This is a genomic window from Streptomyces spororaveus, assembly GCF_016755875.1.
Lineage (GTDB): Bacteria > Actinomycetota > Actinomycetes > Streptomycetales > Streptomycetaceae > Streptomyces > Streptomyces spororaveus.
Window position 1 is genome coordinate 5,043,887 of sequence record NZ_BNED01000005.1, and the last position, 230,686, is coordinate 5,274,572.

Annotated in this window: 199 protein-coding genes, 3 tRNA genes and 1 riboswitch (2 of these 203 cut by a window edge); of the genes, 124 read left to right on the top strand and 78 right to left on the bottom strand. The window is 72.6% G+C overall.

Annotated elements, in window-relative coordinates; genetic code table 11:
- Positions 1-1,105, bottom strand: partial view of a trypsin-like serine peptidase gene (locus Sspor_RS25215; RefSeq protein ID WP_237404017.1) — the 5' portion only. The gene continues 905 nt to the left of window position 1, outside the view; 1,105 of the gene's 2,010 nt are visible here — the first part of the coding sequence; its start codon is at positions 1,103-1,105; its stop codon lies beyond the left edge, outside the window.
- A 123-nt stretch (positions 1,106-1,228) separates the two neighbouring features.
- Between Sspor_RS25215 and Sspor_RS25220 the strand changes: the two genes are divergently transcribed.
- Both Sspor_RS25220 and Sspor_RS25225 read left to right on the top strand, forming a co-directional pair.
- Entirely contained in the window at positions 1,229-2,113 is an 885-nt protein-coding gene (locus Sspor_RS25220) for a hypothetical protein (protein WP_202201159.1), read from the top strand.
- A gap of 34 nt (positions 2,114-2,147) precedes the next feature.
- Positions 2,148-2,897 carry a 4'-phosphopantetheinyl transferase family protein gene (locus tag Sspor_RS25225; protein ID WP_202201160.1) on the top strand — a complete coding sequence of 250 codons (750 nt, stop codon included), beginning with the start codon at positions 2,148-2,150 and terminating at the stop codon, positions 2,895-2,897.
- Here Sspor_RS25225 and Sspor_RS25230 read toward each other — a convergent pair.
- The 4 genes from Sspor_RS25230 to cseB form a co-directional block, all read right to left on the bottom strand.
- Entirely contained in the window at positions 2,894-5,515 is a 2,622-nt protein-coding gene (locus Sspor_RS25230) for an ABC transporter permease (RefSeq protein WP_202201161.1), read from the bottom strand. The two genes, Sspor_RS25225 and Sspor_RS25230, sit on opposite strands and share 4 nt — an antisense overlap.
- A 39-nt stretch (positions 5,516-5,554) precedes the next feature.
- Positions 5,555-6,298, bottom strand: coding sequence for an ABC transporter ATP-binding protein (locus Sspor_RS25235; RefSeq protein WP_202203849.1), 744 nt, complete (start codon positions 6,296-6,298; stop codon positions 5,555-5,557).
- 173 nt (positions 6,299-6,471) lie between these two features.
- A complete protein-coding gene (locus Sspor_RS25240; RefSeq protein WP_237404018.1) occupies positions 6,472-7,749 on the bottom strand; it encodes a sensor histidine kinase in 1,278 nt (425 codons plus the stop codon).
- 41 nt (positions 7,750-7,790) lie between these two features.
- Positions 7,791-8,564 carry a two-component system response regulator CseB gene (cseB, locus tag Sspor_RS25245; protein ID WP_202201162.1) on the bottom strand — a complete coding sequence of 258 codons (774 nt, stop codon included), beginning with the start codon at positions 8,562-8,564 and terminating at the stop codon, positions 7,791-7,793.
- Between the two features lie 298 nt (positions 8,565-8,862).
- Between cseB and Sspor_RS25250 the strand changes: the two genes are divergently transcribed.
- Together Sspor_RS25250 and Sspor_RS25255 are read left to right on the top strand one after the other, a co-directional pair.
- Complete coding sequence (locus Sspor_RS25250; protein WP_202201163.1) at positions 8,863-9,801, top strand: beta-ketoacyl-ACP synthase III; 939 nt, start codon at positions 8,863-8,865, stop codon at positions 9,799-9,801.
- A 23-nt stretch (positions 9,802-9,824) separates the two neighbouring features.
- A complete protein-coding gene (locus tag Sspor_RS25255) occupies positions 9,825-10,571 on the top strand; it encodes a thioesterase II family protein (RefSeq protein ID WP_202201164.1) in 747 nt (248 codons plus the stop codon).
- A gap of 82 nt (positions 10,572-10,653) precedes the next feature.
- Here the strand turns inward: Sspor_RS25255 and Sspor_RS25260 are convergent, their stop codons facing one another.
- A complete protein-coding gene (locus Sspor_RS25260) occupies positions 10,654-11,931 on the bottom strand; it encodes a M6 family metalloprotease domain-containing protein (protein ID WP_202201165.1) in 1,278 nt (425 codons plus the stop codon).
- A gap of 260 nt (positions 11,932-12,191) precedes the next feature.
- Here Sspor_RS25260 and Sspor_RS25265 point away from each other — a divergent pair, with 260 nt between their 5' ends.
- The 3 genes from Sspor_RS25265 (at position 12,192) to Sspor_RS25275 (ending at position 15,413) form a co-directional block, all read left to right on the top strand.
- Positions 12,192-12,923: a TetR/AcrR family transcriptional regulator gene (locus tag Sspor_RS25265; protein ID WP_202201166.1), complete on the top strand. Its 732-nt coding sequence runs from the start codon at positions 12,192-12,194 to the stop codon at positions 12,921-12,923.
- Positions 12,924-12,984: 61 nt separating this feature from the next.
- Positions 12,985-14,517 carry an MFS transporter gene (locus Sspor_RS25270; protein ID WP_202201167.1) on the top strand — a complete coding sequence of 511 codons (1,533 nt, stop codon included), beginning with the start codon at positions 12,985-12,987 and terminating at the stop codon, positions 14,515-14,517.
- A gap of 125 nt (positions 14,518-14,642) precedes the next feature.
- Entirely contained in the window at positions 14,643-15,413 is a 771-nt protein-coding gene (locus Sspor_RS25275; protein WP_202201168.1) for a dioxygenase family protein, read from the top strand.
- Here Sspor_RS25275 and Sspor_RS25280 read toward each other — a convergent pair.
- Both Sspor_RS25280 and Sspor_RS25285 read right to left on the bottom strand, forming a co-directional pair.
- Complete coding sequence (locus tag Sspor_RS25280) at positions 15,410-16,054, bottom strand: Uma2 family endonuclease (protein WP_202201169.1); 645 nt, start codon at positions 16,052-16,054, stop codon at positions 15,410-15,412. The genes Sspor_RS25275 and Sspor_RS25280 overlap by 4 nt on opposite strands.
- Positions 16,055-16,158: 104 nt before the next feature.
- On the bottom strand, positions 16,159-16,689 hold the full coding sequence (locus tag Sspor_RS25285; protein ID WP_202201170.1) for a GNAT family N-acetyltransferase: 531 nt from the start codon (positions 16,687-16,689) through the stop codon (positions 16,159-16,161).
- Between the two features lie 205 nt (positions 16,690-16,894).
- Here Sspor_RS25285 and Sspor_RS25290 point away from each other — a divergent pair, with 205 nt between their 5' ends.
- Positions 16,895-17,872, top strand: coding sequence for a sigma-70 family RNA polymerase sigma factor (locus Sspor_RS25290; RefSeq protein WP_202201171.1), 978 nt, complete (start codon positions 16,895-16,897; stop codon positions 17,870-17,872).
- Between the two features lie 95 nt (positions 17,873-17,967).
- On the opposite strand, the gene Sspor_RS25295 is transcribed toward Sspor_RS25290, so the two are convergent.
- Positions 17,968-18,921 (bottom strand): helix-turn-helix transcriptional regulator, encoded by a 954-nt coding sequence (locus Sspor_RS25295; RefSeq protein ID WP_202201172.1) that lies wholly within the window; start codon positions 18,919-18,921, stop codon positions 17,968-17,970.
- Positions 18,922-18,983: 62 nt separating this feature from the next.
- Between Sspor_RS25295 and Sspor_RS25300 the strand changes: the two genes are divergently transcribed.
- Complete coding sequence (locus tag Sspor_RS25300) at positions 18,984-20,546, top strand: MFS transporter (protein ID WP_202201173.1); 1,563 nt, start codon at positions 18,984-18,986, stop codon at positions 20,544-20,546.
- A gap of 154 nt (positions 20,547-20,700) precedes the next feature.
- On the top strand, positions 20,701-21,651 hold the full coding sequence (locus Sspor_RS25305; RefSeq protein WP_202201174.1) for a 1-phosphofructokinase family hexose kinase: 951 nt from the start codon (positions 20,701-20,703) through the stop codon (positions 21,649-21,651).
- Between the two features lie 24 nt (positions 21,652-21,675).
- On the opposite strand, the gene Sspor_RS25310 is transcribed toward Sspor_RS25305, so the two are convergent.
- Positions 21,676-22,446: a DUF6227 family protein gene (locus Sspor_RS25310; RefSeq protein WP_202201175.1), complete on the bottom strand. Its 771-nt coding sequence runs from the start codon at positions 22,444-22,446 to the stop codon at positions 21,676-21,678.
- A 192-nt stretch (positions 22,447-22,638) separates the two neighbouring features.
- Between Sspor_RS25310 and Sspor_RS25315 the strand changes: the two genes are divergently transcribed.
- Entirely contained in the window at positions 22,639-23,280 is a 642-nt protein-coding gene (locus Sspor_RS25315) for a vitamin K epoxide reductase family protein (protein ID WP_202201176.1), read from the top strand.
- 115 nt (positions 23,281-23,395) lie between these two features.
- Here the strand turns inward: Sspor_RS25315 and Sspor_RS25320 are convergent, their stop codons facing one another.
- Positions 23,396-23,806: a rodlin gene (locus Sspor_RS25320; protein ID WP_202201177.1), complete on the bottom strand. Its 411-nt coding sequence runs from the start codon at positions 23,804-23,806 to the stop codon at positions 23,396-23,398.
- 270 nt (positions 23,807-24,076) lie between these two features.
- On the opposite strand from Sspor_RS25320, the gene Sspor_RS25325 reads away from it, so the two are divergent.
- Positions 24,077-24,589 carry a hypothetical protein gene (locus tag Sspor_RS25325; protein WP_202201178.1) on the top strand — a complete coding sequence of 171 codons (513 nt, stop codon included), beginning with the start codon at positions 24,077-24,079 and terminating at the stop codon, positions 24,587-24,589.
- A gap of 153 nt (positions 24,590-24,742) precedes the next feature.
- The gene (locus Sspor_RS25330) at positions 24,743-24,982 is read left to right on the top strand and encodes a chaplin (RefSeq protein WP_202201179.1); all 240 of its coding nucleotides are present in this window, start codon (positions 24,743-24,745) and stop codon (positions 24,980-24,982) included.
- Positions 24,983-25,066: 84 nt separating this feature from the next.
- Here the strand turns inward: Sspor_RS25330 and Sspor_RS25335 are convergent, their stop codons facing one another.
- The 5 genes from Sspor_RS25335 to Sspor_RS25355 form a co-directional block, all read right to left on the bottom strand.
- On the bottom strand, positions 25,067-25,414 hold the full coding sequence (locus Sspor_RS25335) for a hypothetical protein (protein ID WP_202201180.1): 348 nt from the start codon (positions 25,412-25,414) through the stop codon (positions 25,067-25,069).
- A 192-nt stretch (positions 25,415-25,606) separates the two neighbouring features.
- A complete protein-coding gene (locus Sspor_RS41155) occupies positions 25,607-26,758 on the bottom strand; it encodes a chaplin (protein ID WP_202201181.1) in 1,152 nt (383 codons plus the stop codon).
- Positions 26,759-26,879: 121 nt separating this feature from the next.
- On the bottom strand, positions 26,880-27,113 hold the full coding sequence (locus Sspor_RS25345) for a chaplin (RefSeq protein ID WP_202201182.1): 234 nt from the start codon (positions 27,111-27,113) through the stop codon (positions 26,880-26,882).
- A 251-nt stretch (positions 27,114-27,364) separates the two neighbouring features.
- A complete protein-coding gene (locus tag Sspor_RS25350; RefSeq protein ID WP_030011310.1) occupies positions 27,365-27,775 on the bottom strand; it encodes a rodlin in 411 nt (136 codons plus the stop codon).
- 118 nt (positions 27,776-27,893) lie between these two features.
- Positions 27,894-28,148 (bottom strand): chaplin, encoded by a 255-nt coding sequence (locus Sspor_RS25355; protein ID WP_202201183.1) that lies wholly within the window; start codon positions 28,146-28,148, stop codon positions 27,894-27,896.
- Positions 28,149-28,322: 174 nt separating this feature from the next.
- Here Sspor_RS25355 and Sspor_RS25360 point away from each other — a divergent pair, with 174 nt between their 5' ends.
- The 9 genes from Sspor_RS25360 to Sspor_RS25400 all read left to right on the top strand — a co-directional run bounded on the left by Sspor_RS25360 (position 28,323) and on the right by Sspor_RS25400 (position 39,635).
- The gene (locus Sspor_RS25360; protein ID WP_373318823.1) at positions 28,323-29,414 is read left to right on the top strand and encodes a DUF3344 domain-containing protein; all 1,092 of its coding nucleotides are present in this window, start codon (positions 28,323-28,325) and stop codon (positions 29,412-29,414) included.
- A gap of 19 nt (positions 29,415-29,433) precedes the next feature.
- A complete protein-coding gene (locus Sspor_RS25365; RefSeq protein WP_237404019.1) occupies positions 29,434-30,630 on the top strand; it encodes a glycosyltransferase in 1,197 nt (398 codons plus the stop codon).
- Positions 30,627-32,147 carry an exopolysaccharide biosynthesis polyprenyl glycosylphosphotransferase gene (locus Sspor_RS25370; protein ID WP_372499678.1) on the top strand — a complete coding sequence of 507 codons (1,521 nt, stop codon included), beginning with the start codon at positions 30,627-30,629 and terminating at the stop codon, positions 32,145-32,147. The genes Sspor_RS25365 and Sspor_RS25370 overlap by 4 nt, the downstream gene beginning before the upstream one ends.
- Positions 32,147-33,523 carry an O-antigen ligase family protein gene (locus tag Sspor_RS25375; RefSeq protein ID WP_202201186.1) on the top strand — a complete coding sequence of 459 codons (1,377 nt, stop codon included), beginning with the start codon at positions 32,147-32,149 and terminating at the stop codon, positions 33,521-33,523. Before Sspor_RS25370 ends, Sspor_RS25375 begins: the two co-directional genes overlap by 1 nt.
- Positions 33,524-33,876: 353 nt before the next feature.
- Positions 33,877-35,592, top strand: a complete 1,716-nt coding sequence (murJ, locus tag Sspor_RS25380) for a murein biosynthesis integral membrane protein MurJ (RefSeq protein WP_254723225.1) — start codon at positions 33,877-33,879, stop codon at positions 35,590-35,592.
- The gene (locus Sspor_RS25385) at positions 35,582-36,358 is read left to right on the top strand and encodes a polysaccharide deacetylase family protein (protein WP_202201187.1); all 777 of its coding nucleotides are present in this window, start codon (positions 35,582-35,584) and stop codon (positions 36,356-36,358) included. Before murJ ends, Sspor_RS25385 begins: the two co-directional genes overlap by 11 nt.
- Complete coding sequence (locus Sspor_RS25390; RefSeq protein WP_237404021.1) at positions 36,355-37,623, top strand: glycosyltransferase; 1,269 nt, start codon at positions 36,355-36,357, stop codon at positions 37,621-37,623. The genes Sspor_RS25385 and Sspor_RS25390 overlap by 4 nt, the downstream gene beginning before the upstream one ends.
- Positions 37,624-37,695: 72 nt before the next feature.
- Positions 37,696-38,496 carry a YveK family protein gene (locus Sspor_RS25395; RefSeq protein ID WP_202201188.1) on the top strand — a complete coding sequence of 267 codons (801 nt, stop codon included), beginning with the start codon at positions 37,696-37,698 and terminating at the stop codon, positions 38,494-38,496.
- Complete coding sequence (locus tag Sspor_RS25400; protein ID WP_202201189.1) at positions 38,493-39,635, top strand: GNAT family N-acetyltransferase; 1,143 nt, start codon at positions 38,493-38,495, stop codon at positions 39,633-39,635. Before Sspor_RS25395 ends, Sspor_RS25400 begins: the two co-directional genes overlap by 4 nt.
- 5 nt (positions 39,636-39,640) lie before the next feature.
- Here Sspor_RS25400 and Sspor_RS25405 read toward each other — a convergent pair whose 3' ends face one another.
- Positions 39,641-41,293: a glycoside hydrolase family 26 protein gene (locus tag Sspor_RS25405; protein ID WP_202201190.1), complete on the bottom strand. Its 1,653-nt coding sequence runs from the start codon at positions 41,291-41,293 to the stop codon at positions 39,641-39,643.
- Positions 41,294-41,587: 294 nt separating this feature from the next.
- On the opposite strand from Sspor_RS25405, the gene Sspor_RS25410 reads away from it, so the two are divergent.
- From Sspor_RS25410 to Sspor_RS25430, 5 genes are all read left to right on the top strand, one after another.
- Positions 41,588-42,919 (top strand): carboxylate--amine ligase, encoded by a 1,332-nt coding sequence (locus Sspor_RS25410; RefSeq protein ID WP_373318824.1) that lies wholly within the window; start codon positions 41,588-41,590, stop codon positions 42,917-42,919.
- 67 nt (positions 42,920-42,986) lie between these two features.
- On the top strand, positions 42,987-44,288 hold the full coding sequence (locus tag Sspor_RS25415) for an NAD(P)-binding domain-containing protein (protein ID WP_202203853.1): 1,302 nt from the start codon (positions 42,987-42,989) through the stop codon (positions 44,286-44,288).
- Between the two features lie 24 nt (positions 44,289-44,312).
- Positions 44,313-44,597, top strand: coding sequence for a hypothetical protein (locus Sspor_RS25420; RefSeq protein WP_202201192.1), 285 nt, complete (start codon positions 44,313-44,315; stop codon positions 44,595-44,597).
- Positions 44,598-44,609: 12 nt separating this feature from the next.
- Positions 44,610-46,697 carry a SpoIIE family protein phosphatase gene (locus Sspor_RS25425; RefSeq protein WP_373318825.1) on the top strand — a complete coding sequence of 696 codons (2,088 nt, stop codon included), beginning with the start codon at positions 44,610-44,612 and terminating at the stop codon, positions 46,695-46,697.
- Between the two features lie 71 nt (positions 46,698-46,768).
- Positions 46,769-46,936, top strand: coding sequence for a hypothetical protein (locus Sspor_RS25430; protein WP_202201193.1), 168 nt, complete (start codon positions 46,769-46,771; stop codon positions 46,934-46,936).
- 31 nt (positions 46,937-46,967) lie between these two features.
- Here the strand turns inward: Sspor_RS25430 and Sspor_RS25435 are convergent, their stop codons facing one another.
- Positions 46,968-47,408 carry a DUF6299 family protein gene (locus Sspor_RS25435; protein WP_202201194.1) on the bottom strand — a complete coding sequence of 147 codons (441 nt, stop codon included), beginning with the start codon at positions 47,406-47,408 and terminating at the stop codon, positions 46,968-46,970.
- 155 nt (positions 47,409-47,563) lie between these two features.
- Between Sspor_RS25435 and Sspor_RS25440 the strand changes: the two genes are divergently transcribed.
- Together Sspor_RS25440 and Sspor_RS25445 are read left to right on the top strand one after the other, a co-directional pair.
- Positions 47,564-48,154 (top strand): hypothetical protein, encoded by a 591-nt coding sequence (locus Sspor_RS25440; protein WP_202201195.1) that lies wholly within the window; start codon positions 47,564-47,566, stop codon positions 48,152-48,154.
- Between the two features lie 56 nt (positions 48,155-48,210).
- Positions 48,211-48,705, top strand: coding sequence for a DUF5949 family protein (locus Sspor_RS25445; RefSeq protein WP_033223804.1), 495 nt, complete (start codon positions 48,211-48,213; stop codon positions 48,703-48,705).
- 116 nt (positions 48,706-48,821) lie between these two features.
- On the opposite strand, the gene Sspor_RS25450 is transcribed toward Sspor_RS25445, so the two are convergent.
- Both Sspor_RS25450 and Sspor_RS25455 read right to left on the bottom strand, forming a co-directional pair.
- Complete coding sequence (locus tag Sspor_RS25450; protein WP_202201196.1) at positions 48,822-50,075, bottom strand: cytochrome P450; 1,254 nt, start codon at positions 50,073-50,075, stop codon at positions 48,822-48,824.
- Positions 50,076-50,225: 150 nt separating this feature from the next.
- Positions 50,226-51,392, bottom strand: coding sequence for a low temperature requirement protein A (locus Sspor_RS25455; RefSeq protein ID WP_202201197.1), 1,167 nt, complete (start codon positions 51,390-51,392; stop codon positions 50,226-50,228).
- Between the two features lie 309 nt (positions 51,393-51,701).
- Between Sspor_RS25455 and Sspor_RS25460 the strand changes: the two genes are divergently transcribed.
- Positions 51,702-51,914 (top strand): hypothetical protein, encoded by a 213-nt coding sequence (locus tag Sspor_RS25460; protein WP_202201198.1) that lies wholly within the window; start codon positions 51,702-51,704, stop codon positions 51,912-51,914.
- 25 nt (positions 51,915-51,939) lie between these two features.
- On the opposite strand, the gene mscL is transcribed toward Sspor_RS25460, so the two are convergent.
- The 9 genes from mscL to Sspor_RS25505 all read right to left on the bottom strand — a co-directional run bounded on the left by mscL (position 51,940) and on the right by Sspor_RS25505 (position 59,871).
- Positions 51,940-52,431 (bottom strand): large conductance mechanosensitive channel protein MscL, encoded by a 492-nt coding sequence (gene mscL / locus Sspor_RS25465; protein ID WP_202201199.1) that lies wholly within the window; start codon positions 52,429-52,431, stop codon positions 51,940-51,942.
- A gap of 123 nt (positions 52,432-52,554) precedes the next feature.
- Complete coding sequence (locus Sspor_RS25470) at positions 52,555-53,175, bottom strand: hypothetical protein (protein ID WP_308445551.1); 621 nt, start codon at positions 53,173-53,175, stop codon at positions 52,555-52,557.
- A gap of 139 nt (positions 53,176-53,314) precedes the next feature.
- A complete protein-coding gene (gene pyrF, locus Sspor_RS25475; RefSeq protein WP_202201200.1) occupies positions 53,315-54,022 on the bottom strand; it encodes an orotidine-5'-phosphate decarboxylase in 708 nt (235 codons plus the stop codon).
- Positions 54,023-54,038: 16 nt separating this feature from the next.
- Entirely contained in the window at positions 54,039-54,596 is a 558-nt protein-coding gene (locus Sspor_RS25480) for a carboxymuconolactone decarboxylase family protein (protein ID WP_202201201.1), read from the bottom strand.
- A 93-nt stretch (positions 54,597-54,689) separates the two neighbouring features.
- Complete coding sequence (locus tag Sspor_RS25485; protein ID WP_202201202.1) at positions 54,690-55,181, bottom strand: hypothetical protein; 492 nt, start codon at positions 55,179-55,181, stop codon at positions 54,690-54,692.
- A gap of 62 nt (positions 55,182-55,243) precedes the next feature.
- Positions 55,244-56,077 (bottom strand): S-methyl-5'-thioadenosine phosphorylase, encoded by an 834-nt coding sequence (locus Sspor_RS25490; protein WP_202201203.1) that lies wholly within the window; start codon positions 56,075-56,077, stop codon positions 55,244-55,246.
- An 81-nt stretch (positions 56,078-56,158) separates the two neighbouring features.
- A complete protein-coding gene (locus tag Sspor_RS25495; protein WP_202201204.1) occupies positions 56,159-56,470 on the bottom strand; it encodes an FmdB family zinc ribbon protein in 312 nt (103 codons plus the stop codon).
- A 67-nt stretch (positions 56,471-56,537) separates the two neighbouring features.
- On the bottom strand, positions 56,538-57,980 hold the full coding sequence (locus tag Sspor_RS25500; RefSeq protein WP_202201205.1) for an MFS transporter: 1,443 nt from the start codon (positions 57,978-57,980) through the stop codon (positions 56,538-56,540).
- Between the two features lie 367 nt (positions 57,981-58,347).
- On the bottom strand, positions 58,348-59,871 hold the full coding sequence (locus Sspor_RS25505; protein ID WP_372499824.1) for a potassium/proton antiporter: 1,524 nt from the start codon (positions 59,869-59,871) through the stop codon (positions 58,348-58,350).
- Positions 59,872-60,086: 215 nt separating this feature from the next.
- Between Sspor_RS25505 and Sspor_RS25510 the strand changes: the two genes are divergently transcribed.
- Positions 60,087-62,942, top strand: a complete 2,856-nt coding sequence (locus Sspor_RS25510) for a penicillin acylase family protein (protein WP_202201206.1) — start codon at positions 60,087-60,089, stop codon at positions 62,940-62,942.
- A 23-nt stretch (positions 62,943-62,965) separates the two neighbouring features.
- On the opposite strand, the gene Sspor_RS25515 is transcribed toward Sspor_RS25510, so the two are convergent.
- Entirely contained in the window at positions 62,966-63,580 is a 615-nt protein-coding gene (locus Sspor_RS25515; protein ID WP_237404022.1) for a 5-formyltetrahydrofolate cyclo-ligase, read from the bottom strand.
- Between the two features lie 94 nt (positions 63,581-63,674).
- Here Sspor_RS25515 and galU point away from each other — a divergent pair, with 94 nt between their 5' ends.
- The 7 genes from galU (at position 63,675) to Sspor_RS25550 (ending at position 69,063) form a co-directional block, all read left to right on the top strand.
- A complete protein-coding gene (gene galU, locus Sspor_RS25520; RefSeq protein WP_202201208.1) occupies positions 63,675-64,577 on the top strand; it encodes a UTP--glucose-1-phosphate uridylyltransferase GalU in 903 nt (300 codons plus the stop codon).
- Positions 64,578-64,581: 4 nt separating this feature from the next.
- Positions 64,582-65,925: a molybdotransferase-like divisome protein Glp gene (glp, locus tag Sspor_RS25525; RefSeq protein ID WP_202201209.1), complete on the top strand. Its 1,344-nt coding sequence runs from the start codon at positions 64,582-64,584 to the stop codon at positions 65,923-65,925.
- Positions 65,926-65,998: 73 nt separating this feature from the next.
- Complete coding sequence (gene moaC / locus Sspor_RS25530; protein WP_081523233.1) at positions 65,999-66,478, top strand: cyclic pyranopterin monophosphate synthase MoaC; 480 nt, start codon at positions 65,999-66,001, stop codon at positions 66,476-66,478.
- An 86-nt stretch (positions 66,479-66,564) separates the two neighbouring features.
- Complete coding sequence (locus tag Sspor_RS25535; RefSeq protein ID WP_202203857.1) at positions 66,565-67,077, top strand: MogA/MoaB family molybdenum cofactor biosynthesis protein; 513 nt, start codon at positions 66,565-66,567, stop codon at positions 67,075-67,077.
- A 17-nt stretch (positions 67,078-67,094) separates the two neighbouring features.
- Complete coding sequence (locus Sspor_RS25540; RefSeq protein ID WP_202201210.1) at positions 67,095-67,727, top strand: GNAT family N-acetyltransferase; 633 nt, start codon at positions 67,095-67,097, stop codon at positions 67,725-67,727.
- 155 nt (positions 67,728-67,882) lie between these two features.
- Positions 67,883-68,911: a divisome protein SepX/GlpR gene (gene sepX / locus Sspor_RS25545; protein ID WP_202201211.1), complete on the top strand. Its 1,029-nt coding sequence runs from the start codon at positions 67,883-67,885 to the stop codon at positions 68,909-68,911.
- A gap of 78 nt (positions 68,912-68,989) precedes the next feature.
- Positions 68,990-69,063, top strand: a tRNA-Ala gene (locus Sspor_RS25550).
- 133 nt (positions 69,064-69,196) lie between these two features.
- On the opposite strand, the gene Sspor_RS25555 is transcribed toward Sspor_RS25550, so the two are convergent.
- From Sspor_RS25555 to Sspor_RS25565, 3 genes are all read right to left on the bottom strand, one after another.
- A complete protein-coding gene (locus tag Sspor_RS25555; RefSeq protein ID WP_202201212.1) occupies positions 69,197-69,817 on the bottom strand; it encodes a hypothetical protein in 621 nt (206 codons plus the stop codon).
- Between the two features lie 22 nt (positions 69,818-69,839).
- Positions 69,840-70,388 (bottom strand): hypothetical protein, encoded by a 549-nt coding sequence (locus Sspor_RS25560; protein WP_237404024.1) that lies wholly within the window; start codon positions 70,386-70,388, stop codon positions 69,840-69,842.
- A gap of 234 nt (positions 70,389-70,622) precedes the next feature.
- Positions 70,623-70,952 carry a hypothetical protein gene (locus Sspor_RS25565; protein WP_202201213.1) on the bottom strand — a complete coding sequence of 110 codons (330 nt, stop codon included), beginning with the start codon at positions 70,950-70,952 and terminating at the stop codon, positions 70,623-70,625.
- Positions 70,953-71,031: 79 nt separating this feature from the next.
- Between Sspor_RS25565 and Sspor_RS25570 the strand changes: the two genes are divergently transcribed.
- Entirely contained in the window at positions 71,032-72,384 is a 1,353-nt protein-coding gene (locus tag Sspor_RS25570) for a CoA transferase (protein WP_202201214.1), read from the top strand.
- Positions 72,385-72,471: 87 nt separating this feature from the next.
- Here Sspor_RS25570 and Sspor_RS25575 read toward each other — a convergent pair whose 3' ends face one another.
- Positions 72,472-72,960, bottom strand: a complete 489-nt coding sequence (locus tag Sspor_RS25575; protein WP_254722661.1) for a GNAT family N-acetyltransferase — start codon at positions 72,958-72,960, stop codon at positions 72,472-72,474.
- 38 nt (positions 72,961-72,998) lie between these two features.
- Between Sspor_RS25575 and Sspor_RS25580 the strand changes: the two genes are divergently transcribed.
- Complete coding sequence (locus tag Sspor_RS25580; RefSeq protein WP_202201215.1) at positions 72,999-73,802, top strand: exodeoxyribonuclease III; 804 nt, start codon at positions 72,999-73,001, stop codon at positions 73,800-73,802.
- Here Sspor_RS25580 and Sspor_RS25585 read toward each other — a convergent pair.
- Complete coding sequence (locus Sspor_RS25585) at positions 73,784-74,485, bottom strand: MerR family transcriptional regulator (RefSeq protein WP_202201216.1); 702 nt, start codon at positions 74,483-74,485, stop codon at positions 73,784-73,786. The two genes, Sspor_RS25580 and Sspor_RS25585, sit on opposite strands and share 19 nt — an antisense overlap.
- Before the next feature lie 171 nt (positions 74,486-74,656).
- Between Sspor_RS25585 and Sspor_RS25590 the strand changes: the two genes are divergently transcribed.
- The 4 genes from Sspor_RS25590 to Sspor_RS25605 all read left to right on the top strand — a co-directional run bounded on the left by Sspor_RS25590 (position 74,657) and on the right by Sspor_RS25605 (position 78,399).
- Positions 74,657-76,324 carry a flavin-containing monooxygenase gene (locus Sspor_RS25590; RefSeq protein WP_202201217.1) on the top strand — a complete coding sequence of 556 codons (1,668 nt, stop codon included), beginning with the start codon at positions 74,657-74,659 and terminating at the stop codon, positions 76,322-76,324.
- Positions 76,321-77,262 (top strand): alpha/beta fold hydrolase, encoded by a 942-nt coding sequence (locus Sspor_RS25595; protein WP_202201218.1) that lies wholly within the window; start codon positions 76,321-76,323, stop codon positions 77,260-77,262. Before Sspor_RS25590 ends, Sspor_RS25595 begins: the two co-directional genes overlap by 4 nt.
- On the top strand, positions 77,259-78,143 hold the full coding sequence (locus Sspor_RS25600; RefSeq protein ID WP_202201219.1) for an SDR family oxidoreductase: 885 nt from the start codon (positions 77,259-77,261) through the stop codon (positions 78,141-78,143). Before Sspor_RS25595 ends, Sspor_RS25600 begins: the two co-directional genes overlap by 4 nt.
- 76 nt (positions 78,144-78,219) lie before the next feature.
- The gene (locus Sspor_RS25605) at positions 78,220-78,399 is read left to right on the top strand and encodes a hypothetical protein (RefSeq protein WP_202201220.1); all 180 of its coding nucleotides are present in this window, start codon (positions 78,220-78,222) and stop codon (positions 78,397-78,399) included.
- Positions 78,400-78,493: 94 nt separating this feature from the next.
- Here the strand turns inward: Sspor_RS25605 and Sspor_RS25610 are convergent, their stop codons facing one another.
- A complete protein-coding gene (locus tag Sspor_RS25610; protein ID WP_202201221.1) occupies positions 78,494-81,775 on the bottom strand; it encodes a S41 family peptidase in 3,282 nt (1,093 codons plus the stop codon).
- 152 nt (positions 81,776-81,927) lie between these two features.
- Here Sspor_RS25610 and Sspor_RS25615 point away from each other — a divergent pair, with 152 nt between their 5' ends.
- A complete protein-coding gene (locus Sspor_RS25615) occupies positions 81,928-82,518 on the top strand; it encodes a TetR/AcrR family transcriptional regulator (protein WP_202201222.1) in 591 nt (196 codons plus the stop codon).
- A 129-nt stretch (positions 82,519-82,647) separates the two neighbouring features.
- A complete protein-coding gene (locus Sspor_RS25620) occupies positions 82,648-84,849 on the top strand; it encodes an MMPL family transporter (RefSeq protein ID WP_202201223.1) in 2,202 nt (733 codons plus the stop codon).
- Between the two features lie 78 nt (positions 84,850-84,927).
- Here Sspor_RS25620 and Sspor_RS25625 read toward each other — a convergent pair whose 3' ends face one another.
- On the bottom strand, positions 84,928-85,353 hold the full coding sequence (locus tag Sspor_RS25625) for an SsgA family sporulation/cell division regulator (protein ID WP_202201224.1): 426 nt from the start codon (positions 85,351-85,353) through the stop codon (positions 84,928-84,930).
- A 170-nt stretch (positions 85,354-85,523) separates the two neighbouring features.
- On the opposite strand from Sspor_RS25625, the gene Sspor_RS25630 reads away from it, so the two are divergent.
- From Sspor_RS25630 to Sspor_RS25645, 4 genes are all read left to right on the top strand, one after another.
- Positions 85,524-86,588 (top strand): energy-coupling factor ABC transporter permease, encoded by a 1,065-nt coding sequence (locus Sspor_RS25630; RefSeq protein ID WP_202201225.1) that lies wholly within the window; start codon positions 85,524-85,526, stop codon positions 86,586-86,588.
- Position 86,589: 1 nt separating this feature from the next.
- Positions 86,590-87,351, top strand: coding sequence for a cobalt ECF transporter T component CbiQ (gene cbiQ, locus Sspor_RS25635; protein WP_202201226.1), 762 nt, complete (start codon positions 86,590-86,592; stop codon positions 87,349-87,351).
- Positions 87,339-88,112 carry an energy-coupling factor ABC transporter ATP-binding protein gene (locus Sspor_RS25640; protein WP_202201227.1) on the top strand — a complete coding sequence of 258 codons (774 nt, stop codon included), beginning with the start codon at positions 87,339-87,341 and terminating at the stop codon, positions 88,110-88,112. Before cbiQ ends, Sspor_RS25640 begins: the two co-directional genes overlap by 13 nt.
- 131 nt (positions 88,113-88,243) lie before the next feature.
- The gene (locus Sspor_RS25645) at positions 88,244-89,410 is read left to right on the top strand and encodes a serine hydrolase domain-containing protein (protein ID WP_202201228.1); all 1,167 of its coding nucleotides are present in this window, start codon (positions 88,244-88,246) and stop codon (positions 89,408-89,410) included.
- 68 nt (positions 89,411-89,478) lie between these two features.
- Here the strand turns inward: Sspor_RS25645 and Sspor_RS25650 are convergent, their stop codons facing one another.
- On the bottom strand, positions 89,479-89,964 hold the full coding sequence (locus tag Sspor_RS25650) for a YbaK/EbsC family protein (RefSeq protein ID WP_202201229.1): 486 nt from the start codon (positions 89,962-89,964) through the stop codon (positions 89,479-89,481).
- A gap of 115 nt (positions 89,965-90,079) precedes the next feature.
- The gene (locus tag Sspor_RS25655; protein WP_202201230.1) at positions 90,080-91,723 is read right to left on the bottom strand and encodes a penicillin-binding transpeptidase domain-containing protein; all 1,644 of its coding nucleotides are present in this window, start codon (positions 91,721-91,723) and stop codon (positions 90,080-90,082) included.
- A gap of 239 nt (positions 91,724-91,962) precedes the next feature.
- Here Sspor_RS25655 and Sspor_RS25660 point away from each other — a divergent pair, with 239 nt between their 5' ends.
- On the top strand, positions 91,963-92,511 hold the full coding sequence (locus Sspor_RS25660; protein WP_202201231.1) for a GNAT family N-acetyltransferase: 549 nt from the start codon (positions 91,963-91,965) through the stop codon (positions 92,509-92,511).
- Positions 92,512-92,684: 173 nt separating this feature from the next.
- Entirely contained in the window at positions 92,685-92,948 is a 264-nt protein-coding gene (locus tag Sspor_RS25665; RefSeq protein ID WP_202201232.1) for a hypothetical protein, read from the top strand.
- Between the two features lie 54 nt (positions 92,949-93,002).
- Here Sspor_RS25665 and Sspor_RS25670 read toward each other — a convergent pair whose 3' ends face one another.
- The gene (locus tag Sspor_RS25670) at positions 93,003-94,772 is read right to left on the bottom strand and encodes a dolichyl-phosphate-mannose--protein mannosyltransferase (RefSeq protein ID WP_202201233.1); all 1,770 of its coding nucleotides are present in this window, start codon (positions 94,770-94,772) and stop codon (positions 93,003-93,005) included.
- 139 nt (positions 94,773-94,911) lie between these two features.
- Here Sspor_RS25670 and rsmI point away from each other — a divergent pair, with 139 nt between their 5' ends.
- From rsmI to Sspor_RS25740, 14 genes are all read left to right on the top strand, one after another.
- The gene (rsmI, locus tag Sspor_RS25675) at positions 94,912-95,790 is read left to right on the top strand and encodes a 16S rRNA (cytidine(1402)-2'-O)-methyltransferase (protein ID WP_202203860.1); all 879 of its coding nucleotides are present in this window, start codon (positions 94,912-94,914) and stop codon (positions 95,788-95,790) included.
- A 139-nt stretch (positions 95,791-95,929) separates the two neighbouring features.
- Positions 95,930-96,424: a hypothetical protein gene (locus tag Sspor_RS25680; RefSeq protein ID WP_372499675.1), complete on the top strand. Its 495-nt coding sequence runs from the start codon at positions 95,930-95,932 to the stop codon at positions 96,422-96,424.
- A gap of 10 nt (positions 96,425-96,434) precedes the next feature.
- Positions 96,435-97,316: a TatD family hydrolase gene (locus Sspor_RS25685; protein WP_202201234.1), complete on the top strand. Its 882-nt coding sequence runs from the start codon at positions 96,435-96,437 to the stop codon at positions 97,314-97,316.
- A gap of 421 nt (positions 97,317-97,737) precedes the next feature.
- Positions 97,738-99,033 (top strand): resuscitation-promoting factor, encoded by a 1,296-nt coding sequence (locus tag Sspor_RS25690; RefSeq protein ID WP_417837727.1) that lies wholly within the window; start codon positions 97,738-97,740, stop codon positions 99,031-99,033.
- Positions 99,034-99,083: 50 nt separating this feature from the next.
- On the top strand, positions 99,084-100,004 hold the full coding sequence (rsmA, locus tag Sspor_RS25695; protein ID WP_202201235.1) for a 16S rRNA (adenine(1518)-N(6)/adenine(1519)-N(6))-dimethyltransferase RsmA: 921 nt from the start codon (positions 99,084-99,086) through the stop codon (positions 100,002-100,004).
- Positions 100,001-100,918: a 4-(cytidine 5'-diphospho)-2-C-methyl-D-erythritol kinase gene (locus Sspor_RS25700; RefSeq protein WP_202201236.1), complete on the top strand. Its 918-nt coding sequence runs from the start codon at positions 100,001-100,003 to the stop codon at positions 100,916-100,918. Before rsmA ends, Sspor_RS25700 begins: the two co-directional genes overlap by 4 nt.
- 163 nt (positions 100,919-101,081) lie before the next feature.
- Positions 101,082-102,413: an acyltransferase family protein gene (locus Sspor_RS25705; protein ID WP_202201237.1), complete on the top strand. Its 1,332-nt coding sequence runs from the start codon at positions 101,082-101,084 to the stop codon at positions 102,411-102,413.
- Positions 102,414-102,449: 36 nt separating this feature from the next.
- Entirely contained in the window at positions 102,450-104,252 is a 1,803-nt protein-coding gene (locus Sspor_RS25710) for an ABC-F family ATP-binding cassette domain-containing protein (protein ID WP_202201238.1), read from the top strand.
- 77 nt (positions 104,253-104,329) lie between these two features.
- Entirely contained in the window at positions 104,330-105,949 is a 1,620-nt protein-coding gene (locus Sspor_RS25715) for an outer membrane protein assembly factor BamB family protein (RefSeq protein WP_202201239.1), read from the top strand.
- Between the two features lie 251 nt (positions 105,950-106,200).
- Entirely contained in the window at positions 106,201-107,814 is a 1,614-nt protein-coding gene (locus Sspor_RS25720) for an outer membrane protein assembly factor BamB family protein (protein WP_202201240.1), read from the top strand.
- A gap of 43 nt (positions 107,815-107,857) precedes the next feature.
- Positions 107,858-109,564 carry an outer membrane protein assembly factor BamB family protein gene (locus tag Sspor_RS25725; protein ID WP_202201241.1) on the top strand — a complete coding sequence of 569 codons (1,707 nt, stop codon included), beginning with the start codon at positions 107,858-107,860 and terminating at the stop codon, positions 109,562-109,564.
- Positions 109,565-109,707: 143 nt separating this feature from the next.
- On the top strand, positions 109,708-110,400 hold the full coding sequence (locus tag Sspor_RS25730; protein WP_202201242.1) for a response regulator transcription factor: 693 nt from the start codon (positions 109,708-109,710) through the stop codon (positions 110,398-110,400).
- Positions 110,401-110,512: 112 nt separating this feature from the next.
- Entirely contained in the window at positions 110,513-111,472 is a 960-nt protein-coding gene (galE, locus tag Sspor_RS25735; protein ID WP_202201243.1) for a UDP-glucose 4-epimerase GalE, read from the top strand.
- Positions 111,473-111,985: 513 nt separating this feature from the next.
- Positions 111,986-112,753, top strand: a complete 768-nt coding sequence (locus Sspor_RS25740; protein ID WP_202201244.1) for a response regulator transcription factor — start codon at positions 111,986-111,988, stop codon at positions 112,751-112,753.
- On the opposite strand, the gene Sspor_RS25745 is transcribed toward Sspor_RS25740, so the two are convergent.
- On the bottom strand, positions 112,712-113,209 hold the full coding sequence (locus tag Sspor_RS25745) for a MarR family winged helix-turn-helix transcriptional regulator (protein WP_030386194.1): 498 nt from the start codon (positions 113,207-113,209) through the stop codon (positions 112,712-112,714). The genes Sspor_RS25740 and Sspor_RS25745 overlap by 42 nt on opposite strands.
- Positions 113,210-113,370: 161 nt before the next feature.
- Here Sspor_RS25745 and Sspor_RS25750 point away from each other — a divergent pair, with 161 nt between their 5' ends.
- Positions 113,371-114,228, top strand: coding sequence for a trans-aconitate 2-methyltransferase (locus Sspor_RS25750; protein ID WP_202201245.1), 858 nt, complete (start codon positions 113,371-113,373; stop codon positions 114,226-114,228).
- A 2-nt stretch (positions 114,229-114,230) separates the two neighbouring features.
- Positions 114,231-114,623, top strand: a complete 393-nt coding sequence (locus Sspor_RS25755) for a VOC family protein (protein WP_202203863.1) — start codon at positions 114,231-114,233, stop codon at positions 114,621-114,623.
- A gap of 75 nt (positions 114,624-114,698) precedes the next feature.
- Here the strand turns inward: Sspor_RS25755 and Sspor_RS25760 are convergent, their stop codons facing one another.
- Together Sspor_RS25760 and Sspor_RS25765 are read right to left on the bottom strand one after the other, a co-directional pair.
- Positions 114,699-115,373: a TetR/AcrR family transcriptional regulator gene (locus Sspor_RS25760; RefSeq protein ID WP_189735476.1), complete on the bottom strand. Its 675-nt coding sequence runs from the start codon at positions 115,371-115,373 to the stop codon at positions 114,699-114,701.
- Positions 115,370-116,350: an acyl-CoA desaturase gene (locus Sspor_RS25765; protein ID WP_202201246.1), complete on the bottom strand. Its 981-nt coding sequence runs from the start codon at positions 116,348-116,350 to the stop codon at positions 115,370-115,372. Before Sspor_RS25765 ends, Sspor_RS25760 begins: the two co-directional genes overlap by 4 nt.
- A gap of 355 nt (positions 116,351-116,705) precedes the next feature.
- Between Sspor_RS25765 and ppc the strand changes: the two genes are divergently transcribed.
- A complete protein-coding gene (ppc, locus tag Sspor_RS25770; RefSeq protein WP_202201247.1) occupies positions 116,706-119,468 on the top strand; it encodes a phosphoenolpyruvate carboxylase in 2,763 nt (920 codons plus the stop codon).
- Positions 119,469-119,851: 383 nt separating this feature from the next.
- Here the strand turns inward: ppc and pth are convergent, their stop codons facing one another.
- From pth to Sspor_RS25800, 5 genes are all read right to left on the bottom strand, one after another.
- Positions 119,852-120,442, bottom strand: coding sequence for an aminoacyl-tRNA hydrolase (gene pth / locus Sspor_RS25780; protein WP_030716980.1), 591 nt, complete (start codon positions 120,440-120,442; stop codon positions 119,852-119,854).
- Positions 120,443-120,540: 98 nt separating this feature from the next.
- Positions 120,541-121,125, bottom strand: coding sequence for a 50S ribosomal protein L25/general stress protein Ctc (locus Sspor_RS25785; protein WP_202201248.1), 585 nt, complete (start codon positions 121,123-121,125; stop codon positions 120,541-120,543).
- Between the two features lie 179 nt (positions 121,126-121,304).
- A complete protein-coding gene (locus Sspor_RS25790) occupies positions 121,305-122,282 on the bottom strand; it encodes a ribose-phosphate diphosphokinase (protein ID WP_030008898.1) in 978 nt (325 codons plus the stop codon).
- 133 nt (positions 122,283-122,415) lie between these two features.
- Positions 122,416-123,861, bottom strand: coding sequence for a bifunctional UDP-N-acetylglucosamine diphosphorylase/glucosamine-1-phosphate N-acetyltransferase GlmU (gene glmU, locus Sspor_RS25795; RefSeq protein WP_202201249.1), 1,446 nt, complete (start codon positions 123,859-123,861; stop codon positions 122,416-122,418).
- Positions 123,862-123,971: 110 nt separating this feature from the next.
- A tRNA-Gln gene (locus Sspor_RS25800) sits at positions 123,972-124,043 on the bottom strand.
- A 212-nt stretch (positions 124,044-124,255) separates the two neighbouring features.
- On the opposite strand from Sspor_RS25800, the gene Sspor_RS25805 reads away from it, so the two are divergent.
- Positions 124,256-125,518 (top strand): sensor histidine kinase, encoded by a 1,263-nt coding sequence (locus tag Sspor_RS25805; protein ID WP_237404026.1) that lies wholly within the window; start codon positions 124,256-124,258, stop codon positions 125,516-125,518.
- Between the two features lie 509 nt (positions 125,519-126,027).
- On the opposite strand, the gene Sspor_RS25810 is transcribed toward Sspor_RS25805, so the two are convergent.
- Together Sspor_RS25810 and Sspor_RS25815 are read right to left on the bottom strand one after the other, a co-directional pair.
- Positions 126,028-126,540: an SUKH-3 domain-containing protein gene (locus Sspor_RS25810; protein WP_202201251.1), complete on the bottom strand. Its 513-nt coding sequence runs from the start codon at positions 126,538-126,540 to the stop codon at positions 126,028-126,030.
- Positions 126,541-126,542: 2 nt separating this feature from the next.
- The gene (locus tag Sspor_RS25815) at positions 126,543-127,121 is read right to left on the bottom strand and encodes a YwqJ-related putative deaminase (protein ID WP_237404027.1); all 579 of its coding nucleotides are present in this window, start codon (positions 127,119-127,121) and stop codon (positions 126,543-126,545) included.
- A gap of 230 nt (positions 127,122-127,351) precedes the next feature.
- Between Sspor_RS25815 and Sspor_RS25820 the strand changes: the two genes are divergently transcribed.
- The 3 genes from Sspor_RS25820 (at position 127,352) to Sspor_RS25830 (ending at position 131,923) form a co-directional block, all read left to right on the top strand.
- The gene (locus tag Sspor_RS25820) at positions 127,352-128,347 is read left to right on the top strand and encodes an SMI1/KNR4 family protein (protein ID WP_202201252.1); all 996 of its coding nucleotides are present in this window, start codon (positions 127,352-127,354) and stop codon (positions 128,345-128,347) included.
- Positions 128,348-128,354: 7 nt separating this feature from the next.
- Positions 128,355-130,919, top strand: a complete 2,565-nt coding sequence (locus tag Sspor_RS25825; protein ID WP_202201253.1) for an SUKH-4 family immunity protein — start codon at positions 128,355-128,357, stop codon at positions 130,917-130,919.
- Positions 130,920-131,050: 131 nt separating this feature from the next.
- Positions 131,051-131,923 (top strand): coiled-coil domain-containing protein, encoded by an 873-nt coding sequence (locus Sspor_RS25830; protein ID WP_202201254.1) that lies wholly within the window; start codon positions 131,051-131,053, stop codon positions 131,921-131,923.
- A 27-nt stretch (positions 131,924-131,950) separates the two neighbouring features.
- Here the strand turns inward: Sspor_RS25830 and Sspor_RS25835 are convergent, their stop codons facing one another.
- Complete coding sequence (locus tag Sspor_RS25835; protein WP_202201255.1) at positions 131,951-132,853, bottom strand: alpha/beta fold hydrolase; 903 nt, start codon at positions 132,851-132,853, stop codon at positions 131,951-131,953.
- Between the two features lie 81 nt (positions 132,854-132,934).
- Here Sspor_RS25835 and Sspor_RS25840 point away from each other — a divergent pair, with 81 nt between their 5' ends.
- Positions 132,935-133,495 (top strand): CGNR zinc finger domain-containing protein, encoded by a 561-nt coding sequence (locus tag Sspor_RS25840; protein WP_202201256.1) that lies wholly within the window; start codon positions 132,935-132,937, stop codon positions 133,493-133,495.
- 13 nt (positions 133,496-133,508) lie between these two features.
- Here Sspor_RS25840 and Sspor_RS25845 read toward each other — a convergent pair whose 3' ends face one another.
- Together Sspor_RS25845 and Sspor_RS25850 are read right to left on the bottom strand one after the other, a co-directional pair.
- Positions 133,509-134,378, bottom strand: coding sequence for a hypothetical protein (locus tag Sspor_RS25845; protein ID WP_237404028.1), 870 nt, complete (start codon positions 134,376-134,378; stop codon positions 133,509-133,511).
- A 114-nt stretch (positions 134,379-134,492) separates the two neighbouring features.
- Positions 134,493-136,070, bottom strand: a complete 1,578-nt coding sequence (locus Sspor_RS25850) for an MFS transporter (RefSeq protein ID WP_373318908.1) — start codon at positions 136,068-136,070, stop codon at positions 134,493-134,495.
- A 433-nt stretch (positions 136,071-136,503) separates the two neighbouring features.
- Here Sspor_RS25850 and Sspor_RS25855 point away from each other — a divergent pair, with 433 nt between their 5' ends.
- Complete coding sequence (locus Sspor_RS25855; protein ID WP_373318826.1) at positions 136,504-137,280, top strand: ABC transporter ATP-binding protein; 777 nt, start codon at positions 136,504-136,506, stop codon at positions 137,278-137,280.
- Positions 137,277-139,862 carry an ABC transporter permease gene (locus tag Sspor_RS25860; RefSeq protein ID WP_202201258.1) on the top strand — a complete coding sequence of 862 codons (2,586 nt, stop codon included), beginning with the start codon at positions 137,277-137,279 and terminating at the stop codon, positions 139,860-139,862. Before Sspor_RS25855 ends, Sspor_RS25860 begins: the two co-directional genes overlap by 4 nt.
- 85 nt (positions 139,863-139,947) lie before the next feature.
- Here the strand turns inward: Sspor_RS25860 and Sspor_RS25865 are convergent, their stop codons facing one another.
- The gene (locus Sspor_RS25865) at positions 139,948-141,354 is read right to left on the bottom strand and encodes a DUF2079 domain-containing protein (RefSeq protein ID WP_372499674.1); all 1,407 of its coding nucleotides are present in this window, start codon (positions 141,352-141,354) and stop codon (positions 139,948-139,950) included.
- 213 nt (positions 141,355-141,567) lie between these two features.
- Here Sspor_RS25865 and mfd point away from each other — a divergent pair, with 213 nt between their 5' ends.
- Positions 141,568-145,101 carry a transcription-repair coupling factor gene (mfd, locus tag Sspor_RS25870; protein WP_202201259.1) on the top strand — a complete coding sequence of 1,178 codons (3,534 nt, stop codon included), beginning with the start codon at positions 141,568-141,570 and terminating at the stop codon, positions 145,099-145,101.
- A gap of 81 nt (positions 145,102-145,182) precedes the next feature.
- Here mfd and Sspor_RS25875 read toward each other — a convergent pair whose 3' ends face one another.
- Complete coding sequence (locus Sspor_RS25875; RefSeq protein WP_202201260.1) at positions 145,183-145,896, bottom strand: hypothetical protein; 714 nt, start codon at positions 145,894-145,896, stop codon at positions 145,183-145,185.
- Between the two features lie 214 nt (positions 145,897-146,110).
- Between Sspor_RS25875 and Sspor_RS25880 the strand changes: the two genes are divergently transcribed.
- The 3 genes from Sspor_RS25880 to Sspor_RS25890 all read left to right on the top strand — a co-directional run bounded on the left by Sspor_RS25880 (position 146,111) and on the right by Sspor_RS25890 (position 150,426).
- Positions 146,111-148,156: an N-6 DNA methylase gene (locus Sspor_RS25880; RefSeq protein ID WP_202201261.1), complete on the top strand. Its 2,046-nt coding sequence runs from the start codon at positions 146,111-146,113 to the stop codon at positions 148,154-148,156.
- A 168-nt stretch (positions 148,157-148,324) separates the two neighbouring features.
- Complete coding sequence (locus Sspor_RS25885) at positions 148,325-148,921, top strand: hypothetical protein (protein WP_202201262.1); 597 nt, start codon at positions 148,325-148,327, stop codon at positions 148,919-148,921.
- A complete protein-coding gene (locus Sspor_RS25890) occupies positions 148,918-150,426 on the top strand; it encodes a serine/threonine-protein kinase (protein ID WP_202201263.1) in 1,509 nt (502 codons plus the stop codon). Before Sspor_RS25885 ends, Sspor_RS25890 begins: the two co-directional genes overlap by 4 nt.
- Here Sspor_RS25890 and Sspor_RS25895 read toward each other — a convergent pair.
- Positions 150,410-152,773 (bottom strand): YfhO family protein, encoded by a 2,364-nt coding sequence (locus Sspor_RS25895; RefSeq protein ID WP_202201264.1) that lies wholly within the window; start codon positions 152,771-152,773, stop codon positions 150,410-150,412. The genes Sspor_RS25890 and Sspor_RS25895 overlap by 17 nt on opposite strands.
- A 277-nt stretch (positions 152,774-153,050) precedes the next feature.
- Here Sspor_RS25895 and Sspor_RS25900 point away from each other — a divergent pair, with 277 nt between their 5' ends.
- Both Sspor_RS25900 and Sspor_RS25905 read left to right on the top strand, forming a co-directional pair.
- Positions 153,051-153,674 carry a SurA N-terminal domain-containing protein gene (locus Sspor_RS25900; RefSeq protein WP_202201265.1) on the top strand — a complete coding sequence of 208 codons (624 nt, stop codon included), beginning with the start codon at positions 153,051-153,053 and terminating at the stop codon, positions 153,672-153,674.
- Between the two features lie 53 nt (positions 153,675-153,727).
- A complete protein-coding gene (locus tag Sspor_RS25905) occupies positions 153,728-154,759 on the top strand; it encodes a nucleoside triphosphate pyrophosphohydrolase (protein WP_202201266.1) in 1,032 nt (343 codons plus the stop codon).
- Positions 154,760-154,773: 14 nt separating this feature from the next.
- Here Sspor_RS25905 and Sspor_RS25910 read toward each other — a convergent pair whose 3' ends face one another.
- On the bottom strand, positions 154,774-155,970 hold the full coding sequence (locus Sspor_RS25910) for a globin domain-containing protein (protein ID WP_237404030.1): 1,197 nt from the start codon (positions 155,968-155,970) through the stop codon (positions 154,774-154,776).
- Between the two features lie 130 nt (positions 155,971-156,100).
- Here Sspor_RS25910 and Sspor_RS25915 point away from each other — a divergent pair, with 130 nt between their 5' ends.
- From Sspor_RS25915 to Sspor_RS25955, 9 genes are all read left to right on the top strand, one after another.
- On the top strand, positions 156,101-157,414 hold the full coding sequence (locus Sspor_RS25915; RefSeq protein WP_202201268.1) for a cytochrome P450 family protein: 1,314 nt from the start codon (positions 156,101-156,103) through the stop codon (positions 157,412-157,414).
- A gap of 177 nt (positions 157,415-157,591) precedes the next feature.
- Positions 157,592-158,560 carry a transglycosylase family protein gene (locus tag Sspor_RS25920; RefSeq protein WP_272934849.1) on the top strand — a complete coding sequence of 323 codons (969 nt, stop codon included), beginning with the start codon at positions 157,592-157,594 and terminating at the stop codon, positions 158,558-158,560.
- A 275-nt stretch (positions 158,561-158,835) separates the two neighbouring features.
- Positions 158,836-159,008: riboswitch (cyclic di-AMP (ydaO/yuaA leader) on the top strand.
- Between the two features lie 3 nt (positions 159,009-159,011).
- Positions 159,012-159,737 (top strand): LysM peptidoglycan-binding domain-containing protein, encoded by a 726-nt coding sequence (locus tag Sspor_RS25925; RefSeq protein ID WP_202201270.1) that lies wholly within the window; start codon positions 159,012-159,014, stop codon positions 159,735-159,737.
- Between the two features lie 292 nt (positions 159,738-160,029).
- Entirely contained in the window at positions 160,030-161,310 is a 1,281-nt protein-coding gene (gene eno, locus Sspor_RS25930; protein WP_030763520.1) for a phosphopyruvate hydratase, read from the top strand.
- 99 nt (positions 161,311-161,409) lie between these two features.
- On the top strand, positions 161,410-161,898 hold the full coding sequence (locus Sspor_RS25935) for an FtsB family cell division protein (protein WP_202201271.1): 489 nt from the start codon (positions 161,410-161,412) through the stop codon (positions 161,896-161,898).
- Positions 161,899-161,954: 56 nt separating this feature from the next.
- A complete protein-coding gene (locus tag Sspor_RS25940; protein ID WP_202201272.1) occupies positions 161,955-162,506 on the top strand; it encodes a DUF501 domain-containing protein in 552 nt (183 codons plus the stop codon).
- Positions 162,503-163,444 carry a Ppx/GppA phosphatase family protein gene (locus Sspor_RS25945; RefSeq protein WP_202201273.1) on the top strand — a complete coding sequence of 314 codons (942 nt, stop codon included), beginning with the start codon at positions 162,503-162,505 and terminating at the stop codon, positions 163,442-163,444. The genes Sspor_RS25940 and Sspor_RS25945 overlap by 4 nt, the downstream gene beginning before the upstream one ends.
- A 390-nt stretch (positions 163,445-163,834) precedes the next feature.
- On the top strand, positions 163,835-165,220 hold the full coding sequence (locus Sspor_RS25950; RefSeq protein WP_202201274.1) for an NAD(P)/FAD-dependent oxidoreductase: 1,386 nt from the start codon (positions 163,835-163,837) through the stop codon (positions 165,218-165,220).
- Positions 165,221-165,398: 178 nt separating this feature from the next.
- Entirely contained in the window at positions 165,399-166,799 is a 1,401-nt protein-coding gene (locus tag Sspor_RS25955) for an SAM-dependent methyltransferase (protein ID WP_202201275.1), read from the top strand.
- An 83-nt stretch (positions 166,800-166,882) separates the two neighbouring features.
- On the opposite strand, the gene Sspor_RS25960 is transcribed toward Sspor_RS25955, so the two are convergent.
- Both Sspor_RS25960 and Sspor_RS25965 read right to left on the bottom strand, forming a co-directional pair.
- The gene (locus tag Sspor_RS25960; protein ID WP_202201276.1) at positions 166,883-169,435 is read right to left on the bottom strand and encodes an ABC transporter permease; all 2,553 of its coding nucleotides are present in this window, start codon (positions 169,433-169,435) and stop codon (positions 166,883-166,885) included.
- Positions 169,436-169,490: 55 nt separating this feature from the next.
- Positions 169,491-170,255 carry an ABC transporter ATP-binding protein gene (locus Sspor_RS25965; protein ID WP_202203868.1) on the bottom strand — a complete coding sequence of 255 codons (765 nt, stop codon included), beginning with the start codon at positions 170,253-170,255 and terminating at the stop codon, positions 169,491-169,493.
- A 417-nt stretch (positions 170,256-170,672) separates the two neighbouring features.
- Between Sspor_RS25965 and Sspor_RS25970 the strand changes: the two genes are divergently transcribed.
- Both Sspor_RS25970 and Sspor_RS25975 read left to right on the top strand, forming a co-directional pair.
- A tRNA-Leu gene (locus tag Sspor_RS25970) sits at positions 170,673-170,757 on the top strand.
- A gap of 341 nt (positions 170,758-171,098) precedes the next feature.
- Positions 171,099-171,947, top strand: coding sequence for a Bax inhibitor-1/YccA family protein (locus Sspor_RS25975; RefSeq protein ID WP_202201277.1), 849 nt, complete (start codon positions 171,099-171,101; stop codon positions 171,945-171,947).
- A 121-nt stretch (positions 171,948-172,068) separates the two neighbouring features.
- Here Sspor_RS25975 and Sspor_RS25980 read toward each other — a convergent pair whose 3' ends face one another.
- Entirely contained in the window at positions 172,069-172,299 is a 231-nt protein-coding gene (locus tag Sspor_RS25980; protein ID WP_202201278.1) for a DUF4287 domain-containing protein, read from the bottom strand.
- Between the two features lie 101 nt (positions 172,300-172,400).
- Between Sspor_RS25980 and Sspor_RS25985 the strand changes: the two genes are divergently transcribed.
- Entirely contained in the window at positions 172,401-172,739 is a 339-nt protein-coding gene (locus Sspor_RS25985; RefSeq protein ID WP_202201279.1) for a hypothetical protein, read from the top strand.
- On the opposite strand, the gene Sspor_RS25990 is transcribed toward Sspor_RS25985, so the two are convergent.
- The 3 genes from Sspor_RS25990 to Sspor_RS26000 form a co-directional block, all read right to left on the bottom strand.
- Complete coding sequence (locus tag Sspor_RS25990; RefSeq protein WP_202203869.1) at positions 172,723-173,538, bottom strand: hypothetical protein; 816 nt, start codon at positions 173,536-173,538, stop codon at positions 172,723-172,725. The two genes, Sspor_RS25985 and Sspor_RS25990, sit on opposite strands and share 17 nt — an antisense overlap.
- Positions 173,539-173,870: 332 nt before the next feature.
- Positions 173,871-175,091 (bottom strand): acetyl-CoA C-acetyltransferase, encoded by a 1,221-nt coding sequence (locus tag Sspor_RS25995; protein ID WP_202201280.1) that lies wholly within the window; start codon positions 175,089-175,091, stop codon positions 173,871-173,873.
- A 187-nt stretch (positions 175,092-175,278) separates the two neighbouring features.
- Positions 175,279-176,277, bottom strand: a complete 999-nt coding sequence (locus Sspor_RS26000) for an SGNH/GDSL hydrolase family protein (RefSeq protein ID WP_202201281.1) — start codon at positions 176,275-176,277, stop codon at positions 175,279-175,281.
- A gap of 128 nt (positions 176,278-176,405) precedes the next feature.
- On the opposite strand from Sspor_RS26000, the gene Sspor_RS26005 reads away from it, so the two are divergent.
- On the top strand, positions 176,406-177,788 hold the full coding sequence (locus Sspor_RS26005; protein ID WP_202203870.1) for a cystathionine beta-synthase: 1,383 nt from the start codon (positions 176,406-176,408) through the stop codon (positions 177,786-177,788).
- Positions 177,789-178,295: 507 nt separating this feature from the next.
- On the opposite strand, the gene Sspor_RS26010 is transcribed toward Sspor_RS26005, so the two are convergent.
- A complete protein-coding gene (locus Sspor_RS26010; protein ID WP_202201282.1) occupies positions 178,296-178,679 on the bottom strand; it encodes a hypothetical protein in 384 nt (127 codons plus the stop codon).
- 139 nt (positions 178,680-178,818) lie between these two features.
- Between Sspor_RS26010 and Sspor_RS26015 the strand changes: the two genes are divergently transcribed.
- Positions 178,819-179,661 (top strand): MurR/RpiR family transcriptional regulator, encoded by an 843-nt coding sequence (locus Sspor_RS26015; RefSeq protein ID WP_202201283.1) that lies wholly within the window; start codon positions 178,819-178,821, stop codon positions 179,659-179,661.
- 43 nt (positions 179,662-179,704) lie between these two features.
- Here the strand turns inward: Sspor_RS26015 and Sspor_RS26020 are convergent, their stop codons facing one another.
- A complete protein-coding gene (locus tag Sspor_RS26020; protein ID WP_202201284.1) occupies positions 179,705-181,132 on the bottom strand; it encodes a type III PLP-dependent enzyme domain-containing protein in 1,428 nt (475 codons plus the stop codon).
- Between the two features lie 104 nt (positions 181,133-181,236).
- Here Sspor_RS26020 and hutU point away from each other — a divergent pair, with 104 nt between their 5' ends.
- The 8 genes from hutU (at position 181,237) to Sspor_RS26060 (ending at position 190,969) form a co-directional block, all read left to right on the top strand.
- Entirely contained in the window at positions 181,237-182,901 is a 1,665-nt protein-coding gene (gene hutU, locus Sspor_RS26025) for a urocanate hydratase (protein WP_202201285.1), read from the top strand.
- An 11-nt stretch (positions 182,902-182,912) separates the two neighbouring features.
- The gene (locus Sspor_RS26030) at positions 182,913-184,103 is read left to right on the top strand and encodes an allantoate amidohydrolase (RefSeq protein WP_202203871.1); all 1,191 of its coding nucleotides are present in this window, start codon (positions 182,913-182,915) and stop codon (positions 184,101-184,103) included.
- Positions 184,094-185,434 (top strand): formimidoylglutamate deiminase, encoded by a 1,341-nt coding sequence (locus Sspor_RS26035; RefSeq protein WP_202201286.1) that lies wholly within the window; start codon positions 184,094-184,096, stop codon positions 185,432-185,434. Before Sspor_RS26030 ends, Sspor_RS26035 begins: the two co-directional genes overlap by 10 nt.
- Positions 185,435-185,553: 119 nt before the next feature.
- Positions 185,554-186,732 (top strand): imidazolonepropionase, encoded by a 1,179-nt coding sequence (gene hutI / locus Sspor_RS26040; RefSeq protein WP_202201287.1) that lies wholly within the window; start codon positions 185,554-185,556, stop codon positions 186,730-186,732.
- Positions 186,733-186,845: 113 nt separating this feature from the next.
- Positions 186,846-187,526, top strand: coding sequence for an LPXTG cell wall anchor domain-containing protein (locus Sspor_RS26045; RefSeq protein WP_202201288.1), 681 nt, complete (start codon positions 186,846-186,848; stop codon positions 187,524-187,526).
- Between the two features lie 16 nt (positions 187,527-187,542).
- Positions 187,543-188,553: a hypothetical protein gene (locus tag Sspor_RS26050; protein ID WP_202201289.1), complete on the top strand. Its 1,011-nt coding sequence runs from the start codon at positions 187,543-187,545 to the stop codon at positions 188,551-188,553.
- A complete protein-coding gene (locus tag Sspor_RS26055) occupies positions 188,550-189,659 on the top strand; it encodes a neocarzinostatin apoprotein domain-containing protein (RefSeq protein WP_202201290.1) in 1,110 nt (369 codons plus the stop codon). Before Sspor_RS26050 ends, Sspor_RS26055 begins: the two co-directional genes overlap by 4 nt.
- Before the next feature lie 14 nt (positions 189,660-189,673).
- Positions 189,674-190,969, top strand: coding sequence for a hypothetical protein (locus tag Sspor_RS26060; protein ID WP_202201291.1), 1,296 nt, complete (start codon positions 189,674-189,676; stop codon positions 190,967-190,969).
- Between the two features lie 65 nt (positions 190,970-191,034).
- Here the strand turns inward: Sspor_RS26060 and Sspor_RS26065 are convergent, their stop codons facing one another.
- Entirely contained in the window at positions 191,035-192,555 is a 1,521-nt protein-coding gene (locus Sspor_RS26065) for a peptide MFS transporter (protein ID WP_202201292.1), read from the bottom strand.
- A gap of 493 nt (positions 192,556-193,048) precedes the next feature.
- Here Sspor_RS26065 and Sspor_RS26070 point away from each other — a divergent pair, with 493 nt between their 5' ends.
- Positions 193,049-193,726: a response regulator transcription factor gene (locus Sspor_RS26070; RefSeq protein WP_030724697.1), complete on the top strand. Its 678-nt coding sequence runs from the start codon at positions 193,049-193,051 to the stop codon at positions 193,724-193,726.
- A 38-nt stretch (positions 193,727-193,764) separates the two neighbouring features.
- Positions 193,765-195,030 (top strand): sensor histidine kinase, encoded by a 1,266-nt coding sequence (locus Sspor_RS26075; RefSeq protein WP_202201293.1) that lies wholly within the window; start codon positions 193,765-193,767, stop codon positions 195,028-195,030.
- 20 nt (positions 195,031-195,050) lie between these two features.
- Here Sspor_RS26075 and Sspor_RS26080 read toward each other — a convergent pair whose 3' ends face one another.
- Entirely contained in the window at positions 195,051-195,587 is a 537-nt protein-coding gene (locus tag Sspor_RS26080) for a GtrA family protein (protein ID WP_202201294.1), read from the bottom strand.
- Positions 195,588-195,784: 197 nt separating this feature from the next.
- Between Sspor_RS26080 and Sspor_RS26085 the strand changes: the two genes are divergently transcribed.
- The 4 genes from Sspor_RS26085 (at position 195,785) to Sspor_RS26100 (ending at position 199,839) form a co-directional block, all read left to right on the top strand.
- Positions 195,785-196,924: a 5-(carboxyamino)imidazole ribonucleotide synthase gene (locus Sspor_RS26085; protein ID WP_202201295.1), complete on the top strand. Its 1,140-nt coding sequence runs from the start codon at positions 195,785-195,787 to the stop codon at positions 196,922-196,924.
- Positions 196,921-197,457: a 5-(carboxyamino)imidazole ribonucleotide mutase gene (gene purE / locus Sspor_RS26090; protein WP_202201296.1), complete on the top strand. Its 537-nt coding sequence runs from the start codon at positions 196,921-196,923 to the stop codon at positions 197,455-197,457. The genes Sspor_RS26085 and purE overlap by 4 nt, the downstream gene beginning before the upstream one ends.
- Positions 197,454-198,635, top strand: a complete 1,182-nt coding sequence (locus Sspor_RS26095) for a dipeptidase (protein ID WP_202201297.1) — start codon at positions 197,454-197,456, stop codon at positions 198,633-198,635. Before purE ends, Sspor_RS26095 begins: the two co-directional genes overlap by 4 nt.
- Before the next feature lie 142 nt (positions 198,636-198,777).
- Positions 198,778-199,839 (top strand): membrane dipeptidase, encoded by a 1,062-nt coding sequence (locus Sspor_RS26100; protein ID WP_202201298.1) that lies wholly within the window; start codon positions 198,778-198,780, stop codon positions 199,837-199,839.
- Positions 199,840-200,098: 259 nt separating this feature from the next.
- On the opposite strand, the gene Sspor_RS26105 is transcribed toward Sspor_RS26100, so the two are convergent.
- Positions 200,099-201,442, bottom strand: coding sequence for a UDP-glucose dehydrogenase family protein (locus Sspor_RS26105; protein ID WP_202201299.1), 1,344 nt, complete (start codon positions 201,440-201,442; stop codon positions 200,099-200,101).
- A 194-nt stretch (positions 201,443-201,636) separates the two neighbouring features.
- Between Sspor_RS26105 and Sspor_RS26110 the strand changes: the two genes are divergently transcribed.
- From Sspor_RS26110 to manB, 3 genes are all read left to right on the top strand, one after another.
- On the top strand, positions 201,637-202,809 hold the full coding sequence (locus Sspor_RS26110) for an acyl-CoA dehydrogenase (protein WP_202201300.1): 1,173 nt from the start codon (positions 201,637-201,639) through the stop codon (positions 202,807-202,809).
- A 126-nt stretch (positions 202,810-202,935) separates the two neighbouring features.
- Positions 202,936-203,580 (top strand): hypothetical protein, encoded by a 645-nt coding sequence (locus tag Sspor_RS26115; RefSeq protein ID WP_202201301.1) that lies wholly within the window; start codon positions 202,936-202,938, stop codon positions 203,578-203,580.
- Positions 203,581-203,742: 162 nt separating this feature from the next.
- Complete coding sequence (gene manB / locus Sspor_RS26120) at positions 203,743-204,825, top strand: mannose-1-phosphate guanylyltransferase (RefSeq protein WP_202201302.1); 1,083 nt, start codon at positions 203,743-203,745, stop codon at positions 204,823-204,825.
- 44 nt (positions 204,826-204,869) lie between these two features.
- Here manB and Sspor_RS26125 read toward each other — a convergent pair whose 3' ends face one another.
- Positions 204,870-206,174, bottom strand: a complete 1,305-nt coding sequence (locus Sspor_RS26125; RefSeq protein ID WP_202201303.1) for an LCP family protein — start codon at positions 206,172-206,174, stop codon at positions 204,870-204,872.
- A 175-nt stretch (positions 206,175-206,349) separates the two neighbouring features.
- Here Sspor_RS26125 and Sspor_RS26130 point away from each other — a divergent pair, with 175 nt between their 5' ends.
- The gene (locus tag Sspor_RS26130; RefSeq protein WP_202201304.1) at positions 206,350-206,886 is read left to right on the top strand and encodes an acyl-CoA thioesterase; all 537 of its coding nucleotides are present in this window, start codon (positions 206,350-206,352) and stop codon (positions 206,884-206,886) included.
- Between the two features lie 15 nt (positions 206,887-206,901).
- Here Sspor_RS26130 and Sspor_RS26135 read toward each other — a convergent pair whose 3' ends face one another.
- Positions 206,902-208,398 carry an LCP family protein gene (locus tag Sspor_RS26135; RefSeq protein WP_202201305.1) on the bottom strand — a complete coding sequence of 499 codons (1,497 nt, stop codon included), beginning with the start codon at positions 208,396-208,398 and terminating at the stop codon, positions 206,902-206,904.
- Between the two features lie 175 nt (positions 208,399-208,573).
- Here Sspor_RS26135 and Sspor_RS26140 point away from each other — a divergent pair, with 175 nt between their 5' ends.
- Entirely contained in the window at positions 208,574-209,599 is a 1,026-nt protein-coding gene (locus Sspor_RS26140; RefSeq protein WP_202201306.1) for a glycosyltransferase family 2 protein, read from the top strand.
- 73 nt (positions 209,600-209,672) lie between these two features.
- Here Sspor_RS26140 and Sspor_RS26145 read toward each other — a convergent pair whose 3' ends face one another.
- The 4 genes from Sspor_RS26145 to Sspor_RS26160 form a co-directional block, all read right to left on the bottom strand.
- A complete protein-coding gene (locus Sspor_RS26145; RefSeq protein ID WP_237404032.1) occupies positions 209,673-211,379 on the bottom strand; it encodes an LCP family protein in 1,707 nt (568 codons plus the stop codon).
- Between the two features lie 59 nt (positions 211,380-211,438).
- Positions 211,439-213,172: an LCP family protein gene (locus tag Sspor_RS26150; RefSeq protein WP_202201307.1), complete on the bottom strand. Its 1,734-nt coding sequence runs from the start codon at positions 213,170-213,172 to the stop codon at positions 211,439-211,441.
- Positions 213,173-213,393: 221 nt separating this feature from the next.
- The gene (locus Sspor_RS26155; protein ID WP_237404033.1) at positions 213,394-214,620 is read right to left on the bottom strand and encodes an LCP family protein; all 1,227 of its coding nucleotides are present in this window, start codon (positions 214,618-214,620) and stop codon (positions 213,394-213,396) included.
- 203 nt (positions 214,621-214,823) lie between these two features.
- Positions 214,824-215,573, bottom strand: a complete 750-nt coding sequence (locus Sspor_RS26160) for a TIGR03089 family protein (protein ID WP_202201308.1) — start codon at positions 215,571-215,573, stop codon at positions 214,824-214,826.
- Positions 215,574-215,712: 139 nt separating this feature from the next.
- Between Sspor_RS26160 and Sspor_RS26165 the strand changes: the two genes are divergently transcribed.
- Together Sspor_RS26165 and Sspor_RS26170 are read left to right on the top strand one after the other, a co-directional pair.
- Positions 215,713-217,098: a peptidoglycan recognition protein family protein gene (locus Sspor_RS26165; RefSeq protein ID WP_202201309.1), complete on the top strand. Its 1,386-nt coding sequence runs from the start codon at positions 215,713-215,715 to the stop codon at positions 217,096-217,098.
- A gap of 139 nt (positions 217,099-217,237) precedes the next feature.
- Positions 217,238-218,236: a DNA-3-methyladenine glycosylase family protein gene (locus Sspor_RS26170; protein ID WP_202201310.1), complete on the top strand. Its 999-nt coding sequence runs from the start codon at positions 217,238-217,240 to the stop codon at positions 218,234-218,236.
- A 25-nt stretch (positions 218,237-218,261) separates the two neighbouring features.
- Here the strand turns inward: Sspor_RS26170 and Sspor_RS26175 are convergent, their stop codons facing one another.
- The 3 genes from Sspor_RS26175 to Sspor_RS26185 are packed head-to-tail and all read right to left on the bottom strand — an operon-like array spanning position 218,262 to position 221,097.
- Positions 218,262-219,560, bottom strand: coding sequence for a coenzyme F420-0:L-glutamate ligase (locus Sspor_RS26175; RefSeq protein ID WP_202201311.1), 1,299 nt, complete (start codon positions 219,558-219,560; stop codon positions 218,262-218,264).
- On the bottom strand, positions 219,557-220,516 hold the full coding sequence (gene cofD / locus Sspor_RS26180; protein WP_202201312.1) for a 2-phospho-L-lactate transferase: 960 nt from the start codon (positions 220,514-220,516) through the stop codon (positions 219,557-219,559). The genes Sspor_RS26175 and cofD overlap by 4 nt, the downstream gene beginning before the upstream one ends.
- A gap of 41 nt (positions 220,517-220,557) precedes the next feature.
- The gene (locus Sspor_RS26185) at positions 220,558-221,097 is read right to left on the bottom strand and encodes a cysteine dioxygenase (RefSeq protein ID WP_202201313.1); all 540 of its coding nucleotides are present in this window, start codon (positions 221,095-221,097) and stop codon (positions 220,558-220,560) included.
- 630 nt (positions 221,098-221,727) lie between these two features.
- Here Sspor_RS26185 and Sspor_RS26190 point away from each other — a divergent pair.
- The 3 genes from Sspor_RS26190 (at position 221,728) to Sspor_RS26200 (ending at position 227,379) form a co-directional block, all read left to right on the top strand.
- Entirely contained in the window at positions 221,728-221,991 is a 264-nt protein-coding gene (locus Sspor_RS26190) for a WhiB family transcriptional regulator (protein ID WP_003983763.1), read from the top strand.
- Positions 221,992-222,244: 253 nt separating this feature from the next.
- The gene (locus Sspor_RS26195) at positions 222,245-225,898 is read left to right on the top strand and encodes a glycosyltransferase family 2 protein (RefSeq protein WP_202201314.1); all 3,654 of its coding nucleotides are present in this window, start codon (positions 222,245-222,247) and stop codon (positions 225,896-225,898) included.
- On the top strand, positions 225,895-227,379 hold the full coding sequence (locus tag Sspor_RS26200) for a DUF5719 family protein (RefSeq protein WP_202201315.1): 1,485 nt from the start codon (positions 225,895-225,897) through the stop codon (positions 227,377-227,379). The genes Sspor_RS26195 and Sspor_RS26200 overlap by 4 nt, the downstream gene beginning before the upstream one ends.
- Positions 227,380-227,446: 67 nt before the next feature.
- On the opposite strand, the gene Sspor_RS26205 is transcribed toward Sspor_RS26200, so the two are convergent.
- Positions 227,447-227,926, bottom strand: coding sequence for a metallopeptidase family protein (locus tag Sspor_RS26205; RefSeq protein WP_372499670.1), 480 nt, complete (start codon positions 227,924-227,926; stop codon positions 227,447-227,449).
- A 90-nt stretch (positions 227,927-228,016) separates the two neighbouring features.
- On the opposite strand from Sspor_RS26205, the gene Sspor_RS26210 reads away from it, so the two are divergent.
- The 4 genes from Sspor_RS26210 to Sspor_RS26225 all read left to right on the top strand — a co-directional run.
- Positions 228,017-228,391, top strand: coding sequence for a DUF3499 domain-containing protein (locus tag Sspor_RS26210; protein WP_202201317.1), 375 nt, complete (start codon positions 228,017-228,019; stop codon positions 228,389-228,391).
- 79 nt (positions 228,392-228,470) lie between these two features.
- The gene (locus Sspor_RS26215) at positions 228,471-229,841 is read left to right on the top strand and encodes a phosphomannomutase/phosphoglucomutase (protein WP_202201318.1); all 1,371 of its coding nucleotides are present in this window, start codon (positions 228,471-228,473) and stop codon (positions 229,839-229,841) included.
- A gap of 130 nt (positions 229,842-229,971) precedes the next feature.
- On the top strand, positions 229,972-230,157 hold the full coding sequence (locus Sspor_RS26220; protein WP_030015246.1) for a Trm112 family protein: 186 nt from the start codon (positions 229,972-229,974) through the stop codon (positions 230,155-230,157).
- A gap of 88 nt (positions 230,158-230,245) precedes the next feature.
- Positions 230,246-230,686 carry the start of an SIS domain-containing protein gene (locus Sspor_RS26225; protein ID WP_202201319.1) on the top strand. Its footprint extends 693 nt past the window's final position, so the window shows 441 of its 1,134 coding nt (coding positions 1-441); its start codon is at positions 230,246-230,248; the stop codon falls past the right edge of the window.

Consider the following 230,686-nt stretch of genomic DNA (forward strand, 5'->3'; position numbering starts at 1 on the left):
CGTACACCGGCGCGTAAGTGATCCAGGAGTGGTTGGCGTCGTCGCCGCCGCCGTAGTACCCGCCGGTGTTGCCGATGACCTTGCCGGTGCGCGTGGCCGCGTCGTAGTCCTTGATCCAGGGGCCGCCGGACACGCCGCTGTAGAACCCGTTGCACAGCATCTGCATCTGCCGGTAACCGGCCAGGCGGGTGGTGGGTACGTCGCAGCGGAAGGCCCGGTGGTCCTTGTTGACGCTCGAACCGGAGGGATAGCCGACGACGGTGACCTTGTGGTCGTACGTGCTGCCCGGCGTGAAGGTGAGCGCCCCGGTGACGTTCTCGGCCTGTCCCTTGCCGTTCGGCTCGACCAGCGCGAAGGCGAGGTCCAGGTCGGAGTCCGCGCCCTTGCTGTTGGAGTGGTAACGGGGGTCTATGTAGACGCCGTTGACCTTGACCGGGAAGATGCCGTGGGGCTGGGCGCCGGGGGCCTTGCCGTGGCGGTACTGCGGCACGAAGACGGCGTGGCTGTTCGGCTTCTTCATGTCGTCCGCGCAGTGGCCCGCGGTGAGCACCATGTTCTTGCCCGCGCTGCGGACGACGCTGCCGGTGCAGGAGGTGTTCGCCTTGCCGACCGAGTCCGCCCCGTAGAAGAACGTCCCCACCATCGGCATGCCGTCGAAGAAGGAGCCGGTGGGGGTGCCCGAGGGGGGTGCGGCCTGTGCGCTGAGCTTGCCCGCGGCCTTTCCGGCCGGGTCCTGGCCGCGTTTGGCGTCGACGGGCACGGCGGCGGCCATGCGTTCGGCCGTCCAGTACGCCTCTTCGGCGCGCAGCCTCTCGGCGGGGGTCTGAGGGGGCGTCGTGGCCGGCTGGGCCGGCGCGGGCGGCGCGGCAGGAGCGGCAGGCACGACCGGCGTGCTGGCGCTCGGGCCCGGGGTGGCGCGGGCCGTCGGCGCGGTGGTGGCGGGGGCCTTCGGCGTCATGGTGGCCGCGGGCTGCGGCTGGACGCCGACCAGGGGAAGGGTGGGGCCAGGGCTCGGGGTGGCGCTCGCGGCGAGAGCCGGTTCGGAGCCCAATAAGGCGCCGATCGCGCCAAGGGCGAAGAAGACGGTGAACCATCTGGATCTCAAAGGACTCTTACTTTCCAGGAGAGGTGCAAGGCGGAGCAACGAGCTGAATTCGTGCGCCAGTTCGATGTCCGGCACGGTATGCAGGGACCAGGAAGATCGTCAACGGAAATGAAATGGGGCCGCATGCGCACGATCGCGATGAGGATCGGCGGGGCCACCGCGCTGTCGTTACTCCTGATGACGCCCGCGGCGAGCGCCCTCGCGGCGCAGGCCGCGGATCCGCCCGCCCCGCTGCCGGTGGGGGCCGAACTGTCCGCCCGCCCCGGTGACCGGCTCACCTTCACGGCACCCCCGCACCTGCCGGGGATCAACGGGGACTGGGTCATTTCCAAGATCTTCGTCCAGCACGGGACGCTGAGGATGGACGATCCCGTCATCACCGCCGTGGCCACCGTGGCGTGTGACACCCCGCCAGGCGTCTACCCGGTGGAGACGACGATGCGCGGCAAGGACGCCGGGGAGGGCAAGGGCAGTCCCTGGGTGACCGTCACGGTCGCGGACATCGGCGCGGAGGAACGCGCGGCCTGCCCCGCGAAGGTCGCGGCCCTCCCCCCGGAGCAGCTGGAGGAGCGCTGGCCCGCCGGAGATTCCTGGCCGCAATCACCGTGGGACGTAAGGACGTTCCGGCCCGGGGCCAAGGTGACGCCCACGGCCTCGGAGCGGGGGAACGAAGAGTCCCTCACTTCGCCGGGCTTCACCGACCGGCCCGTCATGCGCGGGGCCAGGGCGGTCGTGACGGCGACGGCCACGATCCGCTGCGATGCTGGGCCGGGTCTGTACGAGGTCCGCTGGGTGGGCAGGGACGAGGTCTGGGCCCGCTACCGCGTGGCCGAAACCGATGAGGCGACCCGCAGTTCGTGTCGGGACGGGGCGTCGGAACCGGCCGGGGGACGGACACCCTGGCTCGTCGGCGGCGCGGCCGCCGGCCTGGGCGCCGCGGGCGCGGGGGCCTACGTGCTGGCCCGGCGCCGTCGTGGCTCGTTCTCGTCCTCGTCCTCTTCCCTCTGACGCCTGTGCCGTCACCGGTGCTTAGGATTTCCGGATGACCACCACCGCGGGCCTCGACTCCCTCGCGCTGCGGCTCGACCGGCCGGTCCGGGCGCAGCGGCCGCCCGCTGCCGGCGAGGCCCTCGTACGGTACGTGGACGCCGAGGCGCAGGCCCCGTTCGCGGAACGCCTCGCGCCCGACGTGCTCGACGCCGCCGAGCGCCGCCGGGCCGACCGGTTCGTACGCCCCCAGGACCGCGGCTCGTACCTCGTCGCGCACGTGGCGCTGAGGCTGCTGCTGGGTGCCCTGCTCGACACCGCTCCGCGCGATCTGGCCATGACCCGCGAGGCCTGTCCCGAGTGCGGCGGCCCGGACGGCCGTCCGGCCCTCGTGGGCGGCCGCGCCCACTTCTCCCTGTCGCACAGCCGCGACGCGGTCTTCCTCGCCTGCGCGTCCACCCCGGTCGGGGTCGACGTCGAGGCCCTGCCGGCACCGCGGGTGGTGGCGCAGAGCGAGGAGTTCTTCCACCCCGCCGAGTCCGCGGAACTGGCCGCGCTCCCCGAGGCCGGACGCGCCGCGGCGTTCGCCCGCCTGTGGGCGCGCAAGGAGGCCCACCTCAAGGGCACCGGAGCGGGACTGGGGCACGAGGGCAACCGGAACTACCTGGGGACCGGCCCGGCCGGCGATTCCGTCCGCCCGCACTGGTCCCTCACCGACCTGCCGGCCCCCGAGGGTTACGCCGCCGCACTCGCGCTGCGGGCCCCTTCGGCGCATTGGCGCCGTGATCCGCCGGACACCCCCTAGATCTCGGCCACGGCCTCCAGGGGGCCGAGGGCCGACGCGTGGCGGGCCGGGAGCGCGGCCGCCACCACGCCCGTGGCGAGGGAGATCACGCAGACGAGAAGCAGCGTGTCCCAAGGGAGGGCCAACGCGTAGCCCTTCAGCGCGCCGTTGGTCAGCGCGCCGACCGTCCAGGCCCCGAACAGGCCGGTCGTCAGTCCCAGCAGGGTGCCGAAGGCGGCCACCGTCAGGGATTCGAGGCGGATCATCCGGCGGATGCCTGCGCGGTCCATGCCGATGGCGCGCAGGACGCCGATCTCGCGGGTCCGGTCCGAGACCGACATGGCGAGGGTGTTCATGATGCCGAGGGCCGCGATCACACCGCCGATGACGAGCAGTCCGTAGGTCAGGGTCAGCAGGGTGCTCAGGGAACCGGCGGCCTCCCGGACGAGTTCCTTCCGGCTCTGGATCTTCAGGAGCGGGTTCTCGCCGGTGGCGGTACGCAGCCGGTCCTCGGTGGCCCCGTCGTGGGCGCCGCCCCCGGTGCGGACGAGGACGCGCTGGACGGAGCCGGGGGTGAGGCTGTTCCGCTGGACCTCGGTGCGGGCGCCCAGCGCTTCGCGGGCGGTGGGGTTGTCCTCGTAGACCCCGACGACCGTGTACGGGGCGAGGTCCTGGCCGGGCCCGCCGATCCGGGCGTCGATCCGGCCGCCGGTGCTCACGCCGTTCTCCCGGGCGAGGGTGCGCGAGAGGGCGATGCGGCCCGGTCCGAGGTCCTTGAGGGAGCCGCTGACGAAGTCCAGCTTCATCACGGACGGGGCGGCGGCCGGATCGACCCCGGAGATCTCGCGGACGCCACCACCGATGAAGAGGGTGGAGTCGGCGACGGCGGTCGCCGTCCGAACCCCGGGGGCGGCGGTCACCCGTTGCACGGCGGCCGGGTCGATGCCGGCCGAGGCGGTGTGGGTGCTGATCACGTAGTCGGCGCCGAGGCCGGCCGCGGCCCGGCGGTCGAGGGCCTGTCCGGTGGAATGGCCGATGACGGAGAGCCCGGCGACCAGGGCCGTGCTGACCATCAGGGCGGAGGCGGTGGCGGCGGTGCGCCGCGGGTCGCGCAGCGCGTTGCGGTGGGCGAGGTGGCCGGCGATCCCGAGGCGGCCGGTCAGCCGTCCGCCGAGCCGGATCACGGGGACGGCGAGGAGCGGCGCCAGCACGATCACGGCGACGACCAGGAGGGCGCAGCCGGACATCGCGCTCCGCAGGTTCTCCTCGGAGGCGTCCTTCGCCCCCGCGAGCGACAGCAGCAGTCCGGCGCCGAGGGCGAGCAGGAGGGCCCCGGCCGCACCGCGGGCCCGGGAGGCGGCGGCGGTGGGCGGCTGTTCGGCCACGCGCATGGCCTCGACCGGAGCGATGCGCGCGGCCTTGCGGGACGGCAGCCACGCGGCGAGCACGGTGATGCCCACCCCGACGGCGAGCGCGGCCATGACGGGGAGCGGGCCGATCACCAGGGGGCCGCGGGGCAGCGACTCCCCGGCGGTGCCCAGGATCCGTGGCAGTACGGAGGCGATCCCGAGGCCGAGGACGAAACCGAGGGCCGAGGCGGCCAGGCCCAGGAGGACGGCCTCCCACAGCAGGGAGCGGACGACCTGGCGGCGCGTGGCACCGATCGCGCGCAGCAGCGCGATCTCACGGGTGCGCCGGGCGACGAGCATGGTGAAGGTGTTGACGATGAGGAACGACCCGATGAAGAGGGCGACTCCGGCGAAGACCAGCGACAGCTTCTCGTTGCCGCGGGTGAGCGTGTCGACGAGGACGGCCTGCTGGGCGGCCTGGGCGGTGCCGGTGGTGGCCTCGGCCCGGTCGGCGGGGAGCAGTGCGGCGACCCGGCGGGAGAGTTCGGCCTCGCCGCTGCCGGGGGCGGCGGACAGGTCGATCGAGGTGTAGCGGCCCGGGGAGGCGAACAACTGCTGCGCGGTGGCCATGTCGAACAGGGCGAGGGTGCCGCCGGCCGTCACCCGGGTGTCCCGGGTGGTGACGATGCCGACGAGCCGCTTCTTCATGGCCGGGCCGTCCGTGGCCAGGGTGATCTCGGCGCCGATACGGAACCGGCCGGCGGCGGCGGTGCCGCTGTCCACGGCGATCTCATCGCCGCCCCGGGGTGCGCGGCCCTCGGTCAGCGGGTGGCGGCCGTCCTTGCCGTCGGCGCCGGGGACGTAGGCGGCCGCCCGGTGCGCCCAGGTCCTGCCGGTGCGCAGCGGGCTGCCGTCCGCGGCGTTCAGGGTGGCCAGGCCGTCGGCGGACGGCCGTACGGCGGCGACGCCGGGCAGTGCGGCCAGTTTGCGGGCGAGGACGTCGTCGAGCACGGTGGCGTGCTCGTCCCCGGCGGACCCGGCGGACCCGGCGTCCCCGGCGGACCCGGCGGGCCCGGCTGCCGAAGCCGCGCCGGGCGGGGGGTCCTTCGGGGTCACGGTGACCGCGATGTCGGCGTAGTCCTTCGACAGAGCGGCCCGGTGGGCGGCCGTGGAGGAGTCCGCGAAGACGAGGGTGCCGGAGACGAAGGCGACGCCGAGGGTGACGGCGAGCACCGTCATCAGCAGTCGGGCCTTGTGCGCCAGGACGTTGCGCAGGGCTGTTTTCAGCATGGTGAGTGGCTTCCGGGGCGGTGACAGGGGAGGGGCGGGTCAGCTCGTGCGTGCGCGGGTGTCGAACTGCTTCATCCGGTCCAGCACCCGGTCCGGGGTGGGGTGCACCATCTCGTCGACCAGCCGGCCGTCCGAGAGGAAGACGACGCGGTCGGCGAAACCGGCGGCGACCGGGTCGTGGGTCACCATGACCACGGTCTGGCCCAGTTCGCGCACGGAGTCGCGCAGGAAGCCGAGGACCTCGGCCCCGGCGCGGGAGTCGAGATTGCCGGTGGGCTCGTCGCCGAAGACGATCGCGGGCCGGGTGACCAGGGCCCGGGCCACGGCGACGCGCTGCTGCTGCCCGCCGGAGAGCTGTCCGGGCCGGTGGTCCAGCCGCTCGCCGAGGCCGACCATGGACACCACGCGGTCCAGCCACTGCCGGTCGGGGCGGCGCCCGGCGATGGACAGGGGCAGGGTGATGTTCTCCAGCGCGGTCAGGGTGGGCAGCAGGTTGAACGCCTGGAAGATGAAGCCGACCCGGTCCCGGCGCAGCTCGGTGAGCTGCCGGTCGCCCAGCGGGCCCAGTTCGGTGGTGCCGATGCGGACGGAGCCGGAACTGGCGGAGTCGAGGCCGGCGGCGCAGTGCATCAGGGTGGACTTGCCGCAGCCGGAGGGACCCATGATCGCGGTGAACTCGGCCTCCCGGAAGGAGACGCTGACTCCCTCCAGGGCCACCACGCGGGTGTCGCCACTGCCGTAGACCTTCGACAGGTCGGTGGTGGAGGCCGCGATACCGGGCATCGGTCGGGAGGAGAAGGGGTCGGCGGTCACGGGGACTCCACTTCGGGTGCGTGCGGTGCGAAAGGGGTGCACGCCGAAGGGTGTCGGGGGGACGTATCAGGGCCGGGGCGGGCGTGTATCGGCTTCCGCGCCGTTGCGCGTCAGTCGTGTGGGGCGGCCGGGCGGCCGGTCGGTCAGTGCGGGAGCCGCAGGGTGGCGACCGCGCCGCCGTCCGGGGCGTTGTCCAGGCGCAGTTCGGCACCGAGCACGCGGGCCTGGCCCAGGGCGATGGTCAGGCCGAGGCCGTGTCCCGCGCCCCGCTCCGCGGCGCCCGTACGGAAGCGGCGCGGGCCGTCGAGCAGCAGGTCGGCGGGGAAACCGGGGCCGTGGTCGCGGACGACGACGGTCCGGCCCTCGACGGTGACCCGCACCGGGGTGCGGCCGTGCCGGTGCGCGTTGACGACGAGGTTGCCGACGATCCGCTCCAGACGGCGCGGATCGGTCTCCACGGTCTCCGTAGTCTCCCCGGTCTCCCCGGCCGATGCCGGCGACCCGTGCGGCCCGTGCGGCGCCCCGGTGACGGTGACCTCCGTGTCGAGGCCGGTGCGGGCCACCGCCTCGGCGACCACCGCGGCGAGCGGGACCCGGACGCGTACCGGCGCCTCCGCGCCCGCGTCCAGCCGGGAGATCTCCAGCAGGTCCTCGACGAGGGCGCGCAGATCCCGTACGCGGGCCCGGAGCAGGTCCTCCGTCTCGCCGGGCGGCAGCAGGTCGGTGGCGGCCAGCAGACCGCCGACCGGGGTGCGCAGCTCGTGGGCCACGTCCGCCGTGAACTGACGCTCCACGCGCAGCCGTCGGCCGAGGCTGTCGGCCATGAGGTCGACGGTGGCGGCGATGTCGGTCACCTCGTCGCGGCCCCTGGCCCGACCCAGTGCGGGGCCGGTACGGGCGTCGAGGTCCCCGGCGGAGATCCGGGCCGCGGTCCCGGCGACCCGGCGCAGGCGGCGGGCGACCAGCCCGGCCCCGTAGACCGCCAGGGGCAGCGCCGCCGCGAGCGAGACGAGGGAGGCCACCGCCACGCTCGCGTCGAGGCGGCGCAGGTCGTACAGCTGCGGGCTCATGTTGATCCGGACGGCCAGCACCGGGCTGCCCGGGCCGCCGACCCGCTGGGTGCCCCAGACGCTCGGCCCGAGGTTCCCCTCGACGCGCCCGTCGTAGGCCACCCGCCGGTCGCCGTCGGCCGGGTGGCGCAGTGCGCGGGGCAGGTCGGCCGGATCGAGCTCGGCGCCGCCCGGCAGCGTTCCGGTGCGCCGGTAGACGTCCATGGCGGAGTACACCGTGTTGGTGGCTTCCATCTCGGCCCGGTCGCGGATGTCCATCGCGGTCCACAGGTGGACGAGGACGCCCACCGCCAGGGCGACCAGGGAGGCCGTGGCCGCCGCCAGCGCGGCGATCTTCCAGCGCAGGGGCACACGGGCCGGCCACCACGGCCGGTGCGGGGGATGCACCGGCCTCAGCGCCTGAGCTTGTAGCCGAAGCCGCGGACCGTCTCGATCCGCTCCCGGCCCAGTTTCTTGCGCAGCCGCTGTACGGCCAGGTCCACGACGCGGCTGTCACCGTCCCAGCCGTACTCCCAGACGTTGCGCAGCAGGGTGTGCCGTTCCAGCACGATGCCCGGGTGGGCGGCGAACTCCAGCAGGAGTTTCAGCTCGGTCGGGGTGAGCGCCACGGGGCTTCCCGAGAGGAACACCTCCATCCCGCCGGTGTCGATGGTGAGGTCCCCGAAGACCAGTACGCCGTCCTGGCCGGCGGCGGTCGCGGTGCCCGGGGCGGGTGCGTAGGCCGCCCGCCGCAGCAGCGAACGGATGCGGGCCACGAGTACGTACGTGTCCACGGGCTTGACCACGTAGTCGTCGGCGCCGGCCTCCAGGCCGGCGACGACATCGAGGCCGTCGCCGCGGGCGGACATCATCAGCACCGGTACCAGGCTGGTCTCGCGGACCCGGCGGCACAGCCCGATCCCGTCGAGGCCGGGCAGCATCACGTCCAGGATCAGCAGGTCGAAGCCGTCGTCGTCGCGGAAGTGCTCCAGCCCGGTCAGTCCGTCGGCCGCGGCCGTGACCCGGTAGCCGTAGCGCCCGAGGGCGACGCCGAAGGACCGGCGCATCAGCTCGTCGTCCTCGACCAGCAGCACGCGGACCGGCGGCGGGGATTCCGGGGCCGGGGCGGGCGAGGGCACGGGCGGGACTCCTGTTCGTACGGGCCGGGCGGAGCGCCGTTCCGGCATGCACCCACACACGCTGCGGCCGGCGACCGGAAAGGAACGATACGGGAGGCGCCGGGCGCGGGAACCGCTGCCGGGGCCGGGCGCGCGATCCGATCGGCACCCGAGCGCCGGCCGATACACGGCGGATACAAAGGACCGGGAAGAACGCGGGACCGGGAAGGGCCTGGCCGGATGCGTGGGTTGTACGGCAGAAAACCGACCGTTCTCGGGGACGGGCCCCGGCCGGCCGCTGCATAGTCTGATCATCGGTCGATCAGGATCCGTACCGGGGGTCCACGGAGCGAGGAGAAACACACTGATGAGCGGATCGCGTGTCCTTTCCTTCGGGCACTATCAGCCGTCAAAAGTCTTGACCAATGCCGAACTTGAGCAAATGGTCGACACCACCGACGCATGGATTCAGAGCCGGGTCGGGATCAGGACGCGCCGGGTGGCGGCCGAGGACGAGTCGGTCGCGGACATGGCTGCGAAGGCCGCCGAGCACGCCCTGGCCAACGCCGGACTCACCGGTGCGGACATCGACTTCGTCGTCGTGGCCACCTGTACGGCGCTCGACCGCTCGCCCAACACGGCGGCCCGGGTGGCGGCCGCGGTCGGAGCGCAGGCTCCCGCCGCCCTCGACGTGAACACGGCCTGCTCCGGCTTCCCGCACGCCATGGCCCTGGCCGACCAGAGCATACGGACGGGCTCCGCCACGAAGGCCCTGGTCATCGGCGTGGAGAAGCTCACCGACTTCGCCGACTGGACCGACCGCACCACCTGTGTGCTCATCGGTGACGGCGCGGGCGCGGCCGTCGTCGTCGCCTCCGAGGAGCCGGAGATCAGCCCGGTCGTGTGGGGGTCCGTACCCGAGATGGGCCGGGCCGTACGCATCGAGGCGCCCTCCAACACCTTCGCCCAGGAAGGGCAGTCGGTCTACCGCTGGGCCACCACGGCGCTCCCGCGGGTCGCCCTCCAGGTCTGCGAGCGGGCCGGCGTGAAGCCCGAGGAACTGGGCGGTGTCGTCCTGCACCAGGCCAACCTGCGGATCATCGAACCCCTGGCGCGCAAGATCGGGGCGGTCAACGCCGTCATCGCCAAGGACGTCGTCGACTCGGGCAACACCTCGGCCGCGAGCATCCCGCTGGCCCTGTCCAAACTCATCGAGCGGGGTGAGATCGAGAAGGGATCGCCCGTGCTGCTCTTCGCGTTCGGCGGGGGCCTGTCCTACGCCGGCCAGATCATCAACTGCCCGTGACCGGCCCCGGCGGACCGGGGGCGATGGCATCCCCGCACGTGCCGTGGTGGCCGCTGCTGCGGCTGCGCGAGGCACCCGCGCCCCGGGCGCGGCTCCTGGTGTTCCCGCATTCCGGGGCGGGCCCCAACACCCTGTTCCCCCTGGTCGAGCCGCTGCCCGGCCATGTGGAGGTGCTGGGGCTCTCGCTGCCCGGGCGGGAGCGCCGGTTCGGCGAGCCGCCCGGCTGCCGGCTCGACCAGGTCCTGGACTCCGTGGCCGACGAGGTGCTCGGCCGTGACCCGCTGCCCACGGTGGTCTTCGGGCACAGCCTCGGCGCGCTCCTCGCCACCCGCGCCGCGCGCCTGCTCGGCCCGCACTGCCGGGCCGCCGTCGTCAGCGGGCAGGTCCCCGGCCGGACCCCGCGCCGGGCCCATGCGGCCACCACCGACCAGGACGCCGTCCGGCTGCTGCGGGACGGCGGGGGCACGCCGGAGTGGGTGCTGCACGACCCGGACATGCTGGCGCACGTGACGCGGGTGCTGCGGGCGGACCTCGAACTCGGCCGGGAGGCCGCGGCGGGGTTCGCGGACGTACGGCTCGACGTGCCCCTGCACGTGCTGGGCGGCACGGCGGACCCCCTGGTCCCGCACGAGCCGCTGGACGGCTGGGCCGGCCACACGACCGGGGCGTGCCAGGTGCACCGGTTCGACGGCGACCACTTCTTCCTGCTGGCCGCCGAGCACCGCCCCACGGTCGTGGACGTACTGCGCCGGGCGCTCGCGGAGGACTGACCGGAGGGCCGGAGCCACGTGGCACCCGGCACTCCGGCCCTCCGGTCCCGTCCCGGCCCGGCGGGACCCCGGCGGGAGGTGGTCAGGGCCGGATGATGCGGACCTGGTAACTGCCGTTGCGCAGTTCACCCACCACGGACACGCTGATGCCCGCCTTCTCGTCGGTGAAGGTCTCGCCCGGCCGGAACGGCGCGTCCGAGAGCTCCGCGTGCACATTGGGCCGCCGGGTGCAGCCGCCGCTCGTGCTCGCGCTGTCCGACACGGTGATCGGGCCGTGCCCGGTGTCCACGTCGGAGTCCACCTTGTAGATGAGGACGCCCGGCTTGCAGACGGCCTCGTCGTTCCCGGCCCGGGTGCGCACCTCCACCGCGTACCCGGCGCTCTCCGACAGCGGGATGAAGGCCAGCTTGGTGCCGCCCCGTGTCCCCAGCGGGGCCAGGGTGTGGTCGCTGGTGCCGGACTTGGCCGCGCAGCTGATCTGCGTGCTGTCCAGCCATCCCAGCTTCCACTTGTGCCAGCCCATGAGGTCGTTATTGGCACCCCAGTCCTCGCTCATGATGTCCCAGTGCCCGACCGTGCTCCCGCCGTCGGAGGTGTAGAGGTCGGGCAGTCCGAAGACGTGCCCGTTCTCGTGGGGGAGCACCCGGTAACCGGTCTCCCGGTAGGTGCCGGAGCCGTCGTCCTGCCGGCTGTAGACGAAGGACGTGTTGGCCAGCGGCACCCCGTCGGCGACCGGCGCCTCACCGTTGCCCGAGAAGGTCACCGACAGGACGGTGTCCAGGGCGGACGGCCCGGCGTTCGGCGTGACCAGGATGTTGATCAGGTCGTACCGGGCGAAGTCCACCTCGGGATCGGCGGCCTTCGCTATGTGCTCGACGAGCTGCCGGTAGCCCGGCTCGTACGCGGACCCGCGCTCGATCCCGTACGCGGCGAAGGGCATCGGCATCCGCAGCCAGCCCTTTATCGGAGCCTCGGCCCGGTAGGCCAGCCGGCCGTAGGAACTGGTGCGGAACCATTCGGCCGTCTGGGGGAAGAACTCCGCCATCCGGTCCGCCGCCGTGCCCTCGCCCTTGGCGTCGGGGAAGTCGATCATCAGGTTCAGGGCCCGGATCTCGCCGGTCGAGCGCGAGTACCCGGGCGGGGTCGGCATCCCCTCGGACATCTGCACCCCCATGGTCCCCGCGATCCGGCAGGGCGCGAGAGCCGACTCGACGGTCGTGGCCACCGCTCCGGCCGCCGAGTTGCCGCGACCGGATATGCCCGTGCTCGCCGTCGTCGTGACGCCGAGGGCCAGCGCGGTCAGGCCGATGTACGCGCTGGTGCGGCATGGTCTGCGTATCCGGTGGCGGGTCTGCGGCATGGAGATCGCCTTCGGGTCCGCGGCAGCCGGCCCTGCCCGGTCTGCGCTCTGTTCGATCACCCTCCGCCGGGCGTGGCGCGCCCGCGCGCCGGAAGAGGCCGAACGTGGACACGCCGGTGACTCAGGTCACACGCGGGGGTGAAATAACCGGGGACCGGATCCCCGTTTGCATGTGAGTCCCGCTAAGCGGGGAGCGGCTCCCCGTTTGGTCGGGGTGGCCGAGTCGCAAGCCCACGAGTCCGCGCCAGGGAGGCCCCGGAATGAAGAGCTCCACCAGCATCGCCCCGGCGGCCCGGCCCGCCCCCGCGGTCACCGTGGACCCGACCCCGGCGCCGACCCCGACCTCGACCCCGGCGCCCGCGGCGACGGCCGTCCCGCGGCCGCGCGCCGACGCCGTGCGCAACCGCGAGCGGATTCTGGCGGCGGCCCGCGAGGCCTTCGTCGAATCCGGCTCGGGGGCCCCCTTCGACGAGGTGGCCCGTCGGGCCGGCATCGGCAATGCCACGCTCTACCGGCACTTCCCCGACCGCCCCACCCTCGTCCACCACGTCGTTCTCTTCACGATGGGCCGGGTGACGGCCTCGGCCGAGGCCTCCCTCGCCGAGGAGCCCGACGCCTTCGCCGCCCTGTGCCGGTTCACGCACGCCGCCGCCGACGAGCGGATCGGCGCCCTGTGCCCGATGCTCGCCGACGGCTTCGACGGCGAGCACCCCGAACTCCTCGCGGCGCGCACCGCGTTGGAGGAGGCCGTCGTCACCCTGCTGACCGCGGGCCAGGACGCCGGACTGGTCCGCACGGACATCGGCGCCGGTGATCTGATGGTGGCCCTCTCCCAGCTCAGTCGCCCCCTCCCGGGTACCGGCTGCCTGGACACCGACCGCTTCGCCCACCGTCATCTCCAGCTCTTCCTCGACGGGTTGCGAGCCCCGGCCCACTCCGAACTCCCCGGTTCGGCGGCCACGTTGGACGACCTGCGGCAGAAAACCATGTGACGCGCACAGAGCTTAGAAACCAGCCTTTTTCAGTCATTCCGCACAGTGAGTGGGTACCTCCATGTCAAAAACCGCCGCGAGTCTCGCGCCGGCCGCCGATCCCAGCCGCTGGAAGGCACTCGTCTTCATAGCCCTGGCGCAGCTGATGGTCGTCCTCGACGCGACCATCGTGAACATCGCCCTCCCCTCCGCCCAGACCGACCTCGGCATCTCGGACGCCAACCGCCAGTGGGTCATCACCGCGTACGCGCTGGCCTTCGGCGGACTGCTCCTCTTCGGCGGCCGCATCGCCGACAAGTGGGGCCGTAAGAACGCCTTCATCGTCGGCCTCATCGGCTTCGCCCTGGCCTCCGCGCTCGGCGGCGCCGCGAACGGCCAGGCCATGATGCTCGGCGCCCGCGCCCTCCAGGGTGCCTTCGGCGCGCTGCTCGCCCCGGCGGCCCTGTCGCTGCTCGCCGTTATGTTCACCGACGCCAAGGAGCGCGCCAAGGCCTTCGGCATCTACGGAGCCATCGCGGGTGGCGGCGGCGCCGTCGGCCTGATCCTCGGCGGCTTCCTGACCGAGTACCTCAACTGGCGCTGGACCTTCTTCGTCAACATCCCCTTCGCGATCGTCGCGGCCGCGGGTGCCTGGATGGTCATCCGCGAGCCCGCCGGGTCCCGCAACCGCGCGCCGCTCGACATCCCGGGCGTGGTCCTGTCCACCACCGGTCTCGTGGCCCTCGTGTACGGCTTCACCCGCGCCGAGTCGGCCGGCTGGTCGAACGCGGTCACCGTGGCCATGTTCGCCGCCTCGGCGGTCCTGCTGGCGGCGTTCGTCCTCGTCGAGTCCAAGGTGAAGTCCCCGCTGCTGCCGCTGCGTGTCCTGCTGGAGCGCAACCGCGGCGGCGTCTACCTCTCGCTCGGCCTCGCCGTCATCTCGATGTTCGGCCTGTTTCTCTTCCTCACCTACTACCTGCAGGTCGTGAAGGGCTTCTCGCCCGTCAAGACCGGCTTCGCCTTCCTGCCGATGATCGCGGGCATGATCACGGGCTCCACCCAGATCGGCGCCCGGCTGATGACCCGCGTCCCGCCGCGCCTGCTGATGGGCCCGGGCTTCCTGGTCGCCGGACTCGGCATGCTGCTGCTGACCCAGCTGGAGGTCGGGTCCTCGTACCCGGCGCTGATCCTGCCGGCGCAGCTGCTGCTCGGCCTCGGCATGGGTACGGCGTTCATGCCGGCGATGTCCCTGGCCACGCACGGGGTGAACCCGGCCGACGCCGGTGTCGCCTCCGCCATGGTCAACACCTCGCAGCAGGTCGGCGGCGCCATCGGCACCGCACTGCTGAACACCATCGCCGCCTCGGCGACCACCGCCTACCTGGCCGACCACGCGGCCGAGGCCGCGGCGGGCGGCCCGGCCGGGCAGCTGATCCAGGCCCAGGCCATGGTCGAGGGCTACGCGTCCGCCATCTGGTGGGCGGTCGGCATCCTGATCGCCAGCTCGGTCATCGCGCTGACGCTGATCAACACCGGCCGTCCGGGCGCCGGCGGCCCCGTGGCCTCCGGTTCCGGCGAGGAGGCCGAGCTCAAGGTCCCGGTGATCGCCCACTGACCAGGCCCTTCGGGGGCCCGCGGGAATGACTGGGGAATGACTGACGACCCCGTCTCGTTCAAATTTGAACGAGACGGGGTTAGTCTGTTTCAGTACGCATTTCAACTAGCGGAGGAGCGCCCCCTGTGACCCGCATACCGGCCCTGTACCTGAGCCACGGCGCACCCCCGCTGGCCGACGACCCGCTCTGGCCGGGCGAGCTCGCCGCCTGGTCCGCCGACCTGCCGCGCCCCCGCGCGATCCTGATGGTCTCCGCCCACTGGGAGGAGGCCCCGCTCGCCCTCGGCGCCACGGAGCGCGTCCCGCTCGTGTACGACTTCTGGGGCTTCCCGGAGCACTACTACCAGGTCCGCTACGACGCCCCCGGCGCCCCGGAGCTGGCCGCCGCGGTCCGCAAACTGCTGCGGGCCCCCGGAACCCCCGTCCAGGACATCCCCGACCGGGGCCTGGACCACGGGGCGTACGTCCCCCTGGTGGAGATGTACCCGGAGGCGGACATCCCGGTCCTCCAGATCTCCCTGCCCACGCTGGACCCGGCCGCGCTGATGGACATCGGGCGCAAGCTGGCCCCGCTGCGCGACGAGGGCGTGCTGATCGTGGGCAGCGGCTTCTTCACGCACAACCTGGCGGCGCTGCGCCATACGGGCCCGGGCGTCCCCGCCTGGTCGGCGGAGTTCGACGCGTGGGGCCGCGAGGCCCTGGCGGCGTCCGACGTGGACGCCCTGCTGGACTTCGAGCACAAGTCCCCGGCGGGCCGCCTGGCCCACCCCCGCACGGAACACTTCGCCCCGCTCTTCGTCACCCTCGGCGCGGCGGAATCCGACCTGGCCTCCGCCCGCACCCCGGTGGACGGCTTCTGGATGGGCCTCTCGAAGCGCTCCCTCCAGTTCGGCTAGCCCTGCCGCCCGATCCCGGTGACGTCCACCCCGATGGTGAATCCCTGGGCGGGCCCCTCGGGAAGGGTGACGGCCGTGCCGTAGGCCGTCCGGAGCTCGTTCCGGTAGACGCCCTTGCCGGGTTCCGGCACGGTGAGCACGGTGACGATGCCGTTCTCGTCGTAGTCGTCGATGAGTACGTAGACCGGGATCCCCGCGCGCGCGTAGGAGCTGCGCTTGCGGGTGCGGTCTCGGGCGATGCTCTCGCTGCCGGGGGAGACCACCTCGACGACCAGTCCGACGGCGGAGGCGTCGATCCCCAGCCCGTCCTCGGTCACGTACTCCTCCGCGTCCGCCGGAACGACGAACAGGTCCGGGATCCAGACCTTTCGCCTGTGGATCACGTTGATGTCCTGACGGGCGGCGAATTCGCTCTTCGCGAGGAAGACGACCAGCCGGTCCCTCAGTTCATTGACGATCCTGCCGTGTGCGTAGCGCCCCGTGGGAGACACCTCGATGGACCCCTCGATGATCTCGGCGTGATAGCCCTCGGGGAGTTCCATGGCTCGCCATGCCTGCCACAGGACGTCGTCGAGGTCCGACGGGGGAGTCGCGACCTTCGTCATTCCGGCCTCCGGCGTCTCGTGGGCGAGAGCGGTCATGTGCAGCACCTCCTCAAAGTGTGGGCGTCGCCGGCCGGGCCGCACAAGCGACTCCCCGACGGTAGGGAGGGGTGGGCTCATGCCGCAGGGATATGCCAGGCCCCTCAGCCGGACGGGTGGTGGCCCAGGCGCTTCTCGTACCAGCGGACGTCCCAGTACCGGCCGAACTTCCAGCCCGCCTCCGTGAACTCTCCGACCCGGCGGAAGCCGAAGCGCTCGTGGAGGCGCACCGAGGCCTCGTTCGGCAGGGCGATCCCGGCGAAGACGCGGTGTACGGGCTCCTCGGCCAGGGTCGCGAAGAGCGCCTCGTAGAGGAGCGTGCCGATCCCCCGGCCGACCGCGTGCGGGGCGAGGTAGACGCTCGCCTCCACCGATGAGGCGTAGGCCGGTTTGGGGCGGAATGCGCTGCTCGTGGCGTATCCGGCCATTCGATCACCTGTCCAGGCAACCAGAAGCCGGTGCGGCCCGTCTTCAGGGTGGGAGTGCAGCCAAGGGCGGCGCTGTTCCGGAGTGAAAACGGCCGTGTCGAATGTGACGGCAGTCTCACGGACGTAGTGGTTGTAGAGGTCCGTGAGGGGCGCCAGATCGGCTTCCGTTCCGGGCCTGACCTGCACCTCTTCGAGATCTTGTGTCATCCGCTCCCCCTCTGGTGGCGGGGCAGGATACTGCAAGATCTCGAAAAAGAGGGAGCCGCGTGGGAATTCTGTCCCGATTCCAGTCGTTGTTTCCTTCGGAAGGGGGCACTCGGGAGAGTGTCCGTGACGTTCCGGAGCGGTTGGCAGCCGTCCCGGCGGCGTCCACCAGCCGCACCGCGACCGAACACTTCGCAAGGGAGCACGCATGGCAACCCGCGCCGTCGCCCGTCGTCAGTCCACGAGCAGCGCTCGCGCTGTGGGCGGGGAGATCGCAGACCGTGACCTGGTCGGCATGTACCTGGACGAGATCGCGCGCACCCCGCTGCTCGACGCCGCCAAGGAAGTGGAGCTCTCCCAGATCATCGAGGCGGGCGTCTACGCCCAGCAGATCCTCGACGGCGCGATAGAGCGGGACGGGGACACCCCGGCCCGCGAGGAGCTGGAGGCGCTGGCCGCCGAGGGCGAGCGCGCCAAGGAAGTCTTCATCCGCTCCAACCTCCGCCTCGTCGTCGCCGTCGCCCGGCGCTATCCCCGCAGCGGCCTGCCCCTCCTCGACCTGATCCAGGAGGGCAACGCGGGCCTGGTCCGCGCGGTCGAGAAGTTCGACTACGCCAAGGGCTTCAAGTTCTCCACTTACGCCACGTGGTGGATCCGGCAGGCGATCACCCGGTCCATCGCGGACCAGTCCCGCACCATCCGCCTCCCCGTCCACCTGGTCGAGGAGCTCGGCCGGATCCGCCGCATCCAGCGTGAGTTCAACCGCGAGAACGGCCGCGACCCGGAGCACGCCGAGATCGCCGCCGAGCTGGACTCGACGGAGAAGCGCGTGGGCGACGTACTGGACTGGGCCCGCGACCCGGTCAGCCTCAACATGTCCGTCGACGACGACGGCGACACGCAGTTCGGCGACCTCCTGGAGGACACCTCCGCGATCTCGCCCGAGCAGTCCGTGCTCTCCCTGCTGCGCAGCGAGGAGCTGGAGGACCTGCTGGGCAAGCTCGACCAGCGCACGGCGTCGATCATCAAGATGCGGTACGGCATCGAGGACGGCCGCGAGCGGACCCTGACGGAGGTCGGCAAGCAGCACGGCCTGACCCGCGAGCGCATCCGCCAGATCGAGAAGCACGCCCTGCTGGAGCTGAAGCGGATGGCGCGCGACACCGGCTTCGACGCCGTGGCCTAGAGCGGCCCGCCGCCAAGCCCCCCATACGAGCCCCGGTGCCTATCCCCCCCAGGCGCCGGGGCTCTCTCCTGCCCCGCACGACCCAGCCCCTCCGGCTACGGCGCAGCGGCCACGGCCAGCCGCGCGGCCAGCGCACCGGCCGCATCCCGAAGCGCCGCAGGCTCCCGCACGGTGAACGGCAACCCCGTCAGGGCGAGCCGCGCCACCGTCCACTCCGGGGCGTCCGCGCTCTCGAACCGCACCGAGGTCCGCGTCCCGTCACCCGGCAGTGCCGCGGCCCGGAGCCAGGCCGGCAGCTCCGCCGGATCCGCCGCGAAGTCGGCCTCCACCCGGTACGGCTGCTTCTCCCCGCCCCGCAGCCCCCGGAGGACGAACTCCTGCGCCTCCATCGGCAGCTCCCGCCGCGCGAACCGGGCCCCCGTCGCGAAGGCCTCGTCGACCCGGTCCACCCGGAAGGTCCGCCAGTCCTCCCGCTCCAGGTCGTAGGCGACCAGGTACCACCGGCTCCCGGTGCTCACCAGCCGGTACGGCTCCACCAGCCGCCGCGTCTCGGCGCCGTTGCCCGCCCGGTACGCGAACCGCAGCCGCTCCGGCCCCGCCACCGCCGCCGCCATCGTGGTCAGCGTCCGCGGGTCCACGCTCGCCCCGTCGCCCCGGGACAGCGCGATCGTGGCCGACTGGAGCGCGCTCACCCGGTGCCGCAGCCGTGAGGGCAGTACCTGCTCCAGCTTCGCCAGGGCCCGGACGGAAGCCTCCTCGACCCCCTCGATCGCGTGCCCGGCCCCCGCCCGCAGCCCCACCGCGATCGCCACCGCCTCCTCGTCGTCGAGGAGCAGCGGGGGCATCGCCGCCCCCGCCACCAGCCGGTATCCGCCCTCGGCGCCCAGGGTGGCCTCCACCGGGTAGCCGAGGTCCCGCAGCCGCTCGATGTCGCGCCGGATGGTCCGCGCGCTGACGTGCAGCCGCTGCGCCAGTTCGCTCCCGGGCCATTCGCGGGGGGTCTGGAGGAGGGACAGCAGGGAGAGCAGCCGTGCGGGGGTGTCGGTCATGAATCCAGGCTGCCAGCCAAATAGGACACAGACTGACCTAGACGCCGTCTAAGTTTCTCCTCATGAGCACCGAGACGTCCAAGACATCGCCCGAAAGAGAGAACGGGCCCGTACAAGAAGAGCGGAACGACCTAGCCCACGACGCACCCAGCTCACCCGCCGACCGCCGCCGCTGGCTGGCGCTCGCCATCGTGATGACCGCGGCCTTCATGGACCTGGTCGACGTCACGATCGTCAACATAGCCATCCGCACCATGCGTGAGGACTTCGGCGCCTCCACGAGCGCGATCCAGTGGATCACCGCCGGCTACGCCCTCGCCTTCGCCGCGGGCCTGATCACCGGCGGCCGTCTCGGTGACATCTACGGCCGCAAGCGGGTCTTCCTCATCGGTATCGCCGGGTTCACCGCCGCCTCCCTGCTCTGCGGCATCGCGGCCAACCCGGACATGCTCGTCGTGGCCCGCCTCCTCCAGGGCGGTATGGCCGCCCTGATGGTGCCGCAGGTCCTGGCGATCATCCACGTGACCTTCCCGCCCCAGGAGCGCGGCAAGGTCTTCGGCATGTTCGGCGCGATCGTGGGCCTCGCCGCCGTCTCGGGCCCGCTGCTCGGCGCGCTGCTCATCGAGTGGGACCTCTTCGGCCTCGGATGGCGCCCGATCTTCCTGATCAACCTGCCCGTCGGCATCATGGGCGTGATCCTGGGCCGCAAGTTCATCGCCGAGTCCAAGGCCCCCAGGGCGCTGCGTCTGGACCTGGTCGGCGTCGTCCTCGCCACGCTCGCCCTGGTCCTGCTGATCTTCCCGCTGACCCACGGCCACGAGAACGACTGGCCGGTGTGGGGTTTCGTCTGCATGGGCGCGGCGCCGTTCGTCTTCGCCGCCTTCATCGCGTACGAGAAGTACAAGATCAAGAAGGACGGCTCCCCGCTCGTGGAGCTCTCCCTCTTCAAGGTCAAGAGCTTCGCCGGCGGTATCGCCGTCCAGCTGACCTTCGGCATCGCGACCGGCATCTTCTTCCTGGTCTGGACGATGTACATGCAGATGGGTCTCGGCTGGAGCGTGCTGCGCGCGGGTCTGACCGGCATCCCGTTCTCCATCGCGGTCTCGGTCGCCGCCGGCCTCTCGGTCGAGAAGCTCGTCCCCCGCTTCGGCCGCAAGGTGCTCCAGGCCGGTGCGCTGGTCATGGCCGCCGGTCTGCTCCTCTACATCTGGGAGTCGCAGCACTACGGCATGGAGATCGCCTCCTGGCAGATGGCCGCCCCGCTGATCGTCATGGGCATCGGCATGGGCCTGATCGTGGCCCCGCTGAACGACACCGTCCTCTCCGAGGTGCCGCGCGAGCACGCCGGATCCGCCTCGGGCCTGATCAACACCACCGGCCAGATGGGCAACGCGCTGGGTCTCGCGCTGACCTCGGTCGTCTTCTTCGGTCTGATCGACGACGACATGGTCTTCGGCCCGCCGTACGTGGAGGCCTTCCGCGGCGCGCTGTGGTGGGTCGTGGCCGTACTGGTCGTGATCTTCGCTCTGATGTTCGTACTGCCGCGCAGGGCGCTCCCGATGGAGGAGCGCGAGGGCGCCGCCGAGCATGCCGGCCGCACCCCCGAGAAGATCCCGGTCGGCTGAGCCGGATCCGGGCCTTCCCGGGCAGGACCGCACGGACATGTCCGCCCTCCCGGGCGGGCGTGTCCGTTCCTTTTTGTTTCCGCCCGGGGTCTGCGTACAGTGGTGCGAAATCGCCCATTAGGGAATGAAGCGGACGTACGGAAGTTGTGTTCGTGTGATCCTCACCGTCACCCCCGACCCCTCCCTCGACCGGACCTATGAGGTCCCCTCGCCGGCCCGCGGCCGGGTGCTGCGCGCCGACGGCGAACGGGTCGCCCCCGGGGGCAAGGGCGTCAACGTCTCCCTCGCCGCGGCCGCCGCGGGCGTCCGCACGACGGCGGTCCTCCCGCTCGGCGGCGCCCCCGGTGTCCTGCTCGCCGAACTCCTCGGCGCGCGGGGCGTGGACGTCACGGCCGTGTCGATCGCCGGCCGGACCCGCTCGAACATCGCGCTCGCCGAACCGGACGGCACCCGTACCGAGATCGACCTGCCCGGTCCGGCACTCTCCCCGGAGGAATCCGCCCTCCTCCTGGACACCGTCCGCTCCGCCGCCGCCGAAGCCTCCTGGGTGGCCTGCTGCGGCGGCCTCCCGCCCGGCCTCGGGCCCCGGTGGTGCGCCGACCTGGTCGCCCGCGCCCACGCGGCGGGCGCCCGGACCGTCTTGGACACCCCCGGCCCCGCGCTGCACGGGGCGCTGGCGGCCCGTCCGGAGGTGATCCACTCCGACGCGTCGGAGCTGGCCGCCGCGGTGGGACGCCCGCTGCCCACCCTGGGGGACGTGGTCAAGGCCGCCGAGGAGCTCCGCGAGCTGGGCGCGGGAGCCGTACTGGCCTCCCTCGGCGGGGACGGCCGGCTCCTGGTCTCGGCGGAGGGCGCCCACCACGGCGCCGCCCCCGCCCCGGCGGGGCGCGGCGACGCGGCGGCGGACGGCGCCTCACTGGCCGGCTTCCTGATCGCGGGCGGCACCGGCCCCGGCGCCCTCGCCTCCGCCCTGGCCCACGGCACTGCCGCCGTCCGGCTGCCGGGCGGCGCCATGCCGTCCCCGGCGGATCTGCGCCCCGACCGGGTCCGCGTCACCGACGACCCGCCCCTGGACCTCCAGCTCGCCGACCCCGGCACCCCCTGAGGGCGTCCTGCCGGGCGCGCCGGATCACCGTACGCGGGCGCGCACTTCCATCGCTCCGCGTGCGGCCGCCTCGCTCTCGTACACCTCGCACATGTGCCGCCCGTCGGGCGTCGCCGTGTGCTCGACCTCCCACAGGCTGACCTCGGTCCCGTCCAGCAGGACGAAGGCGTGCTCGTACAGGCTGAAACCCGCGCCCCGCCCGTCCGAGAGGCACTGCCGGGCACCGAACGCCTGAGTGATCTGGTGTGCGTACGCGGACCGCAGCAGCGTCACCACCGGCTCGCCCGGCCGGTCGGTGTTCTCCGCGCGGCGCAGCACCCGCCGGGCGTGGTCGGCGGAGTCCTCCACCGCGTACTCCCGGTGCCGCCGCACCGGGGCCGGGGCCGCGTACAGCACGCTCAGCAGCGCCACCCCGCCCTCCGGCTCCTCCTCGCCCGGCACCAGCACCGGATCCGGGGACGCCGCGGCGGGTGCCTCGCCGAACAGCCGGGTCACGGCCAGGCAGGTCTCGGCCTTGCTCGCGAAGACCTCGTGCCGGACGGCCCGGTCGCCCACCAGCCGGTAGGTCAGCTCCCACAGCGAGACCGAACCGCCGTCGGTCAGCAGATAGGTGTGCCGGTGGGTCTCCCGCCAGATACCCGCCTCCGGGCTGTGGTGGGTGGTGTAGAGCGACGAGCTGTGGGCGAGCGCCGTGCCGAGGCGCTCGACCAGCCGGTCCGGCAGGTCGAAGGAGTTGAGGGCGCGGCCGAGGAGTCGTTCGAGGTGCGCCTCGGTTGTCTCGTACGGATCGCTCAAGGTGGGTCTCCAGGCCGTCGCAGCTCGTCACTCAGCGGAAGCTCAACGTAACCCCTGGTTCTGACATCACGTCCGGGGTTCGGTAAAACGTCCGGGAAGCATCGGAGGTTCCCGCCACCTTTTCAGGTCAACTTGCATACGGATGAGCATGGTTGGGCCCGATCTGGGCGGAAGCGCGGGACTATGGCCCGCATGGCAACGAATACAGTGGGCCTCCCGCGCCAGCAGGTACGGCCCCGCAGTGGACACGACGGCGAACAGGGCGCCGCACCCCGGGGGTTGGCCTGGCTGCTGGCCGCCACCGGCGCGGCCGGGCTGCTGGCCTCGTGGGTGATCACCCTCGACAAGTTCCTCCTGCTGGAGGACCCGGACTTCAAGCCCGCGTGCAGTCTCAACCCGGTCGTCTCCTGCGGCAGCGTGATGACGAGTGAGCAGGCGGCGGCCTTCGGCTTCCCCAATCCCATGATGGGGCTCGTCGGGTACGCCGTCGTCATCTGCGTCGCCGCGGGTCTGCTGGCCGGCGCCCGCCACCGCGGCTGGTTCTGGCTCGGACTGAACGCCGGCACGCTCTTCGGTGTCGGATTCTGCAGCTGGCTGATGGTCCAGTCGCTCTACGAGATCAACGCGCTCTGCCTGTGGTGCTGCCTGGCCTGGGTCGCGACCCTGCTGATGTTCTGGGCGGTCACCGCGCACAACGTCCGCACGCGCGTCCTGCCCGCTCCCGGCCCGGTGCGCGGCTTCTTCACCGAGTTCGGATGGGCCCCGCCCGCCCTGCACATCGGAGTGATCGGCATGCTGGTCCTCACCCGCTGGTGGGACTTCTGGACCGGCTGACCGCCGCGGGCGGAACGCGAAGAGGGCCCCGGCGGCTGGACGCCGCCGGGGCCCTCGTCCTTCACTCCACAGGCTCAGCGGCCCGCGATCACCCGAAGGGCGGAGGAGTCGGAGATCAGCTGCCGCTCGACAGGTTGCCCGACAAGACCGGGATGTTGTCCAGGATGTGCGAGAGCGGCTCGTCACCCTTGGCCTGGGTGGAGTTCTCGGTGCACTGCTGGTTCTGCGGGTTGGACAGGACGTTGATGTCCTGGACGCCGATGTTGAGCGCGGCGATCAGCGACTGGGCGTTGACCTTCGCCGGCAGGCCGATGCAGGGCTTGTTGAGGGTGCCCTGGACCAGGCTGAGCTGCGGGCTCATGTCGCCGTGGGTCTTCTGGTTGCCGTAGATCTGCTGGGCACCGTTGCCGTTGACGGTGTTGACCCCGTTGTCGTTGCCGATGGCCATGGCCGGGGCCGCGGCGGCAGCGCCCGCGCCGATCGCAACGGCGGAGACCGCGGCGGCGGTCATGAACTTCTTGAACATCTTGATCCTTCTGTCGCACGAGTGCCCGCTGATGGAGCGCCCTGGTCAACTGCCCCGCCGGGAGGTTGGTTCCGCTGCTTCACTCAAACGGCCTGCGCGTCTCGGAATTTCCCCGCCCAGGGTGACCGGCCTCCGGACGCCTGCGCGAAGCCCGTACGCAGCCAGCATCCACCGGGGCTCCGGTTGCACTCCGTGCGAGGTGTTCGCACGGTGGGTGATGAAGCGGATCGTTCGGGTCCGCTTTCGTGTCCCCACCACGAAGGAACATCCATGCACCGCACGAAGCCGTCCCGCGCCCGCCTCCTCGTCCCGTCGGCCCTCGCCGTCGTCATACTGTCCGGCGCGGCTGCCCCCGCGGTCGCCGCGGAGGGTGGCGGCTCCGCGGCCCTCACCGAACGGGTGGCCTCCGTTCAGAAGCAGGTGGAGAAGATCGAACGGCGTGCGGCGGCCGCAGGTCCCATCGACGACCTCCTGGCGGGACTCACCAAGAGCCTTGAGGGCCTGCTCGCGACGGTCGGGGGTCTGCTGCCCGACGGGGTGAAGCTGCCGCCGATCGAGCTGCCGAAGCTGCCGGAGATCAAGCTCCCCGAGCTTCCGGACCTGTCCGGCCTCATCCCGGAGCTGCCGCCGGTGGAGCTTCCGCCGCTCGACGGGGTGGTTCCCCCGGTGGCCGCGGTGCCGGCCGCCCCCGCGGTGCCGGCCGCCCCCGCGGTGCCGGCCGCCCCGGCGGTACCGGCCGTCCCCGCGCTGCCCGCCCTCCCGGAGCTTCCGGCCCTGCCGTAGGCCGGTGCCGGCCGGTAACCCGTCGAATGGTTACGACAATTGAGCCGAACAGGTCTCATCGTGCGCGTGACCGTGTCGTCTGGGAAGCTGGACCGTTTCGCTCGGTGTGAGCCCCGGTTCGGGGCAGAACATCGAACAGAAGGTGCACTTCCCATGAACTCTGCCAAGAAGGCCGCCCTGGTTCTGGCCACCGCTGGTCTCGCTGCGGCCGGTGCCGCCGGCTCCGCCGCCGCCGACTCGTCGGCCGAAGGCGCGGCCGTGGGTTCCCCCGGCGTCCTGTCCGGCAACCTGCTGCAGGTGCCGGTGCACGTCCCGGTCAACGTCTGCGGCAACACCGTGAACATCGTCGGCCTGCTGAACCCGGCGTTCGGCAACGTCTGCCTCAACCACTGACGTCCGCCGCACAACCGACTGTGGGCGCCCCGGCCTTGCCGGTGGCGCCCACAGTCGTATCGGCGGGTGGCCGACCGGGAGGGTTCAGCCCTGGCCGCCGTTGAGCTTCACGCCACCGAGCATGGGGGACGTCCGGGTGGCGCCGTTGGCGAGGCCGAGTACGGTGCCGGGCACGTCGTTGCGTACCTTGTTGACCTTCTGGGCGGTACCCACGACCTTGTTGACGGTGTCGCCCTGCTCGGCCAGCCCGTTGCCCACGGTCTGCGGAAGGGACTCGGAGACCGGCCCGACGGCGTTCAGCGTCTCCGTCACCCCGCCGGTCAGGCTCATGGGGGGCATCGCGGCCGCGGGCTCGGCGGCGAAGGCGGTGGCGGAGGCGCCGAGGGCGGCGACGGAGCCGACGACGACAGCGGCGACCTTCGTGAGCTTCATTATCGAAATCCTCTTCTTTCGTTGACAGAGGCGACCGTGGCGACCGTCGCGCCACTTTCACCCTGGGTAACGATTACCGGCCGCTGCGGAAACGCGAACGGGCACACGGTCATAGATGAGGGCATGACAGCGGCCGGAGAATCCGACGGGGATTCTCCGGCCGCTATTTATTCCGATTACCGGTATTGCCGGTCAGGAGATCCTGGACCGCCGGTACAGAATGGCGCCGCCCAGGATCAGGGCGCTGGCGAGGGCCGCCGCGACCGCGGGCTGACCCGCACCGGTCTCGGCCAGCATGGGCCCGGTCACGTGCGCCGGAGCGGGGGCCGGCGGCTGTACGGGCGCGGGCGCCGGAGCCGGCACCGGGGCGGGAGCCGGGGCCGGGGCCGGGGCCGGGGTGAGGACGACCGGGGTGTCACCCCCGGGGGCGGCCGGCGGCTGGTCCGCGGGCGGTACGACCTCGGGGACCGGGGCTGGGGCCGGAGCAGGGGCCGGGTGCTGCACGGGCAGGCTGCCGTGCGGGGGCCCGGAGGGACCCTCCTCCATCACAGGAGGCGGGCCGGGCGCGGGGGCCGGCAGCGTGTGCGGAGCCTCCTCGGCCGGTGCCGGGGCGGGCTCCGGGGCGGGGAGCGTGTGCGGTGCCTCCCCGGCCGGGGGCAGTCCCACGGGGGGTGCGGGCGGCGCCTCGGGCGGTGGCGCGGGCGCCTCATGGACCGGTTCCGGCATGGGGTGCGGCCGCTCGGGCGCCGGGGGAGCGTGGTGCGCCGGCGGGGGCGGCGGGGACGACTCGGGGTGGTCGTCGCACTCCTCCTTGCCCCGGTGCTCACCGGGGCCGCCGTAGCCGCCCTCGTGACGGGGCTCCTCCTGGCGCGGCTTCGCGTGCCGCGGCCCGTCCTGCCGGGGCTGCTCCAGGCGGGACTCCTCCTGCCGGGGCTGCTCGTACCCGCCCGCGTGGCGCGGCGACTCGTGGCGCTGCTCCGGCACCGCGTGCCGACCCGAGCGCTCGTCGAGGTAGCGTTCGAAGGCCTCGGCGTTCTCGGGGCTGAGGTAGCGCCCGTAGTCGTGGCCGTCGCCCGCGTGCGAGCCGGTGTCGGTGACGCACGTGTTCCCCATCGCGGGGTTGAGCGCCGCACCGCCGTCCACGCTGTTGCCGCACACGTTGGGTGTGAAGGTGATCGGTACCGAGACGCTGTTGCCGGCCAGCACGCCCGGCGAATGCGAGGCCTCGGCGCTCGCTCCGGGGTGCGCGTAGGCCGCGCCGGTCGCGATCGACAGCAGACTCGACGCCGCTGCCGCCGTGAGCATCCCCTTGCCCAGTACCTGTCGGCTCAGTACCTGTCGCATGGGTCCTTCCCTGTCTACCGGCGCCACGGCCGGTGTGGAATCGGAGGTGGCCTCGGAGTGCACCGCCGTGCACTCCGAGGCCACACCGAGGAGGCTTGCCCTCGCGGGCACAAGCGCTTCGTCAGGCGTTGACGCAGGTGTTGCCGAACGCCGGGTTGAGCAGCGCGATGATGTTCACGGTGTTGCCGCAGACGTTGACCGGGACGTGGACCGGCACCTGGGCCAGGTTGCCGGACAGGACGCCGGGGGAACCCACGGTCTTTCCGTCGGCGGCCGCGTCGGCCATGGCGGGGGAGGCGGCACCGGCGAGCATGAGAGCGCCGGCGGCCAGCACCACTGCCTTCTTGTACGTCATTTGTTCTCTTTCCTTCCCGCAGAGGCGTGTCCACTGCAGAATTAACAACGAGCGGTCCGGGAAAAGGAAACCGCGCTTTTTCGGCGATCCGCCGTTAATTCACCCCGATGCCCGGTCCGGTGTGCGGGGCGAATTAATTAGGGCGGCGGATTCATATCGACAATTCCGGGGGCCGGGGGCGCCCCGGCCCTATACGCGGCGAGGCCGCCGCGACCCGGTGGGTGCGACGGCCTCGCTGGCGCGGGCCTCGGTCAGCTGCCGTTCGAGACGTTGCCGGAGAGGACCGGGATGTTGTCCAGGATGTGCGAGAGGGCCTCGTCGCCCTTGGCCTGGGTGGAGTTCTCGGTGCACTGCTGGTTCTGCGGGCTGGACAGGACGGGGATGTCCTGGACGCCGACGTTGATGAGGGCAAGCACCGACTGCACGTTGGCCTTCGCGGGGAGCGCGATGCAGGGCTTGTTGAAGGAGCCCTGGATCAGCGCCATCTGCGGGCTCATGTTGCCGTAGGTGGCCTGGTTGCCGTAGATCTGCGCGGCGCCGTTGCCCTGGACGGTGTTGACGCCGTTGTCGTTGCCGATCGCCATCGCCTGCGGGGCCATGGCGGCACCGATGCCCACGACCGAGGCGGCAACCGCGGCCGAGGCCATCATCTTCTTGATCATTGTCGTCCCTTTTTTGCAGGATTGCCCGGTAGCGGAGCATCCGGAACAACGCCGCAGCCCTGCTTCGGGTTGCGTGGCTTCACTCGGATGCGGGCGTTTCGGGCAGCACGGTTGACGGTCAGGCGCTGATGCAGGTGGTGCCGAACGAGGGGTTCAGCAGGGCGATCACGTTCACCGAGAGGCCGCAGGCGTTCACCGGGACGTCCGCGGGCACCTGGAGCAGGTTGCCGCTCAGGACGCCGGGGGACCCTGCGGTGACGCCGTGGGCCGTCGCGCCGTCCCCGCCGTGAGCGGAGGCGAGGCCCGCGCCGCCCACCAGTGCGGCGGCGCTCGCGACGGCGAGGGTGGTGCCGCGCACCAGCCTCTTCTTCATCTCCGCATTTCCTTTCGGTTCGAACAATGGTGCAAGCCATAACGACCCGCCCGTTGCGAGGGTGCGTGCTATCGCCCAAAAGGCCGTACGAGCGAGTCCGACGTGATTTCCAGCCCGATTTCTGACAAAGTTCACTCCTGTTTTGTCCCCTTGATCGAAAATGGAGACAGGGTCATGGGTTCCTCCCGCAGAATCCTCGGCACGCTCGGTCTGCTGTCCTGCCTCACCCTTTCCGTGACCGCCCCGACGGCGGGGGCGGCGGCTCCCGCTCCCAAGGAGCTGCCCCGGATCCCGTTCACCCAGCGTTACCAGGCCGTGCAGCACGGCGGGCTGGTGCGCGCCTCCAACTCCGGCATCAGCTGCCGCAAGGAACAGTCCCCGCAGGCCGAGCCGTGCGCCGAGGTGAAGAAGGGTGCGGCCGGGGTCAACAGCGACTTCGAGATGTTCTACAGCGAGGTCGACAAGGATCCGGACACCTACAACTCCACCCGGGCCGAGCTCAAGGTCCCGCAGGGCGCGAAGGTCTCGTACGCCCGCCTCTACTGGGGCGGGAACCTGCGGGTCGGCGAGCAGAAGCCGCCGGAGGACAACGGCCGGGTGCTGGTCGCCGAGCCCGGCGGGGCGTACAAGGAGGTCCTCGCCGACACGGTGACCGGCCACCGCACGGACGCGGGCAGCGATGCCTACCAGGCCTCCGCCGATGTGACCCCGCTGGTCCGCAAGGGCGGCGCCGGTCTGTGGACGGTGGCTCAGCTCAACATTGCGATGGGTCACTCCGCGGTCGGGGCCTGGGGCGGCTGGACGCTGGTCGTCGCCTACGAGCACCCGCAGGAGCCGGTGCGCCGGATCTCGCTGTGGGACGGCTTCGAGTCGATCGCCGCCCGCGCCGCCGACGCGACGGTGCAGATCGAGGGCCTCGACGCGCCGGCCGGCTCCGCGGGCCGGGTCGGGGTGGTCGGCTACGACGGGGACCGCGGCACCCTGGGGGACTCACTCACCGTGACGGCCGACAGTGGTCGCCGGGTGAGCATCAGCGATGAAGAAAATCCTTTTAATGATGTTATGAATTCCACGATCACGGAATTCGGCGACCAATCGTTCGTGCGACAGCCCGAACATATGAACAATCTCGGATATGACGCGGACGTGTTTGACCTGAGTCCCGCCCTGTCCGGTGGTGCCCGCAGTCTGAGCTTCAGGTTCACGGGTGAAAGTCAGGGTCATTTCCTCGGTGTGCTCTTCGTTCAGACAGACGCGCGCCGCTGAACGTAGGAGACCACTCCACGTGCCCAGTCAACCTCGGTCGGCACCGCCCGCGACCGTCCTCCACCTCGTACAGCCCGTCGACGGCGGTGTGGCCAGGGTCGTCACCGACCTCGTCCGCGCGCAGACCGCCGAAGGGCTGCGCACCGTCGTCGGGTGTCCGCCCGGCGGCACGCTAGGCGACACCGCCCGGGCCGCCGGGGCCGAAGTGCTCACCTGGCGCGCCGGGCGGGCCCCCGGGCCCGCACTGCCCGGCGAGATCATCGGCGCCCGGCAGGTGCTCCGCCGGGTACGCCCCGACCTCCTGCACGCCCACAGCGCCAAGGCCGGCCTCGCCGGCCGGCTCGCCGCACGCGGCAGCCTGCCCACCGTCTTCCAGCCCCACGCCTGGTCCTTCGACGCGGTCGGCGGGGCCACCGCCGCGCTCGCCCTGCGCTGGGAGCGGTACGGGGCCCGCTGGGCCGACCGGGTGCTCTGCGTCAGCGACGCCGAACGCCGCGCGGGCGAGTCCGGGGGGATCACCGCCCGCTGGTCGGTGATCCGCAACGGCGTGGACCTGGACCACTTCCGCCCCGGCGGACCGGACCCCGACCGGGACCGGGCCCGGGCCCGCGCCGAACTGCCCCTGCCCGACGGCTTCCCGGCCGACGGACCGCTCGCCGTGTGCGTCGGCCGGATCTGCCCCCAGAAGGGGCAGGACATCCTGCTGCGCGCCTGGCCGGAGGTGCTCGCCACCGTCCCCGCGGCCCGCCTCGCCCTCGTCGGGGACGGCCCCGACACCGAAACGCTGCGCCGCGCCGCCGCTCCGTCCGGCACCAGCGTCCACTTCGCGGGTGTCGCCGCCGACATCCGACCGTGGCTTCGGGCCGCCGATCTCGTTGTACTGCCGTCGCGGTGGGAAGGCATGGCGCTCGCCCCGCTCGAAGCCATGGCCTGCGGCCGCCCGGTCCTGGTCTCCGACGTCAGCGGTGCCAGGGAGAGCCTGCCGCCGGGCCAGGGACGCCTGTGCCTGGTGCCGCCGGAGGACCCGACGGCCCTGGCCCGGGCCCTGGGCCGGCTCCTCGCCGAGCCGCGGCTCCTCGCCGAACTCGGCGAGCAGGCCCGGCAGCACGCCCGGACCGACTTCGACGTGCGGCGGACCACGGACGCGGTCACCGGCCTGTACCACGAACTGCTGGGCAGGCCCCGGCCCTTGAACCAGGAGCGCATCAGCCGATGACGATGGACAGCGCACCCGCCCGGCACACCGGGCAGGGCGGCACGGGGCCCACCGGCGGAGGCGCCTTCGCGCCCGCGCACCCCGCGGCGGCCCGCCGTTCAGCGACCGCCATCCACCCCCCGCGCGGACCCCGGGCCGACCCGGCCCGCTCCGCCGTACGCCCCCGGCGCGTCCGCCGCCGCGGCCGCGTGCTCCCGCTGCTCACCGCCGACGCGCTGGCCGCCGTACTCACCGCGACGACCCTGCCCGCGGCGGCGCCGCCCGTCCTGTACGCGGCGCCCGTCCTGCTCGCCGCACTGCACGCGCAGGCCGGGCTCTACCGGCCGCGGCTCGCCCCCTCCGCACTCCTCGAACTGCCCGTGCTGGCCGGGCGGTCCGCCGTCCTGTGGTGCTCGGTCGCCGCCGTCACGGCCGCCGCCGACCCGGCCCGGGCCATGGGCTGGAGCGCACTGCTCACCGCCGTCTGCCTGCAGGCCGTACTGGCGTGCGCGGGCCGCGGCCTCGTCAACCAGTCCCGGCGCCGCTCGGCGGTACGCCGGCCCGCCTCCGCCCTCGTCGTCGGACCCGGCGCCGGGGCGAGCGCGGTGGCCGCGGCCCTGCACGGCCGCCCCGAGTTCGGGCTGCGCCCGGTCGGGCTCGCCGACACCACGACGCCCGCCGAGGGCGACGGTGGCGTCCTGCCGCTGCTCGCCACCCACGAGGACATCCGGCGCGCGGTCATCCAGAACTCCGTCGGACACGCCGTGTTCACCCGCCCCCCGGAGGCCGACGAGCGCACCGCCGCCCTGGTCCGCCTCTTCCACGACCACGGCTGCCGCATGTGGCTCGCCGACCCGGCCGGCACCGCCAAGGTCACCGGCATGCGGGTGCCGCACCCCACCGACCAGCTGTGGGGGTACGCCGTGCAGCCGCTGCTCCCGCGCCCGGCCCGGCCGCTGGAGCGCTGGGCCAAGCGGGGCATCGACACCGTGCTCGCCCTGATCGCGCTGCTCGCCGCCGCGCCCGTGATGGGGGCGTGCGCGCTGGCCGTACGGGTCTGGGACGGGCCGGGGGTGATCTTCCGGCAGGAGCGGGTCGGCCTGTACGGGCGCCCCTTCACCCTGCTGAAGTTCCGTACTCTGCGCGCCGACGCGCACGAGGCCGCCACGCGCTGGACGGTCGCGGGCGACCGCGGGATGAGCCCGGTCGGGTCCTTCCTGCGCAAGTCCTCGCTGGACGAGCTGCCGCAGCTGTGGAACGTCGTACGCGGTGACATGGCCCTGGTCGGCCCGCGCCCCGAACGGCCCTTCTTCGTCGCCAAGTTCTCCACCGTGCACCCCGGATACGAGGCCCGGCACCGGATGCCCGTCGGCATCACCGGCCTCGCCCAGATCAACGGCCTGCGCGGGGACACCTCCATCGAGGACCGGGCCCGGTTCGACAACCACTACATCGACACCTGGTCGCTGTGGCAGGACCTGTGGATCCTCGCCCGCACCGCGGCCTCCTTCTTCCGCTTCCGGCTGGGGGGCAGCTGATGAGTCTCGTCGTCCAGGGCCGGTGGATCCGGCCGGACATGCCGGGCCTGCTGCGCCGCCACTGGCCGCTGCTGCCGCTCGCCGCGACCGTGCTGTTCCTGCTGGCCCCGCTCCCGGCGGGGGACGCCACCGCCTCCGGGAAGGTCGGTCCGGCCGACGCCGCCTCGCTGGTGCTGGTCCTCGTCTGCGCGGTGCAGGCGCTGCGCGGCCGGGTACGGGCGCTGACCCCGCTGGGCGTACTCGTGCTCGGGGCGCCGGCCGTGGGCCTCGCGGTCGCCACGATGACCGCGGGGGATCCGTACGCCGCCCTGCCCGGCTTCGTGCGCTACCTGCAGGTCTTCGTGCTGGTCCCGGCGGCCGTGGTGCTGCTGGTGCGCGACGCCGGGGAGTTCCGGCTGGCCGCCGGGTGCTTCGTGGTCCTGGCGCTGGTGCAGGGCGCGGTGGGGGTCGTGCAGTACGCCACCCACACCGGGGCCTCGTACCAGGGCGAGGACGTCCGGGCCGTCGGCACCTTCGGCCCCGGCGACGTCATGGGCATGGCCACCGTCGTGGCGTACGGGCTGATCGTGGCGACCGCCGCCGGGCTCGCTCCGGGACTGCCGCGGCGCCTGCGGCGGATCGGCGGCGGCTGTGCGCTGGCGCTGGTGCTCCCGCTGGTGCTGTCCTTCAGCCGGGGGGCGTGGATCGCCACCGCCGGCGCGGCGGTGCTCGTGATGGCGCTGGCCGGGATCCGGCGGGCCCTGAAGGTGGGCGCCGCGCTCGCCGCCGCCGCGGTGGTGCTGGTGGGCGGGTTCGGGGTCGGCTCGGAGATGGTCGCCGAGCGGCTCACGTCCATCACCCAGGTGTCCAGCGCCCCCGACCAGTCGGTGACCGACCGCTACACGATGTGGGCCGCCGCCGAGTCGATGTGGCGCGAGCGGCCGGCCGTGGGGGTGGGGCTCAAGGGCTTCCCGGCCAACCGGGACGGGCACGCCTCGCTGGGCCTGTCCTCCGGAAGCGACACCGCCGGCGCCGGGCAGGCGTACCTGCGCCAGCCGCTGCTCTCCCCGCACAACATGTACCTGCTGATCCTGAGCGAGCAGGGCCTGATCGGGCTGATCGCACTCGCCGGCGGCTGGGCCGCGCTGCTGGTGGCGGGGCTGCGGCGGTTCGCCGCGGACGCGGGCAGGGGCGCGGGGGTGCGGGACTGCGGGCTGATCGCGATCGGGCTGTTCGTGTGGCAGCTGACCGACTTCCTCTACGCCGACATCGGCGGACCGTCCACGGTTCTGACCGGAGTGATCATCGGCCTGGCGGCCTGGTGGGCACTTCCTTCCCGGGGGGCGGCCACCGCGGGCACACGGGGTGGGTCCCCCGGGGTTGCGGCTCGCCCGTGACGGACACCACGCCTTGGCGGCCCGCCTCCGGCCCCCCGGCCGGGGCGGGCCACGCCCGTGTCCCGGGCGCCCCGGCCCCCGGCTTCGCCGGCCACCCGCACGCCCCCGGGCCGGGAGGCCCCACGGCCCCCGGTGGCTCCGGTGCGTCGGGCCCGGCGGATCCCGGGTTCGTCGCCAGCGGGATCCCGGGTGCCGAACCGGAGGCGCGCAGGGCCGTGTTCGGCTCCGCCGGGTATCCGGGAGGCGCCTCGGGCCGGCACAGCGTACGGGTGGCGGCGCGGACCGCGAACGGCTCCGCCGACCCCGAGGCCCGGTCGGGCGGTCCTGCCGCCGCCCCGGGCGGACGGAACCGGCTGCGCCAGGCCCGCCGCGCGAACGGCTCCGGCGTCGGGTCCGAAGGCCGGCCGGGCGGCCCCGCCACCGGCCCCGCCGGGAGCGCCCCCGGCGGCGGTCAGTCCGGCGGGAGCCAGCCGCTCGGCAGGTTCCTGGCCAAGGCCGCCGCCGTCACCGCCGGACTGACCGCCGCCGGGGCCCTGCTCGGGCTGGTGCGCGACCAGACCATCGCGCACCTCTTCGGCGCCGGGCACGACAGCGACGCCTTCCTCATCGCCTGGACCGTGCCCGAGATGGCCTCGACGCTGCTGATCGAGGACGCCATGGCGCTGCTGATGGTGCCCGCCTTCAGCCAGGCCCTGGCCCGGCGGGCCGCCGCCCGGGCCGGGCTCACGCGCAGCGAGGCCCGCGCCCAGGACCCCGTACGGCTGCTGGTGGGGGCGACGCTGCCGCGCCTCGCCGTGTTCCTGGCCGCCGTCGCCTCCCTGCTCGTCGTGGCCGCCCCGGCGGTCGTCTCCGTGCTCGCCCCCGGCCTGCCCGACCCCGCACTGGCCGTCGAGTGCACCCGGTTCACCGCGCTGACCGTGCTCTCCTTCGGCATCGCCGGATACTTCAGCGCCGCGCTGCGGGCGCACCGGTCCTTCCTGCCGCCCGCCGCGATCTACGTCTCCTACAACGTCGGGATCATCGGCACGATGGTGGCCCTGCACGCCCTCTGGGGCGTCCGGGCCGCCGCCGCGGGCGTCGCGGTCGGCGGACTGTTCATGGCGCTCGTCCAACTGCCCGCCTTCGTGCGGAACGTGGGCTTCGGCCAGCCCCGTGCGAAGAAGACCGCCCCGCGCAGCCAGCGCGACCGGGACCGCCCCACCCTCATCGCCTTCGGGGTCATCGCCCCCGTGATCTTCTTCGCGGTCTTCCGGCAGTCGCAGGTGCTCGTCGAGAGGTTCCTCGCCGCCTCGCTCCCGCCCGGCGCGATCTCGCACCTCAACTACGCGCAGAAGGTCGCGCAGATGCCGATGGTGCTCTCGCTGATGATCTGCACCGTCACCTTCCCCGTCGTCGCCCAGGCCATGGCCGCGGGCGAGCGCGAGAAGGCCCGCCGACGGGTGGAGCAGGACCTCACGCTGGCCGCGCTCGCCGTCCTGGCCGGCACCGCGCTCGTCATCGGCTACGCGCCCCAGATCATCCAGGTCCTCTTCGAACGCGGTGCCTTCACCCACCAGGACACCCTCGCCACCGCCTCCGTCATGCGGGTCTACGCATGCGGACTGCTCGGCCACTGCCTCGTCGGCGCACTGTCCCGGCCCTTCTTCTCGACCGCCCGGCCCACCTGGTTCCCGGCGCTCGCGATGGGTGCCGGACTGCTCGTCAACATCGTGGCCGGAGCGTTCGCCGTCGGCTGGTGGGGCACCTACGGCATCGCCGCCGCCAACGCCGCCGGCATCTCCACCACCGCCGCCCTGCTGCTCACCGGCCTCGGCTCCCGGATCATCGCCGTCCAGGTCCGCCGGGTCGCCGTCAGCATCGGGAAGCTCGCCGTCGCCGCCGTCGCCGCGGGCGCCGCCGGCTGGATCGCCGGACCGATGATCCCCGACCCGATGCTCAGCGCCGCCCTCGGCTGCCTGCTGGTCCCGGCCATGTTCGGAGCCACCGGCACGGCCATACGCGCCCTCGAAGTCACCGCCCTGCCCGGTCAGATCTCCCAGCTCACGCAGAGGTTCCGCAATGTCCGCTGACACCGACACGGCCCCCGCCGCCGTGGTGGTACCCACCCGCCGGACCGCTTCGCCGTGGGTCCTCATGTACCACTCGGTCGCCGAGTTCACCGACCCCGCGGAGGACCCGTACGGAATCACCGTCACCCCGCTCGCCCTGGAGGCCCAGCTGCTGTGGCTGCGCTCGCGCGGCCTGCGCGGGGTGTCCGTCGGTGAACTGCTGCGGGCCCGCGCGGCCGGGCGCGGGGCCGGACTGGTCGGGCTGACCTTCGACGACGGCTACACCGACTTCCTGACCCACGCGCTGCCGCTGCTGAGCCGCTACGACTTCACCTCCACGCTCTTCGTGCTCCCCGGGCGGCTCGGCGTGGACAACGTGTGGGACCCGCTGGGCCCGCGCAAGTCCCTGCTCACCGCCGAGGGCATCCGCGAAGCCGCCGACGCCGGACAGGAGATCGGCTCGCACGGACTGCTCCACCAGGACCTCACCGCGACCGCCGACGAGGTGCTCCAGCAGGAACTGCGGGGCAGCCGCGACCTGCTGCGCGAGCTGACGGGCACCATGCCCCAGGGGTTCTGCTACCCGTACGGGCACCTCGACGCCCGGGTCGTCGACGCCACCCGCGACGCCGGCTACGGCTATGCCTGCGCCATCGACCCCGGACGGCTCGCCGGCCCGCACGCGCTGCCGCGCACGCACGTCAGCCAGGCCGACGGCGGCGCCCGGCTGCGGCTCAAGCAGCTCCGCCACCAGGTGCGCGAGCTGCGGCGCGGGGTGCAGCGGTGAAGGCGCTCCAGCCGGTCAAGGCACTGCACATCATCACCGGGCTCGGCGTCGGCGGCGCCGAACAGCAACTGCGGCTGCTGCTGCGCCACATGCCGATGCAGTGCGACGTACTGACGCTGACCAACCCCGGGCCCGTCGCCGAGGGGCTGCGCGCCGACGGGGTCCGCGTCGTCCACCTGGGCATGCGGGGCAACCGGGACCTGGGGGCGCTGCCCCGGCTGGTGAAGTTCATCCGCCGGGGCGGCTACGACCTCGTGCACACGCACCTGTACCGGGCCTGCGTCTACGGGCGCCTCGCCGCCCGGCTCGCGGGCGCCCGGGCCACCGTGGCCACCGAACACTCGCTCGGCGAGGGGGAGATCGAGGGCAGGCCGCTGTCGGGCGGGGTGCGCAGGCTCTACCTGGCCAGTGAACGCCTGGGCGCCGCCACGGTGGCCGTCTCCGACACCGTGGCCGCCCGGCTGGAGGGGTGGGGGGTGCCGGCCGCGCGGGTGCACGTCGTACCGAACGGGATCGAGGCCGTCCGCTTCCGCTTCGACGAGGGCGTCCGGCGGGCCACCCGGGCCCGCACCGGGCTGCCCGAGCGGGCCTTCGTGGTCGGCGGGGTCGGCCGGCTGGTCCCCGGCAAGCGGTTCGACGTCCTGGTGCGGGCCGTGGCCGCGCTGCCGGGCGCGCACCTGCTGCTGGCCGGGGACGGGCCGGAGCGGGCGGGGCTGCGCCGGCTGGCCGCCGAGCTCGGTGCGCAGAGCCGGATCCACCTGCTGGGGGAGCGGGACCCGCTGGGCGACAGCGCGGACGGCCGCACCCCGGGCATCCCGGCGCTGCTGGCCGCCATGGACGTCTTCGTCTCCCCGTCGCGCGAGGAGGCCTTCGGGCTCGCCGTCGTGGAGGCCCTGGCGGCCGGACTCCCCGTCCTGCACGTCACCTGCCCGGCCATCGACGACCTGCCCGCCGCGCAGGCCCCCGGGGCCCGCCGCATCGGCACCGGCACGGAGGAGCTGGTCGCGGCGCTCCGGGGCCACATGGAGGCCGGCGCGCGCCGGCTGCCCCCGCCGCCGGTGGTCCGCCGCTACGACATCGCCCGCAGCGCGCGGCAGCTGCTGGACGTGTACGACCTCGCCCTCGCGGCCGCGCCGGGGGCCACCGGGGCGGCCCGGGGCCGCCCCGGCGCCGACCCGGTACCGGGCGCGGGCGGCGCAGCCGTCGTCGGTGCCCCGCGCGAGCCGGCCGGGCCCGGACCGGCGGAGCCGACCGGCACCGGCTGATCCCTCCCTGCCCGAAGGGGTCCCGACGGGACCCGAACGAACTCCCCCTCCACCCAGGAAGCGAGCACGTCCATGGCCGACACGTCCGAGAAGAACGCCGAGAAGAAGACCGAGAGCAGGTCCGAGAGCAGGTCCGAGCGGAAGGCGGAGCACCGCTCCGAGCGGAGGCCGCGCCGCCGGAGGCTGTCGGCGCCCCTGTGGTGGCCGCTGCCCGCCTGCGCCCTGCTGGGGCTGGCCGCGGGCGGGGCGTACGGGGTGCTCAAGGCCCCCGAGTACGCCGCCACCAGCTATGTCGTCGCCGTACCCGACGACACCACGGAGCCGGCCACCGCACTCGGCTTCGCGCAGGCCTACGCCCGTATCGCGACCAGCAGTTCCACCCTCGCCTACGCCCAGCCGCGGGCCGGCATCAGCGCCGCGAAGCTGCGGACCCAGGTACGGGCCGAGACCTCCCCCGAGTCCCCGATGATCGCCGTCACGGGTACCTCGAAGAGCCCGGCCGAGGCCGCCGACATCGCGAACGCCGTCGCCGACGCCCTGTCCCTGAGCAGCAACCAGGCCGCCAAGAACACCGGTGTCCAGCTGCTCCTCTTCAACCAGGCGGTCGCCCCCTCCGCGCCCGCCTCCCCGTCCGCCGCCATCAGCGGCGCCGTCGGGATGTGCGCCGGCGGACTGCTGGGCGGCCTGTGGATGCTGGCACGGCCGGGCCGCGCGCGGCGTTCCGAGGACGCCGCGACCGGCGTCGCCGCCGGGTCCCGGGCCGGGTCCGGGTCCTCGGTGGAGGCCGCCGTCGAGACCCCGGTCGAGGAGTACGCCTCGCTGCCCGCGCAGGGCGAGCCGTCCTCGGCCAAGGAGAAGGAGTCCGTTCGATGAGTTCGGGCTCCGCCGGGGCCCTGTCGGTGACGCTGTGCCGCGACCCCCGGCAGTTCGCCGCGCTGGAGGAGTCGTGGAACAGGCTCTTCCGCGGCTGCCCCACCGCCACCCCCTTCCAGAGCCACGCCTGGCTGCACTCCTGGTGGCTGTCGTACGGCAAGGACGGCCGGCTCCGGATCGTCCTCGTCCGCCGCGGCGAGGAGCTGGTCGGCGCGGCCGCGCTGATGCTCGTACACCGGCCGATGCCGCTGCTGGTGCCGCTCGGCGGCCCCATCACCGACTACTTCGACGTGCTCGTGGACGCGGAGTACGCCGACCAGGTCGTCCCGGCGCTGGCCCGCGGGCTGCACCGGGCCGCCCGCGGCGCCGTCGTGGACCTGCGGGAGGTACGTCCCGGAGCAGCCGCCGAGGAGCTGTACCGGCAGTGGCCCGGGGTCTCCAGCGTGCTCGCCGACTCCACCTGCATGGAACTGCCCACGCTGCCGTTCGACGAACTGGTCAAGCGGATGCCGGCCTCCGGCGGCCAGCGGGTGCGGGCCAAACTGCGCAAGACCGACGCGGCCGGGATCGAGGAGCACGAGGTCACCGAGCAGGAAGTGCCGCGCGCCGTAAGGACCCTGCTGCGGCTGCACGAGAAGCAGTGGCGGGGCCGCGGGGTGACCCCCGAGCACCTGCGGCCCCGCTTCGCCGAGCACCTGACCCGGGCCACCCGGCGGATGGTGCGGGCCGGGGAGAGCCGGCTGACGGAGTTCCGGCTGGAGGGCAAGGTGGTGGCGGCCAACGTCACTCTGCTGTCCGCCGGACTCAGCGGCGGCTACCTGTACGGGGCCGACCCGGATCTGCGGACGCGCAAGGTCGACATCGCGACGCTGCTGCTGCGCTACGAGGCCGGGCGGGCGCTCGCCGACGGCCGGCCGGTGGTCAGCTTCCTGCGCGGCAACGAGCCGTACAAGAACCACTGGCGGCCCGAGACGGTCGTCAACCAGCGGTTCCTGCTGGCCACGGCGGCGCTCGCGCCCCTGCTGCGCGTACACGAGTCGCAGGTGACGGGGCGCGAGCGGGCGGTGGACGCGCTGCGGGAGGCGCTGCCGGCCGCCAGGGACTGGCGGGCGCGGCTCAACGAACTGCGGGTGCGATGACCCGTCTAGAAGGGCCAGAATCCGGATTCCTTGCCGAAGTCCAGCTTGATGCAGATCGACTGGTTGCCGACCAGCTTGGAGAGCCACTCGCCGAAGTTGAGCGGCACGCACCAGTGCTTGCTGTTGACCGGCGGCGGCGGCGGCGGCGTGGGCTGGGGCAGGGGCTTCGGCGGCGTGGGGACGGGCTTCGGCGTGAGCGGGCTCGGGGTGACCGGCGAGGGCGCCGGGACCTGCGGCGTCGGGACCGCCGGCGAGGGCTTCGGAGTGGGCTTCGGCGTGGGCGTGGGCGTCGGGGTGGGTACGGGGTCGGTGTCGGGGTCGGGGTCGGTGACCTCGGGTGTCGGGAGGACCGGGCTCGGGGCGACCGGGCTCGGGGTCACCGGGGTGACCGGCGTGGGGACGAGCGGGCTCGGGGTGACCGGCAGCGGGATCTGCGGGGTCGGCACCACCGGCGTGGGCGTCGGGACCACGGGAGTCGGTGCCACGGGCGTGGGGACCTGCGGCGTGGGCACCTGGGGCGTCGGGACCACGGGCGTCGGGACCACGGGCGTGGGCGTCGGGATCTGCGGGGTCGGGACCTGCGGGGTCGGCACGACCGGCGTGGGCACCACGGGGGTCGGGACCACCGGGGTCGGCACCACGGGCGTGGGCACCACCGGGGTCGGGACCACCGGGCCGGGCCGCTCGGGCGTCAGCGCGTCGCGGAAGGCCTTCGAGGACTCCGGGTTCTGCTTGCACTGCCACACACCGTGCGGGCAGTAGTCGGTGATGGTGTGGTAGAGCGGCTTGTGCTGCGCGATCCACTTCAGCATGCGCCGCACGTACTCCGGATTGTCCCCGCGCCGGAACAGCCCCCACTCCGGGTAGGAGATCGGCTTGCCGTGTGCCTTCGCGAAGTCGACCTGCTGCTGGAGCCCGTACGGCTGGGTGATCTGGTCGTCGAAGGTCCGGCCGGGACCCTGGTCGTACGAGTCCATTCCGATGACGTCGACCACGTCGTCACCGGGGTAGCACTTCGTCCAGCCGATCGCGTCCGCACCCCGGTTCGGGGCGAAGTCGAACCTGAACTCCTGCCCGGGTACGGCGCGCATCGTGTTGACGATGCGCTTCCAGTACACCTTCCAGTTCTCCGGGTCCGGTGCACACCGGTGGGTGTAGGTGACGCCGTTCATCTCCCAGCCGAGCACGATCACCGTGTCCGGGACGCCCAGCTCCACCAGCCGCTCTGCGAGCCTGCGGAAGTGCTCGTCGTACCGGCCCTGCGCGCCCGCCCGGATCAGCCGGGCCACCTGGTAGTCGGGCACCCGGTCCTCGTTCCGCTCCTGCATGGGCACGTTGAGGACGAACATCCGGTCGTCCCCGGCCAGCCGCCAGTCGGCCCAGTCCTCCAGGAACGAGACCCTGCCCTCGATGCCGGCCCACCGGTCGCCGGGCAGATAGGTGTGCCCGACCCGGATGTCCTTGCCGCCCAGCCAGCTCGACAGGTGCGGGATCCCGGCCACGCCGGGCGGCCCGTAGTCGAGATAGGCGCCCATGGCGATGTCGGAGCCCTCGGGCCGGTCCTTCCCGGGCGTCGCGAGGGCGGCCCCGGTGGCCAGAAGTCCGGCCGTGACCGTACCGATGCAGGTGCTCGCCAGTCGGCGGCGTGGTCTGGGCATGGCGTCTCCCGAGCTTTCCTGAATCGGTGTGCTTACCAAAGACGTTAGGCATCAGATCTGACGAATGGCCTGTCCGGTGACTGCCGCGTAGGCCATTAGCAGGTGCGCACCACCCCCGCTTGGTCCGACTAGGTGAAAGACACCGCTGCCATGCACGCGTATCTCAACCATGTGCCCGCCGTTGTGCTCAGACTCGATCGCAATCCGTTCCACCACGGAACCCTCGGCGCCGTCAGATCCCTTGGCCGCAAGGGCGTGGAGGTCCATGCCGTCGTCGAGGCCGGGGGAGGTCCCATGGGGCGTTCGCGCTATCTGCGCGCCGTGCATCCCGGACCGGAGGGCGGGCTGGACCCCGAGGCGCCCGAGGCACTGCTGGAGTGTCTGACCGGGGTGTCGGAGCGGATCGGCCGCCCGGCCGTGCTCATCGCCATGGACGACCTCAGCGCGATCGCCGTGTCCCGGGTCGCCCCGATGCTCCGCGAACGCTTCCGGATTCCCCATCAGCCCGACAACCTGCCCGCCCGGGTGGCCGACAAGGCCGAGCTGTCGCGGCTCTGCGCGCGGTGGGACGTCCCGCACCCGGAGACCGTGATCCCGGCGAGCGGAGCCGAGGCGGCCGAGGCGGCCTGGCGGCTCGGCCTGCCGGTGATCGCCAAGTGGAGCCGGCCCTGGCTGCTGCCCGCCGGGGCCGACGGGCTGCGCAGCACCATGCTCGTGCACACCACCGCCGAGGCGCGCCGGCTCTACGAGCGCTCCGCCGAGGCCGGGAGCAGGCTGCTGCTCCAGCGGTTCCTGCCGGCCGGGCCGGACACCGACTGGTTCTTCCACGGCGCCTTCGCGCGGGGCGGGCGTCCGCTGCTCGCGGGCTCGGGCCGCAAGGAGCTGTCCTGGCCGGTGCGGACGGGACTGACGGCCGTGGGGCGCTGGCTGCCGGATCCCGCGGTGGAGGAGGCGGGGCTGCGGCTCGCCGAACGCCTGGGCTACCAGGGGATCCTGGACCTGGACTTCCGCCGGGACGAGCTGGGCTGCTTCCGGCTGGTGGACTTCAACCCCCGGCCGGGCGCGCAGTTCCGGCTGTTCGCGGACTCGGCCGGGCTGGACGTCGTACAGGCGATGTACCTGGACCTGACGGGCCAGCAGGTCCCGCGGCCTTCGGGCGGACCGGGCCGGGTGTTCGTCGCGGAGAACTACGCGGTGCTGGCGACGGTCCGGGGCGGGTCGCTGCCGCGCCGCCCGGCAGCGGTCCCCCCGGGTCCGGCCGGGCCGACCGGGGCGTCCGCGTCCGCGGCCCCGGCTCCGGGCGCGGAGCGGGAGCCGGCCCGGGAGCGGGCCCCGAAGCGGTCCGGCGAGCGGGGGCGCGTCGAGACGGCCTGGTTCGCCGCCGACGACCTGCTGCCGTTCCTGGCGATGCTCGGCGCCCTGCTGGGCCGGGGCGCGGGCAAGGGGGTGCGGGCGCTGCGCGGGGTTCCGGAGCAGGGCCGGCGCACGGCGCTCGCGGTCGTCCGCGCGCCGCGGCAGCGCGGCCGGAACCAGTCGTCCGACGGTTCCACCGGATCGACCGCGCCGGCCTCCAGGCCCGTTCCGCCGGAGGCCTCGGCGGAGCCGGACGAGCTGGTGACCCGTTGACCCGGACCCCGGCCGCGGACCGCGCCGGGCCGGTGACCATCGAGCTGGAGGAGCGGAGTTGACGCGGATCGACGATCTCGTGGTGATCGGCGCGGGCCCGTACGGGCTGTCGATCGCCGCCCACGCGGCGGCCGCGGGGCTCGGCGTACGGCTGCTGGGGCGGCCCATGGCCTCGTGGCGCGACCACATGCCCGACGGCATGTACCTGAAGTCGGAGCCCTGGTCGTCCAACCTGTCCGCGCCGGACGGACGGCACACCCTGGCCGATTACTGCGCCACCCTCGGCATGACCGCGGAACACGGCACTCCGCTGCCGATCGGCACGTTCAGCGGGTACGGGATGTGGTTCGCCCGGCAGGCCGCGCCCGAGGTGGAGGAGGTGACCGTGCTGGAGGTGACCCCGCAGGGCGACGGCTTCCGCGTCCGCACCGCCGAGGGACCGCCCCTGCTCGCCCGGACGGTGGCCCTCGCGGTCGGGGTGATGCCCTTCGTCCGCCACCCCGGGGCGCTGCGGGACCTCCCGCCCCCGCACTACTCGCACAGCAGCGGCCACCGGGACCTGAGCCGGTTCGCCGGCCGTGAGGTCGCCGTGCTCGGGGCCGGGCAGGCGGCCCTGGAGACCGCCGCCCTGCTGGCCGAGCAGGGTGCCCGGCCCTGCCTGGTCGCCCGGCGGTCCCGGCTGAACTGGAACACCGTCCCGCAGCCCCTGGAACGGACCCCGCTGCGGGCCCTGCGCGAGCCCCACAGCGGTCTCGGTACCGGCTGGCGCAGCTGGGTGTGGTCGGAGCTGCCCTGGGCGGTGCGCCGGCTGCCCGCGCCCACCCGGGAGCGGATCGCGGCGACGGCGCTGGGCCCGGCCGGCGCCTGGTGGCTGCGGGACCGCTTCGAGCGGCGCGTCCCCGTCCTGCTCGGGCACCGGCTGCACCGGGCGGTGGCGGTGGGGGACCGGACCCGGCTGGGGCTGTCCACCCGGGCGGGGGAATCCGTGGTCCTGGACGTCGCGCACGTCATCGCGGCCACCGGCTTCGTCCCGGAGCTGGCCCGGCTGGAGCTGCTCGACGCGGGGCTGCGGGCCGCGCTGGAGACCGTGGGGGAGAGCGGCGCGCCGGAACTGAGCCCCGGGTTCGAGTCCTCGTGGCCCGGACTGTTCTTCGCGGGGCTGCTGACGGCTCCCTCATTCGGCCCTTCCATGCGATTCGTGCACGGCGCGGGCTTCACGGCGGGGAGACTGGTGAGAGGAGTCCGCAAGCGCCTCGGGGCCCGGGGTCCGCGGCCGGGTTCCCCCGGTGCCGCCCGGGTGGGCCGGGCCGCTGCCCCCGGGCACCTTCCGGGGGTACCCCCAGGGCATCCGAAGACGTATCTGCGGTGAGAGCCGCGGAGAGAGGGGTCCGTGATGAGCTCGGATCGAGCGCAGGGCCGCGGCTGGGTACGCATTCCGGCCAGCCGCGGGGAACAGCCCGCCGGTCGGGCCAGGGCCGCCGGGTACGACCGCACCGCGTATCCCGGTCCGTACGCGGGCCCGTACGCGGGTCCGTACGCGACGGCCTCCCACGCCGACCAGCCCACGATCTACCTCTCCGTGGTCAAGCGCTGGCGGGAGGCCGGGCGCACCCTTCCGGGGCATCCTGACGAGGAGTGGGAGCGGCTGATCTCCCAGCCCTGCTGGCCCGGCCGTTAGGTGGTGTGGAACGTGGCAGCGGCGGAACGGGACGGACCCGAGCCGGTCCGGCGGTCGCCCGTGACCGTGCCCGGGGAGCGGTTCGCCCTCAACGGCATGGGCAGTCTCGAATGGGACCTGGGCTCCGGGACCGTGGTGCTGGACGAGGCCGCGATGGAGGTCTTCGACCTCGGGCCGGCGGAGTTCGACGGCACCGTGCCCGGGGTCGGACGGCGCATCCCGCGCGAGGACGGCGTCCGGCTGACCCAGATCATCGAAGGTGTCCTGGAGGGCGGCGGGGACACGTACGGCGCCTACTTCATGGTGCACCGGCGCGACGGCCGCGAGCAGTGGACGCACACCTCCGGCCGGGTGCTGCGGGACGGCGCGGGGCAGCCGGAGCGGATCGTGGGGATCGTTCGGGACGCGACCGCCGAGCTCGCCCACGCCACGCTGCTGCGCAAGCTGGAGGCGGCGCGCGCCCAGCAGACGACGATCGTGCAGCGGACCACGGAGGCCCTGTCGCGGGCGGTGACGGTCGACGACGTCACGGCCGCGCTGACCGGGGCGGGCGCCTTGGAACGGCTCGGTGCGGACGGACTGGCCCTGGGACTGGTCGAGGGCGGCACCATCAAGATCATCGCGTTGAGCGGGGAGTCCCTGGAGATCCTCAGCGAGCGCCGGTTCACCCGCCTGGACGGCTCGCTGCCGCTGTCGCGCGCGGTGCTCACCCGGCAGGCACGTTTCGTCACCTCGCTCACCGAGCTCGGCGGCGAGTTCCCGCTCCTCGCGGACTACCTGAACCGGATCCAGTACGACGCCGCCGCCTACCTGCCGCTGATCGCGCAGGCCAAGGCCATCGGCGGGCTGGTCCTCTTCTACCGGCGGCGCACCGAGTTCAGCCCGGAGGAGCGCAACCTCTGCCTGGGCCTGGCGGGCATCGTCGCCCAGTCCCTCCAGCGGGCGCTCCTGTTCGACCAGGAGCGGGAGTTCGCCACCGGCCTGCAGGCGGCCATGCTGCCGCGCCGGATCCCGGAGATCACCGGTGGGGAGATCGCGGTCCGCTACCACGCCGCCTGGAGCGGACGGGAGGTCGGCGGGGACTGGTACGACGTGATCTCGCTGCCCCGCGACCGCGTCGGGGTCGTGGTGGGCGACGTCCAGGGCCACGACACGCACGCGGCGGCGATCATGGGCCAGCTGCGGATCGCGCTGCGGGCGTACGCGGGCGAGGGCCATCCGCCGTCCACCGTGCTGGCCCGGGCCTCGCGCTTCCTCGCCGAGCTGGACACCGAGCGCTTCGCCACCTGCATGTACGCGCAGGTGGACCTGGAGACCGGCGGCGTACGGGCCGTGCGCGCGGGTCACCTCGGACCGCTGATCCGGCACACGGACGGGCGTACGGGCTGGCCCAACGTGCGCGGCGGCCTGCCGCTCGGGCTGGCCTCGTCCTTCGGGTACGAGGAGTTCCCCGAGACCCGGCTCGACCTGGTGCCCGGGGAGACCCTGGTGCTGTGCACCGACGGCCTGGTGGAGGAGCCGGGCACCACCATCACCGCCGGGATGGACGCCCTCGCCCAGGCGGTGCGCAGCGGCCCCCAGGGGGCCGCCGCGCTCGCCGACCACCTCTCCGACCGGCTCTGGGAGCGCTGGGGCTCCGGGGACGACGTGGCCCTGCTGGTGCTGCGCAGGGCCCCCGACCCGGGCACCCACCGGGCGCCGCGCATCCACCAGTACGTCCACCAGGCCGACCCGGAAGGCCTCTCGGAGGCCCGCTACGCCCTGCGCCAGGCCCTGCGGGACTGGGGCATGCCGGAGCTCGCCGACGACGTGGAGGTCGCGGCCGGGGAACTGCTGGTCAACGCCCTGCTGCACACCGACGGCGGAGCGGTGCTGACGATGGAGGTGCTGCCGGAGCCGGTCCGGCGGATCCGGCTGTGGGTCAAGGACCGTTCCAGCGTGTGGCCGCGCCGGCGCACCCCGGGCGAGGCGGCCACCACGGGGCGCGGGCTGCTGCTGGTGGACGCGCTGGCCACGCACTGGGGCGTGGAGTCCCGGGGCGACGGCAAGGCGGTGTGGTGCGAGTTCGACGCCGGAGGCGCCCCCCGGAGCACGGGGTGACGCGGCGATCACCCCGGGTTGTGGGGCGCCGGGGTCGGGGTGATGATGCGAGCCATGGAACGGATCGTGTTGTGCGCGGGCTGAGCAAGGCCGCCGTGACGGGCGCGCTGGCCGTGCTCCTGCTGGTCGCCGGGGTGCCGACCGTCGTGGACCGGGTGACGGGGCGGGCGCACGCGGACCCCGAGTGCCGGTCGGTGGCCTTCATGTCGATGACGGACGTCGCCCCCGACTGCCGGTAGCGGCGGCTACCGGCCGCGGGCCCCGCACCGCTCAGTGCTCGTGGACCTCGACGTCCTGCGTGTCCCGGGCGAGCGTGTCGACCGACTTCGGCATCAGGCCCGAGAGCCGGACCTCCTGGAGCTCCGCGGTGACCACCGCGCGGCCCGGGTGCACGTTCACGAAGGCCCCCGGCGCGTTGGCCACCCAGCGGCGCTCCCGGCCGTCGCAGACGATCTGCTCGGCGCCAATGCTCAGCTGCCGGCCGTCCTCCTGCACCACGGTCGCCTTGATCTGCATCGCCCCCATGGGTGACGCCTGCTCGCAGTGGTACATCCCGGAAAGGGTGACGGCACCGTCCTTGGCGACGTAGGCGTCATGATGTACGGAAATACCTTGATTGAAAACGGTGGCGCCGGCCGGAGCGGTGAAAAGCGTGGTGGCGGCCAGTGCGGAGAAGGCTGCGAGGGCCATTCGGCGGGCGGGGATGGGCATTCTTCCTCCAGATGGTGCGGACGGCGGGAATCCACCGGAACGCATTGTGCTGGCAGGTGGGCGTACGCACTTGCTCCGCGCGCTCGTGTCGTTGTGCGCAATTACCTGCCCGGGCGCGTGAAACTGGCCGAAATACGTCCCCGAAGGGATCCTGCATGCGCCAGTCCGCCCTCCCCCTGCCCGTCCTCGTCCTGCTCCCGCTCCTGCTGTTCGGGGCCACCGCGTGCCAGAGCGCCCCCGAGCCGGACGCGGTCGCCCCCGCCGCCGCGCCGGCGGTCCCGGTGGACGACGGGGCGCCCGGGGCGGCGCAGGCCCCCGGCGGCCCCGGCGCGCGGGGCGTCCACGTGGGGGGCGCCGTGCAGGTGCACGGCAGGCAGGTCGGCCGGCACCTTCAGGCCGAGCTCGGGGCGTTCGTGGACCCGGCGATCAGCGTGGACAAGAACTTCGCCCCGCCCGCCGGGAAGCGCTGGGTGGCCGCCTCGATGTCCTTCGTCAACGTGGGCGGAGCCTCGTACGGGGCGCTCGGGCGCATGTGGGCGCACGACAGCGCGGGGCAGCGTCACCCGGTGGTGAAGACCGGCGAGCTGACGACCGGCAAACCGATCGTCTTCGATTCCCTGGAGGTCGGTGAGCGGGCCGAGGGATGGGTGGTGTTCGAAATTCCGGAAAGTGCGCGCATTGTGCGGCTCCAGTACCAGGACGCGAACACGCAGGCGAATTCCGGAGAGGGATTCTGGGCCGTCTAGCCCGCCCGGGTGAAGGGCCGTGAAAGGCGCGGCGGAGAGACCACTAGGGTGCGCGCATGACTTCTACTCAAGCCGAAATCGACCGGTCCCAGCTCGGCACCCTTTCGGTGCTCGCCTGGATCGGAGACCCCGAAGAGGCGCACGACATCCCGTACCTCCTCGCCTACACCCTCGGTGACGGACCGAAGGGCCGGGAGGCGGGCGAGGCGGCCGCCCGCGGCCTGCTGGAGGAGATCGGCCTGCCCATCGGCGACGTGGTCATGGACGGCACCCTCAAGGCGGCCACCTTCCCGGTGCAGATCCTGCTGGAGGGCAACCAGATCGCGCTCACCCTGCCCGGGATGAACGCGCGCTGCACCGCCCCCGACGAGTGGGTCGCCGCGGCGGACGAGAGCGGGCAGGCGTACTTCCTCTTCGCCACCCGCGCCTGGCCGGAGGCGGTGCCGGGCCAGCCCGTCGCGCCGGAGACCCTGCAGGCCTTCGCGGGCGACGAGTCCGTGCTCACCAGCAGCGCCCACTGCGTCCTCGCCGTGCGGCGCGTGCAGCGGTAGCCACCGGCCGGGTGCCGCCACCACCCGCTCCGGCCGCCGGGCCCCCAGCCTGCCCGGTGGCCGGTTCCGCTTTTCCCGGGCCGGGGCCGGGGCGGCCTTCGTCGCCGGCGCCCTCGTCAGGGCCCTTCGAAGGCGAACTTGAGCGAACGGACCCGGTTGTCGAAGTTCGACCCCGCCAGGTCCGGCAGGCCCACCGCCCGCAGCCCGACCGGCCGGGTCAGCAGCTCACGGAAGAGCGCCTTCATCTCCACCCGGGCCAGGTGCGCGCCCAGGCAGAAGTGCGGGCCACCGCCGCCGAACCCCAGGTGCGGATTGGGCGAGCGGGTGATGACGAAGGCGTCCGGGTCGGGGAAGACCGCCTCGTCGCGGTTGGCGGAGGCGTAGTAGAGGACCACCTTGTCGCCCGGCCGGAACACGTGCCCGTCCATGGTGTGCCCGGCGGCCACGGTCCGGCGGAACTGGATGATCGGCGTCGAGTGCCGGATCATCTCGTCGACCGCCCCGTCCGCGTACTTCTCGAAGTCCGACAGCAGCAGGTCCCGCTGATCCGGGTGGTCGGTCAGCAGGGACAGCCCGTGGGTGATCGCGTTCCGGGTGGTCTCCACCCCGGCGACCATCAACAGGGAGAAGAAGGCGCCGAGCTGACGGGCCCCGAGGGCCTGGCCGTCGACGTTCGCGCAGACCAGCGCCGAGATCAGGTCGTCGGTGGGGTGCTTGCGCCGCTCCCGCCCGATGCCCGCCACCATCCGCTGCATACGGGCGAGCGCGCGCAGTCCGCGTCCCGGCATCCGCAGCCGGGAGGCCAGGCCACGCTCCACACCGATGTTCTCGGAGGCGTGGTTGACGCGGTCGGCGATCTCGGCCCGGTAGTGCTCCGGGATGCCCATCATGTTGCAGATGACCTCCAGGGGCAGCCGGGAGGCCACGGCCGAGACGAACTCGTCGGGTCGTTCGGCCAGTACGTCGTCCACGATGCGGGCGGCCACCGCGTGGATGTCGGCCTCGGCGGCCGCCAGCAGGCGCGGAGTGAAGGCGCGCTGCACGATCTTGCGCAACTGGGCGTGGTCGGGGCCGTCCAGATTGACCATCGAGTCCCCGAACAGGGCCCGTACCCAGCGCGCCGGCTCGGGGGTGGTCACGCCGGGGGCACTGGCGAAGACCTTGGGGAGGCGGCTGGCCTCCTGCACCTGGGCGTGGCGGACGAGGGCCCAGTGGCCGGGCCCGGACCCTTCGGGGACGAACACCGGTCCCTCGGCCGCGCGCAGCCGGGCGAAGGCCGCGAGGCGGTGGGCGGGGGGCTGCTGCCAGAAACCTGGCTCGGCCAGCTCCCTGCCGGGGTCGGTGCCGTGGCGTAGTGCCGGGAGTGTCAAGGCAGGGCCTCCAGTCGGTGCGCGTCGTTCTGCGCTGGAGAACGGCGGCGGGGGCTCGGGAGTGACGGTTCGCCGGGGTACCGGCGCGAGCGCGGGTACAGGTGGGGGTACGGGTACGGGTACGGGTGCGGGTGCGGGCTGCCCGGGGATTCAGACGGCAGCGCTCGTGGCCGCACCGGCGCGCGTGGACAGGAACAGGCCGACCGCAACCGTCACCACCCCGAACAGGCCCGCCCAGAGGACGGCGTGCGTACCCGACCAGATGCAGGCGAGCGTCACGAGGGCGGACACCGGCAGGACCAGCTGCTGGGCGAGGCCGCGCTTGAAGTGGCGGGAGTGCAGCAGCCACACCATCATCAGGAACAGCGCGGTCGGGACCATGACGGCCGCGTTCGCGGCGACCTGGGAAATATGCGCCTTGGCGACCGCGTGCTCGACCGCGACCTCGATGCCGGCGCCGATCGCCGCGCCCGAGGCGAAGATCAGCAGATGCCCGTAACCCCAGGGAATGGCCTCGCGGTTGGACGTCAGGTGCTGGTGCATCGGCACGGCGAAGTAGATCCACCAGGCGGCGAAGACGATCAGCAGCCCGCCCGCCGCGATGGGCAGCAGCCGGTCCAGCGCCTCGTGCTCGTCGATCGCGGACTTCACGGCCACCGTGGCCGCGGCGATCGTCTCGCCCAGCACGATGATGGTGAACAGGCCGTACCGCTCCACGATGTGGTGGGCGTGCCAGGGTGTCTGGTGCCCGCGCTCGGCGACCACCGGAACCGCCAGCTCGGTGATGAGCAGGACGAGGAACAGCCAGCGCTTCAGGTCGTCGGGCACGAACAGCAGGCCGATCCAGCCGAGCTGGCAGATCACCAGTCCGGCCGCGTACTTCAGCGCCGCCGTCCGGGCCTCGCCCCGCTCCCCGGGGGCGGCCCGCAGCCACTGCGCGGTCAGGGCGACACGCATGATGATGTAGCCGGTGACCGCGACCGCCCAGTCGTTGTCGTCGAAGGCCCGGCTCACGCCGGCCGCGTACACGAGCACACCGGCGATCTGCACGAGCGTCGCGATCCGGTACGGGACGTCGTCCACGTCGTAGGCCGAGGCGAACCAGGTGAAATTCATCCAGGCCCACCACACGCCGAAGAAGACGAAGAAGTAGCCGACCACACCGGCACCGGGATGGCCCTCCGCGAGCGAGTGCACCAGCCGGGCGCCGGCCTGGGCGATGGCGACGACGAAGCAGAGGTCGAAGAACAGCTCCAGCGGGGTGGACGCACGGTGGAGTTCGTCGGGGCTGCGGGCGGTCATGGGGGAGTAGGCCATACCGGCCAGGAGACCAGAGGCGGGGACGTCCGGCAGGGCGGACGCGCGGCCCGTACGACCCGTTTGCCCCGGGCGGATGCCCAGGCCCGCGCCGCGACCCTGAAGCTGCCGGAGCCGGAGCCGGAGCCGGAGCCGGAGCCGAAGGCGAAGGCGGGTGCCGGGCGTGGCCGCCCCTCGGGTGCCGTGCCACCTGCCCGGCGGTGTCCAGGTGGTTCCCCGCCCGCAGGAGGGCCGGGGCGCCCGGCCGGACCGGGCCGGCGGGCCGGGCGGGGGCCGGACCGGTGTGCCGGGCGGCCGTACCCTGGAGGCATGAGCAGCACCCCCGCCCCCGAACCGCGGCCTTCGCGCACCGCCCCCGAGGCCGACACGCCCCGCCCGAAGCCCAGGCTGGTCTTCGACGACCCGCTGGACCAGCAGTCCTCGGACGACACCGACCGCGGCTGGGGCGAGCGGCCGCCCGCCGGCGGAAGCGCCGCCGACCTGGCCCGCTTCCTCGACGAGAAGCCCCCGCACCACGTCTGACCGGCCGCCGAAGCAGCCGGAGGGATCAGAAGCCGTTGCGTGGACCGGTGGGGGCCGTGCCGCCACCGTGCTGCGCGACCAGAGTGTCCCGGATCTCCTTCAGGACCTCCAGCTCGGTGATCTCGACGAGCTCCTGAACGCCCTCGCGGGCCTTGCGGCGGGCCTCCTGCCGCGCGAGGTACTTCGACATCGGCAGCACCATCAGGAAGTACACGACCGCGGCGGTGATGACGAAGGTCAGCGTCGCGTTCAGCACCGAGCCCCAGAGGATCTCGACGCCCGTCGGCTGGCCGTTCGCGCCGATGCCGCAGGGGGCCTTGAGGCAGGACTTGTAGCCGTCCAGGCTCTGCGTGCCCACCGCGCCCACCACCGGGCTGATGATCCCCTTGACCACCGAGTTCACGATGTTCGTGAACGCGGCGCCGATGACCACGGCCACCGCCAGGTCGACCACGTTGCCGCGCATCAGGAAGGCCTTGAAGCCTGCCAGCACGCTCTCCTTCTTCTTCTCGCTCACCACTGAGCCTCTCTTCACATCTGCCGAACATGGAGCCAACGGTTCCGAAAGCTACGGCAGTCCAGGCGCGGCGTGTCCAATCGGCCCTCATCCGGAGGTGAATTGACTCGCCGTGTGTGCGAATCAGCACAACGTCACCGCCAACCGCGCCGTGGCACCCGCGCCCACGAGCGTTCGAGCGGTGTCCCGCGGCACGGACAGCACCACCAGCGCCCCACCGTCCGCAACACCCTTGTCCGGTTCGGGGACTTCGGCGATCAGCGCCCCCGCCGCGACCACCCGGGGCGGCCCGGTGCGCTCCGCCGCGACCACGTCCACCCGGTCCCCGGGCCGCAGCAGCCGCACCGTCGCCGCGTCCGCGATGCGCACGGGGGCCGACACCGGCCGTGCGGCGGCGGGTGGAGCCGCTCCCTGGGAGGCCCTCGCCTCGGGCCTCGCCGTACCCCGCGAAGCCTGGGCCTCCGTCCCGCCCACGGCCACCGCCGCCGCCACGACGGCCAGCGCGGCCGAGGCGGCCCGGCGCCTGCGCCGCACGGCCCGGCGCAGCCGGTCCCCGCCCCGCCCCACCCGGAGCGGCGGGAACGGTGGGACCGGGCGGGCCGGGGGACACACGGAGGACGCCGCGCACGGGGCGGGAGCGGCGGAGGAGCGGGAAACCGAGAGGGCCGAGGCCGGGGGAGCGGCCGAGGCCGGGGGAGCGGAGGAAGCGGAGCAGACCGAAGAGGCCGCGGAGGTACGGGACATGACGGACACCACCAGACCGAGTGAGTTGCTGTGCCCGGACCCGGCGCCCGGACACCTCCCACGATCCGGCCTCCCGCGAATCCCCGCCGGGCCCTGTGGACGATCCCCAGCCTGTGGACAATCCCGTCACCCGTACGTGTCAGCCGGCTGCCCGCACCCGCCGCAGCGCGTCCACCGGATCCGCCGCCCGAGCCACCGACCGGCCCACCACCACGTGCGAGGCCCCGGCCGCGAAGGCAGCCCGGGACGTCCCCGGCCGGGCGTGCCCGCCCGCCGGGCCCTCCGGCTCCAGCACCACCCCCGGCGTGACGATCAGCCGGTCCGGCCCCAGCAGTCCGCGCAGCGCCCCGGCCTCCCGCGGCGAGGCGATGACCCCGTCGCATCCCGCGCCCACGGCCAGCCGGGCCAGCCGCAGGACCTGCTCCTCGGTGTCCGCGGCGATCCCGATGTCCGCGAGGTCGCTCCCGGTCATGCTGGTGACCACCGTCAGCGCGAGCACCCGCAGCCGCGGGAACTCCCGCGCCGCCTCCACCGCCGCGGACATGATCCCCGTACCGCCCATCGCGTGCACGGTCACCATGGACGCGCCCAGCGCGCCAGCGGCCCGGACCGCTCCGGCCACGGAGTTCGGGATCTCGAAGAGCTTCAGGTCGAGGAAGACCTCGTGCCCCCGCCCGACGAGGTCCCGCGCGAGCCCGGGGCCCGCGGCGGTCAGCAGCTCCAGGCCGATCTTGTAGAAGCCGCAGGCGTCGCCGAGGCGTTCGACGAGCGCCTCGGCGGCCCGGCGGTCGTCGAAGTCCAGGGCGACGATGACCCTGCGGTCGGCAAGGGGGAGTTCGGTGTCCACGCCGCCATTGTCGGGGTCACCGCCGGGACGGGACCTGGCAGGCCTCCGCGAAGCCCTGACCGGTCAGGCCGAAGGCGCTGTTGACGCGCGAGCGCCAGTTCTCCAGCGCGACCATCGCGGTGAGCTCCACGAACGCCTCCTCGCCGAGCCGCGCGATCAGTTCCCGCGCGAGCTCGTCCGTGACCGTCGGCTCGGTCTCCGTCATGGCCTCGGCGTACTCCATGACCAGCAGTTCCAGCTCGGTGAACACCTCACGGGCCTCCCGCCACCGCGGCACCCGCTCGATCTTCTCCGTCGGCAGGCCCAGCTCGTGCCCCTCCCAGTAGCCGAAGTCCATGCACCAGGAGCAGTTGATGCGGGCCGCCGCCGCCATCACGGCGAGGTGCTTCAGCCCGGCATCGAGCGCCCGCCACTTCGCCACGCTCCGCTCCAGCCGGACGTACGAGAGGAGGACGCGCGAGTGGTGCCCGTAGGCCAGGCCGGGGTCGAGCACCTTGCCGTACGTACGGCGCGAGTACCAGGCCCCGATCCGCGTGAGCAGGGTGCGGGGCGGGGTGAGCGGGATACGCGGCATGACAGTCATCTCCCTGGTCGGGGCGGTCTCGATGCCGCCTTCACCAGGGAGGACCGGACAGCCGCGCGGGATGTGACAGCCGACGGCGGATTTCTAGGTCCTCGCCTCGCCGGGCGCCGCTGCCGGGATCCCGAGCGCGCCGAGGAGCTGGTCGGTGAGTTCCTCCGCGAAGGCCGCGGATCCGGTGAGAGCGGCCCGGATCGCGTCCGGGTCGGCGGTCAGGCCGGCGGCGGCGGACCAGTCGAGCGCGCCCTCCAGGGCCGCCTCCACCGGGAACCGATCCACGGGTATCTCGTAGCCCTCGGCCGTGACCCGGTTCAGCAGTGCCTTCCAGCGGCCCCCGGCGAAGGTGGCGGCCTCGACGAAGCCGACGTCGCTGTCCAGGTAGGCCACCGTGAGCACCGGCGCCCCGGTCCTGCGCGCCAGCGCCGCCGCCGCGCCGTCCGGCTGGTCGGGGTACTGCACCGCCGACCAGCCACCGCCCAGGTCCTCGTCGCCGTCGACGCCACATCCGGCCTCCGCGGCGAACTCGCGCAGCTCCGCCACCGTGGCGTGCGCCACGGCCGTCCCGCCCCAATTTCCCATGCCCGCAGGTTAGGGGCGGCCACCGACAATGCGGCCGGAGCGCCCCGGGGACGGAGACGCGGCTACGGCAGCTCGATGCCCAGGTCCCAGCCGTCGTGCGCGTGCGTGCACAGGCAGGCCCGCGTCTCGGTGGCCGGCAGGGCCGCCACCGCGTCGAAGAGGACCTCGCGCAGCCGCCCGACATTCTCGCCGAACACCTTCAGGACCTCCGTGTGGGACACGCCCTCGCCGGTCTCCGCGCCCGCGTCCAGGTCCGTGACCAGGGCCATCGAGGTGTAGCAGAGCCCCAGCTCGCGGGCGAGGACCGCCTCCGGGTGTCCGGTCATGCCGACCACCGACCAGCCTGCCGCCGCGTGCCACTGCGACTCGGCGCGCGTCGAGAAGCGCGGTCCCTCGATGACGACCATGGTGCCGCCGTCCACCGGCTCCCACTCCCGCCCCCGGGCCGCCGCCAGTGCCACGGACCGGCCCACCGGGCAGTACGGGTCGGCGAAGGTGGTGTGCACGACGTTCGGAACGGAACCGTCCGGCAGCGGCTCACCGTCGAAGAACGTCTGGGCGCGGGCCTTCGTACGGTCGACCAGCTGGTCGGGAACGAGCAGCGTGCCCGGCCCGTACTCGGCCCGCAGGCCGCCGACCGCGCACGGGCCCAGTACCTGGCGGACGCCGACCGACCGCAGGGCCCACAGGTTGGCCCGGTAGTTGATCTTGTGTGGCGGGACGGTGTGGCTGCGTCCGTGCCGGGGCAGGAAGGCCACCTGGCGCCCGGCCAGCTCACCCACGTAAAGGGAGTCGCTCGGGGATCCGTACGGGGTCTCCACCTGGATCTCGGAGACGTCCTCCAGGAAGGAGTAGAAGCCCGAGCCGCCGATGACACCGATCTCTGCGTTCACCATGCGGTCCACCCTAAGGCCCTGCCGTGAGCATGCCGAAGGCCCCGCTGCCGGTAAGGGCGGCGGGGCCTCGGAAGGAAGCGATCAGGCGGCCGACGTGGAGCTGCTGCTCGACGAGCTCGACGACGCCGAGGCGGCGGGAGCGGCGGCGGCGGTCGACGTCGAGGACGACGAGGAGCTCGACGACGGCTTCGAGGCAGGAGTGCTGCTCGACGACGCGCCACGGCTGTCGTTCCGGTAGAAACCGGAGCCCTTGAAGACGATGCCGACCGCGGAGAACACCTTCTTCAGGCGTCCGTCGCAGTTCGGGCACACGGTCAGCGCGTCATCGGTGAACTTCTGCACGGCCTCAAGGCCCTCACCGCACTCGGTGCACTGGTACTGGTAGGTCGGCACGAATTTCCTCCTGGCACTCTGACTCAATGAGTGCTAACGACGCTCCATGGTGACGTATTCCGGCCGATCAGTCCACCGTCACCGGCACGCGGTGACCCATCCCACGCTCGTTCACCCGGTTACGGGAGGCCGGCGAGGCGGTGGTGCGGGTGCCCGCCGGGGCCGCCGACTTCGCCGTGGCCTGCGCCGTTGCCTGCGCCGTCGACCGTGCCTGAGCCGGAGCCTTCGCCTGCGTCTCGGCCGCGGCCGAGGGTGCGGCCTCCTGCGCGGACGCGTTCACGATCCGGCTCGGGGCCTTCGGCGCGAGCCTCGACCGCAGCGACAGCAGGGCGGTCAGCGCGAGCGCGGTGGCACCCATGGGCACCAGGAAGCCGAACGAGGATCCGTGCGCGTCCGTCAGGCGGCCGGCCAGGATGACGGCGATGGCCTGACCGAAGGCGATCGAGCCGGTCAGCCAGGTGAAGGCCTCGGTCCGCGCGTTCGCGGGGACCAGCTGCTCGACCATCGTGTAGCCGGTGATCAGCGCCGGGGCGATGCACAGGCCCACGACCAGGCCGAGCGCGCCCAGCAGGATCATCGAGTTCGCCGCCCACAGGACGGACGCGGCGGCGGTGAGGCCGATGTAGCCCAGGATCAGCCGGCGACGCGGGCCGATCTTCCAGGCGATGGCGCCCATGGCGATACCGGCGATCATGTTGCCCGCGGCGAAGACCCCGTAGAGCAGGCCGTTGGCGCCGGGGTTGCCGATCTCGTTGGAGAAGGCGGCGAGGGAGACCTGCATGCCGCCGAAGACGGCGCCGATCCCGAGGAAGGCGAAGACCAGGACGCGCAGGCCCGGGAAGGAGAGCGCGAAGGCGCGCTTCTCGCCGGTGAGCGACGGGGCGTGCGTCTTGGGCTGGCTGGACCGCTGGGCCGCGAAGAGCAGGCCGCCGAGCAGGGTCAGCGTGGCCTCGGTGACCAGGCCGGCCGCCGGGTGGACGCCGGTGCACAGCGCGGTCGCCAGGACCGGGCCGACGACGAAGGTGAACTCGTCGGTGACGGACTCGAAGGCGGCGGCCGTCGGCAGCAGCGGCGAGCCCTCCAGCTTGGCGGCCCAGCGCGCCCGGACCATCGGTCCGACCTGCGGCACCGAGGCGCCGGTGGGTACGGCGGCCAGCGCGAGCGCCCAGACCGGCGCGTCCAGCAGGGCGAGCGCGGCCAGGCCGGAGACGGCGGCGGAGTGCGCGATGACCACGGGCAGCAGGACGGCGGTCTGGCCGAGGCGGTCGGTGAACATGCCCATCAGCGGGGCGGACAGTGCCATCGAGATGCCGGTGACGGCGGCGACGATGCCGGCGCTGCCGTAGGAACCGGTGGTGTGCTGGACCAGCAGCAGGATGCTGATCGTCAGCATGCCGAAGGGGAGTCGTGCTGCGAAGCCGGGGAGTACGAAGCCGAGGGCGCCGGGAGTGCGCAGGAGCTGCCCGTAGCCGGGGCGGGCGGACGTGTCGGTCGTGACCGCGGATGTCACGGCCTTGCCTTTCCGCTGCCTGGTAGAGCGTCCCCGTCTGCGGACGGTGCTCCGCCTTGTGAGCGGCCGCACCCGTACATGTGGGAGCCCCGAGAGCTGTCCTCTTGCGCAGAACCGAGTGATACCTGGGCGCCCACTTCGGGGTGGTGCCACGGCCGCTTTGCGGTCGCGCCAGCTCTGCGTCAGGCAGAGTTGGTTCGATCTGGTGTGCCTTCATCGTACAGGGAAAGCCACTACCACGCCCTGTGAATTCGGCGACAAGGGGTGTCTTCACCTGGGATTAACGCCCGCTTCGCATGTAAAGAGCCCGGAAAAGCAGGCAAAAGCGGACATAGCTCGGCGAATTCGGCCGAATTAGAACGACGCTCTAACGTGCGGCGGGTCCGCCCGTGCCCAGCCACCCCGCGAGCTTGCCGCCCCGGGCCACCGCCCGCAGCCGCGCCTCCGCCGCGTCCCGGACCGGATCCGTGGCCACCACCAGCAGCTCGTCCCCGCGCCGCAGCACGGTCGACGGCGCCGGTACGAAACTCTTCGCGTCCCGGACCACCAGCGTGACCGAGGCCCCCGGCGGCAGCCGCAGCTCGCTCACCTCCACGCCGTGCATCCGTGAGGCCGTCGGGATGGAGAAGGAGAGCAGGTGTCCGCGCAGCTTCTCCAGCGGCGCCGACTCGATCCCGAGGTCGAAGGCGCCCTCGTCCCCGTTCCCGAGGTTCAGCTTGCGCGCGAGCCAGGGCAGGGTCGGACCCTGCACCAGCGTGTAGACGACGACCAGCACGAAGACGATGTTGAAGACGCGGTCGCTGCCCTCGATCCCCGACACCATCGGGATGGTCGCCAGGATGATGGGCACGGCGCCGCGCAGGCCCGCCCACGACATCAGGACCTGCTCCTGCCAGGAGATCCGGAAGGGCAGCAGGCTGATGAAGACCTCCAGGGGCCGCGCCACCATCGTCAGCACCAGCCCGATGATCACGGCGGGCCAGAAGTCGCGCACCAGCTCGTGCGGGGTGACCAGCAGGCCCAGCAGGACGAACATGCCGATCTGGGCGATCCAGCCGAGCCCGTCGGCGAACCCCCGGGTGGCGGGCCAGTGCGGGAGCTTCGCGTTCCCGAGCACCATCGCGGCCAGGTACACCGCGAGGAAGCCGGAGCCGTGCGCGATGGCGCCGGCCGCGTACGCCACGATGGCGATGGCCATCACGGCGATCGGGTAGAGGCCGGAGGCGGGCAGCGCCACGTGCCGCAGCCCGTAGGCGCCCAGGAAGCCCACGGTCAGGCCGATCGCGGCGCCGATCGCCAGCTCCAGGGCGATCTTGCCGATCAGCACGTACCACTCGTCCACCGGGCCGACGGTCGAGAAGGCCACGACCAGGATGACCACGGGTGCGTCGTTGAAACCGGACTCGGCCTCCAGGACACCGGTGATCCGTGCGGGCAGCGGGACCTTGCGCAGCACCGAGAAGACGGCCGCCGCGTCGGTCGAGGAGACGACCGCGCCGATCAGCAGGGCCTGGCGCCAGTCCAGTCCGACGAGGTAGTGCGCTCCCGCCGCCGTCACGCCCACACTGACCGCGACGCCCACCAGCGACAGCATGACCGCGGCCGGCAGGGCCGGCTTGATCTCTTTCCACTTGGTGCCCAGACCACCCTCGGCGAGGATCACGACGAGCGCGGCATAACCGATGACCTGGGTCAGCTCGGCATTGTCGAATACGACGTTGCCGATGCCGTCCTGTCCTATCGCGATGCCTATGCCGAGGTAGATGAGCAGGCTGGGGAGGCCGCTGCGTGAAGAGATGCGTACCGCCGCCACGGCGACGAGCAGCACGAGCGAGCAGACCAGCAGAAGCTCATTGAGCGTGTGGACAGTCAGCGGGCGGCCCTCCTCAATGCGCCCGGCGGAGCGATCCTCCCGGCGGCAAGTTCGGCAAGTAGTTCGTTACCTTACCTAATCTTTGACGCGCCCTTTACGCGATAACCACATTGTGAAACGCCTGTTCGCCCCTGTCCTCGTCAGCTCCACCCCTGGCGGATCAACGAAGTCGGTCCTGCGCCTATGGTTGCTCCCAGCACTCCCAGGACCACCCTGCCCCTCTAAGGACAGCGATGCCCGCCAACGAAACCGCTCCTCCCGTCAAGAAGAAGGGACGACGCGCCCGTCTGATCGTGCTCGTCCTGGTCCTGGCTCTCGTCGCGGGCCTCGGCTACGGGGCGTACTGGAGCGTGGACGGCGTGCGCGCCTCCTTCCCCCAGACGACCGGCTCACTCAAGGTGCCGGGCCTGACCGGCGCCGTCGACGTCAAGCGCGACGCCCACGGCATTCCCCAGCTCTACGCAGACAGTGACGAAGACCTCTTCCGCGCGCAGGGCTTCGTGCACGCGCAGGACCGGTTCTGGGAGATGGACGTACGACGTCACATGACGTCCGGCCGGCTCTCCGAGATGTTCGGCTCCGGCCAGGTCGAGACCGACGCCTTCCTGCGCACGCTGGGCTGGCGCCAGGTCGCGCAGGCCGAGTACGACAGCAAGCTGTCGGCCGAGACCAAGAAGAATCTCCAGGCCTACGCCGACGGGGTCAACGCGTACCTGAAGGGGAAGTCCGGCAAGGACCTCTCCGTCGAGCACGCCGCGCTCAAGCTCAGCGACGACTACCAGCCCGAGAAGTGGTCGCCGGTGGACTCGGTGGCCTGGCTCAAGGCGATGGCGTGGGACCTGCGCGGCAACATGCAGGACGAGATCGACCGCGCGCTGATGGCGACCAAGCTCTCCCAGGCGCAGATCGACGAGCTCTACCCGCCGTACCCCTTCGACCGGAACAAGCCGATCGTCGAGGGCGGCAAGCTCGACGGCGGAAAGTACACCCCGCAGGGCGTCCCGGGCAGCGGCTCCGGCACCGGTACCGGCTCGGGCAGTGGATCCGGCGGCGGCAACGGCGTCGGTACCCAGACCTCGACCGTCACGGGTCCGGTCGACGGGCAGGCCAACGGCCTCGCCGGCAGCACCGCCGCCCAGGGCGCGACCGTGGGCCTGCGCACGCAGCTGTCCTCCCTCGCCGACACCCTGGACAAGATCCCCGCGATCCTCGGCCCCAACGGCAGCGGCATCGGGTCGAACTCCTGGGTCGTCTCCGGCAAGTACACGACCACCGGCAAGCCGCTGCTCGCGAACGACCCGCACCTGTCCCCGCAGCTGCCCTCGGTCTGGTACCAGATGGGCCTGCACTGCCGCGCGGTCTCGCCCCAGTGCCAGTACGACGTGGCCGGCTTCACCTTCTCCGGCATGCCCGGCGTGGTCATCGGCCACAACACCGACATCGCCTGGGGCATGACCAACCTCGGCGCCGACGTCACCGACCTCTACCTGGAGCAGGTCAAGCCCGAGGGCTACGTCTACGACAACAGGGTGCTCCCCTTCGAGACCCGCGAAGAGGTCATCAAGGTCGCGGGCGGCGACAGCAAGAAGATCACCGTCCGCACCACCAACAACGGCCCGCTCGTCTCCGACCGCAGCGAGGAGCTCGGTACGGTCGGCAGCCGCGCGCCCGTCGCCAGCTCCGCCCCCGACCGCGGTGACGGGTACGCCGTCGCCCTGCGCTGGACGGCGCTGGACCCGGGCAGGTCCATGGACGCGGTCTTCAAGCTCGACAAGGCCAAGACCTTCGACGACTTCCGCAAGGCGGCCGCCGACTTCGAGGTCCCGTCCCAGAACCTGATCTACGCCGACAGCAAGGGCAACATCGGCTACCAGGCCCCGGGCCGCATCCCGGTGCGCGGCCAGGGCGACGGCCGGATGCCCGCCCCGGGCTGGGACTCCAAGTACGCCTGGAAGGGCGGCAAGGACTCCAACACCGGCTACATCCCGCAGAGCGAGCTGCCCTGGGACCTCAACCCGTCCCGCGGCTACATCGTCACCGCCAACCAGGCGGTCGTGGAGCCCGGCACCGGCGCCGGCAAGTACCCGAACCTGCTGACCACCGACTGGGGCTACGGCGCCCGCAGCCAGCGGATCAACGACCTCATCGAGGCGAAGATCAAGGACGGCGGCCGGATCTCGACCGACGACATGCGCACCATGCAGATGGACAACAGCAGCGAGATCGCCGCGCTGCTCACCCCGATGCTGGCGAAGATAGAGGTCTCGGACCCGGGCGTGCGGGCCGCGCAGAAGCTCCTCGACGGCTGGAACTACACGCAGGAACCGGACTCGGCGGCCGCGGCCTACTTCAACGCCGTCTGGCGCAACATCCTCAAGCTGTCCTTCGGCGACAAGATGCCCAAGGAGCTGCGGATCGAGGGCAGCTGCATGAGCGTCGTCGGCAACGGCACCGGCCCGGCCGACGACCTCGCCAAGACGGTCCGCGAGTGCGGCACCCGCGGTTCGGACTCCGCGCAGCCCGACGGCGGCGACCGCTGGTTCGAGGTGGTCCGCCGCCTCGTCAAGGACGAGAAGTCGCCGTGGTGGACCACGCCGAGGACCGTCACCCTGCCGGCGGCCACCAACCGCGACGAGCTCTTCGCCCGGGCCATGCGCGACGCCCGCTGGGAGCTGACCGCCAAGCTCGGCAAGGACCAGTCCACCTGGAGCTGGGGCCGGCTGCACCAGCTGACGCTGAAGAACCAGACGATCGGCACCGAGGGCCCCGGCTTCATGCAGTGGCTCCTCAACCGCGGCCCGTGGAACGTGGGCGGCGGCGAGGCCACGGTCAACGCGACCGGCTGGAACGCCTCCAGCGGGTACGGGGTCACGTGGGTGCCGTCGATGCGGATGGTCGTGAACCTCAACGACCTCGACAAGTCGCGCTGGATCAACCTGACGGGTGCCTCGGGGCACGCGTACAACGCGCACTACACGGACCAGACGACGATGTGGGCCAAGGGCGAGCTGCTGGAGTGGCCCTTCGGCAAGGACGCCGTCGAGAAGGCCACGGTCGACACCCTGACCCTCAAGCCCGAGGGCTCGTAGGGGCCGGGGCGCGGATCAGGCCGTCATGAACTGAAGCGGCGCACCCCCGACGGGGTCGCCACCGCTTGCACGGGGTGGTCGTGCGGTTCCTCCGGGACCCGCGCGACCACCTCGTCGTCGTAGAGGAGCACGACCAGCGCGGGATGCGCCCCGGCGCGCTCCAGCCGCTCCAGCACCCGGTCGTACGAGCCCCCGCCGCGGCCGAGGCGCATCCCGCGGCCGTCCACCGCGAGCCCGGGCAGCAGCACGGCGTCGGCCCCGGTGACCGCGTCCGGTCCGAGTGCGGGGCCGGTCGGCTCCAGCAGCCGCATCTTGCCCGGGTGGGCGGCCTCGGCGAGGCCGTCCGGGCCTTCGTACGCCGCCCAGTCGAGGTCGTTGTCGGGCAGCAGCAGCGGGAGCAGCACCTGCTTGCCGGTCGCGCGCAGGGCGTCGAGGAGGTCCCGGGTGCCGGGCTCGGTGCCGATCGAGACGTACGCCGCCACCGTGCGGGCGCCGGTCAGTTCGGGTAGTTCCATGGCTCTGACGGCGAGTGCGGCGGCCGCCGCACGGCAGTTCTCGGGGGACAAGGCACGGCGCGCGGCGAGCAGTTCTCGGCGCAGTCCGGCCTTGGCGGAGGCGGTGGGAGGGTTCGCTGCCACGAGGAAATCAAATATCCTTCCGAATGGGGGCATACCCGTATCTAGCTGCTGCGATCTCGTCTGACGTTCTGCAGAAGCCACTATCGTTCGGGGCATGACTATGTTGCACCCCGTGATCAAGAAGGCCGTGATTCCGGCCGCTGGCCTCGGTACTCGGTTCCTTCCGGCAACCAAGGCGACCCCGAAGGAAATGCTCCCGGTTGTGGACAAGCCGGCCATCCAGTACGTGGTCGAGGAGGCCGTCGGGGCCGGGCTCGACGATGTCCTCATGATCACTGGGCGTAACAAGCGTGCCCTGGAAGACCACTTCGACCGGAACTACGAGCTGGAGTCGGCTCTCATCGCCAAGGGCGACGACGACCGGCTGAAGAAGGTCCAGGAATCCAGCGACCTGGCCACCATGCACTACGTCCGCCAGGGCGACCCCCGGGGCCTGGGCCACGCGGTGCTGTGCGCCGAGCCGCACGTCGGCCGCGAGCCCTTCGCCGTCCTGCTCGGCGACGACCTCATCGACCCGCGCGACCCGCTGCTGCGCCAGATGGCCGACATCTACGCCCGCACCGGCGGCACCGTCATCGCCCTCATGGAGGTCGACCCGGCCAGCGTCCACCTCTACGGCTGCGCCGCCGTCGAGGCCACGGACGAGGAGGACGTGGTCCGTATCACCGGCCTCGTCGAGAAGCCGGAGCCCCAGGACGCCCCCAGCAATTACGCGGTTATCGGCCGCTACGTCCTCAACCCCGCGATCTTCGACATACTGCGGGAGACCGAGCCGGGCCGCGGTGGGGAGATCCAGCTCACCGACGCCCTGCAGAAGCTGGCCGCCGACGAGAGCGTCGGTGGCCCGGTGCACGGCGTGGTCTTCCGGGGCCGTCGCTACGACACCGGGGACCGCGGCGACTACCTGCGGGCCATCGTCCGCCTCGCGTGCGAGCGCGAGGACCTCGGCCCCGAGTTCCGCACCTGGCTTCACCGTTACGTCACGGAGGAGATGTAGCACCTTGAGCAGTTCCGCACCGCAGGACACCGGCCACCGTCTGTGGTCCGTGGACGAGCACCTCGCGGACGTCCTCTCGGCCGTCCGGCCGTTGGAGCCCATCGAGCTCCAACTGCTGGACGCCCAGGGCTGTGTCCTGGTCGAGGACGTGACCGTGCCCGTCGCCCTCCCGCCCTTCGACAACAGCTCCATGGACGGCTACGCCGTCCGGACGGCCGACGTCCAGGGTGCGAGCGAGGAGTTTCCCGCGGTGCTGACGGTCGTCGGGGACGTCGCCGCCGGCAGCGGTGAGCTGCCCACGGTCGGCCCCGGCGAGGCCGCCAGGATCATGACCGGTGCCCCGCTGCCGCCCGGCGCCGAAGCCGTCGTACCGGTCGAGTGGACCGACGGCGGCACGGGCGGCGGCGCGGCCGCCGGGATGACCCCGGCCAGCGCCGCCCCCGAGCAGGCGGGCGGCGAGGTGCGCGTGCACCGCGCCGCCGAGGCACGGGCGCACGTCCGCTCGCGCGGCAGCGACGTACAGGCAGGTGACCTGGCCCTCGCGGCCGGCACGATCCTCGGGCCGCCGCAGATCGCCCTGCTGGCCGCCATCGGGCGCGGCACCGTACGGGTGCGGCCGCGCCCCCGCGTGGTGGTCCTGTCCACCGGCAGCGAGCTGGTTCAGCCCGGCGAGGCGCTCACGGCCGGCACCATCTACGACTCCAACAGCTTCGCGCTGGCCGCGGCCGCGCGGGACGCCGGTGCCATCGCCTACCGGGTCGGCGCCGTCGCGGACGACGCCGACACCCTGCGCGCCACCATCGAGGACCAGCTGATCCGGGCCGACCTGCTGGTCACCACGGGCGGGGTCAGCGTCGGCGCGTACGACGTCGTCAAGGAGGCGCTGTCCTCGGTCGGGCAGTCGGACGAGGGCGACGACGTCGACGGCGGCCGGATGGACTTCCGCAAGCTCGCCATGCAGCCCGGCAAGCCGCAGGGATTCGGCACGATCGGCCCCGACCACACCCCCCTGCTGGCCCTGCCCGGCAACCCGGTGTCCTCCTACGTCTCCTTCGAGCTGTTCGTACGCCCCGCCATCCGCACCCTGATGGGGCTGCCGGAGGCCGAGGTGCGGCGGCCGAGCGTGCGGGCCGTGCTGGAGGCGGACAAGGCCCTCGGCTCCCCGGCCGGCCGCCGCCAGTTCCTGCGCGGGAAGTACGACGCCGTGAGCGGCACGGTCAGCCCGGTCGGCGGATCGGGCTCCCACCTGATCGCCGCGCTGGCGCATGCCGACTCCCTGATGGTCGTACCGGAGGACGTCACCTCGGTGGAGCCGGGGACCGAGCTGGAAGTGGTCCTGCTCGGCTGAAGTCGGGCCGGTGCGGGTAGCGTGTGTCGCACCACACAGGCTCCCCGGGAGCCCAGAGCGGAGCGGCGCAGCAATGAGTACCGAGAGCAGGCTCACCCACATCGACGAGGCCGGCGCGGCCCGGATGGTCGACGTGTCCGGGAAGGACGTCACCACCCGGACGGCACGGGCCAGCGGACGGGTACTCGTCGCCCCGCGGGTGATCGAGCTGCTGCGCGGCGAGGGCGTCCCCAAGGGCGACGCCCTCGCCACCGCGCGCATCGCCGGGATCATGGGCGCGAAGAAGACGCCCGACCTGATCCCGCTGTGCCACCCGCTGGCCGTCTCGGGCGTCACGGTGGACCTGCGGGTCGCCGACGACGCGGTGGAGATCCTCGCCACCGTGAAGACGACCGACCGCACGGGCGTCGAGATGGAGGCGCTGACCGCCGTCGCGGTCGCCGGCCTCACCGTGATCGACATGGTGAAGGCGGTCGACAAGGGCGCGGTCATCACGGACGTCCGGGTGGAGGAGAAGACCGGCGGCAAGTCCGGCGACTGGGCGCGCTCGTGAACGCGCCGCGCGGCGGCGAGGTCCACAGCCACAGCCACGGCCACAGCGGGAATCGGCACGCCGCGGCCGGTGAAGCCGCGCAGGCCGTGCGGCCGCCGGTCCGGGCCCTGGTCGTCACGGCCTCGAACCGGGCCTCGCAGGGCGTGTACGCCGACAAGGGCGGCCCCCTGCTGGCCGAGGCCCTGGAGCAGCTCGGTTTCACCGTGGACGGCCCCCGGGTCGTCCCGGACGGCGACCCCGTGGAACAGGCGCTGCGCGAGGGCGTGGCGGCCGGGTACGAGGTCATCCTGACCACCGGCGGGACCGGCATCTCGCCGACCGACCGCACCCCGGACGCCACCGCGCGGGTGCTGGACTACGAGATCCCGGGCATCCCGCAGGCCATCCGCGCCGAGGGCCTGGCGAAGGTGCCGACCGCGGCCCTGTCCCGGGGTCTGGCGGGCGTGGCAGGGCGGACCCTCATCGTCAACCTCCCCGGCTCGACGGGCGGGGTGCGCGACGGCCTCGCCGTCCTGTCCCGCGTCCTGCCGCACGCGGTCGACCAGATGCGGGGCGGCGACCACCCCAGACCGGCGGCACCCTCCGGGAGCACGAGCTGAACGGCCCGACCTGGCCGGTGGTCCTGTCGGACGGCGACGTCACGCTCCGGCCGATAAAGCTGCGGGACCAGAAGGCCTGGCGCGAGGTCAACCGGCGCAACCGCGACTGGCTCCGGCCGTGGGAGGCCACGATCCCGCCGCCCGCGCCCTGGGGGCCGGTGGTCCAGCGGCCCACGTACCGCCAGATGGTCCGCCACCTGCGGGCCGAGGCGAACGCGGGCCGGATGCTGCCCTTCGTCATCGAGTACCAGGGCCGGCTGGTGGGCCAGCTGACGGTCGCCGGGATCACCTGGGGCTCGATGTGCGCGGGCCACATCGGCTACTGGGTGGACCGCGAGGTGGCGGGCCGCGGCGTGATGCCGACGGCGGTCGCGCTGGCGGTCGACCACTGCTTCGGGAAGGTCGGCCTGCACCGGATCGAGGTGTGCATCCGCCCCGAGAACATTCCGAGCCGGCGGGTCGTGGAGAAGCTCGGCCTGCGCGAGGAGGGGCTGCGGCCGCGCTATCTCCACATCGACGGGGCCTGGCGTGACCACCTCGTCTACGCCGTCACGGTGGAGGAGGTCCCGGAGGGACTGCTGCGGCGCTGGCACCGGGCGCGCCACTCGCAGTCCCCGCCGAATGGCGGAAGCCGCCCCGAGCGACGATAAACGAATATCTGTTCGAATTAATGGCCTCGGGTAACCGATTCGCCCATAACCTGATCCGAAGAATCACAAAAAAAGTCCGTGATATCAGCGAGATCGCGCGACACACCGGCCCAATTGGCCGATCCCCTCGGCCGTACCCCTCTACGGTGTGAGGTGTGAGCAGCAGCGGCCTCATCTACGCAGTCATTGTCGGGGCCTGGGCCGCCTACTTGGTGCCCATGTGGCTCCGGAGGCAGGACGAGCTGAACGAAGCCCGTCCGACGGAACGCTTCTCCACTGCCATTCGGCTGCTTTCCGGCCGGGCGGGAATGGAGCGCCGTTACGCCAAGGGGCTGCGTGAGCGAGGTGACGAGCAGGCGGAGCCCCAGCCCCACGCGGACCCGGACGCCGCGACGGAATTGGTCGATTCCGTCGACGCCGACGCCCGGGCCTTTGCCGTGCCCGCGACCAGGGCGGAGCCGAGACCGGCCACCGTCGAACGGGAGCAGCGCGCGGAGCGGGCCCGGCGCGAACAGCGCCTCCAGGTCCTCGCGCGCCGCCGGCGCACCACCGCACTCCTCTTCCTGGTCTTCACCCTCGGCGCGATCGTCGCCGCGGTGGGCGGCCTGCGCTACCTGTGGGCTCCCGCCGTGCCCGCCCTGCTGCTGAGCACGTACATCGTGCACCTGCGGGTCCAGGAGCGGCGGCGCTACGAGTTCACCATGGACCGGCGGCGCGCCGAGGCGGCCGCACGGCAGCTCCGGGAGAACCGCCCGAGCCGCCGTGAGCCCGAGGCCGCGGCCGGCAGCGAACCGGACCCTGCACCACCGGTCTCCCCGCAGGAGGCCGGACGGCGCGCCCTGGTCGAGCAGACCGACCACGCCGAGTGGGTGGACCAGCAGCGCGAGCGCGAGCGCGGCCCCGCCCGCGGTGACAGCTGGGAGCCGGTCCCGGTCCCGCTGCCGACGTACGTGACGGCCCCGGTGGCCCCCCGCGCCACGGGCCCGGCGGCCCCGGACGCCTGGAGCTCGACCCGCTCCAGCACGGCCGAGCCGACGGAACCCCGCCTGCGCGCCCAGCCCGCACCGCCCGCGCCGGACCCGAAGCCCCAGACCACCCCGCGTCCGCGCGGCCAGGGCAGGGGCCGCACCCCGCTGTTCGACCAGTACGAGGGCGAGGACCGCCCGCGCGCCGCGAACGAGTGATCGGTGACCTGCGCGGACGCTCCGGGATATCGGTTTTGGAGCACCCGCGCGGGGATGCTAATGTTTCACACGTCGCAAGGGCCTGTGGCGCAGTCTGGTAGCGCACCTCGTTCGCATCGAGGGGGTCTGGGGTTCAAATCCCCACAGGTCCACAGACGACAGTTCGCGAGTAGCTCTCGTGAACGTCACGAGATCCCGCCCGGTCGAAAGACCGGGCGGGATCTCGGCGTTTGCGGCATCCGGGCCGACCGGGGGCCGGACCGGATGCCGGGGCGGGCCGCTACCTCACTTGGCTGACGTGCTCGCGGTGAACAGGTCCTCGACGCTCAAGGGCTTGCCGTTGCCCGAGGACTGAGTCAGCCCCTTCGAGGAGGACTGGAGCTCCTGCGCCGCATCGGGGTCCCGCGGGGTCTCCAGCACGCCGTCGTTGACTCCGACCACGCACTTGGCCGGGGAGGCGCAACGGTACACAGGGCCGTCGGGGCCCTCGTACCAGTTCTTCAGATAGAAGACGTACTGTCCCTTCGGCAGGGCGTCCGAGATGTCCTTGAGCGCGGTGACCGGCTCGCGGGTGACTTCGACCAGAGCGGTGGCGGGCTTGCCGCCGCTGGCCCGGTCCACCTGGAGGACCAGGTTCGACGTGCGGTTCGGCGCCTTGCCCGGGTCCGTGTAGTCCCTGCCCTCCTGGACCCCGGTGATCGTGCCGAGCACGATGAGGTCGGTACGCTGGGCGAGCGCCTCGATGCTCGCCGGCGCATTGGCCTCGGACGGGCCGTCGGCGCCGTGGGCCCCCCAGAAGCCCTGCCCCTGGGCGGCCGAGCCTCCCCCGGAACCCGACGAGCACCCCACGGCACCCAGCAACACCGCGGTCGCGACCCCGGCGACCCTGGCGATTCGACTGCGCATCACGATTCTCCTCTTCTCCGGGTCAGTAACGTCCGTTGATGTGGCTCTTGTCGTGAACCGCGTAATAGGTGTGGTCGGGGTTGGCGCGCATGCACGACCGGTCCGCGGACGCGTAGCTGCTGTTGCGGCCCGACGCGTGTCCGAGGCCGACGCTGTGGCCGATCTCGTGACAGGAGAGCGAGCGGTAGTTGCTGTGCGGAAGGCGGTGGTTGAACACGATGCTGTGCTGGTCGCACTTGCCGCTGCTCACGAACTTGATGCATGTGGTCCAGGCGTACCAGCTGGTCTGGTCGCCACTCGGGTTCCAGGTCGCGTATGCCCAGACGTCGACCTGGTTGTTGTAGCTGCGGTCGACGCTCGTGGACATGTCGGTGGGGTCGAGGGAGTGGGTGCGGGCCCATTCCATCCCCGACTTCTGCCCGGAGGAAAGGTCGTCGTCGTAGAAGAAGCTGTGCGCACTGTTGTCCGCGTAGGTCGGGCCGAAGCTGTTGGCCGAAGCGGGCTGCCCCATGGCGAACAGGATGCCCATCGCGGCCGCGAACAGGCTGAACACGCGTATCGAGCGTTTCATGATCCCCTCCCGGTGAGCCTGAAGAAGCGCAGGGGAGAGCACAGTCCGTAACCCTCTGGCCTGCGACGCCCCCGCAGCGCAGCACGCTAGGAGCAGTGGGGTGACGGAAGAAAAGGTTCCTTCAGTTTCAGGCCAACTATGGCTCAAATGGCTTCGGTTGACGGGAGTCGACCTCCAGGGCCGCACTCTCGGCCGGTGGCCGGTCCCGCCTGCGGAGCGGGTGACGCCAGGACGTCACCCGCTGTGGTCCAGGACGAGCTGACGGAGCTCGGCGGCCGAACCGGCGGCGAGCCGGTAGATCCCCTGGACGCCGTGGGAGCGCACCAGCCGCCCGTCCTCGACGTGCCTCAGGGTGCGTTCACCTCGGCGGGAGGTGTACGTCAGACGAGCCAGCAGCTCGGGCGGGACGACCGTGTCGCCGGGGCGGACACCTGCCCGCACGAAGCTCGGCAGCGACTGGTGCGGGCCGCCGAACAGCATCGTGAGGCGCTGGCCGGTATGGCCGCCCCGTGCCAGCCACCGGCACAGATCGTTGGTCCACAAGGTCGTGTAGGAGTTCGGCACGGCAGAACCGTAGACGTGCCCACCGACAGCCGGCCGGGCCCGGCGGAGATCCGGGCGGAAGGCCGGGCAGCATGGGTTCATGACGATCGGTGAGGAACGGGACAGCGGGACGGCCCAGGCCTGGGAGGCCCTCGGCGGGGCGCCCGGGCTCGTCGGGCGGGTGCGCTACCGCGGGGGCGGCGATCTGGCGGAAGGGCCGCTGCCGGTGGCCGAGTTGGCGCGCGCGACCGTCGGGGTGTGCGGGCTGGCGGCGGCGGAGCTGGCCGCGGTGCGGGCCGGGGGCGGGGTGCGGGACGTGGCTCCGCCGGTGGTGGACGAGGGCGCGGTGGCCACGGCGTTCGTCAGCGAGCGGCACCTGCGGGTCGAGGGCCGGGCTCCGGTGATCTTCGCCCCGTTGTCCGGCTTCTGGCGGACGGCGGACGGCTGGGTGCGCACGCACGCCAACTATCCGCACCACGAAGCCGCCCTGGTAAGGGCGTTGCGACTGCCGTCGGCGACACCGGAGGCGGTCCGCGCCGCGGTCGCGGGGAGGACGGCCGTCGAGGTGCAGGAACTCGCGTACGGGGAGGGCGGACTCGCCGTCGCCGTGGCACGCGCGTACGGGGATCCGCAGCCGCTGATCGAGCCCGTACGGGAGACGGGGGCGCGGGGACGGCCGCTCGGCCCGGCCCCGGCCGGCCGGCCCGCTGCGGGGGTGCGGGTCCTGGACCTGACCCGGGTCATCGCCGGGCCCGTCGCGACGCGCACGCTCGGGCTGCTGGGGGCCGACGTGCTGCGGATCGACCCGCCGGGGCTGCCGGAGGCGGACGACGCGTACGCGGACACCGGCTTCGGGAAGCGGTCGGCGCTGCTGGATCTGGCGGAGGCGGCGGACCGGGGCGTCTTCGAGGGACTGCTCGCCGAGGCCGACGTGGTGGTGACGGGCTACCGGCCGGGGGCGCTGGAACGGTACGGGCTCGGGGCGGGGGACCTGCTGGAGCGGTGGCCGGGGCTGGTGGTGGCCGAGCTGTGCGCCTGGGGGTGGCGGGCGCGGGCGCCGTGGGCGCGGCGGCGGGGGTTCGACTCGCTGGTGCAGGCGGGGTACGGGATCGCCGCCGCGTGCGCGGGACCGGACGGGACGCCGGGGGTGCTGCCGGCGCAGGCGCTGGACCACGGGACGGGGTACCTGGTCGCGGCGGGTGTGCTGCGGGCGCTGGCCTCCGGCGGTGGGCGGGGGCTGCGGTTCTCGCTGGCGGGGACGGGGTCGTGGCTGGTGCGGGGGTTGGTGGCGGGGGATGGGGTTCCCCGCGGTGCGGGGTATGCGGCGCAGCCGTGGCTGCGGGAGACGCCGTCGGGGTACGGGGTGCTGCGGCACGCCGCCAGTCCCTTCGGGGAGTGGGCGGTCGGGCCGAGCCGGTGGGGGGCGGACCGGGCCGGCTGGCTCCCCCGGTAGGGGCGGGGCGGGTGCGGCGCCGTTGCCGGGGGCGCGCACCCGGACCCCCGCGCCTCGAAGGCCGGCGGGGCTGGGTGGAGCGGCGGGTCAGAGGGGCTTGCTCATGCAGCGGCTGGACTCGTAGTGGCGGTAGTGGCCGAACTTCGCGGACAGCGTGTAGCCCGAGGAGAGGTACAGGGCGATCGCCTCCGGCTGCTGGTCGCCCGTTTCGAGGACCATGCGGTGGCGGCCGGCCGCGCGGGCGTCCGCCTCCAGGGCCTTCAGGATGCGGCGGGCGAGGCCGAGGCCGCGGGCCTGCGGGACGACGTACATGCGCTTGAGCTCCGCGTCGCCGTCCGCGTAGCCCTCGTCGTTCTCGTCCTGGGTGCGCCAGCCGCCGCTCGCGACCGGGACGCCCGTGGCGTCGTAGGCCAGCAGGTACAGGCCCCGGGGCGGGACGAACATCGCCGGGTCGAGGAAAGTGGCGTCGCCCTCACCGTCGTACCGCTCCTGGTACTCCAGCTGGACCTGGTCGTTGAGTTTGACCGCGTCCGGGTGGTCGTACGGCACGGTGCGGAGGTCTATCCGGTGAGACATTCGAATATCGTACGGAACCCTCCCGCTATGGTGCTGGGATGCTCACAGTGACCTCCGTGAATGTGAATGGGATCCGCGCCGCCGCCAAGAAGGGCTTCGGGGCGTGGCTCGACGGATCCGACGCCGATGTGGTCTGCCTGCAGGAGGTACGGGCCGAGGAGGGGCAGATTCCGGAGGATGTCCGGACCCCGGCGGGCTGGCACACCGTCTTCGCTCCGGCCGCCGCCAAGGGCCGCGCCGGGGTCGCGCTCTACACGCGGCGGGCGCCCGAGCGCGTGCAGGTGGGATTCGGCAGTGCGGAGTTCGACGACAGCGGCCGCTACCTGGAGATCGATCTTCCCGGTGTGACCGTGGCCAGCCTCTACCTGCCCTCGGGCGAGGCCGGGACGGAGAAGCAGGACGAGAAGTACCGGTTCATGGGGGAGTTCCTGACCTACCTGGCGGCGCTGAAGGTGCGGGCCGCCGCCGACGGCCGCGAGGTCGTGGTGTGCGGTGACTGGAACATCTGCCACCAGGAGGCCGACCTCAAGAACTGGAAGACGAACCGCAAGAACGCGGGCTTCCTCCCCGAGGAGCGGGAGTGGCTCGGCAAGGTGTACGCGGAGGCGGGCTACGTCGACGTGGTGCGGGAACTGCACCCGGACACCGAGGGGCCGTACTCCTGGTGGTCCTACCGCGGGCGGGCCTTCGACAACGACGCCGGCTGGCGGATCGACCTCCAGGTGGCCACCCCCGGGCTGGCGGCGAAGGCCGTGAAGGCCTTCGTGGAGCGGGCCGAGACGCACCCCGAGCGCTGGTCCGACCACGCGCCCGTGACCGTCGTCTACGAGCTGGGCGCCTGACCGGGGCCCTCCGGGCCTCCCGAGGCCAGCAGGCGGTCCATCGCCATCGTCAGCTCGGCCTCGACCACGCTCTTCGCCAGCGGGCGCAGCCGGGCGAGCGCGTCCGGTGAGATGTGGGCCGATATGAGCTCGGTGAAGAGCAGGGCCATCGCGTCCGCGTGCTCGCGGACGCGGCGGCCGGTCTCCAGGACGGCCGCCAGCGGGACGCCCTCGTGGACCAGGGCCGAGGAGACGTCCAGCAGGCGGCGGCTGACGTGCACGAGCGTGTCGCCGTCGACGGCGACGTAGCCGAGGTCGAGGGAGGCCGCCAGGTTCTCCGGGGTGACCTCGCCCTCGAAGTAGTCGGCCAGCGCCTCCGGGGTGAGGCGGACCGGGGTCTCCTCGGACCCGCCGATGCCGAGCAGCTCGCCCAGCTGGCCGACGTCGCGGCCGTTCTCGAAGGCGGCGGTCAGTTCGGCGATGCCGCCGAGGGTGTGGCCGCGTTCCAGCAGGGCGGCGATGGTGCGCAGCCGGGCCAGGTGGTGGTCGTCGTACCAGGCGATCCGTCCCTCGCGGCGGGGCGGTGGGAGCAGTTTGCGCTCGCGGTAGAAGCGCAGGGTGCGGACCGGGATGCCGGCCGCTTCGGCCAGTTCCTCCGTGCGGTACTCGCGCACCGTCTTCGCTTGCGTCTCTTCCTTCGCCACAGACGCACCTTATGGCGTACCGGCAGTAACTTTCCGGGCCCGACCCCTACCCATGAGTACGGAGCTGCTCTACGCTCCCGATTGCGCCAGTGATTGCTGGCAGTGTTTCGATGGTGCGGTGCGGCGTTGCGGTGCGTGGCTGGGACTGCGGATGAGCGGAAGGCGGCGGGCATGGGTGGCACGAGCGGCACGACGGGCGGCACGGGCGGCACGGGCGTACGCGAGCACGTACGGGTGGCGGTGATCGGCTCCGGCTTCGGCGGGCTCGGCGCCGCCGTACGGCTGCGGCGCGAAGGGATCACGGACTTCGTCGTACTGGAACGGGCCGACTCGGTCGGCGGCACCTGGCGCGACAACAGCTACCCCGGCTGTGCGTGCGACGTCCCCTCCCACCTCTATTCGTTCTCGTTCGCCCCCAATCCCGACTGGCCGCGCACCTTCTCCGGGCAGCCGGCCATCCGTGCCTATCTGGAGCACGTGGCCGACACCTTCGGACTGCGCCCGCACATCCGGCTCGACACCGAGGTGCGGATGATCCGCTGGGACGCGGACGAGCTGCGCTGGGAGATCGAGACCGCGGCCGGTGAGCTGACCGCCGACGTGGTCGTCTCCGCGACCGGCCCGCTGTCCGACCCGAAGACGCCGGAGGTCCCCGGGCTCGCCGAGTTCCCCGGCAAGGTCTTCCACTCCGCCCGCTGGGACCACGACTACGACCTGCGCGGCAAGCGCGTGGCCATGATCGGCACCGGAGCCTCCGCCATCCAGATCGTGCCCGCCATCGCCCCCGAGGTGGAGCGCCTCACCCTCTTCCAGCGGACCCCGCCGTGGGTGATGCCCCGCACCGACCGGGCCGTCACCGCCGTGGAACGCTGGCTCCACCGTCAGCTGCCCTTCACCCGGGCGGCGCGGCGCGGGATGCTGTGGGGGCTCCGGGAGCTCCAGGTGAGCGCCTTCACCAAGCACCCGAACCGGCTCGGCCTCATCGAGTCCCTGGCCAAGGCCAACATGGCGCGCTCGATCAAGGACCCGGCGCTGCGCGCGAAGCTGACGCCCTCCTACCGGATCGGCTGCAAGCGGATCCTGCTGTCCAGCGAGTACTACCCGGCCCTGGCCCGGCCCGATGTGGACCTGGTCGCCTCCGGGCTCAAGGAGATCCGCGGCTCGGTACTGGTCGCCGCCGACGGGACCGAGACCGAGGTCGACGCGATCATCTTCGGCACCGGGTTCCACGTCACGGACATGCCGATCGCGGAGCGGGTGGTGGGCGCGGAGGGCCAGACCCTCGCGGACGCGTGGAAGGACGGGATGCAGGCGCTGCGCGGGGCCACCGCAGCGGGCTTCCCCAACTGGATGACGATCATCGGGCCCAACACCGGGCTCGGGAACAGCTCGATGATCCTGATGATCGAGTCGCAGCTCAACTACATGGCCGACTACCTGCGGCAGCTCGCCCTCCTCGAGGGAAGCAGCCTGGGCGGGAGGGTCGCGCTCGGCGCCCGGCCCTCCGCCGTGAACCGGTGGAACCGGCAGGTGCAGGCCCGTATGGAGCGGACGGTGTGGAACAGCGGCGGCTGCACCAGCTGGTACCTGGACGCGCAGGGCCGCAACACGACGGTCTGGCCGGGGACGACGGGCGAGTTCCGCCGGGAGACGCGGAGCGTCGACCTGGCGGAGTACGAGGTCCTGCGGGTGGGGGAGCGCGAGCGGGTCCCGGCCGTTGCCGTTGCGGCTGCCGCGGGGGCCGGTGCGGCGCCGCTGCCCGGGGCTCTGCCCCCGGACCCGCGCGCCTCACACGCCGGCGGGGCCGGAGTCGCCGGAACGGCCGAGGGCGTCGCGTGAGCCGGCTGACGCACGTCCTCTCCGGGCCCTACGCTCCGCCCGCCGCGCGGCGGGAGTTCGTCGCCGTCTCCGCCGACGGGGCCCGCCTGCACGTCGAGGTCCACGGGGACCAGGACGCGCCGACCGTGGTGCTGGCCCACGGGTGGACCTGTTCCACCGCGTTCTGGGCCGCGCAGATACGGGCCCTGGCCGCCACCCACCGGGTCGTCGCCTACGACCAGCGCGGGCACGGGCGCAGCCCCGCCGCGCGGGTGCACAGCACCACCGCCCTCGCCGACGACCTCGTGGCCGTACTGGAGGCCGTACTGGCCCCCGGGGAGCGGGCGGTCGTCGCCGGGCATTCCATGGGCGGTATGACGATCATGGCGGCCGCGGGCCGGCCGGAGTTCGGCGAGCGGGTCGCGGCCGCGCTGCTGTGCAGCACCGGCAGCTCCCGGCTGGCCGCCGAGGCGCTGGTCCTGCCGGTGCGCGCCGGGCGCGTCCGCACCCGTGTCACCGGCGCGTTCCTCGGCTCCCGCGCCCCCCTGGGACCGGTCACGCCGGTCGCCCGGAAGGTCCTGAAGTACGCCACCATGGGCCCCGGTTCCGCCCCCGACAAGGTCGAGGCGTGCGCCCGTATCGTCCACGCCTGCCCCGCCGGGGTGCGCCACGCGTGGTCCCAGGTGCTGGCCGGCCTGGACCTCGACGCCGACGTGGCGCGCCTCGCGGTGCCCACCGCCGTCATCGGCGGCACCGCGGACCGGCTCACCCCGATCGTGCACGCCCGCGGGCTCGCCGCGGCGCTGCCGAACTGCGTGGGCCTGACCGAGCTCACCGGCATGGGGCACATGACCCCGGTCGAGGCCCCCGAGGCCGTCACCGGGGTCCTGCGCGAGCTGGCCGAGCTGTACCTCCGCACCACCGACCTCGATGCCGACGAGAAGGAGAAGACGCCGTGAGCGCTCGCAGGAGTCTGGAAGGCCAGGTCGCCGTCGTCACCGGCGCCGCCCGGGGGGTCGGCGAGCTGCTCGCGCGCAAGCTGTCGGCCCGGGGCGCGAAGATCGCCCTCGTCGGACTGGAGCCGGAGGCCCTCAAGGAGGTCTCCCAGCGGCTGCACACCGACAGCGACCACTGGTACGCCGACGTCACCGACCACGAGGCCATGGCCCGGGTCGCCGAGGAGGTCAAGCAGCGCTTCGGCAAGGTGGACATCGTCGTCGCCAACGCGGGCGTGGCCGCCGGCGGGCCGTTCGCCGACTCCGACCCGGACGCCTGGCGCCGGGTGATCGAGGTGAACCTGATCGGCGGGGCCGTCACCGCCCGCGCCTTCCTGCCCGTACTGACGGAGAGCCGCGGCTACTTCCTGCAGATCGCCTCGCTCGCCGCGATCACCCCCGCGCCGATGATGACCGCCTACTGCGCCTCCAAGTCCGGGGTCGAGGCCTTCGCGCACTGCCTGCGCGCCGAGGTCGGGTACAAGGGGGTCGGGGTCGGGGTCGGCTACCTCTCCTGGACCGACACGGACATGGTGCGCGGCGCCGACCAGGACGAGGTCATGCGGGAGTTGCGCCAGCGGCTGCCGTGGCCGGCGAACCGCACGTACCCGCTCGGGCCGGCCGTCGACCGGATCGTCGCGGGCATCGAGCGGCGCTCGCCGCACGTGTACGCGCAGTGGTGGCTGCGCGGCATGCAGGGGGTGCGCGGCTACCTGCCGGGGATGATCGCGACGGTCGGACAGCGCGACATGAAGCGCTTCGGGCCGCGTCTGAGCGGTGTGTCCAAGGGGCTCGTCGGGGCCGGCGGGGCGGCGGACGAGAGGGAGCGCACGCAGAGTCACTGATCGAAATGCGAGCTTTGTCCGCTCATGCAAGTCTGGTCGAGGCCCAACCACCAACACCCCTCATGGAGTGAACAGCATGGGTATCAAGGACCAGTTCCAGGACAAGGCGCAGGAGCTCAAGGACAAGGCCCAGAAGGGGCAGAAGCAGCCCGGCAAGGGCCCGCAGGACCAGAAGTCCCAGCGGACCCCGCAGCCGAAGGACGCGCCGCAGCGGTCCTTCGACGACATCCGGGACGAGCTCGACGACCGGACCTAGGCAGCTGGCCCGACCGCAACGGGCCCGCACGCAGCGCCGAGGGGCGCGATCCCCGTTCCACGGGGGATCGCGCCCCTCCCGCATGCCTTCCCGCTCACTGCCTCGGCGGCAGCTTCGGACGGCGCCGGTCCGGCACGTCCGTGTAGCCGGGCGGCACCGCGGCCGGGTCCTGTTCCAGCAGTTCCAGCGCCAGGTGCACGGCGTCGTCGAGCTGGGCGTGCCGCCCCTCCGCCCAGTCGAGCGGGGTGCGCTGGATCTCCAGGTCCGGTTCCACGCCGTGGTTCTCCACCGACCAGCCGTACTCCGGGAACCAGGCGGCGTTCATCGGCACCGTGATCACCGTGCCGTCCCCGAGGGTGTGGCGGCCGGTCATGCCGACCACCCCGCCCCAGGTGCGCAGGCCCACCACCGGTCCCAGGCCCAGCAGTTTGAAGGCCGCGGTGATCATGTCCCCGTCCGAGGAGGTCGCCTCGTCGGCGAGCGCCACGATCGGACCGCGGGGCGCGTTGGAGGCGTAGGACACCGGCTGGGCGTTGCGCGTCAGGTCCCAGCCGAGGATGGAGCGGGTCAGCTTCTCCACCACCAGCTCGCTGATGTGCCCGCCCGCGTTGCCGCGTACGTCCACGATCAGCGCGGGCCGGGACATCTCCATCCGCAGGTCGCGGTTGAACTGGGCCCAGCCCGAGCCGCCCATGTCGGGGATGTGGAGGTAGCCGCACCGGCCGCCGCTGATCTCCCGGACCGCCTCGCGCCGCTTGGACACCCAGTCCTGGTAGCGCAGCGGCCGTTCGTCGATCAGCGGCACGATGGCGACCCGGCGGGCCCGGCCCTCGCCCGCCGCGGGCTGGAAGGTCAGCTCCACCGTGGTCCCGCCCGCCGCCGCCAGCAGCGGATAGGGCCCGGTGACCGGGTCCACCGGACGGCCGTCCACGTGGGTGAGCACCGCGCCCTCCCGGATGCCGGTGCCGGCCAGCGGGGAACGGGCCTTGGAGTCCGAGGACTCGCCGGGCAGGATCCGGCTCACCACCCATTCCCCGTCCCGGGGGAAGAGGTTGGCGCCGAGCAGGCCGATCGCCCGCTGGTAGTGCGGGGGGCCTTCGTTGCGGCGCGCGGGGGAGACGTAGGCGTGCGAGGTCCCGAGCTCGCCGAGGACCTCGCGCATCAGATCGGCGAACTCGTCGGGCGAGGCGACCCGTTCGACCAGGGAGCGGTACTGCTCCAGCACCCCGTCCCAGTCGATGCCGCACATCTTCGGCTCCCAGAAGTACGCGCGGATGATCCGCCCGGCCTCCTCGTAGGCCTGGCGCCACTCGGCGGCCGGGTCCACCTCGTGCAGGATGCGCCGCAGGTCCAGGTAGACGGTCGAGTCGCTGTCGCCCGATTCGGTCGCCGGGACCGCGCGCAGGTCGCCGTCGTCGTTGATCACGAGCCGGGTGCCGTCGCCGCTGACCGCGAACCAGTCCAGGCCCGAGGCCAGTTCGGTCTTGCGGGCCTTGGTGAGGTCGAAGTGCTCCAGCGTGGGCTTGCCGCTGATGTCGGCCGGGTTGGCGAAGGTCTCGCCGAGCGCGCCCGAGATCGGCCAGCGCAGCCACACCAGCCCGCCGCCGCTCACCGGGTACAGCGCCGAGTACTTGGAGGCGGTCACCGGGAACGGGGTGACGCGGCTCTCCAGTCCTTCCACCTCCACGGTCACGGCGCCGTCGCCGTCGCCCGAGTCGGCCTCCGCCACGTCGAGTCCGCCGGCCGCGGGCCGGCCCTCGGCGGAGAGCGCGAAGGGGGAGGGGGTCGCCGAGTTCAGCGGCACCAGGTAGGGGCGGCAGCCCAGGGGGAAGGACAGGTCGCCGGTGTGCACGTCGTAGACCGGGTCGAAGCCGCGCCAGGACAGGAAGGCCAGGTAGCGCCCGTCCCGCGTGAAGACCGGGTTCTCGTCCTCGAAACGGCCGTTGGTGACGTCCACGACGACGCGGGCGCCGGGGCCGGAGATCCGGGCCATCTTGATCTGCCGCAGCGAACGCCCGATGCCCGGATGCGACCAGGTCAGCCAGGCTCCGTCGGGGGAGAAGGCGAGGTCGGTGACGGGGCCGTTGATGGACCGGATCAGCTCGGTGACCTCGCCGTTGGACTCCTCGGTGGCGTCGAGCAGCAGCAGCCGGCCGTCGTTGGAGGCGATGGCGAGCCGCTCGCCGTCCGGGTCCGAGAGCAGCTCGGTGACCCGCCCCAGCTCGCCCGAGGCGAGCCGGCGCGGATCCCGTTCGCCGGAGGCGCGGGGCAGGTAGGCGATCTCGATCGCGTCCTCGCCCTCGGCGTCGGTGACGTAGGCGACCTGTCCGCCGCTGCCGAGCATCTCCGGCAGCCGTACCCGCACGCCCGGGGTGTCGGCGATGGTGCGGGCCGGGCCGTCGCGGTGGGTCAGCCAGTAGAGGCTGCCGCGCACCACGACCGCGCTGGCGCGCCCGGTGGCGTCCACGGAGAGCGAGTCGACGTGGCTGGCGGCCGGCACCTGGTACGTACGCCGTCCCGCGCGCGGGCCGGCGAGGCGGACGTCGAGCTTGCGCGGGGCGGCGTCCCGGTCCAGGGACTCGACGAGCCAGAGGTCGCCCGCGCACTGGTAGACGACGCGGGAGCCGTCGCTGGAGGCGTGCCGGGCGTAGAACTCCTCGTGGTCGGTGTGGCGGCGCAGATCGCCGCCGTCGGGGAGGCAGGAGTACAGGTTGCCGATGCCCTCGTGGTCGGAGAGGAAGGCGATCCTGCCGTCCACGAACATCGGGGAGTCGAGGTGGCCCTCGACGTCCTCCAGCAGCCGCTGTCCGTGCAGCCACAGCCGGCCGGTGGCGCCGCCGCGGTAGCGCTTCCAGGCAGCGGGCTCGTGCGGGGGCTTGCCGGTGAGCAGCAGGGAGTGCCGCTCACCCTCGTCGGTGCACTGCACCTGGATGTCGGAGACGGGTCCCCAGGGCAGGCGGCCGCCGGGGCTGCCGTCGGTCGGGAGGGTGTAGGCCCAGGCGAAGTAGGAGAAGGGCTGGCTGTGCGAGGACACGGCCAGGATGTCGCTGCGGCCGTCCTCGTCGGGCGGGGTCCAGCCGCAGACGCGGGTGTCGAGGGCGCCCCAGTAACTGAGCTGGCGGGCGGGCCCGCCGTCGACGGGGGCGAGGTGGATCTCGGGGTCGAGGCTGCGCCAGCTGGTGAAGGCGATGTGCTTGCCGTCGGGGGAGAAACGCGGGTGGCCGACGCGGGTCCGGTCGACGGTGATGCGCCAGGCCCGTCCGGGTGTCTGGCCGTCGGGGACCAGCGGGGCGACCCAGAGGTCGTCCTCGGTGGCGAAGCAGAGGAGGTCGTCGTGCAGGTGCGGGAACCGGAGGTACGCGACGTCGTGACTCACCCCCCAATGCTTTCCGCGCAGGGGGCCCCTGGCAACTCGTACAGGTGATCCATGCCACTCCTCCGAGCGAAACGGAACGGTTTCGTTTCGCTTGGGGTGGGGGTATCGTCTTAAGCGTACGGAACAGTTTCGCTGCGACGGGAGGCACGGACATGACCGAGGCGATGACGGCTCGGCGTAGCCGGATCACCCCCGAGCGGCAGGCCGAACTGCACGAGGCGGTCCTCGACCTCCTGCGTGACGTCGGCTACGAGGCGCTGACCATGGACGCGGTCGCCGCCCGTACGAAGTCCAGCAAGGCCACCCTCTACCGCCAGTGGGGGAGCAAGCCGGAGCTGGTCGCCAAGGCCCTGCGATGCACCCAGCCCGTCTCGCTGCGGGAAATCGACACGGGCAGTCTGCGCGGGGACTTCGCCCTCATGGTGGAGCACTCCGACGACGCGCAGATGGCCAAGGACACCGCGCTGATGCGGGGTCTGGCCCACGCCGTCCACGAGAGCCCGGAGCTCCACAAGGCCCTGCGCGACCTGCTGGTCGACCCGGAGATCAACGGTCTCCAGGCGATGCTGCGGCGTGCGGTGGACCGGGGCGAGATCCGCCCGGACTGTCCGGCGCTCGACTTCGTACCACACATGCTCATCGGGGCGTTCATCGCCCTCCCGCTGATCGAGGACCGTCCGGTGGACCGGGCCTTCCTCGGTGACTTCATCGACGCCGTGGTCTTCCCCGCCCTCGGCGTCTGATCCCCGATCTCCCCGTCCCCGCACGGCTTCTTCGCTGCTCCTGACACGCCGCTCTCGTCGTCGGGCCGGCTCCTCATGCCCAGATCCGATCCGGATCCATCCCACGACCTGAACGGGAGAACCACCGACGTGGCTACCTTCCTCTACCGACTCGGCAGAGGCGCCTTCCGGCGCCGCGGTCTCGTCGCCCTCCTCTGGGTGGCACTGCTGTTCGCCGCCGGCTTCGGCGCCGCCTCGGCGGCCGCGCCCACCTCCGGCTCGTTCTCGATACCCGGTTCGGAGGCCCAGAAGGCCTTCGACCTGCTGGACGAGCGCTTCCCGGGCATGGCGGCCGACGGCGCCACCGCCCGCATCGTCATCAAGGCCCCCGAGGGCGCCAAGGTCACCGACCCCGGCCCCAAGGCCGAGGTGCAGAAGATCGTCGCCGGCCTGAAGAGCGGACCGGGCGCGGCCGAGGTCTCCTCCGTCGCCGACCCGTACGAGGCGCAGGCCGTGAGCCAGGACGGCTCCACCGCCTACATCAGCGCCAAGTACAAAGTCAGCGGCATGGAGCTCAAGGACGACACCCGCGAGGCGCTCAAGGACTCCGGTGAGGGCGCCAAGGCCGCGGGCCTGAACGTCCAGATCGGCGGCGACGCGCTGATGGCGGCCCCCGAGACGGGCTCCGGCGAGATCATCGGCATCGCGGTCGCCGCGATCGTCCTGGTCATCACCTTCGGCTCGCTGATCGCCGCCGGTCTGCCGCTGCTGACCGCGATCATCGGCGTGGGCATCGGCGTCTCCTCCATCACCGCGCTCGCCAACGTGCTGGACCTCGGCAACACCACCGCCACCCTCGCGACGATGATCGGCCTCGCGGTCGGCATCGACTACGCCCTCTTCATCGTCTCCCGCTACCGCGTGGAGCTCGCCGAGGGCCGTGAGCGGGACGAGGCCGCCGGCCGCGCGGTCGGTACCGCCGGCTCCGCCGTCGTCTTCGCCGGTCTGACCGTGGTCATCGCCCTGGTGGGCCTGGCCGTCGTCAACCTCCCCATGCTGACCAAGATGGGCTTCGCGGCCGCGGGCACCGTGGTCATCGCCGTGCTGGTCGCGCTGACCCTGGTCCCGGCCATCCTCGCCTTCGCGGGCAAGAGAGTGCTGCCCGCGGGCGAGAAGAGCCGGCTGTTCGGCAAGGGCAAGCCGGCGGGCGCGGAGAAGAAGGCCAACGGCGGCACCCGCTGGGCCCGTTTCGTCCTGCGCCGCCCCGTCATGGTGCTGCTGGCCGGTGTGATCGGCCTCGGCGTCATCGCCGTCCCGGCGAGCAAGCTGGAGATGGGCCTGCCGGACGACGGCGCCCAGCCGGTCTCCACCACCCAGCGCCAGGCGTACGACCTGCTGTCCGACGGCTTCGGCCCGGGCTTCAACGGCCCGCTGATGGTGGTCGTCGACGGCGACAAGGCACTCGCCGACACCACGGTCGACCGCATCAAGGGTCTGGACGGCGTGGTCGCGGTCACCCCGCCGACCCTCAACGAGGCCGGCGACGCCGCGGTGATCACCGTCATCCCGAAGGACCGCCCGTCCTCCGTCCACACCGAGGACCTGGTCCACGAGATCCGTGACGGCAGCGGGGACGACGTCCTCGTCACCGGCGCCACCGCGATGAACATCGACTTCTCGCAGAAGATGAACGACGCGCTGCTGCCCTACCTGGCGCTCGTCGTCGGCCTGGCCTTCCTGCTGCTGATGCTCGTCTTCCGCTCGGTCCTGGTCCCGCTCAAGGCGGCCCTCGGCTTCCTGCTCTCGGTCGTCGCCGCACTGGGCGCCGTCGTCGCGGTCTTCCAGTGGGGCTGGCTCGGCTCGGTCTTCGGAGTGGAGCAGACCGGTCCGATCATGTCGATGATGCCGATCTTCATGGTGGGTGTCGTCTTCGGTCTGGCCATGGACTACGAGGTCTTCCTCGTCACCCGCATGCGCGAGGCGTACGTCCACGGCGAGCGCCCGGGCCAGGCCGTGGTGACCGGTTTCCAGTACAGCGCGCGGGTCGTCGTGGCCGCCGCCGTCATCATGATCGCGGTGTTCTCGGGCTTCATCGGGGCCAGCGAGCAGATGGTCAAGATGATCGGCTTCGGTCTGGCCGTCGCCGTCTTCTTCGACGCCTTCGTGGTCCGCATGGCCATCGTCCCGGCGGTGCTCGCCCTGCTCGGGCACAAGGCCTGGTGGCTGCCGAAGTGGCTGGACCGGCTGCTGCCGAACGTGGACGTGGAGGGCGAGAGCCTGCGCAAGCACCTGGAGCGGTCCGCGGACTCCCCGGAGGGCCCGGACAAGGACCGCGAGCTGGTCAACGCCTGACCCCGCGGGTCCGCCGGACCCGCGGGACGACCCCGGCCCCGTACCGCCCGATCGCCGGGCGGTACGGGGCCGGGTCCGTTAGGCCTGACGGGTGGCGGCCGAGACGGCGGAGACGGCCGAGACGGCGGGGGCGTAGGTGCGGCGCAGGAACCGGCGCAGCGCGGCGATGTCGAACTGGACGACCGCGACGCCCTCGGGAGAGTGGAACTCGACGACCGCCTGGACGCGGCCGCAGGGCCAGATGCGTACGTCCCCGGTCCCGGTCGGAGCCTGGAGGCCGGCCTCCAGGAGGGCCCGGGGGAAGACCCATTCGTTGTCGGTGCCCTCGGGGGACAGCCCTGCCGGGAAGACGATCCGTACGGCCAGCGGCTCGGAGGCGGCGAAGCGCAGGGCGACGGGGATCGTCCGGTAGAGGGGATCGTCCGTGATCACGCGGGCGCGTACCCGCTCCTCGACGACGCTCGCGGTGGCGGTCACTGGTGGATTCTCGGCGGTGGCTGACATCGACAAGACTCCTCGAAATCGGAACATTTGCGTCCGTTTGTCCCGTCCAGCCTCGCACATTCCCACGAAATCGCGCGGCTCTATTTGTGATGCGGCCGCTCTTGCCAACGGTTTGCAACTGGGCACTATGGTTGAACAGCTAAAGACTGAGTAAGAAGCGGAGCCACTCCATGCATGTGCCCGACGGATTCATCAACGCGCCCGTGTCGGTGGCCGCCGGAGTGGTCGCCGCCACCGCGGTGGCCGTCAGCCTCCGCGGCGCCCGCCGCGAGCTCGACGAGCGCACCGCGCCGCTCGCCGGTCTCGTCGCCGCCTTCATCTTCGCCGTCCAGATGCTGAACTTCCCCGTCGCGGCCGGCACCAGCGGCCATCTGCTGGGCGGGGCGCTCGCCGCGATACTCGTCGGCCCCTACACGGGCGTGCTGTGCGTGTCCGTCGTCCTGCTCATGCAGGGCATCCTCTTCGCCGACGGCGGCCTGACCGCCCTCGGCGTGAACATCACCGTCATGGGCGTCGTCACCGTCGTCGTCTCCTACGCGATCTTCCGCGGGCTGCTCGGGATCCTGCCGCCCACCCGGCGCTCCGTGACCGTGGCCGCCTTCACCGGAGCCCTGCTCTCGGTGCCCGCCGCGGCCGCCGCCTTCACCCTCGTCTACGCCATCGGCGGCACCACCGACGTACCCGTCGCCAAGGTGATCACCGCCATGGTCGGCGTGCACGTGCTCATCGGCATAGGCGAGGCCGCCATCACCGCGGCCACCGTGGGTGCCGTGATCGCCGTACGTCCCGACCTGGTGCACGGGGCCCGCGGGCTGACCTCGGCCCTCAAGCTGCGCGTCGACGGCGCGCTCGTCGACGCGCCGGTCCCGGCCGCGGCCCCCGCCCGCGCGGCCTCCGGCGCCGGATCCACGAAGAAGGTCTGGGTGACCGGCCTGGTCACCGCCCTCGTACTCGCCGGGTTCGTCTCCTTCTACGCCTCCGCGAACCCCGACGGCCTGGAGAAGGTCGCCGCGGACAAGGGCATCGACGAGAAGGTCGAGGAGCACGCCGCCGCGAACTCCCCCCTCGCCGACTACAGCGTCAAGGACGTCGGCGACGCCCGCCTGTCCGGCGGCCTCGCCGGGGTCATCGGCGTCGGCGTGACCGTCGTCGCCGGCACCGGGATCTTCTGGGCCGTGCGCCGCCGCCGGACCGAGGACCTGACCGCCGCCTCCACCTCCGTCTCGGCGGGCTGACGTGGGGGCAGGCCACGCCCACAAGCTCTACCGCCACGGCCACTCGCCGGTCCACGACCTGCCCGCGCACTGCAAGCTCGCCGCGACCCTGGCCTTCGTCGTGGTCGTCGTGTCCACACCGCGCGAGGCGGTGTGGGCCTTCGGCCTGTACGCCGTCCTCGTCGCGCTGGTGGCCGCCGTCGCGCGGATCCCGGCCGGCTTCCTGCTCCGGCGCCTGCTGATCGAGGTGCCCTTCGTCGCCTTTGCCGTGCTCATGCCCTTCGTGGCCGAGGGCGAGCGGGTGCAGGTGCTCGGCATGTCCCTCAGCGTCTCGGGCCTCTGGGGCGCCTGGAACGTCCTCGCCAAGGGGACCCTCGGCGTCGCCGCGTCCGTCCTGCTCGCCTCGACGACCGAGCTGCGCGCCCTGCTGCTGGGTCTGCAACGGCTGAAGCTGCCGCCGCTGCTCGTCCAGATCGCCTCCTTCATGATCCGCTACGGCGATGTGATCAGCGACGAGCTGCGCCGGATGTCCATCGCCCGCCGCTCCCGCGGCTTCGAGGCGAGCGGCATCCGGCACTGGGGGGTGCTGGCCAAGACCGCCGGCGCGCTGTTCATCCGCTCCTACGAGCGGGGCGAGCGGGTCTACCTGGCGATGGTCAGCCGCGGCTACGCCGGCTCGATGCCGGTCATCGACGAGGTCGCGGCGACCCGGGCCCAGTGGGCGTACTCGGCCGTGCTCCCGGTGACGGCGCTCGCCGTCTGTCTGATGGGATGGACCCTGTGACCAGTACCCCCTCCCTCGAAGTCGCCGGCCTCGCCTACGCCTACCCGGACGGCCACCAGGCCCTGTTCGGGGTGGACCTCACCGTCGGGCAGGGCGAGCGGGTCGCCCTGCTCGGACCCAACGGCGCGGGCAAGACCACGCTCGTGCTGCACCTCAACGGCATCCTCACCGGCGGGGTCGGCTCGGTGGCCGTGGCCGGGCTGCCGGTGGAGAAGCGCAACCTCGCCGAGATCCGCCGCCGGGTCGGGATCGTCTTCCAGGACCCCGACGACCAGCTGTTCATGCCGACCGTGCGCGAGGACGTGGCCTTCGGCCCGGCCGCGGCCGGAATGCGCGGAGCCGAGCTGGAGGAGCGGGTCCGGGCGGCCCTGGACCAGGTCGGCATGGCGGACTTCGCCGACCGGCCGCCGCACCACCTCTCCTTCGGCCAGCGCCGCCGCGTCGCGGTGGCGACCGTACTGGCCATGCGGCCCGAGATCCTGGTCCTGGACGAGCCCTCGTCCAATCTGGACCCGGCCTCGCGCCGCGAGCTCGCGGACATCCTGCGCTCGCTGGACGTGACCGTCCTGATGGTGACGCACGACCTGCCGTACGCGCTGGAACTGTGCCCGCGCTCGGTGATCCTCAGCGAGGGGGTCATCGTGGCGGACGGCCGCACCCAGGAGCTCCTGTGCGACGACGCCCTGATGCGGGCCCACCGGCTGGAGCTCCCGTTCGGCTTCGACCCCAGCACGCCCCTTCTGACGCGCCCCTCGCACTGACCGGCGGCGGGGCGCCGCACGGGATCCGGGGGACCCGGGAAGCAAGGGCGTCCGGCCGGCGTTGCATCCTGACGTAGGCGCGGGCGCCGTCGGGGCGCCGCGGCAGGTGCGCAGGTGCTGGGAGCGAAGACGTGGATGTCCACGGGACGGTGGCGGAGGGCTTCGAGCCCGTCAGGGACGCGTTCGTACGCAACTTCGAGGTGCTCGGGGACCGGGGCGCGGCCGTGGCCGTCTACCGCGACGGCCGCAAGGTGGTCGACCTGTGGGGCGGCACGAAGGACGCGGACGGCGCCGAGCCCTGGACCGGGGACACCGCGCAGATCGTCCGCTCCGCCACCAAGGGCGTGGCCGCCGCCGTGCCGCTGCTGCTACACCAGCGCGGACTCCTGGACCTGGACGCGCCCGTGGGCTCGTACTGGCCGGAGTTCAAGACGGGCGGCAAGGAGCGGATCCTGGTCCGCGACGTCCTCGCGCACCGCGCGGGCATACCGGCGCTGGACCGGGGGCTGAGCGCCGCCGAGGCCGCCGACGGGGTGTCCGGGGCGCGCGCGGTCGCCGCGCAGCGGCCCTTCTGGGAGCCGGGCACCGAGCACGGCTACCACGCGCAGACCTACAGCTGGCTGCTGTCCGAGCTGGTGCTGCGGGCGACCGGCCGCACCCTGGGCTGCGTCCTGGCGGAGGAGATCGCCGAACCGCTCGGGCTGGACTTCTGGATCGGCCTGCCGGAGACCGAGGCCCACCGTGCGGGCCGGGTGGCACCAGTCGAGCCGCCCGAGAGCGCGGGCATGCTGCGGACCCGGCCGCGGCGCAACGTCTCCGAGGCCTACGCCGACCCGGAATCCCTCACCCGCCGTGCCTTCGCCGCCATCGAACCGCTGCCCGACGAGAACGCCCCCGCCTACCGGGCCGCCGAGCTCCCCGCCTCGAACGGCATCGGCACGGCCCGGGCCCTGGCCCGTTTCTACGGGGCCACCATCGGCGTGGTCGAGGACGGCGCGCGGATCTTCACCCCGGCCACCACCGCCCTGGCCGCCCGGGAGCACTCCGCCGGGCCCGACCGGGTGCTGGTCGTCAACACCCGCTTCGGCCCCGGCTACATGCTGCACGGCCCGGCTTCCCCGCTGCTCTCGCCGGCCTCCTTCGGGCACCCCGGCCGGGGCGGTTCCCTGGCCTTCGCGGACCCGGAGGCCGGCATCGGCTTCGGCTACGTCACCAACGCCCTCGCCAAGTCGGTCACCGCGGACCCCCGGGCACAGGCCCTGGTCAGGGCCCTGAAGCCGGCTCTGTCAGCCCGCTGAGGGGCCCGTCGGCGCTCCGGGCACGGCCCGTCCGAGCGCGTCCCCGCCGGCTTCCTGGGCACGGCCCGTCAGCCCTCCGAGGGCCGCTCGCGCACGTCGGCCAGCACCGCTCCCGCGTGCGCGATGAGCTCCTCAGGAGCCATCGGGAACACCGTGGTCGGGGTGCCGGCCGCCGCCCAGATCTCCTGGTGGGACAGCAGCGACCGGTCGGCCAGCACCCGGGTGCGCGTGCGGTGCCCGAAGGGAGGGACCCCGCCGATCGCGTAGCCCGTGGTTTCCCGGACCAGGGCGGCGTCGGCCCGCGTCACCTTCTGCGCGCCGAGTTCGCGGCGTACGGCCTCCACGTCCACCCGCGAGGCCCCGTCCATGAGGACCAGCACCGGGACCCCGTCCGCCGCGAAGATCAGCGACTTGACGATCTGGCTCAGCTCGCAGCCGATCGCGGCCGCCGCGTCGGCGGCCGTACGGGTCCCTTCGGGAAAGCTCCGGACGGTGAGGTCGAGGCCCAGCCCGGCCAGGGCCTCGGCGAACAGGGGGTGCGTGGAGGTCGTCATGCCGCGACGCTAACGCGGCGCGGCCCGGCGACGCGACCGCGATTCGGCCCGGCTGGTCGCGTCGCCGACACCGGGCGGCCCGCCTTCGGCCCGCCCCAGCCCGCCTCGGCCCGCGTCAGCCCGCGTTCAGCACCTGGGCGACGATCGGACCCGCCGCCTCGCCGCCGTGGCCGCCGCCCTCGACCATGGCCGCCGCGGCCACGTCACCGCTGAAGCCGGTGAACCAGCTGTCCGGGCTCTCCCCGGCACCGCCGACCTCCGCCGAGCCGGTCTTCGCGCCCTTGTCCGAGCCGTGGACCGAGGCCATCGCCTTCTGCGCGGTGCCGCTGGAGGCCGTCAGCTTCATCATGCCGACCAGCTGCTGCTGCACCGAGGACTTCATCCGGCGCTCGGCCGTCGCGAGCTTGCGGCCGTCGAGCTCCGGCGAGACCAGCACCGGCTGGCGGAAGACGCCGGTGCGGGCCGTCGCGGTGATGGACGCGACGTTCAGCGGGTTCATGGTGATCTGGCCCTGGCCGATGTACTCGGCGGCCGCCGCCGCGCCCGTGGCCGGCGGGACCTTGCCGTCGGTGGACTTGATGCCGGTCTTCCAGTCCAGGTCGATGCCGAAGACCTCCGTGGCCTCCTTCGGCAGCGCGGAGTCGTCGTTGACCGGCTTGATCTGCTTGATGAAGGCGGTGTTGCAGGAGCGGGCGAACGAGGTCGCGAAGTTGGTGCCGGGCGGCAGGTCGAAGTTGTCCAGGTTGTGGAACTCACGGCCCCAGGTCACGGTCTTCCCGCACTCCGCCGGCTTGTCGGCGGCGACCAGGCCGCGGTCCATCAGCATCGCCGCCGTCACGATCTTCATCGTGGATCCGGGCGCCCGGGTGCCCCGCATCGCCGCGTTGAAGCCGTCCTTGCGGTTGTTCGCGACGGCCAGGATGTGCCCGTTGCTCGGCTGGACGGCGACCACCGAGGCCTCCGGGAACTTGGCGACCGCCTGCTCGGCCACCGCCTGCACCTTCGCGTCCAGGTACGTCTTGAGGACGCTGGGCTCGCCCTCGACGAGGGTCAGCAACGTCCGCTTGGGAGCGTCCTTGGCGGCCGGTTCGATCCACAGCTCGGCCCCCGCCTTGCCGCCCGTCTTGCTGCCGTAGTTCTGGCGCAGTTCGTCCAGGACCTGACGCAGCGAGGGGTACTTCTCCGCGGTCAGCTCCTCTCCGTTGCGGTCGACCGCCTTGACGGGCGGGTTCGCGGGAGCGCCCGCGCGCAGCTTCTCGTCCTTCTGGAGCTGCGGGTGGATCACCGAGGGCTGCCAGTCGACCAGCGGCTTCCCGCTGTTCAGCCCACGCACCACGGTCAGCTGGGAGTCGTAGGCCAGCGGCTTGGTCGTGCCCTCGTACGTGATCTCCGCCTCGACCTTGAACGGCACGACGGTGCCGTTCGGCGTGCCGGGGGTGATCACGGCCTTGGACACGTACGACTTGGTCTTGAAGTCCCCGACCGCGGCCTGCGCGGCCGCGGCGTTGTTCGTCAGGTCGGCGGCCACCCGCTCGTCCCCGGCCGCCCAGGCGGCCAGGAAGGCCTTGGCGGTCTTTGCGGCGTCCTTCTCGCTGACCGGCCCGCTGCCCTTCTCGGCCTGGACGGAGGTCTCGCCGTCCTTGCCTTCCTGCCCGTCTCCGCCGGCATCGCCGACCAGCGCGTACACCCCGTACCCGGCGCCGCCGAGCATCGCGAGGAACACCCCGCCGATGACGGCACCTTTCGCTGCCCCGTGCATTCGAGTCCTTCCCCCATGTTCGCGGTTCCTGAACGCGTTCAAGAACCCTTGGTGCGGACTTTACTCTGCGCAGCGCTCCGGTACGCCGTTGTTACCGGACCGGAACATCGGAACGTAATCCACTCGTCGCCGCCGGCCACCATCCCCAGGGGGTGGCTTGCCGATCAGGGCGGGCTCGCGGCGCCCGGCACCGCTCCCTGATCCGCCCTGATCGACAAGCCACCCCCTAGAGTGCCGCCGTGGACCTCACCTACCGCCGCTACGCCGATGCCGACGCCGATGACCTGGTCGCCTTCCTCACCGGGGACACCTGGCCGTTCCACGGCTCGGCCGTGGTCGACCCGGAGGAGGCCCGGCGATGGGCCGCGCAGGGCCGCTTCGACAACGCGGAGACCAGGTCGTTCTGGATCACCGGCGGCGGCGACACCCTCGGCCTGGTCCGCCTGATGGACCTGGGCGACGGCACCCCCGTCTTCGACCTGCGCATCCGCGCCCGGTACCGGGGCCGGGGGATCGGCGGGCACGCGCTGACCTGGCTGACGGAATACCTGTTCACCGAACTCCCGCGGATCCGGCGGATCGAGGGCACCACGCGCCAGGACAACGCGGCGATGCGCCGCACCTTCCGGCGGTGCGGGTACGTCAAGGAGGCGCACTACCGGGAGGGCTGGCCCTCGGCCGACGGAACGGTCCACGACGCGGTCGGGTACGCGATCCTGCGGCGGGACCGGGACGCCGGTACGACCACGGTCCCCACGTGGGACGACGAGCCCGCGCCGGAGCGCTGACGCCGCGCGCGAAAGTGCGTGCTCCGGCGCCTTGTTCTAGCGTCGGAAGGGCGAGGGTGACCGCTGCGTCGAGCCGGTCGCCCCCCGGAGTGCCCGCTCCGAGCCGCCGCCCCCGCCCGCGGTACGGCGCGTCGGCGGACCGCGTGACCCACCGAGAGAGCAGGTGCATCCGCATGCGTCCGTCGGCTCGTATCCCCAGCATCCTGGCAGGCCTGGCCCTCGCCGTCGGCGGCGCCGTCGTCGTCGCCCCGTCCGCCCACGCGGACGTACTGGCCTGCGAGCAGTACGTCGCCAAGCACGACTCCAAGGTCAAGGACGGCGTCGCGGAGGCCTGCTACCAGGGCGCGATCGGCAACCAGACCAGCTGCGACTCCAGCCTCGTCGCGGCCGGCGCGAGCAAGGACGTCGCGCAGTCGGCCTGCGAGGCGTCCCGGTAGCGGAGACGACGCCGGGCCCGGCGCCACCAGGTGCCGGGCCCGTCGTTTGTGCTGCTAGACCCAGGTGTCCAGCCACATGCGACCGCGCCAGGAGTCCATCGGGAGGGTCTGGCCCGTGTAGATGGGCCAGAAGTAGATGAAGTTCCACGCGATCAGCAGGACCAGCACCCCCGCGCCGATCGCGCCCAGCGTCCTGCGGCGCTCGGACGACCCGGCGGGGCCCAGCAGGGCGCCGATCATCATCGCCACCGCCAGGCACAGGTACGGGACGAAGACGACCGCGTAGAAGTAGAAGATCGTCCGCTCCTGGTAGTTGAACCAGGGCAGCAGACCCGCCGCCAGCGCGCACGCGATCGCGCCCGCCCGCCAGTCGCGGCGGAAGAACCACCGCCACAGCACGTACAGCAGCGCGAAGCAGCCCGCCCACCACAGCAGCGGGGTGCCCAGGGCCAGGACCTCGCGGGCGCACTTGCCCGCCGCGGTCGCCGGGCAGCCGTCGGCGCCGGGTTCGGGGGACTCGTAGAAGTAGGAGACGGGCCGGCCCAGGACCAGCCAGCTCCACGGGTTGGACTCGTAGGTGTGGCCCGAGGTCAGGCCGACGTGGAACTTGTAGACCTCGGTCTCGTAGTGCCACAGGCTGCGCAGCCACTCCGGCAGGAACCCCAGCGAACTGCCCTGGTCGTACTTGGCCGCCCAGTCGCGCAGATAGCCGCCCTTGCCGTCGTCCGCGCTGAGGATCCAGCCCGACCACGAGGCCACGTACGTCGCGATCGCGACAGGGACGGTGGAGACGAAGGCGGGCAGCGCGTCGCGGCGCAGCATCGAGGCGTACGGGGCGCCCGCGCCCGCGGTGCGCCGCGCGGCGGCGTCCCACAGCACGGTGAGGACGCCGAAGAAGGCGAGGACGACGAAGCCGTTCCACTTCGTGCCCGCGGCGAGACCCAGGCAGACACCGGCCAGGATCCGGTACGGCCGCCAGCCCAGCCGCAGCGTTTCGGCGATCTTCGCGTCGGGCCGGGTCCGGCCCTCCTCGTCCACCGGCAGCGCGTCCGCGAGCCGGGCTCTGGCCCGGTCACGGTCGATGAGCAGGGCCCCGAAGGCGGCGAGCACGAAGAACATCAGCACCAGGTCCAGCAGCGCGGTGCGGCTCATCACCAGGTGCAGGCCGTCCACCGCGAGCAGGGCGCCCGCCAGGCAGCCCAGGAACGTCGAGCGGAAGAGGCGGCGCCCGATCCGGCACAGCATCAGCACCGACAGGGTGCCGAGCACGGCGGTCATGAACCGCCAGCCGAACGGCGTGAAGCCGAACATCCACTCGCCGAGCCCGATCACCCATTTGCCGACGGGCGGGTGCACGACGTAGCCCGGGTCCGACGGCAGGGCCACCCCGGCCGGGTTGGCGAGGATCGACGCGTCGATGTCCTTGGGCCAGCTCGCCTCGTACCCCTGCTTGATCGTGGCCCAGGCGTCCTTGGCGTAGTACGTCTCGTCGAATATCACCGCCTTCGGGCTGCCCAGGTGCACGAACCGCAGCACCCCGGCGACCAGTGCCACCAGCAGCGGCCCCACCCACGACACGATCAGCTGCCAGGTCCCCCACACCTGGGGCGGCAGTCCGAAGGTCATCCACATCTGCCGGGACGGCCTGGCGTACGGGGGCACCAGGCGGGTGCGGACGTCCGCGCGCGCGGAAGCGGCGGCGGACGGCACGTAGCCGAAGCCGCGCAGCCGGCGCAGCCAGGTGGGCGGCTCGTCTTCGCGGCCAGCCGGTGAGGCGGGCGGGGCCCCCGCGGGGCTGGGCGGCGGCGTCGCGGTACTGGTCACCGGCACATCGTAGGGAAGAGATCTGTGTGTGCCACCAGCGGCGGGGGGCGGCGGGCCACGGGGCTGAGAGGATGGGCGGGTGACGACTGAGCAGCCCCGCGGTACCGAAGCCACCACGACAGCAGCCACGGCCGGAGGCCTGACGGGCACGCTCGTGCTCGCCGGCACCCCCATCGGCGATCTCGCGGACGCTCCGCCGCGGCTGGCGGCCGAGCTGGAACGGGCCGATGTGATCGCCGCCGAGGACACCCGGCGGCTGCGCCGGCTGACCCAGGGACTCGGTGTGCACACCACCGGGCGCGTGCTGTCGTACTTCGAGGGCAACGAGTCGGCGCGCACCCCCGAGCTCGTCGAGGCGCTGGCCGGCGGGGCGCGCGTCCTGCTGGTGACGGACGCGGGCATGCCCTCGGTCTCCGACCCCGGCTACCGGCTGGTCGCCGCCGCCGTGGAGAAGGACATCAAGGTCACCGCCGTCCCGGGGCCGTCCGCGGTGCTCACCGCGCTCGCCATGTCCGGACTGCCGGTGGACCGGTTCTGCTTCGAGGGGTTCCTGCCGCGCAAGGCGGGGGAGCGCCTGAGCCGGCTGCGCGAGGTCGAGGGCGAGCGGCGCACGCTCGTCTACTTCGAGGCCCCGCACCGGCTCGACGACACCCTGGCCGCCATGGCCGAGGTCTTCGGCGCCGGCCGGCGGGCCGCGGTCTGCCGCGAGCTGACGAAGACCTACGAGGAGGTCAAGCGCGGCGGGCTCGGCGAGCTCGCGGCCTGGGCCGCCGAAGGGGTCCGCGGGGAGATCACCGTCGTGGTCGAGGGCGCCCCGGCGGCCGTGCCCGGCGACGTGGACGACGAGGAACTGGTGCGCCGTGTGCGGGTGCGCGAGGAGGCCGGTGAGCGGCGCAAGGAGGCCATCGCGGCGGTCGCGGCCGAGGCGGGCGTACCCAAGCGCGAGGTGTTCGACGCTGTGGTCGCGGCAAAGAACGCGGCACAAAAGGTGCCGCCGGTCGGTAAAGAGCTAGCCTGAAAAGCAAAGCTCAGACCGCGCACCGGGCGCTTTGGGCATGAGTCGCCCAAAGACCGTCCAACAGTAGACAGGGCCTGATGCGCTCCCGCCCGTTGAGGCGTCCACTGGCAATGGCACCAGTGGAACAAGAGGAGCTGGCATGAGTGAGATCGCAGACACCCCGGTACCCGTCCCCGCCGCAGTCCCTGTCGCTGTGACCGCTTCCGACGTGCACACCGTGCACGAGGCCTACTCCTTCGCGTGCATGAGGTGCGGGTACGGCTGGGAGCAGGCGTACGCCATCGAGCACCACGTCGACGGCAAGGGCGAGCCGTTCATCATGTACATGGTCAACGGCGAGCGGGTGCCCTCCCCCCTGTCCAACCCGACCTGCCTGAACTGCGGCGGACACGTCGTACGCATCATGCGGGCCGGCCAGGTCTCCTCGGTGATGGGCATGATCGACCACATCTACCACCACCAGATCGCCCCCGGGATCGCCGGACCCGTCCCGGCCGGCGCGAACGTCCCCCGGACGCCGAAGCCGCGCAAGCCCTCCCGGTCGCCCGCCTCCTCGGGGCCGGCGGCCGTCGCCCCCGCAGGGGAGCGCCGGGGTCTGCTCTCCCGTCTCAAGGGACTCTTCCACCGGTCATAAGATCGGCCGTATGAGCCCTTCCGCTGCTTCCAAGGACGCACCGCCGCCGCTGCCCGAACCCCTCCGGGTGGCGGTGGCGGACTCGCACACCCACCTCGACATGCAGGCGGGCACCGTCGAGGAGGGCCTCGCGAAGGCCGCCTCGGTGGGCGTGACCACCGTCGTCCAGGTCGGCTGCGACGTGAAGGGCTCCAGGTGGGCCGCCGAGACCGCGGCCGCGTACGCGAACGTCCACGCGGCCGTCGCCCTTCACCCGAACGAAGCGCCCCGGATCGTCCGCGGCGACCCCGACGGCTGGTCGCGCCAGGGCGCCCGCCCCGGCGGCGGCGAGGCGGCGCTGGACGAGGCGCTCGCCGAGATCGAGGCACTGGCCGCGCTGGACCACGTGAAGGCGGTCGGCGAGACCGGCCTCGACCACTTCCGTACCGGGCCCGAGGGCATGGCCGCGCAGGAGCGTTCCTTCCGCGCGCACATCGAGATCGCCAAGCGGCAGGGCAAGGCCCTGGTCATCCACGACCGGGACGCCCACGCCGACGTCCTGCGCGTCCTGCGCGAGGAGGGCGCCCCCGAGCGGACGATCTTCCACTGCTACTCCGGGGACGCCGACATGGCCCGTGAGTGCGCCGCCGCCGGCTACTACATGTCCTTCGCCGGGACCGTCACCTTCAAGAACGCCCAGCCGCTGCGCGACGCCCTCGCCGTGGCCCCGCTGGAGCTGGTGCTCGTCGAGACCGACGCCCCCTACCTCACCCCCGCGCCGTACCGCGGTCGGCCCAACGCCCCGTACCTCATTCCGCTGACGGTCCGGGCGATGGCCGCGGTCCGCGGCATCGACGAGGACGCGATGGCCAGCGCCCTGGCGGCCAACACGGCCCGCGCCTTCGACTACTGATCCCGCGCCCGCTCCGACACGCTGGGTAGTCGTTCCGCTTTGGAGCGTGACGACTCCTCCGCTAGGGTGCCGTGCCCGCACCGGAGGGTGCCGGATCACCAGTGGAGCGAGCGTCGTGAGCGATACGCAGGGCAGTCACCGCCGTGGCGGTCCCGTCCCCGAGGCGTACGAGGCCCCATCCTTGTCCGGCGCGGCCTGGCCGGACGGTACGGGCGGTCCCGGGTCGCCCGCCGCCTGGAACCCGGAGCCCGCGGCCCCGGCCCCGCCCCCGGTCCTCCCGGTCGCGGCCCCGGTCGTCCCGGCCCCGGCCCCGGCCCCGGTCCCGGCCCCGGCCCCGGTCCCGGCCCCGGTCCCGGCACCGACCCCGGTCCCGGCCCCGCGCGGCGGGCGCCGCCGCCGGGCCGACCTCTCACCGGCCGAGCTGTCGGAGGCCGACACCCTGGCCGCCACGCCCGTCGCGCCGGGCCCGGGCCGCCGCCGGGCCGCGGCCCCCGTGGCCGCACCACCGGCCGACGCCATCGCGAGCGCCCCCGCCGTCGCCCCCGCAGTCGAGCCTGCAATCGCCCCCGCTCCCGCGGTGCCCGGCCGCCGCCGCGCCCGCGGCCGCACCCCCGTCGAGACCCTCGGCGGGAACTGGCGGCGCATCGTGCCGCAGGCCCTCGTCGTCGCCTTCCTCGCCGGCGGCACCACGGCGTTCGTCGCCGCCGACAAGGCCGTACGGCTCACCGTGGACGGAGTCCCGCGCAACCTCCACACCTTCGCCGACGACATCGGCGAACTGCTCGCCGCCGAAGGCCTCGGCGTCGGCCCCCACGACCTCGTCGCCCCCGCCCCCGGCCAACCCCTGGAGGACGGCGAGGAGATCGTCGTCCGCTACGGCCGCCCCCTGCGCCTGACCCTCGACGGGCAGCAGCGCCAGGTGTGGACCACCGCCCGCACCGTCGAGGGCGCCCTGCGCCAGTTCGGCATCCGCGCCGAGGGCGCCTACCTCTCGACGCCCCGCACCGCCCCCGTCCCGCGGGCGGGCCTGGCCCTCAGCGTCCGTACCGAACGCAGCGTCACCTTCATGGCCGACGGCCGCGAACGCACCATCCGCACCAACGCCGCCACCGTCGGGGAAGCCCTCGACCAGGCGGGCATCACCCTCCAGGGCCAGGACACCACCTCCGTGCCGCCCACCGAGTTCCCGCGCGACGGCCAGACCGTCACCGTGCTCCGCATCACCGGCACCCGCGAGGTCCGCGAGGAGCGCATCCCGTACGCGACCGAGAAGGTCGAGGACCCCACCCTGTTCACCGGCACCGAAGTCGTCGAGCGCGTCGGCCGCCCCGGGGCGCGCAGGGTCACGTACAGCCTGCGCACCGTCAACGGGGTCCGGCAGAAGCCCCGACCCATCGCCGATGAGGTCGTCCGCGAACCCGTCACCCAGCTCGTCAAGGTCGGCACCAGATCGCTGCCCAGCTCCGTCGCCGGCGCCGACGGCCTCAACTGGGCGGCCCTCGCCCAGTGCGAGTCCGGCGGCCGCCCCGCCGCCACCGACGCCTCCGGGACGTACGGCGGGCTGTACCAGTTCGACGTCCGCACCTGGCACAGCCTCGGCGGGAGCGGACGCCCGCAGGACGCCTCGGGCACGGAACAGACGTACCGGGCGAAGAAGCTCTACGTGCAGCGGGGGGCGAGCCCGTGGCCGCACTGCGGCCGCAGGCTCACGTCGTAGTGAGCCCGGTCCGGCGCGGGATCGCTCGGCCGATCTGAGACGCTTTACCGGTGAGCACCGCAGAGCAGCAGCCCGATAACACCGAGAACACCTCCCCCGCCGCGCCCGACGCCCTCCTCGGCCCGGCCGACATCAGGGAGCTGGCCGCCGCCCTCGGCGTACGCCCGACGAAGCAGAAGGGGCAGAACTTCGTCATCGACGCCAACACGGTGCGCCGGATCGTGCGCACCGCCGAGGTCCGCCCGGACGACGTCGTCGTCGAGGTCGGCCCGGGGCTCGGCTCGCTGACGCTCGCACTGCTGGAGGCCGCCGACCGGGTCGTCGCCGTCGAGATCGACGACATCCTGGCCGCCGCGCTGCCCGCCACCATCGAGGCCCGGATGCCCGCGAAGAAGGACCGCTTCGCGCTGGTCCACTCCGACGCGATGCTCGTGACCGAGCTGCCCGGCCCGCCGCCGACCGCGCTCGTCGCGAACCTCCCGTACAACGTGGCCGTGCCCGTCCTGCTCACCATGCTCGACCGCTTCCCGACCATCGAGCGGACCCTGGTGATGGTGCAGGCGGAGGTCGCCGACCGGCTGGCCGCCGAACCGGGCAACAAGGTCTACGGCGTGCCCTCCGTCAAGGCCAACTGGTACGCGCACGTCAAGCGCGCCGGCGCCATCGGCCGCAAGGTCTTCTGGCCCGCCCCGAACGTCGACTCCGGTCTCGTCTCGCTGGTGCGCCGGACCGAGCCCATCAAGACCACCGCCACCAAGGCCGAGGTCTTCGCGGTCGTCGACGCCGCCTTCGCGCAGCGCCGCAAGACGCTGCGCGCCGCGCTGGCCGGCTGGGCCGGATCGGCGGCGGGCGCGGAGGCCGCGCTGGTCGCCGCCGGTGTCTCGCCGCAGGCCCGCGGGGAGTCCCTGACGGTCGAGGAGTTCGCGGCGATCGCCGAGCACAAGCCGGCGGCGGAGAGGCCCGCACTGTGAGCGCGCACCGCACGCCCGTGACCGTACGGGTCCCCGCGAAGGTCAACGTCCGGCTGGCGGTGGGCGCGGCCCGCCCCGACGGCTTCCACGACCTGGCCAACGTCTTCCTCGCCGTCTCCCTGTACGACGAGGTCACCGCCACCCCGGCCGACGCCCTCACCATCACGTGCACCGGCCCCGACGCCGACCAGGTGCCCCTGGACCGCACCAACCTCGCGGCACGCGCCGCCGAGATCCTCGCGGCCCGGGCCGGGATCGAACCCGCCGTCCACCTGCACATCGCGAAGAACATCCCGGTGGCGGGCGGCATGGCGGGCGGCAGCGCGGACGGCGCGGCGGCCCTGCTGGCCTGCGACACCCTGTGGGGCCTGGACACCCCGCTCACCGAGCTCCTCGACATCTGCGCGGAGCTCGGCAGCGACGTCCCCTTCAGCCTCGTCGGCGGGGCCGCGCTCGGCACCGGCCGCGGTGAGCTGCTCACGCCGGTCGGGGCGGGGACGTTCCACTGGGTCTTCGCGGTGGCCGACGGCGGCCTGTCCACCCCGGCGGTGTTCCGCGAGTTCGACCGCCTCGCCGAGGCCGAAGGCACGGAGATCCCCGAGCCGGAGGCCTCCCCGGCGCTGCTGGCGGCCCTCGCCTCGGGCGACGCGGAAGCGCTGGCCGCGGTGCTGGCCAATGACCTCCAGGCGGCGGCGTTGTCGCTGCGGCCGTCGCTGGCCGCGACGCTGGCCGCGGGCGTGGACGGTGGTGCGCTCGCCGCGCTGGTCTCCGGCTCGGGGCCGACGACGGCGTTCCTGTGCCGGGACGCGGAGTCCGCGGAGAAGGTGGCGGCGGCGCTGTCCGCGTCGGGCACCTGCCGGGCCACGCGGATTGCCTCCAGTCCTGCCCCGGGTGCCACGGTCCTGCCGTCCTGACCTGCGGGCCGGCTGCCGGGGCTCCGCCCCGGACCCCGCGCCTCAAACGCCGGCGAGGCTGAAGGTGCGCGGGGTTCGGGGCGGAGCCCCGGGCCGGTACTCAGGCCGGAGTTGAGTATCCGCGCCCTGTCGGGAGACACCCGGCGCGGGACACCGTGGCCCCATGACAGCCAGCGCACGCGACCTCGCCGACGCCACCCCCGCCGCCCGCGACCGGTACGTAGACCTGCTGCGCGTCGCCTCGCTCGGCACCGTCATCGCCGGACACTGGCTGATGGCCGCCGTCAGCGGCGACGGCATAGGCAATCTGCTCACCCTCGTACCGGCCCTCCAGGTGCTCACCTGGGGCCTGCAGATCATGCCCGTCTTCTTCTTCGTCGGCGGGTTCTCGCACGCGCTCTCCTACCGCTCCCTGGACCGCCGCACCGACGGGCCCGTCTACGCCGCCTTCCTGCGGGCCCGGCTCCAGCGCCTGCTGCGGCCCACCCTCGTCTTCGTCCTGGTGTGGGCCGCGGCCGCGCTCGCCGTGCAGCTCGCCGGACACGGGGGCGGCATCCTCACGGGGGCCGCGCTGCGGCTGGTCACCCAGCCGCTGTGGTTCATCGGGATCTACCTCGCGATGGTCGCCTTCACCCCGCCCCTGCTGAAGCTGCACGAGCGCCACGGCTGGGCCGCCTTCGCCGCGCTGGCCGGGGCGGCCGCACTGGTCGACGTACTGCGCTTCGCCCTCGGGGTGCCCTACGTGGAGTTCCTGAACTTCGCCTTCGTCTGGCTCGCCGTCCACCAGCTCGGCTTCCTGCGCGCCGACGGCCGCATCCGCAGGCCCGCCGTCCTCGCCGCCGCCGGACTCGCCTGCGCCGCCCTGCTGGTGGCGTATGGCCCGTACCCGCTGTCCATGGTCGGGATGCCCGGCGAGAAGGTCTCCAACATGGCCCCGCCCACCCTCGCCCTGCTCTGCCACGGCCTGTGGCTCGTCGGCGCCGTCCAGCTGGCGGCCGGGCCCGCCACCGCGTGGCTGCGCCGCCCGCGCGTCTGGCGCGCGGTGGTCGCGGCCAACGGCCTCGCCATGACCGCGTTCCTGTGGCACCTGACCGCGATGCTCGGTGTGTACGCGGCCCAGCTCGCCCTCGGTCTCGGCCTGCCGGCCCCCGCCACGGCCGCCTGGTGGGCGCAGGTCCCGGTACGGATGGCGGCCGCGGCCGTGCTGACGGGTCTCCTCGTCGCGCTGTTCCGCCGCTTCGAGGCGCCCCGGCCGAGCGCGCCCGCCCCCGCCCGGCGCACCGGCGGCCCCGTCGCCGCCGTCGGGATCACCCTGTGCCTGCTCGGCATCCTGGGCCTGTCCATGACCGGCCTCGGCGGTCTGCTCGACGGGCACAGCGCCACGCTGATCGCGCTGCCCGTCACCGCGCCGGCCGCGATCGCGATGGCACTGGGCGGCTGGTACCTCGTGGAACGGTCGGCCCCGGCCCGGAGGGTTGGACATGGCCTACGCTGAGGAGCTGATCCACACCCTTTCCCTGGAGCGCGTCTGATGGCCGTCAATCTGGTCAATGTCGAGGCAGTCAGCAAGGTGTACGGCACACGTACCCTGCTGGACGGCATCTCCCTCGGCGTGTCCGAGGGGGACCGGATCGGCGTGGTCGGCCGCAACGGCGACGGCAAGACCACCCTCATCCGGATGCTCGCCAAGCTGGAGGAGCCCGACACCGGCCGGGTCACCCAGTCCGGCGGCCTGCAGATGGGCGTCCTCACCCAGCACGACTCCCTCGACCCCCGGGCGACCGTCCGCCACGAGATCATCGGGGACATGGCCGACCACGAGTGGGCCGGCAACGCCAAGATCCGTGACGTCCTGACCGGTCTCTTCGGCGGCCTCGACCTGCCCGGCTTCGGCCAGGGCCTCGACACCGTCATCGGCCCGCTCTCCGGTGGCGAGCGCCGCCGGATCGCCCTCGCCAAGCTGCTCATCGCCGACCAGGACCTCCTGGTCCTCGACGAGCCCACCAACCACCTCGACGTCGAGGGCATCTCCTGGCTGGCCAAGCACCTCCAGGAACGGCGCTCCGCGCTCGTCTGCGTCACCCACGACCGCTGGTTCCTCGACCAGGTCTGCACCCGCATGTGGGACGTGCAGCGCGGTGCCGTGCACGAGTACGAGGGCGGCTACAGCGACTACGTCTTCGCCCGCGCCGAGCGCGACCGCATCGCCGCGACCGAGGAGTCCAAGCGGCAGAACCTGATGCGCAAGGAGCTGGCCTGGCTGCGCCGCGGCGCCCCGGCCCGGACCTCCAAGCCGCGCTACCGCATCGAGGCCGCCAACGAGCTCATCGCCGACGTGCCGCCGCCGCGCGACACCAGCGAGCTGATGCGGTTCGCCAACGCCCGCCTCGGCAAGACGGTCTTCGACCTGGAAGACGTCAGCGTCCACGCCGGTCCGAAGGAACTGCTCAAGCACCTCACCTGGCACCTGGGCCCCGGCGACCGCGTCGGTCTCGTCGGCGTCAACGGCGCCGGCAAGACCTCCCTGCTGCGGGCCCTCGCCGAGGCCGCCCGCACCCAGGGCGAGGTCCAGCCCGCCGCGGGCAAGGTCATCGTCGGAAAGACCGTCAAGCTGGCCTACCTCTCGCAGGAGGTCGGCGAACTCGACCCGTCCTTGCGCGTCCTGGAGGCCGTCCAGCGCGTCCGTGACCGCGTCGACCTCGGCAAGGGCCGCGAGATGACGGCGGGCCAGCTCTGCGAGCAGTTCGGCTTCACCAAGGAGAAGCAGTGGACGCCGGTCGGCGACCTCTCCGGCGGTGAGCGCCGCCGGCTGCAGATCCTGCGCCTGCTGATGGACGAGCCCAACGTCCTCTTCCTCGACGAGCCCACCAACGACCTCGACATCGAGACCCTGACCCAGCTGGAGGACCTCCTCGACGGCTGGCCCGGCTCGATGATCGTGATCTCCCACGACCGCTTCTTCATCGAGCGCACCACCGACACGGTGATGGCGCTGCTCGGCGACGCGAGCCTGCGAATGCTGCCGCGCGGCCTGGACGAGTACCTGGAGCGCCGGCAGCGGATGATCGAGGCGGCCGCCCCGGCGCCCGTCCCGTCCGCAGGCGCCGCGAAGTCCACCGCCTCGGGGGACTCGCGCGCCGCGAAGAAGGAGCTCCAGAAGATCGAGCGGCAGCTGAACAAGCTGTCCGACCGTGAGGGCAGCCTGCACGCCCAGATCGCCGAGAACTCCACCGACTACGACAAGGTGGCCAAGCTCGACGCGGAGCTGCGTGAACTCCTCGCGAGCCGCGACGATCTGGAGATGCGCTGGCTGGAGCTGGCCGAGGAGGCCTGAGCAACCCGGGGCAGGGGCGCTGTCAGTGATAGAAAGGTCATCCTCCCCGACCTCCCCGATGCCGAAAGCGTGCGCTGATGACCGAGCTGCCCCAGCCGCCGAACCAGCCGCCGACGCCTTCGGGTTACGGGCACCTGCCGGGTCCGCCGCAGCAGGGGTACGGGTTTGCGCCGCAGGGTGAGAACCCGTACGCCCAGCAGCCCGGTTGTCCGCCGCAGCCGCCCACCGTGCCGCAGCACCAGGTGGGCCCCGGCGGCACCGGCTCCGGCGGCCCCGGTCCGGGCAAGGCGCCGGGGAGGAAGCTGATTCTGGTCGTCGCGGCGTCCGTGGCCGCCGTTCTCGTGCTCGGGGGCGTCGGCTACGTGGCGTTCTCGGGCGGTGACAAGGATCCGGAGCCGGTGGCGCAGGAGCCCGCCGACGCCAAGCCCTCGGGGTCCCCGTCCGTGGACAAGGGCGATGGCAACGGCGACGGCGGCGGGGCCCCGACGGACCTCAACGCCGGCCGCAAGCAGGGCGAGGACAAGGTCCTGTGGCTCAAGACCGTCAAGATCGACGGCCCCGGCATGGGCGTCGACGCCGCCGCCCAGTGGGTCGCCGGCGACACCGTCGTCAAGAGCCTCTGGAAGAACCTCACCGCCTACGCGGTCGCCGACGGCAAGGAGAGGTGGACGCTCCCCTTCCCCGCGCAGATCTGCTCCGCCGCCCCGCAGACCACGGCCGAGGGCAGGACGGTCGTCATGTACCGCGACGGCGAGGGGGACAACACCTCCTGCAACCAGCTGCGCGTGGTCGACCTCAGGTCGGGCAAGGAGGTCTGGTCGAAGGAGGTGCCCTCGGAAGGGGTCTTCGACATCTTCACCAGCCCCACCCTGTCCATGACCGGGGACACGGTCACCGTCAGCCGCGGCGGCACCGCCAGCGCCTTCAAGATCAGCAACGGTGACAAGCTCTTCGCGAACCCCCTGGGTGACGGCTGCAACGCGGACTCCTACGAAGCCGGCAACGGCAGGATGATCGCCCTCGCCACCTGCTCGGACGAGGACTCCACCGCCGAGGTCCAAGGCATCGACCCCGTCACCGGCGCGAAGGGCTGGGCCTACCGGCTCCCCGCGAACTTCAAGGTCACCAGCATCTACTCGGTGAACCCGACCGTCATCGACATCGGCGACGAGAAGACGAAGCAGCGCTCCATCGTGGTCCTGGGACCCGACGGCAAGCAGACCGCCACCCTCGCGGGCGAGGGCAGCTTCGCCGTCGGCTGCGGCGACACCGGCCTCTTCCGGTCCCTGGCGACCTGCCCCTCGGCCGTCGTCGACGCGAACACCCTCTACCTGCCCACCGCGGCCGGCACCGGCAAGGCCAACGAGATCGTCGCCTTCGACCTGGCCACCGGCAAGGCCAAGTGGCGTTCCCCGGCCGGGGACAAGCGCACCCTGACCCCGCTCAAGGCCGCGAACGGGCAGCTGATCGCCTACCGCAAGGCGGAGCGCGAGCAGGGCGGCGAGGTCATCTCCATCCCGGCCGACGGCGGCACCCCGACCGCGCTCCTGCGCCACCCCTCGGGCCCCGCGGCCCCCGTCGAGCGCACCTTCACCCTCCCGAAGCTGGAGTTCGCGGACGGACGGTTCTTCATCTCCTCCACCCATCTGCGGGCCCAGGGCCAGGAGGAGAAGCTCCTCATGGTCTTCGGCAAGTGAGCGCGCGCTGGTCCCCGGCGCAGGGCCGTGCGAACTCCTCCCGGTCCGCGCGCATTTGGCGGCGCGCCGGGCGCGGCCCGGCCTAGGAGGTCCGGATTCCGCCGGGCCCCGGGGGCAACTGGCCGGATAACGGCGGCGTCACGGGCCGGTCCTCCCTTGGGAACAGGGGGCGGACCGGCCCGATGTATGAGCGCTGTCAGTGATAGAAAGGTCATCCTCCCCGACCTCCCCGATGCCGAAAGCGTGCGCTGATGACCGAGCTGCCCCAGCCGCCGAACCAGCCGCCGACGCCTTCGGGTTACGGGCACCTGCCGGGTCCGCCGCAGCAGGGGTACGGGTTTGCGCCGCAGGGTGAGAACCCGTACGCCCAGCAGCCCGGTTGTCCGCCGCAGCCGCCCACCGTGCCGCAGCACCAGGTGGGCCCCGGCGGCACCGGCTCCGGCGGCCCCGGTCCGGGCAAGGCGCCGGGGAGGAAGCTGATTCTGGTCGTCGCGGCGTCCGTGGCCGCCGTTCTCGTGCTCGGGGGCGTCGGCTACGTGGCGTTCTCGGGCGGTGACAAGGATCCGGAGCCGGTGGCGCAGGAGCCCGCCGACGCCAAGCCCTCGGGGTCCCCGTCCGTGGACAAGGGCGATGGCAACGGCGACGGCGGCGGGGCCCCGACGGACCTCAACGCCGGCCGCAAGCAGGGCGAGGACAAGGTCCTGTGGCTCAAGACCGTCAAGGTCGACGGCCCCGGCGCCGGGCTGGCCAGCAAGGGCCAGTGGGTCGTCGGCGACACCGTCGCCAAGTCCGTCGGCAAGACGGTCACCGGCTACGCGGTCGCCGACGGCAAAGAGAAGTGGACCGTCAACTTCCCCGCAGAGATCTGCGGCATGACCGACCGGACCACCGACGACGGCAAGACCGTCGTCATGTACCGCAACGGCGAGACGGACACCTCCGACTGCAACCAGATCCGGATGATCGACCTCAAGGCGGGCAAGGAAGGCTGGTCGAAGGAGGTGACGAAGGAGAGCGCCTTCGACATCTTCCTCGACCCCGACCTGGCCCTGACCGGGGACACCGTCACGGTCAACCGGCTCACCCGCGCCACCGCCTTCCGCGTCAGCACCGGTGACAAGCTCTTCGCCAGCCCGGCCGAGGGCTGCGTGCCCGGCCGCTACGCCGCCGGCGGCGGCAAGCTGATCGCCGTCGCCACCTGCTACGACGCCGACGGAACCGTCGAGATCCAGGACGCCGACCCGGTCACCGGCAAGAAGACCTGGACCAACCGCCTGCCCAAGGGCTGGAAGGTCAACCGGGTCTACTCGGTCGACCCGATCGTCCTCGACCTCGGAAACGAGACGACGAAGGAGCACTCCATCGTCGTCCTCGGCCCCGACGGCCAGAAGCGCACCACGCTCACCGCCGAGGGCAACTTCTCGCCCGAGTGCAGCGTGAGCTACGACGACGACCTGCAGGGCTGCGCGACCGCCGTCGCCGACGCGGGCACCCTCTACCTGCCCACCAAGGCCGACCTCGGCAAGGCCAACGAGATCGTCGCCTTCGACCTGGCCACCGGCAAGGCCAAGTGGCGCGTCCCGGCCGGGGAAGCACGCACCATCGTGCCCCTCAAGGCCGCGAACGGGCAGCTGATCGCCTACCGCCGGGCCGAGACGGACCAAGGCGGCGAGGTCCTCTCGATCCCGGCCGCCGGCGGCACGCCCACCGCGCTCCTGCGCCACCCTTCGGGCGTCTCCGCCCAGATCGAGAGCACTTTCTACTCCCCGAAGGTCGACTACGTGGACGGCCGTTTCCTCATCTCCACGACCCGGCTGACGGCCCAGGACAAGGACGAGAAGCTCCTGATGGTCTTCGGCAAGTGAGCACGCGTCCGAGCAGCCGCCCACCGAGAGGCAACAGCAACCGATGAGTATCCCGCCGCCCCCCAGCCAGCCGCCGTCCGGCGGCTTCGGCGCGCCGCAGGACCCGCCCCCGGGCGGGTTCGGAGCGCCCGTGCCGCCGCCCGGACCGGACGCGCAGCCCGCGTACGGCTACCCGCAGACCGGGCCCGGCTACGGCTACCCGCAGCAGCCCGGCCCCCCGCCGGCGTACGGCGCGCCCGGTGCGCCCGGCGCCCCCGGTGTTCCCGGCCCGCCCGTGCCCGCCCCCCAGCCCCCGGCCGCACGCGCCGGCAACGACAAGCGCACCCAGCTGACGATCGTCGGCGCGGCCCTCCTGGCCGTCGTCCTCATCGTCGGCGGCGGCGTCTGGTACACCTCCGGCGACAGCGGCGGCGGGGACGACAAGGCCGACAGCAACCCCACCGCCGCCTCCCCGAGCGGCGACAACGCCAAGGGCTACGTGCCCGGCACCGAGCAGGCGCCCGCCAACACGAAGTCGAAGCCGCTGGCCAACGTGCCGAGCCCGGTCCCGGCCGATGTCGCCGTCGTCGCCGGCTCCTGGCTGACCGACACCACGTACATCAAGTCCGACCTGTCGAAGGTCGTCGGCTACAACCTCGTCGACGGCGGCAAGAAGTGGGAGCTGCCCTTCCCCGGCGAGCTCTGCGGCGCCAGCAAGCACGTCAGCGACAACAAGGCAGCGGTCATCTTCAAGGCCGCCCAGCCGACGCCCGAGAACAAGTACGTCCAGTGCACCGAGGTCGGCGTCTTCGACCTGGAGAGCGGCAAGCTCGTCTGGTCCGGCAACGCCAAGAGCGCCACCGGCGGTGACAAGCCCGTCTCCCTCACCAGCGTCACCCTCAGCGGCAACACCGTCGCCGCGGCCGGCATCTCCGCGGGCGGCGCCGCCTGGAGCCTCGCCGACGGCAAGTCCCTGTGGCTGCCCAAGATCGACAACGAAGGCTGCCGCGACGTCGGCTACGCCGGAGGCGAGGCCCTCGCCGCCATCCGCAAGTGCGGCCAGAGCCCCAACTACACGCTCTACGGGCAGCTCCTCGACCCGGCCACCGGCGCGCCCACCGCCTCGTACAAGCTCTCGCCGGGCATCGAGGACGCGAACATCGTCGCCACCAAGCCCCTGATCGTGGCCGCCGACGTCGGCAAGACGGCGAAGAACGCCACGGGCATCAGCGACCTCTTCGTCGTCGACCCCAAGGGCGAGCTCAAGGCCCGCATCCCGCTCGCCTCCGGGGACTTCGGCGCCAAGTGCGGAACCGAGGTCGAGAAGTGCTCGAACATGGTGGTCGGCAACGGCAGGATCTACCTGCCGTCGTACGAGCACCAGGGCCAGACCTCCAGCGGCCGCACCAACGAGCTGCTCTCCTTCGACCTGGAGACCGGCAAGCAGACCACCGACCGCGCCGACGCGGGCGAGCGGTTCACGATGTCGCCGCTGCGCATGGACGGGTCGAACATCATCGCCTACAAGTACCCCCCGTACGACAAGGGCGGCCAGATCGTCAGCATCGACAGCAGGACGATGAAGGAGACCGTCCTCATGACGAACCCGGAGGACAAGGCGAGCCAGCGCGCCGAGACCGGCTTCTCGCCCGACTACTCCGAGTACCGCTACCACAAGGGCAAGTTCTTCATCTCGCGCATGATGGTCTCCAAGCCGTACTCGGCCAAGGCCGACCCGGACTACCTCTTCGTCTCCTTCACCGCGAGCTGACGCGACCCGCGCCGATATCGCACAGCACCGCCGAAAGCCCCCGAACGGTCCGTACCGATCGGGGGCTTCTGCGCGGTATCCCCCGCGCTCCGTCGAACAAGCGTGTAGCTTGCCGGGTCAGAAGGGTGGGGGGTGGTTCCTCGATGGGCGTACGGGTCGTGGTGGTCGACGACCACCGGCTGCTGGCCGAGGCACTGGCCTCTGCCCTGAAGCTGCGCGGCCACCGGGTGCTGGCCGCCGCGGCACCGGCGGCGGGCGCCGCCGAGCTGGTCATCAGCCGCGCGCCGGAGGTGTGCCTCCTCGGCACCGCCACCCCCGCCGAGCCCGGGGTCTTCGAGCCCGTCGTACGCATCAAGCGGGAGCGCCCGCAGATCGCCGTGGTCGTCCTCGGCCCGGTGCCCAGCCCGCGCGGGATCGCCGCCGCCTTCGCCGCCGGCGCCTCGGGGTACGTACGCCAGGACGAGCGGATCGAGGGCGTGGAGCGGGCCCTGGCCAAGGCCAGGGCGGGTGAGGTGGCGATCGCCCCGCAGCTGCTGCAGGGGGCCTTCGCGGAGCTCCTGAACCCCGCCGCGCAGCCCGACGACGAGGGCAGCCGGCTCCTGCGGCTGCTCACCCCGCGCGAGGTGGAGGTGCTCGTCCGGGTCGCCGAGGGCGAGGACACCCGGCTGATCGCCGCGGGCATGGAGATCGCCCCGAGCACCGCCCGTACGCACGTGCAGCGGGTGCTGATGAAGCTGGGTGTGGGATCGAGGCTGGAGGCGGCCGCGCTGGCCGCCCGCACCGGTCTGCTGGACCGGGCGCTGCCCACGCTGCCGCCGGCCGCCGCGCACGGCTGACGTACGGGCCGGGGCGGGCTCGGATTTCCCCGTGGGCGCGGAATCGGGTAAGCCAGTGTCCCAAGCACGCGCACGCACCCGCGCGTGCTCCCCCGCGAGAGGCAGTAGGCGAGTGAGCAAGTACCTGGTAACCGGTGGCGCCGGATACGTCGGCAGCGTCGTCGCGGCCCACCTTCTGGAGGCCGGGCACGAGGTGACCGTCCTCGACGACCTGAGCACGGGGTTTCGCGCCGGGGTCCCGCAGGGCGCCGCCTTCATCGAGGGCCGGATCCAGGACGCCGCCCGCCACCTGGACTCCTCCTACGAGGCGGTGCTGCACTTCGCGGCCTCCTCGCAGGTCGGCGAGTCCGTCGTGAACCCGGGCAAGTACTGGGAGAACAACGTCGGCGGGACGCTGGCCCTGCTGGCCGCGATGCGCGGCGCGGGCGTGCGCAAGCTCGTGTTCTCCTCCACCGCCGCCACCTACGGGGAGCCGACGGAAGGCCTGCTGACCGAGTCCTCGGTGACCGCGCCGACCAACCCGTACGGCGCGTCGAAGCTGGCCGTCGACCACATGATCGCGGGGGAGTGCGTGGCGCACGGCCTGGCCGCGGTGTCCCTGCGCTACTTCAACGTGGCCGGGGCCTACGGGCAGTTCGGCGAGCGCCACACCCCCGAGACGCACCTGATCCCGCTGGTCCTCCAGGTCGCGCTGGGCGAGCGGGAGTCGATCTCGGTGTTCGGCGAGGACTACCCGACCCCGGACGGCACCTGCGTACGCGACTACATCCACGTCGCCGACCTGGCGGAGGCCCACCTGGCCGCCCTGCGGGTCGCCGCCGGCGGGGAGCACCTGATCTGCAACCTCGGCAACGGCAGCGGCTTCTCGGTCCGCGAGGTCGTCGAGACCGTCCGCAAGGTCACCGGCCGGGAGATCCCCGAGGTGGTCGCGCCGCGCCGGGCCGGCGACCCGGCGATGCTCGTCGCCTCCGCGCGCACGGCCCACGAGCGCCTCGGCTGGACCCCGAGCCGCTCGGACCTCACCGGGATCATCACGGACGCGTGGAACTTCGCGCGTACGCACGCCTCCTGAACCTCCTGGGCCTCCCGGACCTCCGGTGTCCGCCCCGGGCCCTCGTCCGGACCGTGCCCATGCCCTGCGCGCCCCCCGCACCCCGACCGGTGCGGGGGGCGTGTGCGTTCCGGCCGTGCGCTGTGGATGGGCGCCGTGCGCGGGCGCCCGGCGTGCACACGCCGGGTGAAATGCCCCCCGTGCAACTGCCCGCGGCACACGCCGGTACCGAAGCCGTCATCAGGACCTCCGGGGCGGGCGATTTCAAGCCACCGCCAAGCCGGTTCGCAGCGCCCGCGTCGGAAAATCCCGAGGAAAACTTCTGCTATTCGGCCAACCGCCGGACGCCCCCGGCCCTACGCTGATGCGTGACACCGGTGGGGGCCGGTGTTGATTCAGGGGTCGAGACAAGTCGGGTACGTCGTCCGGTCCGGGGTAGTGCAGAGATGTCACGGCGGCGGCCGGGGCAGCTGCGGATCACCCGGTCCGGGCGCCGTACCCGCCGTCGTCCGTTCCCCTACCCTTGGGGGTTTTGTGGTTCGTATCCGGGTTCTCGTCGTCGACGATCACCGCATCTTCGCCGAATCGCTCGCAGCCGCGCTCGCGGCCGAGCCGGACGTGGACGTGTCCGCGGCCGGCAGCGGCCCCGCCGCGCTGCGCTGCCTCGAACGCGCGGCGGCCGAGGGCCGGCGCTTCGACGTCCTGCTGGTCGACGCCGATCTCGGCGCGGTCCCGGGGGCCGTGCCCGCCCAGCGGGAGTCCGGCTCCGGGCCACCGCATCCCGGCTCGGACGGGATCGCGCTGGTCGCAGGGGTGCGGGTGACCCACCCCGGGGTCCGTACGGTCGTGCTCGCCGAGCGCGACGACCCCCGCCGGGCCGCCCTCGCGCTCCAGGCGGGAGCCTCGGGATGGGTGGCGAAGGACTGCTCGCTCTCCCGGCTGCTGGCCGTGATCCGCGGGGTCCTGCGCGAGGAGACCCACCTGCCGCCCGCCCTGCTCACCGGGGTGCTCCGGGAACTGACGGCGGCGCGCAAGCACCGTACGGACAGCGAACGGCTGGTGGAGTCGCTGACCCCGCGCGAACACGAGGTGCTGCGCTGCATGGTGGCGGGGCTGGGCCGCAAGGACGTGGCGGCGAGGCTGTTCCTGTCCCCGCACACGGTCCGCACGCACATGCAGAACGTGCTGGGCAAGCTCGGGGTGCACTCCACGCTGGCCGCGGTGGCACTGGCCCGGCGGGCCGGCGTACGACCGGCGGACCTAGCCGGGGATGTTGTCGAACGGAGCGGTCAACTGGCGTAGCAGCCCGGCGAGATCGCCGCGCTGGTTCTGGGAGAGCTGGGCCAGGATCGCCCGTTCCTGGGCCAGCAGCCCGGCAAGGGCCTGGTCGGCGCGGTCCCGGCCCTCGGGGGTGAGTCGCACCAGGACCCCCCGGCGGTCGCTGGGGTCCGGGAGCCGTTCGACGAGGCCCTTCTTGGCGAGCCGGTCGATGCGGTTGGTCATGGTGCCCGAGGTGACCAGCGTCTGGGTCAACAGCTGGCCGGGGGAGAGCTGGTAGGGCGCACCGGCGCGGCGCAGCGAGGTCAGGACGTCGAACTCCCACGGCTCCAGGCCGTGCTCGGAGAAGGCCAGCCTGCGGGCGCGGTCGAGGTGGCGCGCGAGCCTGCTGACGCGGCTCAGTACCTCGAGCGGTTCCACGTCGAGGTCAGGGCGTTCCCGCCGCCATGCCGCCACCAGTCGGTCGACCTCGTCCTCCATGCCGATCAGTGTAAGGGGTCTGTCGATGTGAAGTCTCTTCATACCGAGTATCTCGATCACGAGTATCTTGACATCGAGATATAAATGAAGCGAGCATGGGGCATGGAGGGGGCCGGAACGGATTCCGCTTCCGATCGCCCCGCCAGCAGGGAGGCTCGAACATGTATTCCGATACCGCGCGCGCCGGGACCCCCACGTCCACCGCGCCATCCGCCCCCACCTGGGATCCCCAGCAGTACCTCCGGCACTCGGGCCACCGCACACGGCCCTTCCTCGACCTGCTCACCCGCATACCCGAGCTCCCCCACCGTCCCGCCCGTATCGCCGACCTCGGCTGCGGCCCCGGCAACGTCACCACCCTCCTCACCGAACGCTGGCCCGAGGCCCGCGTCACCGGTTTCGACCTCTCCCCCGAGATGCTCCACCGCGCCGGGGAGGAGCACGCCGGGCCCACGCCCGGCGGCGGCAGCCTCGACTTCCGCCACGGCGACCTCGCCACCTGGCTGCCCGAGGAGCCCTACGACCTGATCGTCTCCAACGCCGCGCTCCAGTGGGTCCCGAACCACCCCGGCTCCTTCGGTGCCTGGATCAACGGACTGCGCCCCGGCGGCACCTTCGCCTTCCAGATCCCCGGCAACTTCACGGCACCCAGCCACGCCCTCCTCGCGCAGCAGTGCGACACCCCGCGCTGGCGGTCCCGGCTCGCCGGCCACGGCGCCCGTTACATCCACCTCCTCGAACCCGCCGAATACCTCGCCCGGTTCACCGAGCTCGGCTGCGAGGCCGACATCTGGGAGACCACCTACCACCAGCTGCTCCAGGGCCCCGACCCCGTGCTCGACTGGGTCAAGGGCACCGCCCTGCGGCCCGTCCTCACCGCCCTCGGCGACGACCGCGACGCCGTGGACGCCTTCCTCACCGAATACCGCGACCGGCTGCGCGCGGCCTACCCGACCGGCCCGCGCGGCACCGTCTTCCCGTTCCGCCGCATCTTCGCCGTAGCCCGCAAGGAGGCATGACCGTGCTGACCGCCGTCGACCACGTACAACTCGCCGCGCCGCCGGACTCGGAGGACCGGCTCCGCGCGTACTACACCGACGTCCTCGGCATGACCGAGATCCCCAAGCCGCCCGTCCTCGCCGCCCGCGGGGGCTGCTGGTTCGCCGCCGGTCCGGTCCAGCTGCACCTCGGCGTCGAAGAGGACTTCCGGCCCGCCCGCAAGGCCCATCCGGGGCTCAGGGTGACCGACATCGAGGCGTACGCGAGCAGACTGCGGGAGCGGGGGGCCACGGTCGTCTGGGACGACAACCTGCCGGGCCACCGCCGCTTCTACTCGGAAGACCCCGTCGGCAACCGGCTCGAATTCCTGGAACGCCACCACCCGGAACCCGCGGCGCCGGAACCCTGCGCCTGAGACGCACCGCACGACGGCGCCCCGCCACCGGATCTCCGGTGACGGGGCGCCGTCGTCGTACCGCGGACTCCGCGCTCAGTTCTTGCGCCGGCCCACCAGCTGCGGCTTCGACTCCAGCCCGTCCAGCCCGTGCCAGGCCAGGTTCACCAGGTGCGCCGCCACCTCCGCCTTCTTGGGCCGGCGCACGTCCAGCCACCACTGCCCGGTCAGCGCCACCATCCCGACCAGCGCCTGCGCGTACAGCGGCGCCAGCTTCGGGTCGAAGCCCCGCGCCTTGAACTCCAGACCCAGGATGTCCTCGACCTGAGTGGCGATATCGCTGATCAGCGACGCGAACGTGCCCGTCGACTGCGCGACCGGCGAATCCCGCACGAGGATCCGGAAACCGTCCGTGTACGACTCGATGTAGTCCAGCAGCGCGAACGCCGCCTGCTCCAGCAGCTCCCGCGGGTGCCCGGCCGTCAGCGCACCCGTCACCCCGTCCAGCAGCTGGCGCATCTCCCGGTCCACGACGACCGCGTACAGCCCCTCCTTGCCGCCGAAGTGCTCGTACACCACCGGCTTGGACACCCCGGCCTTCGCCGCGATCTCCTCCACCGAGGTGCCTTCGAAGCCCTTCTCCGCGAACAGGGTCCGGCCGATGTCCAGCAGTTGCTGGCGCCGCTCCGCGCCCGTCATCCGTACCCGGCGGCCGCGCCTGGGCTTGTCGCTGCTGGAATTACTGCCGTCGATCGCCACGCCCCCCATCATGCCGCGTTCGACTCGTTTTCCCTGCGCCGGGCGTCGATGCGGGCCGCCGACGGCCAGCGGACGTCCGTCGCCCAGCCCAGCTGCTCGAACCAGCGGATCAGCCGGGCGCTGGAGTCGACCTGGCCGCGCAGCACACCGTGCCGCGCCGACGTCGGGTCGGCGTGGTGCAGGTTGTGCCAGGACTCCCCGCACGACAGCACCGCCAGCCACCACACGTTCCCGCTGCGGTCCCGGGACTTGAACGGCCGCTTGCCCACCGCGTGGCAGATCGAGTTGATCGACCACGTCACGTGGTGCAGCAGCGCGACCCGCACCAGGGACCCCCAGAAGAACGCCGTGAACGCGCCCCACCACGACATCGTCACCAGGCCGCCCACCAGCGGCGGGATCGCCAGCGAGAACACCGTCCAGAAGATGAAGTCCCGCGAGATCCGGCGGATCGCCGGGTCCTTGACCAGGTCGGGGGCGTACTTCTGCTGATCGGTCTGCTCCTCGTCGAACAGCCACCCGATGTGCGCCCACCACAGCCCCTTCATCAGGGCCGGCAGCGTCTCCCCGAACCGCCACGGCGAATGCGGGTCACCCTCGTGGTCCGAGAACTTGTGGTGCTTGCGGTGGTCCGCCACCCAGCGCACCAGCGGACCCTCCACCGCCATCGACCCCATCACCGCGAGCACGATCCGCAGCGGCCGCTTCGCCTTGAAGGACCCGTGCGTGAAGTAGCGGTGGAAACCGATGGTAATCCCGTGGCAGGCCAGGAAGTACATGAAGACCATCAGGCCCAGGTCCAGCCAGCTCACCCCCCAGCCCCACGCCAGCGGCACCGCCGCCAGCACGGCCACGAAGGGCACGGTGATGAACAGCAGCAGGGCGATCTGCTCGATGGAGCGCTTGCTCTCGCCGCCCAGTGTCGCGGACGGCTCGGACGGGTCGGAGGGCGCGGAGCCACCCTCGATCAGATCGGGACTGGTGGTCATGGGTGTCCCCTGGGGGGTGAGAGAAGTCGGCGGGCTCCCTGGTTACGAAACCCTACGGACCCGTAACCTACGGCATCGTAAGTATGGCAAAGGCGGGTCCGCAGGCAAGGGGGGCAGCGCCGGGAGAAGGAGCGCGCGCGAGGTGTTCACGCGCCGCCTGATGAGACGTTTGCCCAGGCACACGCCTCGGACACCTATCCTGTGTCCCGTCGGACAGCGCGGTCCGCACGGGCAGCCCGAGCTGCGCATCAGGAGCGGAGATCCCGCCCCCGGACGTAATCCGGGGCAGGCATCACCGCACGTCGCCGGGAGCCCACCGCCCAGTAGCGCTCGAACACTGCAAGGAGCCGCACCTGTGAGCAGTGCTGACCAGGCCCCCCAGGGCCAGGCCCCCGTCACCCCGGCCGCCACCGCCAACGCGGAACTGCGCGCGGACATCCGCCGCCTCGGCGACCTCCTCGGGGAGACCCTCGTACGCCAGGAAGGCCAGGACCTCCTCGATCTCGTCGAGCGCGTCCGCGCCCTCACCCGCACCGACGGCGAGGCCGCCGCCGCCCTGCTCGGCGACACCGACCTGGAGACCGCCGCCAAGCTCGTACGCGCCTTCTCCACCTACTTCCACCTCGCCAACGTCACCGAGCAGGTGCACCGCGGCAAGGAACTGCGCGCCCACCGTGCCGCCGAAGGCGGGCTCCTCGCCCGCACCGCCGACATGCTGAAGGACGCCGACCCCGAACACCTGCGCGAGACGGTCAAGAACCTCAACGTCCGCCCCGTCTTCACCGCACACCCCACCGAGGCGGCCCGCCGCAGCGTCCTCAACAAGCTGCGCCGCATCGCCACCCTGCTGGAGGAGCCCGTCACCGGCGCCGGCGACCGCCGCCGCCACGACCTGCGCCTCGCCGAGAACATCGACCTCGTCTGGCAGACCGACGAACTGCGCGTCGTGCGCCCCGAGCCCGCCGACGAGGCCCGCAACGCCATCTACTACCTCGACGAGCTCCACGCCGGCGCCGTCGGCGACGTCCTCGAGGACCTCGCCGCCGAGCTCCAGCGCGTCGGCGTCGAGATCCCCGCCGGCACCCGCCCGCTGACCTTCGGCACCTGGATCGGCGGCGACCGCGACGGCAACCCCAACGTCACCCCCGAGGTCACCCGCGACGTGCTGATCCTCCAGCACGAGCACGGCATCACCGACGCCCTCGAACTCATCGACTACCTGCGCGGACTCCTCTCCAACTCCATCCGCTACACCGGAGCCACCGAGGAACTCCTCGCCTCCCTCCAGGCCGACCTGGAACGCCTCCCCGAGATCAGCCCGCGCTACAAGCGGCTGAACGCCGAGGAGCCGTACCGGCTCAAGGCCACCTGCATCCGGCAGAAGCTCCTCAACACCCGCGAGCGCCTCGCCAAGGGCATCCCGCACGAGGAGGGCCGCGACTACCTCGGCACCGCCGAGCTGCTCACCGACCTCACCCTCATCCAGACCTCCCTGCGCGAACACCGCGGCGCACTCTTCGCCGACGGCCGCATGGACCGCACCATCCGCACCCTCGCCGCCTTCGGCCTCCAGCTCGCGACCATGGACGTACGCGAACACGCCGACGCCCACCACCACGCCCTCGGCCAGCTCTTCGACCGGCTCGGCGAGGAATCCTGGCGCTACGCCGACATGCCCCGCGAGTACCGGCAGAAGCTCCTCGCCAAGGAACTGCGCTCCCGCCGTCCGCTGGCCCCCACCCCGGCACCGCTCGACGCCGCCGGCGCCAAGACCCTCGGCGTCTTCGGCGCGATCAAGGACGCCTTCGAGAAGTTCGGCCCCGAGGTCATCGAGTCCTACATCATCTCGATGTGCCAGGGCGCCGACGACGTCTTCGCCGCCGCCGTCCTCGCCCGCGAGGCCGGCCTCATCGACCTCCACACCGGCTGGGCCAAGATCGGCATCGTCCCGCTCCTGGAGACCACCGACGAGCTGCGCGCCGCCGACGTCATCCTCGACGAGATGCTCGCCGACCCCTCCTACCGCCGGCTCGTCTCCCTGCGCGGCGACGTCCAGGAGGTCATGCTCGGCTACTCCGACTCCTCCAAGTTCGGCGGCATCACCACCTCCCAGTGGGAGATCCACCGCGCCCAGCGCCGGCTCCGCGACGTCGCCCACCGCTACGGCGTGCGCCTGCGCCTCTTCCACGGCCGCGGCGGCACCGTCGGCCGCGGCGGCGGCCCCTCCCACGACGCGATCCTCGCCCAGCCCTGGGGCACCCTCGAAGGCGAGATCAAGGTCACCGAGCAGGGCGAGGTCATCTCCGACAAGTACCTGGTCCCCTCGCTGGCCCGCGAGAACCTCGAACTGACCGTCGCGGCCACCCTGCAGGCCTCCGCCCTGCACACCGCGCCCCGCCAGTCCGACGAGGCCCTCACCCGCTGGGACGCCGCCATGGACGTCGTCTCCGACGCCGCCCACGCCGCGTACCGCGAGCTCGTCGAGGACCCGGACCTGCCCTCGTACTTCTTCGCCGCGACCCCCGTCGACCAGCTCGCCGACCTCCACCTCGGCTCCCGGCCCTCCCGCCGCCCCGACTCCGGCGCCGGCCTCGACGGCCTGCGCGCCATCCCGTGGGTCTTCGGCTGGACCCAGTCCCGCCAGATCGTCCCCGGCTGGTACGGCGTCGGCTCCGGCCTCAAGGCCCTGCGCGAGGCCGGCCAGGAGGACGTCCTCGCCGAGATGGGCGGACGCTGGCACTTCTTCCGCAACTTCCTGTCCAACGTCGAGATGACGCTGGCCAAGACCGACCTGCGGATCGCCCGCCACTACGTCGACACCCTCGTGCCCGACCACCTCAAGCACGTCTTCGCGCGCATCGAGGCCGAGCACGAGCTCACCGTCCGCGAGGTCCTGCGCATCACCGGCGCCGAAGAACTCCTCGGCTCGAACCCGGTGCTCCAGCAGACCTTCGCCGTACGCGACGCCTACCTGGACCCGATCTCCTACCTCCAGGTCTCCCTGCTGGCCCGTCAGCGCGCCGCGGCCGCCCAGGGCGAGGAAGCCGACCCGCTGCTCGCCCGCGCCCTGCTCCTCACGGTCAACGGCGTCGCCGCGGGCCTGCGCAACACCGGCTGACGCGCAGCCCCGGTATCCGTGTCCGTCACCCTTTGCGATGACGGACACGGATACCGGGCTCCGCCGCATCCGGCAGCGACGAGGATCGCACCATGGGACGAACGTGGCCTCGGCCTCCGGTGGAGGGGTACGTCGTCGAAGACCTCATGGCGTTGCCCGGTCTCCCGCGGCACACCGAACCGATCGAATATGCAGCCGCCGGCATCCCGAGTTCCTGGCGGGTCGAGGGCGGGGAGGGCCGCCCCCCGCTCGTGCACCTCTTCCGGTGGACCCGGTCAACCGGACCTACGCGCACACGGGTGCCCAGCGGGGCGTGGTCACGACCGACGTCCCCTTCCGGATGGAGATCGATCTGACCCGGGTCGACGAGCAGCTGTAGCCCGTCAGGAGTTGTACGCGGACTGGGCCCGCTCCAGGCCCTCCTGGATCAGGCACTCCACCGAGTCCGCGGCCCGGTCCACGAACCAGTCCAGCTCCTTGCGCTCCGTGGACGAGAAGTCCTTCAGCACGAAGTCCGCGACCTGCATCCGGCCCGGCGGCCGCCCGATCCCGCACCGCACCCGGTGGTAGTCGGGGCCCATGGACTTGGTCATCGACTTCAGGCCGTTGTGCCCGTTGTCCCCGCCGCCCAGCTTCAGCCGCAGCGTCGGGTAGTCGATGTCCAGCTCGTCGTGGACGGCGACGATCCGCTCCAGCGGCACCTTGTAGAAGTCGCGCAGCGCCGTCACCGGACCACCCGACAGGTTCATGTACGTCATCGGCTTGGCCAGCACCACCCGGCGGTTCGCCGGCCCCGGCGGACCCATCCGGCCCTCGACCACCTGGGCCCGGGCCTTGTGCGCCTTGAACTTCCCGCCGATCCGCTCGGCCAGCAGGTCGGCCACCATGAACCCGATGTTGTGGCGGTTGCCCGCGTACTCCGGTCCCGGGTTCCCCAGGCCCACGATCAGCCAGGGTGCCGCGTCGTCCGACATCAAAAGCTCCTCGGTTCCTCTACGAAGACGACCGCCGTCCCGCTCCAGTGGAGCCGGACGGCGGTCGGTCAGCAACTGCTGAGGGGGTGGGGCGAGGCTCAGGCCTCTTCGCCCTCGGCGGCCTCGGCGGCCGGCTCCTCGGCCTGCGGGGCCACGACCTGCAGGACGGCGATGTCGCCGTCGACGGCCAGGGTGGTGCCGGCCGGGAGGACCAGGTCCGAGGCGTGGATGGTCGCACCGGCCTCGAGGCCCGCGATGGAGACGGTGACCTCGGTCGGGATGTGCGTGGCCTCGGCCTCGACGGAGATGGTGTTCTGGAGGGTCTCCAGCATGTTGCCGCCGGCGGCCAGCTCGCCCTCGGTGACGATCGCGACGTCGACGGTGACCTTCTCGCCCTTCTTGACGATCAGGAAGTCGACGTGGGAGATCGAGCGCTTCAGCGGGTGCTTCTGCACGGCCTTCGGGATGACCAGCTCGGTGCCCGCGTCGCCCAGGTCCAGGGAGATCAGGACGTTCGGGGTACGCAGCGCCAGCTGGAGGGAGTGGGCGTCGACGTTGACGTGCTTCGGGGCGGTGCCGTGACCGTAGATGACACCGGGGGTCAGGGCGTCGCGACGGGCCTGGCGGGCAGAGCCCTTGCCGAAGGTGTCACGGATCTTGGCGGAAAGCTTGACCTCGGACATGCTCACTCCTCGTGGGGTGACGGAAATGGACTGAAGTCACCCGGCCGGAACGGCCTGCTACGAAGAGCGCGTCGATAACGGAGCATCCGTACCGGAACAGGTACGGCCTCCCTCGCCGAGCAACTCATGGAGTGTACCCGGCGGGGGAGGCCGCACCAAAAGGATCTACCGCGGAACGGTTACTGCTGCTCCTCGAACAGGCTCGTGACCGAGCCGTCCTCGAAGACCTCGCGGACCGCGCGCGCGATCATCGGGGCGATCGACAGCACCGTGATCTTGTCGAGCTCCAGGTCGGACGGGTCCGGCAGGGTGTTCGTGAAGACGAACTCGCTGACCTTGGAGTTCTTCAGGCGATCGGCCGCCGGGCCCGACAGGATGCCGTGCGTGGCCGTCACGATGACGTCCTCCGCGCCGTGCGCGAACAGCGCGTCGGCCGCGGCGCAGATGGTGCCACCGGTGTCGATCATGTCGTCGACCAGGACGCAGACGCGGCCCTTGACCTCACCGACGACCTCGTGGACGGTCACCTGGTTGGCGACGTCCTTGTCGCGGCGCTTGTGCACGATCGCCAGCGGCGCGTCCAGACGGTCGCACCAGCGGTCGGCCACACGCACACGGCCGGCGTCCGGGGACACGATCGTGAGCTTCGTACGGTCCACCTTGGCGCCGACGTAGTCCGCGAGGACGTTCAGGGCCGACAGGTGGTCCACCGGGCCGTCGAAGAAGCCCTGGATCTGGTCCGTGTGCAGATCGACCGTGAGGATGCGGTCCGCACCCGCGGTCTTCAGCAGATCGGCCACCAGGCGCGCCGAGATCGGCTCGCGGCCCTTGTGCTTCTTGTCCTGACGGGCGTACCCGTAGGACGGGACGATCACGGTGATGGAGCGTGCCGACGCGCGCTTCAGCGCGTCGATCATGATCAGCTGCTCCATGATCCACTTGTTGATCGGAGCCGTGTGGCTCTGGATCAGGAAGCAGTCCGCGCCGCGCGCCGACTCCTGGAAGCGGACGTAGATCTCGCCGTTCGCGAAGTCGAAAGCCTTGGTCGGCACGAGGGCGACGCCCAGCTGATGCGCAACCTCCTCGGCCAGCTCGGGGTGGGCGCGGCCGGAGAAGAGCATCAGCTTCTTCTCGCCGGTCGTCTTGATCCCGGTCACAGCACAGTCTCCTCAGACGTGTTGAAGCTGCTCGCCCCCATGTGCGTCCGTCCCGCACACGGTGAGCCAGCCGAATTGCGTGCACCTATCACGGTACGCCGTCGCGGGCGTACCTGTTTCCGGTCAGTTCACCTCAAGGGCGCTCGGCGTCCTCCGAGGCCGCCGACTGCGCCGCCGTGGCGGCGGCACTGCCCGGACGCTTACGGGCCACCCAGCCCTCGATATTCCGCTGCTGGCCACGGGCCACGGCCAGGGCGCCGGGCGGCACATCCTTGGTGATCACGGATCCGGCGGCCGTGTAGGCGCCGTCCCCGATCGTGACGGGAGCCACAAACATGTTGTCCGAACCCGTCTTGCAATGTGAGCCGACGGTGGTGTGGTGCTTGTGCTCACCGTCGTAGTTCACGAAGACGCTCGCGGCACCGATGTTCGTGTACTCGCCGATCGTCGCGTCGCCCACGTACGACAGGTGGGGGACCTTGGTGCCCTCGCCGATCGTGGCGTTCTTCATCTCGACGTACGTACCGGCCTTCGCCTTCGCGCCGAGGTTCGTGCCCGGGCGCAGGTACGCGAAGGGACCCACGCTCGCCTGCGGACCCACGACCGCGCTCTCGGCGACCGTGTTGTCCACCCGGGCGCCCGCGCCCACGTGGGTGTCCTTCAGCCGGGAGTTGGGGCCGACCTCGGCGCCCTCCGCGATGTGCGTGGCACCCAGCAGCTGGGTGCCGGGGTGCACGATCGCGTCCTGGCCGAAGGTGACGGTCACGTCGATGAAGGTGCCGGCCGGGTCGACGACCGTCACGCCCGCGAGCATGGCCCGCTCCAGCAGGCGCGCGTTCAGCAGGGCACGGGCCTCGGCGAGCTGCACACGGTTGTTGATCCCCAGGATCTGCCGGTGGTCGCTGCCGACGGCCGCGCCCACGCGGTGCCCGGCCTCGCGCAGGATGCCGAGGACGTCGGTGAGGTACTCCTCGCCCTGGCTGTTGTCGGTGCGCACCTTGCCGAGCGCGTCGGCCAGCAGAGCGCCGTCGAAGGCGAAGACGCCCGAGTTGATCTCGCGGATCGCACGCTGGGCGTCGGTGGCGTCCTTGTGCTCGACGATGGCCGTCACGGCGCCGCCGGCGTCGCGGACGATACGCCCGTAGCCGGTGGAGTCCGGGACCTCGGCGGTCAGCACGGTGACGGCGTTGCCGTCGGCCTCGTGCGTCCGCGCGAGGCCGGCCAGGGTCTCCCCGGTCAGCAGCGGGGTGTCGCCGCAGACGACGATCACGGTGCCGGTGACGACGCCGCCGAGCTCTTCGAGGGCCATCCGGACGGCGTGCCCGGTGCCGTTCTGCTCGTACTGGACGGCGGTGCGGACGTCGGCGTCGACGCCGGCCAGGTGCGCGGTGACCTGCTCCCGGGCGTGCCCGACGACCACGACGAGGTGCTCGGGGTCGAGCTCACGGGAGGCGGCGACGACGTGACCGACGAGCGAGCGCCCGCAGATCTCGTGGAGAACCTTGGGAGTCGCCGACTTCATGCGGGTGCCTTCACCCGCTGCGAGTACGACGACGGCTGCCGGGCGGTTGGCGCTCACGGGGATGCCCTTCGGCTTCGGGGGTGGACCCGTGAAGGATACCGGGGTGCCGGCGACGCCGAACGAACGCGGGTCCCGACCGCCACGGTCAGGACCCGAAAAGGATGGAGCTCCCCCGCCAGGACTCGAACCCGGACATAAGGCACCAAAAGCCTCAGTGCTGCCAATTACACCACAGGGGACTATTTTCGACTGAATCGGACAACTCGCCTGGTGATCTAGTCGATGGCTCCTACTATGCCGCACCAGGCGCCTTCGACGCGACGGTACAAAACCGAGCCCTGCGGAACGTATGAGGGGTCGTCCTTCGCGTTCGGGCGCTTCGTTCGATTGCCGGCGGTTCTCGGGATTTTCGTTCGACCGCGCGCAAGGGGCGCTGCGTACGCTGGACGGCATGACCAAAACGGGGGAAGTAGAAGGCCGCGCCGGGCCGCCTTTGTGGTGGGCGAGGCGGCGGGATGCCGTGGGGGACGTGGTGCTCGGCGGGGTGTCCGCCGTCGAGTGTGCGTGGGAGGGCGTGCTCTTCGCCGCCGAGGTGGGGCTGCCGGCGGCGGTGGGCGCGCTGTTCGGGTTCGTGGTGGGGGCCACGCTCGTGCTGCGGCGGCGGTGGCCGATCGCGGTGGTGCTCGTGGGGATCGCGGTCTCGCCGGCCGCAATGGGGTTCCTGCTGGCGGTGGTCGGGATGTACACGCTGGCCTCCTCGGAGGTGCCGCGGCGGATCACGGCCGCGTTGGCCTCGATCTCGCTGGCCGCGACCTTCGTCGTGATGTACCTGCGCACCCGCGGGGACGTGGAGGCGGACGCGACGCTCGTGGTCGTGCTGTCCGTGTTCGTCGCGGTGGCGCTGACCGTGCCGCCGGTGCTGTTCGGGCTCTACATCGGGGCCCGGCGGCGGCTGATGGAGAGCCTGCAGGAACGCGCGGACTCGCTGGAGCGGGAGCTGTCGCTGCTGGCGGACCGGGCGGAGGAGCGGGCCGAGTGGGCCCGTACGGAGGAGCGCACGCGGATCGCGCGGGAGATGCACGACGTGGTCGCGCACCGGGTGTCGCTGATGGTGGTGCACGCGGCCGCGCTGGAAGCGGTGGTGGTCAAGGATCCCGCACGGGCGGCGAAGAACGCGGCCCTGGTGGGGGACATGGGGCGGCAGGCGTTGACGGAGCTGCGCGAGATGCTCGGCGTGCTCCGGGCGCCGTCCAAACCGGCCGTGCCGGATCCGGTGCCCGCCCCGGCCGTCGAGGCGGCGGCGTTCGCGGCGGGTGGGGAGGAGGGGCCCTCGCTCGGCGAGCTGGAGGCGCTGGTGGGCCAGTCCCGGCAGGCGGGGATGGCCGTGGAGATGCTGGTGCACGGTGAATGGGCGGCGTACGCGGCGGAGGTCGAGCAGACGGCGTTCCGCGTGGTGCAGGAGGCGCTCACCAACTGCCACAAGCACGCGCCGGGTGCGCGGGTCGTGGTGCGGCTCGCGCACCGGGCGGAGGAAGTCGCCATGCAGGTGGAGAACGGGCCGTGTGACGGGAAGGCTCCGGAGCCGGGGCTGCCGAGCGGGGGGAACGGGCTCGTCGGCATGCGGGAGCGTGTGCTGGGGCTGGGCGGGGTGTTCGTGTCCGGGCCGACGGACGCGGGTGGGTTCAAGGTGTCGGCGGTCCTGCCGGTTCGCTAGGCGCTGGGCCCTGGCCGGGGGGTGGTTGCCGGGGGCGGTGGTTGCCGGGGTGCGGCCCCGGGCCCCGCGCGGTTTGGCTCCGGCGGGGGCGGTTTCCGGGGTGCGGCCCCGGGGCCCGTGCGGTTTGGCTCCGGCGGGGGCGGTGGTTTCCGGGGTGCGGCCCCGGGCCCCGCGCCTCAATCGCCGGCGGGGCTGGTGGTGTGGGGTGGTGCCCCGCCGGAGTGTCTCCTCGGCTCGCGCCTGCGGCCGTGTGGTGCTGTGTCGGCCTGGGTTGCGCGCTCGTCCTGCGGGGACACTCCGCCGTGTCCCCACCCCACGGCAGGCCTTCGACAGTGCCCGGCCCGACGCAGGGGGAGCGGGGACGGGCAGGGGTGTCCCCGCAGGACGAGCGCGCAACCACCCCGAACGGGCCGACCCCGCCGCAGGCGCGAGCCGAGGAGACACCCCTGCCCGGCCCCGCGGACCAACCCGCACCACGCCAGGACCCCGCCCCGCCCGGGGCGACGGGGTTAGTGGTCAGTGGTGAGGCGGGTGGGCTGGAGGCCGGTCAGGAGGAGGGTGAGGGCCTCGTCGACGTTGGAGCCGAGGTACCAGTCGCCGGTGTGGTCGATGCCGTAGACGCGGCCCTCGCGGTCGAGGGCGAGGTGGGAGCCGCCGTCGGCTTCCACGCCCAGCGGGCAGAGCTGGGTGGACAGGGCCCGGCCGAGGTCGGCGAAGGTGCGGGCGAGGTGGATTCCGGTGAGCGGGTCGATCCGGACGGGCGTCGGGGCGATCTGGCGGCCGGAGCCGTGCGCGGTGACCGTCAGGCCGCCGAACTCGGCCCAGGCCTCGACGGCGGCGGGGAAGACGGTGTGCCGGTGTCCGGCGGGTGTGGTGTGGTCCCGGAGGGCGTCGGCCCAGTACTCGGCCTGCTTGATGTCCCACCGGCCGGGTTCCCAGCCGGCGGTGCGCAGGGCGGAGTCCACGGCGACCGGGAAGCGGGTGGCCGAGGAGCGGTCGTAGGAAGCGGAGGCGGTGGTCATGGCTACTCGGCTGGGGTGAGGTCGACGGAGCGTACGCCGAAGTGGGCGAGGAGTGCGTCGCAGGAGCGGCAGGGCGGTGCGTAGCTGCCGTGGAGGGGGTCGCCGTCCTCCCGGATGTGCCGGGCGGTGATCTTCGCGTGTTTGAGGGAGCGGCGGGCCTCGCTCGGTGAGAGGGGCTTGCGGGAGGCGCGTCGGGAGCGGGCTCCTTCGACGCCGGCGAGATGGCGGGAGAGCAGGATCGCCTCCGGGCACCGGCCGGTGAAACGTTCGCGCTGGCCGCTGGTGAGGGTGTCGAGGAAGTCCTGGACGAGCGGGTGGAGCGCGGGTGGCTGGTCGGCTTTGCCGGCGGTGCCGGTGAGGGTTTCGCCGCGTACGGAGAGGGCGGCGGCGACGGTGGGGAGGATGCCGTCGCGGCGGAAGCGCAGGACGGGCACGGCGGGGCGGCCGTCGGTGCTGCTCCAGCGCAGGCGGGGGTCGCCGGCGGGGCCGGTGGCTTCGCCGGCCGGGCCCGCGGCGCCCGGTGCGCCTGGTGCGTCCGGCGCGGTGTCGCCGGATTCTGTGCGTGTTGCCGTGTTGTGCATGGTCGCGCTTTCCCTCCCGTGGCGGCGGTGGTGACCGCTGTCGCTCACGCCCCCGTGCTGCGGGGACAGCCTGTCAAATGTCTCCTGTCATACGGAAGCGGGGTCGAATATTCGTATCAATTCGGATGTTCCTGGCCCTCGGGCGGGTGCGCCGGTCGGGTGCGGGTGAGGCTCTTGCCCCAGCGCATAGGCTGTGGTGAACCAGCCAGATCCAGCAGGGGGCTACCGCCATGACGACAGGTCGGCTCGGGCAGCAGGCCGCGCCACCCAACGCCGCTTACTCGGGGCAGGTCGTGCACTTCCCGGACCCGGTCCGGGCTGCTCGGCATCCTCACGGGGTGCGGATGGACGGCAATGGGCATCCGGACTTCTCCGCGTACGCGCGCGCGGCCGTGGAGATCGCCGAGCCGCCGGAGGGCTTCGGCGTGGACGAGTTGCGCCTCACGGACTGCGTGTCCGCGAACGCGGCGATGAAGGCCGCCGGGCACGAGCTCTGGGACACGGTCGGGCCGGTGGCGACCCCGCACGGCTGGACCTGGCACCACGTGGCCGGTTCGCGGCGGATGGAGCTGGTGCCGGTCGAGGTGAAGGCGCTGCTGCGGCACCACGCGGGCCTGGCGACGGCTCCGGTGGACCACGACAAGCGCGGGACGCGGCCGTTGCAGGAGGTGCGCCCGGCGCACATGGGGCTGCCGAAGTCGGTGGTGTCGGTCTCCGAGGAGCAGGTGCAGGGCGTCGAGGAGGATCTCGGCTACCGGCTGCCGGAGGCGTACCGCTCGTTCCTGAAGGCCGCGGGCGGCTGCGCGCCGGTGGGCGCGGGGCTGGACGTGGACCTCGGTCTGCTGGTGGACCAGCCGTTCTTCACGGTGCGTGAGGAGGCGGCGGTCAACGACCTGGTGTACGTCAACAAGTGTCTGCGGGACCACCTGACGAAGGACTACCTGTGTGTGGCCTTCGTTCAGGGCGGGCTGCTCGCGCTGAAGGTCAAGGGTGAGGGCATCGGCTCGGTGTGGTTCTCCCCGTACGACGATGCCCGTGACCGGGACGGCTGGTCGGTCCAGGAGCGCGTGGAGCGGTTGTTGCTGCCGTGCGGTGCTGATTTCGACGCCTTTCTCGAGCGGCTGGCCGGGAACCCGCCGGAGCTGGAGACGGTGGCCGGTCTGATGGTGGACGGCGGATTCGCACGTTCGGTTCCGGTGTCGGGTTCGGCACCGGTGGAGGGGTGAGCGCGCGATGGTGACCTTTGCGCAGGCGCAGGAGCGCGCCGAGGAGTGGATCAACGGGGACGTGCCCGCGTACCAGCACCGGGAGGTGCGCGTACGGGAGTTCGGGCTCGGGTTCGTGGTGTGGGCGGAGGACCGCGCGGCCGGTCCGGTGTCCGGTGGTGGGCGGCAGCGGCTGGTCATCGCGCGGGACAGCGGGGAGGTGACGCTGTGGCCGGGGCTGCCGGTGGGTGAGGTGATCCGCCGGTACGAGGAGGAGTACGGGGCCGTGGCCGCGGCCGTTTCGGAGGCTTCGGTTCCGCCGCCGCGGATCGACTCGGAGCAGACGTCGTTCATGCTCAGCCCGCCGGAGTGGCTGCAGGAGGCCGCGGACCGGGCGGGGATCGCGCCGAGGTCGACGCCCGCACCGGCTCCGGCCGCACCGGCCGATGTCACGCCCGTCGCCTCGTCCTCGTCCGAGCCCGCGCCGGCTCCCGCTCCGGCTCCGGCCGAGGCCGTGCCGCTGCGGCGCGGGGGTGAGATCCCGTACGAGCCCACGGCCAACGACGGTGTTCCCGCGTCGACCCCGACCCCGCCCCCGGCTCCGGCCGCGGCCGCCGTGCCGATCGGTGCCACGCCCTGGGCGGGCACCGATGTGAACTCCGGTACGGACGACGCGTCCGTACCGCTGCCCGCGACCGTGTTCGCGCCGCCGCTGTCCGGGTCGGACCTGGAGGACGCGCCGTCGTCCGGGGTGGCCCCGGAGGCGAAGACCACGCTGATGCCGGGCGGCAGCCAGCTGCCGAGGACCGCGATCGTGCCCGCACTGGGCTCGCCGGGCGGTCCTGCGGGCGGTGCGGGGGCGAGTGACATCGCCGACGCGCCGACCAGCAAGGCCCAGGTCTCCCGGCCGGGCGGCTCCGGCCCGGGTGCGGGCCGGCCGTCGACGCCGCCCGGTCCGCCGGGGGCTCCGGGGGCTCCTGGGTCGCTGGGTGGTGGGCTCGACCATGCCGCGACGATGCTGGCGGGTCCGGCCGTCACGGGTCAGCCGCCCGCGCCTCCGGGTCCGCCCGGTGCTCCGGGTGCGCCGCAGCCTCCCGGGCCTCCTGGTCCGCCGGGGGCTCCGGGGGCTCCTGGGTCGCTGGGTCGTGGGCTCGACCATGCCGCGACGATGCTGGCGGGTCCGGCCGTCACGGGTCAGCCGCCCGCGCCTCCGGGTCCGCCCGGTGCTCCGGGTGCGCCGCAGCCTCCCGGGCCTCCTGGTCCGCCGGGGGCTCCTGGGTCGCTGGGTCGTGGGCTCGACCATGCCGCGACGATGCTGGCCGGTCCGGCCGTCACGGGTCAGCCGCCCGCGCCTCCCGGTCCGCCCGGCGCCCCGGGTGCTCCGGGTGCTCCGGGTGCGCCCGGTGGCGGGGCCCATCACGCCGCCACCATGCTCGCGGGTCCCGGCGTACCGCAGCCGCCCGGCGCGCCCGGTGCCCCCGGCGGCGGGCTCGACCATGCCGCCACGATGCTGGCCGGTCCCGCCATGGGCGCGCCGGTGGGACCGCCCGGGCCGCCGCCCGGTGCGCCCGTTCCCCCCGGTGCCCCCGGAGGGCAGCCGCCGGTCCCGACCGGTGCGCCCACCGTCGGCCCCGGCTACCAGGCCGTGCTCCGGTACCGCGCGCCCGACGGCTCCGAGCAGCAGCTCATCCGCCGCTCGGCGCCCGGTACCCCGCACCCGGAGTGGCAGATCCTCTACGAGCTGCGCGCCATGAACGTGCCGCCGCAGCAGGTGCTGGAGCTGCACACCGAGCTGGAGTCCTGTGAGCTGCCCGGCGGTTACTGCGCCCGGATGATCCGGGAGACCTGGCCGCAGGTGCGGATCACGAGCGTGGCCCCGTACGGCAAGGACCACGCGGGCCGTCAGCAGGGCATGCGGCATCTGCTCACCCACCAGGGGGAGCTGCACCAGGTGGCGGACGGTCCGGCGCGCCCCGCGCCGGTGCGCGCGCCGCTGCCGCAGGTTCCGCTGCAGCCGGCGATCCCGCTGGAGGCCATCGGGCAGGAGCTGGCGGCGGCGTTCGGTCCGCAGGGCGTGTTCCGTTTCGACCAGCGGGCGGTGTCCCGTCAGGGTGTGCCGGAGATCGTGGCGCAGACGCTGATGTGGGCGGGCCTGCCCGTCGATTTCGGGCCGTTCTTCTGGGCGCAGGCGGTGCCGGGGCAGCCGGTGCCGACACTGGCCGAGCTGGCGGCGCAGCGGCAGGTGCAGCCGGCGACGGACGCGGGCTCGTACCTCGTGATCGGCAGCGATTTCGGCAAGGCGCTGTGTGTGCAGTACGGGACCGCGAACATCGTGGCGGTGCCGGTGGAAGGCGGGCCGGGTGGTGCTCCCGTACCGCCGCAGTTCGTGAACTCGAGCCTGCCGCAGTTCGTGCGCTCGATGGCGATGCTGGGCCACATGTGGCGGCTGCGCCAGCATCTGACGCCCGAGCAGGCGGGGCGCTGGACGGTCGACTTCCAGTCGAATCTGGCGGGGCTCGACAGTGCGGCGCTGTCCTCGCCGGAGAGCTGGTGGTCGGTGCTGCTGGAGCAGATGTGGGACGGACTGCTCTGATCGGCTGATCATGTGATCGACCGGATGGCCGGGTCGGGACCCTCGAACAGGGTCTCGGCCCGGCCATTCCGGCTTCTGGGATCAAATGGCGCATCCTTGACGGGAATCCCCGCGAGAGAGGCGCATCCAGGATGAGTGCACCCATTGCGACCGTGCGCGGTCGTGGCTACCGCATGGAAGAGGTCGACCGGTACCTCGCCCGGCTCTCGGGGAGCCGGGACGAGGCCTGGGAACGGGTGGCACGGCTGACCGTCCTGGCCAAGCAGATGGAGGCGGAGGCGGCGCGGCTGCGGGAGGCGGTGTCCGCGCTGGCACCGCAGACGTACGACGAGCTGAGCGAGCGGGCCCGGCGGATCCTGCTGCTGGCGGAGGAGGAGGCGGACGCCGTACGGGCGGACGCGCGGGTGGACGCCTCGGCGACGCTGGGCGCGGCCGAGGCGCGCGCCGACCGGGCGGCGGAACTCGCACGGGGCGACGCGGAGGCGGTGCGCGAGCAGACCGAGGTCCGGGCCCGGCAGGGGCTGCTGCGGGCCCAGCGCGAGGCGGACGCCGTACGGGCGGGGGCGCGGGAGGACGCGACGGCGTGGCGGACGCAGGCGGCGGCCGCGCTGGCCCAGACGCGGCGCCGGGTGGAGGCGGAGCGGGCGGAGCGCGAGCAGGAGCAGGCGGAGCGCCGGGAGGCGCAGGAGCGGGAACTGGCGGCGCGGGAGGCGGATCTGGAGGCGCGCCACGCGGAGCTGGAGCGGTACGCCGAGGCCCGCCTGGCCGAGGCCCGGCGGGATTTCGCCGAGGCGGAGGAGTCGGCACGGCACGGACAGGAGGACGCGGAGGCGCGGGCCGCCGAGCTGGTCGCGGAGGCCCGGGTGGCGGAGGAGCGGACCGGGCGCGAGACGCGGGGGATCCTGCGGGAGCACGGGGAGGCGGCGGAGGAGATGCGGGCGCACATGAACCACGTCCGCTCCAGCCTGGCGGCCCTGACGGGCCGGGCCCCGGCGGAAGGCTAGGCCGTCCCGTTCGGACGGGCCGTGATCTCAGGACCGTCCGGACGGGACGGCTCGGACGCGGGCGTCGAGGAAGTCCTCGATCAGCGGGGCGATCTGCGGGAGGTGGGTCTCCAGGGCGAAGTGGCCCGCGCCCTCGAAGATGTGCACCTCGGCTTCCGGGGCGTCGCGGAGGTAGGCCTTCGCGCCCGCCGGGGTGAAGAAGGGGTCGCCGGCGCCCCACACGACCAGCACCGGGATCCGGGCGGCGCGCAGCCAGGCCTGCCAGGCGGGGTAGTGGGCGAAGTTCGAGGCGTAGTCGAAGGCGAGGTCGGCCTGGGCGTCGGCGCGGCCCGGCAGGCCGAGGTGGCGCAGGTCCAGGATCCAGCTGTCGGGGGAGAGGAGGCCGGTGTCGGCGACGCCGGTCTCGTACTGGAAGCGGGTTCCCTCCAGGGTGAAGAGCCCCCGGACGCGTTCCTCGTCGCCGGGGACCTCGCGCCGGAGTCCGGCGAACTCGCGGGCCGCGTCGGAGAGGCCCTCCTCGTAGGCGTTGCCGTTCTGGACGATCAGGCCGGTCACCCGCTCCGGCCGGCGGGTGGCGAGCCGCAGTCCGACCGGGGCGCCGAAGTCGAAGACGTACAGGGCGAAGCGGTCCAGCCCGAGGACGTCGGTGAAGCCCTCCACGATGTCGGCGAGCCGGTCGAAGGTGTACGTGAACCCGGCCGGGGCCTCGGTGTGGCCGAAGCCGGGGTAGTCGGGGGCGATCAGGCGGTACGGGGTGTCGCCGAGGGCGTCCATCAGGCGGGCGAACTGGTGCGAAGCGGTGGGGAAGCCGTGCAGGAGCAGCAGGACGGGGCCGTCGGCGGGGCCGCTCTCGCGGTAGGCGACGCGGACCCCGTCCACGTCGGCGGTGCGGTGCCGGATGGTGGGAACGGTGCGGCGAACAGTCGTCATCACATGCCTCCTGCGTTCTTGTTTCCATTAGTCTTGCCTGTGATCGCTAATGGGTCAAGGGATTGTCGTAGCATTAGTCGGGTGACAGTGACCTTCCCGCTCACCGGTGAGCCCCTCGCACTGGACCTCCTCAACACCGAGGCCGCCACGGGCGACCTCGTCGCCGACCCGGCGGCGCTCACGGCCTGGCTGGCCGCGCAGGCCGGACGGCTGACCCCCGTCGACTCCGTGGGTGAGGCCGAGGTAGCCGCCGTCCGGGCCGTACGGGAGGCCGCGCGCCCGGCGCTCGACGCCGTGCGGCGCGGTGAGCGGCCCCCGGCCGCGGCGCTGCGCGCGCTGAACGAGGCCCTGGCCGCGGCGCCCTCGCACCGCGTGCTGGCCTGGGCGGAGGAGGGCGGGATCACCGCCGCCGCGCACCGGCCGGCGGACCCGGCCCGGAGGCTCGCGGCGGAGCTGGCCGAGGCGGTCGCGGAACTGCTGACGGACCCCCGGGCGGGGCAGGTGCGCGAGTGCGAGGCGCACGACTGCGTCCTGCTCTTCCTGCCGGCGCACCCCCGACGCCGCTGGTGTGTGGCGTCGGTCTGCGGCAACCGCGCCCGGGTGGCCCGCTACTACGCCCGCCACAAGGGCGATACGGACTGAGGCCGTGTGCCGGTCAGCCCGCCGGCCGCTGCTGGGCCGGGACGGCGGGCTTCGTCGGGGACTCGTAGCGGTACGGGTCGCTCCGCAGGCCGCGTGCCGTGACGACCACGGTGAACGGGGGTGTCCCCGGAGCCGGGAGGGTGGCCGTGAGGGCGCCCGTCAGGGGGTCGGTCAGGGTCGGCAGGGGGACGTCGTCGACGGTGAGGAGGGCGGGCGGGCCTGCGGGGTCCGGCGCGAAGCCGCCGCCCTCGACCGTCAGGCGCTCGCCCTCCAGCGTGACGTGCGTGATCACCGGGTTGGCGCGGACGGCCATCTTGTTGACCAGGTACGCGCCCGCCGGGGCGCCCGTCAGGGCCCACATTTCGGCGGGCAGGCGCGGCAGTCCGCCGCCCACGTCCGCGAGGAAGAACAGCACCACGTACAGCATGGTGACCGCGCTGAGGGTGACGTACTGGAGGTCCACGAGGTCGGTGCGCCCGCTGTCGTTCGCGATCAGCTCCCGCAGCGGCCGCCGCCCCGACGCCGTCGGCTTCGCGGCGGGCTTGGCCATGCTGCCGTGCTCCACCCGCAGGCCGACCACGGCCTTCGCGGCGATCAGGGCCACGTACGGGCCGCCGAGCAGCGGCAGGTACACCGTGGTCAGGGTGGACAGCGGGCCGTCGGTGCCCCGGAAGTACGCGATGCCGCCGCCCGCGGTGAGCCCGTAGCCGAGGATCGCCAGCAGCAGCCAGACCAGGACCACGGTCCAGGCGAGGGCGAGCGCCGTCGAGGTGGAGAGGCGGCCGTCGCGCCCGGTGACGAAGCCCGGGCTGCGGCGGAGCCGCAGGCAGATCGGGCCGGCCAGGGCGGCCAGTAACGCGAGTGCGCAGAGTGCGGATGCCATGTCGTCGTCCCCCCGGAAACGGTCCTGGCACGAGGGTTACCCATTGGCCCGGCCATGACAAGGCGACTTTCCGTGCTCCACCGTCCTTCCTGCCCCCGACTCCGCCGACTCCGCCTACTCCTCGCGCAGTTCCGGCAGGACGGGGAACCGGCGCGGCGCCACCAGCAGCAGGACCAGCAGCGCGGCCACGGCGGCCGCCGTCGCGCCGAGGAAGATGTGCTGCACGGCGGCGGCCACGGCCCCGCGCAGGTGGCCGGCGGCGGCCGCGGGCAGCAGCTCCGGCCGGTCCAGCGCCTTCGCCACGTCGTCCAGGTGCTCCGGGAGGCCGGGTACGGGGGCGCCCGCCAGGCGCGCGGCGATGGTGGCGTTGGCGACGGCGGCGAGCAGGGCCGCGCCCACGCTCTGGCCGACCTGGCGGCAGAACAGCACGGAGGCGGTCGTGGTCCCGCGCTCGGCCCAGCCCACGGTGGACTGGACCCCGACGATCAGCGGGAGCTGGAAGAGGCCGAGGGCGCCGCCCAGCAGCAGCATGATCAGCGCCGGCTGCCAGGGCCGGGCGGGGTAGGGCAGCAGGGTGAAGGAGAACAGGATCACGGCGGCGAGCGCGATCCCGACGGCCGCGGTGTTCCGGAAGCCGATGCGCCGGTAGACGTGCTGACTGCAGGCGGCGCTGACGGGCCAGCTCAGGGTCATCACCGACATGACCAGGCCGGCGCCGACGGGGCCGAGGCCCAGCACGGACTGCGCGTAGGTCGGCATGAACACCATCGGGGCGACCATCAGCAGGCCGAGCGCCCCCATGGCCAGGTTGACGGCGGCGATGGTGCGCCGGCGCCACACCCAGCCGGGCAGGATCGGCTCCTCGGCCCGGCGTTCCACCCGGACCACGACCGCGGCCAGCACCGCGCTCGCGCCCAGCAGACCGAGGGAGGGCGCGGAGAGCCAGGGCCAGGCGACCCCGCCCTGGACCAGCGCGAAGAGCAGCAGCCCGCCGCAGGCGAACACGGCGAGCGCCCCCGCCCAGTCGACCGGTCCCCGGCGCCCGGGGGAGCGTACGGGCTCGGTCAGGTGCCGGGTGATCATCCACAGGGCGAGGCCGGCCAGCGGCAGGTTGATCAGGAAGATCCAGCGCCAGTGCGCGTACGAGGCGAGCAGCCCGCCGAGCGCGGGGCCGGCCACCGCCGAGGTGGCCCAGACGCTGGACATCCGGGCCTGGATCCGCGGCCGGTCCCTGAGCGGGTAGAGGTCGGCGGCCAGGGTCTGGATGGTGCCCTGGAGGGCGCCGCCGCCCAGGCCCTGGACGATGCGGAAGGCGATGAGGGCGGCCATGTTCCAGGCGGACGCGCACAGCAGCGAACCGACGAGGAAGAGGCCGATGCCGAAGAGCAGGACGGGCTTGCGGCCGAAGGTGTCGGAGAGCTTCCCGTAGACGGGCAGGGTGACCGTCACGGCGAGCAGGTAGCCGGAGAAGAGCCAGGAGAAGACGGAGAATCCGCCGAGTTCGCCGACGATCTGCGGGACGGCGGTGGCCACGATGGTGCTGTCCAGGGCGACGAGGGCCATGCCGAGCATCAGCGAGGCGACCACCGGGGCGGGAGGCCGCGCGGCCGGCTTGTCCGCGGGCGCGCCGCCGGTCGTGCCTGCGGCCGCGACCCCGGCGCCGGGGGTGTCCGCCGGGGGCCGCGAGGGTATGCCGTCCGGGCTCGCGCCCGTGCTCTCCGCCGATGCCACCGAGATTCCTTCCCCCTGCACGTAACTGCGGGGAACACCATCTCACCGCCGCGTGCCAGGCGGTATCCCCGAGGGCGCGTCCGCCGGAGCGGGCAGATCCCCTAGGGGGCCCTCCGTACAACGGGCCAGGGGTCGTTCCTCCCGGCGGAGGACGTGAGCGGCCCCGATGTCTCCTTAACTGGAGCCTACGGACCAGGCCGGGGGTGGGGTTAACCCCCGGGCGGATACGGCGATGGGCACCAGCGCGCCGCGCTCCCGCCCGGCGGAGACTTCATGACGACGACGAGCGCACAGCCGTCGTACACGACACGGCCGCACGGACACGGCCGCACAGACGCAGACGTACGACGCAGACGCACGCATTCGAAGAGGGAGAAAGACCGTGACAACGGCGATGACCGAAACCAGGCACGGGGGTACTGGAGGGCATGCAGCCGTCGTGGCCCGGGCGCGAAAGGTCGTCAAGGCCTACGGCTCCGGGGAGACGCGCGTCGTCGCCCTCGACGACGTCGACGTGGACATCATGAGCGGCCAGTTCACCGCGATCATGGGTCCCTCCGGCTCCGGCAAGTCCACGCTGATGCACTGCCTCGCCGGTCTCGACACGGTGACCAGCGGCCAGATCCACCTGGACGACACCGAGATCACCGGGCTGAAGGACAAGAAGCTCACGCAGCTGCGCCGCGACCGGATCGGCTTCATCTTCCAGGCCTTCAACCTGCTGCCCACGCTCAACGCCCTGGAGAACATCACGCTCCCCATGGACATCGCGGGCCGCAAGCCCGACGCGGAGTGGCTGAACCGGGTCGTGGAGACGGTGGGCCTCGCGGGCCGGCTCAAGCACCGCCCGACCGAGCTCTCCGGCGGCCAGCAGCAGCGCGTGGCGGTCGCCCGCGCCCTGGCCGCCCGCCCGCAGATCATCTTCGGCGACGAGCCGACCGGAAACCTGGACTCCAGGGCGGGTGCCGAGGTCCTCGGCTTCCTGCGCCGCTCGGTGGACGAGCTCGGCCAGACGATTGTCATGGTCACGCACGACCCGGTGGCCGCCTCCTACGCCGACCGCGTCATCTTCCTGGCCGACGGCCGGATCGTCGACGAGATGTACGGTCCCACCGCCGACCAGGTCCTCGACCGCATGAAGGACTTCGACGCGCGCGGGCGGACCTCATGAGCAACACCGTCCTGAAGACCTCGCGGCGCAACTTCGTCGCCCACAAGGGACGGATGGCGCTCTCCGCCGTCGCGGTCATGCTCTCCGTCGCCTTCGTCTGCGGCACCCTGGTGTTCACCGACACCATGAACACCACCTTCGACAAGCTGTTCGCCGTCACCAACTCCAACGTGACCGTCAGCCCCAAGAGCGCCGAGAGCGGGGAGGAGACCCCCGCCCGGGGCAAGCCCGAGATGCTGGCGGGCTCGGTCGTCGAGCAGGTCAAGAAGGCCGAGGGCGTCAAGAGCGCCGAGGGCGGCGTCGTCTCGATGGCCGTCACGGTGGTCAACGCCAAGAACGAGAACATGGGCTCGACCACGGGCGCCCCGACCATCGCGGGCAACTGGAGCGACAACGAGCTCAAGTCCATGAAGATCACCTCGGGACAGGCGCCGCGCGGCCCCACCGAGGTGATGGTCGACGCCGACACCGCGAAGAAGCACGGCCTCGGCCTCGGTGACGAACTGCGCACCATCGCCGTCACCGGCGACATCCGCGCCAAGATCACCGGTATCGCCGCCTTCACCGTGACCAACCCGGGCGCGGCCGTCGTCTACTTCGACACGGCCACCGCGCAGCAGGCGCTGCTCGGCTCCCCCGGCTCCTTCACGCACGTCAACGTCACCGCCGCGGACGGGGTGAGTGACGAGCAGCTCAAGCAGAACGTCGCCAAGGCCGTCGGCGCGGACACGTACAAGCTGCAGACCGCCAAGGAAGCCGCAGACTCCAACCGCAAGGACGTCGGCGCCTTCCTCGACGTCATGAAGTACGTGATGCTCGGCTTCGCCGGCATCGCCTTCCTCGTCGGCATCTTCCTGATCTTCAACACCTTCTCCATGCTGGTGGCCCAGCGCACCCGCGAGATCGGCCTGATGCGCGCCATCGGCGCCGACAGCGGACAGGTCCTGAAGTCCGTGGTCGTCGAGGCCTTCCTGCTCGGCGTGGTCGGCTCGGTCCTGGGTGTCGCCGCGGGCGTGGGCCTGGCCGTCGGCCTGATGGCCCTCATGGGCCAGATGGGCATGCACCTGTCCACCGACGACCTGACGGTCGCCTGGACCACGCCCGTCGTCGGCCTCGTCCTCGGCGTCATCGTCACCGTCGTCTCCGCCTTCGTCCCGGCCCGCCGGGCCGGCAAGGTCTCCCCGATGGCCGCCCTGCGCGAGTCCGGAACCCCGGGCGACAAGAAGGCCGGCGTCGTCCGCGCCGTCCTCGGCCTGGTCCTCACCGGCATCGGCGGCGCGGGGCTCTTCCTCGCCGCGGCCGCCGAGAAGGCCGGCCCCGGATCGCTGTGGCTGGGCCTGGGTGTCGTCTTCACCCTCATCGGCTTCATCGTGATCGGCCCGCTGCTGGCCGCGGGCGTGGTGCGGGTGCTCTCCGGCGTGGTGCTGCGGCCCTTCGGGTCCGTGGGCCGGCTCGCCGAGCGCAACGCCCTGCGCAACCCGCGCCGCACCGGCGCCACCGCCGCCGCGCTGATGATCGGCCTCGCGCTGGTCGCCTGCCTGTCCGTGGTCGGCTCCTCCATGGTGGCCTCCGCCACCGACGAGCTCGACAAGTCGGTCGGCGCGGACTACATCGTCGAGTCCCAGACAGGGCAGCCCGTGCTGCCGCAGGCCGAGCAGGCCCTGCGCGCCACCAAGGGCCTCGACCACGTCACCGCGTACCGGGAGGTGCCGGCCAAGATCACCGCCCCCGACGGGACCAGCGAGGAGGTGGGCCTCGGCGCCAACGACCCGACGTACGCCAAGGACATCCGGCGCAAGATGGTCGCCGGGGAGCACGCGGCGGCGTACGGCAAGGACTCCATGTCGGTGGGCTCCGAGTACGCGACCAAGCACGGCGTCAAGCTCGGCGACGAACTGACGGTCGCCTTCACCGGCGGCAACACGGTCAAGCTGAAGGTCGCGGCGATCACCAGCGACAGCGGCAACATCGACAAGACCATGAAGTACGTCAGCACCGAGGTCGCCCGGGCGAACGTCCCGGCCGACAAGCTGCCGCTCCCCTTCATGCTGCTGGCCAGCGCGCAGGACGGTCAGTCCGCCGACACCGCCTACGCCTCGGTCAAGGCCGCGATGGCGCAGTACCCGCAGTACAGCGTGCGCAACCAGACCGACTACAAGCAGGCCCTGAAGGACCAGGTCGGCCAGCTCCTCAACATGGTCTACGGCCTCCTCGGCCTCGCGATCGTCGTCGCGGTCCTGGGCGTCGTGAACACCCTGGCCCTCTCGGTGGTCGAGCGGACCCGCGAGATCGGCCTGATGCGCGCCATCGGCCTCTCCCGCCGCCAGCTGCGCCGCATGATCCGCCTGGAGTCGGTGGTCATCGCCCTCTTCGGCGCCCTGCTCGGCCTCGGGCTGGGCATGGGCTGGGGCGCGACCGCGCAGCAGCTGCTCGCGCTCGAAGGCCTCAAGGTGCTGGAGATCCCGTGGCCGACGATCTTCGGGGTGTTCGCCGCCTCGGCCTTCGTGGGCCTGTTCGCCGCGCTGGTCCCGGCCTTCCGGGCCGGGCGGATGAACGTACTGAACGCGATCGCGAGCGAGTAACCGCCCGCGTTCGTTCGGGGGAATGCCGGTCCGGGACCTCAGGGTCCCGGACCGGCGTCGTTCCCGGGCCGGGCCTTCTCCCCGGTCACTGCCGCTGCATCAGGACGATGCCGGCGGCCTCGCCCACCAGGGTGAACCGCTCGCCGGGGTGGAGCTGGAGGGCGTAGCCGGTCGGGTCCTCGCCGGCCCACTTGGAGGAGTTGTCGATGGTGATCCAGTCGGGGACCACGCCCTTGCTCCCGCCGATCCACAGCACGCGGCAGCGGGAGGTCAGCCGGGTCAGCGGGGTGGTGTCGGCCTCCACGGTCGCCCCGTCGGGGATCCGGTCCAGGAGCCGCTCGATGGCCGTGACCCGCTCGGGCTTCTGGTACGTACGGGCCTCGGCGAGCTTGGCGGTCGGCATGGCGGTCGCGCTCAGGGCGAGGGCGGCGGCGAGCACGGCGGTCGGCATCTGCAGGGCGTACGAGCGCAGCCAGGGCCGCTCGCCGCGCCGGACGGTGTCGATGGCGTCGACGAGGGCGAGGGCCACGACGGGCATGAGTACGGCGCTGTAGTGCCAGTCGGTGGACCAGTAGTGGTCGTCCCCGGAAAGGAACCGCCAGCCGAGGGTGGGCGCGGCCACCAGGAGCAGCGGTGAGCGCAGGGCGAGCAGCCCGGAGGTGGGGACCAGCACCCACGCCAGGGTGGTGAGCTTGGTGCCGATGCCGCCGAGCGGACCCGCGCCGTCGATCTTGTCCCAGTAGCCGTAGCCCGCGGTGGCGAAGGCCGGTATCACGACGGTGAACACCAGGACGGCGAAGACGCAGGCCGCGGCGGCGACACCGAGCGCGGTCAGGGCGGTCCGCCGGTCGGTGGTCCGGGCCCGCCAGGCCACCACCACGGCCAGCGCGGCGAGGGTGAAGCCGAGGTCCTCCTTGACGAGGACCAGCGGCAGCCCCCACAGCAGGGCGGCCCGCCAGCGGCGGGCGAGCACGGCCTCCAGGGCGAACGCCAGCAGGGGCACCGCGAAGGCGATCTCGTGGAAGTCGAACTCGACGGCCCGCTGGATGCCCCAGGACAGCCCGTACGCGATGCCGACGGCGAGCCCGCGGGCCCGCCCGAGGAAGCGCACGGCCGCCCGCGTGACGGGCACGGCGGACAGCGCGAACAGCGCGGACTGCACGACCAGCAGGGTGACGGGCCCGGGGAAGACCCGGTAGACGGGGGCGACGAGCGCGATGATCGGGCTGAAGTGGTCCCCGAGGATGTTGGCCCCCGGCCCCTTCAGGTCGGCGACGGGCTCCTGGAAGTGGGCGTACGCGCGGATCGCCTGCTCGAAGATCCCCAGGTCCCAGGAGGCCCAGTCCATCCGCCGGAACCGTCCGACGGACAGCGCGAGGTAGACGAGGAACAGCCCGGCGGCCACCAGCCAGGGCGGCGCCCACCGGCTCCGGCCCGGCTTCACGGCTGCCGGTTCCACCGGCGCCGGGCGGGCTATCGCATCGCTCGTCACGGACTCGTGCTCCTCCGGAGGTCATGGTCTCCCCGGCGGAAGACGACACGGCGAGCTCGGACAGTCAGAACAGGAACATCGTAAAGCGGCGCGAGGGGCGTCGTCGTAGGGTGGGAACCCCCGGCCCGTGCGACGTGTCGGGCCCTTCGCGTTGCCCGCTCCGCACCCCCGCACCTTCACACTCCAGACCTTCACCGGACGGAAAGCCTCTTCATGAGCCTGCACGGACTGCTCGACGCCGTCACCCGTGATGCCGCCCTCGCCGAGGCGGTCACCGCGGCCGGGGACGGCAAGCGCATGCACGTGGACCTGGTCGGCCCCGCCGCCGCGCGGCCCTTCGCGATCGCCGCGCTGGCCCGGCAGACCGGGCGGACCGTACTGGCGGTCACCGCCACCGGGCGCGAGGCCGAGGACCTGGCCGCCGCACTGCGCTCCCTGCTGCCCCCCGACGAGGTGGTGGACTACCCGTCCTGGGAGACCCTGCCGCACGAGCGGCTCAGTCCGCGCAGCGACACCATGGGCCGCCGGCTCGCCGTCCTGCGCCGCCTGGTGCACCCGAGCAAGGACGACCCGGCGGCAGGTCCCGTGAGCGTGCTCGTCGCACCCATCCGGTCCGTGCTCCAGCCGCAGGTCAAGGGGCTCGGGGAGCTGGTCCCGGTCAGCCTGCGGCAGGGCGGTGGCGCCGACCTCGGGGAGATCACCGAGGCACTGGCCGCGGCCGCGTACGCACGGGTCGAGCTCGTCGAGAAGCGCGGGGAGTTCGCCGTGCGCGGCGGCATCCTCGACGTGTTCCCGCCCACCGAGGAACACCCGCTGCGCATCGAGTTCTGGGGCGACGAGGTCGAGGAGATCCGCTACTTCAAGGTCGCCGACCAGCGTTCCCTGGAGATCGCCGAGCACGGACTGTGGGCCCCGCCCTGCCGCGAGCTGCTGCTGACCGACGCCGTACGGGAGCGGGCCGCGGCCCTCGCCGAGGCCCATCCCGAGCTCGGCGAACTCCTCCACAAGATCGCCGAGGGGATCGCCGTGGAGGGCATGGAGTCCCTCGCCCCGGTCCTCGTCGACGAGATGGAACTGCTGATCGACGTCCTGCCCGCCGGGTCGATGGCCGTCGTCTGCGACCCCGAGCGGGTCCGGACCCGGGCCGCCGACCTCGTGGCGACCAGCCAGGAGTTCCTGATGGCCTCCTGGGCGGCCACCGCGGGCGGCGGCGAGGCCCCCATCGACGTCGGCGCCGCCTCGCTCCGCGGGATCGCCGACGTCCGCGACCGGGCCCGCGAGCTGGACATGATGTGGTGGTCGGTCTCCCCGTTCGCCGCCGACGAGAGCGCGGGCGGCGGCGACACCCTCAAGCTCGGCATGCACGCCCCGGAGGCCTACCGCGGCGACACCGCCCGGGCGCTGGCCGACACCAAGGGCTGGATCGCCGACGGCTGGCACACCGTCTACCTCACCGAGGGCCACGGCCCGGCCGCCCGTACCGTCGAGGTGCTCGGCGGCGAGGGCATCGCGGCCCGGCTGGAGCCGGAGCTGCGCACCCTGGAGCCGAGCCTGGTGCACGTCGCCTGCGGCTCGATCGACAACGGCTTCGTCGACCCGGTGCTGCGCCTGGCCGTCCTCACCGAGACCGACCTGACCGGCCAGCGCACCGCCACCAAGGACCTCGGCCGGATGCCGACCCGGCGCCGCAAGACGATCGACCCGCTGACCCTGGAGGCCGGGGACTACATCGTCCACGAACAGCACGGCGTGGGCCGCTACGTCGAGATGGTCCAGCGCACCGTCCAGGGCGCCACCCGCGAGTACCTGCTGGTGGAGTACGCGCCAGCCAAGCGCGGGCAGCCCGGCGACCGGCTCTACATCCCCACCGACCAGCTGGAGCAGGTCACCAAGTACGTCGGCGGCGAGGCCCCGACCCTGCACCGGCTCGGCGGCGCCGACTGGACGAAGACCAAGGCGCGCGCGAAGAAGGCGGTCAAGGAGATCGCCGCCGACCTCATCAAGCTCTACAGCGCGCGGATGGCCGCCCCCGGCCACACCTTCGGACCGGACACCCCCTGGCAGCGCGAGCTGGAGGACGCCTTCCCGTACGCGGAGACGCCCGACCAGCTCACCACCATCGCCGAGGTCAAGGAGGACATGGAGAAGTCGGTCCCGATGGACCGGCTGATCTGCGGTGACGTCGGCTACGGCAAGACCGAGATCGCGGTCCGCGCCGCGTTCAAGGCGGTCCAGGACGGCAAGCAGGTCGCCGTTCTCGTCCCGACGACCCTGCTCGTGCAGCAGCACTTCGGCACCTTCTCCGAGCGCTACAGCCAGTTCCCCGTCAAGGTGAAGGCGCTCTCGCGGTTCCAGAGCGAGACCGAGTCCAAGGCCACCCTGGAGGGGCTGCAGGAGGGCTCGGTGGACGTGGTCATCGGTACGCACCGGCTGTTCTCGCAGGAGACCCGGTTCAAGGACCTGGGCCTGGTCATCGTCGACGAGGAGCAGCGGTTCGGCGTGGAGCACAAGGAGCAGCTGAAGAAGCTCCGTGCCAACGTCGACGTGCTGACGATGTCCGCGACGCCGATCCCGCGCACCCTGGAGATGGCGGTGACCGGCATCCGCGAGATGTCGACGATCACCACCCCGCCGGAGGAGCGGCACCCGGTGCTCACCTTCGTCGGCCCGTACGAGGAGAAGCAGATCGGCGCGGCCGTCCGCCGCGAGCTGCTGCGCGAGGGCCAGTGCTTCTACATCCACAACCGGGTCGAGTCCATCGACCGGGCGGCCGCCAAGCTGCGCGAGATCGTGCCCGAGGCGCGGATCGCCACGGCCCACGGCCAGATGTCGGAGCAGGCCCTGGAGCAGGTCGTCGTGGACTTCTGGGAGAAGAAGTTCGACGTGCTCGTCTCGACGACGATCGTCGAGTCGGGCATCGACATCTCCAACGCCAACACCCTGATCGTGGAGCGCGGTGACAACTTCGGCCTGAGCCAGCTGCACCAGCTGCGCGGGCGGGTCGGCCGAGGCCGCGAGCGCGGGTACGCGTACTTCCTGTACCCGCCGGAGAAGCCGCTGACGGAGACCGCGCACGAGCGGCTCGCGACGATCGCCCAGCACACCGAGATGGGCGCGGGCATGTACGTGGCGATGAAGGACCTGGAGATCCGCGGCGCGGGCAACCTGCTCGGCGGCGAGCAGTCCGGTCATATCGCGGGCGTCGGTTTCGACCTCTACATCCGCATGGTCGGCGAGGCCGTGGCCGACTACCGGGCGGCGGTCGAGGGCGGTGTGGAGGAGGAGCCGCCGCTGGAGGTCAAGATCGAGCTGCCGGTCGACGCGCACGTCCCGCACGACTACGCGCCCGGCGAGCGGCTGCGTCTGCAGGCGTACCGGTCCATCGCCTCGGCCACCTCCGAGGCGGACGTCAAGGCCGTCCGCGAGGAGCTCACCGACCGCTACGGCAAGCTGCCGGAGCCGGTGGAGAACCTGCTGCTGGTGGCCGGGCTGCGGATGCTGGCGCGGGCCTGCGGGGTCGGGGACATCACCCTCCAGGGCAACAACGTCCGGTTCGGGCCGGTGGAGCTGCGCGAGTCGCAGGAGCTGCGGCTCAAGAGGCTCTACCCGGGGACCGTGCTCAAGCCCGCCACCTCGCAGGTGCTGGTGCCGCGCCCCAAGGCGGGCAAGATCGGCGGCAAGCCGGTGGTCGGCCGGGAACTGCTGGCCTGGACGGGGGAGTTCCTCACCACCATCCTCGGCTCGTAGCGGGTGCGGTGACGACGGGAACGGCCGTGGCCGGAGACCTTCACAGGTCTTCGGCCACGGCCGTTCCGCGTACCCGGCGGCTCAGCCCAGCTGGTCCGCGTCGATGACGTCCTTGCCGGCCGGGGCCTCGGCCTGGACCGGCTGGTCGAAGCCCGTGAAGGAGATCTCGGCCGGCTCCTTGCCGGTGACGCCCGCCTTGAGCAGGTACGGCTTGCCCTCGGTGGCCACCAGCAGGGTCTCGGTGCCCTCGTCGGTCTTCGTGGTCAGGGTGAGGGCCTTCTGGCCGTCGACCGAGGTGACCTCGCCCTTCTCCGCGCCCTTGCTGTCGTCGAAGTCCTTGAGCAGCTCGTCCAGGTCGCACAGGGAGGCGAGCTCCTTCGAGTCGGCGTCCGAGGCCTTCGACTTCAGCCAGTGGCCCGCCAGCATCTTGACCGCCCCGTCCGCCTCCGCCTTGGGCAGGTCCTTCATCTGCGAGCGGTAGAAGGGCTCGTCGGCCTTGATGTACACGAACTCGCCGTTGCGGATCAGCTCGAAGGAGCCCTCCTGGCCGGCGATGGTGCCCCGGCAGTCGCCGGCCTTGCTGACGGCCATGCTCAGCTCCAGCGGCTTGCCCGCGTCCCAGACCTTGCCGCTCACGGTGAGCGAGGAGGCGCCGCGCAGGGCGTCCACGGACTTGTCCGCCACCTCGGAACCGGACAGGTCGGCGTAGGGGCCGGAGGCGAAGCAGCCGGTGAGGCCGAGGGCGGCGGCGCAGGCGAGGGCGGCGGTGGCGGCGAAACGGGGAGCGGTGCGCATGGGGACTCTCTAGGGCGACTCGAAGGTGGAGTAAAGGAAGATTAAAGGAGAAGTGGAAGATTGTATTCCGGTTGACGCGGAGCGGCCGTCGTCCGGCGGTGAAGACGCACTGATCACAACAGATTCATGTGAACCGAGTCAACAGGGTTCACAGAAGTTCTTGAGTTCACGCTGTGAATCGGTCTCTTGGGTGTGACCGGGTAAGCTCCCCGGCATGCCCGAGGAGAACGCCGCAGAGGCCACCGCCGCAGAGGTCACCGCGGCCGAGGTCGCCCGCCTGGCCGGAGTCGGCCGCGCCGCCGTGAGCAACTGGCGGCGCCGCCACGCCGACTTCCCCAAGCCCGTCGGCGGCACCGAGACCAGCCCCTCCTTCTCCCTGGACGAGGTGGAGCACTGGCTGCGCGCCCAGGGCAAGCTCGCCGAGATCCCGCTGCGCGAACGGGTCTGGCAGCAGATCACCGCCCACCCCGGCGGAGCCGTCACCGCACTCGTCAAGACGGGCGGCGCCCTGCTCGTCGTACGGGACAGGCCCACCGACTGGCTGGAGCTGACCGCCGTCTCAGACGAGCGCATGGCCACCCTGCTGCCGCCCGTCCTCGACCAGGTGCTCGGCGCGCGCCTCGGGCCCGGCCACGCGCTCGCCGAGACCCCGCCGGGCCCGGCCGTCATGCCGCTGCTGCGGGCCGCCGCCGAACTCGCCGCCGAAATCGGGGCCCGCCAGGCCTTCGAGTTCCTCCTCGGGCGCCACCTCGACGCCAACCCCCGCCAGTACACGCTCACCCCGGACGGCCTCGCCGCGCTGATGGCCGCCCTCGCCGGCCCCGCGGCCCGTACCGTCCTCGACCCCGCCTGCGGCACCGGCACCCTCCTGCGGGCCGTCCCCGGCGCCACCGCCCTCCACGCGCAGGACTCCGCGCCCGAACTCGCCGCCCTCGCCGCCCTGCGCCTCGCCCTGAACGGAACGCCCCAGGTCCGCGCCGTCGCCGCCGACAGCCTGCGGGCCGACGCCTTCACCCAGGACACCGTCGACGCCGTGCTCTGCCACCCGCCGTTCAACGAACGCGGCTGGGGCCACGAGGAACTGGCCTACGACCCGCGCTGGGAGTACGGCTTCCCGGCCCGCACCGAATCCGAACTCGCCTGGGTCCAGCACGCCCTGGCCCACCTGCGCGAGGGCGGCACCGCCGTGCTCCTCATGCCGCCCGCCGTCGCCGCCCGCCGCTCCGGCCGCCGCATCCGCGCCGACCTCCTGCGCCGCGGCGCGCTGCGGGCCGTCGTCGCGCTCCCGGCCGGCGCGGCGCCCCCGTACGGGATCCCCCTGCACCTGTGGGTGCTGCGCCGGCCCGCCCCGCACGCGGCGCCCCCGGCCGGGCTGCTCCTCATCGACACCGCGGCCCTCGGCGCCGACACCGCCCAACCCCGCTCCGCCTGGCCCGCCGTGCACGAAACGGTGCAGAACGCCTGGAGCACGTACGACCGCACCGGGTCGGTGGCGCACGTGCCCGGCGTCAGCCGCGTCGTCCCCGTCATCGAGCTGCTGGACGACGACGTGGACCTCACCCCCGCCCGCCACCTGCCCCCGCCGGCCGCCGGCGGCGGTCCGGCCGAACTGACCGCCGTACGGGAGCGGCTCGGCGAGACCCTCGGCCGGGCCGCCCGGCTCACCCCGCCGCCCGCGGAGGCGCCCGCCGGGGGCACGGCCCGGCCGCCGCTGACCACCGTCGGCGAACTCGCCCGCGCCGGAGCCCTGGAGCTGCACACCGGCACCGGCGGCGGAACCGGCTCGGCCCCCGTCCTCACCGAACACGACGTCTACGCCGGAACAGGACCCTCCGGCACCCTGGCCCCCACCGCGGACGAGCCCGTGCTCACCGCCCCCGGCGACGTCCTCGTCCCCCTCGTCGGCGGCGCGGCCATCGCCCGGGTCGTCGACGACGCGACCGCGGGCGCGGTCCCGGGCCGCGGCCTGGCCCTGCTGCGGCCCGACCCGGACGCCCTCGACCCGTGGTTCCTGGCCGGATTCCTGCGCGGCACCGCCAACAACCGCCGCGCCAGCAGCCATGCCTCCACCGCCACCCGGCTCGACGTACGCCGGCTCCGGCTGCCCCGGCTGCCCCTGGCGCAGCAGCAGAGCTACGGACTCCGCTTCCGCGCGCTCGCCGAGTTCGAGGACGCGCTGCGGCTGGCGGGACGGCTCGGCGAACAACTCGTACAGGGTTTCCACGACGGCCTCTCCGACGGCACGGTCACGCCGGAGTGAACGGCCGTGCAGCGAGCATGCAACGGTTGCGCGCATCCCCTCACCCCTGGCCGGGAACGCTGTATACCCTCAGACCCGAAACTTCTTCCGCACGGCCCGTCAGGAGCAGCGATGCACGGCCCCGGCCTTCCGCCGCAGCACGGCCCCCAGTCCGATTCGGGGGGTGTGATGGCATTGCGCGTGGTGTTCGTGCTGCTGCCCATCCTCAGCTGCGGCTTCCTCGCCTGGGGGTCGCTGCTGCGGCTCGCCCTGGTCACCCGCAAGTCCCGTGACTGGGCGCTGATGGTGACCAGCGGCGTGCTCGCCGTCGTGTGGATGGCGCTCATCCAGGCCGACCCCACGCCCGAAGTCAACGGCTGGCAGGGCAACCTGGGGGCCGGCGGCTCGATCTTCAGCGGTTTCGCGATCTGCGTGTACTTCCTCGTCGCCGACATCAAGCACCACGAGGCCCGGCGGTCGGCCCCGACCGCGCAGTGGTACCCGGCGCAGTCCGCTCCGTACGTCCACCCGCAGCCGTCCGGGCCCTCCTACGGCTACCCGCCGGCCACGGCCACCACCCGGCCCTCCACCGCGACGCCGACCCCCGCGCCGACGCCGGCCCCGGCGCCCCCGCAGGTGCCGCCGCAGCCGACGCCGCCCCCGCGCATCGGGCAGGTCCGGGCCGAGCTCGACGAGCTCAGCGAACTGCTGCGCAAGCAGACCCCGCCGGCCGGGGGCCCCCGCCACGATCCCCACCAGACCCCGTTCCAGGACCCCCCGCAGTGACCGAACGGCTCATCGGCGACCGCTACCAGCTCGCGACCGTCCTCGGCCAGGGCGGCATGGGCCAGGTCTGGACCGCCTACGACCGGCGCCTCGACCGCCGCGTCGCCGTCAAACTGCTGCGCCCCGACAAGGTCGCCGGCCCCGGCACGGTCGCCGAGGAGCTGCGCCGCCGCTTCGTGCGCGAGTGCCGGGTCACCGCGCAGGTCGACCACCCGGGCCTGGTCACCGTGCACGACGCGGGCAGCGACGGCGACGAACTCTTCCTCGTCATGGGCTACGTGGAGGGTGCCGACCTCGCCGACCACCTCGCCGAGCACGACCCCTACCCCTGGCAGTGGGCGGTCGCCGTCGTCGCGCAGCTGTGCTCGGTCCTGTCGGCCGTGCACGCGGTGCCGATCGTGCACCGGGACCTGAAGCCGCGCAACGTGATGGTCCGCCCGGACGGCACCGTGCTCGTCCTGGACCTCGGCGTGGCCTCGGTGATGGACACCGACACCACCCGCCTCACCAGCACCGGATCGCCCATCGGCAGCCCCGCCTACATGGCTCCCGAGCAGGCCATGGGCGGCGCCGTGGGCCCGTACACCGACCTGTACGCCCTCGGCGTGCTGCTCTACGAACTCCTCAGCGGCAACGTCCCCTTCGCCGGATCCACCGCCCTCGGAGTCCTGCACCGCCACCTGTACGAACCCCCGCTCCCGGTCCGCCAGATGCGCCCGGAGATCCCGCCGGAGCTGGAGAAGCTCCTGCTCCACCTCCTCGCCAAGGACCCGCAGGACCGGCCCTCCTCCGCCCAGGAGGTCTACGAGGCCCTGGCCCCGCTGCTGCCCGCCCGCGGCAGCCGCACCCCGTCCGGCCCGCTCGACCCGACCCGGCCCTTCCTGCGCCCGCAGGCACCCTGGCCGGACCGGGCCGCCGTCGTCCCGCCGCGGCCGAGCACCCCGCCCGCGCCGCCGAAGCCCGACGTCCCCGGCGCCGTGGACGAGGCCCGCAAGCTCCTGGACGAGGGGCGGCTCACCCAGGCCGTGGACATCCTCGGCGGCATCCTCCCGGCGGCGGCCGCCGAGCACGGGGAGCACTCCCCGGTGGTCCGCTCCCTGCGCAAGCAGTACGCCGCCACGCTCATGGACGACGGCCAGTACCGGCGTGCCCTGCCGGAACTGCGCCGCCTCGCCGACGAGTTCCCGGCCGGGGACCCCCAGTCGCTGCGCTTCCGCTACGACTCGGCCCAGTGCCTGGAGCAACTCGGCGAGCCGGCCGCCGCCCTGGCGGAGTACCGCTCGCTGCTCCCGTTCTTCGAGAACCACTACGCCAACCCGGACCCGGGTCTGCCGCTGGAGGTCCGCCGCCGGATAGCCCACCTGCTGCTCTCCCTCGGCGACCGCCAGGCGGCGCACGACACCCTGGCCCGGCTGCTGTTCGACGCGGAACGGCTGCACGGCCCGGCCCATCCCTTCCCGGCCGAGATCCGCCGCACCCTGCACTGGCTCAGCCAGGTCCGCTGACCCGGCGGCGGGTCCGGCCCCATCGGGCCGCGGCCGCCAGGATCCCCAGCGCGCCCGCCGCGACCGCCAGCCCCGGGACCAGGCCCGGAGGCCGGAACTCGCAGCTGAGCCGTGTGGTGCCGGGGGACAGCGGCAGCGCGACCAGCCCCAGGTGGGCGGCCGCGGGGCGGCCGTTGCAGGTCCAGCCGGCGATCGCGGGGACCGAGAGGACCGCCGTGCCGGCGGCCCCCCGCGGCAGTTCGGCCCGGATGCCCGAGGGGCCGACCCGCACGGAGGTCGCCGCCGTGGCCCGCAGACCGGCCACCGCGGCGTCGAGCCGCGCCCGGTCCAGGCAGGACAGGGTCCACCGGGGCGGCGGGGCCGCGTCGAAGACCAGGGCCGAGGAGGTCCCGCGGGAGGCGCCGAGCGGCTGGAGGGCCGCCCGGTTGCGGGGGGCGTTGCCGTTCAGGCGGAAGGCGGGGCCGTCCGCGAGGCGGGCCGTCGCGTTGTACTCGGGGGCCCACAGGTAGGCCTCCGTGCCCGCGCGGCAGACCCCGGGCGCGAGCGGGTCCTCGTACACCCGGGCGCCCAGCAGCGCTTCCTGGTTGGCGAAGGGGGAGTCGTCGGCGTAGGAGAGCGCGGCGCCGGGCGGACGGGTCGTCACCAGCGGGGGCACCGGTGCGCGGCGGACCGTGCCGTCGGGCCCCAGGCGCGCGCCGACCGCGAAGACGGCGTCCGTCACCGGATTGTCGATGCTCTGTACGTTGCGTCCGCGCGAGGTCCAGCCGGCGCCGAGCGCGACCATCGTGCGGGTGAAGACGTCCGGGGTGTGGCTGCTGTAGTACGCGCCGCCCTCGCCGCCGAGCAGCAGCGGGTCGTTGCCCGACAGGGCGGGCCGGCCCGGGTCGGTGCGGTAGGCGGGCCAGCCCTCCGCGCCGGCCAGGGCCTCGGCGCGCGCGGTGTGCGCGGGCCCCCAGGACGGGTAGTCGTCCAGGCCGCCCAGCTTGCCCTTGTGGCCGTAGGCGGTGGTCGCGGCGGCCTGCGCCAGCAGGACCAGCGCCAGCAGTCCGGCCGCCGGCCACGCGAGCCGGCGGTGCCGCAGCGCCCACCAGGCGGCCCCCGCCAGTGCCAGCCCGCCGCCGAACAGCGCGTAGCCCGCCGTCGTCACCAGCGGGCTGTCGCCCGCCCACAGCGCGGCGGCCGTCAGCAGGCCCGCACCCGCGGCCAGGGCCGGCGGCCGCGGCGGGCCCGCGGCCAGCCCGGTCCAGGCGGCGATCACCGCGATCCCGGCGAGGACGAAGGTCTGCCGGTACGGGCTTCCGTTCGGGGTGGCGAAGAGGTGCCAGGCCAGGTGCGTGGGCGCCCACTGGAGGGAGAGCGCCACGGCCGCGGTCAGCCCCGCCCACCACAGCCGGGTGCGCGCGGGGACCGCCCGGTGGAAGGGGAGCGCGGCCACCAGCAGCAGGGTCCCGGTGCCGACGAAGACGGCGGGGGAGGAGAAGGAGTACGTCCCCGGCAGCAGCCGGGCGAACAGGTCGGCCCAGGACACCGGCCGGAACTCCTTGACCCAGCCCGGGTAGGCCTGCCCGGAGCTGAGGAAGAGGGGCAGGAGCACGGGCGCCGCGAGCGCGATCCCGAGCACCGTGGTCCCCGCGCCCCGGGCGATCACGGACAGCCGGGCCGGTGCGCCCTCCCGGGTGAGCACCACCCGTACCAGCAGCACCAGCGCCGCACCCAGCGTCGCCATGTAGGCGGTGTAGAAGTTCGCCGTCCAGCAGACCGCGACGACCAGCGGCGCGAGCAGGGACCTGCGTCCGCGCAGGGCCCACTCACCGGTCAGGCACAGCAGGGGGAAGGCGATCAGTCCGTCCAGCCACATCGGGTTGTACGAGGCCTCGATCACCGACCAGCCGCACAGTGCGTACGAGGCCCCGAGCAGCCCGGCCGCCCACCAGGGCCCGCGGCGCTGCGTGCGCAGCAGCCAGGCCATCGCCGCGGCGGCGGCCGCCGTCTTGAGCACGGTGACGACGTACACGGCGAGGTCTATGTCCGCGCGCGGGAAGAGCCCGACGAGAACGGCGAACGGGCTGGTCAGGTAGGTGCCCAGGTCCGGCAGGAAACTCATGCCGTAGCCGGAGCGCCAGTTGAACAGCAGCCCGCCCTCCGCGCGGCCGTGCAGGAGGTCCCACAGCTGCGCGTGGAAGGGGACGAACTGGTTGCCGAGGTCGTTGACGCTGCGGTGGCGCGGTCCGTAGGGGAACACGCGGGCGGCGGCGTCCCCGGCGCACACGGCCACCGCCGTGAGGAGGGCGGCGAGCGCCGAGCCGAGCAGACTCCGGCGGCGCGGTGAGGAGTGCGTTGTCGACATGGTGGGCCGACCTTGGCAGGAACGGGTGACCGGAGGGTGGCCTCAGGGTTGCCGGTGGCCGACCCGGCCGCCGCCCGGCGCGCGGGTCCCCAGGATGGGTGACGGGTGGCGCGCCGGACACGCGGGCGCCCGCCGCCTCGCCTATGAACGGTGCGTGTTCGGTCCGCGCGTGAATCGTTGGTCGAACCGGTGGTCCGGATCACCGTGACCTCATAACATCGATCACCGCACGGCCCTTTGTGCACCGACGCACAATCTCCCGGCCCTGGAGGCTCCTTTGCACCGTCGCACAGCGCTCTCCGTCTCCGCCGCCCTGCTCGTGGCGGCGCCCCTGCTGTCCGCCTGCTCGGGCGAGCCGCGTCCCGGCACCGCGGCCGTCGTGGGCGGCGAACGCATCACCACCTCCGCGCTCCAGGCCCAGGTCAACGACGTCCGCGCGGCGCAGAACCGTTCCGGGCAGGCCGCCGCGGAGCTCATCGCGAGCACCCCCCACCTGGAGCGGCAGAAGCTCGACGCGCTCCTTCAGAGCCGGATCATCGACAAGATGGCCGACACCGCCGGGCTCACGGCCACCCCGAAGGACATCGAGGACGAACGCAAGGCGTACGTCGACGAGAACGGCGGCAACGAGCAGTTCGAGGCGCTGCTGCTGCAGAAGGGGGCTATGGCCCCCGGCCAGGTCGACCGCTTCCTCCGGGACCGGGTGCTCCTGACCGCGCTCACCGCCAAGTACGGGGCCGGGAAGCTGGAGGAGCCCGCCCGTGCCGCGGTCAAGGCCCTGCACATCGAGGTGAACCCGCGCTACGGCGCCTGGGACGCCAAGGAGATCAAGCTCGGTACCGGGGAGACGCCCTGGATCACCCAGCGGACGCGGCCCGAGGCGGCGCCCGCCGGAGCCTGAGGCTCCGGGGTCCCCCGGGCCGAGGACCGGCGCGTCGGAGGTAGGTTCGGAGGGTGACCGACCACTCCGAACCCACCGCCGCCGCTGCCGAGCCCACGGGCCGCATCGTCCTGCTGACCACCAGCCACCGGGTCGCCCCCGGCGTGCTGTCCTGGCCGGCCTGGCAGACCCTGCACGCCGCGGACCGGGTGCTGTGCGCCGACCCCGGCCACCCGCAGCTGCCGTACCTGCGGGAGGCGGGCGTCGAGGTCGCGTTCGAGAGCCCGGACGCGCAGGCGCTGGTCGAGGCCTGCGCGGGCGGCCGCACGGTCGTGGTGCTCCCGGGCGGCGAGGGCGATCAGCGGCTCACGGACGGGCTGGCCCGGCTGGCCGGCTCGGGCCGGGTCGCGATGCCCGACCTGGAACTCCTGCCGGGCTCGTACGATCTGCCGGGCGCGCGCCTGCTCGACCTGGTCCAGGTGATGGACCGGGTCCGGCGCGAGTGCCCGTGGACCTCCCGGCAGACCCACCGGGGCCTGGCCAAGTACGCGATCGAGGAGGCGTACGAACTGGTCGAGGCCATCGAGGACGGGGACCGGGAGGAGCTGCGCGAGGAGCTCGGCGACGTGCTGCTCCAGGTGGTCTTCCACGCGCGGATCGCCGAGGAGGCCGGCGGGGACGGCGAGGACGGCGAGGACGCCGGCGAGGCCTTCTCCATCGACGACGTGGCCGGGGCGCTCGTCGCGAAGCTGATCCACCGGCACCCGCACGTCTTCGGCGACGCCGAGGCCGAGACCCCGGAGGACGTCAGCGCGCACTGGCAGCGCACCAAGGCGGTGGAGAAGCGCCGGGAGTCGGTCACCGACGGGATTCCGGTGGGCCAGCCCGGCCTGGCACTCGCCGCCAAGCTCGCGGGCCGGGCCCGTGCGGGCGGCGTGGCCGTGGAACTGCCCCGGGGCGAGGGCGTCGGGTACGAGCTGCTGGAGCTCGCGGCACGCGCCGAGGCGGCGGGGATCGACCCCGAGACCGCGCTGCGTGCGGCGGCCCGGGCCTACCGGGACGCGATCCGGGCGGCCGAGGGCGTCCGGCCGCCGGACACCCTCTAGTCCTCCGGTCCTTCTCAGTACTCCTTCGGCGCGCGGGCCGAGGGGTTGTGCCAGTGGGGCGCCGGGCGCTCCAGGAACCACTCGCCGAAGCCCAGCGGGCGCTCCCCGTATCCGTGGCCCCGGGCCGGTACGGAGTCGTGGAAGAGGCGGCCGGGGCAGGCGCCCAGCTCCTGGAGGAGGTGGGCGGTCTCGTCGATGAACTGCGGCGGGCCGCTGAGGTAGACGTCCTGGTCCGGCCACAGGCCCCGGTTGCCCAGCGCGGTCGCGAGCCGGTCGGTGGCCTGGTTGCGGTGCTGCCCGGGGGCGGGCGTGATGTAGGTGACGGCGAGCCAGCCGCAGCTGGCGGCGTACGCGTCGATCAGCGGGCGGTCGTAGAGGTGCGCGCCGTCCCGGGCCACCACGAAGAGCCGTACGTCCTGATCGGGGGGACGTTCCGCGAGGTCCTCCAGCAGGGCACGGATCGGCGCCCAGCCGGTGCCGGCGGCGATCAGGCTGGCCGGGCGGTCCTCGCGCCGGAAGGTCAGCTGCCCGCCGGCGGCGCCGAGCCGCAGCACGTCGCCCGGCCGGGTCTCGCGGACCAGGGTGGTGCTCAGCCGCCCCCGGTCGACCCGGCTCACGTGCAGGTCGAGGGTGCCGTCGGGGCGGGGGGCGTTGCCTATGGAATAGGTGCGCCAGGTCGTCGGGACCCGTTCGCTGCTCACGCTCGTGTACTGGCCGGGCAGATAGGGGAAGGGGGCGTGCGGCCGCAGCGTCAGCACGCCGATGTCCGGTCCGTACTGGAGGTGGCGTACCACCTCCGCGTCCCACCACGGCGGGTCCTCGCTCGCGTCGGCGCCGGCCGTCATCGCGTCGGCCATCACCTGGTAGGCCTCGGCCCATGCCTTCTCGACCGGCGGGGTCCAGGCCTCGCCGGAGGTCTCCGCGAGTGCGGCGAGCAGGCTGGCACCGACGGCCGCGTAGTGCTCGGGGCGGACCAGGAACTTGCGGTGGTCGCGTCCCAGGTCGCGCAGGTAGGGGCGGAGCGACTCGTCGTCGAGGTGGGCGATCAGGTGGGTGAGCGCGGCGAAGAGCCGGTCCCGCTGGCGTTCCATCTCGTGGAGGGAGTCCGGGAAGAGGGCGCGGACTCCGGGGTTGTGCCAGAAGAGGTGGGAGTAGAAGAACTTGACGGCGTGCTCGGCCCGCCTCTCCACCACCGCGAAACTGCTCTTCAAGATCCTGACATCCACAAAACCGAAAGTAGGAATGCCGGAGAAGTTCAGGTCAAGGGATGGCCGATCTACGGACAGCCGCGGCGAACCGCCCATATCGGATGGTGGTTCGGCGCCGGGATACGGTCATCAGGTGCACGAGCAGACCTCCGGAACCCCCGCCGAGACCCCCGCGGACACTCCCGCCGACACCCCTTCCGCCGAGGGCCCCACCCTCTTCGACTGGGAGTTCGCGACCGACCCCTACCCGGCCTACGCCTGGCTGCGCGAGCACTCCCCGGTGCACCGCACCAAGCTGCCCAGCGGGGTCGAGGCCTGGCTCGTCACCCGGTACGCCGACGCCCGCCAGGCCCTCGCCGACCAGCGGCTCAGCAAGAATCCGGCGCACCACGCGGAGCCCGCGCACGCCAAGGGCAAGACCGGGATCCCGGGGGAGCGCAAGGCGGAGCTGATGACGCACCTGCTCAACATCGACCCGCCGGACCACACCCGGCTGCGACGGCTGGTGTCGAAGGCGTTCACCCCGCGCAGGGTCGCCGAGTTCGCGCCGCGGGTGCAGGCGCTCACCGACCACCTGATCGACGCCTTCGCGGAGAAGGGTGAGGCTGATCTCATTCACGAGTTCGCCTTCCCGCTCCCCATCTACGCCATCTGCGAGATGCTCGGGGTCCCGCGCGAGGACCAGGACGACTTCCGCGACTGGGCCGGCATGATGATCCGCCACGGCGGCGGTCCGCGGGGCGGGGTGGCCCGGTCGGTGAAGCAGATGCGGACCTATCTCGGTGAACTCATTCACCGCAAAAGGGATGATCTGGGTGATGACCTGATCTCCGATCTCATCCGGGCGAGCGATCACGGCGACCATCTGACCGAGGGTGAGGCCACCGCCATGGCTTTCATCCTGCTTTTCGCCGGTTTCGAGACCACCGTGAACCTCATTGGCAACGGGGTCCACTCCCTCTTCATGAACCCCGGGCAGCGCGAGCGCCTCCAGCTCTCCCTCGCCGCCGGGGAGAGCGGTCTGCTGGCCACCGGGGTGGAGGAACTGCTGCGCTACGACGGGCCGGTGGAGCTGGCGACGTGGCGGTTCGCCACCGAGCCGCTGACCCTCGGCGGGATGCCGATCGAGGCCGGCGATCCGGTCCTGGTCGTCCTCGCGGCCGCCGACCGGGACCCGGAGCGGTTCGCGGACCCGGACACCCTCGACCTCTCCCGGACCGACAACCAGCACCTCGGATACGGTCACGGCATCCACTACTGCCTCGGCGCTCCGCTCGCCCGGCTCGAAGGACAGACCGCGCTCGCGACTTTGCTGACGCGTCTGCCCGATCTGGAACTGGCCGTTCCACCCCAAGACCTGCGCTGGCGCGGGGGGTTGATCATGCGGGGGCTGCGCACTCTTCCCGTTCGATTCGCGGCTCAAAACACTTGCGCGAAAGCTGATTAAAAGTCAGCTTCGGCTTGAACTTGTGACAATCGTTCGAAGGCCGCTAGGTTCTGCCGTTACCCCGCTGTTATATGCGAAAGGTGATCGCTCATGCTCTCCGGGAACGGCCGTCACAGACGCCCCCGCCAGGTCCCCGCGCTGGTTGTCACAGCAGGAGTCACTGGCTCAGCGCTGGCCATGCCGCTGTTGGCCGCCACCAGCGCCACCGCCGCCGACACGTCCACGTGGGACAAGGTCGCCGAATGCGAGAGCGGCGGCTCCTGGAGTGCCAACTTCGGCAGCGGCGCCTACGGCGGGCTCCAGTTCACCCAGGAGGAGTGGCAGAGCGCCGGCGGGCTCGAATTCGCCGAGCGCCCCGACCTGGCGAGCCGATCCCAGCAGATCGCCGTCGCCGAACGGGTGCTGAGCTCGACGGGACCGCAGGCGTGGCCGCTGTGCGCGGCCTCGGCCGGGCTGGACCAGCAGGGCCCCGCGGCGCAGGTGGACCCCGGTCTGCCCGGCGGCAAGGGCCCGCTGGCCCCCGCGCCGTCCCGCCCGGACGACGCCGTTCCGTCCACCGGGGGCGGCAAGCCGTCCACGGACTACGGGTCGCCGACCCCGGCTCCGGCTCCGAGCCCGTCCAGCACCCCGTTCCTCATCCCGGACGCCCCGTCCATCGGACTGCCCGTCATGCCCGCCCCGGACGCCCCGACGACGCCCCCGGCCACCCCGACGACCCCGACCCAGCCGGGCGACCCGACCCAGCCGGGCGACCCGACGCTCACGCCGACGCCCGTCGACCCGACGGCGCCGACGCTGCCGGTGGACCCGACCGCGCCGCCCACCACCGCGCCCGTCACGCCCGGGCTTCCCCCGGTCAGCACGACGGCCCCCGCGACCCCGGAGGTCCCGCAGACCATCGGCGCCACTCCCGTCGAGGGCAGCGGCAAGCACCGCGGTGCGGCGGCGGCCGAGCCGTCGGCCCTGCCTGACGTCTCGTCGGACCCCGTCTACACGGTCCAGGCGGGCGACAGCCTGGCGACCATCGCGGATGCCAAGGGCGTAAAGGGGGGCTGGAACGGTCTCTACCAGGCCAATGAGAAAGTCATCGGCGAGGACGCCGACCTCATCAAGCCCGGCCAGAACCTGGACCTAACTCCGCAATAAGGACAGTTCAGTTATCCGGAAAGAGTCGAATGTCGGATTTCTGTAAGTGAGACATGCGTCTCTTCCGGTCAGCTGGCGTGTCTCGCTCCGGGGCTTCCGCAAACCCCGCCCTCACCTGCGCAAACGCCCCTGAAAGGAGCGCAAGTAGGGCCGTTTCTCCCCGATGTTCCTCGTTGAACATCGGGGAGAGACCTGTCTACCTTCTGAATCGCTCGCCACCGCGAGCTCCTTCGACCGCATCGCCGAATCCTGCCGGCGGACGGAGGGAACAGTCGTCGCGTCAAGCGCCGAAGGCAGGAGCGGGGGAACCAAGGTAGGTGCCGGGAGCGGCCGTTGAGAGACGGTCACGCCACCGGCTTGGGGTTAAGACGTGCGCTAGGTCGCACGGCCGGGCAACTCACTCGCCCGAACCCGACAGCTCACCTCGTAGGCGTCGGTGAGGAGAAACTCCATGCTGCTTTCCGGCAAGGGCAAGCACCGTCGCGGTACTGCAATCGAGCGGTCTGTCCGGATCGTCACGCTCGCCGGTGTGGCCGGTGTGGCCGTGGCCGCGCCCCTGATGGCCGCGGGCACCGCCAGCGCCGCCACCTCGTCCGAGTGGGACAGGGTCGCGCAGTGCGAGTCCGGTGGCAACTGGGCCATCAACACGGGCAACGGCTACTACGGCGGTCTGCAGTTCTCGCCGTCCACGTGGGCCGGGTACGGCGGCAAGTCGTACGCCCCGCAGGCCAACCAGGCCTCCAAGGCGCAGCAGATAGCCGTCGCTGAGAAGGTCCTCAAGAGCCAGGGCAAGGGCGCCTGGCCGTCCTGCGGCAAGGGCCTGTCGAACTCCTCCTCCGCCGGTGGCGGCTCCGAGACCCCGGCGTCGAAGCCGCAGTCCAAGCCCCAGTCGAAGCCGCAGCCGAAGGTCGAGACCAAGAAGGCCGAGACCAAGGCCGCGCCGAAGAAGGAGACCAAGCGCTCCGAGGCTCCGACCACCCGCTCCGAGCGCGCCGAGGCCCCGGTCGCGCCGAAGACCGGCAACGGCTCGTACGAGGTCAAGCCGGGCGACACCCTGGGCACCATCGCCGAGGCCAACGGCGTCAAGGGCGGCTGGCAGCAGCTCTTCGAGCTGAACAAGGACATCGTCTCGGACGCCGACCTGATCTACCCGGGTCAGAAGCTGAAGCTCAGCTGAACACCGCGGCAGAAGCCGCAGGAACACGTACGGGGCGTCAGCTGACCCCGTGCAGGATTTCCACCGCCCGGCGCGTGCTCCACGCGCCGGGCGGTGCCGCGTTCGCCCCCCGAAGCCCGATGATCAAGCGATGTATGTCCCGGAAGAGGGGTATTCGGTCCCTTTTTCGTCCCAGGGTCCGGGCGGTCGGGCGGCCGAGTCCCCGGATCCGGTTAGGCTCTAGGCGGCAAGGCCATCCCACGGCCTGACACGCCACCGCACACTCAGCGTCACATCCCAGAAGGAGATGCTCGTGCCGTCCATCGACGTCGTCGTAGCCCGGGAAATCCTGGACTCCCGAGGCAACCCCACGGTCGAGGTCGAGGTGGGCCTCGACGATGGCAGCACCGGCCGTGCTGCAGTTCCGTCCGGCGCCTCCACCGGTGCATTCGAGGCCATCGAGCTGCGTGACGGTGACCCCGACCGTTACTTCGGCAAGGGTGTCGAGAAGGCCGTCCTCGCCGTCATCGAGCAGATCGGCCCGGAGCTCGTCGGCTACGACGCCACCGAGCAGCGTCTGATCGACCAGGCCATGTTCGACCTGGACGCCACCGACAACAAGGGCTCGCTCGGCGCCAACGCCATCCTCGGCGTGTCCCTGGCCGTCGCGCACGCCGCGTCCGAGGCCTCGGACCTCCCGCTCTTCCGCTACCTCGGCGGTCCGAACGCGCACCTGCTGCCCGTTCCGATGATGAACATCCTCAACGGTGGGTCGCACGCCGACTCCAACGTGGACATCCAGGAGTTCATGATCGCCCCCATCGGCGCGGAGTCCTTCTCCGAGGCGCTGCGCTGGGGTGCCGAGGTCTACCACACCCTCAAGAAGGTCCTGCACACCAAGGGCCTCTCCACCGGCCTGGGCGACGAGGGCGGCTTCGCCCCGAACCTGGAGTCGAACCGCGCCGCGCTCGACCTCATCATCGAGGCCATCAAGCAGGCCGGCTACACGCCGGGCACGGACATCGCGCTCGCGCTCGACGTCGCCGCGTCCGAGTTCTACAAGGACGGCCAGTACGAGTTCGAGGGCAAGTCCCGCTCGGCCGCCGAGATGACCGACTACTACGCCGAGCTCGTCGAGGCGTACCCGCTGGTCTCCATCGAGGACCCGCTCTTCGAGGACGACTGGGACGGCTGGAAGACCATCACCGACCGCCTCGGCGCGAAGGTCCAGATCGTCGGTGACGACCTGTTCGTCACCAACCCGGAGCGTCTGGCCCGCGGTATCGAGGAGGGCTCCGCGAACGCCCTGCTCGTGAAGGTGAACCAGATCGGTTCGCTGACCGAGACCCTCGACGCCGTCGAGATGGCCCAGCGCAACGGCTTCAAGTGCATGATGTCCCACCGCTCCGGTGAGACCGAGGACGTCACCATCGCCGACCTCGCCGTCGCCGTGAACTGCGGTCAGATCAAGACCGGCGCCCCGGCCCGCTCGGACCGTGTCGCCAAGTACAACCAGCTGCTGCGCATCGAGGAGATCCTCGACGACGCCGCGGTGTACGCGGGCCGCAGCGCCTTCCCGCGCTTCAAGGGCTAATCACCCCCCTGAGGGGCTGGCCTCCGTACGTCCCCGCACTCGGTCCCGTACCGTGTGCGGGGACGTATTGCGTAGCGCGTACCTAGGGGAGGCGGACCAATGGCCGGGAGCCGGGATCGGTTCTCCACCTTCTCCACCGCGACGAGGCTCAAGCAGCTCGGTGAGCGGACCGCCGCCCACGTCTACCGGTCGCAGTCGCGCCGTCAGGTCCGCCGCAGCCGGCTCACCGGCCGCGCCGCGCTCCTGGTGCTCGTCCTCTGTACGCTGGTGGTCGCCCTCGCGTATCCGATGCGTCAGTACGTCTCCCAGCGCTCGGAGATCGCGAAGCAGCAGCGGGCCGCCGCGGCCGCGCGGGACCGCCTGGAGCGGCTCCGCGACGAGAAGGCCCGCTGGCAGGACGACGCCTACGCGGAACAGCAGGCGCGCAAGCACCTGCACTTCCTGCGCCCGGGGGAGATCGGCTACATCATGAGCGACCCCGGGGCCCAGCCCCCGCAGCCGCACCGGACCGGCCAGGCCGGCTCCGACCGGCCCTGGTACTCCAACGTCTGGGACGGCGTCGACAAGGCCGACCGCCCCGGCGAGTGATCCGTACCGCCGTACCGCAGCACCCATCCACGAGAACGAAGAGACTTCCTCCAGGCATGCAGACGCCCCCGCCCCAGACCGACCGGACCGAGCCGACCGACGCGGACATCGAGGCGTTCGAGCAGCAGCTCGGCCGCCCGCCGCGCGGGCTGCGCGCCATCGCGCACCGCTGCCCCTGCGGGCAGCCGGACGTGGTGGAGACCGCCCCCCGGCTCCCCGACGGCACCCCCTTCCCGACGCTGTACTACCTGACGTGCCCGCGCGCGGCCTCCGCGATCGGCACGCTGGAGGCCAACGGCGTGATGAAGGAGATGCAGGCCCGGCTCGCCGAGGACAAGGAACTGGCCGCCGCCTACCAGGCCGCCCACGAGGACTACATCCAGCGGCGCGACGCCATCGAGGTGCTCCAGGGCTTCCCGAGCGCCGGCGGCATGCCGGACCGGGTGAAGTGCCTGCACGTGCTGGTCGGCCACTCCCTGGCCGCCGGCCCCGGGGTGAACCCGTTCGGCGACGAGGCCCTGGCGATGCTGCCGGAGTGGTGGGCCAAGGGCGCCTGCGTCACCCCCTGCGGGGAGAAGAAGACGGACGACGAGGAGCAGCGGGCGTGACCCGGGTCGCCGCCGTCGACTGCGGTACGAACTCCATCCGGCTGCTCGTCGCGGACTGCGACCCGGCCACCGGCGAGCTGGTCGAGCTGGACCGCCGGATGACCATCGTCCGGCTGGGCCAGGGCGTGGACCGGACCGGGCGCCTGGCGCCGGAAGCGCTGGAGCGCACCTTCGCCGCCTGCCGCGAGTACGCGGGGGTCGTCAAGGAGTTCGGCGCGGAGCGGGTGCGCTTCGTGGCGACCTCCGCCTCCCGGGACGCCGAGAACCGGGCGGACTTCGTCCGGGGCGTCCTGGACATCCTCGGGGTCGAGCCCGAGGTGATCTCCGGTGAGCAGGAGGCGGAGTTCTCCTTCACCGGCGCCACCAAGGAGCTCACGGCGCACGAGCACCTGGAGCGGCCGTTCCTGGTGGTGGACATCGGCGGGGGCTCGACCGAGTTCGTGGTCGGCGAGGAGCACGTACGGGCCGCCCGGTCCGTGGACATCGGCTGCGTCCGGATGACCGAGCGTCACCTGGTGGTGGACGGGGTCGTCACCGACCCGCCGACCGCGCAGCAGGTCGCCGCGATCCGGGCCGACATCGAGGCGGCCCTGGACCTGGCCGCGGAGAGCGTCCCGCTGTCCGAGGCGCGCACGCTGGTGGGCCTGGCCGGCTCGGTGACCACGGTCGCCGGGATCGCGCTGGGGCTGCCGGAGTACCTCTCGACGGCCATCCACCACTCCCGGATCTCCTACGAGCAGGTGCGCGCGATCAGTGAGCGGATGCTGACGCAGACGCACGCCGAGCGCGCGGCGATCCCCGTGATGCATCCGGGCCGGGTGGACGTGATCGGGGCGGGCGCTCTGGTGCTGCTGGCGATCATGGAGCGTATCGGCGCTTCCGAGGTTGTCGTGTCGGAGCACGACATCCTCGATGGAATCGCTTGGTCCATCGCCTGAACGACCTTCGAAGCAGGTTGTGAGGGGTCCCCGGACCCGTGATCCACATTAAGTTCGTGAAGTTCTTCACAAGGAAAAAGGGTCTGTCGGGTCAATGGAAGGGTCCTTTGGGGCCCTCCGGAGGCCCGCAGGCCCTTTTTCGCGCGCGTTCGTGCGATCGGCGGAGGCGGCGGGATCCGCGTCAGAGGTATGGACGAACGCCTGTGGTCCAGTCCGCTTTCGGCCCTGGAGGCCAGTTCAGGACGGGTGAACAACGACTCCGGACACCGTCTGGTTCCCGTCGCGCGTCATGACCTCCGTCACGTGGGCGGCGGAGTGTAGCAGAGGGTCTCCCACTCCTTGTGAAGGGGCTCACGAGCGACACCCCTTTGGGTGCTGGATACTCGTTCCATGAGCACCACGGAGCGTCCCAGGATCCTCGTTGTAGGAGGTGGGTACGTAGGCCTGTACGCAGCCAAGCGCATCATGAAGAAGATGCGCTACGGCGAGGCGACCGTCACGGTCGTCGACCCGCGCTCGTACATGACCTACCAGCCCTTCCTCCCTGAAGTGGCCGCAGGCAGCATCTCGCCTCGGCACGTCGTCGTCCCGCTGCGACGCGTGCTGCCCAAGGCAGAGGTTCTCACCGGCCGGGTCACCAGCATCGACCAGGACCGCAAGGTCGCCGTCGTCACGCCGCTGGTCGGCGAGGCGTACGAGCTGCCCTTCGACTACCTGGTGATCGCGCTCGGCGCCGTCTCCCGCACCTTCCCGATCCCCGGCCTCGCCGAACAGGGCATCGGTATGAAGGGCGTCGAAGAGGGCATCGGCCTGCGCAACCACGTCCTCGAACAGCTCGACAAGGCCGAGTCCACGACGGACGAGAACGTCCGCCGCAAGGCCCTCACCTTCGTCTTCGTCGGCGGCGGCTTCGCCGGTGCGGAGACCATCGGCGAGGTCGAGGACATGGCCCGGGACGCCGCGAAGTACTACTCCACGATCAAGCGCGAGGACATGCGCTTCATCCTGGTCGACGCGGCCGACAAGATCCTTCCCGAGGTCGGGCCCAAGCTCGGCACCTGGGGCAAGGAGCACCTGGAGTCGCGCGGCATCGAGATCTACCTCAGCACCTCCATGGACTCCTGCGTGGACGGCCGCGTGGTGCTGAAGAACGGCCTCGAGGTCGACTCCAACACCATCGTGTGGACCGCCGGCGTCAAGCCGAACCCGGTGCTGGCCCGCTACGGCCTGCCGCTGGGCCCCCGCGGCCACGTGGACGCCCAGCCGACCCTCCAGGTCACGGGCACGGACTACATCTGGACCGCCGGCGACAACGCCCAGGTTCCGGACGTCGCCTCCCGCAAGGCCGGCGTCGAGAACGCCTGGTGCCCGCCGAACGCCCAGCACGCGCTGCGTCAGGCCAAGGTCCTCGGCGACAACGTCATCTCGGGCATGCGGGGCTTCCCGCAGGCCGAGTACTCGCACTCCAACAAGGGTGCGGTGGCGGGCCTCGGCCTCCACAAGGGCGTCGCGATGATCGTCATGGGCAAGACGAAGATCAAGCTCAAGGGTCGGCTGGCCTGGTACATGCACCGTGGCTACCACGGCATGGCCATGCCGACCTGGAACCGCAAGATCCGCGTCTTCGCCGACTGGACCCTCGCGATGTTCCTCAAGCGCGAGGTCGTCTCCCTCGGTGCGCTGGAGACGCCGCGCGAGGAGTTCTACGAGGCCGCCAAGCCGGCGCCGGCCCCGGCAGCCGCCGCTGCCCCGGCCGCGAAGGCCAAGGCCTCCTGACCGGTCCTCCCGGCAGGACCTGAGCTCCACCGCTTCACACTGCTCCATCTGCTTCACCTGTACGACCTGTACGACCCCGAAGGGGCCGCCCGCCATCCGTGGTGCGGGCGGCCCCTTCGGCGTACCCGGGGCCAGGGATGGGTAGACGGAGGGGTCGGAGCTTTTGTGGAGGTGCGCCATGACCGACGCCGCGCCGCGGCTCGCCGTTGTTGCCGAGACCCTGCTGGGTGCCCCGCTGCCGGTACGCGTGCGGGCCTGGGACGGCAGCGAGGCCGGCCCGCCCGACGGCCCCGTGCTCGTCATCCACGACCGTCGCGCCGTGCGGCGGATGCTCTGGAGGCCCGGCGAGCTGGGGCTGGCCCGGGCGTGGGTGGCGGGCGAACTGACGGTCGAAGGAAGTCTGTTCGACCTGCTGGACCGGGTGGCGGGCCTGCTCTGGGAACGCGAGCCGGACCTCCCGCCCGTCGGCCCCACCGTCTCCACGGCCCAGGGCGGGCCCGGCCCGCTCGCCTCCCTCGGGAACATCGCCCGCCGCGCCGGCCTGCCTCCGCTCTCCGGCCTGCCCGGGGCGCGGTGGCGCGACGCCGCCCACCGGGCCGCCGCACGCGAGCTGATCGCCCTCGCCGGACCGCTGCCGCCGCCCCCGCCCCCCGCCGAGGAGGCGCCCCGGCGGGGCGGAGCGCGCCACAGCAAGAGCCGCGACCGCCGGGCCGTCAGCCACCACTACGACGTCGGCAACGACTTCTACGAACGGGTCCTGGGCCCCTCGATGGTGTACTCCTGCGCCTACTGGAGCCCCGGCTCCACCCTGGAGCGGGCCCAGCGCGACAAGCTCGACCTGGTCTGCCGCAAGCTCGCCCTGCGGCCCGGGGACCGCCTGCTCGACGTCGGCTGCGGCTGGGGCTCCATGGCGCTGCACGCCGCCCGCGAGTACGGCGTCCGGGTCACCGGCGTCACGCTCTCCCGCGAGCAGGCCGTGTACGCCCGTAAACGGGTCGCGGACGAGGGACTGACCGACCTGGTGGACATCCGGATCCAGGACTACCGGGACGTCAAGGACGGGCCGTACGACGCCGTTTCCTCCATCGGGATGGCCGAACACGTCGGCTCCGACCGCTACCGGGAGTACGCCCGCACCCTGCACGCCCTGCTGCGGCCCGGCGGGCGGCTGCTGAACCACCAGATCGCCCGCCCCCCGGAGCCGGACGAGGAGGCGTACCGGATCGACGAGTTCATCGACGCCTACGTCTTCCCCGACGGGGAGCTCTCCCCGCTCGGCACCACGGTCGGCGAACTGGAGCGGGCCGGCTTCGAGGTCCGCGACGTGGAGGCGCTGCGCGAGCACTACGGGCTGACCCTGCGGGCCTGGGTGGCCCGGCTGGAGGAGCACTGGGCCGAGGCGGTACGGCTGACCTCGCCCGGCCGGGCCCGGGTCTGGCAGCTCTACATGGCGGCCTGCGCGCTCGGCTTCGAGCGGGGCAGGCTCGGGGTCAACCAGGTGCTCGCGGTGCGGCCCACGGCGTCCGGGGACGCCCGGCTGCCGCTGCGGCTGCGCACCTGGGACGCAGAAACGGTCTAGCAGCACGGAACGGCGGCGGGACGGGAACGCGGAAGGCCCCGGGGCGATGCCCCGGGGCCTTCCGTACGGTCCCGCCGCCGCGGCTACTCCGTCTTGATGGCGGTCAGCATGTTCAGGCGGGCGGCGCTGCGGGCCGGCCACATGGCGGCCAGGACACCGACCACGGCGGCCAGCAGGAGGAAGATGCCGATCCGGTCCCACGGGAGGACCAGTTCGTAGTTCGGCAGGGACTTCGCCATCGTGGTGCCGACCGCCCAGGCGAGGAAGATGCCGATGGCGACGCCCAGGGCGGCTCCGAAGAGGGAGATCACCACGGCCTCCAGGCGGATCATGTTCTTGACCCGGCCCCGGTCGAGACCGATCGCCCGCAGCATGCCGATCTCCTGGGTCCGCTCGAAGACGGACATCGCCAGGGTGTTGACCACACCGAGCACCGAGATGATCAGCGCCATGCCGAGCAGGCCGTACATGACGTTCAGCATGGTGTTGATCATGCCGCCCATCTCGTTGCGCATGTCCTGCTGGGTGGCGACGTTGATGGCCGGGTTCTTGCCCAGCGCGTCGACGACCTTCTGCTGGCCGGCCTTGGACGCCCCGCCCTCGACGTTGACGTAGACCTCGCTGACCGCGCTCTCCTCGCTGTGCTGGGAGAGGATCTTGTCGTCGAGGACGTACGGGGAGAGCAGGCCCTCCATGTCCTTGTAGACCCCGCCGATCCTGAGGGTCTCCTGCTTGCCGTCCTCGTACTTCACCTTGATCGTGGAGCCGGTGTCGAGCTTCTTGCTCTTGGCGGTCTTCTCGGCGACCAGGACCTCGCCCTTGCCGAGGGAGTCCACCGAGCCGCTGACGGTCTCGATGTTCAGGAGCTGGCCGATGCCGGCCGGGTTGACGCCGGAGGCCGACCGGAAGTCGTCACCGACCATGAAGTAGCCGGCCGTCTGCGGGGAGACCGCCTTGATGCCGGGGGTCTTGGCCAGGGTCTCGGTCACCGACCTGTCGAGGTAGCCCATGCCGCCGGCCATGGAGACCTTGTAGTCGGCCTTGAGCTTCTCGGTGGTCATCCGGTCGACGACCTTGCCGACGGTGATGCCGAGCACCGACAGGGTGGTGACCAGGGTCAGGCCGATCGCCAGCGAGGCGGCGGTGACGGCGGTGCGGCGCGGGTTGCGGACGGCGTTCTGGGAGGCCAGCTTGCCGGGGATCCCGAACACCGCCTGCAGCAGCGGGCGGACGGCTCCGATGACCGGCTTCGAGAGCAGCGGCAGCAGCACGATCATGCCGATGAGCATGAAGAACGCGCCCGCACCGATGGTCATGCGGCCGTTGTCGCCGCCGGAGGACACACCGAGCACGACCAGGCCGATGCCGATGGCGCTGATGATCGAGCCGATGACGTTGCGCACGACCAGCGACTTCGCGCTGGCCGGCAGGTGGGCGCTGCCCATGGCGGCGACCGGGGCGATCCTGCCGGTGCGCCAGGCGGGCAGCAGGGCCGCGACCGTCGTGACCTTGATGCCGATGACCAGGGCCGCGATGACCGTGGCCGGGGCGATGACCAGGTCGCCGCCCGGGAGCTTGGCGCCGAAGGACTCGATCACGGACCGCATGGCGACCGCCAGGCCGATACCGCTGATCAGGCCGACGACGGCGGACACGGCACCGACGACCAGGGCCTCGGTGAGCACCGAGCGCATGACCTGACCGCGGTTGGCGCCGACGGCGCGCAGCAGGGCCAGCTCCTTGGTGCGCTGGGTGACCAGCATGGTGAAGGTGTTGTAGATCAGGAAGATGCCGACGAAGAGCGAGATGCCGGCGAAGACGAGCAGCATGGTGCCCATCTGGCCGAGGCCCTTCTCGATGTCCTTGGCCTGCTTCTCGGCGAGCGCGGCGCCCGTCTGCGCCCTGGTGCCCTTGCTGTCCACCAGCGGCTTGACGTCGGCGAGCAGCTTCTCGGCGGAGGTGCCGTCCTTGGCCGCGACCGACATCTCCTGGAAGTAGCCGGGCTTGAGGTAGAGCTCCTGGGCGACCTTGGTCTCGAAGAGCACCAGGCTGCCGCCGGCCTGCACGGCGCCGTCCTCGGTGGTGAAGACACCGGCGAGGGAGTACTCCTTGACCGGGCCGTTGGTCGCGACGCGCACCTTGTCGCCGACCGCGTACTTGCCCTGGTCCGCCGTCGCCTTGTCGAGCGCGACCTCGTCGGCCTTGACCGGGCCGGCGCCCGCGACGAAGGTGTAGCGCGGGTCCTTGCCGTCCTTGACGGGCGTGTAGTTGGCGCCCTGGTTGGACCAGCCGGCGCCGATCAGCTTGCCGTTCTCGTCGCCGACGCCGGCGAAGCCGGTGACGCGGCCGGAGACGGAGGCGACGCCCGGGAGCGCCTTGACCTTGTCGAGGGTGGCCTGGCTCAGGCCGGGCTCGCCCTCCTTCTCGCCCTTCTCGTTGACGAGCTGTCCGTACGAGGTGACGGAGACGGCCACACCCGCGTAGTCCTTGGCGGACTGGCCGGAGAGGGACTTCTTGAGGGTGTCGGTGAAGACGAGGGTGCCGGAGACGAAGGCGACGCCGAGGGTGACGGCGAGCACCGTCATCAGCAGCCGGGCCTTGTGCGCGAGGACGTTGCGCAGGGCTGTACGGAACATGGGATTCGAGTCCTGGGGCTGGAAGTCTGGAGGAGGGCTGCGGGGGTGACCCGGATCAGCTCGTGCGGCCCTTGGCGTCGAAGGCCTTCATGCAGTCCAGCACGCTGTCGGCGGTGGGGCTGAGCATCTCGCGGACGATCTCGCCGTCGGCGAGGAAGATGACGCGGTCCGCGTAGGAGGCGGCGACCGGGTCGTGGGTGACCATCACCACCGTCTGGCCGAGCTCGCGCACGGAGTTGCGCAGGAAGCCGAGGACCTCGGCGCCGGAGCGGGAGTCGAGGTTTCCGGTCGGCTCGTCACCGAAGATGATCTCGGGGCGGGAGGCCAGGGCGCGGGCCACCGCCACGCGCTGCTGCTGGCCGCCGGAGAGCTGGGTGGGCCGGTGGGAGAGGCGCCCGGAGAGGCCGACCATGTCGATCACGGAGTCGAGCCACTGCTTGTCGGGCTTGCGGCCGGCGATGTCCATGGGCAGCGTGATGTTCTCCAGGGCCGTCAGGGTCGGCAGCAGGTTGAAGGCCTGGAAGATGAAGCCGATCTTGTCCCGGCGGAGCTGGGTGAGCTGCTTGTCCTTGAGGCTGCCCAGCTCGGTGTCACCGATGCGGACGGAGCCCGCGGAGAAGGTGTCCAGGCCGGCGACGCAGTGCATCAGCGTGGACTTGCCGGAGCCCGAGGGGCCCATGATCGCGGTGAACTGCCCCTGCACGAAGTCCACGGTGACGTTGTTGAGGGCGACCACCTGGGTCTCGCCCTGGCCGTACACCTTGGAGAGGCCGGTGGCGCGGGCGGCCACGGCCTGGGTGGTGTGCGGGGCGTAGTTCATGGTGGTCACGGGACGGCTCCTCGGTCTGCGGTGCGGGGACGTTTCCATCCTCACCGCGGGTACCCCCGCTCCGGATCAGCCGCCGTGCCTGTTCCTCGGCCCACTGGAGTCTGACGGCGGGCGGGTCCGTGTCCTCCTCTGGTATGACAGGAGCCTGATCGGCGTGGGTGGCCCGGGGTGACCCGGGGTGGCGGGGAGGGTGGCGCGGGGGGTGGCGGAGGCCATCGAAATCCCGTCATTCCCGTACAGGTGATGATCGGCGTCCAGAACGGGCCGACCGTGCATTCTCGGCCCTGACGAACCCTCAAGCGCCAATAAAATCAGACAACATCGGAAAGTTCGCAGGTTGGCAGGGGGAGCGATCCGGATAGGCTCGGCTCAGCGTTCAAGGCTTTGTAACGGGGGCCGCCACGCCTTGCCCGGATGGTGGAATGCAGACACGGCGAGCTTAAACCTCGCTGGCCTTCGGGCCGTGCCGGTTCAAGTCCGGCTCCGGGCACCATCAATGGCACGGCGCCCGGCCCGGCAGCCCCGATCCTCCCGGGACGTGACCACTCCGGAGATCGGGAACACGGGGAGCACGCGCGTCGCCCGCACCCCGGCGACGACGTCAACAAGGCGGTCGGCCACCGCCCGCCGCACCGGGTGAACAGCGCCCCGCCCCGGCCGATCCGGTTTCCGGGGGCGGGTCGCCGCCGAACGGGGGCCGTGTGGATCCGGCGGCTTTATTTACTGCGGCCCGGCCCGGCCTCTCCTAAGATCCTCCTCCAGCAGTAGGGTGCTTTCTTTGCGAGCGCATTACTCTTGATGCAAGGCCGCGCTCGGTGGCCACGGAGGAGTGAGATGAGGAGCAGTAACCCGGTCTTCTCGCGACGGGGGTTCAGCCGCGACAACGGTGGCTATGCGGGCTTTGACGCGCAGCCGCAGCAGGCCGGGACCAACCCGTACGCGACCAACCCGTACGCGGCCGACCCGACCACCGGCATGCCGCAGGCCCCGGCCCGCGCCAACGTGATGACCATGGACGACGTCGTGAGCCGTACGGCCATGACGCTCGGCACGCTCATCGTGACGGCCGCGCTCGCCTGGGCGGTGCTGCCGGTCGACCCGGCCAACCTCGGCCCTTCGTACGCCATCGGCGTCGGCGCCGGTCTCGTCGCCTTCGTCCTGGTGATCATCCAGTCGTTCAAACGCAAGCCCGTCCCGGGCCTGATCCTGGCCTACGCGGCGTTCGAGGGTGTCTTCCTCGGCGTCATCAGCGCGACCGTGAGCACCTACGTCGGCCCCGGCGTCGTCATGCAGGCCGTGATGGGCACGATGTGCGTCTTCGCCGCCGTGCTCTTCGCGTACAAGATGCGCTGGATCCGCGTCACCCGCCGCTTCTACGGCTTCGTGATGGCGGCGACGATGGGCTTCATCCTGCTGATGCTCGTGAACACGCTGTTCGCGGTCTTCGGCGGCGGTGACGGCCTCGGCTTCCGCAGCGGCGGCCTCGGCCTCCTGTTCGGTGCCATCGGTGTCATCCTCGGCGCCTGCTTCCTCGCCCTCGACTTCAAGCAGGTCGAGGACGGCATCGCCTACGGTGCCCCCCGCGAGGAGGCCTGGCTCGCGGCCTTCGCCCTGACCATGACCCTGGTCTGGATCTACGTCGAGATGCTGCGCATCTTCTCGATCCTCTCGGGCGACGACTAGCAGGACCCGCGGGCCGGCCACCGGCCCGCGCGCACGGCATGGGGAAGGCCCCGCGAGCACACCGCTCGCGGGGCCTTCCCGCATCCAGGGGGTACGGGACACGGGGTCGGGGGAGGAGGGCTCAGCCGAACCGGCGTGCGGCTCTGCGCAGGTCGTACTCGTGGATGATCGCCTTGGCCTGGCCGTACGACAGCTCGTGCGCGCCGCGCAGCCAGCTGACCTTCTCCTCGAACCGGACGAGTGAGGGGCCTTCGTCCACGGTGCGGAGCCAGTCGGACACGTCACGACCGGTGGTCAGGGGGATTCTGTCGATCATGTTGCGGTGGGTCTGTTCGGAGAACTCTACGGACATGGGCGCCTCCGGAGGTATCGCCGTGCTGTTCTCTTCACGCCACCGTGCCGGAGAGTTCGCCCGTTGGCAATGGTGCCCGGGCGGCGCGTAAGGTCGGCCGGGTGCTTGATACTTCGCCCCTGACCGCCGTCGTGGAACGTTTCGCCGACCGGCTGCGGGCCGCGCCGCAGAGCCGCCTGCAGCAGGGCGCCGCCGCCGCGGCGCTGGACCTGGCCCGCGAACTCTCCGTACGGGCCCAGCGGATCGAGACGCCCGGGCGGGAGCCGAAGGAAGTGCCGGACGCCGGCATCTTCGTGGTCGGCGATCAGGTGGCGGTGACCGGGCTGGACCTCGCCGAGGCCCTGCGCGCCGCGGCCCCGGACGGCGCGAAGGCCCCGTCCGAGGTGCTGGACGAGGCCGTGCGGCTGGTGGAGCAGGCGGAAGTCAGAGCGATGCGATGACGCGGTCCGCGAGGATGTAGACGTTGCTGTCGGGGTCCTCGGTGTCGCCGCAGGAGAAGGTCAGCGCGTAGGCGCCGGAGATGCCCGAGCCGCCCAGCAGGACCGGCGCGGTGCCGGAGCGCAGGGCCTCGGCGAGCCGCTCCGCGGTCTCCCGGTGCCCCGGGGTCATGCACAGCGTCGTGCCGTCGGTGAACACGTACACGTCGAGCGTGCCCAGCGGGCCCGGGCGGACGTCCGCGAGGGCCGTACGGGCCTCCGCGAGCTCCTCCAGGCGGTTCACGGTGCGCTCGTGGTCGGCGCCGGGGTGCGAGGCCTGGACCGGTACGAAGTCGGGGTGCGAGGGGTGGCGCCGGCGCGCGGCGGCCAGCTCGGCCGAGTCCTCGGGGTACCCGGGCAGCTCGTCGAGGATCTCCTCGCCGAGTACGGGCTCCAGTCCCACCAGGTCGGCCTGCCGGGGCAGGAAGACCGGGCTGTCCTCGCCGAGCCCGGGCAGACCGCCCATCAGCGACGGGGCGTCGGCGGCGTCACGGGCCTCCTGCGCGGCCCAGAAGGCCCGCGCCTCGGCCAGCTCGCGCTCGCGCTCCTCGGCGAGGGCTTCGGCCACGGCGGCTCGTATCTCCGCGGCGGGGGACTCCACGGCGCTGCGGGCGTGCGGGACGGTCGCACCGCGGGGGTGGACCGGCACCGCCAGCTCAGTGCGCAGGGCGGCGACCTGCTTGCGCAGACCATGGACGGCGTGCAGCGCAGCAGCGCCCACGGCCGTGGCAGCGGCCGTGGTCAGCAGCAGGGCAAGAGACATGGCGCTCACTGACTAACTCCTGAGGTGATTCGATCCCCCGACTTCCTACATCAGAGTGTCCCGACCTGGGAATGGCGTGCAGTGCATTACGTCACGAAATGGACAGGGCTTTCGTCACACACGTCGCATCTGTACCGGCCCTGACCTGCGTAAACACCGATCCCCCAGGAGATAGGTCACATCCTGGGGGAAATTTGGTCACAGGTCGGCCGCGACCGGGTTAGATCCGGTGTCAGTACGCCGCAGGGGATCCGGCCGGATCCCTTGCGGCGCCTGGGTCGCACTCTTGATCCAATGTGCGCGGCCGCCCGATTCCCCGGTCGCGCAACGGCTCAGCTCAGGCGCTCGATCACCATGGCCATGCCCTGGCCGCCGCCGACGCACATGGTCTCCAGACCGAACTGCTTGTCGTGGAACTGCAGGCTGTTGATCAGGGTGCCGGTGATGCGCGCACCGGTCATCCCGAACGGGTGACCGACGGCGATGGCTCCGCCGTTGACGTTCAGCTTCTCCAGCGGGATCTCCAGGTCCCGGTACGACGGGATGACCTGGGCCGCGAAGGCCTCGTTGATCTCGAAGAGGTCGATGTCGCCGACCGTGAGGCCGGCCCGCTTCAGGGCCTGCTTCGACGCCTCGACCGGGCCCAGGCCCATGATCTCGGGGGAGAGGCCGGTGACACCGGTGGAGACGATCCGGGCCAGCGGGGTCAGGCCGAGCTCGCGGGCCTTGGTGTCGCTCATGATGACCAGCGCCGCGGCGCCGTCGTTGAGCGGGCAGCAGTTGGCGGCCGTGACCAGGCCGTCGGGGCGGAAGACGGGCTTGAGGCCCTCCACGCCCTCCAGGGTCACGCCGGCGCGCGGGCCGTCGTCCCCGGAGACGACCGTGCCGTCGGGGGTGGTGACCGGGGTGATCTCGCGGGCCCAGAAGCCGTTCTTGATGGCCTCTTCGGCCAGGTTCTGCGAGCGGACGCCGAACTCGTCCATGTCGCGACGGGTCACGCCCTTGATGCGGGCCAGGTTCTCGGCGGTCTGCCCCATCGCGATGTACGCGTCCGGGACCAGGCCGTCCTCGCGCGGGTCCTGCCAGCTGGAGCCGGTCGACGCGGCGACGGCCGCCGTACGGGCCTCGGCGTCGGCGAAGAGCGGGTTGTGGGTGTCGGGCCACGAGTCCGAGTTGCCCTTGGCGAACCGCGACACCATCTCGACGCCCGCCGAGATGAAGACGTCGCCCTCGCCCGCCTTGATGGCGTGCAGGGCCATCCGGGAGGTCTGCAGCGAGGAGGAGCAGTAGCGGGTGATCGTCGTGCCGGGCAGGAAGTCCATGCCCATCTGCACGGCCACGATGCGCGCCAGGTTGTTGCCCTGCTCGCCGCCGGGCAGGCCGCAGCCGAGCATCAGGTCGTCGATCTCGCGCGGGTCCAGCCCGGGGATCTTGGCCAGGGCGGCCTGGATGATCGTCGCGGTCAGGTCGTCCGGCCGCACGTCCTTGAGGGACCCCTTGAAGGCGCGCCCGATCGGGGAGCGGGCGGTGGAAACGATGACGGCTTCGGGCATCGGGACTCCAAGGGTGTGTTGCGGCTCTGTGCGGGACCGCAAGCGAAGTTACCGCCCCGTACGGTCCAGGTCACCGGCAGGGGCGTGTGACACGGGCCGCACTCGCCCGCGGCATCCGGCCGCGGGCTCGCGACACGCCGGCGGTCCGGTGTCGCGGCGGGCGGCGTGAGCCCGCCCGGACCGCCCTCTACGGCACCACCGGCTGGGCCGGGTCCGTGGCCGGCACCCGCCGCCGGCGGCGGTGCTTGAGCAGTACCCAGGGGCCACGGGCGGCCGTGACCTCCGTACCCGCCTGGCCCGCGGCCGCCGACGCGGCCTTCGCCACCGGCAGCATGTCCTCGTCCCGGGACACGTCCAGCCGGTCCGACTCCGGCCACAGGCCCAGCGCCGCGCACAGGGTCGGCAGCACGGCCATGGCGGCGGTCGCGTACCCCTCCGCCGACGGGTGGTAGGAGTCCGGGCCGAACATCTCCCGCGGGTTCGCGGCGAACTCCGGGCCCAGCAGGTCCCCCATGGAGACCGTACGGGCGCCCAGCGCGACCACCCCTATGGTCTGCGCGGCGGCGAGCTGGCGCGAGACCCGGCGCGCCAGCCAGCGCAGCGGCTGGTAGACCGGCTCGATCGTGCCCAGGTCGGGGCAGGTGCCCACGACGACCTCGGCGCCGGCCATGCGCAGCCTGCGCACGGCCGAGGTGAGCAGCCGCACCGACTGCGTCGGCGGCATCCGGCGGGTGACGTCGTTCGCACCGATCATGATCACGCAGACGTCCGGGGGTGGGGCGGGGCCGTCCAGCAGCAGGCCGACCTGCCGGTCCAGGTCGTCCGACATCGCCCCCGAAAGGGCTACGTTGCGCAGCTCGACCGGCCGCTCGGCCACCGCCGCCAGCCCGGAGGCCATCAGCGCCGCCGGGGTCTGCCGGGCCCGCCGTACGCCGAGTCCCGCGGCCGTGGAATCACCCAGCATGCCCAGCCGCAGCGGCCCCGGGCTCTGCTCCGGGCCGCCGAACTCGCTCCCGTACAGCCCGTCGGCACGCGGTGGCTCCGGCAGCCCGGAGCCCACCGCCCGCCTGGCGAACTGCATCTCGGCCACCACCAGCCCGACCGCGGCGGCCCCGACCAGTCCGAGTCCGCCTCCGCCGTACGCTGCCCCCGCCGCGATCCGGCGGGCTGTTCTCGCCCTGGACATCCTTCAGGCCACCTCCTCGGTCCTCATTGACCCCTACCTGCCCCGTACGCACGGTCGGCCAATCCCTTTCGGCATACTCTGGCCGGACCTCCCGGAGAACCCGTGGAGTCCCCTCCTTGGAGAACATGGTGCAATTCCACGACTCGATGATCAGCCTCGTCGGCAATACCCCGCTGGTGAAGCTCAACCGTGTGACCGAAGGCCTGCAGGCCACCGTCCTTGCGAAGGTCGAGTACTTCAATCCCGGTGGATCCGTGAAGGACCGGATCGCCGTACGGATGATCGAGGCCGCCGAGCAGAGCGGAGCACTCAAGCCCGGCGGCACCATCGTGGAGCCGACCAGCGGCAACACGGGTGTAGGACTCGCCATCGTGGCCCAGCAGAAGGGCTACAAGTGCATCTTCGTCTGCCCTGACAAGGTGTCCATGGACAAGATCAACGTGATGCGCGCCTACGGTGCCGAGGTCGTGGTCTGCCCGACCGCCGTCGACCCTGAGCACCCTGACTCGTACTACAACGTGTCCGACCGCCTCGCGCGCGAGCCCGGCGCCTGGAAGCCCGACCAGTACAGCAACCCGAACAACCCCCGTTCGCACTACGAGACCACCGGTCCCGAGCTGTGGGACCAGACGGACGGGAAGATCACCCACTTCGTCGCCGGTGTCGGCACGGGCGGCACGATTTCCGGTACCGGCAACTACCTCAAGGAGGTCAGCGGCGGGAAGGTCAAGGTCATCGGCGCCGACCCCGAGGGCTCGGTCTACTCCGGCGGCTCCGGCCGTCCGTACCTGGTCGAGGGCGTCGGCGAGGACTTCTGGCCGACCGCCTACGACCCGGACGTCACCGACGAGATCATCGCGGTGTCCGACAAGGACTCCTTCCAGATGACCCGCCGCCTCGCCAAGGAGGAGGGCCTGCTCGTCGGCGGCTCCTGCGGCATGGCGGTCGTGGCCGCGCTGAAGGCGGCCGAGGGCCTCGGCCCGGACGACGTCGTCGTCGTCCTGCTGCCGGACAGCGGCCGCGGCTACCTCAGCAAGATCTTCAGCGACGAGTGGATGGCGGGACACGGCTTTCTGGAGGAGGCCGGCCCCGCCGCGCGCATCGGCGACGTGCTGAACGACAAGGAGGGCGGCATCCCCTCCCTCGTCCACATGCACCCCGAGGAGACCGTCGGCGAGGCCATCGAGGTCCTGCGCGAGTACGGCGTCTCGCAGATGCCGATCGTCAAGCCGGGCGCCGGTCACCCGGACGTGATGGCCGCCGAGGTCATCGGCTCCGTGGTCGAGAAGGAGCTCCTGGCGGCCCTGTTCGCCCAGCGGGCCTCCCTGACCGACCCGCTGGAGAAGCACATGAGCTCCCCGCTGCCGCAGGTCGGCTCCGGCGAGCCGGTGTCCGAGCTGATGGCGGTGCTCGGCGAGGCGGACGCGGCGATCGTGCTGGTCGAGGGCAAGCCCACCGGTGTGGTGAGCCGTCAGGACCTGCTGGCCTTCCTGGCCAAGGGCGCGAAGTAGCCTGCCGCGCGCCCGGGGAACGGGGCGCGGGCCCACGGCCCGCCTCCCACCCCGGGCGTACGGTCCGTGGCACGCCCGTCGCGCAAACGGTACGGGCCCGACACGTGGCGGCAGCACCGGCTTAACACGGCTGGGGCACAGTGGTGGTCGTCGGCAGGGAAGTCCGGGAGACCGGAGCCCGGCCGGCACCACGGAACGGCGTGTGCGTACCTCCGGAGCGGCTCCCGGACCACGCGAACGCCATGGACGCGGACGGCCCTGACCCGGCCGTGTCCTTCGCGGGGACCGCCGTCGTCCCGCCCCCGGGCAACCGGGGTGCGGCGGTCCCCGCGCAATCCCCTTTTCCGGGCTCGGTTCGCCTCCGGGGCGCCTTGTGCCGGCTCGTGACGGCGTACGTGCTCGAAAACCGCTCGTGCCTCACGGTTTCCTCCGCGCGTTCGCCCTCACTCCCCGGCGCGCCCCTTCGGCTCACTCGCCCGTGCGGCGGTGGTGGCCGCGGGCCCCGGGTCAGCCCCGGGGATCCTGCGTACCGCGCCGGAGGCGACGGGCGTGGAGGAAGTTCACGCCCACGATCCCCGCCCAGGCGACGATCAGCCCCGGCAGCCGCGCCTGCGTGACGGCGATCGCCGACAGCGGGATCGCCAGCACCAGGGTGATGACGGCGAACCCGAAGCGTTCGCCGAAGTTCCCGTCCCCCGGGGCCGCGGCGGGCGCACGGCCCTCACCGCGGGCCGCGGCCAGGCGCTCCTCCGCGAGCCGGCGCCGGACCTGGGTGTCGACCTTCTCGACGAACGAGTCCACGAGCGCGGCCTCGTACTCCGGACCCAGCTCGCGCCGGGCGTCCATCGTCGCGTCGAATTCCTTCTTCAGCTCTTGGGCGTGCGCGTCCATGTCCCCACCGTAGGAACCCCGGCGGGGCCCGGCACTGGGGTTAGCCCCCGTATCCGGATCGCGGGCACGGCTTGCCCCGCTGCATAACCGCATGCAGAGTGCTCCGTGACTGAATATCTCACCGGACGGAGGGGACGGGATGAGCGACAGCCCGGCCGCGCGGCTGCAGAAGCTGTTCGAGGGGCACCGGCTGACGCCGACCCAGCGGCGGATCGCGCACTGCATGGTGCGCGGGGCGGCGGAGGTGCCCTTCCTGTCGAGCGTCGAGCTCGCCGAACTGGCCGGGGTGAGCCAGCCGTCGGTGACCCGGTTCGCCGTGGCCCTGGGCTTCGACGGCTATCCCGCGCTGCGCCGCCACCTGCGCGAGGTGGCCCCCGCCGAGCGGCCCGGGGTCGCGCGGGAGGACTCGTACAACGAGTACCAGCAGGCCGTCCTGGGCGAGATCGAGAACCTGCGGCAGCTGGCGGCGATGCTCGCCGACCCCGCGCCGGTCCAGGAGGCGGGCCGGCTGCTCGCCGCCTCGACCCCGCTGCTGGTGCTGGGGCTGCGGGCGGCTTCGTCCCAGGCGCGCGGGTTCGCGTACTTCGCGTCGAAGGTGCACCCGGACGTACGGCTCCTCGACGAGGGCGGGTCGATGATGGAGGACCGCATCGACGCGGCCCGCTACGAGGGGGCCACGGCGCTGCTCTGCTTCGCGCTGCCCCGTCATCCCCGGGAGGTCGTGGACACGCTGGAACGCTCGCGGCGGGCCGGCCTGACCGTGGTCACGGTCGCGGACTCGGCCTTCGCCCCGGTGGCCCGCCACTCGGACCTGCTGATTCCGGCGCAGGTCGGCACCGGGCTGGCCTTCGACACGGCGTGCGCGCCGATGCTGCTGGGCCGGGTGCTGCTGGAGTCGATGGCGGACGCGCTGCCGGACGCGCAGGCGCGGCTGGAGGCCTTCGACGCGCGGGCCGCTGCGCGGGGCCTGTTCGTGGAGTGACCCGGGCCCCGGCCCCGGCCCCGGGTCTCGACGCCGGTGCGGCTCAAAGACCGGGGCTCCGCCCCGAGCCCCGCGCCTCAAACGCCGGCGAGGCTGGAAGCAGGGCGTCGCGCAGCGGGCCGCCCGCCTCCGCGACGATCGACGGGACGTCCTGCGCCGGGCGGACGAGGTGGAAGCGGACCTCGCCCGACGCGGTCAGCGTGAAGCCGTGGACCGCCGGGCGCGGCAGGCTGTTGTAGCCGTAGTGGGCCGTGAAGAAGTACGCGCCGGTGTCCGGGACGCCGATCAGGTCGCCGGGGGCGAGCCGGGGCAGCTCGCGGGCGGTGGCGAGCAGGTCCCCGGCGAAGCAGGCGGGGCCGGCGATGTCCTGGGCCACCGGGTCGCCGGTCTTCGGGGCGCCCTTCGCGTCGTACGGCAGGATCCGCACCGGCCAGGCCGCCGGGGCGTACGCGGTGCGGGTCGCCACCTGGACCCCGGCGTGGGTGAGCGCGATCGGCCGGGATCCGCTGGTCTTGGTGTACTCGACACGGGCCAGCACCAGGCCGTGCTTGGCCAGCAGGGACCGGCCGAACTCCGTGACCAGGCCGTACGAGCCGTCGAAGAGGGCGGGGACCGCCTCGCGCAGGGCGGCCACGTACTGCGCGTACGTCGGGGCCGGCTCGTCCGAGGCGAAGTTCACCGGCAGGCCGCCGCCGATGTCGAGGGTGTCGACGCGGCGCTGCCCGGCCGCCGCGTTGATCTCCTCGGCGAGCGCGTGCAGGTCCCGTACACCCTCCGCGATCAGGGCCAGGGGAACGCCCTGGGAGCCCGAGTGGATGTGCAGGCGGGTGAGCCAGGGCCGGTCCAGGTAGGCCCGTACGAGCCATGCGCGCGCCCCGGGGTCGCGCAGGGCGACGCCGAACTTCGAGGTGGACGTCGCCGTGGACAGCGCGTCGATGGCGCCCCCACCGGTCTGCGGGTTGATCCGGACGCCGATCGGGGACGCGGTCGGCGCCCGGCCGACGAGCGCGTCGAGGCGTTCCAGCTCCTGCGGGTTGTCGGCGTTGACGGCGATGCCCAGGGCCAGGGCTTCGCGCAGCTCGGCCACCGTCTTGGCGGGGGAGTCCAGGACGGTCCGGCCGGCGGGGACGCCCGCCGCCCGGGCCAGCGCCAGCTCGCCGGGGCTGGCCACCTCGCAGCCGAGCCCGGCGTCGGCGAGCAGCCGCAGGACCGGGACGAGCGGGGCGGCCTTGACGGCGAAGGCGTGCAGGACGGGCGTGCCGGGCGCGACGGCGCCGTCGAAGGCGGAGGTGAGGGCGGCGGCGGAGGCCCGGATCCCGGCGACGTCCAGCAGGCAGGTCAGCGGGTCCGCGGTGTCGCTGCCGCCCACCAGACCTTGCTCGACGGCGGCCCGTACGGCCAGGTCACGGCGCTCGGCCGCGTCCTCGGCGGAACTCTCGGCTGCGCTCGTGGCGGCACCCTGGGTGTCCATGGCCCCCATCCCATCATCCGACAGGGCCGACCGCAGCTGTTGACTGAATCTATTCAGGGCGCGAGGATGTGAATAGATTGACCAACATCGGAGGAGGCACCGCCATGTCAGGACCCCGCCCCGTACGTGCCGCGCGAGGCACCGAGCTCAGCACCCTGGGATGGCAGCAGGAGGCCGCCCTGCGGATGCTGCAGAACAACCTCGACCCCGAGGTCGCCGAGCACCCCGACAAGCTCGTCGTCTACGGCGGCACCGGCAAGGCCGCCCGCGACTGGCGCTCGTACGACGCGATGGTCCGCACCCTGCAGACCCTCAAGCAGGACGAGACGATGCTGGTCCAGTCCGGCCGCCCGGTCGGCGTGATGCAGACCCACGAGTGGGCGCCGCGCGTCCTGCTCGCCAACTCCAACCTCGTCGGCGACTGGGCCAACTGGGAGGAGTTCCGCCGCCTGGAGCACCTGGGCCTGACCATGTACGGCCAGATGACCGCCGGGTCCTGGATCTACATCGGCACCCAGGGCATCCTCCAGGGCACCTACGAGACCTTCGCCGCCGTCGCCGCGAAGAAGTTCAACGGCACCCTCGCCGGCACCATCACCCTCACCGCCGGTCTCGGCGGCATGGGCGGCGCCCAGCCGCTGGCCGTGACGATGAACGACGGCGTCGCGATCTGTATCGACGTCGACCCGCGCGCCATCGACCGCCGCATCGAGCACCGCTACCTGGACGTCAAGGCCGACAACCTGCGCCACGCCCTCCAGCTGGCCGTCGAGGCGCGCGACGCCCGCAAGCCGCTCTCCATCGGCCTCCTCGGCAACGCCGCCGAGCTCCTCCCGCAGATGCTCGCGGAAGGCGCCCCGATCGACATCGTCACCGACCAGACCTCGGCGCACGACCCGCTGTCGTACCTGCCCGTGGGCGTCGACTTCGACGACATGGCCTCCTACGCGGCCAAGGACCCGGCCGGCTTCACCACCCGCGCCCGCGAGTCGATGGCCAAGCACGTCGAGGCCATGGTCGGCTTCATGGACGCCGGCTCCGAGGTCTTCGACTACGGCAACTCCATCCGCGGCGAGGCCCAGCTGGCCGGCTACGACCGCGCCTTCGCCTTCCCCGGCTTCGTCCCCGCCTACATCCGCCCGCTGTTCTGCGAGGGCAAGGGCCCCTTCCGCTGGGCGGCGCTCTCGGGCCAGGCCTCGGACATCCACAAGACCGACAAGGCCATGCTGGACCTCTTCCCGGAGAACGAGTCCCTGCACCGCTGGATCAAGATGGCCGGCGAGCGCGTCCACTTCCAGGGCCTGCCCGCGCGCATCTGCTGGCTCGGCTACGGCGAGCGCGACAAGGCCGGCGAGCGCTTCAACGAGATGGTGGCGGACGGCACCCTCGCCGCGCCGCTGGTCATCGGCCGCGACCACCTCGACTGCGGCTCGGTGGCCTCCCCGTACCGCGAGACCGAGGCCATGCTCGACGGCTCCGACGCCATCGCCGACTGGCCGCTGCTCAACGCCATGGTCAACGTCGCCTCCGGCGCCTCCTGGGTCTCCATCCACCACGGCGGCGGCGTCGGCATGGGCCGCTCGATCCACGCGGGCCAGGTCACGGTCGCCGACGGCACCCCGCTGGCCGGCGAGAAGATCCGCCGCGTCCTCACCAACGACCCGGGCATGGGCGTCATCCGCCACGTCGACGCCGGCTACGACATCGCCGAGTCGGTCGCCGACGAGCGCGGCGTCCGCGTCCCCATGCGTGAGGGCGACGACGCGTGACCTTCCACGAGATGTGGGCCCAGCTCGCGCCCATCGGCCGCGACGCCGGCACCGGCGGGTACCGCCGGTACGCCTGGAGCGGGGCCGACGCCGACTGCCGGACCTGGTTCCAGGAGCAGGCCGAGGCGCGCGGGCTGACGTACGAGACCGACCGCAACGGCAACCAGTGGGCCTGGCTCGGCGACCCCCTCGCGGGGGACGCCGTGGTCACCGGCTCGCACCTGGACTCCGTCCCCGACGGCGGGGCCTTCGACGGCCCCCTCGGGGTGGTGTCCTCCTTCGCGGCCCTGGACGAGCTCCGCAGCAGGGGCGCGGAGTTCTCCAGGCCGCTGGCCATCACCAACTTCGGTGACGAGGAGGGCGCCCGCTTCGGGCTCGCCTGCGTCGGCTCCCGGCTCGCCGCCGGACAGCTGACCAAGGACAAGGCCTACGAGCTGCGCGACGCCGAGGGCATCTCCCTGCCCCAGGCCATGGAGGCCGCCGGATACGACCCCGAGGCCATCGGGGCCGACCCCGAACGCCTGGGCCGGATCGGCGCCTTCGTCGAACTGCACGTGGAACAGGGCCGCGCCCTGGACCTGTCCGGCGACCGGGTCGGCATCGCCTCCGCGATCTGGCCGCACGGCCGCTGGCGGTTCGACTTCCGCGGCGAGGCCAACCACGCCGGCACCACCCGGCTGGTCGACCGCCGCGACCCGATGCTCACCTACGCGGCGACCGTCCTGGCCGCCCGCACGGAGGCGGCCTTCGCCGGGGCCGTCGCCACCTTCGGGAAGATCTCGGTCGAGCCCAACGGGGTCAACGCCATCCCCTCGCTCGTGCGCGGCTGGCTCGACTCCCGGGCCGCCGACCAGGCCACCCTCGACACGGTCGTCACGGCCATCGAGAAGGCCGCCCGCGAGCGCGCCGACCAGGACGGCATCGACCTCGGCATCGTCCGGGAGTCCTTCACCCCGGTCGTCGAGTTCGAGCACGCCCTGCGCGACGAGATGAACCGGATCCTGGGCGGTTCGGTCCCCGTTCTCGGTACCGGGGCGGGACACGACGCCGGGATCCTCTCGGCGGCCGTCCCGACCGCCATGCTGTTCGTTCGGAACCCGACCGGCGTCTCCCACTCCCCGCGGGAGTTCGCCGCCGAGGACGACTGCGTCGCCGGTGTCCTCGCCCTCGCCGACGTACTGGAAGGCCTGGCATGTCGTTGACGACGTACTGGCTGGAGCACGCCTGGCTCGGCACCCATGTCGAGCCGGGCGTCGCCCTGGAGGTCACCGCGGAGGGCCGGATCGGAGCCCTGCGCACCGGTGTGGGCAGCCCGCCGCCCGGCGCCGAGGTGCTGCGCGGTCTCACCGTCCCCGGGCTGGCCAACGCGCACAGCCACGCCTTCCACCGGGCCCTGCGGGGCACGGTCCAGGTCGGCTCCGGCACCTTCTGGACCTGGCGCGACCTCATGTACAAGGTCGCCCAGAACCTCACCCCCGACAGCTACTTCGCCCTCGCCCGCGCGGTGTACGCCGAGATGGCGCTGGCCGGCATCACCAACGTCGGCGAGTTCCACTACGTCCACCACGCGCCCGGCGGCACCGCCTACGCCGACCCGAACGCGATGGGCGAGGCCCTGATCGAGGCCGCCGCCGCGGCCGGCATCCGGATCACCCTGCTGGACACCGCGTACCTGTCCTCGGGCTTCGGCGAGGCCCCCAACGCCCACCAGCTGCGCTTCTCCGACGGCACCGCCGAGGCCTGGGCCGAGCGCGCCGCCGCCCTCAAGCCCCGCGCGCACGCCCTGATCGGCGCCGCGATCCACTCGGTCCGCGCGGTGCCCGCCGCCGAACTGGCCACCGTCGCGGGCTGGGCCGAGGAGCGCCGGGCGCCCCTGCACGTCCACCTCTCGGAGCAGACCGCCGAGAACGACGCCTGCCTGGCCGCCCACGGACGCACCCCGACCCAGCTGCTGGCCGACCACGGCGTGCTCGGCCCGCGCACCACCGGTGTCCACAACACGCACCTCACCGACACGGACATCGCCCTCCTCGGCGGGACCACCACCGGCACCTGCATGTGCCCCACCACCGAACGCGACCTCGCGGACGGCATCGGCCCGGCCACCCGGCTCCAGCGGGCGGGCAGCCCGCTGTCCCTGGGCAGCGACAGCCACGCCGTCGTCGACCTGCTCGAAGAGGCCCGAGCGATGGAGCTGAACGAGCGCCTGCGCAGCCGCACCCGGGGTCACTGGACGGCGAACGCCCTGCTCGCCGCCGCCACCGAGGACGGCCACGCCGCTCTCGGGCTCCCGGACGCGGGCCGCCTGGAGGCGGGCGCGCTCGCGGACTTCACCACGATCGCCCTGGACTCCGTACGCACGGCGGGTCCGCTGCCGAGGCTGGGCGCCGAGACGGCGGTCTTCGCCGCCACCGCCTCGGACGTCCGCCACACGGTGGTCGGCGGCCGCCACATCGTCCGCGACGGCCACCACACCCTGGTCGGGGACGTCCCGACGGCCCTGTCCGAGTCCATCGCAGCCCTGCGCGGCTGACCGTTTCCCGGGGCTCCGCCCCAGACCCCGCGCCTCAAGCGCCGGCGAGGCTGTATGTCAGCCCGTCCGGCGTTCGAGGACCGGGTCCGGGCAGAGCCCGGTGCTCTGAGAGGAACCCCATGACCACCACCGCCATCACCAACATCGGCAGCCTCGTCACCAACGACCCCGCCGCAGGCGACGGCAGCCCCCTCGGCCTCGTCCAGGACGCCGCCGTCGTCATCGACGGCGACAAGGTCGCCTGGGTCGGCCCCGCCGCCAAGGCGCCCGCCGCGGACGAGGTCTTCGACGCGCAGGGCCGGGCCGTCATCCCCGGCTTCGTCGACTCCCACTCGCACCTCGTCTTCGCCGGCGACCGCACCCAGGAGTTCAACGCCCGGATGTCGGGCCGCGCCTACTCCGCCGGCGGTATCCGTACCACCGTCGCCGCCACCCGCGCCGCCACCGACGCCGAGCTGGAGGCGAACCTCGTCCGCCACCTCGACGAGGCCCGCCGCCAGGGCACCACCACCTTCGAGACCAAGTCCGGCTACGGCCTCACCGTCGCCGACGAGGCCCGCGCCCTGCGCATCGCCGCCGCGCACACCGAGGAAGTCACCTACCTCGGGGCGCACATCGTCTCCCCCGACTTCGCCGAGGACCCGGCGGGCTACGTCGACCTCGTCACCGGCGAGATGCTGGCGGCCTGCGCCCCGTACGCCCGCTGGGTGGACGTCTTCTGCGAGAAGGGCGCCTTCGACGGCGACCAGGCCCGCGCGATCCTCACCGCCGGCGCCGCCGCCGGGCTGATCCCCCGCGTGCACGCCAACCAGCTCTCCTACGGGCCCGGCGTCCAGCTCGCCGTCGAGCTGGAGGCGGCCTCCGCCGACCACTGCACCCACCTCACCGACGCCGACGTCGACGCCCTCGCCCAGGCGGCGGACACCACGGTCGCCACCCTGCTGCCCGGCGCCGAGTTCTCCACGCGCGCCCAGTGGCCCGACGCCCGGCGCCTGATCGACGCGGGTGCCACCGTCGCCCTGTCCACCGACTGCAACCCGGGCTCCTCCTACACGAGTTCCATGCCGTTCTGCATCGCGCTCGCCGTCCGCGACATGCGGATGACCCCCGACGAGGCGCTCTGGGCGGCCACCGCCGGCGGCGCCCGCGCCCTGCGCCGTACGGACATCGGCGTCGTGGCCCCGGGAGCCCGCGCCGACCTCGCCCTGCTGGACGCCCCCAGCCATGTCCACCTGGCCTACCGGCCGGGCGTACCGCTCGTTTCCGGCGTCTGGCAGCGGGGCCGCCGCGCCTGCTGACGAACGGTCGATTCGGGCCTGTCCTTTGTCTTCCCTCCGTAAGGGCCCGGGCGTACCTTGAGCCACCGATCTGATGTGTCGTCAGTTTTCTGTGGCCCGAGGGGAAGACGAAGGTGTCCGACCGCAAACGCTCCACCGCGCTCGCGCTGGCCTCCGCGCTGGCCGGATCGGCGGTGCTGTTCACCGCCCCCGCGGCCCACGCCGCCGTCGTCGACGTGGCCTACGACTGCAAGACCCCGATCGGCGACAAGTCGGCGGTGTCGCCCATCGACATCAAGGCCGTGAAGGAGGGCGACGGGTACAAGCTGACGATGTCCTTCCAGAAGGGCGTCTCGTCCAGCCCCATCGAGCTCGGCAAGGGCGCCATGAGCCCCGGCGCCGTCATCCTCGTCGACGGCGCAGAGAAGGTGTCCGTACCGGTCTCCGGCCCGTCCAACCCCGAGGCCGTGCCGCCCGACACACCCATCAAGATCACCGACCTCTCGGGCACCTACACGCCCAGGAAGAGCGGCAAGGTCACCTTCACCGCCGGGGTGCTCACCATCAAGGCGATGGGCACCACGACCACCTGCACCCCCGGCAACAGCCCGGGGCCCTCGCTCGAACTGGACGTCACCGCACCCGGCGGCGGGACCACCACCCGGTCCGGCGCCGACACCACCGGCGACACCCTCCCGCAGACCGGCCCCACCGACTCCGTCCTCGCCTTCGGCACCCTCGGCGCCACCGTGCTGCTCTCCGGCGCCGCCGGCGTGCTCTGGCTGACCCGGCGCGGCCGGCGGGCCCGGTCCTGAACGGAGCGCCCCGGTCATGCCCGTGCTCCCCGCCCTCAGGCGCGCCGCCGTCGCCCTCCTGCTCGCCGCCGCCACGTCGTACGCGACCCCGGCGCACCCCGCGGCCGCCGACGAGCCGGGCTGGACCGCCGAGCCCGCCGCCGGAACGGCGTCCGGCGTCCGCCCGTACTTCTATCTGGCCGGTGCCCCCGGCACCGTGCTGGAGGACCGCCTCGCCCTGGCCAACGCCACCGACCAGGAGCGCACCATCACGCTGCGCGGGGCCGACGCCTACAACACGGCCGACGGCGCCTTCGCGGTCCGGCCGGCCGGCGCCACCGCCGCCGCCCCCACGGCCCCCGGGGCAGGGTCCTGGATCAGCTTCGGGGCGGCCACGACCGTGAAGGTCCCGCCCCGCACCCGCGCCGTGGTCCCCTTCACCCTCACCGTGCCGCCCGCGTCCCCGCCGGGCGACCACCCCGCCGCCGTGCTCGCCACCGACGGCGGCCACGAGGTCGGCGTACGGGTCCACCTGCGGGTCGGCGGCCCCGCCTTGGCCGCCCTCACCGTCGAGGACGTCGCCGTACGGGGCCGGGGCGCGGCCGCCGTCATCGCCTACACCCTCGTCAACCGCGGCAACGTCGCCCTGGCCCCCGAGCTCCGGATCCGCACCGACGCCCTCCTCGGCGAGGCGTCCGACCCGCCGCGCGGCCGCACCCTGCCGGTGGAACTGCTCCCCGGCCAGCGGGTGGAGCTCACCGAGCCCTGGCCCGGCGCCCCGGCCCTCGACCGGGTCCGCGTCACCCTCACCGTGACGGCCCCCGGCGGCGCCCGCGCGGTGGCCACCGGATCGTGCTGGCTCCTTCCCCGGGGCCTGGCCGGCTGGAGCGGGGCCGGGCTGCTCGGCCTCGGCGCGACCGCCGCCGCGCTGTACCTCGTACGGGGCCGACGGCCCGAACCGGGCCCGGGCCCGGCGCCGGACGCGCCGCCCGCGGCCGGACCGACGACCCCTGCACCGCACCACGAACTGACGGGAGCCGCCAGGTGAGAAGAGTCGCAGCCCTGCTGGCCGCGGGGCTGGCGGTGTGCGCCCTCGCCCTGTTCCCCGCGGGCCCGGCCGCCGCCGAGGGCAAGCCGGCCGTGGCCCTCTCGCTCCAGGAGGCCGCCAAGGGCACCGGGATCACCGTCACCGGCACCGGGTGGCCGGCCAGGACCCTGGTGATGCTGCTGGTCTGCGGACAGAACATGATCGGCGGCACCAACAGCTGCGCCAACGCCGACGGCGCCGCCGTCTCGGTCGCCGCCGACGGGGGCTTCACCGCCCAGCTGCCCGTGGTGGCACCGCCCAAGCCCTGCCCCTGCATCGTCAACGTCACCTCCGTCAACGGCGACCAGTCCACCGTCGCGGCGCCCCTGAAGATCACCGACCACCCGGTCGCCGAGCTTCCCGCCGAGTCCGGCACGGCCCGCCTCGCGGTGCTCACCGGGGTCCGGCTCGAGGGCGGGGACGGGGTGCTGACCTGGTTCGGAGCCCCGCCCGCCCGGAAGTTCAAGGTCACCGTCGGCAATCTCGGCACGGTCCCGGTCAAGGACCCGGTCTTCCAGCTCGGCACCGCGCACGGGGTGTTCGCCCCGCTGTGGGAGGAGGCCCGCTGGAAGGGCACCATCCCGCCCGGCGGCAAGGCGGAGATCGCCCTCGACGCGGACCTGGCCGCCGGCGCCCACGGCGACTACACGGTCTCCCTCAAGTACGGCGAGACCGTGCTGGCCGCGCAGCCCTGGGGCGTGGACCGCCCGTACGGGGTGCTGCTCTTCTGGGGCCTGCTCCTGCTGGTGATCCCGGCCGCGGTCTTCCGTATCGGCATGGCCGTCGTCGACCGGGTCCGGCCGCGCGCGGCGGCCTCCGCCGGCCGCCACCGCGGTACGGGTCCCCTGGAGGCCGCCGCGGCCGCCGCCTCCGCCGTGACGGCCCGGCTGCCGAGGATCCCGGCCCTGCGGACCCCCGAGCCGGCCCCGGGCGCCGACCGCCCGGAGCGGTCCCCCCAGACCACCACGGCGGTCCTGCCGTGGTTCACCCCGGACAGCGCGCCGGGCACAGCACCACAGGCGTCCGCACCGTCTGAGAACCGTTCGACGACGAAGGGACATTCGTGAATACCCAACGGAGGGTGAGCGCGGCCGTGATCGCGCTGCTGCTCGGGGGTGCCGGTATCGCCATCGGAGCCACTCCCGCCCAGGCCGCGGAGACCAAGTTCAACGTCAAGTGCGTGCCCCCGGCCGGGGGCGGCGGGCCGGTGGAGGGGGAGACCACGGCCAAGGTCACCGCTCCCGCCTCGGCGAAGGTCGGCGACGAGGTCGACGTGTCGTGGGAGACGGTCAAGCCGGCCTCGAACAACACGGACCTGATGGACATCCCGCAGGACGCGGTCCAGCCCACCGGCTGGATCACCGTGGGCGGCGGGGGCGGTGAGCTGAAGGTCGTCGGGGAGAAGAAGAACCCGCCGATCCCGAAGAAGGCGCCCATGCAGATGTCCGTGATGAAGGGCAAGCTGAAGCTCACCAAGGCCGGGAAGATCACGCTGACCCCGGGCAAGTACGACGTGGCGGTCACCTTCTCCTTCGGCACGTTCGTCACCAAGTGCGCCCCGACCGGCACCGTGGGCGTGGGCGCCACCATCGACGTGGCGGCCGGCTCCAGCGGCGGTACGACGACCGGCGGCTCCACCACGGGCGGTTCCACCACGGGCGGCTCGACGACCGGCGGCTCCACGACGGGTGGCTCGACGACCGGCGGCTCCACCTCGGGCGGTTCCTCCTCCGGTGGCGGTGGCGGCCAGACCGACTTCCCGGGCAAGGCGGTCGAGGTGGCCTTCGACTGCGGGCCGGTCGTCCCGGGGGGCATCAAGACCCCGGTCACGATCAACGCGAAGAAGAACGGCGGCAGCTACGACCTGACGGTCAAGACCGCCAAGGGCGCGATGGCGGCGCCCATGGCCCTGCCCGCGGGAGCCCTCAAGCCCTCGATGGACGTGAAGCTCGGCGGGGCGGACAGCGGGACGGTCAAGGTCTCCGGCCCGGCCAACGCCGAGCCGATCCCGGACAAGGCCCCGGTCAGCCTCAGCGACATGACCGGCACCTACAAGCCCGGCAAGAGCGGCAAGGTGACGCTGAGCCCGGACCAGCTGACGATCGACGTCACGATGGCTCCCGGCGCCACCCCGATCAACGTCCCCTGCAAGGCGACGAGCAGCGGGGTCTCCCTGGAACTGGACACCGCCGCCCAGCCGGGCGGCTCCGGTTCCACCACCGCCTCCGGCAGCGGCACCTCGGGCGGTCTGGCCGAGACCGGCGCGGAGGATGAGGGCGGCATCAAGGCCCTGGCCCTGGTCGCCGGCACGGTGATCCTGCTCGGCGGGGCGGTGTTCACCTTCACCCCGTGGCGCCGCCTGCGCGGCACCCGCTGACACGCGAACGGCCCGGCACACCGTGCGGTGTGCCGGGCCGTTCCGTGGGACGGGGAGCGAACGGGTCAGTTCATGCCGTCCATCAGCTGGTTGACCTTCTTGCGGTACATGAAGATCGCGAGACCGGCGGCCACGGCGGCGACCGCCTGGAAGAGGATGACCCCGACGCCGTTCAGCTGCACGTCGGCCAGACCCATCAGACCGGTGATGCAGTCACCGGCGGTGACGGCCAGGAACCAGACGCCCATCATCTGGGAGCCGTACTTCTGCGGCGCCATCTTCGTGGTGACCGACAGGCCGACCGGGGAGAGGCACAGCTCGGCGAGCGTGTGCATCAGGAAGATGAGCACCAGCCACCACATGGTGACCTTGGTGTCGTTGCCGGAGGTCTGGCTCAGCGGCAGGGCGAAGACGAAGAACGAGGCGCCGACGATGACCAGGGCCACCGAGAACTTCACGATGGTGCTGGGCTCGCGGTTGCGGCGGGCCAGGGCCACCCAGGCGGCGGCGAAGACCGGGGCCAGGGCCACCACGAAGAGCGGGTTCAGCGACTGGAAGATGGTGGTCGGGACTTCCCAGCCGAACAGGCTGCGCTCGGAGTTCTTGTCACCGAAGAGCGAGAGCGTCGAACCGCCCTGGTCGTAGATCATCCAGAAGACGGCGGCGGCCACGAAGAACCAGATGTAGGCGCTCATCCGGGTCTGCTCGACGGTGGACAGGTCCCGGTCCCGCTTGATGCGGACGAGGACGGCGACCGGGATGAGCAGGCCGGCGATGGTGATCGGGTACAGCGCCCACTTGATGGTGAACATGTCCGCGGCGACGACGGCACCGTAGAAGACGGCGATGACGGCCAGGACGGCGAGCGCCTTGACGATCACGGTCTTGCGCTCGGCGGCGCTCAGCGGGTTCGGGACGATGCTGCTCTGCGGGCTCAGCGTGCGGCCGGCGAGCAGGTAGACCACGAGGCCGATGGCCATGCCGACGGCGGCCAGCGCGAAGCCGAGGTGCCAGTTCACGGTCTCGCCGACGATGCCGATGCCGACCGGTGCGAGGAGGGCACCCACGTTGATGCCGATGTAGAAGATCGTGAAGCCGCTGTCACGGCGCGGGTCGTCCACACCGCGGTACAGGTGGCCGACCATCGTGGAGATGTTGGCCTTCAGCAGACCGGAGCCGATCGCGACCAGCAGCAGACCGACGAAGAACGCGATCTGGCCGGGCAGCGCGAGCGACACGTGGCCCGCCATGATCACGACACCGGCGATGGCGACCGTCTTGCGGGCGCCCCAGACGCGGTCACCGAACCAGCCGCCGGGCATGGCCATGAGGTAGACCATGGCCACGTAGACGGAGTAGATCGCCGTGGCCGTCGCCGCGGTGAAGCCGAGGCCACCGCCCTGGCTGCCGGTCGCGGCGTCCACGCCGCCGGAGACCAGGTACAGAACGAGAAGCGCACGCATGCCGTAGTAGGAGAAACGCTCCCACATCTCGGTCATGAACAGCGTGGCCAGGCCGATCGGGTGGCCGAGGACGGTCTTCTCGTGAGCGGGGCTCGGTGAGGCCGTCGTCAGGCTGGAAGCCATGGTCGATCCTTGCTTGCTCGGGACGCTTGGCTTCGTGAGCTCATCCGCGCCCGGTGGGGGGTGGCCGGCACCGGCGGCGGATCTCCCACCCCACGCCTCGGGGCCCGCCCCGCAGGAGGGGGCGGCAGGACATCCGCAACCGGGATCCACGCCCGCCCGCGCATCATCACGCGGGGGGCCCGGCCAACAGGTCATTCACTGTCGTCAAGGACGGCCGGGTAAGTCCTCGATAGGACCACCCATCCGGTTCAGGACAGAAATAGAGACCTATGTGCTGCTTTTCGGCACAAAGGTCCCTGAGGTATTGCATCAGGCGTCTCGCCACCATACGACACGACACTGAGGCATATGAAAGGACTTGAGAGATGGATCACAAGGCGCGCCGGGAACCGTTCGACCATATTCGAAGGCGCTTAGTAGTTCATAAGCCCAGATAGAGAGGGGTCTTCCCGCGGGCCCCTGGTTTCAGCCGCCGCGCACTACCATCACCCACATGACGCGTGTACTGCTCGCCGAGGACGACGCATCCATCTCGGAACCCCTGGCCCGCGCCCTGCGCCGGGAGGGGTACGAGGTCGAGGTCCGGGAGGACGGCCCCACCGCCCTGGACGCGGGACTGCAGGGCGGCGTCGACCTCGTCGTCCTCGACCTGGGCCTGCCGGGCATGGACGGCCTGGAGGTCGCCCGCCGGCTGCGCGCCGAGGGCCACGGCTTCCCGATCCTGGTCCTCACCGCCCGGGCCGACGAGGTCGACACGGTCGTCGGCCTGGACGCCGGCGCCGACGACTACGTGACCAAGCCCTTCCGGCTGGCCGAACTCCTCGCCCGGGTCCGGGCCCTGCTCCGGCGCGGCGCCACCGAGGCCCTCCAGCCCCCCGCCACCCACGGCGTGCGGATCGACGTCGAGTCGCACCGCGCCTGGATGGGCGAGGAGGAGCTCCAGCTCACGGCCAAGGAGTTCGACCTGCTGCGGGTCCTGGTCCGCGACGCGGGCCGCGTCGTCACCCGCGACCAGCTCATGCGGGAGGTCTGGGACACCACCTGGTGGTCCTCCACCAAGACCCTCGACATGCACATCTCCTGGCTGCGCAAGAAGCTGGGCGACGACGCCGCCAACCCCCGCTACATCGCCACCGTGCGGGGCGTCGGTTTCCGCTTCGAGAAGAGCTGACCACTTCCCCCGGCTCCACCTGGGGCATGCTCTAGGGCATGCGCCGCCGCCTCATCAACTCCACGCTCGCCGTGGTGCTCGTCGTGATCGCCGTCTTCGGGGTCTCCCTCGTCATCGTGGAGACCCGGACCATCACCAGCAGCGCCCAGGACCGCATCGAGTCCGAGGCGCTGCGGCTCGTGGGCAGCGTCGAGGCGAACGTCCTGGAGAAGAAGCCGATCGACCCCGTGGCCCTCGGCGAGCAGCTGGACGCCGGCCACTACGCGCGGATCACCGTCCCCGGCCAGCCGGCCGTCCAGGTGGGCGCCCCGATCCCCGACAGCGTGATCCGCGGCACCGCCCGCGGGGAGCAGGGCGAGGTCGTGGTCGTCGAGGAGTCCCGCTCCACCGTGACCCGCGAGGTCGGGCGGACCCTGGCCGTGGTCGGCGCGGTGGCCCTGCTGGCGGTGGTCGCGGCCGTCCTGCTCGCCGTACGGCAGGCCAACCGGCTGGCCTCCCCGCTGACCGACCTGGCCGAGACGGCGGAGCGGCTCGGATCGGGCGACCCGCGGCCCCGGCACAAACGGTACGGGGTCCCCGAGCTGGACCGGGTCGCGGACGTACTGGACTCCAGCGCCGAGCGGATCGGCCGGATGCTCACGGCCGAGCGGCGCCTGGCCGCGGACGCCTCCCACCAGCTGCGCACCCCGCTCACCGCGCTCTCCATGCGGCTGGAGGAGATCACGGTCACCGATGACCTGGCGACCGTCCGGGAGGAGGCGACGATCGCCCTGACCCAGGTGGAGCGGCTCACGGACGTGGTGCAGCGGCTGCTCACGAACTCACGGGACCCGCGGACGGGCTCGGCGGTCCCCTTCGACCTGGACGAGGTCGTCAAGCAGCAGGTCGAGGAGTGGCGGCCGGCCTACCGCAGCGCGGGCCGGGCCATCGTGCGCTCCGGACGGCAGGGCGTGCGGGCCGTGGGCACCCCGGGCGCGGTCTCGCAGGTGCTGGCCACCCTGGTGGAGAACGCCCTGATGCACGGCGGGGGCACGGTCGCGCTGCGCACCCGGGTGATCGGCAACCAGGCGGTGCTGGAGGTCACGGACGAGGGACCGGGCGTCCCGCCGGACCTCGGCAACCGGATCTTCGAGCGGGCCATCAGCGGCCGCAACTCCACCGGGATCGGCCTCGCGGTGGCCCGCGACCTCGCGGAGGCGGACGGCGGACGCCTGGAGCTGCTCCAGACGCAGCCGCCGGTGTTCGCCCTGTTCCTCAGCCGGACGGCCCCGGAACGCGCCGAACCGGAGACCACCGTCCGCTAGGGGGCGGCTGCCCGGGCGTCCTAGTTGTTCGCGGGCTCCGGCTCGGGCAACGGCTCCGGCCTGCGGTCCGGCTTCGGCAGGGGCGCCGGCTCCGGCATCGGCTCGGCCCGGTCGGCCGGCTCGGGCAGGGCCTTGAAGACCCACGTCCGGTACGACCAGAACCGGAACACGGTGGCGGTCCCGATGCCGACGAACTTGAACACGTTGCTGGCGACCGGGCCGTCCCAGCCGAACCCGTAGGTGGCGACGTAGAGCACACCGCTCTCGATGACCAGGCCGATGCCGCTGAACGCGGCGAACAGGGTCAGCTCACGGGTACGGCCGCTCTGCGCGCGGTCCCGGTAGGCGAAGTAGCGGAAGCCGATGTAGTTCGTGGCGATCGCCACGACGGTGGCTATCACGCTCGCGCGCACCACCTGCAGATCGGTGGTGTTGCGGATCAGGTTGAAGACACCCAGGTTGACCAGGACACCCAGACCGCCGACCGCCCCGAACTTGGCGACCTCTCGCACGAGGCCGCGTACGCGTTCGACGACAGCTCCGCCAGGCGTGCTCATCAGTAGGTCAGTCCTGTCGGTCACCGCCCGCTTACGGGGCGTCCGGTGTTCTCCGTCAACCCACCCATGCTAAGTGTCCCCCCGGCGCTCCGTCTGTGCCTTCCGGCACCGTGCGACGCACGGCACACGGACGGCCGGGGCCGGGGGCGCGTCCATGCGGGTCCCGGTGGCCGAATACCGGCGGATACCCTGGAGGAGTGACGTTCCCGGTAGTCGGCATGGTCGGCGGCGGTCAGCTCGCCCGCATGACCCACGAGGCGGGTATCCCCCTCGGTATCAGATTCAAGCTCCTCAGTGACACCCCGCAGGACTCGGCGGCCCAGGTCGTGAGCGATGTCGTCATCGGCGACTATCGCGACCTGGAGACGCTGCGTGCCTTCGCGCGCGGTTGTGACGTGATCACCTTCGACCACGAGCATGTACCCATGGAGCACCTGCGGGCCCTGGAAGCGGACGGCATCCCCGTCCGCCCGGGGCCCGACGCTTTGGTGCATGCCCAGGACAAGGGGGTGATGCGCGCCAAGCTCGACGAGATCGGCGCGCCCAGCCCCCGCCACCGGATCGTGAGCGATCCGGACGACGTGGCCGCCTTCGCGGACGAGGTGGGCGGGTTCCCCGTCATCCTCAAGACCGTGCGGGGCGGGTACGACGGCAAGGGGGTGTGGTTCGTCCGCACCCCCGAGGACGCGGCGGCCCCGTTCAAGGCGGGCGTCCCGGTCCTCGCGGAGGAGAAGGTCGCGTTCGTCCGCGAGCTCGCGGCGAACATCGTCCGTTCCCCGCACGGCCAGGCGGTGGCCTATCCCGTCGTCGAGTCCCGCCAGGTGGACGGGGTCTGCGACACGGTGATCGCCCCCGCCCCGGACCTCTCGGAGGCCCTCGCGGGCGAGGCCCAAGCCCTCGCCCTGCGCATCGCCAAGGAACTCGGCGTGACCGGCCACCTGGCCGTGGAGCTGTTCGAGACCACCGACGGCCGGATCCTGGTCAACGAGCTGGCGATGCGCCCGCACAACAGCGGCCACTGGACCCAGGACGGGGCCGTGACCTCCCAGTTCGCCAACCACGTACGGGCGGTCCTGGACCTCCCGCTGGGCGACCCGCGCCCCCGCGCCAAGTGGACGGTCATGGCGAACGTGCTGGGCGGGGACTACCCCGACATGTACGCGGCGTACCTGCACTGCATGGCCCACGACCCCCAGCTGAAGATCCACATGTACGGCAAGGACGTGAAACACGGTCGCAAGGTCGGCCACGTCAACACCTACGGCGACGACCTGGACGATGTGCTGGAGCGCGCACGCCACGCTGCCGACTACCTCAGAGGAACGGTCACCGCATGAGCACCACCTCCGCAGCCCCCGTCATCGGCATCGTGATGGGATCCGACTCGGACTGGCCCGTCATGGAGGCGGCCGCCCAGGCCCTGGACGAGTTCGAGATCCCCTACGAGGTCGACGTCGTGTCCGCCCACCGGATGCCGCGCGAGATGATCGAGTACGGGGAGCGGGCCGCCGACCGCGGGCTGAAGGCGATCATCGCGGGTGCGGGCGGCGCCGCCCACCTGCCCGGCATGCTCGCCTCGGTCACCCCGCTGCCGGTCATCGGTGTGCCGGTGCCGCTGAAGTACCTCGACGGCATGGACTCGCTGCTGTCGATCGTCCAGATGCCGGCCGGGGTGCCCGTCGCCACCGTCTCGGTCGCCGGCGCGCGCAACGCGGGCCTGCTGGCCGTACGGATGCTGGCCGCCCACGACACCGAGCTGCTGGCCCGGATGCGCGAGTTCCAGCAGGAGCTCAACGACCAGGCCACCGAGAAGGGCAAGCGGCTGCGTACGAAGGTCGCGAGCGCGGAGTCCTTCGGGTTCGGGAAGTGAGCGCGGCGCAGCGCCTGGAAGAGGCGCGTGAGCTGCTGGCCGCCCACCCCGTCGTGGACGGCCACAACGACCTGCCCTGGGCGCTGCGCGAGCAGGTGCGCTACGACCTGGCGCGACGGGACATCGCGGGCGACCAGTCCGCCCACCTGCACACCGACATCCCCCGGCTGCGCGCCGGCGGGGTCGGCGCGCAGTTCTGGTCCGTCTACGTACGGTCCGACTACGCCGGTGACGAGGCGGTCAGCGCCACCCTGGAGCAGATCGACGTCGTCACCCAGCTGATCGACCGTTACCCCGGCGACCTCGTGCGGGCGCTGACGGCCGACGACATGGAGGCGGCCCGCGCCGACGGCCGGATCGCCTCGCTGATGGGTGCCGAGGGCGGCCACTCCATCAACAACTCGCTGGCCACCCTGCGCGCCCTGCACCAGCTGGGCGTGCGGTACATGACGCTCACGCACAACGACACGATCGACTGGGCGGACTCGGCGACCGACGAGCCCCGGCACGGCGGTCTGACCGACTTCGGCCGCGAGGTCGTCCGCGAGATGAACCGCGTCGGCATGCTGGTGGACCTCTCGCACGTCGCCGCGACGACGATGCGGGACGCGATCGCGGTCTCGGCCGCGCCGGTGGTCTTCTCGCACTCCTCGGCGCGCGCGGTCTGCGACCACCCGCGCAACATCCCCGACGACGTGCTGGCCATGCTGCCGGGCAACGGCGGGGTGGCGATGGCCACCTTCGTACCGAAGTTCATCCTCCCGGCGGCGGTCGAGTGGACCCTGGCCGCGGACGAGAACCTGCGGGCGCACGGTTTCCACCACCTGGACACCACCCCCGAGGCGATGGCCCTGCACCGGGCCTTCGAGGCGGAGCGCCCGCGCCCGGTGGCCACGGCCGCGACGGTGGCCGACCACCTGGAGCACATGCGCGAGGTGGCCGGCATCGACCACATCGGCATCGGCGGGGACTACGACGGCACGGCCTTCACCCCGTCCGGCCTGGACGATGTGGCGGGCTACCCGAACCTCGTCGCCGAGCTGCTCGCGCGCGGCTGGTCCAAGGCCGACCTGGCCAAGCTGACCTGGTCCAACGCGGTACGGGTGCTGCGCGACGCGGAGGCGGTCGCCCGCGACCTCTCGGCCTCCCGGGGCCCGTCGAACGCGGTGATCCGGTAGCGGACGCGGGGCCCGGCGGGGGCGGTGACAGGGTGTGACCTGCGGGTTCACTCGAACGCTGCGTCCGCCGGGCGGCCCGGCCGTCCCGCGTGTCACGGTGGCACCACCTCTCCCTGCTGCCGCCGAGACCGGAGCGAACGCCATGGCCGACCTGCAGGATGAACCCCACTCCGTGGGCATCGGAGCCGAAGACCTCCCCGCACCCGCGGCAGCGGTGGCGGCGGGCGCCCTCGACCGGGCCGTCGCGCTGCTGGCCGTCCATCCCGTGGTCGACGGGTGCAACACCCTGGTCCGGACCCTGCACCAGAGCCCGTACCACGACATCGAGACCTCGGACACGGGCGTGGACACCGACATCCCGCGACTGCGCGCCGGGGGAGTCGGGGCCCAGTTCTGGTCCCTGCTCGTCCCGTCGGCGCACGAGGACGCACCCGGTGACCAGGTGCTCTCCGACACGCTCGACCAGATCGACACGGCGCTGACCCTGATGCGCCGCTACCCCGACAGCCTGTGCCTGGCCCTGAGCGCCGACGACCTGGCGGACGCCCGCAACCGGGGCCGCATCGCCTCGTTCCTGGGCCCGGTGCCCGGCCGCACGCTGACCGGCTCCCTGGGCGCGCTGCGCGCCTTCCACGCGCTGGGCGTACGGATCCTCGCGCCCGCGGGGGCCCCCTGGGCGCAGGAGGAGCTGACGGCCTTCGGCCACGAGGTGGTCCGCGAGGCGAACCGGCTGGCGATCCTGCTGGACCTGACGGGCTGCGCACCGGCGGTCGCCTGCCGGCTCGCGGGTGCCTCCAAGGCCCCGGTGATCATCTCGAACACGGCGGCGGCCTCGCTGAACCCGCATCCGGGGAACGTGACCGACGAGGTCCTGGCCGCGCTCCGGGAGGCGAACGGTCTCGCGATGGTCACCTTCGACACCGCGCGCACCGGGGACTCCCTGCACGCGGTGGCGGACCACCTGGACCACGTACGGGCGATCGCGGGCCCGCACGGTGTCGGACTCGGCGCCACCTTCGGCACCGGACCGGGCCACCCCCGCCCGACGGGCCTGACGGACCCCTCGGGCTATCCGAGGCTGATCGCGGAGCTGCTGGAGCGCGGCTGGCCTGAGTCCGAGGTCGCCCTGCTGACCTGGGGCAACGCCCAGCGCGTGGTCCGCGACGCGGAATTCACCGCCCGCGCCGCCGGCCACCGCCGCTGAACGAGCCCCGCCGGCATGTGAGGCGCGGGGTCCGGGGCGGCGCCCCGGCAACGGCGCCGCACCGGCACCCGGATCCGCACCCCGCCCGCCCGGAGGGCTAGGGGGTGTCTTGCCGATCAGGCCGGGCTCGCGGCGGCCGGCACCGCGCCTCGCCGCGTTGTCCTCGGTCGGCGACGCTCCGCGTCGCCTCCCTCGTCCGCCTTGCGATCCACGGCACCGGCCACCGCTCCCTGATCCACCCTGATCGACAAGACACCCCCTAGGCGCGGGGGCGGCCCATCGCGCGGTACGTCCAGCCCGCGGCACGCCACCGCACGGGATCCAGCGCGTTGCGGCCGTCCAGGACGAGGCGGTCGGTGACGACCCCGGCGAGCTCGGCGGGGTCGAGGTCGCGGAACTCGCGCCACTCGGTGAGGTGCAGGACCACCTCCGCGCCCCGGGCCGCCGCGAGCGCGGAGTCCGCGTACCCCAGCGTCGGGAAGACGCGGCGGGCGTTGTCCATGCCCTTGGGGTCGTAGACGGTGACCTGGCCGCCCTGGAGGTGGATCTGCCCGGCCACGTTCAGCGCGGGGGAGTCCCGGACGTCGTCCGAGTCCGGCTTGAAGGTGGCGCCGAGCACGGCGACCCGCTTGCCGAGGAACGAACCGCCCACGGCCTCCCGGGCCAGCTCCACCATGTGCCCGCGGCGCCGCATGTTGATGGAGTCGACCTCGCGCAGGAAGGTCAGCGCCTGGTCGGCGCCGAGCTCGCCGGCGCGCGCCATGAAGGCCCGGATGTCCTTGGGCAGGCAGCCACCGCCGAAGCCGATCCCGGCGCGCAGGAACTTCGCGCCGATCCGCTCGTCGTAGCCGATGGCCTCGGCCAGCTTGACCACGTCACCGCCGGCGGCCTCGCACACCTCCGCCATGGCGTTGATGAAGGAGATCTTGGTGGCGAGGAAGGAGTTGGCAGCGGTCTTCACCAGTTCCGCGGTCGGGAAGTCGGTGACGACCAGCGGGGTCCCCTCCGACATCGGCGTCTCGTACACCTCCCGCAGCACCTTCTCGCCGCGCTCGCCCTGGACGCCGATCACGATCCGGTCGGGGTGCAGGGTGTCAGCGACCGCGAAGCCCTCCCGCAGGAATTCCGGGTTCCAGGCCAGCTCCACGTCCGCGCCCGCCGGGGCCAGCTCCGCGAGCTTCACCGCGAGCCGCTCCGCCGAGCCCACCGGCACCGTGGACTTGCCGACGACCAGGACCGGCCGGGTCAGGTGCGGGGCCAGCGAGGCCATCGCGGCGTCGACGTAGGACATGTCGCAGGCGTACTCGCCGTGCTTCTGCGGAGTGTTCACGCAGACGAAGTGGACGTCGCCGAACGCGCCGACCTCCTCGTAGGAGGTCGTGAACCGCAGCCGCCCCGTGGCGCCGGGCAGTCCGGCCACGTGCTTGGCCAGCAGTTCCTCCAGCCCGGGCTCGTACATCGGGACCCGGCCGGAGGACAGCATCTCGATCTTCTCGGGCACCACGTCCAGTCCCAGCACCTCGAATCCCAGCTCCGCCATCGCGGCGGCGTGGGTCGCACCGAGGTATCCGGTGCCGATCACAGTGATCCTGAGGGGGGCCATGGGTGCTCCAGAGGTGCGGGGCCGTTTGCGGCCACTGAGCATAGTCGGGCCCACCAGCGGGGACGTTCCCCAGGAGACCTCCGCTGTCACCCATCTCACGTGGGCCGTCCATATCGCCATCCGTGACCGGACCACTAAGCTTGGGTTACTTAACGGTAGTTAGCATCACGCATCACCCTGGGGAGTGAGAGATCTTGGCGGGTTCTGCCGACTTCGACCTGTACCGCCCGGCCGAGGAGCACGACATGCTCCGCGAGTCGGTCCGCTCGCTCGCCGAGGCGAAGATCCTGCCGTTCGCGGCCGCGGTCGACGAGGAGTCCCGCTTCCCGCAGGAGGCCCTGGACGCCCTGGTCTCCAGCGACCTGCACGCCGTCCACGTGCCCGAGACCTACGGCGGCGCCGGCGCCGACGCCCTCGCCACCGTGATCGTGATCGAGGAGGTGGCCCGTGTCTGCGCCTCCTCCTCCCTCATCCCGGCCGTGAACAAGCTCGGCTCGCTCCCGGTGATCCTCTCCGGTTCCGAGGAGCTCAAGGCCAAGTACCTGGGCCCCCTCGCCAAGGGCGACGCGATGTTCTCGTACGCGCTCTCCGAGCCGGACGCGGGCTCCGACGCCGCCGGCATGAAGACCCGCGCCGTGCGCGACGGGGACTTCTGGGTGCTCAACGGCGTCAAGCGCTGGATCACCAACGCGGGCGTCTCCGAGTACTACACGGTCATGGCCGTCACCGACCCCGAGAAGCGCTCCAAGGGCATTAGCGCCTTCGTCGTCGAGAAGTCCGACGAGGGTGTCTCCTTCGGCGCCCCGGAGAAGAAGCTCGGCATCAAGGGCTCCCCGACGCGCGAGGTCTACCTCGACAACGTCCGGATCCCCGCCGACCGCATGATCGGCGCCGAGGGCACCGGCTTCGCCACCGCGATGAAGACCCTGGACCACACCCGCATCACCATCGCGGCCCAGGCGCTCGGCATCGCCCAGGGCGCCCTGGACTACGCCAAGGGCTACGTCCAGGAGCGCAAGCAGTTCGGCAAGCCGATCGGCGACTTCCAGGGCGTGCAGTTCATGCTCGCGGACATGGCCATGAAGATCGAGGCCGCCCGCCAGCTGACCTACTCGGCCGCGGCCAAGTCCGAGCGCGTCTCCGCCGGAGGTGACAAGGAGGACCTGACCTTCTTCGGCGCCGCGGCCAAGTGCTTCGCCTCCGACGTGGCCATGGAGGTCACCACGGACGCCGTCCAGCTCCTCGGCGGCTACGGCTACACCCGTGACTACCCGGTCGAGCGCATGATGCGCGACGCCAAGATCACCCAGATCTACGAGGGCACGAACCAGGTCCAGCGGATCGTCATGGCCCGCAACCTGCCGTAACCCCCGGTCCGACCCGCACCGACGCGGACGTCCCCCGGCAGCCCGCCGGGGGACGTCCGCGCCCGGGACGGCGGGCTAGGCTGTGCCGCTGTCAGCCGTAGGCGCGCAGGTGGGGCGGAAGCAAGCATGTTCACGGAACGCCAGATATCGGCGATGCTCGGGCAGATCGCCCGCCAGGACGTCGTCGAGATCGGTCCGGAGCAGGCCGCCGGCCGGGCCGCCGCCCTGGCCCACGTCGCGGAGCAGTACGGCTACGCGTACGACCGGGCCCACCGGACCGGGCACAACGACATGCAGATCCTCGTGCGGATGTACCGGGACCCGCACCCCGGGGCACGCGCCCGCGAAGCGGCGACCATCGCCGCCCACCCGCAGGCCGGCAGCGGCGGGACGGTGCCGGGAATGCGGCCGGGGACGGTCAAGCCGACCCCCGAAGCCGAGGAGGCCGTGGCCCGGCTGAAAGACCGGATCATGCTCGACGTCCTGGCCCAGGCCGCGGACAGGCGGCAGCAGACGTTCGCCTACGGATCCTGCGCGGTCCTGGCGCTCGTCCTGCTCCTCGCCGGGATGCCGATCGGCGCGCTGGTCGGCGGCGCGGCGCTCGCGGCGTTCCTGTGGGGCGCCTTCAGGCTGGGCACGGTCCGCAGGCAGCGGATCGCCCGGCGGCTGACCGACGCCGGGTTCGTCCCGGTCCGGGACGAGACCGGCAGGCAGCGCTTCGTGCGGCCCGGACAGCAACTGCCCGGCCACGTCAATCCGTTCACCGCCTGACGGTTGAACGAACCGGTCGACACCGGTCATTTCATGACACGCCGAGTGTGGCGCCCCCAGGGGAGCGCACCCGGTCACCCCCATCCGGCTCCGGCCTTGGGACGCCCCCGGGATGGGCTAAATTTGGACCTTCGTACGCCGGAATCGGTTGGGGAGAACGCAATGACGGAAGCGATCCTGCTGGTCGGCGGACAGGGGACGCGCCTGCGGCCCGTGACGGTGAACACGCCCAAGCCGATGGTCCCCACGGCCGGCGTCCCGTTCCTCGCCCACCAGATAGCCAGGGCCGCCGCCGCCGGTGTCACGCACATCGTGATGGCCACCTGCTACCTCGCCGAGGTCTTCGAGCCCTACTTCGGCGACGGATCCGACTTCGGCCTCAGCCTCGAATACGTGGTGGAGGACGAGCCCCTCGGGACCGGCGGCGCCATCCGCAACGCCGGGGCGCGCCTGACCGGCGGCCCGGACTCCTCCGTCCTCGTCTTCAACGGCGACATCCTCACCGGCCTCGACATCGCCGGGCTGGTCGAGTCCCACAAGGCGGCCGACGCGGACGTCTCCCTGCACCTGGTCCGGGTCGAGGACCCGCGCGCCTTCGGTCTGGTCCCCACCGACTCCGAGGGGCGGGTGCTGGCCTTCACCGAGAAGCCGCAGACCCCCGAGGAGATCATCACCGACCAGATCAACGCCGGCTGCTACGTCTTCCGCCGCAGCGTGATCGACTCCATCCCGGCCGGCCGCCCGGTCTCCGTCGAGCGCGAGACCTTCCCCGGCCTCCTCGCCACCGGGGCCAAGCTGCACGGCGTCACCGAGAACACCTACTGGATGGACCTCGGCAAGCCCGAGTCGATCATCCAGGCCTCCGCCGACCTCGTACGCGGCGTGGTCTCCTCCCCGGCCGTCCCCGGACGCCGCGGCGAGTACCTGGTCCTGCCGGGCGCCGAGGTGGCGACCGGGGCCAAGCTCTCCGGGGGCACCGTCGTGGGCGCCGGCGCCCGGATCGGGGCCGGAGCGGTCGTCCAGGGCTCCATCGTCCTCGACGACGCCGTCATCGGCCCGGACGCCCAGGTGAACGCCAGCCTGATCGGCGCCCGCGCCTCGGTGGGTGCGCGGACCGTCCTCGACGCCGCCGTCATCGGCGACGGCGCCGACGTGGGGGCCGACAACGAACTGCGCGGCGGCGCCCGCGTGTGGTGCGAGGCGCGGCTGCCCGCCGCCGCGATCCGCTTCTCCCCGGACGCCTGACCGGGGGAGGGAGTACGGCCGACGGGCCGCGCTCCCTCACCGCGTCAGTTACCGCGGACGGTGACCTTCTCGTCGTTCTGGATCTGCTTCACCAGCTGCTGCACCTTCGCCTTGTCCCAGACGAGGTTGCCGCCGCGCTGGCCGGAGATCGGCATGTTCATCGACACACCGTCACCGCCGTTGACGCCCTTCATCGCGAAGAACATCTGACCCATGTCGTACAGGCCCATGTCCTTGTCCACGATCAGGGTGTCCAGGCCCGCGCCCAGCATCGGGTAGAGCGAGAACGGGTTGAGGATCGTCGACGGCGTCGCGGCCTGACTGGCCAGCGCCGACAGGAACTTCTGCTGGTTCTTCGTCCGCTGCAGGTCGGACTCGGCGAAGGCGTACCGGGTCCGTACGAAGGCCAGGGACTGCTCGCCGTTGAGGGTCTGCTTGCCGGCCTTGAAGTCGGCGCCCGACTTCTCGTCCTTGAAGCCCTCCTCGATGTCCAGCTCCACACCGCCCAGCGCGTCCACGATGTTCGCGAAGCCGGCGAAGCCGATCTCCGCGTAGTGGTCGATGCGCAGGCCCGTGTTGTGCTCCACCGTCCGCACGAGCAGCTCGGGGCCGTCCTCCGCGTAGGCGGCGTTCAGCTTGACCCGGCGGCCCTGGGCGGGGAAGGTCTTGCCGGACTGCGAGCCCACGAAGGACGGGATCTCCACGTCCGAGTCGCGGGGCAGCGAGATCATGGTGTTCCCGCTGGAGCACTTGGCCAGGATCATCATCGAGTCGGTCCGCTTGCCCTCGGCCGAGCCGGTGTGCAGCTTCTTCTTCTCCTCGGCGGACATGCCCTCGCGGCTGTCGGAGCCCACGATGAGGTACGTCGTGCAGTCGCCCTCCTTCGGGCGCTCGATGACCTTGGAGAGGTCCACCTCGCGGCGCACCTTGGAGTCGGCCCAGAAGTAGGTGGCGACGGATGTCACAAGGAGCGCGGAGACCAGCACGATCGAGCCGACCTTGATCCGCTTGCGCCAGTCCGGGGCCGGACCGGGCGCCCGCCCGGGGCGGCCGGGTCCGGACGGCCCACCGGGCCCGCCCGGGGCACCGCCCGCGGGCGCCCCGTAGACCTGGCCGGTGTTGTAGCCGCTGTCGTAACCGCCGTACGTGTCGTGGCCGCCCGCCTGCTGCGGGGGTACGCCGTGCGCGGGCGGCGGGCCCGCCGGGCGCTGCGGGCGCGGGGGCTGCCCGGGCAGCGGCTGCTGCTGAGGCTGCCGCTGGATGTGCCGCATCCGCTGCACACCCTCGGGCTGCGGCTGCGCGCTGCCGCGCCCGTACGCGTCGTCACGACCTTCTGGCCAGTCATTCATGCGCCCTAGAATGCCTGCCCGGATGCGTGCTCCGACAGCCCGGTCCGCATTCCGTACCGCTGCTGTTGCAGAGCTGATGCCTACCCATCCCATCTCGGGGTGTCCCGCCGGTCGGGCGGGGCCCGCGGTGCTCCCTGATCCGGCCCGGCCGCCAGGACACCCCTAAGGTGTCCGTATGACACAGATACCGGGCGACCTGCCCGGGAAGCCGACCGCAGCCTCCCGGACGACCCTCAGCCACATCATGACCGCCAACGACACCAACCTCCTCGGTACGGTGCACGGCGGAGTGATCATGAAGCTGGTGGACGACGCGGCCGGCGCCGTGGCCGGCCGCCACTCCGGCGGCCCGGCCGTCACCGCCTCCATGGACGAGATGGCCTTCCTCGCACCCGTGCGCGTGGGTGACCTCGTCCACGTGAAGGCCCAGTGCAACTGGACCGGCCGCTCCTCCATGGAGATCGGCGTACGCGTCCTCGCGGAGCGGTGGAACGAGTCCACCCCCGCCACCCAGGTCGGCACCGCCTACCTCGTCTTCGCCGCGGTCGACGCCGACGGCAAGCCCCGCGAGGTCCCGCCCGTCCTCCCGGAGACGGAACAGGACGAGCGGCGCTACCAGGAGGCCCAGATCCGCCGCACCCACCGGCTCGCCCGCCGCCAGGCGATCATGGCGCTGCGCGAGGAGCGGGCGGCCCAGGGCTTCGACGACTGACGCCCGCCCGGCTCCTCACTTCCCGCAGACCACCTGGTCGCCGGTGACCACCCCGAAGGTCCCCTGGTACGGGTCCTCGGCCCGCACCGGCACCACCTTGCGGTAGTCCGCTCCCGCGACCACCAGCACCGTCCGGCCCTGGCCCGCCACCGCCCGCAGCTCGCTGCCCGGCAGCGCGGCCGCCACCGACCGGGCGGAGCGGTCCCAGCGGGGGTCGTAGGTGATCACCGTCCGCTTGACCTCGCGGCTGGCCCCGTTGCCCGGGGCCCGGGTGGTGTCGAAGCCGGTGGCGCGCAGCGCGGCGTCGACCCGCCCGCCCAGGCCGTCGATCCGGGTGCCGTTCTCCACCTGGACCCGGACCTGGGGCGGGGGCACGTCCACGGGCACCGCCGCGGGCGGACCGTCGCCGGCCTTCCCCGGCCGTGCCGGGGCCAGGGGCCGGTCCTCGCGCAGCGCCTCGAACAGCTTGGCCGCCTTCGGCTCGTCCCACTTCACGGTGGACCCGATGCCCTTGACGGGGAAGGAGGGGCTGCCGATGGGCACCGACGCGAACTCCGAGGAGGACGGGGTGAAGTCCCGCATCGCCTGTCCGAGGGCCAGCATCTGCTCCGAGCCGAAGTCCCTGTCGGCCCGGACGGAGCCGAGGAGGGTGGAGCTGACCTCCTTGAACTTCACCGGGTTCAGCAGTACCCCGCCCCCGGTCGCCTGCTTGATCAGGGCGGCGATGAACCGCTGCTGGCGCTGCATCCGGCCGAGGTCGGAGGCCCCGTCGACATGGCGCGAGCGCACGTACTGCAGGGCCTGTCCGCCGCTGAGGCGGTGGCTGCCGGGCAGCAGGTCGAGGCCGGTGTTCCGGTCGCGCATGGTCTTGGCCGTGCAGATCTCCACGCCGCCCATCGCGTCGACCGTTTTCATGAAGCTGGTGAAGTCGACCTCCAGGTAGTGGTCGATCTTCACCCGGGTCATGTTCTCCACGGTCCGCACGGTCAGGTTGGGCCCGCCCTCCGCGTACGCCGCGTTCAGCCGTACGGGGTGGGCGTTGTGCGCCTTGCCGGTGACCAGGTCCCGGTGCGCGGGCACCTCGGCGTAGCTGTCGCGGGGCAGGCTGACCACACTGGCCCGCTCCTTGTCGGCCGACAGGTGCACCAGCATGATCGTGTCCGTGCAGTGGCAGGGCGCCCCGCCCAGGCGGTACTCGCGCTTCTCCTCCGGGGAGACCTTCTCCCGCCCGTCGGTGCCCACCAGCAGGAAGTTGAGGCCGTGTCCGGCCTGCGGGCGGTTCTTCATGTCCTTGAACGGGTCCACCCGCTCGATCCCGGTGTCCAGGCCGGTCATCACGGCGTGTCCGACGGCCCCGGAGCCGAGCACCGCCACCGAGAGCCCGGCCGCGATCCGTACCCCCCACCGGGGCCGTCCGTCCCGGTGCCGGGCGCGACCGCCGCCTCCGCCGCGTCGGGCGCGCTGCGGTCGGGGCGGCCCGTCGGGGCGGGCGGGACGGTGCGGCTGGGGCACGGTGGACACCTCCGCGGGGGCAGCGGGAAGATCGGTCGGGGCACTGTCCGGATCGGCTGATTCGGCAGAACAGTAGGCCCATACGATCAGCAGTTGTCCGTACCGATCGCTCGGCGCGCACCCGGTTCCCCCGTACGCGGTAACGTGACACCGATACCCGACCTTGAAGGACCACATGCCCGCCCAGCAGCCCGCAGTCTCGGTGATCATGCCGGTGCTCAATGAGGAGCACTACCTCCGCGATTCCATCCGCCACATCCTGGAACAGGAGTACGCGGGTGAGATGGAGGTGGTGATCGCACTCGGGCCGTCCACGGACCGCACCGACGAGATCGCCGCCGAACTCGTCGCCGAGGATCCCCGAGTCCACACCGTCCCGAACCCCACCGGCCGGACCCCGGCGGCGCTCAACGCCGCCATCAAGGCCTCGCGTCACCCGATCGTGGTACGCGTCGACGGCCACGGCATGCTCTCGCCGAACTACATCGCCACCGCCGTCCGCCTCCTGGAGGAGACCGGTGCGCAGAACGTCGGCGGCATCATGCACGCGGAGGGCGAGAACGCCTGGGAAGAGGCCGTCGCCGCCGCGATGACCTCGAAGATCGGTGTGGGCAACGCGCCGTTCCACACCGGCGGCCAGGCGGGACCGGCCGAGACCGTCTACCTCGGAGTCTTCCGCCGCGAGGCGCTGGAACAGCAGGGCGGCTACAACGAGGAGTTCATCCGCGCCCAGGACTGGGAGCTGAACTTCCGCATCCGTGAAGCCGGCGGTCTGATCTGGTTCTCGCCGGAGCTGATGGTCCAGTACCGTCCGCGGCGCTCCGTACGGGCCCTGGCCAAGCAGTACAAGGACTACGGGCGCTGGCGGCACGTCGTGGCCCGCTACCACTCGGGCTCCATCAACCTGCGCTACCTGGCCCCGCCGACCCTCGTCTGCGCCCTCGCCGCGGGCGTGGTCGTGGGCGTGGCCGTCACCCCCCTGGGCTTCGCCGTCCCGGCCGGCTACCTCGCGGCGATCGCCGCGGGCTCCGTACCGGCGGGCAAGGGGCTCGGTCTCAAGGCCCGGGCGCAGATCCCCGTCGCCCTGGCGACCATGCACCTGTGCTGGGGCTTCGGCTTCCTGACCAGCCCGCGGGAGCTGGCGAACAAGGTCATCGCGAGCCGCCGTCCGGCCGTGCGCCGGGACTCCTCGCAGGTCTGAGACGTACGAAGGGGCCCGGTAGGGCGGCCGCGAGTCCTCGCAGCCGCCGCACCGGGCCCCTTTCGCGTGCGTCCTACCAGGTGAAGCCCGGCTGGATCGCCATGCAGGCGCCCTCGTTGTCGCCGTTGAGCGCGTGGGCCGAGGTCGGGGCCACGGTCGGGGCGGGCGGCGGCGGGGTCGGCGCGCTGCCGCTGCGCCAGTCCTTGCCGACGAACAGGGTGATCCCGGGGACCTCTCCGGACTTCTGCACCGAGGCGGCGGGCAGGCCCAGGGCGGTGGCCACGGCGCCCGCGTCGGCCGCCTGGGCGTCCGTGGCGTAGCGGACCACCGTGGTGTCCTCCGCGCCCGTCTGGGTGTCGGCGGAAGCCTTGGTGAAGCCCTTGCCGCTCAGCAGGGCGGCCACGTCGTTCGCCCGGTTCTTGACCCGGGTCTCGGCGCCGTCCTTGCCGCTCGTGGCGTTGCGGACGCTGACCGGGATCTTCGCGGGGGCCGCGGCCGGAGCCGTGGTGGAAGCCGGCGGGGTCGGGGCGGTGGGGCTCGCCGGGGCCGCGGAGACGCCCGGCGAGGGAGAGGCACCGCTCTCCGGGGTCCCGGAGCCCTTGCCGTCGAGCGCGATGTCCTCGCGGACCATCCGGAACACGGCCTCGGCCTCGCCCGCCATGGGCTCGACCCGGCCGTCGAGGCCCGGCTTGGTGCTGTAGACCCACGGCATGGTGGTCATGGTGATCCGGCCCGGGGGCACCTTCTTGAGCTCCATGCTCAGGTCGTACAGCTTGTCGATCTTGTTCAGGCCGGGGTCCACGACCATGGCCTCGATCGCCGCCTGCGCCAGGCTGTTGAGCTTCACCGGGTTGGTGAGCTTGGCGTTCTTGCGGAACTCGCGGGACATCGACGTCATGTACTGGTGCTGGGCGTGGGTGCGGCCGATGTCGGTGCCGTCCTCGAAGCCGTAGCGGGTGCGCAGCCACTGCAGGGCGGTCTCGCCCTGGATGACGCTCGTCCCCTTCGGCAGCTTCAGGCCGGAGCCCTTGCCGTCACGCGTGCGGGAGTGGACGTTCTCCTCGACGCAGACCGGGACGCCGCCGATGGCGTCCGCCATCGAGACCACACCCTTGAAGTCGATCATCATGAAGTGATCGATCGGGATCTGGGTCAGTTCCTGCCAGGTGGCGACCGTGCAGCCCGGACCGCCGCGCTGCAGGGACTCGTTGGTCTGTACGAGGCCCTTGCTGGCGGGGTGCACCTTGCCGCCCGGCTCGGTGCACTTGGGCATCATCAGCATCGTGTCGCGCGGCATCGAGACGACCGACATGTTGCTGCGGTCCGCCGACAGGTGCAGCAGCATCTGCACGTCCGCCAGCGGCGGGCCGTCGAAGGTGTCCGTGGCCCCGCCGAGCGCCTGGTTCGCCGCGTCGTCGCGCGCGTCGGAGCCGATCAGCAGGATGTTCAGGGGGGTCTGCCCGAAGGCGTTGGGCTTGGAGCCGCCCAGTTTGGTCTCGCCGAGGTTCAGCGCGTCCGTCTGGATGCTGCCGTTCAGGTGGCGGTAGTACAGGTATCCAGCCGCCGCGGTCCCGAGTATCAGCAGGGACAGTACGGAGGCGGTCCAGCGCAGTACGCGCCGCCGGCCCTGTCTGCGGGGAGGGCCGCCGGCCGCCCGTCGAGCCGCTCCGGAGCCGCCCCGCTGGGGGGGCACCGTGCCGGAGGCGCCCGCCACGCCGCCGGATATCTCCCCGGCGGCCTGGGCGTTCGCCCCCTCCCCTCGCACGCTGCTGTGCCTCACACGTCCCCCTCAAGATCCTTCTTGGTCAACAGAGTGCCGGTGTCACCGGCAGGGTCCCGTCACTTGGCGCAGACGGCCTTGTCGGCCTGCGCCCGCTGCACGTCCTCGGGCAGCGACTGCGGCGCCGAGGCCGCGAGCGGGGCGCCCGGCTGCTGGAAGTCCGGACCCAGCGTCAGCTTCATCGGGGTCTTCGCCGCGGCGTCCGCCGTCCCCGCCTTCAGCGCGGTCGCGGGCAGGCCCATGATGTCCGCCAGCGCCCGGGCCTGGTCGGCCTGGTTGGGCGCGTACTCCAGCTGCGTGGCGCCGACCTTGGAGGGCGCGTTGCCGACGTTGCTGGACTTGGCCACGCCCTTGCTGTTCTGCAGCCAGTTCACCGTGGTGGAGGCGGCGCCCTTGGGGCCACCGCCGTTGTAGATGCTCACCCGTACGTCCGCCGCGGCCGCGCGGGTGCCCTGGAGCAGAGCGTCCTGCTTGGCCTTCGCGTCCGCGTCGGCCGCCTCCTTGGCGGCCTGCTCCTTCTTCTCGACCTCCGTGAGCGAGACGTCCCCCCGGATCATCTGCAGCAGCGGATCGGCCAGGGCCTGATCGACGACGACGGTCGCCTTCTTGCCCTCCGGCTCGGCCGGGTTGTCGAGCACCGGGAGCGTGGTGAAGGTGATGTTCTTCGTGTCGATGCCCTTCAACTCGCCTGCCAGATCGGTGAGTTTGCCGATGGACCCGATCCCCGAGTCCACCCCCAGCGACTTGGTGGCGGCCTCCGCCAGGGAGAGGAACTTCTTGGGGCTGGTCAGCGTCTCCTTCGACTTCATCTCACGCATCATCGAACCCAGGAACTGCTGCTGGATCCGGATCCGGTCGAGGTCGCTGTTGTTGCCGAAGCCGTGCCGGGTACGGACGAAGGCGAGGGCCTCCTCACCCTGCAGCCGGTGTTCACCGGCGTCCAGCTTGAGATGCGAGCCCTCCTCGTCGTTGACGGCCTTGTCCAGGCACACCGGTACTCCGCCGACCGCCGTGCTCAGCGTCTTGACGGCGTTGAAGTCGGCCATCATGAAGTGGTCGACCTCGATGCCGGTGAGTTCCTTGACCGTTCGCATCGTGCAGCCCGCGTCCCGGCCCTCCTGGCCCAGGCTGGTGTTGAAGCGGGTGCCCTTGCTGGGGGCGATCGTCTTCGTCGATCCGTCCGGCTGCTTCGTCGGGCAGGCCGGGATGTTCGTGATCAGGTCGCGCGGGATGGACAGCGCGGTCGCGTTCGTCCGGTCCTTCGAGACGTGGAACAGGATCGTGGTGTCGGCGTGGCCGACGCTGTCCTTGTCGCCGTAGTTCTCGTTGCCCGCGCCCGTGCGCTTGTCGGTACCGATGACCAGGATGTTGATGGCCTGGTCCTTCTTGAAGCCGCCCGTGCCCGCGCCCGCCACGTCGGTGACGCTGAGGTTGCCGTTCAGGTGGTCGTAGTAGAGGTACCCGGCCACGGCGCCGCCGACGAGCAGGAAGGCCAGCACGCCGCCGGTGATGGCCAGCGCCTTCTTGCGGCCTCCGCCGCCCAGCTTGCGGGAGCGTCCGCCGCGCCGGCCGCCGCCGGGCGGGGGGTCGCCGCGCCGCGGCCTCGGCACGCCAGGGGAGGGCGAGGTGGGGGCTGAAGGAGCAGACGGTGATCTGCGGGGTGCGGTGACCTTGGGCCGCGCTTGCGCGGCGGAGTCGGCCAGTCGCAGTTCGTAGTTGCCGGTGCGGGGATTGAGTACCCACTGGTCTGCGGGGTCGATCTCGTCGGCCCGCCCACGGCTTTGCGCATCCACGGTTGCTCGAATCCTCCGTCGGTGCCTCGCGACGCGCCTCCCCCGGGCGCACGGTCAACGATCCGGCTGCTGGTGCCCGCTTCTGGTTCGGCCGGGCACCGGATCGCTCACCCTATCCGCCCTGTTCGGCGGCAAACCATGCTGGTGACAAATTCCACTCCCCTTATAACGGGGTGAATCGCCCATCCCACTCGGTTCGGTCACCGGCTTTTGAGATTGCTTTACCGGCAGTCGGCGTTACCCGCAGTGGTTCCGGTGAAAGTAGGGACGGGTACCTGAGGTGTGATGGTTCCCTCGCCGGTGGGATCCGCGTCCGAACCGGCCCCGGTGCCCTCCCCCCGCGCCTCCGCCGCAGGCGCGGTCGGCGTGGGTTCCGGCGGTGCGACCGTGACCGGCTTGTCCATCCGCAGCTGCTGGAACAGCCGCTGCGCGTCGGGCTCGACCAGCTCGTCCCGGTTAGGGTCGGGCGCGTACGGCTTGCGGGGCACCGTCAGGAACTTGACCTGCTCGGTCGGTATGTCCCGCATGCTGCGCACGAGTTCGTACAGGCCGCGCAGCGAGGCCAGCCCCGGGTCCGTGGTCACCGAGGAGGTCGCCGCGTCCAGCAGCGGGTACAGCCGCGTCGGATTCAGCAGCACCCCGTTGCTCTGCACCTTCTTGACGAGCGATCCGAGGAACTGCTGCTGCCGGTCCATCCGTTCGGTGTCACTGCCGTTGCCCAGGCTGTGGCGGGCACGGACGTACCCCAGCGCCTGCTCGCCCCGCAGGGTCTGGCGCCCGGCGGCCAGCCGCAGCTTGGCCTCGGCGTCGTTCACCGGCTCCTTGAGGCAGACCTCCACCCCGCCGATGGCGTCGACCATCTTCTTGAACCCGCCGAAGTCGACCACCATGTGGTGGTCGACGCGGATCCCGGTGAGCTTCTCCACCGTACGGATCGTGCAGGCGGCCCCACCCCACTGGAACGCCCAGTTGAACTGCGCGAACCGCTCGGCGGTACGGGTCCCGTCCGCCTTCCGGCAGGTGGGGACGTCCGTCATCAGGTCCCGGGGGATCGACACCGCGGTCGCGCTCCTGCGGTCCTGCGGCAGGTGCAGCAGGATCGTGGTGTCGGAGCGCTGGGTGCCCCCGTCCTGCCCGTATCCGGCGTTGCGCTTGCCGGAACGCGAGTCCGAGCCGATCAGCAGGATGTTCTGGGCCCCGGTGGCCAGGTGCGCCGGGCGCTCGCGCTCGTAGCGCCTCAGCTCGGCCGCGGCCGAGGTGTCCTCGGTGATGTTCCCGTCGAGCTTGTTGTAGATCCACCAGCCGGTGGCCGTACCCGCCAGGACCAGGAAGACCGCCCCCAGGCCGATCCAGCGCAGCAGCCGGCGCCGGCGCCCGCGGCCGCGCGGGGTCCGTCCCGCGCCCCCGGCCGCTTCGGTGCCGCCCGGTGTGCCTGCGCTGTCCGTCACTGGCGTCCGTCCCCTCGCCGCTACGACTCTGGGCCGTCGGCCGTACGGGTGAGCACGGCCACTGCCGATGCTGCCCCCGGGGCGCCGGAGCAGCCCGGGGGCGGGGGCCTGTCTAGGGCCGTCCGGGTGACAAATCGCCCGTACTCGCCTGTCACCAGTGTGGGGGACAGGCCTCAGGGCGGCGATCAGACGGTTCAGGCGGTTCAGACGGTGTGGGTGACGCGCTCGCTCTCGCTGCGCTGCGCCAGCCCGTCCGCCGGGAGCCGGTCCAGGTTCCGGCACAGCACCACGGACCCGCCCGCGGCCAGCGCGGCGTAGAGCCCGGCCGAGAGCCCGTCCCAGGTGTCGTAGCCGAGCCCGGTCAGCACCCGCGAGCCCTCGCCGAGCCCGAGCTTCGCCGCGTCCTCGCGGGCGCGGGCCACGAGCGCCGTGTACGTGAGCTCCTCGCCGCCCACGACCAGCGCCGGACCCTCGGGATCCACCGGAACGAAGGGCGCGAAGCGGTCGCCCTGCCCCGGCACCTCCACCGCGTAGTCGGCGAACCCGGCCGGCGGCTGCGGGAACCGGCCGCCCAGCGGCCGCAGCGCCAGCGCCACCCGCTCACCGCCGCACGCGAGGGCCTGCTCCAGGGTGTCCGGCCCGCTGACGACCAGATCCGCGGCGGCCGGGTCGCCGCCGACCTCGGCGACGACGCCGACGGAGGCGCAGGCGAGCAGCCACACCGCGCTCTGCCAGTGCGCCGGGAGCATCAGCGCGAGCCGGTCCCCGGGCTCGGCCCCCAGGTCGCCCTGGAGCAGATTGGCGGTCTTGGCCACCCAATTGGCGAAGGTCGCGACGGACAATTCGACGCGCTCGCCGGTGGCATCGTCGTAGAAGGTGACGAGCGGGCGGCCCGGATCGGCGGCGAGCGCGGATCGCAGCAGGTCGGCAGGGGTGCGGTCAGTGGCGTTCACCCGGCACAGCGTACGCGGGCCCGTCCCCCGTACGGGGGCCGTCGGCTCCACCGTACGGGGGAGCGGTGCGCACGGCGCGTCGGACGGAGCGTCAGTTCTCGGATGGCGCCCGGCGGTCGACGTGCTCACCATCCTTTTCATGCGTGGATTCCTTGCTTCCTCGATCGGCGTCGCGACGGCCGCCGTACTGGCCCTGCCCCTCGCGCTCCCCACCCCCGCCCTGGCCGAGACCGCCCCCGTAACCCCCGCCGGGTCCACCCAGTCGCTGCCGCTGGTCCCGCTCGGACCCCCGGCGACGCGGGCGCCCGGAGTCCCCGGAATGAGCGCCTCCCCGGGCCGCCCCGAGACGCAGGGCCTGACCGCACGCGAGGTCAAGACGTTCTCGCTGGTCGGCGTGGTCTGGGACGACGCGGCCACCGAACTGAACGGCCGGGTCCAGGTGCGCACCCGCTCCACCCGCACCGCCACCTGGTCGGACTGGCAGGACGTCGAGACCCACAACGGCGAGCACGCCGCCGACCCCGACGCAGCGGAACGCGGCTCCCGCCCGATCCGCGGCGCCACCGCCCCGCTGTGGGTGGGCGAGTCCGACGGAGTGGAGGTCCGCGTCCAGGCCGAGTCCGGCGCCCCGGCCACCCGCGCCCCCTCCCGGCTGCCCAGCGGCATGCGGATCGAGCTCGTCGACCCGGGCGCGGAAACCCCCGCCGGGGGGACCGACGGCAAGAACACCGGCCCGGACGGTGACGGCAAGGGCGAGGTGGTGCCCGCCATGTCGATGGCGACGGCGGAGTCCTCCGCCGCGAACGTCCCGCACGCCTCGCTCGGCGCCAACGAGATCACCGCGCTCGACAAGGCCGACTCCACCGCCGACGCGGTCTTCGCGAGCGACGGCGAGCTGTCCGCGGCGGCCGCCCCGTACATCGGCCCGCGCCCGCGGATCGTCACCCGCAAGGGCTGGGGCGCCGACGAGGGCCTGCGCGAGCCGGGCTTCGTCTACACGAGCACGGTCAAGGCGGCCTTCGTCCACCACAGCGCCTCCGGCAACAACTACGCCTGCAAGGACGCCCCCGCCGTCCTGCGCAGCCTGTACCGCTACCACGTGATCAGCAGCGGCTGGCGGGACTTCGGCTACAACTTCGCCGTCGACAAGTGCGGCACGGTCTACGAGGGCCGCGCGGGCGGCGTCTCCAAGCCGGTCCTCGGCGCGCACACCATGGGCTTCAACACCAACAGCATGGGCGTCGCGGTGCTGGGCACCTTCACCTCCTCGCCCCCGCCCGCGGTGGCGGTCGACGCCGTCGCCCGCCTCACGGCCTGGAAGCTCGGCCTGTTCGGCCGGGACCCGCGCGCGAAGACCACCCTGACGTCGGGCGGAGGCAACCTCTACCCCAAGGGCAGGGCCGTGTCGATGAACGTCATCTCCGGCCACCGCGACGGCTTCGCCACCCAATGCCCGGGCGCGAAGCTCTACGGCAAGCTGGGCGCCACCCGCAAGGCCTCGGCCAAGCTCCAGGGCCGCCCGTAGCCTCCTGCGGTCCGCCGGGCCCGTGGCGTGCGGCGCCGTCGTCGGGGCTGGGCCGAATCCAGCCCCGCCGGCGTTCGAGGAGCGGGGTCCGGGGCGGAGCCCCGGGGGAGACGCGGCCGGGCAGGGCTACGCTCGGGGCATGGCCGGCCGCTTCGATCCCCTCACCCGTGCCGCGGTCCGCGGCGGCCGCACCGACGTACCCACGGGCCGGGGCAGCACCGCCGGCTCCGGCGCCGAGGAGCGCCGCTGGACCCCCGGCGGCCCCGTCGACCTCGGGCTCACCCTCGGCCCGCTCCGCCGCGGCCCCGGCGACCCCACCTTCCGCACCACCCCCGACGGCTCCGTCTGGCGTACCGCCCACACCCCGCAGGGCCCGGCCACCCTCCGCGTGTCCCGCGCGGGCGAGCAGGTGCACGCCGAGGCCTGGGGCCCCGGCGCCGGCTGGTTCCTCGAACAGCTGCCCATGCTCCTCGGCGCGGGTGACGATCCTGCCGCCTTCGTGCCCCGCCACCGCCTCGTGCACGCCAGCCACCGCCGGCGTCCCGGCCTGCGCCTCACCCGCACCGGCCTGGTCCTCGAATCCCTGATCCCCACGATCCTGGAGCAGAAGGTCACCGCCGACGAGGCCTACCGGGCCTGGCGCCGCCTGGTCCGGCAGTACGGCGAGCCGGCCCCCGGCCCGGCCGGCCCGGAGCTGTACGTCATGCCCGCGCCGCGCACCTGGGCCATGATCCCGTCCTGGGACTGGCACAAGGCCGGGGTCGACGCCAAGCGCTCCGCCACGATCGTGCGCGCCGCCCGCGTGGCGAACCGCCTGGAGGAGGCGGCCGCGATGGACCTGCCCGAGGCCGTACGAAGGCTGGAGGCCGTCCCCGGCATCGGCCCGTGGACCTCCGCCGAGACCCTCCAGCGCAGCAACGGCGACCCCGACGCGATCACCACCGGCGACCTCCACCTGCCCGGCATCGTCGGCTACGCCCTCGCGGGCGACCGCGACGCCGACGACGCCGCCATGCTGGAGCTCCTCGCCCCGTACGCCGGCCAGCGCCACCGCGCGGCCCGCCTCATCCTCCTGGCGGGCCGCACCCCGCCCCGCCGCGCGCCCCGGATGCCGCGCGGCGACATCGGCCGCCTCTGAGCCGTGAGACACGGCCCGGGTCGCCTCAGCGGACCTCGATGAACTCCGCCGCGGACCGCCCCGGCCGCTCCGCCGGAGCCGCCGCCGGATGCCCCACCGCCACCGTTCCCATCGGGTCCCAGTCCTGCGGCAGCTCCAGCACCTCCCGCACCACGTCCCGGCAGAACATCGTCGAGGACACCCACGCCGACCCCAGCCGCTCCCCGGCCAGCGCGACCAGCAGGTTCTGCACGCCCGCACCCATCGCGACCACGAACATCTCCCGCTCCGCCGTGTCCCGGCGGGCGTGCCCGTAGTGGTGCGCGCCGTCCGTCACCAGACACGGCACCACCAGGTAGGGGGCGGCCCGCAGCACGTCCCCGCGCCGCACCCGCTTCGCGACGGACTCCTCGGACTTGCCGTCCGCCCGCAGGTCCGCGATCCACGCGTCCCGCATCGCGTCCAGCAGCCGCACCCGTGAGGCCTCGGACTCCAGCAGCACGAACCGCCACGGCGTCGTGTGGTGCGGGGCCGGGGCCGTCACGGCCGCCGCCACCGCCCGCCGGACCGCTCCCGGGTCCACCGGCTCCGGCGTGAAGGCCCGCACCGTACGGCGCTGCGTCACGGCCTCCCGTACCGCCTCCGAGGTGCCCAGCCGGAACATGTCGTCGGCCGACGGGCGCACCAGGTCCCGGGCGGTGGAACCCTCGCCCAGCAGGTGGGCCAGCCCGCGCACGACGGCCACCGGCAGCCCGGCGGCCTTCCCCTTGACCAGGTCACCGGCGGCGGCCAGCTCGTCCGCGGTCGCCACCACCGTCGCGCTCAGCGGATTGCCGTGCGCGTCCGTGCCGCCGCGCAGGTCGTCCAGGACCCGTACGCCGGCCGAGCCGATCGCCACGTCCGTCAGTCCGGTGCGCCACGGCCGCCCGAAGGTGTCCGTCACGACCACGCCCACGTCCACGGACAGGGTGTCGCGCACCCCGGCGCGGATCGCGGCGGCGGAGCCGTCCGGGTCCTCGGGCAGCAGCAGCACCGTGCCGGGGGCGGTGTTGGAGGCGTCCACGCCGGCCGCGGCCATCACCAGGCCCTGCCGGTTCTCGACGATCCGCAGCGGACCCCGGCGCGCGACCACCCGTACGGTCTCCGCGTCGATCGCGGCCTCGCGCGAGTCGGCCTCCACGATCCGGCCCTCAGCCTTGGAGACGATCTTCGAGGTGACCAGCAGGACGTCTCCGTCGCGCAGGTCGGGGGCGGCCGCCGTGATCAGCTTCGCCAGGTCGTCGCCCGGCCTGACCTCGGGGATCCCGTCGACGGCCCGCACCTCGTACGCGGGCACCGGCGTCACCGGGAGGCCTCCGCCAGTTCCAGCGCGGCGCGGGCCATCTCCGCGGTCGCCTCCACGTCGGTCATCATCAGCGGCACCGCGCGGCAGGTGATCCCGGCGGCCTCGACCTCCGCGACGGCGTCCGCGTCGGAGGTGTCCACGAGCCAGCCGTCCAGCAGCCCGGTCCCGTAGTGCAGGGCGACAGCGGCGGCGGTGGACTCGACGCCCACCGCGGCCAGCACCTTGTCGGCCATCCCGCGCACGGGCGCGCCCCCGACGATGGGGGACAGGCCCACGACGGGCGCCCCGGCGGAGGCCACGGCGTCCCGGATGCCGGGAACGGCGAGGATCGTGCCGACCGAGACCACGGGGTTGGACGGCGGGAAGATGATCACGTCGGCGGCGGCGATGGCCTCCAGCACGCCGGGGGCGGGCTTGGCCTGCTCGGCGCCCACGGGGACGACCGCCTCCGCGTCCACCGAGGCGCGCAGCCGGACCCAGTACTCCTGGAAGTGGACGACGCGGCGCTCACCGGTGCCCGCCTCGGTGATCGCGACGTGGGTCTCGACCCGGTCGTCGGACATGGGCAGCAGCCGTACGCCGGGCTGCCAGCGGTCGCAGAGGGCCTCGGTGACGGCGCTCAGCGGATAGCCCGCGCCGAGCATCTGCGTACGCACGATGTGGGTGGCGAAGTCGCGGTCGCCGAGGCCGAACCAGGTGGGCCCGACCCCGTACGCGGCGAGTTCCTCCTTGACGGTGAAGGACTCGTCGGTGCGGCCCCAGCCCTGGTCCTCGTTGATGCCACCGCCGAGGGTGTACATCACCGTGTCCAGGTCGGGGCAGACCTTGAGCCCGAAGAGGTGAATGTCGTCACCGGTGTTGCCGATGACCGTGATGTCCGCGTCGGGCACGGCCGACTTGAGTCCGGACAGGAACCGGGCGCCGCCTATACCGCCGGCCAGAACAACAATGCGCATGCGGACAGTCTGTCAGCCGCACCGCCGCCGGGGGGCGGAGGTCAGGCGGGGACGGACGCGGATTCGGCCGGGGAGCAGCTGTGCATCGGCATCTCGGTCAGGCCCGGGAAGTAGACGTGCAGGCTGACCGCGCCGTCGAGGGTGTCGTTGACGACCTCGTGGGCGTAGCCGGGGGCGAGGACGCGCTGGGTGCCGGGGCGGTGGGTGTTGCGGCCGCGGGGGGTGTGCTCGGTGAGCTCGCCCTCCAGGACGGTCATGACGCCGGAGGAGGCGCCGTGGTCGTGGAGGCCGCTGCCCTGGCCGGGGACCCAGCTGAGCAGCCACACCTCGTACCCGGGGCCGGTGCGCAGCCGGTGGTACCAGCGGGTGGTGGCGTCGTACCGGACGAGGTGTTCCCAGGAGGCGCGGTCCTCGGCGATGGAACGGGCGAGCCCGGCGAACTCGGCGACGGTGGCCGGGTGTTCACGGGCGGGCTGGAGGAGGTGCTGGACGGCGAGGATGTCGCCGGCGATCTGGAGGTCGCTCTCGACCGTGGCGGGAGCGACGGGAGCGGCAGGGGTGGCGCTGTTCGTGCTGTTCATCGTGGGGGTTACCTCGACGGATGTCAGTCGTGCTGGCGGTTGCTGCGGGGGCGGGCCGGAGCTCTGGGGAGCCGGGGCTCCGCAGGCATCAACAGCTGCAACAGCAACAGCGAACCTGGGCAGCGCACAGGAACCCACGAATGGGGGTCCGGGTGGTGGCTGCGGGCGCTGACATGGGAACAAGGAGAACGGCTCGGAGGTCGGACTGTCAACCCAATGTCCGGTTTGGTGTAAAAGTTTCACCTCATCCGGTTACCGTGCACGGAGAAAGGTTTGTGCAGTGTGCGGCAGGGGATGTGGCGCTGTGTCGGCGCTCAAACCCGATCCCGACTTCCGTGACCTGAATGTGATCTGCGCCGCTTCTCCGGCCGGACCGCAACCCCACCCGGAGGTGGCACGTGGAATACGGGTAAAGGCGGGCATCCCGTGATGCCGGTGGCATGTGTCACGATTTTTGGCGATATGAACACTTTCTGCATACGCTTGGTTCCGCAGAGTGAATAAGGGGCCCAATAGCAGATCTCGGCTTGACTGCCCCGGAGCCACGCACTTGTAATTTCACTCGTGTCGTTACGTAGCAATCAGTGACGACATCGTCACGGGGACGCACAGACAGAGCGAGGGGCGCACATGACCGAGCTGTTTCAGGAACTGCTGGTCGAGGAGGCGGACGAAGAGCTCGGGTGGCAGGAGCGCGCTCTGTGCGCCCAGACCGACCCCGAGTCCTTCTTTCCCGAGAAGGGCGGCTCCACCCGAGAGGCCAAGAAGGTCTGCCTCGCCTGCGAGGTCCGCTCCGAATGCCTTGAGTACGCCCTCGCCAACGACGAGCGATTCGGCATCTGGGGCGGTCTGTCCGAGCGGGAACGCCGCCGCCTGAAAAAGGCAGCGGTCTGAAACGGCCCGGCCGCGCGCCGCACGGCATAGCGAACGCACGACACAGCACACGACGGAACGCACTTCGGCGCATGACGGACAGCGCGCCGGACGGGACGACGAGCGCGACACACGGCACGGCACACGGTCCGCCTCCTGCACCTTCCCCGCAGGAGGCGGACCGCTGTCGTGGCAGCCGTTAGGGTGGGGCGCTGTCCAGCAGCCTCCGAGGGCACACCACCCCCGGACCCCCGGCCGGAGGGCCCGTACCGCGATGTCCCTGCACAGTCAGTCGACGGCCTCCTACCAGGCCCCGGCCACACCCGAGTTCCCCCGGCACGTCGTCACCGCGGTCCTCGTCGCCCATGACGGCGCCCGCTGGCTGCCCCGGACGCTCGCGGGCCTCCTGGGCCAGGAACGCCCCGCGCAGAACCACATCGCCGCCGACACCGGCAGCGCCGACGACTCCGCGCGCCTGCTCACCGAAGCCTTCGGCGACGACCACGTCCTGCACCTCGCCCGACGCACCGGCTTCGGCACCGCGGTCGACGAGTCCGCCCGCAGCGCGGGCACCCTGAGCCCCGAGGACCTCCCGTACCTCCAGCGCCCCAGCGGCTGGGACCCCGTCAGCCGCACCTGGCGCGACGACGCGTACGACCTCCCCGAGCTCCCTCACGGCGAACCCGTCCAGTGGCTCTGGCTCCTGCACGACGACAGCGCCCCCGAACCCGACGCCCTCACCGAACTGCTCCGCGTCGCCGAGGACAACCCCGACGCCGGTGTCATCGGCCCCAAACTGCGCGGCTGGTACGACAAGAAGCAGCTCCTCGAAGCCGGCGTCACCATCGCCCGCAGCGGCCGCCGCTGGACCGGACTCGACCGCCGCGAACAGGACCAGGGCCAGCACGACCAGGTCCGCCCCGTCCTGTCCGTCTCCACCGCCGGCATGCTGGTCCGCCGCGACGTCTACGACGAGCTCGGCGGCTTCGACCGGCGCCTGCCCCTGATGCGCGACGACGTCGACCTGTGCTGGCGCGCCCAGAGCGCCGGCCACACCGTCCTCGTCGCCCCCGACGCCGTCCTGCGGCACGCCGAGGCCTCCGCCCGCGAACGCCGCACCGTCGACTGCGCCGGACGCACCGCGGCCGGCCCGCACCGCGTCGACAAGGCCGGCGCCGTCTACACGATCCTCGCCAACAGCTCCGGCCGCGCCCTGCCCTACGTCCTGCTGCGCGTCCTGCTCGGAACCGTGCTGCGCACCCTCGCCTACCTCATCGGCAAGGCCCCCGGCCAGGCCGTCGACGAGCTCACCGGCCTGCTCGCCACCCTGCTCCGCCCCGGCCGGCTCCTCGCCGCCCGCAAGGCCCGCCGCCGCCCCGCCGTCCCCGCCGCCGAACTGCGCCCGCTCTTCCCCCCGCCGGGAGCCTCCCTGCGGGCCAACGCGGAACAGCTCGCCGGCTACTTCGGCGGCGACCGCGACACCGCCTCCGCCCCCGCGGGCCGGCACGGCGGAGGCAGCGTCCTCGACGCCCCCGGCGAGGACGGCGACTACCTGGTGGAGGCCGAGCGCTTCGCCCGCCTCAAGCGGCTCGCCCGCAACCCCGCGCCCGTCCTCCTCGCCCTCCTGGCCCTCGTCTCCCTCGCCGCCTGCCGCGGCCTCATCGGCGGCGGCTCCCTCATGGGCGGCGCCCTGCTGCCCGCCCCCGGCAGCGGCTCCGACCTCTGGGCCGCCTACACCGACGGCTGGCACGCCGTCGGCACCGGCTCCACCGTCTCCGCACCGCCCTACCTGGCCGTCCTCGGCACCCTCGCCACCCTGCTGTTCGGCTCCACCCAGGCGGCCCTGACCCTGCTGCTCGCCGGATCCGTCCCGCTCGCCGGCCTCACCGCCTACTTCGCCTCCCGGCCGCTCGTCGAATCCCGGCTGCTGCGCGCCTGGGCGGCCATCGCCTACGCCTTCCTCCCCGCCGTGACCGGAGCCCTCGCCGGCGGCCGCCTCGGCACCGCGGTCCTCGCCGTCGTACTGCCCCTCCTCGCCCGCGCCGCCGTCGCCGCCTTCGACCTCGCCGACGGCGCGGAAGCCACCGACCGGCGGGGCGGCCGGCGCGCGGTGTGGACGTACACGCTGCTGCTCACCCTCACCACCGCCTTCACCCCCGTCGTGTGGCCGCTGGCCGCCGTCCTCGGGACCGGCGCACTGGTGCTGCGCCGAGCGCACTGGAAGGCGTACGGCCTGCGACTGCTCGCCACCCTCGCCGTCCCCCTCGTCGTACTCGCCCCCTGGTCGCTGGGCCTGCTCACGCACCCCGGCCGCCTCCTGCACGAGGCCGGACTGCCCTACGGGACCGGCTCCGCCGACGCCCTCGGCCTGCTCGCCCTGAGCCCCGGCGGCCCCGGCACCGGCCCCGGAGCGGTGCTCGCCGGCATCGTCCTCGCCGCCCTGGCCGCCCTGCTGCGCACCGACCGCGCCTTCGCCGTCCGCACCGCCTGGGCCGCCGCCCTCGCCGGGCTGCTCCTCGCCGTCGTCCTCAACCGCACCGCCTGGGCCGGCCCCGCCACCCTCGTCTACGGGCTCGCCCTGCTCGCGGCCGCCGCCCTCGGCGCCGACGGTGCCAAGGAACGCGTCGCCGCCCGCAGCTTCGGCTGGCGCCAGCCGCTGGCCGCCCTCATCGCCCTGGCCGCCGCCGCGGGACCGCTGGTCGCCGGCCTCACCTGGATGCTCGCCGGCGCCGACGGCCCGCTGCAGCGACGTGACCCCGTACAGGTCCCGGCCTTCGTCGCGGACGCGGGCGGCGACGACAACCAGACCCGCACCCTGGTCCTCGACCTGGACCCGCCCGCCTCCGTCTCCTACAGCCTCGTCCGCGGCTCCGGCGGGCGCATCGGCGACGCGGACGTCGCCGCCCGCACCGGCGGCGACGCCCGCCTCGACAAGGTCGTCTCCAACCTCGTCGCCGGCTCCGGCGCCGACCAGTCCAGCCAGCTCAGCGCCTACGCCATCCGCTTCGTGATGTTCCGCCCCGGCGGCCCCGAGGACATCCGCCGCGTCCTCGACGCCACCCCGGGCCTCAGCCGCCGCCACCAGCAGGACGGCACCGCCCTGTGGGGCGTCGAACCGTGGCTGCCCCGCGCGGTCATCGTCTCCGGCAAGCAGGGCGAGGCCCCGATCCCGGTCGCCGCCGGACCCGTAGAGGCCCACAGCAAGATCCCCGCCGGTGACGCGGGCCGCGTCCTGCGCATCGCCGACCGGGCCGACGCGGGCTGGCGGGCCACCCTCGACGGCAAGCCCCTCAAGCCCAAGACCGTCGACGGCTGGGCGCAGGGCTTCGAACTGCCCGCCGACGGCGGCCGCCTCGACCTCGTCCACGAGGACTCCCTGCTGCAGACCGCCTGGTACTGGACCCAGGGCCTGCTCGCCCTGGTCCTGCTGGTGATGGCCCTGCCCGGCCGCCGCGCGGAGCTCGACGACGACCTGCCGGAGGAGGAGGCCGCGCTCCCGTCCCAGCCCGGCCCGGGCGAGGCCGGCGAGGGCCGCCGCGCCCGCAGGCTGCGCGCCGAGGCCGAACCGGCCCCCGTACCGGTGGAGACCGCCGCGGCCGCCGACCCGTACGCGCAGATCCCGGCACAGCCGGTGTACGGCGACGACAGCTACGCGTACCAGGCGTACGGCGACCAGGGCGGCTACGCCTACGAGCCGCAGCAGCAGGCCCCGTACGAGCCGTACCCGCAGTACGACCAGCAGGGCGGTCAGCGGGGTCAGAACGGGCAGGCGTACGAGGACCCGTACCCGCAGCAGCCGCAGCACCAGCCGGTCCAGGACCCGGACCAGCAGCAGTACCCCTACCCGTACGAGCCGTACCAGCCGTACGACCCCCACCACCCCCACGCACCGCACGACCCGCGTCCGGACGGGAGCTCCCAGCAGTGAAGCAGCGCGCACCCCTGACGCTCGCGGCGGTGACCGCGGCCCTGGCCGCCATCACCGGCGTCGCCGCCCTCACCGCGCCCGCCGCCGACGGCAAGTCGGCCGACGGCAAGTCGGCGGCCGCCGCCCGGATGCCGGTGGAGCGGTCCCTGCTGGTGTGCCCGGGACCCAGCTCCTCGGACATCGCCGAGACCACGTACACGGCCTTCACCCCCGGCGCCCCGGCCGGCGAGGGCAAGGGCTCGGCCCGGCTGCTCGGCGCCACCAAGGACGCCAAGCCGGTGCTGGAGGCCAAGGAGCCGGGCAAGCCCGTCGGGGCCACCGCCGCGGGCGCCGACGCACCCGCCCTCACCGGCAGCGCCGAGGGCGCCCTCGCCCCCGGCTGGACCGCGCAGCTGACCACCAAGGTCTCGGTCGGCCGGGCCCGCGGCGTCCTCGGCGTCGGCTGCACCGCACCCGGCACCGACTTCTGGTTCCCCGCGGTCAGCACGGCCAAGGGGCGCGAGGACTACGTCCACCTCACCAACCCCGACGACGCCGCGGCCATCGTCGACATCAAGATCTTCGGCCCGGACGGTCCGGCCAAGCCCGACGCCGGCACCAGCGAGAGCATCCGGGTCGACCCCAAGTCCACCAAGGCCGTGCTGCTGTCCTCCCTCGTCCCGGGCGCCCAGCTCGCGGACGCCACCGCCCACGTGACCACGCGCGCGGGCCGGGTCGGCGCGTCGGTCCAGGTCGGCGAGGAGGGGGTGGGAGCCGACTGGCTGCCGGCCGCCGCCGACCCGGCGGGCTCGCTCGTCCTGCCGGGCATCCCGGCGGACGCCACCTCCGTACGGCTCGTCGCCTTCGTACCGGGTGAGGAGGACGCGGACCTCAAGGTGCGCCTGGCCGGACCGGGCGGCTCGATCAGCCCGGCGGGCAGCGAGCAGCTGCACGTCAAGGCCGGTATGACGGCGTCCGTGGACCTCAAGGACCTGACCCGCGGGGAGGCCGGCTCGCTGCTGCTGGCCCCGTCCGACGCCAAGAAGTCCGCCCCGGTCGTCGCCGCCCTGCGGGTGGTCCGCGGCAGCGGCGCCAAGCAGGAGATCGGCTTCATCCCCGCCACCAGGCCGGTCGGCGCACGGGCGACGGTGGCCGACAACCGGCCCGAGGAGAACACCACCCTGCTGGCCCTGACGGCCCCGGCCGCCGACGCGAAGGTCAAGGTGACCGCCTCGCCGGGCACCGGCGGCGGCGAGGCCGCCTCCCAGGAGGTCACGGTCAAGGCGGGCACCACGCAGATGGTGTCCCTGGCCCCGGCGGGCGGCAAGGGCTCCTACGCCCTCACCGTCGAGACCCTCTCGGGCGGCCCGGTCCACGCGGCCCGCACCCTGTCCCTCCCGCACGAGGGAATCGCGATGTTCACCGTCCAGGGACTCTCGGACGACCATTCCACGGTCTCCGTCCCGAAGGCCGCCCAGGACCTCTCGGTCCTGACCGGATGACACCCGGATGAAGCGGCGCCCCCGGTACGCGACAGCGGGACGGGCTCTGGGCCCCGGCCCGGGCCGTCTAGTTCTCGCCGTACCGGGGGTCCACCGTCTCCGGTGAGAGACCCAGCAGCTCGGCCACCTGCTCCACGACGATCTCGTGGACCAGCATCGCCTTCTCGTCCCGCGTCTTGGTACGGATCTCCACCGGTCGGCGGAAGACCACGATCCGGGCGGGCCGCCCCTCGCGCGACTCGGCCACCGCACCCAGCGGCACCGCCTCGTCGTTCCAGCCGCCGTCCGGACCGCCCGGCGGCCCCGGCACGTCACCGATCAGGAACTCGACCTCGGCCAGCTGCGGCCAGCGCCGCTCCAGCCGCTCCACGGAATCCCGTACGAGATCCCCGAACAGCTCCGACCGGCTGGCCGCCAGCGGTACCTGAGGGGGTGCCAGCGGACCGCGCATCCCGCGCCCGTGCCGGTCCCGCCGACGTGGGCGCGGCTCGGTCCGGGACCCTGCGGGGGGCTCGGCGGGGCAGGGAGGAAGAGGGGTGTCCGTCACTCCCGCAGGGTAGCTCCGAGCACGACACGGGGGAGTGAGCGGCGGTGGAGTCGTCGCGGCCCGGTCAAGAGTGCGGTACCGTCCAACGTCGTGAGCCTTGTACGTCGCTGTTCGCGCACTGCGTGCGGCCGCCCTGCCGTCGCGACACTGACGTACGTCTACGCCGATTCGACCGCAGTTCTCGGCCCGCTCGCCACCTACGCCGAACCCCACTGCTACGACCTGTGCGCCGAGCACTCGGAGCGCCTGACCGCCCCACGGGGCTGGGACGTCGTGCGCCTGTCCGACGGCTCCGGGCCGTCCCGCCCCAGCGGCGACGACCTCGAAGCCCTCGCCAACGCCGTCCGCGAAGCCGCCCGCCCGCCCGGGCGCACGGCCGAGGCCGGCCGGGCCGGCCAGGGCGGCCCGTCCACCGGCGAGACCCGTCGTGGACACCTGCGCGTCCTGAGATCGCCCGATTCCTGACGCTCCGATGGCCTGAAGAGCCACTCCTGGTTCAGGGTAGGTTTTGCTGAACCGCACAGGACCTTCAGGAGGGCAGGCAGTGGCCGCAGATCTTTCGAACATCGTCAAGGCGTACGACGTGCGTGGTGTCGTGCCGGACGAGTGGGACGAGTCCCTGGCCGAGCTGTTCGGTGCGGCGTTCGTGGAGGTCGTTCCCGCCGCGGCGATCGTGATCGGTCATGACATGCGGCCTTCGTCGCCGGGTCTGTCGGCTGCGTTCGCGCGGGGTGCGGCGGCGCGTGGTGTGGACGTGACGCTGATCGGGCTGTGCTCGACGGATCAGCTGTACTACGCGTCGGGTTCGCTGGGTCTGCCGGGTGCGATGTTCACGGCGTCGCACAATCCGGCGCAGTACAACGGCATCAAGCTGTGTCGTGCGGGTGCTGCTCCGGTGGGTCAGGACACGGGTCTGTCGCAGATCCGTGAGCTGGTCGAGACGTGGTCGGACGAGGGTGCTCCGGCCGTTCCGGCGGGCACGGTGGCGGGTTCGGTCACGGAGCTGGACTCCCTGCCCGGCTATGCCGCGCACCTGAAGGGTCTGGTGGACGTGGCGTCGATCCGTCCGCTGAAGGTGGTGGTGGACGCGGGCAACGGCATGGGCGGTCACACGGTCCCGACGGTGTTCGAGGGTCTGCCGCTGGACGTGGTTCCGATGTATTTCGAGCTGGACGGGACGTTCCCGAACCACGAGGCGAATCCGCTGGATCCGAAGAACGTGGTGGATCTGCAGGCGCGGGTGCTGGCGGAGGGTGCGGATCTGGGTATCGCGTTCGACGGTGACGCGGACCGCTGCTTCATCGTGGACGAGCGGGGTGTGGGTGTTTCGCCGTCGGCGATCACGGCGTTGGTCGCGGCGCGTGAGCTGGGCCGTCATGGCGGGTCGGGCACGGTGATCCACAATCTGATCACGTCGTGGTCGGTGCCGGAGGTCGTGCGTGAGAACGGCGGGACGCCGGTGCGTACCCGGGTGGGTCATTCCTTCATCAAGGAGGAGATGGCGAAGACGGGTGCGATCTTCGGTGGTGAGCACTCGGCGCACTATTACTTCAAGGATTTCTGGAACGCGGACACGGGCATGCTGGCGGCGCTGCACGTGCTGGCGGCGCTGGGTGGTCAGGAGGGTCCGTTGTCGGCGCTGGTGGCCTCCTATGACCGGTATGCGGGTTCGGGGGAGATCAACTCGACGGTCGCGGACCAGGCCGGGCGTCTGGCGGCGGTGAGCGAGACCTACGGCGGCGCGGAGGGTGTCACGCTGGACGAGCTCGACGGCCTGACCGTGACCGCTGAGGACTGGTGGTTCAACGTCCGTGCCTCGAACACCGAGCCGTTGCTGCGTTTGAACGTGGAGGCTCGTGACGAGGCCACCCTGGCCAAGGTCCGCGACGAGGTCCTGGCCCTCATCCGCGCCTGACGCGCTCCCGCGCCGGGTCCCGGGGCGCAGCCCCGGGACCCGCCCGAACCCCGCCCCACGACACCGCGCCGCCACGGACTCGGCGGTACGCTGACCTCGCCCCACCCACATGCCCGAAGGGAATCGCCCCATGCCGCTCGAAGCCGGCCTCCTGCAGATCCTCGCCTGCCCCGCCTGCCACTCGCCCCTTGAGGACAAGTCGGCCGACGAGACGGCGCCCGAGCTGATCTGCACCGGTCAGGACTGCGGCCTCGCGTACCCGGTCCGGGACGGGATCCCCGTGCTCCTCGTGGACGAGGCCCGCCGCCCCGCCTGACCCCTGCCGCGCCCGAGAAGCACGGGCAGACGCAGACGCTGAGACCGATTCCGCCACCCTGGATCCGTCAACACCGCCGGAGGCCGCCATGCTCGACGAGTCGCTCCTCGACGCACCGGACGATCTCGCCCGCGTCGACCGCAGGGGCCTGCTCCGCGGTGCGGCCGAGGCGGGCGCCAGAGTCCGTACCGCCGCCCGGCACGCGACCGAGGCCGGCCTCGCCGAGCTGCGCCCCGACGGCCGCCCGCGCTCCGTCCTGATCGCCGGGCCCGGCACGGCCGCCACCGGCGTGGCCGACCTGCTCGGCGCCCTCGCCGGGGCCTCCGCGCCCGTCATCCGGCTGGAGCCCACCGGCGTCGCCCACGCCGCCGGCGCACTGCGCTGGGCCCTGCCCGGCTGGGCCGGACCCGTCGACCTGCTGCTCCTCACCACCACCGACGGCACCGAGCCCGGGCTCGCGGTCCTCGCCGAGCAGGCGTACCGGCGCGGCTGCACCGTCGTCGCCGTCGCCCCCGAGCGCTCACCGCTG

Coding starts and splice junctions, on each gene's coding strand:
- Sspor_RS25220 (WP_202201159.1), top strand. CDS start 1,229: ATGCGCACGATCGCGATGAGGATCGGCGGGGCCACCGCGCTGTCGTTA.
- Sspor_RS25225 (WP_202201160.1), top strand. CDS start 2,148: ATGACCACCACCGCGGGCCTCGACTCCCTCGCGCTGCGGCTCGACCGG.
- Sspor_RS25230 (WP_202201161.1), bottom strand. CDS start 5,515: ATGCTGAAAACAGCCCTGCGCAACGTCCTGGCGCACAAGGCCCGACTG.
- Sspor_RS25235 (WP_202203849.1), bottom strand. CDS start 6,298: ATGCCCGGTATCGCGGCCTCCACCACCGACCTGTCGAAGGTCTACGGC.
- cseB (WP_202201162.1), bottom strand. CDS start 8,564: ATGCCGGAACGGCGCTCCGCCCGGCCCGTACGAACAGGAGTCCCGCCC.
- Sspor_RS25250 (WP_202201163.1), top strand. CDS start 8,863: ATGAGCGGATCGCGTGTCCTTTCCTTCGGGCACTATCAGCCGTCAAAA.
- Sspor_RS25255 (WP_202201164.1), top strand. CDS start 9,825: ATGGCATCCCCGCACGTGCCGTGGTGGCCGCTGCTGCGGCTGCGCGAG.
- Sspor_RS25260 (WP_202201165.1), bottom strand. CDS start 11,931: ATGCCGCAGACCCGCCACCGGATACGCAGACCATGCCGCACCAGCGCG.
- Sspor_RS25265 (WP_202201166.1), top strand. CDS start 12,192: ATGAAGAGCTCCACCAGCATCGCCCCGGCGGCCCGGCCCGCCCCCGCG.
- Sspor_RS25270 (WP_202201167.1), top strand. CDS start 12,985: ATGTCAAAAACCGCCGCGAGTCTCGCGCCGGCCGCCGATCCCAGCCGC.
- Sspor_RS25280 (WP_202201169.1), bottom strand. CDS start 16,054: ATGACCGCTCTCGCCCACGAGACGCCGGAGGCCGGAATGACGAAGGTC.
- Sspor_RS25285 (WP_202201170.1), bottom strand. CDS start 16,689: ATGACACAAGATCTCGAAGAGGTGCAGGTCAGGCCCGGAACGGAAGCC.
- Sspor_RS25290 (WP_202201171.1), top strand. CDS start 16,895: ATGGCAACCCGCGCCGTCGCCCGTCGTCAGTCCACGAGCAGCGCTCGC.
- Sspor_RS25295 (WP_202201172.1), bottom strand. CDS start 18,921: ATGACCGACACCCCCGCACGGCTGCTCTCCCTGCTGTCCCTCCTCCAG.
- Sspor_RS25300 (WP_202201173.1), top strand. CDS start 18,984: ATGAGCACCGAGACGTCCAAGACATCGCCCGAAAGAGAGAACGGGCCC.
- Sspor_RS25315 (WP_202201176.1), top strand. CDS start 22,639: ATGGCAACGAATACAGTGGGCCTCCCGCGCCAGCAGGTACGGCCCCGC.
- Sspor_RS25320 (WP_202201177.1), bottom strand. CDS start 23,806: ATGTTCAAGAAGTTCATGACCGCCGCCGCGGTCTCCGCCGTTGCGATC.
- Sspor_RS25325 (WP_202201178.1), top strand. CDS start 24,077: ATGCACCGCACGAAGCCGTCCCGCGCCCGCCTCCTCGTCCCGTCGGCC.
- Sspor_RS25330 (WP_202201179.1), top strand. CDS start 24,743: ATGAACTCTGCCAAGAAGGCCGCCCTGGTTCTGGCCACCGCTGGTCTC.
- Sspor_RS25335 (WP_202201180.1), bottom strand. CDS start 25,414: ATGAAGCTCACGAAGGTCGCCGCTGTCGTCGTCGGCTCCGTCGCCGCC.
- Sspor_RS41155 (WP_202201181.1), bottom strand. CDS start 26,758: ATGCGACAGGTACTGAGCCGACAGGTACTGGGCAAGGGGATGCTCACG.
- Sspor_RS25345 (WP_202201182.1), bottom strand. CDS start 27,113: ATGACGTACAAGAAGGCAGTGGTGCTGGCCGCCGGCGCTCTCATGCTC.
- Sspor_RS25350 (WP_030011310.1), bottom strand. CDS start 27,775: ATGATCAAGAAGATGATGGCCTCGGCCGCGGTTGCCGCCTCGGTCGTG.
- Sspor_RS25355 (WP_202201183.1), bottom strand. CDS start 28,148: ATGAAGAAGAGGCTGGTGCGCGGCACCACCCTCGCCGTCGCGAGCGCC.
- Sspor_RS25360 (WP_373318823.1), top strand. CDS start 28,323: ATGGGTTCCTCCCGCAGAATCCTCGGCACGCTCGGTCTGCTGTCCTGC.
- Sspor_RS25370 (WP_372499678.1), top strand. CDS start 30,627: ATGACGATGGACAGCGCACCCGCCCGGCACACCGGGCAGGGCGGCACG.
- Sspor_RS25375 (WP_202201186.1), top strand. CDS start 32,147: ATGAGTCTCGTCGTCCAGGGCCGGTGGATCCGGCCGGACATGCCGGGC.
- Sspor_RS25385 (WP_202201187.1), top strand. CDS start 35,582: ATGTCCGCTGACACCGACACGGCCCCCGCCGCCGTGGTGGTACCCACC.
- Sspor_RS25395 (WP_202201188.1), top strand. CDS start 37,696: ATGGCCGACACGTCCGAGAAGAACGCCGAGAAGAAGACCGAGAGCAGG.
- Sspor_RS25400 (WP_202201189.1), top strand. CDS start 38,493: ATGAGTTCGGGCTCCGCCGGGGCCCTGTCGGTGACGCTGTGCCGCGAC.
- Sspor_RS25405 (WP_202201190.1), bottom strand. CDS start 41,293: ATGCCCAGACCACGCCGCCGACTGGCGAGCACCTGCATCGGTACGGTC.
- Sspor_RS25410 (WP_373318824.1), top strand. CDS start 41,588: ATGGGGCGTTCGCGCTATCTGCGCGCCGTGCATCCCGGACCGGAGGGC.
- Sspor_RS25420 (WP_202201192.1), top strand. CDS start 44,313: ATGAGCTCGGATCGAGCGCAGGGCCGCGGCTGGGTACGCATTCCGGCC.
- Sspor_RS25435 (WP_202201194.1), bottom strand. CDS start 47,408: ATGCCCATCCCCGCCCGCCGAATGGCCCTCGCAGCCTTCTCCGCACTG.
- Sspor_RS25440 (WP_202201195.1), top strand. CDS start 47,564: ATGCGCCAGTCCGCCCTCCCCCTGCCCGTCCTCGTCCTGCTCCCGCTC.
- Sspor_RS25445 (WP_033223804.1), top strand. CDS start 48,211: ATGACTTCTACTCAAGCCGAAATCGACCGGTCCCAGCTCGGCACCCTT.
- Sspor_RS25455 (WP_202201197.1), bottom strand. CDS start 51,392: ATGGCCTACTCCCCCATGACCGCCCGCAGCCCCGACGAACTCCACCGT.
- Sspor_RS25460 (WP_202201198.1), top strand. CDS start 51,702: ATGAGCAGCACCCCCGCCCCCGAACCGCGGCCTTCGCGCACCGCCCCC.
- Sspor_RS25470 (WP_308445551.1), bottom strand. CDS start 53,175: ATGTCCCGTACCTCCGCGGCCTCTTCGGTCTGCTCCGCTTCCTCCGCT.
- Sspor_RS25480 (WP_202201201.1), bottom strand. CDS start 54,596: ATGCCGCGTATCCCGCTCACCCCGCCCCGCACCCTGCTCACGCGGATC.
- Sspor_RS25485 (WP_202201202.1), bottom strand. CDS start 55,181: ATGGGAAATTGGGGCGGGACGGCCGTGGCGCACGCCACGGTGGCGGAG.
- Sspor_RS25490 (WP_202201203.1), bottom strand. CDS start 56,077: ATGGTGAACGCAGAGATCGGTGTCATCGGCGGCTCGGGCTTCTACTCC.
- Sspor_RS25510 (WP_202201206.1), top strand. CDS start 60,087: ATGCCCGCCAACGAAACCGCTCCTCCCGTCAAGAAGAAGGGACGACGC.
- galU (WP_202201208.1), top strand. CDS start 63,675: ATGACTATGTTGCACCCCGTGATCAAGAAGGCCGTGATTCCGGCCGCT.
- moaC (WP_081523233.1), top strand. CDS start 65,999: ATGAGTACCGAGAGCAGGCTCACCCACATCGACGAGGCCGGCGCGGCC.
- Sspor_RS25555 (WP_202201212.1), bottom strand. CDS start 69,817: ATGCGCAGTCGAATCGCCAGGGTCGCCGGGGTCGCGACCGCGGTGTTG.
- Sspor_RS25560 (WP_237404024.1), bottom strand. CDS start 70,388: ATGAAACGCTCGATACGCGTGTTCAGCCTGTTCGCGGCCGCGATGGGC.
- Sspor_RS25570 (WP_202201214.1), top strand. CDS start 71,032: ATGACGATCGGTGAGGAACGGGACAGCGGGACGGCCCAGGCCTGGGAG.
- Sspor_RS25575 (WP_254722661.1), bottom strand. CDS start 72,960: ATGTCTCACCGGATAGACCTCCGCACCGTGCCGTACGACCACCCGGAC.
- Sspor_RS25580 (WP_202201215.1), top strand. CDS start 72,999: ATGCTCACAGTGACCTCCGTGAATGTGAATGGGATCCGCGCCGCCGCC.
- Sspor_RS25590 (WP_202201217.1), top strand. CDS start 74,657: ATGGGTGGCACGAGCGGCACGACGGGCGGCACGGGCGGCACGGGCGTA.
- Sspor_RS25605 (WP_202201220.1), top strand. CDS start 78,220: ATGGGTATCAAGGACCAGTTCCAGGACAAGGCGCAGGAGCTCAAGGAC.
- Sspor_RS25615 (WP_202201222.1), top strand. CDS start 81,928: ATGACCGAGGCGATGACGGCTCGGCGTAGCCGGATCACCCCCGAGCGG.
- Sspor_RS25625 (WP_202201224.1), bottom strand. CDS start 85,353: ATGTCAGCCACCGCCGAGAATCCACCAGTGACCGCCACCGCGAGCGTC.
- Sspor_RS25630 (WP_202201225.1), top strand. CDS start 85,524: ATGCATGTGCCCGACGGATTCATCAACGCGCCCGTGTCGGTGGCCGCC.
- Sspor_RS25640 (WP_202201227.1), top strand. CDS start 87,339: ATGGACCCTGTGACCAGTACCCCCTCCCTCGAAGTCGCCGGCCTCGCC.
- Sspor_RS25650 (WP_202201229.1), bottom strand. CDS start 89,964: ATGACGACCTCCACGCACCCCCTGTTCGCCGAGGCCCTGGCCGGGCTG.
- Sspor_RS25655 (WP_202201230.1), bottom strand. CDS start 91,723: ATGCACGGGGCAGCGAAAGGTGCCGTCATCGGCGGGGTGTTCCTCGCG.
- Sspor_RS25665 (WP_202201232.1), top strand. CDS start 92,685: ATGCGTCCGTCGGCTCGTATCCCCAGCATCCTGGCAGGCCTGGCCCTC.
- Sspor_RS25680 (WP_372499675.1), top strand. CDS start 95,930: ATGAGTGAGATCGCAGACACCCCGGTACCCGTCCCCGCCGCAGTCCCT.
- Sspor_RS25685 (WP_202201234.1), top strand. CDS start 96,435: ATGAGCCCTTCCGCTGCTTCCAAGGACGCACCGCCGCCGCTGCCCGAA.
- Sspor_RS25705 (WP_202201237.1), top strand. CDS start 101,082: ATGACAGCCAGCGCACGCGACCTCGCCGACGCCACCCCCGCCGCCCGC.
- Sspor_RS25710 (WP_202201238.1), top strand. CDS start 102,450: ATGGCCGTCAATCTGGTCAATGTCGAGGCAGTCAGCAAGGTGTACGGC.
- Sspor_RS25715 (WP_202201239.1), top strand. CDS start 104,330: ATGACCGAGCTGCCCCAGCCGCCGAACCAGCCGCCGACGCCTTCGGGT.
- Sspor_RS25720 (WP_202201240.1), top strand. CDS start 106,201: ATGACCGAGCTGCCCCAGCCGCCGAACCAGCCGCCGACGCCTTCGGGT.
- Sspor_RS25725 (WP_202201241.1), top strand. CDS start 107,858: ATGAGTATCCCGCCGCCCCCCAGCCAGCCGCCGTCCGGCGGCTTCGGC.
- Sspor_RS25730 (WP_202201242.1), top strand. CDS start 109,708: ATGGGCGTACGGGTCGTGGTGGTCGACGACCACCGGCTGCTGGCCGAG.
- Sspor_RS25745 (WP_030386194.1), bottom strand. CDS start 113,209: ATGGAGGACGAGGTCGACCGACTGGTGGCGGCATGGCGGCGGGAACGC.
- Sspor_RS25750 (WP_202201245.1), top strand. CDS start 113,371: ATGTATTCCGATACCGCGCGCGCCGGGACCCCCACGTCCACCGCGCCA.
- Sspor_RS25760 (WP_189735476.1), bottom strand. CDS start 115,373: ATGATGGGGGGCGTGGCGATCGACGGCAGTAATTCCAGCAGCGACAAG.
- Sspor_RS25765 (WP_202201246.1), bottom strand. CDS start 116,350: ATGACCACCAGTCCCGATCTGATCGAGGGTGGCTCCGCGCCCTCCGAC.
- pth (WP_030716980.1), bottom strand. CDS start 120,442: ATGTCGGACGACGCGGCACCCTGGCTGATCGTGGGCCTGGGGAACCCG.
- Sspor_RS25785 (WP_202201248.1), bottom strand. CDS start 121,125: ATGTCCGAGGTCAAGCTTTCCGCCAAGATCCGTGACACCTTCGGCAAG.
- Sspor_RS25805 (WP_237404026.1), top strand. CDS start 124,256: ATGACCAAAACGGGGGAAGTAGAAGGCCGCGCCGGGCCGCCTTTGTGG.
- Sspor_RS25810 (WP_202201251.1), bottom strand. CDS start 126,540: ATGACCACCGCCTCCGCTTCCTACGACCGCTCCTCGGCCACCCGCTTC.
- Sspor_RS25815 (WP_237404027.1), bottom strand. CDS start 127,121: ATGCACAACACGGCAACACGCACAGAATCCGGCGACACCGCGCCGGAC.
- Sspor_RS25820 (WP_202201252.1), top strand. CDS start 127,352: ATGACGACAGGTCGGCTCGGGCAGCAGGCCGCGCCACCCAACGCCGCT.
- Sspor_RS25825 (WP_202201253.1), top strand. CDS start 128,355: ATGGTGACCTTTGCGCAGGCGCAGGAGCGCGCCGAGGAGTGGATCAAC.
- Sspor_RS25830 (WP_202201254.1), top strand. CDS start 131,051: ATGAGTGCACCCATTGCGACCGTGCGCGGTCGTGGCTACCGCATGGAA.
- Sspor_RS25835 (WP_202201255.1), bottom strand. CDS start 132,853: ATGACGACTGTTCGCCGCACCGTTCCCACCATCCGGCACCGCACCGCC.
- Sspor_RS25845 (WP_237404028.1), bottom strand. CDS start 134,378: ATGGCATCCGCACTCTGCGCACTCGCGTTACTGGCCGCCCTGGCCGGC.
- Sspor_RS25855 (WP_373318826.1), top strand. CDS start 136,504: ATGACCGAAACCAGGCACGGGGGTACTGGAGGGCATGCAGCCGTCGTG.
- Sspor_RS25860 (WP_202201258.1), top strand. CDS start 137,277: ATGAGCAACACCGTCCTGAAGACCTCGCGGCGCAACTTCGTCGCCCAC.
- mfd (WP_202201259.1), top strand. CDS start 141,568: ATGAGCCTGCACGGACTGCTCGACGCCGTCACCCGTGATGCCGCCCTC.
- Sspor_RS25875 (WP_202201260.1), bottom strand. CDS start 145,896: ATGCGCACCGCTCCCCGTTTCGCCGCCACCGCCGCCCTCGCCTGCGCC.
- Sspor_RS25880 (WP_202201261.1), top strand. CDS start 146,111: ATGCCCGAGGAGAACGCCGCAGAGGCCACCGCCGCAGAGGTCACCGCG.
- Sspor_RS25885 (WP_202201262.1), top strand. CDS start 148,325: ATGGCATTGCGCGTGGTGTTCGTGCTGCTGCCCATCCTCAGCTGCGGC.
- Sspor_RS25895 (WP_202201264.1), bottom strand. CDS start 152,773: ATGTCGACAACGCACTCCTCACCGCGCCGCCGGAGTCTGCTCGGCTCG.
- Sspor_RS25920 (WP_272934849.1), top strand. CDS start 157,592: ATGCCGCTGTTGGCCGCCACCAGCGCCACCGCCGCCGACACGTCCACG.
- Sspor_RS25925 (WP_202201270.1), top strand. CDS start 159,012: ATGCTGCTTTCCGGCAAGGGCAAGCACCGTCGCGGTACTGCAATCGAG.
- Sspor_RS25935 (WP_202201271.1), top strand. CDS start 161,410: ATGGCCGGGAGCCGGGATCGGTTCTCCACCTTCTCCACCGCGACGAGG.
- Sspor_RS25940 (WP_202201272.1), top strand. CDS start 161,955: ATGCAGACGCCCCCGCCCCAGACCGACCGGACCGAGCCGACCGACGCG.
- Sspor_RS25950 (WP_202201274.1), top strand. CDS start 163,835: ATGAGCACCACGGAGCGTCCCAGGATCCTCGTTGTAGGAGGTGGGTAC.
- Sspor_RS25955 (WP_202201275.1), top strand. CDS start 165,399: ATGACCGACGCCGCGCCGCGGCTCGCCGTTGTTGCCGAGACCCTGCTG.
- Sspor_RS25960 (WP_202201276.1), bottom strand. CDS start 169,435: ATGTTCCGTACAGCCCTGCGCAACGTCCTCGCGCACAAGGCCCGGCTG.
- Sspor_RS25965 (WP_202203868.1), bottom strand. CDS start 170,255: ATGAACTACGCCCCGCACACCACCCAGGCCGTGGCCGCCCGCGCCACC.
- Sspor_RS25975 (WP_202201277.1), top strand. CDS start 171,099: ATGAGGAGCAGTAACCCGGTCTTCTCGCGACGGGGGTTCAGCCGCGAC.
- Sspor_RS25980 (WP_202201278.1), bottom strand. CDS start 172,299: ATGTCCGTAGAGTTCTCCGAACAGACCCACCGCAACATGATCGACAGA.
- Sspor_RS25990 (WP_202203869.1), bottom strand. CDS start 173,538: ATGTCTCTTGCCCTGCTGCTGACCACGGCCGCTGCCACGGCCGTGGGC.
- Sspor_RS25995 (WP_202201280.1), bottom strand. CDS start 175,091: ATGCCCGAAGCCGTCATCGTTTCCACCGCCCGCTCCCCGATCGGGCGC.
- Sspor_RS26000 (WP_202201281.1), bottom strand. CDS start 176,277: ATGTCCAGGGCGAGAACAGCCCGCCGGATCGCGGCGGGGGCAGCGTAC.
- Sspor_RS26010 (WP_202201282.1), bottom strand. CDS start 178,679: ATGGACGCGCACGCCCAAGAGCTGAAGAAGGAATTCGACGCGACGATG.
- Sspor_RS26015 (WP_202201283.1), top strand. CDS start 178,819: ATGAGCGACAGCCCGGCCGCGCGGCTGCAGAAGCTGTTCGAGGGGCAC.
- Sspor_RS26020 (WP_202201284.1), bottom strand. CDS start 181,132: ATGGACACCCAGGGTGCCGCCACGAGCGCAGCCGAGAGTTCCGCCGAG.
- hutU (WP_202201285.1), top strand. CDS start 181,237: ATGTCAGGACCCCGCCCCGTACGTGCCGCGCGAGGCACCGAGCTCAGC.
- Sspor_RS26030 (WP_202203871.1), top strand. CDS start 182,913: ATGTGGGCCCAGCTCGCGCCCATCGGCCGCGACGCCGGCACCGGCGGG.
- Sspor_RS26035 (WP_202201286.1), top strand. CDS start 184,094: ATGTCGTTGACGACGTACTGGCTGGAGCACGCCTGGCTCGGCACCCAT.
- hutI (WP_202201287.1), top strand. CDS start 185,554: ATGACCACCACCGCCATCACCAACATCGGCAGCCTCGTCACCAACGAC.
- Sspor_RS26050 (WP_202201289.1), top strand. CDS start 187,543: ATGCCCGTGCTCCCCGCCCTCAGGCGCGCCGCCGTCGCCCTCCTGCTC.
- Sspor_RS26065 (WP_202201292.1), bottom strand. CDS start 192,555: ATGGCTTCCAGCCTGACGACGGCCTCACCGAGCCCCGCTCACGAGAAG.
- Sspor_RS26070 (WP_030724697.1), top strand. CDS start 193,049: ATGACGCGTGTACTGCTCGCCGAGGACGACGCATCCATCTCGGAACCC.
- Sspor_RS26075 (WP_202201293.1), top strand. CDS start 193,765: ATGCGCCGCCGCCTCATCAACTCCACGCTCGCCGTGGTGCTCGTCGTG.
- Sspor_RS26080 (WP_202201294.1), bottom strand. CDS start 195,587: ATGAGCACGCCTGGCGGAGCTGTCGTCGAACGCGTACGCGGCCTCGTG.
- purE (WP_202201296.1), top strand. CDS start 196,921: ATGAGCACCACCTCCGCAGCCCCCGTCATCGGCATCGTGATGGGATCC.
- Sspor_RS26100 (WP_202201298.1), top strand. CDS start 198,778: ATGGCCGACCTGCAGGATGAACCCCACTCCGTGGGCATCGGAGCCGAA.
- Sspor_RS26105 (WP_202201299.1), bottom strand. CDS start 201,442: ATGGCCCCCCTCAGGATCACTGTGATCGGCACCGGATACCTCGGTGCG.
- Sspor_RS26115 (WP_202201301.1), top strand. CDS start 202,936: ATGTTCACGGAACGCCAGATATCGGCGATGCTCGGGCAGATCGCCCGC.
- manB (WP_202201302.1), top strand. CDS start 203,743: ATGACGGAAGCGATCCTGCTGGTCGGCGGACAGGGGACGCGCCTGCGG.
- Sspor_RS26125 (WP_202201303.1), bottom strand. CDS start 206,174: ATGAATGACTGGCCAGAAGGTCGTGACGACGCGTACGGGCGCGGCAGC.
- Sspor_RS26130 (WP_202201304.1), top strand. CDS start 206,350: ATGACACAGATACCGGGCGACCTGCCCGGGAAGCCGACCGCAGCCTCC.
- Sspor_RS26140 (WP_202201306.1), top strand. CDS start 208,574: ATGCCCGCCCAGCAGCCCGCAGTCTCGGTGATCATGCCGGTGCTCAAT.
- Sspor_RS26165 (WP_202201309.1), top strand. CDS start 215,713: ATGCGTGGATTCCTTGCTTCCTCGATCGGCGTCGCGACGGCCGCCGTA.
- Sspor_RS26170 (WP_202201310.1), top strand. CDS start 217,238: ATGGCCGGCCGCTTCGATCCCCTCACCCGTGCCGCGGTCCGCGGCGGC.
- cofD (WP_202201312.1), bottom strand. CDS start 220,516: ATGCGCATTGTTGTTCTGGCCGGCGGTATAGGCGGCGCCCGGTTCCTG.
- Sspor_RS26185 (WP_202201313.1), bottom strand. CDS start 221,097: ATGAACAGCACGAACAGCGCCACCCCTGCCGCTCCCGTCGCTCCCGCC.
- Sspor_RS26190 (WP_003983763.1), top strand. CDS start 221,728: ATGACCGAGCTGTTTCAGGAACTGCTGGTCGAGGAGGCGGACGAAGAG.
- Sspor_RS26195 (WP_202201314.1), top strand. CDS start 222,245: ATGTCCCTGCACAGTCAGTCGACGGCCTCCTACCAGGCCCCGGCCACA.
- Sspor_RS26220 (WP_030015246.1), top strand. CDS start 229,972: ATGCCGCTCGAAGCCGGCCTCCTGCAGATCCTCGCCTGCCCCGCCTGC.